This window comes from Streptomyces sp. SID13031 (assembly GCF_010548305.1).
In the GTDB taxonomy this organism is placed as follows: Bacteria; Actinomycetota; Actinomycetes; order Propionibacteriales; family Kribbellaceae; genus Kribbella.
The window spans coordinates 56,404-250,213 of record NZ_JAAGLV010000013.1 but is presented as its reverse complement, the minus strand read 5'-3'; the positions used below and the strand labels follow the sequence as shown (position 1 = coordinate 250,213).

Annotated in this window: 198 protein-coding genes, 1 tRNA gene and 2 pseudogenes (1 of these 201 cut by a window edge); 104 read left to right on the top strand and 97 right to left on the bottom strand. The window is 67.4% G+C overall.

Going from position 1 to position 193,810, the window contains the following annotated elements; genetic code table 11:
• Positions 1 to 189: 189 nt before the first annotated feature.
• A complete protein-coding gene (locus G3I17_RS25990) occupies positions 190 to 1,035 on the bottom strand; it encodes an SGNH/GDSL hydrolase family protein (protein ID WP_203590739.1) in 846 nt (281 codons plus the stop codon).
• A gap of 108 nt (positions 1,036 to 1,143) precedes the next feature.
• On the opposite strand from G3I17_RS25990, the gene G3I17_RS42230 reads away from it, so the two are divergent.
• Both G3I17_RS42230 and G3I17_RS25980 read left to right on the top strand, forming a co-directional pair.
• On the top strand, positions 1,144 to 2,343 hold the full coding sequence (locus tag G3I17_RS42230) for a helix-turn-helix domain-containing protein (RefSeq protein WP_164600203.1): 1,200 nt from the start codon (positions 1,144 to 1,146) through the stop codon (positions 2,341 to 2,343).
• Between the two features lie 93 nt (positions 2,344 to 2,436).
• Positions 2,437 to 3,786 (top strand): cytochrome P450, encoded by a 1,350-nt coding sequence (locus G3I17_RS25980; RefSeq protein ID WP_164600202.1) that lies wholly within the window; start codon positions 2,437 to 2,439, stop codon positions 3,784 to 3,786.
• 107 nt (positions 3,787 to 3,893) lie between these two features.
• On the opposite strand, the gene G3I17_RS25975 is transcribed toward G3I17_RS25980, so the two are convergent.
• The gene (locus G3I17_RS25975) at positions 3,894 to 4,397 is read right to left on the bottom strand and encodes a DUF5709 domain-containing protein (RefSeq protein ID WP_164600201.1); all 504 of its coding nucleotides are present in this window, start codon (positions 4,395 to 4,397) and stop codon (positions 3,894 to 3,896) included.
• A gap of 84 nt (positions 4,398 to 4,481) precedes the next feature.
• On the opposite strand from G3I17_RS25975, the gene G3I17_RS25970 reads away from it, so the two are divergent.
• Positions 4,482 to 5,636, top strand: coding sequence for an FUSC family protein (locus G3I17_RS25970; protein WP_164600200.1), 1,155 nt, complete (start codon positions 4,482 to 4,484; stop codon positions 5,634 to 5,636).
• A gap of 95 nt (positions 5,637 to 5,731) precedes the next feature.
• Entirely contained in the window at positions 5,732 to 5,872 is a 141-nt protein-coding gene (locus G3I17_RS25965; RefSeq protein ID WP_164600199.1) for a hypothetical protein, read from the top strand.
• Between the two features lie 255 nt (positions 5,873 to 6,127).
• Here the strand turns inward: G3I17_RS25965 and G3I17_RS25960 are convergent, their stop codons facing one another.
• Positions 6,128 to 6,574 carry an OsmC family protein gene (locus tag G3I17_RS25960; protein ID WP_164600198.1) on the bottom strand — a complete coding sequence of 149 codons (447 nt, stop codon included), beginning with the start codon at positions 6,572 to 6,574 and terminating at the stop codon, positions 6,128 to 6,130.
• A gap of 4 nt (positions 6,575 to 6,578) precedes the next feature.
• Positions 6,579 to 7,757 (bottom strand): phosphatidylinositol-specific phospholipase C1-like protein, encoded by a 1,179-nt coding sequence (locus G3I17_RS25955; RefSeq protein WP_164600197.1) that lies wholly within the window; start codon positions 7,755 to 7,757, stop codon positions 6,579 to 6,581.
• Between the two features lie 157 nt (positions 7,758 to 7,914).
• Between G3I17_RS25955 and G3I17_RS25950 the strand changes: the two genes are divergently transcribed.
• Entirely contained in the window at positions 7,915 to 8,601 is a 687-nt protein-coding gene (locus G3I17_RS25950) for a TetR/AcrR family transcriptional regulator (protein WP_164600196.1), read from the top strand.
• Between the two features lie 56 nt (positions 8,602 to 8,657).
• On the opposite strand, the gene G3I17_RS25945 is transcribed toward G3I17_RS25950, so the two are convergent.
• Both G3I17_RS25945 and G3I17_RS25940 read right to left on the bottom strand, forming a co-directional pair.
• A complete protein-coding gene (locus tag G3I17_RS25945; RefSeq protein WP_203590738.1) occupies positions 8,658 to 9,050 on the bottom strand; it encodes a DUF3592 domain-containing protein in 393 nt (130 codons plus the stop codon).
• Positions 9,051 to 9,181: 131 nt separating this feature from the next.
• The gene (locus G3I17_RS25940) at positions 9,182 to 11,095 is read right to left on the bottom strand and encodes a DUF5107 domain-containing protein (protein WP_164600195.1); all 1,914 of its coding nucleotides are present in this window, start codon (positions 11,093 to 11,095) and stop codon (positions 9,182 to 9,184) included.
• Between the two features lie 91 nt (positions 11,096 to 11,186).
• Between G3I17_RS25940 and G3I17_RS25935 the strand changes: the two genes are divergently transcribed.
• The gene (locus G3I17_RS25935; RefSeq protein ID WP_164600194.1) at positions 11,187 to 12,842 is read left to right on the top strand and encodes an FAD-binding dehydrogenase; all 1,656 of its coding nucleotides are present in this window, start codon (positions 11,187 to 11,189) and stop codon (positions 12,840 to 12,842) included.
• Between the two features lie 66 nt (positions 12,843 to 12,908).
• Here the strand turns inward: G3I17_RS25935 and G3I17_RS25930 are convergent, their stop codons facing one another.
• Positions 12,909 to 13,823, bottom strand: coding sequence for an RIO1 family regulatory kinase/ATPase (locus G3I17_RS25930; RefSeq protein ID WP_164600193.1), 915 nt, complete (start codon positions 13,821 to 13,823; stop codon positions 12,909 to 12,911).
• Positions 13,824 to 14,036: 213 nt separating this feature from the next.
• A complete protein-coding gene (locus tag G3I17_RS25925; RefSeq protein ID WP_203590737.1) occupies positions 14,037 to 14,777 on the bottom strand; it encodes an NIPSNAP family protein in 741 nt (246 codons plus the stop codon).
• A gap of 76 nt (positions 14,778 to 14,853) precedes the next feature.
• On the opposite strand from G3I17_RS25925, the gene G3I17_RS25920 reads away from it, so the two are divergent.
• Complete coding sequence (locus G3I17_RS25920; RefSeq protein WP_203590736.1) at positions 14,854 to 15,342, top strand: DUF892 family protein; 489 nt, start codon at positions 14,854 to 14,856, stop codon at positions 15,340 to 15,342.
• A 133-nt stretch (positions 15,343 to 15,475) separates the two neighbouring features.
• Here the strand turns inward: G3I17_RS25920 and G3I17_RS40030 are convergent, their stop codons facing one another.
• A complete protein-coding gene (locus G3I17_RS40030; protein ID WP_203590735.1) occupies positions 15,476 to 15,619 on the bottom strand; it encodes a GPGG-motif small membrane protein in 144 nt (47 codons plus the stop codon).
• A gap of 258 nt (positions 15,620 to 15,877) precedes the next feature.
• Here G3I17_RS40030 and G3I17_RS25915 point away from each other — a divergent pair, with 258 nt between their 5' ends.
• A complete protein-coding gene (locus G3I17_RS25915; protein WP_164600191.1) occupies positions 15,878 to 16,672 on the top strand; it encodes a sigma-70 family RNA polymerase sigma factor in 795 nt (264 codons plus the stop codon).
• Positions 16,673 to 16,755: 83 nt separating this feature from the next.
• Here G3I17_RS25915 and G3I17_RS25910 read toward each other — a convergent pair whose 3' ends face one another.
• On the bottom strand, positions 16,756 to 18,861 hold the full coding sequence (locus G3I17_RS25910) for an alpha/beta hydrolase-fold protein (RefSeq protein ID WP_164600190.1): 2,106 nt from the start codon (positions 18,859 to 18,861) through the stop codon (positions 16,756 to 16,758).
• Between the two features lie 94 nt (positions 18,862 to 18,955).
• Between G3I17_RS25910 and G3I17_RS25905 the strand changes: the two genes are divergently transcribed.
• Positions 18,956 to 19,840: a hypothetical protein gene (locus G3I17_RS25905; protein WP_164600189.1), complete on the top strand. Its 885-nt coding sequence runs from the start codon at positions 18,956 to 18,958 to the stop codon at positions 19,838 to 19,840.
• A gap of 76 nt (positions 19,841 to 19,916) precedes the next feature.
• Positions 19,917 to 20,801: a Ku protein gene (locus G3I17_RS25900; RefSeq protein ID WP_164600188.1), complete on the top strand. Its 885-nt coding sequence runs from the start codon at positions 19,917 to 19,919 to the stop codon at positions 20,799 to 20,801.
• A 16-nt stretch (positions 20,802 to 20,817) separates the two neighbouring features.
• Here the strand turns inward: G3I17_RS25900 and G3I17_RS25895 are convergent, their stop codons facing one another.
• Positions 20,818 to 21,693 (bottom strand): LysR family transcriptional regulator, encoded by an 876-nt coding sequence (locus G3I17_RS25895; protein WP_164600187.1) that lies wholly within the window; start codon positions 21,691 to 21,693, stop codon positions 20,818 to 20,820.
• A 73-nt stretch (positions 21,694 to 21,766) separates the two neighbouring features.
• On the opposite strand from G3I17_RS25895, the gene G3I17_RS25890 reads away from it, so the two are divergent.
• A complete protein-coding gene (locus G3I17_RS25890) occupies positions 21,767 to 22,426 on the top strand; it encodes a type 1 glutamine amidotransferase domain-containing protein (RefSeq protein WP_203590734.1) in 660 nt (219 codons plus the stop codon).
• A 141-nt stretch (positions 22,427 to 22,567) separates the two neighbouring features.
• Here the strand turns inward: G3I17_RS25890 and G3I17_RS25885 are convergent, their stop codons facing one another.
• Entirely contained in the window at positions 22,568 to 23,257 is a 690-nt protein-coding gene (locus tag G3I17_RS25885; protein WP_164600186.1) for a hypothetical protein, read from the bottom strand.
• A gap of 196 nt (positions 23,258 to 23,453) precedes the next feature.
• Between G3I17_RS25885 and G3I17_RS25880 the strand changes: the two genes are divergently transcribed.
• Complete coding sequence (locus G3I17_RS25880) at positions 23,454 to 25,562, top strand: thiamine pyrophosphate-dependent enzyme (protein WP_164600185.1); 2,109 nt, start codon at positions 23,454 to 23,456, stop codon at positions 25,560 to 25,562.
• 112 nt (positions 25,563 to 25,674) lie between these two features.
• Here G3I17_RS25880 and G3I17_RS25875 read toward each other — a convergent pair whose 3' ends face one another.
• Entirely contained in the window at positions 25,675 to 26,163 is a 489-nt protein-coding gene (locus G3I17_RS25875; protein WP_164600184.1) for a DUF1992 domain-containing protein, read from the bottom strand.
• Between the two features lie 74 nt (positions 26,164 to 26,237).
• Complete coding sequence (locus G3I17_RS25870) at positions 26,238 to 26,816, bottom strand: hypothetical protein (protein WP_164600183.1); 579 nt, start codon at positions 26,814 to 26,816, stop codon at positions 26,238 to 26,240.
• 295 nt (positions 26,817 to 27,111) lie between these two features.
• On the opposite strand from G3I17_RS25870, the gene G3I17_RS25865 reads away from it, so the two are divergent.
• Both G3I17_RS25865 and G3I17_RS25860 read left to right on the top strand, forming a co-directional pair.
• On the top strand, positions 27,112 to 28,656 hold the full coding sequence (locus G3I17_RS25865) for an aldehyde dehydrogenase family protein (RefSeq protein WP_343238414.1): 1,545 nt from the start codon (positions 27,112 to 27,114) through the stop codon (positions 28,654 to 28,656).
• A gap of 2 nt (positions 28,657 to 28,658) precedes the next feature.
• Complete coding sequence (locus tag G3I17_RS25860) at positions 28,659 to 29,807, top strand: FAD-binding oxidoreductase (protein WP_164600219.1); 1,149 nt, start codon at positions 28,659 to 28,661, stop codon at positions 29,805 to 29,807.
• 86 nt (positions 29,808 to 29,893) lie between these two features.
• On the opposite strand, the gene G3I17_RS25855 is transcribed toward G3I17_RS25860, so the two are convergent.
• From G3I17_RS25855 to G3I17_RS25840, 4 genes are all read right to left on the bottom strand, one after another.
• On the bottom strand, positions 29,894 to 30,532 hold the full coding sequence (locus G3I17_RS25855) for a hypothetical protein (protein ID WP_164600182.1): 639 nt from the start codon (positions 30,530 to 30,532) through the stop codon (positions 29,894 to 29,896).
• A gap of 148 nt (positions 30,533 to 30,680) precedes the next feature.
• Complete coding sequence (locus G3I17_RS25850) at positions 30,681 to 31,307, bottom strand: FMN-binding negative transcriptional regulator (RefSeq protein WP_164600181.1); 627 nt, start codon at positions 31,305 to 31,307, stop codon at positions 30,681 to 30,683.
• Positions 31,308 to 32,384, bottom strand: coding sequence for a hypothetical protein (locus G3I17_RS25845; RefSeq protein ID WP_164600180.1), 1,077 nt, complete (start codon positions 32,382 to 32,384; stop codon positions 31,308 to 31,310).
• A gap of 4 nt (positions 32,385 to 32,388) precedes the next feature.
• Positions 32,389 to 33,399 (bottom strand): LacI family DNA-binding transcriptional regulator, encoded by a 1,011-nt coding sequence (locus G3I17_RS25840; RefSeq protein ID WP_164600179.1) that lies wholly within the window; start codon positions 33,397 to 33,399, stop codon positions 32,389 to 32,391.
• 175 nt (positions 33,400 to 33,574) lie between these two features.
• Here G3I17_RS25840 and G3I17_RS25835 point away from each other — a divergent pair, with 175 nt between their 5' ends.
• The 6 genes from G3I17_RS25835 to G3I17_RS25810 are packed head-to-tail and all read left to right on the top strand — an operon-like array spanning position 33,575 to position 39,622.
• Positions 33,575 to 34,453, top strand: coding sequence for a 5-dehydro-4-deoxyglucarate dehydratase (locus tag G3I17_RS25835; protein WP_164600178.1), 879 nt, complete (start codon positions 33,575 to 33,577; stop codon positions 34,451 to 34,453).
• Positions 34,450 to 35,715: a glucarate dehydratase family protein gene (locus G3I17_RS25830; RefSeq protein ID WP_164600177.1), complete on the top strand. Its 1,266-nt coding sequence runs from the start codon at positions 34,450 to 34,452 to the stop codon at positions 35,713 to 35,715. Before G3I17_RS25835 ends, G3I17_RS25830 begins: the two co-directional genes overlap by 4 nt.
• An 8-nt stretch (positions 35,716 to 35,723) precedes the next feature.
• Complete coding sequence (locus G3I17_RS25825) at positions 35,724 to 36,860, top strand: hypothetical protein (RefSeq protein WP_203590733.1); 1,137 nt, start codon at positions 35,724 to 35,726, stop codon at positions 36,858 to 36,860.
• Positions 36,860 to 37,849, top strand: coding sequence for a hydroxyacid dehydrogenase (locus G3I17_RS25820; protein ID WP_164600176.1), 990 nt, complete (start codon positions 36,860 to 36,862; stop codon positions 37,847 to 37,849). Before G3I17_RS25825 ends, G3I17_RS25820 begins: the two co-directional genes overlap by 1 nt.
• Positions 37,846 to 38,808, top strand: coding sequence for a D-2-hydroxyacid dehydrogenase (locus G3I17_RS25815; protein ID WP_164600175.1), 963 nt, complete (start codon positions 37,846 to 37,848; stop codon positions 38,806 to 38,808). The genes G3I17_RS25820 and G3I17_RS25815 overlap by 4 nt, the downstream gene beginning before the upstream one ends.
• Positions 38,809 to 38,854: 46 nt before the next feature.
• Entirely contained in the window at positions 38,855 to 39,622 is a 768-nt protein-coding gene (locus tag G3I17_RS25810; protein WP_164600174.1) for a polysaccharide lyase family 7 protein, read from the top strand.
• Between the two features lie 81 nt (positions 39,623 to 39,703).
• On the opposite strand, the gene G3I17_RS41735 is transcribed toward G3I17_RS25810, so the two are convergent.
• The 3 genes from G3I17_RS41735 to G3I17_RS25800 are packed head-to-tail and all read right to left on the bottom strand — an operon-like array spanning position 39,704 to position 42,150.
• Positions 39,704 to 40,432: an aromatic amino acid lyase gene (locus G3I17_RS41735; protein ID WP_343238413.1), complete on the bottom strand. Its 729-nt coding sequence runs from the start codon at positions 40,430 to 40,432 to the stop codon at positions 39,704 to 39,706.
• On the bottom strand, positions 40,416 to 41,135 hold the full coding sequence (locus G3I17_RS41730) for an aromatic amino acid lyase (RefSeq protein ID WP_203590731.1): 720 nt from the start codon (positions 41,133 to 41,135) through the stop codon (positions 40,416 to 40,418). The genes G3I17_RS41735 and G3I17_RS41730 overlap by 17 nt, the downstream gene beginning before the upstream one ends.
• Before the next feature lies 1 nt (position 41,136).
• Entirely contained in the window at positions 41,137 to 42,150 is a 1,014-nt protein-coding gene (locus G3I17_RS25800; RefSeq protein ID WP_164600173.1) for an ornithine cyclodeaminase family protein, read from the bottom strand.
• Positions 42,151 to 42,268: 118 nt separating this feature from the next.
• Between G3I17_RS25800 and G3I17_RS25795 the strand changes: the two genes are divergently transcribed.
• From G3I17_RS25795 to G3I17_RS25785, 3 genes are all read left to right on the top strand, one after another.
• Positions 42,269 to 42,895: a TetR/AcrR family transcriptional regulator gene (locus tag G3I17_RS25795; RefSeq protein WP_164600172.1), complete on the top strand. Its 627-nt coding sequence runs from the start codon at positions 42,269 to 42,271 to the stop codon at positions 42,893 to 42,895.
• Positions 42,892 to 43,599, top strand: coding sequence for a hypothetical protein (locus G3I17_RS25790; RefSeq protein WP_164600171.1), 708 nt, complete (start codon positions 42,892 to 42,894; stop codon positions 43,597 to 43,599). Before G3I17_RS25795 ends, G3I17_RS25790 begins: the two co-directional genes overlap by 4 nt.
• A 139-nt stretch (positions 43,600 to 43,738) precedes the next feature.
• The gene (locus tag G3I17_RS25785; protein WP_164600170.1) at positions 43,739 to 44,125 is read left to right on the top strand and encodes a pilus assembly protein CpaE; all 387 of its coding nucleotides are present in this window, start codon (positions 43,739 to 43,741) and stop codon (positions 44,123 to 44,125) included.
• A 231-nt stretch (positions 44,126 to 44,356) separates the two neighbouring features.
• On the opposite strand, the gene G3I17_RS25780 is transcribed toward G3I17_RS25785, so the two are convergent.
• A complete protein-coding gene (locus G3I17_RS25780) occupies positions 44,357 to 44,737 on the bottom strand; it encodes a hypothetical protein (RefSeq protein WP_164600169.1) in 381 nt (126 codons plus the stop codon).
• A gap of 27 nt (positions 44,738 to 44,764) precedes the next feature.
• Entirely contained in the window at positions 44,765 to 45,472 is a 708-nt protein-coding gene (locus G3I17_RS25775; RefSeq protein ID WP_164600168.1) for a M15 family metallopeptidase, read from the bottom strand.
• A 179-nt stretch (positions 45,473 to 45,651) separates the two neighbouring features.
• On the opposite strand from G3I17_RS25775, the gene G3I17_RS25770 reads away from it, so the two are divergent.
• Both G3I17_RS25770 and G3I17_RS25765 read left to right on the top strand, forming a co-directional pair.
• On the top strand, positions 45,652 to 46,989 hold the full coding sequence (locus tag G3I17_RS25770) for a histidine kinase (protein ID WP_164600167.1): 1,338 nt from the start codon (positions 45,652 to 45,654) through the stop codon (positions 46,987 to 46,989).
• Positions 46,968 to 47,723, top strand: coding sequence for a response regulator transcription factor (locus G3I17_RS25765; RefSeq protein ID WP_164600166.1), 756 nt, complete (start codon positions 46,968 to 46,970; stop codon positions 47,721 to 47,723). Before G3I17_RS25770 ends, G3I17_RS25765 begins: the two co-directional genes overlap by 22 nt.
• Before the next feature lie 250 nt (positions 47,724 to 47,973).
• Here the strand turns inward: G3I17_RS25765 and G3I17_RS25760 are convergent, their stop codons facing one another.
• A complete protein-coding gene (locus tag G3I17_RS25760) occupies positions 47,974 to 48,315 on the bottom strand; it encodes an MmcQ/YjbR family DNA-binding protein (protein WP_164600165.1) in 342 nt (113 codons plus the stop codon).
• Between the two features lie 148 nt (positions 48,316 to 48,463).
• Here G3I17_RS25760 and G3I17_RS25755 point away from each other — a divergent pair, with 148 nt between their 5' ends.
• The 3 genes from G3I17_RS25755 to G3I17_RS25745 all read left to right on the top strand — a co-directional run bounded on the left by G3I17_RS25755 (position 48,464) and on the right by G3I17_RS25745 (position 50,778).
• Positions 48,464 to 48,991 carry a hypothetical protein gene (locus G3I17_RS25755; protein ID WP_164600164.1) on the top strand — a complete coding sequence of 176 codons (528 nt, stop codon included), beginning with the start codon at positions 48,464 to 48,466 and terminating at the stop codon, positions 48,989 to 48,991.
• Positions 48,992 to 49,023: 32 nt separating this feature from the next.
• Positions 49,024 to 49,632 (top strand): hypothetical protein, encoded by a 609-nt coding sequence (locus G3I17_RS25750; RefSeq protein WP_164600163.1) that lies wholly within the window; start codon positions 49,024 to 49,026, stop codon positions 49,630 to 49,632.
• A gap of 108 nt (positions 49,633 to 49,740) precedes the next feature.
• Complete coding sequence (locus G3I17_RS25745) at positions 49,741 to 50,778, top strand: alpha/beta hydrolase-fold protein (RefSeq protein WP_164600162.1); 1,038 nt, start codon at positions 49,741 to 49,743, stop codon at positions 50,776 to 50,778.
• A 7-nt stretch (positions 50,779 to 50,785) separates the two neighbouring features.
• Here the strand turns inward: G3I17_RS25745 and G3I17_RS25740 are convergent, their stop codons facing one another.
• Complete coding sequence (locus G3I17_RS25740) at positions 50,786 to 53,608, bottom strand: BTAD domain-containing putative transcriptional regulator (protein ID WP_164600161.1); 2,823 nt, start codon at positions 53,606 to 53,608, stop codon at positions 50,786 to 50,788.
• Between the two features lie 85 nt (positions 53,609 to 53,693).
• Between G3I17_RS25740 and G3I17_RS25735 the strand changes: the two genes are divergently transcribed.
• The 7 genes from G3I17_RS25735 (at position 53,694) to G3I17_RS25705 (ending at position 60,932) form a co-directional block, all read left to right on the top strand.
• Positions 53,694 to 54,791: an alpha-lytic protease prodomain-containing protein gene (locus G3I17_RS25735; protein ID WP_164600160.1), complete on the top strand. Its 1,098-nt coding sequence runs from the start codon at positions 53,694 to 53,696 to the stop codon at positions 54,789 to 54,791.
• Between the two features lie 33 nt (positions 54,792 to 54,824).
• Positions 54,825 to 55,304, top strand: a complete 480-nt coding sequence (locus tag G3I17_RS25730; RefSeq protein ID WP_164600159.1) for a hypothetical protein — start codon at positions 54,825 to 54,827, stop codon at positions 55,302 to 55,304.
• 90 nt (positions 55,305 to 55,394) lie between these two features.
• Positions 55,395 to 55,814 (top strand): peptidase inhibitor family I36 protein, encoded by a 420-nt coding sequence (locus tag G3I17_RS25725; protein ID WP_164600158.1) that lies wholly within the window; start codon positions 55,395 to 55,397, stop codon positions 55,812 to 55,814.
• A gap of 105 nt (positions 55,815 to 55,919) precedes the next feature.
• On the top strand, positions 55,920 to 57,047 hold the full coding sequence (locus G3I17_RS25720; protein ID WP_164600157.1) for an MFS transporter: 1,128 nt from the start codon (positions 55,920 to 55,922) through the stop codon (positions 57,045 to 57,047).
• A gap of 47 nt (positions 57,048 to 57,094) precedes the next feature.
• Positions 57,095 to 57,841 carry an alpha/beta hydrolase-fold protein gene (locus tag G3I17_RS25715; protein WP_164600156.1) on the top strand — a complete coding sequence of 249 codons (747 nt, stop codon included), beginning with the start codon at positions 57,095 to 57,097 and terminating at the stop codon, positions 57,839 to 57,841.
• 13 nt (positions 57,842 to 57,854) lie between these two features.
• On the top strand, positions 57,855 to 59,090 hold the full coding sequence (locus tag G3I17_RS25710; RefSeq protein ID WP_164600155.1) for a hypothetical protein: 1,236 nt from the start codon (positions 57,855 to 57,857) through the stop codon (positions 59,088 to 59,090).
• Between the two features lie 114 nt (positions 59,091 to 59,204).
• Positions 59,205 to 60,932, top strand: coding sequence for a transglycosylase domain-containing protein (locus G3I17_RS25705; RefSeq protein ID WP_164600154.1), 1,728 nt, complete (start codon positions 59,205 to 59,207; stop codon positions 60,930 to 60,932).
• On the opposite strand, the gene G3I17_RS25700 is transcribed toward G3I17_RS25705, so the two are convergent.
• From G3I17_RS25700 to G3I17_RS25690, 3 genes are read right to left on the bottom strand one after another with little or no spacing between them, the layout of a single operon-like run.
• Positions 60,898 to 61,230: a hypothetical protein gene (locus tag G3I17_RS25700; protein ID WP_164600153.1), complete on the bottom strand. Its 333-nt coding sequence runs from the start codon at positions 61,228 to 61,230 to the stop codon at positions 60,898 to 60,900. The two genes, G3I17_RS25705 and G3I17_RS25700, sit on opposite strands and share 35 nt — an antisense overlap.
• Positions 61,227 to 62,309, bottom strand: coding sequence for a serine hydrolase domain-containing protein (locus G3I17_RS25695; protein ID WP_164600152.1), 1,083 nt, complete (start codon positions 62,307 to 62,309; stop codon positions 61,227 to 61,229). Before G3I17_RS25695 ends, G3I17_RS25700 begins: the two co-directional genes overlap by 4 nt.
• Positions 62,310 to 62,312: 3 nt before the next feature.
• Positions 62,313 to 62,720 carry an ArsR family transcriptional regulator gene (locus G3I17_RS25690; RefSeq protein ID WP_343238412.1) on the bottom strand — a complete coding sequence of 136 codons (408 nt, stop codon included), beginning with the start codon at positions 62,718 to 62,720 and terminating at the stop codon, positions 62,313 to 62,315.
• A 60-nt stretch (positions 62,721 to 62,780) separates the two neighbouring features.
• On the opposite strand from G3I17_RS25690, the gene G3I17_RS25685 reads away from it, so the two are divergent.
• On the top strand, positions 62,781 to 63,650 hold the full coding sequence (locus G3I17_RS25685) for an amidohydrolase family protein (protein WP_164600151.1): 870 nt from the start codon (positions 62,781 to 62,783) through the stop codon (positions 63,648 to 63,650).
• On the opposite strand, the gene G3I17_RS25680 is transcribed toward G3I17_RS25685, so the two are convergent.
• Positions 63,636 to 64,424 carry an epoxide hydrolase N-terminal domain-containing protein gene (locus G3I17_RS25680; RefSeq protein WP_164600150.1) on the bottom strand — a complete coding sequence of 263 codons (789 nt, stop codon included), beginning with the start codon at positions 64,422 to 64,424 and terminating at the stop codon, positions 63,636 to 63,638. The two genes, G3I17_RS25685 and G3I17_RS25680, sit on opposite strands and share 15 nt — an antisense overlap.
• 194 nt (positions 64,425 to 64,618) lie before the next feature.
• On the opposite strand from G3I17_RS25680, the gene G3I17_RS25675 reads away from it, so the two are divergent.
• Complete coding sequence (locus G3I17_RS25675; protein ID WP_164600149.1) at positions 64,619 to 66,442, top strand: sugar-binding domain-containing protein; 1,824 nt, start codon at positions 64,619 to 64,621, stop codon at positions 66,440 to 66,442.
• Positions 66,443 to 66,446: 4 nt separating this feature from the next.
• Here the strand turns inward: G3I17_RS25675 and pqqB are convergent, their stop codons facing one another.
• The 6 genes from pqqB to G3I17_RS25645 all read right to left on the bottom strand — a co-directional run bounded on the left by pqqB (position 66,447) and on the right by G3I17_RS25645 (position 70,869).
• Entirely contained in the window at positions 66,447 to 67,316 is an 870-nt protein-coding gene (gene pqqB, locus G3I17_RS25670; RefSeq protein WP_164600148.1) for a pyrroloquinoline quinone biosynthesis protein PqqB, read from the bottom strand.
• Positions 67,313 to 68,377 carry a pyrroloquinoline quinone biosynthesis protein PqqE gene (gene pqqE, locus G3I17_RS25665; RefSeq protein WP_164600147.1) on the bottom strand — a complete coding sequence of 355 codons (1,065 nt, stop codon included), beginning with the start codon at positions 68,375 to 68,377 and terminating at the stop codon, positions 67,313 to 67,315. The genes pqqB and pqqE overlap by 4 nt, the downstream gene beginning before the upstream one ends.
• A complete protein-coding gene (gene pqqD, locus G3I17_RS25660; protein ID WP_343238416.1) occupies positions 68,374 to 68,625 on the bottom strand; it encodes a pyrroloquinoline quinone biosynthesis peptide chaperone PqqD in 252 nt (83 codons plus the stop codon). The genes pqqE and pqqD overlap by 4 nt, the downstream gene beginning before the upstream one ends.
• 26 nt (positions 68,626 to 68,651) lie before the next feature.
• On the bottom strand, positions 68,652 to 69,368 hold the full coding sequence (gene pqqC, locus G3I17_RS25655; RefSeq protein WP_164600145.1) for a pyrroloquinoline-quinone synthase PqqC: 717 nt from the start codon (positions 69,366 to 69,368) through the stop codon (positions 68,652 to 68,654).
• 126 nt (positions 69,369 to 69,494) lie between these two features.
• Entirely contained in the window at positions 69,495 to 69,593 is a 99-nt protein-coding gene (gene pqqA, locus G3I17_RS25650; RefSeq protein WP_020387832.1) for a pyrroloquinoline quinone precursor peptide PqqA, read from the bottom strand.
• A gap of 157 nt (positions 69,594 to 69,750) precedes the next feature.
• Positions 69,751 to 70,869 (bottom strand): putative sulfate exporter family transporter, encoded by a 1,119-nt coding sequence (locus G3I17_RS25645; protein ID WP_164600144.1) that lies wholly within the window; start codon positions 70,867 to 70,869, stop codon positions 69,751 to 69,753.
• A gap of 91 nt (positions 70,870 to 70,960) precedes the next feature.
• On the opposite strand from G3I17_RS25645, the gene G3I17_RS25640 reads away from it, so the two are divergent.
• Positions 70,961 to 71,737: a GntR family transcriptional regulator gene (locus G3I17_RS25640; RefSeq protein ID WP_164600143.1), complete on the top strand. Its 777-nt coding sequence runs from the start codon at positions 70,961 to 70,963 to the stop codon at positions 71,735 to 71,737.
• A gap of 64 nt (positions 71,738 to 71,801) precedes the next feature.
• Positions 71,802 to 72,668 carry an oxidoreductase gene (locus G3I17_RS25635; protein ID WP_164600142.1) on the top strand — a complete coding sequence of 289 codons (867 nt, stop codon included), beginning with the start codon at positions 71,802 to 71,804 and terminating at the stop codon, positions 72,666 to 72,668.
• A 24-nt stretch (positions 72,669 to 72,692) separates the two neighbouring features.
• Here the strand turns inward: G3I17_RS25635 and G3I17_RS25630 are convergent, their stop codons facing one another.
• Positions 72,693 to 73,088, bottom strand: coding sequence for a RidA family protein (locus tag G3I17_RS25630; protein ID WP_239062887.1), 396 nt, complete (start codon positions 73,086 to 73,088; stop codon positions 72,693 to 72,695).
• An 85-nt stretch (positions 73,089 to 73,173) separates the two neighbouring features.
• On the opposite strand from G3I17_RS25630, the gene G3I17_RS25625 reads away from it, so the two are divergent.
• The 3 genes from G3I17_RS25625 to G3I17_RS25615 all read left to right on the top strand — a co-directional run bounded on the left by G3I17_RS25625 (position 73,174) and on the right by G3I17_RS25615 (position 75,051).
• A complete protein-coding gene (locus G3I17_RS25625) occupies positions 73,174 to 73,971 on the top strand; it encodes an arylamine N-acetyltransferase (RefSeq protein ID WP_239062886.1) in 798 nt (265 codons plus the stop codon).
• A 64-nt stretch (positions 73,972 to 74,035) separates the two neighbouring features.
• A complete protein-coding gene (locus G3I17_RS25620) occupies positions 74,036 to 74,743 on the top strand; it encodes a helix-turn-helix domain-containing protein (RefSeq protein WP_343238411.1) in 708 nt (235 codons plus the stop codon).
• Positions 74,744 to 74,805: 62 nt separating this feature from the next.
• Complete coding sequence (locus tag G3I17_RS25615) at positions 74,806 to 75,051, top strand: hypothetical protein (RefSeq protein ID WP_164600139.1); 246 nt, start codon at positions 74,806 to 74,808, stop codon at positions 75,049 to 75,051.
• Between the two features lie 366 nt (positions 75,052 to 75,417).
• Here the strand turns inward: G3I17_RS25615 and G3I17_RS25610 are convergent, their stop codons facing one another.
• The 3 genes from G3I17_RS25610 to G3I17_RS25600 are packed head-to-tail and all read right to left on the bottom strand — an operon-like array spanning position 75,418 to position 77,059.
• Positions 75,418 to 76,080, bottom strand: a complete 663-nt coding sequence (locus tag G3I17_RS25610) for a zf-HC2 domain-containing protein (RefSeq protein WP_164600138.1) — start codon at positions 76,078 to 76,080, stop codon at positions 75,418 to 75,420.
• Positions 76,077 to 76,586: a sigma-70 family RNA polymerase sigma factor gene (locus G3I17_RS25605; RefSeq protein ID WP_164600137.1), complete on the bottom strand. Its 510-nt coding sequence runs from the start codon at positions 76,584 to 76,586 to the stop codon at positions 76,077 to 76,079. The genes G3I17_RS25610 and G3I17_RS25605 overlap by 4 nt, the downstream gene beginning before the upstream one ends.
• Before the next feature lie 50 nt (positions 76,587 to 76,636).
• Positions 76,637 to 77,059: a DoxX family protein gene (locus G3I17_RS25600; RefSeq protein ID WP_164600136.1), complete on the bottom strand. Its 423-nt coding sequence runs from the start codon at positions 77,057 to 77,059 to the stop codon at positions 76,637 to 76,639.
• A 214-nt stretch (positions 77,060 to 77,273) separates the two neighbouring features.
• Between G3I17_RS25600 and G3I17_RS25595 the strand changes: the two genes are divergently transcribed.
• Positions 77,274 to 77,349 (top strand) — tRNA-Lys (locus G3I17_RS25595).
• 253 nt (positions 77,350 to 77,602) lie between these two features.
• Here G3I17_RS25595 and G3I17_RS25590 read toward each other — a convergent pair.
• The 5 genes from G3I17_RS25590 to G3I17_RS25570 form a co-directional block, all read right to left on the bottom strand.
• Positions 77,603 to 78,217 carry an AAA family ATPase gene (locus G3I17_RS25590; RefSeq protein WP_164600135.1) on the bottom strand — a complete coding sequence of 205 codons (615 nt, stop codon included), beginning with the start codon at positions 78,215 to 78,217 and terminating at the stop codon, positions 77,603 to 77,605.
• Positions 78,211 to 78,783 carry a 3'-5' exonuclease gene (locus G3I17_RS25585; RefSeq protein ID WP_343238410.1) on the bottom strand — a complete coding sequence of 191 codons (573 nt, stop codon included), beginning with the start codon at positions 78,781 to 78,783 and terminating at the stop codon, positions 78,211 to 78,213. The genes G3I17_RS25590 and G3I17_RS25585 overlap by 7 nt, the downstream gene beginning before the upstream one ends.
• Before the next feature lie 26 nt (positions 78,784 to 78,809).
• Positions 78,810 to 79,991 carry a radical SAM protein gene (locus G3I17_RS25580; RefSeq protein ID WP_164600133.1) on the bottom strand — a complete coding sequence of 394 codons (1,182 nt, stop codon included), beginning with the start codon at positions 79,989 to 79,991 and terminating at the stop codon, positions 78,810 to 78,812.
• Positions 79,992 to 80,052: 61 nt separating this feature from the next.
• Positions 80,053 to 80,562, bottom strand: a complete 510-nt coding sequence (locus G3I17_RS25575; RefSeq protein WP_203590729.1) for a nucleoside-diphosphate kinase — start codon at positions 80,560 to 80,562, stop codon at positions 80,053 to 80,055.
• Between the two features lie 324 nt (positions 80,563 to 80,886).
• Positions 80,887 to 81,210, bottom strand: a complete 324-nt coding sequence (locus G3I17_RS25570) for a hypothetical protein (RefSeq protein WP_203590728.1) — start codon at positions 81,208 to 81,210, stop codon at positions 80,887 to 80,889.
• Positions 81,211 to 81,588: 378 nt separating this feature from the next.
• Here G3I17_RS25570 and G3I17_RS25565 point away from each other — a divergent pair, with 378 nt between their 5' ends.
• The 7 genes from G3I17_RS25565 (at position 81,589) to G3I17_RS25535 (ending at position 86,588) form a co-directional block, all read left to right on the top strand.
• The gene (locus tag G3I17_RS25565; RefSeq protein WP_164600130.1) at positions 81,589 to 82,359 is read left to right on the top strand and encodes a GntR family transcriptional regulator; all 771 of its coding nucleotides are present in this window, start codon (positions 81,589 to 81,591) and stop codon (positions 82,357 to 82,359) included.
• Positions 82,356 to 83,015, top strand: a complete 660-nt coding sequence (locus G3I17_RS25560; protein WP_164600129.1) for a YdcF family protein — start codon at positions 82,356 to 82,358, stop codon at positions 83,013 to 83,015. Before G3I17_RS25565 ends, G3I17_RS25560 begins: the two co-directional genes overlap by 4 nt.
• 51 nt (positions 83,016 to 83,066) lie before the next feature.
• Positions 83,067 to 83,636: a UTRA domain-containing protein gene (locus G3I17_RS25555; RefSeq protein ID WP_164600128.1), complete on the top strand. Its 570-nt coding sequence runs from the start codon at positions 83,067 to 83,069 to the stop codon at positions 83,634 to 83,636.
• The gene (locus tag G3I17_RS25550; protein ID WP_164600127.1) at positions 83,633 to 84,223 is read left to right on the top strand and encodes a GNAT family N-acetyltransferase; all 591 of its coding nucleotides are present in this window, start codon (positions 83,633 to 83,635) and stop codon (positions 84,221 to 84,223) included. Before G3I17_RS25555 ends, G3I17_RS25550 begins: the two co-directional genes overlap by 4 nt.
• A gap of 13 nt (positions 84,224 to 84,236) precedes the next feature.
• Entirely contained in the window at positions 84,237 to 84,923 is a 687-nt protein-coding gene (locus G3I17_RS25545) for a hypothetical protein (RefSeq protein WP_164600126.1), read from the top strand.
• 361 nt (positions 84,924 to 85,284) lie between these two features.
• Complete coding sequence (locus G3I17_RS25540; protein WP_164600125.1) at positions 85,285 to 85,914, top strand: hypothetical protein; 630 nt, start codon at positions 85,285 to 85,287, stop codon at positions 85,912 to 85,914.
• 131 nt (positions 85,915 to 86,045) lie between these two features.
• Positions 86,046 to 86,588: a hypothetical protein gene (locus tag G3I17_RS25535; protein ID WP_164600124.1), complete on the top strand. Its 543-nt coding sequence runs from the start codon at positions 86,046 to 86,048 to the stop codon at positions 86,586 to 86,588.
• A 296-nt stretch (positions 86,589 to 86,884) separates the two neighbouring features.
• On the opposite strand, the gene G3I17_RS25530 is transcribed toward G3I17_RS25535, so the two are convergent.
• On the bottom strand, positions 86,885 to 87,766 hold the full coding sequence (locus G3I17_RS25530; RefSeq protein WP_164600123.1) for a hypothetical protein: 882 nt from the start codon (positions 87,764 to 87,766) through the stop codon (positions 86,885 to 86,887).
• Between the two features lie 893 nt (positions 87,767 to 88,659).
• On the opposite strand from G3I17_RS25530, the pseudogene G3I17_RS40010 reads away from it, so the two are divergent.
• Together G3I17_RS40010 and G3I17_RS25520 are read left to right on the top strand one after the other, a co-directional pair.
• Positions 88,660 to 88,940, top strand: a pseudogene (locus G3I17_RS40010) (heavy metal translocating P-type ATPase); the annotation flags it as partial.
• Positions 88,941 to 88,953: 13 nt separating this feature from the next.
• A complete protein-coding gene (locus G3I17_RS25520; RefSeq protein ID WP_164600122.1) occupies positions 88,954 to 89,211 on the top strand; it encodes a hypothetical protein in 258 nt (85 codons plus the stop codon).
• 17 nt (positions 89,212 to 89,228) lie between these two features.
• Here the strand turns inward: G3I17_RS25520 and G3I17_RS25515 are convergent, their stop codons facing one another.
• Positions 89,229 to 89,687 (bottom strand): hypothetical protein, encoded by a 459-nt coding sequence (locus tag G3I17_RS25515; RefSeq protein WP_164600121.1) that lies wholly within the window; start codon positions 89,685 to 89,687, stop codon positions 89,229 to 89,231.
• 247 nt (positions 89,688 to 89,934) lie between these two features.
• Between G3I17_RS25515 and G3I17_RS25510 the strand changes: the two genes are divergently transcribed.
• The 4 genes from G3I17_RS25510 to G3I17_RS25495 all read left to right on the top strand — a co-directional run bounded on the left by G3I17_RS25510 (position 89,935) and on the right by G3I17_RS25495 (position 93,553).
• The gene (locus G3I17_RS25510) at positions 89,935 to 90,714 is read left to right on the top strand and encodes a hypothetical protein (RefSeq protein ID WP_164600120.1); all 780 of its coding nucleotides are present in this window, start codon (positions 89,935 to 89,937) and stop codon (positions 90,712 to 90,714) included.
• 207 nt (positions 90,715 to 90,921) lie between these two features.
• On the top strand, positions 90,922 to 91,743 hold the full coding sequence (locus G3I17_RS25505) for a MarR family transcriptional regulator (RefSeq protein ID WP_164600119.1): 822 nt from the start codon (positions 90,922 to 90,924) through the stop codon (positions 91,741 to 91,743).
• 156 nt (positions 91,744 to 91,899) lie between these two features.
• On the top strand, positions 91,900 to 92,214 hold the full coding sequence (locus G3I17_RS40005) for a hypothetical protein (RefSeq protein ID WP_203590726.1): 315 nt from the start codon (positions 91,900 to 91,902) through the stop codon (positions 92,212 to 92,214).
• A 376-nt stretch (positions 92,215 to 92,590) separates the two neighbouring features.
• Complete coding sequence (locus G3I17_RS25495; RefSeq protein ID WP_203590725.1) at positions 92,591 to 93,553, top strand: phosphotransferase; 963 nt, start codon at positions 92,591 to 92,593, stop codon at positions 93,551 to 93,553.
• Between the two features lie 100 nt (positions 93,554 to 93,653).
• On the opposite strand, the pseudogene G3I17_RS41045 reads toward G3I17_RS25495, so the two are convergent.
• A pseudogene (locus G3I17_RS41045) lies at positions 93,654 to 93,764 on the bottom strand (heat-shock protein HtpX); the annotation flags it as partial.
• Between the two features lie 88 nt (positions 93,765 to 93,852).
• On the opposite strand from G3I17_RS41045, the gene G3I17_RS25480 reads away from it, so the two are divergent.
• Positions 93,853 to 94,776 (top strand): aminoglycoside phosphotransferase family protein, encoded by a 924-nt coding sequence (locus G3I17_RS25480; protein WP_164600116.1) that lies wholly within the window; start codon positions 93,853 to 93,855, stop codon positions 94,774 to 94,776.
• A 299-nt stretch (positions 94,777 to 95,075) separates the two neighbouring features.
• Here G3I17_RS25480 and G3I17_RS25475 read toward each other — a convergent pair whose 3' ends face one another.
• A complete protein-coding gene (locus G3I17_RS25475; protein ID WP_164600115.1) occupies positions 95,076 to 95,732 on the bottom strand; it encodes a hypothetical protein in 657 nt (218 codons plus the stop codon).
• Positions 95,733 to 95,883: 151 nt separating this feature from the next.
• On the opposite strand from G3I17_RS25475, the gene G3I17_RS42225 reads away from it, so the two are divergent.
• A complete protein-coding gene (locus tag G3I17_RS42225) occupies positions 95,884 to 96,255 on the top strand; it encodes a response regulator transcription factor (protein WP_343238409.1) in 372 nt (123 codons plus the stop codon).
• Positions 96,256 to 96,300: 45 nt separating this feature from the next.
• On the opposite strand, the gene G3I17_RS25465 is transcribed toward G3I17_RS42225, so the two are convergent.
• Positions 96,301 to 97,218 carry a ScbA/BarX family gamma-butyrolactone biosynthesis protein gene (locus G3I17_RS25465; protein WP_164600114.1) on the bottom strand — a complete coding sequence of 306 codons (918 nt, stop codon included), beginning with the start codon at positions 97,216 to 97,218 and terminating at the stop codon, positions 96,301 to 96,303.
• 130 nt (positions 97,219 to 97,348) lie between these two features.
• Between G3I17_RS25465 and G3I17_RS25460 the strand changes: the two genes are divergently transcribed.
• The 3 genes from G3I17_RS25460 to G3I17_RS25450 all read left to right on the top strand — a co-directional run bounded on the left by G3I17_RS25460 (position 97,349) and on the right by G3I17_RS25450 (position 99,577).
• Entirely contained in the window at positions 97,349 to 97,957 is a 609-nt protein-coding gene (locus G3I17_RS25460; protein WP_164600113.1) for a ScbR family autoregulator-binding transcription factor, read from the top strand.
• A 49-nt stretch (positions 97,958 to 98,006) separates the two neighbouring features.
• A complete protein-coding gene (locus G3I17_RS25455) occupies positions 98,007 to 98,771 on the top strand; it encodes a glucose 1-dehydrogenase (protein WP_164600112.1) in 765 nt (254 codons plus the stop codon).
• A gap of 131 nt (positions 98,772 to 98,902) precedes the next feature.
• Positions 98,903 to 99,577 (top strand): response regulator transcription factor, encoded by a 675-nt coding sequence (locus G3I17_RS25450; protein ID WP_164600111.1) that lies wholly within the window; start codon positions 98,903 to 98,905, stop codon positions 99,575 to 99,577.
• 97 nt (positions 99,578 to 99,674) lie between these two features.
• Here the strand turns inward: G3I17_RS25450 and G3I17_RS25445 are convergent, their stop codons facing one another.
• Positions 99,675 to 100,835, bottom strand: a complete 1,161-nt coding sequence (locus G3I17_RS25445) for an MFS transporter (RefSeq protein ID WP_343238408.1) — start codon at positions 100,833 to 100,835, stop codon at positions 99,675 to 99,677.
• A gap of 113 nt (positions 100,836 to 100,948) precedes the next feature.
• Between G3I17_RS25445 and G3I17_RS25440 the strand changes: the two genes are divergently transcribed.
• Complete coding sequence (locus G3I17_RS25440; RefSeq protein WP_164600109.1) at positions 100,949 to 101,431, top strand: MerR family transcriptional regulator; 483 nt, start codon at positions 100,949 to 100,951, stop codon at positions 101,429 to 101,431.
• Here G3I17_RS25440 and G3I17_RS25435 read toward each other — a convergent pair.
• From G3I17_RS25435 to G3I17_RS25390, 10 genes are read right to left on the bottom strand one after another with little or no spacing between them, the layout of a single operon-like run.
• The gene (locus G3I17_RS25435) at positions 101,365 to 102,300 is read right to left on the bottom strand and encodes a fumarylacetoacetate (FAA) hydrolase (RefSeq protein WP_164600108.1); all 936 of its coding nucleotides are present in this window, start codon (positions 102,298 to 102,300) and stop codon (positions 101,365 to 101,367) included. The two genes, G3I17_RS25440 and G3I17_RS25435, sit on opposite strands and share 67 nt — an antisense overlap.
• Positions 102,278 to 103,606 carry a pyridoxal phosphate-dependent aminotransferase gene (locus G3I17_RS25430; protein ID WP_203590723.1) on the bottom strand — a complete coding sequence of 443 codons (1,329 nt, stop codon included), beginning with the start codon at positions 103,604 to 103,606 and terminating at the stop codon, positions 102,278 to 102,280. The genes G3I17_RS25435 and G3I17_RS25430 overlap by 23 nt, the downstream gene beginning before the upstream one ends.
• A complete protein-coding gene (locus G3I17_RS25425; RefSeq protein ID WP_164600107.1) occupies positions 103,603 to 105,219 on the bottom strand; it encodes an AMP-binding protein in 1,617 nt (538 codons plus the stop codon). The genes G3I17_RS25430 and G3I17_RS25425 overlap by 4 nt, the downstream gene beginning before the upstream one ends.
• A complete protein-coding gene (locus G3I17_RS25420) occupies positions 105,216 to 106,349 on the bottom strand; it encodes a Glu/Leu/Phe/Val dehydrogenase (RefSeq protein WP_164600106.1) in 1,134 nt (377 codons plus the stop codon). Before G3I17_RS25420 ends, G3I17_RS25425 begins: the two co-directional genes overlap by 4 nt.
• Positions 106,350 to 106,386: 37 nt before the next feature.
• Positions 106,387 to 106,956, bottom strand: coding sequence for a gamma-glutamyl-gamma-aminobutyrate hydrolase family protein (locus G3I17_RS25415; protein WP_203590722.1), 570 nt, complete (start codon positions 106,954 to 106,956; stop codon positions 106,387 to 106,389).
• The gene (locus G3I17_RS25410) at positions 106,953 to 107,753 is read right to left on the bottom strand and encodes an acetylglutamate kinase (protein WP_164600104.1); all 801 of its coding nucleotides are present in this window, start codon (positions 107,751 to 107,753) and stop codon (positions 106,953 to 106,955) included. Before G3I17_RS25410 ends, G3I17_RS25415 begins: the two co-directional genes overlap by 4 nt.
• Positions 107,750 to 108,805 carry an N-acetyl-gamma-glutamyl-phosphate reductase gene (gene argC / locus G3I17_RS25405; protein ID WP_164600103.1) on the bottom strand — a complete coding sequence of 352 codons (1,056 nt, stop codon included), beginning with the start codon at positions 108,803 to 108,805 and terminating at the stop codon, positions 107,750 to 107,752. The genes G3I17_RS25410 and argC overlap by 4 nt, the downstream gene beginning before the upstream one ends.
• Positions 108,802 to 109,653 carry a RimK family alpha-L-glutamate ligase gene (locus G3I17_RS25400; RefSeq protein ID WP_164600102.1) on the bottom strand — a complete coding sequence of 284 codons (852 nt, stop codon included), beginning with the start codon at positions 109,651 to 109,653 and terminating at the stop codon, positions 108,802 to 108,804. The genes argC and G3I17_RS25400 overlap by 4 nt, the downstream gene beginning before the upstream one ends.
• Before the next feature lies 1 nt (position 109,654).
• Positions 109,655 to 109,840, bottom strand: a complete 186-nt coding sequence (locus tag G3I17_RS25395; protein ID WP_164600101.1) for a lysine biosynthesis protein LysW — start codon at positions 109,838 to 109,840, stop codon at positions 109,655 to 109,657.
• 48 nt (positions 109,841 to 109,888) lie between these two features.
• A complete protein-coding gene (locus G3I17_RS25390; protein WP_164600100.1) occupies positions 109,889 to 111,043 on the bottom strand; it encodes a LeuA family protein in 1,155 nt (384 codons plus the stop codon).
• Positions 111,044 to 111,284: 241 nt separating this feature from the next.
• On the opposite strand from G3I17_RS25390, the gene G3I17_RS25385 reads away from it, so the two are divergent.
• Both G3I17_RS25385 and G3I17_RS25380 read left to right on the top strand, forming a co-directional pair.
• Positions 111,285 to 112,415: an acyl-CoA dehydrogenase family protein gene (locus tag G3I17_RS25385; protein ID WP_164600099.1), complete on the top strand. Its 1,131-nt coding sequence runs from the start codon at positions 111,285 to 111,287 to the stop codon at positions 112,413 to 112,415.
• Between the two features lie 20 nt (positions 112,416 to 112,435).
• Positions 112,436 to 113,581, top strand: a complete 1,146-nt coding sequence (locus G3I17_RS25380; protein WP_164600098.1) for an acyl-CoA dehydrogenase family protein — start codon at positions 112,436 to 112,438, stop codon at positions 113,579 to 113,581.
• Positions 113,582 to 113,773: 192 nt separating this feature from the next.
• On the opposite strand, the gene G3I17_RS25375 is transcribed toward G3I17_RS25380, so the two are convergent.
• Both G3I17_RS25375 and G3I17_RS25370 read right to left on the bottom strand, forming a co-directional pair.
• On the bottom strand, positions 113,774 to 114,937 hold the full coding sequence (locus G3I17_RS25375; RefSeq protein ID WP_164600097.1) for a hypothetical protein: 1,164 nt from the start codon (positions 114,935 to 114,937) through the stop codon (positions 113,774 to 113,776).
• Positions 114,938 to 115,119: 182 nt separating this feature from the next.
• A complete protein-coding gene (locus tag G3I17_RS25370; protein WP_343238407.1) occupies positions 115,120 to 115,707 on the bottom strand; it encodes a TetR/AcrR family transcriptional regulator in 588 nt (195 codons plus the stop codon).
• Between the two features lie 62 nt (positions 115,708 to 115,769).
• Here G3I17_RS25370 and G3I17_RS25365 point away from each other — a divergent pair, with 62 nt between their 5' ends.
• Both G3I17_RS25365 and G3I17_RS25360 read left to right on the top strand, forming a co-directional pair.
• Positions 115,770 to 116,762 carry a saccharopine dehydrogenase gene (locus G3I17_RS25365; RefSeq protein WP_164600096.1) on the top strand — a complete coding sequence of 331 codons (993 nt, stop codon included), beginning with the start codon at positions 115,770 to 115,772 and terminating at the stop codon, positions 116,760 to 116,762.
• Complete coding sequence (locus G3I17_RS25360; RefSeq protein WP_164600095.1) at positions 116,762 to 117,748, top strand: cation diffusion facilitator family transporter; 987 nt, start codon at positions 116,762 to 116,764, stop codon at positions 117,746 to 117,748. Before G3I17_RS25365 ends, G3I17_RS25360 begins: the two co-directional genes overlap by 1 nt.
• A 6-nt stretch (positions 117,749 to 117,754) precedes the next feature.
• On the opposite strand, the gene G3I17_RS25355 is transcribed toward G3I17_RS25360, so the two are convergent.
• Positions 117,755 to 118,666, bottom strand: coding sequence for a LysR family transcriptional regulator (locus tag G3I17_RS25355; protein ID WP_164600094.1), 912 nt, complete (start codon positions 118,664 to 118,666; stop codon positions 117,755 to 117,757).
• A 129-nt stretch (positions 118,667 to 118,795) separates the two neighbouring features.
• On the opposite strand from G3I17_RS25355, the gene G3I17_RS25350 reads away from it, so the two are divergent.
• From G3I17_RS25350 to G3I17_RS25320, 7 genes are all read left to right on the top strand, one after another.
• A complete protein-coding gene (locus G3I17_RS25350; protein ID WP_164600093.1) occupies positions 118,796 to 119,503 on the top strand; it encodes an SDR family oxidoreductase in 708 nt (235 codons plus the stop codon).
• 68 nt (positions 119,504 to 119,571) lie between these two features.
• Positions 119,572 to 119,931 carry a hypothetical protein gene (locus G3I17_RS25345; protein WP_164600092.1) on the top strand — a complete coding sequence of 120 codons (360 nt, stop codon included), beginning with the start codon at positions 119,572 to 119,574 and terminating at the stop codon, positions 119,929 to 119,931.
• A gap of 75 nt (positions 119,932 to 120,006) precedes the next feature.
• Positions 120,007 to 120,387 carry a nuclear transport factor 2 family protein gene (locus tag G3I17_RS25340; RefSeq protein ID WP_164600091.1) on the top strand — a complete coding sequence of 127 codons (381 nt, stop codon included), beginning with the start codon at positions 120,007 to 120,009 and terminating at the stop codon, positions 120,385 to 120,387.
• Between the two features lie 146 nt (positions 120,388 to 120,533).
• A complete protein-coding gene (locus tag G3I17_RS25335) occupies positions 120,534 to 121,127 on the top strand; it encodes an ABATE domain-containing protein (RefSeq protein WP_164600090.1) in 594 nt (197 codons plus the stop codon).
• Positions 121,124 to 121,945, top strand: coding sequence for a pyridoxamine 5'-phosphate oxidase family protein (locus tag G3I17_RS25330; protein ID WP_164600089.1), 822 nt, complete (start codon positions 121,124 to 121,126; stop codon positions 121,943 to 121,945). Before G3I17_RS25335 ends, G3I17_RS25330 begins: the two co-directional genes overlap by 4 nt.
• Positions 121,946 to 121,947: 2 nt before the next feature.
• Positions 121,948 to 123,690: an MOSC and FAD-binding oxidoreductase domain-containing protein gene (locus tag G3I17_RS25325; RefSeq protein ID WP_164600088.1), complete on the top strand. Its 1,743-nt coding sequence runs from the start codon at positions 121,948 to 121,950 to the stop codon at positions 123,688 to 123,690.
• A 69-nt stretch (positions 123,691 to 123,759) separates the two neighbouring features.
• On the top strand, positions 123,760 to 124,266 hold the full coding sequence (locus G3I17_RS25320; RefSeq protein ID WP_203590721.1) for a tetratricopeptide repeat protein: 507 nt from the start codon (positions 123,760 to 123,762) through the stop codon (positions 124,264 to 124,266).
• A 96-nt stretch (positions 124,267 to 124,362) separates the two neighbouring features.
• Here G3I17_RS25320 and G3I17_RS25315 read toward each other — a convergent pair whose 3' ends face one another.
• The 5 genes from G3I17_RS25315 to G3I17_RS25295 form a co-directional block, all read right to left on the bottom strand.
• Positions 124,363 to 124,563 (bottom strand): hypothetical protein, encoded by a 201-nt coding sequence (locus tag G3I17_RS25315; protein ID WP_164600087.1) that lies wholly within the window; start codon positions 124,561 to 124,563, stop codon positions 124,363 to 124,365.
• Positions 124,557 to 125,012, bottom strand: a complete 456-nt coding sequence (locus tag G3I17_RS25310; protein WP_164600086.1) for a rhodanese-like domain-containing protein — start codon at positions 125,010 to 125,012, stop codon at positions 124,557 to 124,559. Before G3I17_RS25310 ends, G3I17_RS25315 begins: the two co-directional genes overlap by 7 nt.
• A 110-nt stretch (positions 125,013 to 125,122) precedes the next feature.
• Complete coding sequence (locus G3I17_RS25305) at positions 125,123 to 125,440, bottom strand: hypothetical protein (RefSeq protein WP_164600085.1); 318 nt, start codon at positions 125,438 to 125,440, stop codon at positions 125,123 to 125,125.
• Between the two features lie 41 nt (positions 125,441 to 125,481).
• Positions 125,482 to 127,440, bottom strand: a complete 1,959-nt coding sequence (nhaA, locus tag G3I17_RS25300; RefSeq protein WP_164600084.1) for a Na+/H+ antiporter NhaA — start codon at positions 127,438 to 127,440, stop codon at positions 125,482 to 125,484.
• Positions 127,433 to 128,077: a TetR/AcrR family transcriptional regulator gene (locus tag G3I17_RS25295; RefSeq protein WP_164600083.1), complete on the bottom strand. Its 645-nt coding sequence runs from the start codon at positions 128,075 to 128,077 to the stop codon at positions 127,433 to 127,435. The genes nhaA and G3I17_RS25295 overlap by 8 nt, the downstream gene beginning before the upstream one ends.
• A 64-nt stretch (positions 128,078 to 128,141) precedes the next feature.
• On the opposite strand from G3I17_RS25295, the gene G3I17_RS25290 reads away from it, so the two are divergent.
• The 3 genes from G3I17_RS25290 to G3I17_RS25280 all read left to right on the top strand — a co-directional run bounded on the left by G3I17_RS25290 (position 128,142) and on the right by G3I17_RS25280 (position 130,542).
• A complete protein-coding gene (locus G3I17_RS25290; protein ID WP_164600082.1) occupies positions 128,142 to 128,462 on the top strand; it encodes a hypothetical protein in 321 nt (106 codons plus the stop codon).
• 194 nt (positions 128,463 to 128,656) lie between these two features.
• Positions 128,657 to 129,361 (top strand): GAF and ANTAR domain-containing protein, encoded by a 705-nt coding sequence (locus tag G3I17_RS25285; protein ID WP_164600081.1) that lies wholly within the window; start codon positions 128,657 to 128,659, stop codon positions 129,359 to 129,361.
• Positions 129,362 to 129,393: 32 nt separating this feature from the next.
• Positions 129,394 to 130,542 carry an ROK family transcriptional regulator gene (locus tag G3I17_RS25280; RefSeq protein WP_164600080.1) on the top strand — a complete coding sequence of 383 codons (1,149 nt, stop codon included), beginning with the start codon at positions 129,394 to 129,396 and terminating at the stop codon, positions 130,540 to 130,542.
• 68 nt (positions 130,543 to 130,610) lie between these two features.
• Here the strand turns inward: G3I17_RS25280 and G3I17_RS25275 are convergent, their stop codons facing one another.
• Positions 130,611 to 131,084, bottom strand: coding sequence for a carboxymuconolactone decarboxylase family protein (locus tag G3I17_RS25275; RefSeq protein ID WP_164600079.1), 474 nt, complete (start codon positions 131,082 to 131,084; stop codon positions 130,611 to 130,613).
• A 367-nt stretch (positions 131,085 to 131,451) separates the two neighbouring features.
• Here G3I17_RS25275 and alr point away from each other — a divergent pair, with 367 nt between their 5' ends.
• From alr to G3I17_RS25235, 8 genes are all read left to right on the top strand, one after another.
• Positions 131,452 to 132,579 carry an alanine racemase gene (gene alr, locus G3I17_RS25270; protein ID WP_164600078.1) on the top strand — a complete coding sequence of 376 codons (1,128 nt, stop codon included), beginning with the start codon at positions 131,452 to 131,454 and terminating at the stop codon, positions 132,577 to 132,579.
• A complete protein-coding gene (locus G3I17_RS25265; RefSeq protein WP_203590720.1) occupies positions 132,576 to 133,544 on the top strand; it encodes a D-alanine--D-alanine ligase family protein in 969 nt (322 codons plus the stop codon). The genes alr and G3I17_RS25265 overlap by 4 nt, the downstream gene beginning before the upstream one ends.
• The gene (locus G3I17_RS25260; RefSeq protein WP_164600077.1) at positions 133,544 to 134,191 is read left to right on the top strand and encodes a M15 family metallopeptidase; all 648 of its coding nucleotides are present in this window, start codon (positions 133,544 to 133,546) and stop codon (positions 134,189 to 134,191) included. Before G3I17_RS25265 ends, G3I17_RS25260 begins: the two co-directional genes overlap by 1 nt.
• A gap of 70 nt (positions 134,192 to 134,261) precedes the next feature.
• Positions 134,262 to 134,756 (top strand): NAD(P)H-dependent oxidoreductase subunit E, encoded by a 495-nt coding sequence (locus G3I17_RS25255; RefSeq protein WP_239062885.1) that lies wholly within the window; start codon positions 134,262 to 134,264, stop codon positions 134,754 to 134,756.
• On the top strand, positions 134,753 to 136,270 hold the full coding sequence (locus tag G3I17_RS25250) for a formate dehydrogenase beta subunit (protein ID WP_164600076.1): 1,518 nt from the start codon (positions 134,753 to 134,755) through the stop codon (positions 136,268 to 136,270). The genes G3I17_RS25255 and G3I17_RS25250 overlap by 4 nt, the downstream gene beginning before the upstream one ends.
• Entirely contained in the window at positions 136,267 to 139,080 is a 2,814-nt protein-coding gene (fdhF, locus tag G3I17_RS25245; protein ID WP_164600075.1) for a formate dehydrogenase subunit alpha, read from the top strand. The genes G3I17_RS25250 and fdhF overlap by 4 nt, the downstream gene beginning before the upstream one ends.
• Positions 139,077 to 139,304, top strand: coding sequence for a formate dehydrogenase subunit delta (locus tag G3I17_RS25240; protein WP_164600074.1), 228 nt, complete (start codon positions 139,077 to 139,079; stop codon positions 139,302 to 139,304). The genes fdhF and G3I17_RS25240 overlap by 4 nt, the downstream gene beginning before the upstream one ends.
• Complete coding sequence (locus tag G3I17_RS25235) at positions 139,301 to 140,596, top strand: molybdopterin molybdotransferase MoeA (RefSeq protein ID WP_343238405.1); 1,296 nt, start codon at positions 139,301 to 139,303, stop codon at positions 140,594 to 140,596. Before G3I17_RS25240 ends, G3I17_RS25235 begins: the two co-directional genes overlap by 4 nt.
• A gap of 42 nt (positions 140,597 to 140,638) precedes the next feature.
• Here the strand turns inward: G3I17_RS25235 and G3I17_RS25230 are convergent, their stop codons facing one another.
• On the bottom strand, positions 140,639 to 141,223 hold the full coding sequence (locus G3I17_RS25230; RefSeq protein WP_164600073.1) for an RDD family protein: 585 nt from the start codon (positions 141,221 to 141,223) through the stop codon (positions 140,639 to 140,641).
• A gap of 144 nt (positions 141,224 to 141,367) precedes the next feature.
• Here G3I17_RS25230 and G3I17_RS25225 point away from each other — a divergent pair, with 144 nt between their 5' ends.
• Entirely contained in the window at positions 141,368 to 144,652 is a 3,285-nt protein-coding gene (locus tag G3I17_RS25225) for a BTAD domain-containing putative transcriptional regulator (RefSeq protein ID WP_164600072.1), read from the top strand.
• Here G3I17_RS25225 and G3I17_RS25220 read toward each other — a convergent pair.
• The 7 genes from G3I17_RS25220 to G3I17_RS25190 all read right to left on the bottom strand — a co-directional run bounded on the left by G3I17_RS25220 (position 144,649) and on the right by G3I17_RS25190 (position 149,942).
• Entirely contained in the window at positions 144,649 to 145,266 is a 618-nt protein-coding gene (locus G3I17_RS25220) for a hypothetical protein (RefSeq protein ID WP_164600071.1), read from the bottom strand. The two genes, G3I17_RS25225 and G3I17_RS25220, sit on opposite strands and share 4 nt — an antisense overlap.
• Positions 145,267 to 145,320: 54 nt before the next feature.
• Positions 145,321 to 146,613: a hypothetical protein gene (locus G3I17_RS25215; protein WP_164600070.1), complete on the bottom strand. Its 1,293-nt coding sequence runs from the start codon at positions 146,611 to 146,613 to the stop codon at positions 145,321 to 145,323.
• A 103-nt stretch (positions 146,614 to 146,716) separates the two neighbouring features.
• Positions 146,717 to 147,151: a MerR family transcriptional regulator gene (locus tag G3I17_RS25210; RefSeq protein WP_164600069.1), complete on the bottom strand. Its 435-nt coding sequence runs from the start codon at positions 147,149 to 147,151 to the stop codon at positions 146,717 to 146,719.
• Positions 147,152 to 147,184: 33 nt separating this feature from the next.
• On the bottom strand, positions 147,185 to 148,231 hold the full coding sequence (locus tag G3I17_RS25205) for an aminotransferase class V-fold PLP-dependent enzyme (protein ID WP_164600068.1): 1,047 nt from the start codon (positions 148,229 to 148,231) through the stop codon (positions 147,185 to 147,187).
• 99 nt (positions 148,232 to 148,330) lie between these two features.
• Positions 148,331 to 148,885 (bottom strand): hypothetical protein, encoded by a 555-nt coding sequence (locus G3I17_RS25200; protein ID WP_164600067.1) that lies wholly within the window; start codon positions 148,883 to 148,885, stop codon positions 148,331 to 148,333.
• An 11-nt stretch (positions 148,886 to 148,896) separates the two neighbouring features.
• A complete protein-coding gene (locus G3I17_RS25195) occupies positions 148,897 to 149,337 on the bottom strand; it encodes a Rieske (2Fe-2S) protein (protein ID WP_164600066.1) in 441 nt (146 codons plus the stop codon).
• Between the two features lie 20 nt (positions 149,338 to 149,357).
• Positions 149,358 to 149,942 carry a DUF6529 family protein gene (locus G3I17_RS25190; protein ID WP_164600065.1) on the bottom strand — a complete coding sequence of 195 codons (585 nt, stop codon included), beginning with the start codon at positions 149,940 to 149,942 and terminating at the stop codon, positions 149,358 to 149,360.
• Positions 149,943 to 150,065: 123 nt separating this feature from the next.
• Here G3I17_RS25190 and G3I17_RS25185 point away from each other — a divergent pair, with 123 nt between their 5' ends.
• The 3 genes from G3I17_RS25185 to G3I17_RS25175 all read left to right on the top strand — a co-directional run bounded on the left by G3I17_RS25185 (position 150,066) and on the right by G3I17_RS25175 (position 153,682).
• Positions 150,066 to 151,532, top strand: coding sequence for an NAD(P)/FAD-dependent oxidoreductase (locus G3I17_RS25185; RefSeq protein WP_164600064.1), 1,467 nt, complete (start codon positions 150,066 to 150,068; stop codon positions 151,530 to 151,532).
• A gap of 27 nt (positions 151,533 to 151,559) precedes the next feature.
• Positions 151,560 to 152,567 (top strand): hypothetical protein, encoded by a 1,008-nt coding sequence (locus G3I17_RS25180; RefSeq protein WP_164600063.1) that lies wholly within the window; start codon positions 151,560 to 151,562, stop codon positions 152,565 to 152,567.
• A 65-nt stretch (positions 152,568 to 152,632) separates the two neighbouring features.
• Positions 152,633 to 153,682: an aldo/keto reductase gene (locus tag G3I17_RS25175; protein ID WP_164600062.1), complete on the top strand. Its 1,050-nt coding sequence runs from the start codon at positions 152,633 to 152,635 to the stop codon at positions 153,680 to 153,682.
• A 180-nt stretch (positions 153,683 to 153,862) separates the two neighbouring features.
• Here G3I17_RS25175 and G3I17_RS25170 read toward each other — a convergent pair whose 3' ends face one another.
• Positions 153,863 to 154,957, bottom strand: a complete 1,095-nt coding sequence (locus G3I17_RS25170) for a peptidoglycan-binding protein (RefSeq protein ID WP_239062884.1) — start codon at positions 154,955 to 154,957, stop codon at positions 153,863 to 153,865.
• Positions 154,958 to 155,163: 206 nt separating this feature from the next.
• Between G3I17_RS25170 and G3I17_RS25165 the strand changes: the two genes are divergently transcribed.
• Positions 155,164 to 155,781 (top strand): TMEM175 family protein, encoded by a 618-nt coding sequence (locus tag G3I17_RS25165; protein WP_164600060.1) that lies wholly within the window; start codon positions 155,164 to 155,166, stop codon positions 155,779 to 155,781.
• 229 nt (positions 155,782 to 156,010) lie between these two features.
• Here the strand turns inward: G3I17_RS25165 and G3I17_RS25160 are convergent, their stop codons facing one another.
• On the bottom strand, positions 156,011 to 156,730 hold the full coding sequence (locus tag G3I17_RS25160) for a siderophore-interacting protein (RefSeq protein WP_164600059.1): 720 nt from the start codon (positions 156,728 to 156,730) through the stop codon (positions 156,011 to 156,013).
• Positions 156,731 to 156,829: 99 nt separating this feature from the next.
• On the opposite strand from G3I17_RS25160, the gene G3I17_RS25155 reads away from it, so the two are divergent.
• Entirely contained in the window at positions 156,830 to 159,436 is a 2,607-nt protein-coding gene (locus G3I17_RS25155; RefSeq protein ID WP_164600058.1) for a GNAT family N-acetyltransferase, read from the top strand.
• A 681-nt stretch (positions 159,437 to 160,117) separates the two neighbouring features.
• Here the strand turns inward: G3I17_RS25155 and G3I17_RS25150 are convergent.
• The 5 genes from G3I17_RS25150 to G3I17_RS25130 all read right to left on the bottom strand — a co-directional run bounded on the left by G3I17_RS25150 (position 160,118) and on the right by G3I17_RS25130 (position 167,682).
• Positions 160,118 to 160,297 (bottom strand): hypothetical protein, encoded by a 180-nt coding sequence (locus tag G3I17_RS25150; RefSeq protein WP_164600057.1) that lies wholly within the window; start codon positions 160,295 to 160,297, stop codon positions 160,118 to 160,120.
• A 196-nt stretch (positions 160,298 to 160,493) separates the two neighbouring features.
• Positions 160,494 to 162,221, bottom strand: a complete 1,728-nt coding sequence (gene treZ / locus G3I17_RS25145; protein ID WP_164600056.1) for a malto-oligosyltrehalose trehalohydrolase — start codon at positions 162,219 to 162,221, stop codon at positions 160,494 to 160,496.
• 3 nt (positions 162,222 to 162,224) lie between these two features.
• Positions 162,225 to 164,630, bottom strand: coding sequence for a malto-oligosyltrehalose synthase (gene treY, locus G3I17_RS25140; RefSeq protein WP_164600055.1), 2,406 nt, complete (start codon positions 164,628 to 164,630; stop codon positions 162,225 to 162,227).
• A complete protein-coding gene (gene glgX / locus G3I17_RS25135) occupies positions 164,627 to 166,744 on the bottom strand; it encodes a glycogen debranching protein GlgX (protein ID WP_164600054.1) in 2,118 nt (705 codons plus the stop codon). The genes treY and glgX overlap by 4 nt, the downstream gene beginning before the upstream one ends.
• Before the next feature lie 251 nt (positions 166,745 to 166,995).
• Positions 166,996 to 167,682, bottom strand: a complete 687-nt coding sequence (locus G3I17_RS25130) for a TetR/AcrR family transcriptional regulator (protein ID WP_164600053.1) — start codon at positions 167,680 to 167,682, stop codon at positions 166,996 to 166,998.
• Between the two features lie 89 nt (positions 167,683 to 167,771).
• On the opposite strand from G3I17_RS25130, the gene G3I17_RS25125 reads away from it, so the two are divergent.
• The 9 genes from G3I17_RS25125 to G3I17_RS25085 all read left to right on the top strand — a co-directional run bounded on the left by G3I17_RS25125 (position 167,772) and on the right by G3I17_RS25085 (position 178,848).
• Positions 167,772 to 168,482 (top strand): DUF4386 domain-containing protein, encoded by a 711-nt coding sequence (locus G3I17_RS25125; protein ID WP_164600052.1) that lies wholly within the window; start codon positions 167,772 to 167,774, stop codon positions 168,480 to 168,482.
• A gap of 10 nt (positions 168,483 to 168,492) precedes the next feature.
• The gene (locus G3I17_RS25120; RefSeq protein WP_164600051.1) at positions 168,493 to 169,293 is read left to right on the top strand and encodes a serine protease; all 801 of its coding nucleotides are present in this window, start codon (positions 168,493 to 168,495) and stop codon (positions 169,291 to 169,293) included.
• A 163-nt stretch (positions 169,294 to 169,456) separates the two neighbouring features.
• On the top strand, positions 169,457 to 171,037 hold the full coding sequence (locus G3I17_RS25115; protein WP_164600050.1) for an FAD-dependent oxidoreductase: 1,581 nt from the start codon (positions 169,457 to 169,459) through the stop codon (positions 171,035 to 171,037).
• Positions 171,034 to 171,687, top strand: coding sequence for a Rid family hydrolase (locus G3I17_RS25110; RefSeq protein ID WP_164600049.1), 654 nt, complete (start codon positions 171,034 to 171,036; stop codon positions 171,685 to 171,687). Before G3I17_RS25115 ends, G3I17_RS25110 begins: the two co-directional genes overlap by 4 nt.
• Positions 171,688 to 171,983: 296 nt before the next feature.
• Positions 171,984 to 172,634, top strand: a complete 651-nt coding sequence (locus tag G3I17_RS25105) for a MerR family transcriptional regulator (protein WP_164600048.1) — start codon at positions 171,984 to 171,986, stop codon at positions 172,632 to 172,634.
• On the top strand, positions 172,631 to 175,021 hold the full coding sequence (locus G3I17_RS25100; protein ID WP_164600047.1) for a VIT domain-containing protein: 2,391 nt from the start codon (positions 172,631 to 172,633) through the stop codon (positions 175,019 to 175,021). Before G3I17_RS25105 ends, G3I17_RS25100 begins: the two co-directional genes overlap by 4 nt.
• 106 nt (positions 175,022 to 175,127) lie before the next feature.
• Positions 175,128 to 176,585, top strand: a complete 1,458-nt coding sequence (locus G3I17_RS25095) for an amino acid permease (RefSeq protein WP_164600046.1) — start codon at positions 175,128 to 175,130, stop codon at positions 176,583 to 176,585.
• Positions 176,582 to 177,484 (top strand): universal stress protein, encoded by a 903-nt coding sequence (locus G3I17_RS42220; RefSeq protein WP_164600045.1) that lies wholly within the window; start codon positions 176,582 to 176,584, stop codon positions 177,482 to 177,484. Before G3I17_RS25095 ends, G3I17_RS42220 begins: the two co-directional genes overlap by 4 nt.
• 161 nt (positions 177,485 to 177,645) lie before the next feature.
• The gene (locus G3I17_RS25085) at positions 177,646 to 178,848 is read left to right on the top strand and encodes a transposase (protein WP_164600044.1); all 1,203 of its coding nucleotides are present in this window, start codon (positions 177,646 to 177,648) and stop codon (positions 178,846 to 178,848) included.
• Between the two features lies 1 nt (position 178,849).
• Here G3I17_RS25085 and G3I17_RS25080 read toward each other — a convergent pair whose 3' ends face one another.
• The 7 genes from G3I17_RS25080 to G3I17_RS25050 all read right to left on the bottom strand — a co-directional run bounded on the left by G3I17_RS25080 (position 178,850) and on the right by G3I17_RS25050 (position 184,350).
• Entirely contained in the window at positions 178,850 to 179,650 is an 801-nt protein-coding gene (locus tag G3I17_RS25080; protein WP_164600043.1) for a maleate cis-trans isomerase, read from the bottom strand.
• A gap of 11 nt (positions 179,651 to 179,661) precedes the next feature.
• Positions 179,662 to 180,336, bottom strand: a complete 675-nt coding sequence (locus G3I17_RS25075; RefSeq protein WP_164600042.1) for a transglutaminase-like domain-containing protein — start codon at positions 180,334 to 180,336, stop codon at positions 179,662 to 179,664.
• Between the two features lie 10 nt (positions 180,337 to 180,346).
• Positions 180,347 to 181,465 (bottom strand): acyl-CoA dehydrogenase family protein, encoded by a 1,119-nt coding sequence (locus G3I17_RS25070; RefSeq protein WP_164600041.1) that lies wholly within the window; start codon positions 181,463 to 181,465, stop codon positions 180,347 to 180,349.
• Between the two features lie 91 nt (positions 181,466 to 181,556).
• The gene (locus tag G3I17_RS25065; RefSeq protein ID WP_164600040.1) at positions 181,557 to 181,931 is read right to left on the bottom strand and encodes an ectoine synthase; all 375 of its coding nucleotides are present in this window, start codon (positions 181,929 to 181,931) and stop codon (positions 181,557 to 181,559) included.
• Between the two features lie 34 nt (positions 181,932 to 181,965).
• Positions 181,966 to 182,232, bottom strand: coding sequence for an acyl carrier protein (locus G3I17_RS25060; RefSeq protein WP_164600039.1), 267 nt, complete (start codon positions 182,230 to 182,232; stop codon positions 181,966 to 181,968).
• Complete coding sequence (locus tag G3I17_RS25055; RefSeq protein WP_164600038.1) at positions 182,229 to 183,698, bottom strand: AMP-binding protein; 1,470 nt, start codon at positions 183,696 to 183,698, stop codon at positions 182,229 to 182,231. The genes G3I17_RS25060 and G3I17_RS25055 overlap by 4 nt, the downstream gene beginning before the upstream one ends.
• A 202-nt stretch (positions 183,699 to 183,900) precedes the next feature.
• Positions 183,901 to 184,350 carry a MarR family transcriptional regulator gene (locus G3I17_RS25050; protein WP_164600037.1) on the bottom strand — a complete coding sequence of 150 codons (450 nt, stop codon included), beginning with the start codon at positions 184,348 to 184,350 and terminating at the stop codon, positions 183,901 to 183,903.
• Positions 184,351 to 184,487: 137 nt separating this feature from the next.
• On the opposite strand from G3I17_RS25050, the gene G3I17_RS25045 reads away from it, so the two are divergent.
• From G3I17_RS25045 to G3I17_RS25030, 4 genes are read left to right on the top strand one after another with little or no spacing between them, the layout of a single operon-like run.
• On the top strand, positions 184,488 to 184,808 hold the full coding sequence (locus G3I17_RS25045) for a multidrug efflux SMR transporter (protein WP_164600036.1): 321 nt from the start codon (positions 184,488 to 184,490) through the stop codon (positions 184,806 to 184,808).
• Between the two features lie 45 nt (positions 184,809 to 184,853).
• Positions 184,854 to 185,309 (top strand): SMR family transporter, encoded by a 456-nt coding sequence (locus tag G3I17_RS25040; protein WP_203590717.1) that lies wholly within the window; start codon positions 184,854 to 184,856, stop codon positions 185,307 to 185,309.
• Positions 185,299 to 185,784, top strand: coding sequence for a nucleoside deaminase (locus G3I17_RS25035; RefSeq protein ID WP_164600035.1), 486 nt, complete (start codon positions 185,299 to 185,301; stop codon positions 185,782 to 185,784). The genes G3I17_RS25040 and G3I17_RS25035 overlap by 11 nt, the downstream gene beginning before the upstream one ends.
• On the top strand, positions 185,781 to 186,425 hold the full coding sequence (locus G3I17_RS25030) for a DsbA family oxidoreductase (RefSeq protein ID WP_164600034.1): 645 nt from the start codon (positions 185,781 to 185,783) through the stop codon (positions 186,423 to 186,425). Before G3I17_RS25035 ends, G3I17_RS25030 begins: the two co-directional genes overlap by 4 nt.
• Positions 186,426 to 186,485: 60 nt before the next feature.
• On the opposite strand, the gene aceB is transcribed toward G3I17_RS25030, so the two are convergent.
• From aceB to G3I17_RS25015, 3 genes are read right to left on the bottom strand one after another with little or no spacing between them, the layout of a single operon-like run.
• Complete coding sequence (gene aceB, locus G3I17_RS25025; RefSeq protein WP_203590716.1) at positions 186,486 to 188,111, bottom strand: malate synthase A; 1,626 nt, start codon at positions 188,109 to 188,111, stop codon at positions 186,486 to 186,488.
• Positions 188,065 to 188,931, bottom strand: a complete 867-nt coding sequence (locus tag G3I17_RS25020; protein ID WP_164600032.1) for an LLM class F420-dependent oxidoreductase — start codon at positions 188,929 to 188,931, stop codon at positions 188,065 to 188,067. Before G3I17_RS25020 ends, aceB begins: the two co-directional genes overlap by 47 nt.
• Positions 188,928 to 189,491: a TetR/AcrR family transcriptional regulator gene (locus tag G3I17_RS25015; RefSeq protein ID WP_164600031.1), complete on the bottom strand. Its 564-nt coding sequence runs from the start codon at positions 189,489 to 189,491 to the stop codon at positions 188,928 to 188,930. The genes G3I17_RS25020 and G3I17_RS25015 overlap by 4 nt, the downstream gene beginning before the upstream one ends.
• A gap of 125 nt (positions 189,492 to 189,616) precedes the next feature.
• On the opposite strand from G3I17_RS25015, the gene G3I17_RS25010 reads away from it, so the two are divergent.
• The gene (locus G3I17_RS25010; protein ID WP_164600030.1) at positions 189,617 to 190,666 is read left to right on the top strand and encodes a glycosyltransferase; all 1,050 of its coding nucleotides are present in this window, start codon (positions 189,617 to 189,619) and stop codon (positions 190,664 to 190,666) included.
• Between the two features lie 1,176 nt (positions 190,667 to 191,842).
• On the opposite strand, the gene G3I17_RS25000 is transcribed toward G3I17_RS25010, so the two are convergent.
• The 3 genes from G3I17_RS25000 to G3I17_RS24990 all read right to left on the bottom strand — a co-directional run.
• On the bottom strand, positions 191,843 to 192,412 hold the full coding sequence (locus tag G3I17_RS25000; RefSeq protein WP_164600029.1) for a TIGR03086 family metal-binding protein: 570 nt from the start codon (positions 192,410 to 192,412) through the stop codon (positions 191,843 to 191,845).
• A gap of 290 nt (positions 192,413 to 192,702) precedes the next feature.
• On the bottom strand, positions 192,703 to 193,548 hold the full coding sequence (locus G3I17_RS24995) for a formyltransferase family protein (protein WP_164600028.1): 846 nt from the start codon (positions 193,546 to 193,548) through the stop codon (positions 192,703 to 192,705).
• 21 nt (positions 193,549 to 193,569) lie between these two features.
• On the bottom strand, positions 193,570 to 193,810 hold the final stretch of the coding sequence (locus tag G3I17_RS24990; RefSeq protein ID WP_164600027.1) for a VWA domain-containing protein. It continues 914 nt past the right edge of the window; the window shows 241 of its 1,155 coding nt (coding positions 915-1,155); its start codon lies off the right edge, out of view; it ends in the stop codon at positions 193,570 to 193,572.

Genomic DNA, 193,810 nt, shown 5'->3' with positions numbered 1-193,810 from the left:
CAGCGGAGCCTCTTCTGGTAGCTGGTTGTCTCGCGAGGACAAACCTGTCTACCTAAGGAGCTCCGCTGCTCCACGTTCAACACGCCCTTGACACCACACCAACTCCCCTAACTAACCGGCCTTGGGGTCAACCCCTCAAACGCCTACTCCGGCAGGCCGATCGCCGTGAAGACACCGGCCGGCGTTTCATCAGCCCACCGCCTGGTTCGCGACGAGTTGGCCGAAGGCTGCCATGCCGGCCGCGCTCGGATGGAGCGGTGCTGCGATCGAGCTCGGGATCAGGCCCTCGAGCCACCGCTTGCTGACCGGTGCGCAAGCGTCGTGGCCGATACTCGGTGTCCGCAGGTCGACGTACTGCGCGCCGTGCGCCGCCGCTTGTTCGGCCAGCATTGTGTTGAGCCGGTCCACCGTCGCCTGGAGATAGTCGGCGTCCACCGACCAGACCGGGACCAGCGGATAGCAACCACCAGGACGGATGTAGGTGCCATAGCCGGTGACGAGCACCTTCGCGTGGGGCGCGAGCTCACGGATCCTCTCCAGGGCGGCACCGACAGCGGGACCGGTGGCCGTGATCTTCGCAGCGAGTTGATCCTTACCGCCCTTGGTGAAGCGCGCCTTGCACGAAGTACCGACCGGAGGCGGGAGCAGGTTGATGCAGCTCAGCGCCGCCGTGACCAGCCCGGTGTCGTTCCCGCCGATGGCGACCGTCACCAAGTCGGTCGTCGATTTCAAGGCGGAGAACTGCGGCGGTATGAACCCGAACTGCTTGCCCGTGAAGTCGGGAACCACCGCCCCGGAGCAGGTGACGTCCTTCAGTTGCGCCCCCAGCAGGTCGGCCGCGACGTGCGGGTAGTTGATGCTCGACCGCAGGCAAGCAAGGTCGATCTGCCACGGAATCAGCGGCCCGGCGGCCGACGAGTCGCCGATCGCGACGTACTCCAGGGGTTCCGCTGCCTGGGCGGCAGCGGTCGGGACCAGCAGCGCGGTCACCAGTGAAACCGCGCCGGCCCAGCCCAGCGAGCGTCTTCCGAACATCCTCACCCTCCGCATTCTTTTGATCACCCGATACTTGATGAGTAATGTTCGGCCACAAAGTATGACCAGGTCGCTGGGGCAGACCCCAGACTTCAGGGGGCATCGGTTGTGACGGCTCACAAGCTGATGGTCGGCGGCATACCGGCCCACGAGGTTCTGACGGCGAGTCTCGGCGTGCTGGTCGACGCCGTTCTGGACCAGTTGGTCATCGAGATCCCGCTCTACGCCCAGCTCCCGCGCGAGGAGTTGCAAGGCGACATCCGCCGCGTGATCGACCGCAGCCTGCGAGCCTTCATCGAGACTTTCCGCACCGGTCGCCCACCGACCGGCGACGCGCTCGAGCCACTCCGCGAGTCGGCCACCCGCCGCGCCGAGGAGGGCGTCCCGCTCGAAGCACTGCTGGCGGCGTACCACCTGGGCGGCCGGATCTGCGCCGACCACGTCGCCGCCGGCTTCCGCCCGGAGGAGCTCGCAGACGCACTCACGCTCAACCGGCTGATCCTCGATTTCCTGCAGACCGTCACCGCCGCGGTGTCGGCCAGCTACTTCGAAGAGCGCCAGACCATCGCCGGCGAAGACCAGGCGACTCGCCAGTCCCTCCTGACAGCTCTCCTGGACGGCGGCCCCGCCACCGAGGTAGCCCGTCGCTCCGGCCTGCGCCTCCCCAGCCGGTACGTCGTACTCGGGCTGGCTTTCGGTGCGCACGCGGACGAACAGCAACCCGGCGTGGACGCCAAAATAGTTGCCCGCCGCAAGCTCCGCCGGATCCGCGTCGAGCTGGATCGAACGCCTGCCGGCCCGGCGATGTCGAGCCTGTCGACGGACGACGGTATCGCTCTACTCCCCGAATCCGTCATTCACCTTGATGAGTTGAGGAATCGGATCAGCAAGGCAGCCGGCGTCGAGGTGATCTTCACCGTGGCGACAGCGGCTCCGGAGGAGGTACCAGCCGCCGTCACCCTGGTGCGCGAGCTACTCGAGGTGGTGCGGATCTATCGCCTGCCGGCCGGGGTGCACCGGCTGGACGACCTGGTGCTCGAGTACCAGCTGACCCGGCCGAGTCCGGCCCGTGACCAGCTCGCTCGACTGGTGGAGCCATTGGTCGCCCGGCCGGACCTCCTCCAGACTCTGCGCTGCTACCTCAGCCACGGTCGCAACCGCCGCCAGACAGCAACCGAGCTGCATGTGCACGCCAACACCGTCGACTACCGGCTTCGCCAGGTCGATAAGCTCACCGGCCTCGATCCGGCACAGGCAGAACAACTACCCCGCCTGGTAGCCGCCCTGGCGGCACACGACGCCTCCTAGTCGTTGCCCACCGGGTGCTTGACCCGGCGCGGCCATGCGGCGTTCACCGGACGGAAGTAGCGTGAAAGGGCCGATAGCTTCCAGGAGGTGGCAATGACCCCGCCGACACCCTTGCTCGGGGCGCGAACGCTTGATCGGGAGACGGCGCGGGCGCTGCCGCCCGGCTCGCGGCTGCCTACTTTCGTGCAGACGGTGTTGTTCGCCAGGCATCGCAAAACGTTCTTCCCGCGGCTGCGGGCGCAGTACGGGGATGTGTTCACGATTCGCCTGGTGCCGTCAAGCCGGGTGGTCGTGGTGGTCAGCCGGCCGGAGCACATCCGTGAGGTGTTCAGTACGCCGCCGTCGATCGCGCACGCCGGCGAGGGGAACACGGCGCTCGAACCGATCATGGGCTCGCACTCGTTGCTGCTGGTCGACGATGACGACCACGTCCGGATGCGGCGCCAGCTGATGCCCGCCTTCAACGGGCACGCGCTGCGGGGGTACTCGGAGATGATCGCCCAGCTGGCCCGCGACGAGGTCGAGGCCTGGCCGGTCGGCGAACCCTTCCGGCTGCACGACCGGATGCGCGACCTCACCCTCGAGGTGATCCTGCAGGTGGTGTTCGGGGTGACGGACTCGGACCGGCTGGAGCGGCTGCGCCCGCTGGTCGAGAAGGTGGTCTCGGTCGGGCCGGTCATCATGCTCGGCGCGTTCTACCCCACCCTGCTGAGGTTCCCGCCGTGGCGAACGTTCCTGCGCGCCCAGCAGCAGGTCGACGAGATCCTGTACGACGAGATCGCCCGCCGCCGGGTCGACCCAACGGTTGCCGAGCGCAACGATGTGCTGTCGAAACTGCTTGCCGCGGGCACCTGGTCGGACGTCGAGCTGCGGGACCAGCTGGTCACGCTGCTGCTGGCCGGCCACGAGACGACGGCGACCTCACTCGCCTGGGCGTTCCACGAGCTCGCCCGGATGCCCGAGCAGCTGCAGGCTGGTCAGCAGGCAGCAGACGAAGGTGACGACGCCTACCTGGAAGCCATGGGCAAGGAATCCCTGCGCCTGCACCCCGTCGTCTACCAGGTCGGCCGCCGACTCACCGAAGCGACCGAGATCGCCGGCTACCGCCTCCCCCGCGGTACTACCGTGATGCCCGCCATCGGCCTGGTCCAAGGCGACGAACAGCATTTCCCCGACGTCCACACCTTCCGCCCGGAGCGCTTCCTCGGCGACAACCCACCGGCCCCCGGCACCTGGATCCCCTTCGGCGGCGGCACCCGCCGCTGCATCGGCGCCGGCTTCTCCCTCCTGGAATCCACCGAAATCCTCCGCGCAGCCCTCACCCGGTACGACGTACGAGCTGTCGCCCCAGCACCAGAAAAAGCAAAACCCCGAAACGTGACCCTGGTGCCCTCAGAGGGCTGCACCATCATCGCCACCCCCCGCCCCAATTTCGGCGGTTAACCGCCGGGGTGGTGGGTTGTCACCCCTGATTCCGGGGTGACCCGGACAACCCACAAATTGGACGGTTAACCGCCGAAATGCGGCCGGACGCGGTTGCCGGGGTGGGGTCAGTCTTCGAGGTCGCCTATGTCGCCGAGGTCTACGTCGCGGACGTCGGTGAGGTCGGTTTCGTCTTCGTCGTCGAGTTCGAAGGGCTCGTCGTCGTTGACCACGTGGACGGCTGCTTCCTCGGCGCTGGCAGCGGCGCCGTCGAAGCCAACGTCCTCGGCGACCAGGTCCTTCTCCTCGTCGGAGTGGGCGCCCTCGTCCGGTGCGACCAGCCGGCCGGAGCGGACCTGGCCGACCTCTGGGCCGCCGACGTTCTCGGCTTCCTCGGCGTACGGGTCGGGCTCGGGCTCCTCCTGCGCGATCCGCTGGTCCAGCGTCTCGCCCTCCAGCGCCTCCTCGGCGGTGGTACCGAAGCCTTCGCCCGCGGACCACTTCTCGGGCGGTGAGTAGCCCTCGTCCAGCAGATCGTCCACGCCGCGGTCGTCCAGCGTGTCCGACGCCTGCAGCTGGTCCTCGTCGTCGACGCTGTAGCTGCCGTAGTCCTCACGGTTGTTGTCGGTCATGCCACCACCCTCGCTGTCCAGGCCACCTGAATCAAGGCGGCGCCCCTGCGCTGGTACCAGCCATTGATCCCCGATGATGGGGTGATGGATCCGGTCCGGCTGACCCTGGAGCAGTTGCGCGAGCTGCGTGACGACATCGCTCCGCGCGCTGCCCGGCGTTCCAAAGCCTCCCTCAACCGTCGGCTCGAGCGCTGGCGCGACCGCGCGTTCTTCATCGCCCAGTGTGCCCTCGCCGCCGCCATCGCCTGGGCCATCGCCCGGTACGCCCTGGGCCACAAGCAGCCGTTCTTCGCGCCGGTCGCCGCGATGGTCTGTCTCGGTTTCAGCTTCGGTCAGCGCCTGCGCCGGGTCGCCGAGGTGATGGTCGGCGTGGCCGTCGGGGTCGGCGTCGGCGACCTGTTCGTCCGGGTCTTCGGCACCGGCGCGCTTCAGCTCGTCTTCGTCATCGCGCTCGCGATGAGCATCGCGGTCCTGCTCGGCGCCGGCACTCTGATGACCACCCAGGCCGGCGTCCAGGCCGCGATCGTGACCACTTTGCTGCCCACCGACGGCGCCGCCTTCAACCGCTGGCTCGACGCGGCGCTCGGTGGCGTGGTCGCGCTGGCCGCGGCGACCATCGCCCCCGCGACCGCGATTCGTCGCCCTCGGCAACAAGCCACCGCCGTACTCAACGAGCTGTCCGGCATCCTGATCGAGGCCGCCGATGGTCTCCGCCTGAACGACCACGCCGCCGTCACGGACGCACTCCGCCGGGCCCGCGACAGCGAGGGCCTGCTCGACAACCTCCGAAGCGCTGCCGCCGAGGGCGTCGCAGTGGTCCGCCTCTCCCCCTTTCGCCGCCGCCACCGCGGCCGGGTCCAGGAGATCGCCGATCTGGTCGAGCCGCTCGACCGCGCTATCCGCAACATCCGGGTCCTGGTACGCCGGGTCGCCGTCTCCGTCTGGCGCGACGAGCGGATGCCCGACGAGTACCCGATGCTCCTCGACCGCCTCGCGGACGGCACCCGGCTGATCGCGGAGTCCCTCTTCGAGCCCGCCGCCGACGTCGCCGCCCACCGCGTCCTGGGCGAGCTTGGCCGCCGCACCGCGGTACTACCCACACCCCCCGGCCTGTCGGCCGTCGTAGTACTCGGCCAGATGCGCTCGACCATCGTCGACCTACTCGAACTGACCGGTACGACCTACGACGAGGCCCGCGAACTGGTCCCGCTCCGCCCTGATGGGCTGGACGAGACGTAGCCGGTCTCCGGGCGATCGCGCCGTGTGTCACCGATCACACCGAGAAAGTTTCGCAAATCCTCGTCATACCTGCCGGTTCCGTGCGTCTCACAGGCATGACGATCCACCGACTGATGACAGTCATCGCCACCGAGCAGGTTCACCTGCGCCGCGATGACCGCAGCGACAAGACGGCCCCCGCGGCCGCCTCAGTGGTCTCCCCAATCGACCGGAGCGACGCCGCCGCCGAGCAGTAAGGCGCGAACCGGACGGACGGACAGGCGGCGCAACCCGAACGGTCTTCCCCACCGAGGTAGACCGCACGGAAGTCGCATGACGCACGAGGCGCCCCTATGCGAGCGCGTCGCCTGCCCGTCGCCGGTGCTCCGCCACAGCGGAGCACCCGAAGAACCACCCGCTGGCTGTCCTGACGCCGATTGCGCGAGGCTCAGGCCGGCCCGGGTGGTTCTTTATTTCTCCAGAACTGTTTCTCCAGAACTACTTCTCGACGACTACTGCTCGACGACTACTTCGGTGGTCACCGAGTTGGCGATGAAGCACTCCTGGTGCGACAGGTGGTGCAGCCGCTCCAGCGCCGCCTCGTCCGGCGTCTCACCCGCGAAGGTGATCACCGGGTGCAGCGTCACCTTGGTGACCGCCACCCGGCCGGCCTCGTTCTTGGCCATCACGCCGACCGCGTGATCGACGTACGAGTCGACCACCAGCCGCTTCTTCGCCGCGATCGCGAGGAAGGTGAGCATGTGGCACGACGACAGCGAGGCCACGAACGCCTCCTCCGGATCGACCGTCCCGGAGTCCGTACCCAGGTACGCCGGATTGGCGGACCCAGGCACGGTCACTCCACCGTCGAAGCGCCACTCGTGGTCGCGGCTGTAGCTCTGGTAGGTGAATTCGTACTCACCGCGACTCCAGCTGACCTCGACCACGTGCTCCGACATGGACTCACCTTTCTTCTGAAACCGCTCCCCGGCACTTCTTCGGTGCCGTCACCGGGTTGCATCGTACGGCGGCGTGCTCCGGCAGTTGGGCGACGAAGTCACTGTCGTAGCGGGCAGCCATCCCGGCGACCGGGAAGTCTGTCGTCACGTACTGCGCGCCGCTGGCGAGCGCGATGCCGAGCCGGGTGTAGTCCTGGTTCCGGATCGTCGACATCGGCTCGTCCGACCGGCTCCGGACCAGGTAGCCCTTCTTGACCAGCCGCTGGATCTCGGCCTGGCCAGCGCCCCGCGGGTCATTCGCCTCGGTGATCGCGGCGTCCGGCTCACCCTCGGGCCCGCGGGTGAAGACGGCACGGCCCTCCAGGTTCGGCTTGTCCGTCCGGTACAGGTCGCGGATCGCGCCCGGGCCGCCGTTGTCGAAGTAGAACATCACCTTGCCGCGGGCATCCCGCAGTGTCGGCCATCCCTTGGTCAGTACCGACTGCTCCAGCGTCAGGCCCGGCTTGCGGACGTCGTCCGGCGTGATCAGGTCGTCCGCGCTGAAGACCGAGCGGATCTCGGTGTCGACGCTGTTCAGGTTGGTCAGGTCCCACGGCGGCGCCACAACGCCGCCGGCGGCGACCACCTGCGGGTCGGACTGCTTCAGCTCGAGGTTGATCGAGATCGGCGCCGTGTCCGGGTGCTCGTCGGTCCACGCCTTGACCTGCTGCAGGCACAGTACGAAGGTCCGGCAGTTGGTGTTGTAGTCGAAGTCCGGGACGTGCATGACCTTGATGCCGGGCTGTGCGAGCGCCGGGTCGGTGAGGGGGCCCTGACCGGTTAGCTTGCGGAGCAGCGGGTAGGTGTAGAGACCGCCGGCCGGGTCCGGGAACAGGTCGAACTCCAGCGTCCGGATGTTCTGGTCCTCGAGCTGCTGCGGGACCGAGGCGTGCGAGTAGAAGAGGTCGACCACGCCCGGGTTCAGCTGCTGCTGGACCTTCTGCTCGGCCGCGTTCAGCTCCCGGTGGTACGAGTTGTGCGAACCGATCTGCTGGACCTGGTTCATCCGGATTCCGGAGGTGTTCGTCCGGTTGCTGCTCTTCGCCTCGGCGCTCTGCCCGGGCAGTGCCGCGCTCCCGGCCAGGCCACCCCCGGCGACGGCCAGGGACGCGAGTCCCGCAATCAGTTTCCTGCTGACCTGCATGTTGATTCTCCCTCGGTGGAACCGGACGGACGGATCACTAGCGTGATTGTCATCTAGACCGGTGTCATCTGGCTGACCGCAAGCTGACAGCAAACCGTGTAGTGCTGAAGCGGTGCTGTTGGCAACGTTGTCGCCGGGTAGAGGCACAATGAACAGCATGGTGACCACATCCGCCGGCGAGCAGCCGGGCGCGGACGCCGGTACGGCGTATCCGCTGCGCCGGACGCCGACCCAGGACCGGGCCAACCGCCAGGTCGAGCGCATCCTCGACGCGGCCTGCGCGGAGGTGGTCGAGCGCGGGTACGACGCCGCCTCGACCAGCAGCATCGCCCGGCGGGCCGAGATCGCGGTCGGCAGCGTCTACCGGTACTTCCCGGACAAGCGCACGCTGATCCAGGCGATCGAGCGGCGCAACCAGCATCGCTACACCGAGGCGGTCCGCGAGCGGCTGGCCGTGGTGGCGGACTGGCGGGAGGCCGTCGATGTCACTCTCGATACCTTCCGCGAGATGCACTCCACCGATCCGGGCTTCCGCGCGGTGGTGCTGAGCGGTCTGGGCGATCCCGACCTGGAGACGACCCCGGGCGAGTTCGACGACCAGCACGCGGGTGAGTTCGCCGAGCTGCTGACGCTGCGGTTCGGGGCGAAGGACAGCCACGAGTTCCGGATGTCGGTCACGCTGACGATCGCGATGGGCGAGGCCCTGGCCCACCTGGCGGAGCGGGTGCCGGCCGAGGACGCGGAGTACGTACTGAGTCAGGGCCGCCCGGCCCTGCACCGGCTGCTCGAGCCGCACCTGCCGACCGAGCCGGGGCAGCAGCTGCCCGAGGGCCTGCTGCCCTGAAAATCAAAAGGTCCCCCGCCATATGGCGAGGGGACACCGGCAAAAGAAGGACTGAACTACCCCTGCGGCACAGGTGAGCGTGGGCCGATCTGCGGCCAGTGGCTCACCTTGCCCGCGATCCGGGCCCGGCGGGGCGCCCGGATGTCGTAGCTGACGATCACCCGGTCGTTCTTGGCGTAGCTGCTCGCCGCGGTCAGCGGGATCATCCGCTGGACCTCGAACGGGCCTTCGCCGTGTCGTGTGTAGTACTCGACAGTGATCTCCAGGCACTCCGCGGTCGCGCCGCTCTCCAGCTGACCGCGGACCGGGCCGCGCACCTTCGTCACCCGTCCGGCTGTCTTCTCGATTCCGTCGCTGCGGCGCCGGACGCCCGCAACGATGTCTGCCACGATGCATGCCGTGACCAGCAGCACCAGGCTTAAACCACCGAATACAACGATAGTCAACATGGCACTCACCCCCGACGCGTCGCCCGCAGCGGCGCGGTCGTCGTTTGTCGAAACTGCCTGCGCGGGCCTTCCCGCACATCGGTGGGACGGCGGCTGGGGCCATCCGGTTCCCACGTACTGACAATTGTGTTTCAGCTGTCGCCGAACATCCCGAACTGATGCCGCGACGGCACCGGCCGGTCCGTACCGAGCGCACGCTGAGCCCGCTGCCAGTACTCGGCCAGCGGGTTCTCCCCTTCGCGGACGAGGGCGTACTCGTGATCTCCGTCCAGCAGTTCCTGCGCGGCAGCCGCGTCGCCGGTCTCCAGCAGGTACCGGATCCTGGCGAGCACGACCCGCGGATCGCCCTCGACCTCGGTCGCGATCCGGCTGAGGATCTGGCCGGCCCGGCCGCTGTCGCCGTTCTCGAGACAAAGGTGGATCGCCTCCACCAGCAACGGCACCAGCGTGCTCGGGCTGTGTCGCGCAGCCTGCTCCGCGCGCTCCGGGCTGTTCGTCGCGACGGCGAGGTTGCGCTGTGCCCATGGGTTCTTCGCCCGCGCCCAGGAGTGCGCCCACGCGGCGTGCGCGCCTTCCTCATCGCCGGTGGACCAGCGGGCCACGCCGCGGTGGTACCAGACCAGCCAGTTGTCGTCCTCGACCGCGTCGAGCAGGTCCTTCCAGGCGACCAAGGTCCCGTCGGGCGCATCCTGGGGCGTGACCTCGGGCATCCGCCCGCCGAGCACCGGCAGCCAGGCGCGTTCGCGGTCCGTCATCGTCTCCTCGTCGAACGGCGTACCGGCAGAGACCTTCCAGCCTGTACGCCGCAGCTCGAGCGCTCCCCATCCCGAGCCGGTGCCGAGCTGCTCGGCCGGCTCGGCGTCGATGACGGTCAGCCACTCCTCTTCGCGCGCAGCCAGCGAGCGCAGTACAGGCTCCAGTACTGCGCTTGTCGCCGCGCGGGCCGCCTTCCAGTCCTCCGCGTGCGCCTTCGCCGGATCCACCGAGACCCGCCCGTACGCTTCCAGCCAGTGCCAATTAGTTGCTGCAGGCAACTTGAGATGCTCCATCTGGGTCCGCGCCAGCCCGGCCTGGATCTCTGCGTACCCATGACCCTCCATCCCCGGCGCGAGCCACTCCTGCCACCGCCGGCCACCGGTCGATTCACCCCAGACGAAGAGCTTCCGCCCCCGCAGCCGATCCGTCGACGCCTGGGCCAACCCGTTGCCCTCAGCATCAACTGACGCGATCCACGGTTGCTCCTCCGGCGCCAACTCGAAGAAGAAGTCGACGGCCCGCTGGTGCCGCATCGGGTACGTCAGATCGATCCCGTCGTACTCCGGTACGCCGACCAGGTCGAGCCGATTGCCGTACCCGAACCGCCAGGCGTGGTCGGCCGGCACGAGTACCCGCGTCCCCGGCGACTGCTCGACCGCGATGTTCGACCACCAGTACACCGGAACCGTCTCGCTCGACGGGTTCTGGATCCGCACCCCGACGTACAGCTGCTCGGAGTCCTCGGGCAGCCAGAAGTCCAGCTGGATGATCAGGTTGCGAGTGCGCTCCAACTCCCACAGCCGCAGTATCGGCGTACCGTCCGGGCCGTCGACGCGAGCCGCGTGCATCGGCGAGCAGGTACCGGTCCAGTGGCCCGTACTGCCGAGATTCCACTCGACGCCACCGGCGAACCAAGCGTTGCGCAGGGCCAGGTTAGCGGGCTGGAGGACCGGGTTGCGGTAGAGCAACTCCTCGCCGCTCTCCTTATGCACGAGCGAGTAGAGGCGCCCGCCGAGGCTCGGGAGGATGGTGGCCCGCAGGTGGTCGTTCTCGAGTACCAGCGACGGCAGCGCGCGCTCGACCAGCTTGCGGTCGTACCCGTCCTGATCGAGCGCGGGCAGTGTGGTCAACAGGCCGCCGTACGCGATGTTCTCGCGCAGCTCGGGCGGCAGCTCGGCCAGGTTCTCGACCTGGTGGACCTCCCGCGCGGGGTGCAGCGGCGGCAGTGGGTTCTCCTCGCCTAGCGCGGCGGCGGGCAGTACCAAATCTTGCGCGAAAAGGGTCGTCACCTGCCTTATTCTCGCAACTTTGCGCACTCAGGTCCATGGTTACTCGGGAGTCCGCTATACATGGACGACCGACGCGAGGGGATGGGCACCGATGGATGCAGATGTGATCGTGGTGGGAGCCGGGTTGGCCGGCCTGGCCGCCACCGCCGAGCTGGCCGATGCGGGCAAGAAGGTGTTGCTGCTCGACCAGGAACCGGAGGCCTCCCTGGGCGGGCAGGCGTTCTGGTCGTTCGGCGGGCTGATGTTCGTGAACTCCCCCGAGCAACGCCGGATGGGCATCAAGGACTCCCACGATCTCGCACTGCAGGACTGGCTCGGCTCGGCCGGTTTCGATCGGCTGGACGACGAGGACAAGTGGGCCCGGCAGTGGGCCGAGGCATACGTCGACTTCGCGGCGGGCGAGAAGCGGCCGTGGCTGCACGCGCAGGGCGTCCGCTTCTTCCCGGTGGTCGGCTGGGCCGAGCGCGGCGGGTACAACGCCGACGGCCACGGCAACTCGGTACCGCGCTTCCACATCACCTGGGGCACCGGGCCTGGCCTGGTCGCCCCGTTCGAGCGTCGCGTCCGCGAGGCCGTCGCCAAGGGGCTGGTCGAGTTCCGGTTCCGCCACCGCGTCGACGAGCTGACCGTGACCGGCGGGGTCGTCGACGGCGTTTCCGGCAAGGTACTTGAGCCGAGCACCGTCGTACGGGGTGCCCCGAGTTCGCGGGTCGAGGTGGAGGATTTCGCCCTGACCGCGCAGGCCGTGATCGTCACCTCCGGCGGGATCGGCGGCAACCACGACCTGGTCCGCGAGTCCTGGCCCGAGCGGATGGGCAAGCCACCGAAGGAGATGATCACCGGTGTGCCCGCCCACGTGGACGGCCGGATGCTTGCGATCACCGAGGCAGCCGGTGGGCGGTATGTGAACCGCGACCGGATGTGGCACTACACCGAAGGCATCCGCAACTGGGACCCGATCTGGCCCTCGCACGGGATCCGGATCCTGCCCGGCCCGTCGTCGCTGTGGTTCGACGCCACCGGCAAGCGGCTGCCGGTGCCGCTGTTCCCCGGCTTCGACACCCTGGGCACGCTCGAGCACATCATGAAGACCGGCTACGACTACAGCTGGTTCGTGCTCACCCAGAAGATCATCGAGAAGGAGTTCGCGCTGTCCGGGCAGGAGCAGAACCCTGACCTGACCGGCAAGGACATCAAGGGCGTGCTCGGCCGGGCCCGCGGTGGCGCGACCGCCCCGGTGCAGGCGTTCATGGACAAGGGCGCCGACTTCGTCGTCCGCAACAACCTGTCCGACCTGGTCCGCGGCATGAACGAGGTGGCCGGCTCCGACCTGATCGAGTACGCCGAACTGGAGCGCCAGATCCTCGCCCGGGACCGGGAGATGGACAACACCTTCACCAAGGACCTGCAGGTGACCGCGCTGCGCGGTGCCCGGAACTACCGCGGCGACAAGCTGATCCGGGTGGCGCCGCCGCACAAGATCCTCGACCCCAAGGCGGGTCCGCTGATCGCCGTGAAGCTCAACATCCTGACCCGCAAGTCACTAGGCGGCCTGCAGACCGACCTCGACAGCCGGGTACTGCGCGCTGACGGCACCCCGCTCCCCGGCGTCTACGCGGCCGGCGAGGTGGCCGGCTTCGGCGGCGGCGGCATCCACGGCTACCGCTCACTCGAAGGCACCTTCGTCGGCGGCTGCCTCTTCACCGGCCGAACCGCAGGCCGAGCCGCCGCCAAAGCGATCGGCTAAACCCACCTTGTGCACCGGCTGAGCGTCCTACTCGCGAGTAGATGCCTGGCCGGTGCACAAAGTGGGTCAGAACACCATGGTGAGGAGGTCGGCGAAGAGCTCGTGCTCGTCGGCCTCCAGGCCGCGGTTGGTGAACCAGGCGCACATGTTGTGGCAGTCGCGCATCAGGAAGTCCATCCCCTTCGGGTTGCCCACGATGTCGACCACCTGGGGGAGATCGATCATCACGATCCGGTCCCCTTGGGCCAGCACGTTGTACGGCGACAGGTCGCCATGCGCCAGGCCGGCCCTGGCCAGCTCGCGCATACCGTCGCGGAGCTGCTCGTAGTACGAGTTGAGCAGTTCTCCCTTGGGGCGGACCTGTGCCAGCCGTGGGGCAGCGCCGCCGTCACCGTCGTCGATGAACTCCATCAGCAGCTCGGTGCCGTCGACCTGGACCGGGTACGGAACGGGAACCCCGGCCTTCCAGAGCCGGCAGAGTGCATCCCACTCCGCATAGGCCCATTGCCCGGCCGCGACGCTCCTGCCGTGCGTGGACTTCTTCGCCATGGCACGGCTGTCGCGGCTGTTGCGAATACGCCGGCCTTCGACGTACGAGGTACTGCGGTGGAACGAGCGGTGCTCCTCGGAGCGGTACCGCTTGGCGGCCAGCAGCGACCGCTTCGATGGGTTGTCGCCGATCTGCGCCACTGCTCGCTCGAGCAGGAAGACATCGGCTTCTTTACCGGTTTTGAGGATGCCGAGCTCGGTATCGATCGCGGCCTGTTCCGTCACTACCCAAGAGGGCCGTGGCTCCGGGCCGCGAGAACCGCGCTCGACATCCAGCCAGGTGGACCAGCGTTGGTCGGCCGCCAGTTCCTCTTCCACTTCGCTGAAGCGGAAGACGAAGGCGTCGGCAACGTCCGGTTCGTCGCGTTCGTCGCGTTCGTTGGTGAGATCAGGGAAGAAGGGTGGCTCGGTACGAAAGACGTCGGAAGACATCGGATGTGCTCCTGGAGAAAGAAGTGAGGCTGACGCGGGCATGCCGCAGCGCAGTGATGGCCATTCGTCAACCCTCCTTAGTCCAGGCAGCATTCGTAGCTGCACAGTTCTGGATCAGAATGCAGCCCACCCAGCCAAGCCGCAACTGATTTATCAGCGATCGGTGAGCACCGCCCCGCGAGTGGTCTAGGCAGACCCCTGTCCAGCGGTGATCTAGCGGAACTGCGAGCGCGCCGTCGGCCGCAGCCGCAGCTGCTGCGGTGCTGCGACCGAACGGCAGATGATCTCGGGCAGGACCTTCTGCTGCCAGGTCGCGGACGCGTCCAGCTGGCGGCGGTGTTCGGCGTACGCCGCATCGCTCGGGAAGACCGCGAACCAGGCGAGCACGATCTCGTCCCGCAACGGCAACGGCGGAAAGTTGTTCTCGGCAACAAGCGTCTCGAAGCTCGCCACCACCCCGGTGCCCGTCCCGGCCAGTACCGGCTCGATTTGATCGGCGAAGAACTCCCCGAAACCGTCGCCCGCCGATCCCCGGTGATACACGGCGCCGGCCACCACCGACGACGGAATCCCAGTACTGCCGATCGGCGGCCGGCCCGCGTCTCGTACCGGATATCCGGTACGAAGCGCGATCGGTTTCAGCAGCAGCGCGTTGTCCGAGTCCTTCATCGTCACGTTGGCCTCGGCACCACGCGCCTTCCAGACCGGTCCGTAGTAGAACCCGTTCAGCGCCGCCTCCCGGGCCGGCAGATCCCGGAATCCCCGCAGCCAGACGAACCGATCCGGATCATCGAGATCGCGGAACTGGCCCACGATATGCATCCCGTGCTCTTCCTGCCCCTCGATGAACGCCTCGTCGAAGACGTCGACCAGCGCATCCCGCTGCCGTGGAAACACCGTGTACTGCCGCAGATCCACCACGGCACAACACTCGCCCTGCTTCTCAGCTGTCACGGTGCCCAGTCAACCGTCAAACCCTGACAACCGCTGACAGTGTTCTCCAGGTGTCGAAGGTGGGTACTAGGTCGTGATGATCGACGAAGCACTCCTCGCCACTTATCTGCAGGACCACTACGCGGGGTCCGCTGCCGGCATCGAGTTGTTCAAACGAGCCGCCGACCAGCAGAGCGACCCGGTCGTCCGTACTGCGCTGGCCAAGATGGTGCAGGAAGTGGAGGAGGAGCGAACCGCACTGGAGCGCTACCTCGCCGCCGTCGGCGCCAAGCCGGATCAGCTGAAGAACGCCGGCGCCTGGATGGCCGAGAAACTCACCCGCCTGAAGCCCAACGGCGAACTCTTCCGCCGCTCCCCGCTGAGCGACGTGGTAGAGCTCGAAACCCTCCGCATCGCCGTCGAAGGCAAAGCAGCCGGCCTCCGTACCCTTCGCGCCCTGGCCGACGACGAACCCCGCTTCGACGCCGCCGAACTCGACAGCCTGCTGCTCCAGGTAGCCCAGCAGATCGCCGACCTGGAAGCCCTCCGGATAGCCACCACCCAACGAGTCTTCCGCCACCCCTAGACAGCGGCGAGCCCACCACTGGTGGGCATGAACACCAAGCGGTGACCTTGAACAAGATATTTCTTGTTCAAGGTCACCGCTGCCTGGGCGAGCCCGCCACTGGTGGGCTCGCCACCATTTCAGGTGGCTGGTGTTACGTGAAGATGCTCACGCCGCCAGGGCCGACCAGCAGGCCGACGACGATGAGTGCGGCGCCCATCAGGAGCTGGCCGCGGACAAGTGAGACGATCCCGGAAATGACGAGGATCGCCGCGATGATCCAGAGAATCAGGAGCATGGTCGTTCCTTTCTCTACGAGCCGGCGCCGATCAAGGCTCCGGCGGCTGATACCCCGTGCGACAACGCGCCGGTGACCTCTCCCGGCGTTTTCTTGCTGCACTTCAGGTGCCCGCCGCCGATCACCCCAAACGGGCGAGCTTCAAACAGCTGTAACACGGGAGGACTTGCGTGTACCGGATGTCCCTGGTCTGGTGGAAGAGAAGTGGTTCAGCAATGACGCCACCTCCCGCAGGACGACACGACGAGGTTTCTCACCGTGACCATCGCACCTGTCCGTAGTACCGAAGCCCCACAGTTGATCGCGGACTCCACCCACGACCTGCTCGTCCAGGCGGACGGCCTCGCCGATCCGCGGCGGCAGGAGTTGCTCGACGAGGTGGTCATCCTGAACGCGCCGGTCGCGCGCTCGATCGCCTCCCGCTACCGTCGCAAGGGCGTCGACGCCGACGATCTCGAGCAGGTCGCCTACCTCGGCCTGGTCAAAGCCGCCAACGGCTATCGCCCCGACGCGTCGACGGCCTTTCTCTCGTACGCCGTACCGACGATCCGCGGTGAGCTGAAACGCTATTTCCGCGACTGCGCGTGGACCGTCCGGCCGCCGCGCCGGGTGCAGGAGATGCAGGGCTCGATCGCGGCCGCCGAGCCCGAGCTGACCCAGCAACTCGGCCATCTCCCCAGCGATCAGGAGACCGCCGAGGCATTGGGCACCGACGCCGGCGAGGTCGCCGAAGCGGCATCGGTCCGTGGCTGCTTCAACGCCCTCTCGCTCGACGCCCCCGCCGCCGCCGACAACGGCGCCCGCCTCGTGGACACGGTCGCGGATGCCGAAGAGGGCTACGAACTGGTCGAGAACGTCCATACCCTGGCACCGGCCGTCTCAGACCTCGACGATCGCGACCGCCAGATCCTCGAGCTGCGCTTCTGCGGCGGCCTCACCCAGGAGGAGATCGGCAACGAACTCGGCGTCAGCCAGATGCAGGTCTCCCGCCTCCTCCGCGGCATCCTCGACCGCCTCCGCAAAGACCTCACTGTCCCGAACGACAGGACATAGTGCCCGAAGCAGCATCTTTTCCGGCAGCGCCAAGCGGGCGGCCGGGCGCCCCAGGGGACTATGTCCTGTCGTTCGGGACAAGCTCACCCATCGAAGTTGATCCGGAACACATCACCGTTGCCGATCGCCTCGTGATCGGCAGTGTTGCCAGCGGTGAGGCCTGAGACGTAGGCCCTACCGTCGCGCGCCGCAACAAACAGGTTGGCTTCGGCGAACGCATCCGCGCCGTCATCCTCCGTCGTGCCGAACTGCCGCACCGACCCACGCGTCTGATCAGCCTTGTACCGCAGCAGAACCGCGTCGAACTTCCCCACCGCGGTCCGCAACGGCCCATCCGTGAAGCCCGCAACGACAAAGCCGGTCTCGTCGCGCGCAATAGCCGCGCCCTTGTCGTTCCCCGGCGTACCGACCTGGTCCTTCCACACCACCGCACCGCTCGCATCAACGCGAGCAACGATCAGATCCTTGTCACCAACGAGTTCACCTGCGAAGTCACCCGCGGTATAGCCGGTGAGAAGCACTCCATCAGCGCCATCACCCGTCATCGCCCAGAACTCATCCGCCTGCTCGGTCCCGAACTGCTTGACCCACGCCCGGTTCCCCTCACGATCGAAGCGCGCGACAAACCCGTCGATATCGCCGACCTGATCCCCCAGCGCACCAGCGGTCATCCCCGCGAGATAGACCCCATCCCCGCTCACCGCCAGCGCCATCCCCTTCTCCTCGCCGGCGCTGCCGAACTGCCGCACCCAGACCTGCTTGCCCTCCTGATCCAGTTTGGCGACGAACACGTCCTTGTCCCCTGCGTTCGCTCCACCCAGCTCACCCTTCGTGTACCCACCCAGATAGATCGAGCCGTCGGCATCACTCGCCACCGCATACCCCCGATCGGCAGCCGTGGTGCCCAGCTTCGTGAACCACCGCTGATTCCCCTGTACGTCGTACTGCGCCACAAAGGCATCGTCCGACCCACTACCCGTCGTATAGCCGACGACGGTCGGCCGCCCCTGCGCATCCAGCACCACCCCATACGCGCGCTCGGTCCCCGCCGTACCGAACTCCCGCGTCCACAACCGCCCGCCATCAGGCCCGTACTTCGTCAACGCGACGTCCTTGCCGCCGGCGTACGGCTGCCCCTCGATCGCACCCTCGGCGGCGATCGCCACATAGCTGTTGCCCGCCTCATCGACGGCGACCCCGCCCGCGCGATCCTCCCCCGGCGTACCGGACAGCTCCGCCTGCATCGGCGTAGCGGGTGGCTTGCCGATGAACTGGAAGATGTACTTCGCGCCTTCGGCGAACGTCGGCCCCCACACGTCCCAGTCGTGCCCGCCGTCCACCACCCGGAACTCACTCGTCAGCCCCGGCACCCGCCCCGCCTGGTTGAAGACGACATGCGCCTCGAAGTCGAGATCGTGCTGAAAGTCCTTGGGTTTCGGGTTCTTGTACTCGTCGTCGCCCACGGCAATGAACAGCTGTGACGGCAATCCCTTGGCCGCAAAGGATTTGAACGCCGCCGGATAGTTCAGCTTCCGGTAGACCGCCTCGCTGAAGGCATCCTTACCCTTGCCATAGGCACCGAACTCCCGGGCGCTCGAATCCTTCGGCGGCTGCGGCGAGTAGACCGCCGGGCTGAGCACCACCGCCGCACCGAAGAGCTCCGGATAGACCATCGAGTACCGCAACGCGCCCGACCCGCCCATCGAGTACCCGGCGATCGCCCGGCCGGTCCGATCGGCGATCGTCCGGTACGCCGAATCCACGTGCGGCACCAGGTCGCGGATCAACGCCGTCTCGACGGGCCGCCCGGGATCCTTGCCCTTGTAGAGCGAGTCGACGTAGTAGCTCGCCCGGCTGCTCCACGGCGCGTCGGGCATGACCGCGATCGTCGGCGGGATCTCACCGGCGGCGATCATCGCGTCGAGCCGCCCCTTCACCTGGGTCCAGGCGGCCATCGAGTCGCCGCGACCGTGCAGCAGGTAGAGCACGGGGTAGCGCGCGGCCGATCCGGCGTACCCGGCGGGCAGGTACACGTTGTAGGCAAGGTCTTCACCGAGCGTGCTCGACCGGAAGCTCGCGGCCGTGATCGTGCCTGGTTCGGCGGCTTTCGGTGACGCCGCGGGGCCGGCGGACGGCAGCAGGAAGTTGACCAGGAGGGCGGCCGCGAGGGCCGGGACAGTCACGCGCATGATTGCTTTGTAATCGCTTACGTAAACGATTACAAGAGGTCGGAACGAGGCGGCTGACCTGATCGCGGCCGAGTGTTCCGGTAGCGTCGGGTGGGTGGACTTCGATGAAGCGGCCGACGCGCTCTACGCAGCGCCGTCGGCCGACTTCATTTCCCGGCGCAACGAGCTGGCCAAGGAGCTGAAGGCGAGCGGTGACCAGCTCGGGTCGACCCGGCTGAAAGCCCTGCGGAAGCCGACCGTCGCCGCCTGGCTGGCGAACCTCGTCGCGCGGGAGCTGCCGGACGATATCGATGACCTGCTGGCGTTGGGTGACGAGTTCCGGCAGGCGACCGCGGATCTCGACGGCGAGAAGCTTCGCGGGCTGACGCCGAGGCGGCACAAGCTGCTCGACCAGCTCTCCAAGTCCGCGGCCGGTCTCGCCGAGCGCGAGGGGCAGAAGGTCAGCGCGGATGTCGGGCAGAAACTCCGCGAGACGCTCGATGCGGCCCTGGTCGACCCGGCCGCCGGTGATGCGGTCCGTGAGGCCCGGCTCAGCAGTGCGCTGCGGCACGTCGGCTTCGGGGTCGTCGACGAGAGCGGCGAGCCGTCCAACGTCACACCACTGACCGACGAGCGCCGCCAACGCGCTCAAGACCGCCGCCGTGCCAAGAGCGCAGCCGTAGTGCCGGAAGCTGAAGAAGACGCCGAATCGGCTGCCGCCAAGGCGAAGCGCGAGAAGGCCGAGCGGGAGCAGGAAGAGCGCGAGGCCGCGGAGAAGACGGCCGCCAAGAAGGAACTCGACGACGCGGTCGCGGCGGCAGAGGCAGCCGAAGAGACAGTCGCCGGCCTCGACACACAACTGTCCGACGCCCGCGACGCACTCGCCGAAGCCCAGGAGACGGTGCATCGGATCGGCGAGGAGCTCGACGTTGCCCGCAAGAACGCTCGTACGGCGCAGAAGGACAGCCGCGAGGCGCGGAAACGGTACAACCGGCTCTGATCGGGGTACCGGGCTCCGGACGGCTCCGTAGAGAGACGGCTCCGTAGAGAGACGGCTCCGTAGAAAGGAAGTGGCGATGGCGCGCGCGATCTGGACTGGGTTCATCAGTTTCGGGCTGGTCTCGGTGCCGGTCGGGCTGCACTCCGCGACCGAGGAGCACGAGCTCGACTTCCACCAGTTCCAGCGTGGTACGTCGGACCGGATCCGGTACAAGCGGGTGAACGAGCGCACCGGCCGCGAGGTCGACTACGCCAAGATCGTGAAGGGCCACGACGTCGGCGGCGGCGAGTACGTGATCGTCGAGCAGGAGGAACTCGCCGACATCGCGCCGGGCCGGTCGCGCTCACTGGAGATCACCCGGTTCGTCGACCTCGACGAGATCGATCCGATCCACTTCCAGAAGAGCTACTACCTGGCCCCGTCGGATACCGGCAGCGCTTCGTCGTACGGGCTGCTGCGGGACGCGCTGGCGAAGACCAACCGGGCCGGCATCGCGTCGTTCGTGATGCGCAGCAAGGAGTACCTCGCCGCGATCCGCGCCGACGGCAAGGTCATCGTCTTGGAGACGATGTTCTTCGCCGACGAGATCCGCGATCCCGCCAAGGAACTCGGCGACCTGCCGGCCAAGTCCTCCGGCGGCAAGAACCTGTCGATGGCCATGGACCTGGTCGAGGCGATGAGCGACACCTGGCGCCCGGGCGACTACAAGGACAGCTACACCGAACGCGTGAAGAAACTGGTCGCCGACAAACGCAAGGGCAAGGAACTCGTCTTCAACGAGGAGGAGCCCGAGGCGACCACCACCACGGACCTCGTCTCCGCCCTGCGGGCCAGCGTCGAAGCGGCCCGCACCCGCCGCGAGTCAGCCAAGAAGACCACTGCGAAAAAGGCTCCCGCGAAGAAGGCCTCTGCGAGGAAGAAGACTCCGGCTAAGAAGAGCGCCAAGAAGAAGACCGCCTGATCTTCTCAAGTCCGGTCTAGCGGAGCGTGTCGAGAAGGGCTGTTCGTAGGAGGCTGGCTGGGCTTCGGGGGCCGGCGTCTGAGCGGATGGCCAGGTAGCCGGTGTTCAGGGGTGGGAGTTCTGGCTCAGCCAGTGAGCGGAGTCGCCCGGCTTGGAGGTCGGCCTCGCACAGGTACAAGGGCAACACGCTTGCTCCTGCGCCGGCGACGACAGCGCTCAGGACTCCACGTAGGTCCGGTACTACGAGTGCGACGCTTCTCGTCAGCCGTACGCCGAAGACGCTTCGCCAATAGCGCCGGAGGATCGGGGCTTCCTCCGCGTACGCGACCAGGGGTATGTGTCGCAGCTGCTCTGGCCCGCTCACCGGCGTACCGGAGTACCAGCGGGGTGAAGCGACCAGCGCGAAGGTCTCGTCGTAGAGCGGTGTCACGCGTATGCCGGGGCGGCGCGGGCGTACTGAGCTGATCACCACGTCGAGTGAGCGTGCCGTCAGACCGTCGAGCAGTTCGTCCGGCAAGCCGAAGCGGGTGCGTAGCTGGAGTCCATTGGCCAGGCGACCGGCGAGCGCGGGCAACACCTGATGACTGATGAAGTCGGCCGGGCCGCCGAGATGGACCGTCGCGGCGACCGGCTCGTCCAGTTCGTCGACCACCAAGCCTTGGAGCGTGTCGATCGGCTCCGCGATCCGGCGAGCCAGCTCATCACCGGCCGCAGTCGCCTGTACGCCCCGCGCCCGCCGCTCGAACAGCGGCCGCCCGACCGCGACCTCCAGCGCCTTGAGATGCGCCGTCACGGTCGGCTGCGACAACCCCAACTGCTCCGCGCCGCCCGTGATCGACCCTGCCCGGTGGATCGCGAGAAAGCTCCGCAGCAGGTCCAGAGAGATGCTCACATCAGAAATCCTATGCCTCGCCCGCCGAGTGCCTATTGGTCTCCAATAGGTCGACCTGGTCATGATGGTGCACATGACACGCGTACTGATTGCCCTCACCAGCCACTCCCAGCTCGGCGACACCGGCCGGAGTACTGGCTTCTATGCCGGCGAGGCCGCCGAGCCGTGGAGCGTCTTCACCACCGCCGGGTACCAGGTCGAGGTCGTCTCGGTCGCCGGTGGCAAGCCGCCGGTCGACGGCGTCGACGACTCCGACTCCGCCCAGCAGCAGTTCTTCGCCGAGGCCGACCTCGAGCACACCCGGACCGCCGCCGAACTGAACGCCGCCGACTACGACGCGATCTTCTACGCGGGCGGCCACGGCGCGATGTGGGACTTCCCCGGCGACAAGGCGCTCGCCTCGCTCGCGGCCGGGATCTACGAGAACGGCGGCGTGGTCGCGGCGGTCTGCCACGGCCCGGCCGGGCTGGTCGAGCTCCGCCTCTCCGACGGCAGCTACCTGGTCGACGGCAAGAACGTCGCCGGCTTCACCAACGCCGAGGAGCAGGCGGTCGGCCTCACCGACGTCGTCCCGTTCCTGCTGGCCGACGAACTGACGGCCCGCGGCGCGATCCACCACCCGGCCGCAGACTTCACCGACCAGGTCATCACCGACGGCCGCCTCGTCACCGGCCAGAACCCGGCATCAGCCCGCAGCACCGCCATCGCCGTGACGGCTGTCCTCACCCCCTAACCGCCGGCCTCCTCCCGCGTCGTCTCAGGGGTTAACCCCGCCCGCGGCGGGTTGCCCCCTCAGAATCCGGCGGGGCAACCCGCCGCGGGCGGGGTTGACCCCTCAGACGGCGGGCACTACGGGTCGCGGCCAGGACGAGCGCTAGTCGCCGGGGCTCGGAAGTAGGTAGGCGCCGGGGTCCGCGGGGGCGCCGGCGTCGAGCCAGCGGTGGAAGCCGTCGGGGTTGCGCCGTTCGAACTCGTCCAGGCAGATCCGGCGGACCTCGGCGACGGCCTGCCGATCCCGCGGCCCGGCACCCTGCGCCAGCGTCGTGGTCGTCTCGCCCCACACCCCGCAGAGCTCCTCGATGGACAGCGGGCACCGGAGCGAGGCGATCAGCAACTCGTCGTCGACCTGCTCCTCGTGGGTCAACGCGATCAGTCCCCCGTACTCCGGTACGCGGCGCCGGCGCCACCACCTGTTCTGCTCGCGCCGCGGCCTCCGCTCGTGGCGGGTATCCGGCAGGGCCAGGTCGACCAGGACGAAAACGACCGCCGCGACGAACGCGACCAGCACCCCGATCGCGCCCCAACTGAGCAGCCGGATCAGCCCCGGGACGGCCAGCACCCCGCCCGCGGCAGCGGCCGCGACGAGCGTCGGCGACCCGTACGGGGCCGGGTCGGCGAGGTGCTTGATCACCGCGCTGAGCGGCCAGACCAGCACGAAAACGACGGCGAGCAGGATCGAGGCGGCCAGCGGGCCGAGCATGATGAGGCCGGCCAGCAGCCCGGCCGTAGCGATCCCGACGCCGGCGGCCACCGCCGTACGCCGAAGCCAAAGCGGAACGCGCATCCTCACCTACCCCAGGAAAAACAACCTGTTCTCTCAACGATTTGCCGGGCAGATCGGTTCCGGTCCAGCGTGAAAGCAGTCATCAAAAAGGCCCCCGGGAGTCGTCGAACGCGCCCGACCCGTGGGCGAGGCTGTGGTTCCGGGGTTCTTCGCGGATCATGGTGCGAGTGAGGATCTTCGAGGCGGGAGCCGACCAGTGACCGCTGTGGACGAGCTGTTCCCCGACCGCGTGCGGGCGCTCAAACCGGTCCCCTGCGAGCACCCCGCGGACATACTGCTCAGCCTGTACGACGCGCAGCTCGGCAGCCGTCACGCCGATCTCGCCGCCAGGTGGCTCCAGTCGCAAGGGCAGGGCTACTACACGATCGGCTCCGCCGGCCACGAGGGCAACGCCGCCGTCGCCGCGGCCCTGGAGCCCACCGACCCCGCGCTGCTGCACTACCGTTCAGGCGCCTTCTACCTGGCCCGCGCGGCGCAGTACCGGGACAAGGACGGCCTCCGGGACATCCTGCTCGGGGTCGCGGCGGCGACCACCGAACCGATCTCGGGCGGCCGGCACAAGGTGTTCGGCCGGCACGACCTGGCGATCATCCCGCAGACCTCGACGATCGCCTCGCACCTGCCCCGCGCGATGGGCGTTGCCTTCTCGATCGCCCGCGCGGCCAAACTGGGCGTGCCGTCGCCGTGGCCGGCCGACGCCATCGTGGTGACCAGCTTCGGCGACGCCTCGGCGAACCACTCGACCGCCACCGGCGCGATCAACGCGGCGCTGCACGCGTCGTACCAGGGCATCCCGATGCCGTTGCTGCTGGTCTGCGAGGACAACGGGATCGGCATCAGCGTGCGCACCCCGGACGGCTGGATCAAGCAGGCCTACGGGCAACGCCACGGTCTGCGGTACTTCGATGCCGACGGCACCGATCTCGCTGCGACGCTGACGATGGCGAAGGAGGCCGCGACCTTCGTCCGGCGGAACCGGCGACCCGCGTTCCTGCGGCTGCGAACGGTCCGGCTGATGGGCCACGCCGGGTCGGACGTCGAAGCGGCGTACCGGAGCCCTGCCGAACTCATCGCCGACGAGGAACTCGATCCACTGCTCGGTACTGCGCGCTTGCTGCTGGGAGCCGGCTATGACGCCGACGACGTGATCGAGCTCTACGAGAACAAGCGCTCCGAGGTGCTCGGGATCGCGCGCGAGGTGGCCGGCCTGCCGCAGCTCGATTCGGCCGCCGCGGTGGTCGCACCGCTGGCCTTCCCCGATGACGCGATCGTCGCGGACTCACTGCCCGACCTGGACCGTCGCACGACCGAGCCGCTCACACTCAGCCAGTCGATCAACCGGGCGCTGGGCGATGTGCTCGCGTCGTACCCGGAATCCCTTGCTTTCGGGGAGGACATCGGGCGCAAGGGCGGGGTCTACGGGGTGACGCGCGGGCTGCAGAAGTCGTTCGGGGCGGCGCGGGTGTTCGACACCTTGCTCGATGAGCAGTCGATTCTCGGGCTCGCGCTGGGCGCGGGGGTGTCGGGGTTGTTGCCGTTGCCGGAGATCCAGTATCTCGCCTATCTGCACAATGCGGAGGATCAGCTGCGGGGCGAGGCGGCGTCGCTGAAGTTCTTCTCGCAGGGGCAGTACCGGAACCCGATGGTGCTGCGGATCGCGGGCTACGGGTATCAGAAGGGGTTCGGCGGGCACTTTCACAACGACGACGCGATCGGTGTACTGCGGGACATCCCCGGGCTGGTGATCGCGTCGCCGTCGCGGCCTGACGATGCGGCGGCGATGCTGCACACCTGCGCCGCGGCAGCTCGCGCGGAGGGAACGGTGTCGGTGTTCCTGGAGCCGATCGCGTTGTACCACCGGCGCGATCTGCACGCGGACGGCGACGACCAGTGGCTGGCGCCGTACCCGACTGAGCATGTGCCGATCGGACGCGGCCGCACGTATGGCGACGGCCGCGACCTGACCATCGTCACCTTCGGCAACGGGCTCCCGATGAGCCTCCGAGTCGCCGCCCGCCTGCCCGGCGTCCGCGTCCTGGACCTCCGCTGGCTGGCGCCGCTGCCACTGGAAGATCTGTTGCGCGAGGCAACAACCACCGGCCGCGTCCTGGTCGTCGACGAAACCCGCCGCACCGGCGGCGTCTCCGAAGGCGTCCTGTCCGCCCTCATCGACGCCGGCTACACCGGTGCCCTGGCCCGAGTAACCAGCGAAGACTCCTTCGTCCCGCTAGGCAACGCGGCCCGCCAAGTCCTCCTCAGCGAAGAAACTGTGGAAGCTGCGGTCCGCAAACTCCTCCAGAGCTGATGCTGCCGTCCCGACCGACAGGACATACTCCGATTCGCACCGGGAGTTCACGCTTGAGTGGGCGCCCGGCAGACCGAAAACAGCACTATGTCCTGTCGGTCGGGACGGGCAGTCAGCTGAAGAGGCGTTGCCAGAAGCTGCGTTTGGGTGCTGGAGACGGTTCGGTGGCGCGAGCGCGGGCCCGGGCGGCTTGGCGGGCCTCGTGGCCTTCCTGCCACTGGGCGAACATCTCTTCCTCGTCGACCGGGCCGACCGGTACGACGACGCCGGTCGCGTCGCGGATCTGGAGGAGGATCCGGCGGTTGAGGTCCTGGAGGTAGTCGCGGACCTCGGTCTCGGTACGTAGTACCGACAGCTTTTCCTGCAGCGCCTGCTTCTCCTTGCGGAGCTGGACCGACGGCGGCAGCAGCGCGTCGGTCTCGATCTTCTCCCGGCGGATGAAGTCCTTCACCCACCAGTCCGGATCGTGCGGGTCCGCCAGCTTCGGCAGCGGCTTGCCCTGGCCGGCGAGATCGTCGAACTCACCCCGCGCCTGGGCCTGCTTGATCTGCGCCTCGACCCAGTCCTGGGTCTTCATCCCGGGCGGCTTGCGCTCCGTCATGTACGCCTCCAGCCAACTCCGACTCAGTTGCTGTACGCCGCCCACTTTACCGGCTTGTGATTGCATTCACAAGATCAGTCGCGGGTACCCGGCCGATCCGGCCAGAGCTCCGGCATCGGGATCGGGACGCTCCACATCCGGGTCCCCGGCTCGACCAGCCCGTGCCGCGTCGCGATGACCCGCATCACCCGCAGCGGTCCGGCGATGAACCCGATCCCGAGCGGGATCTCGAGCACCAGCGCGCTGACCAGCGCCTGGATCAGGTCCGCCCCGGGCTGACTCGTCATCACGTCGAACCACGCGTCGCAGATCAGCAGCACGCCGGACGCGAACGCCGTCGGGAAGACCAGTTGCCGGCGCCGCCAGCCGGCGATCGCGGTCACCGTCAGCATCGTGATCAGCAGGATGTCGAACCCGACCCAGGTCGCGACCCAGTTCCGCGCGACGTAATGCCCCGGCAGCGTGATGGCCAGGTAGACGGTCCACGGGATCAGCGTCACGACACAGACCACCAGCACCGCAAGCCGCCACTTGCGAACCCGCTCGATCGTCTCCCGGCTCGGCACCAGCCCCCGCGCCCCCACCAGCCGCCGAACCAGCTCCCGCCGCTCCCCCAGCGACATACCGGCAATCTCCTCATCACTCAAACTCACCCCAGCACTCTCACACGCCACCCACCAAATTCCCCCCAGGACTCCCCGCTCACCCTTACCCCTAACCGACTCATCATCGGTCCCTTGTGTCCCTCCTTCGCGCAATGCTCCGCTGAACGCAAATGGTGGAGGGACACAAGGGACCGATGATGAGTCGGCTGGAGGTAAGGGTGAGGGGGCAGGTGGCGGTGCCTGGTGGCGACGGGTTGGGTGGGGCGCGCGGGGTGGGGTTGGCAAGGGGGGTGGGGGCGGGTGAGGGTGGGGGCACCGAAGCGCTGAGTGAGAGGACCCACCTGTGTCGTCTGTCATCTTGTCCGTGGTCAATGGGGAGCGGGTTCAGGACCCGGTACGGACCGCGCCGTCCACCAATCCGGCGGATACCGCCGACGTGGTCGGCACCATCGGCGTCGCCGGGCCAGACGTGTTCGTGCGGGCCGCCCAGGCAGCGAAGGACGCTCAGCCGGGCTGGGCCGCGTTACCCGCTCCGCAGCGCGGTCAGGTGATCGCCAACGTCGGCCGGCTGATGACCGCGAACAAGGAGCGGCTGGCCGCGCTGGTTACCCGCGAGATCGGCAAACCGCTGGCGGAGGCGCTCGGCGAGGTCCAGGAGATCATCGACACCTGCGACTTCTTCATCGGCGAGGGTCGCCGGCTCTACGGCCAGACCGTACCGTCGGAGATGCCCGACAAGCAGCTGTTCACCTTCCGTCGCCCGGTCGGCGCGGTCGCGGTCATCTCGGCCGGCAACTTCCCCGTCGCGGTGCCGTCCTGGTACATCGTCCCCGCGCTGCTCTGCGGCAACACGGTGGTCTGGAAGCCGGCGGAGTACTCCGCCGTCGTCTCCGAGGCGTTCTACGAGATCTTCGCCCATTCCGGCGTACCGGCGGGCGGTTTCAACCTCGTGTACGCCGATGGCCCCGACACCTTCGCCGGATTGGAGCAGTCGTTGCAGGCCGGGCTGATCGACAAGGTCGGCTTCACCGGATCGAGCGAGGTCGGTACCCGCATCGGCGAGCTGTGCGGCCGCCACCTGCAGACCCCATGCCTCGAGCTCGGCGGCAAGAACCCGATGGTGATCACCGAGGACGCGAACCTCGAACTGGCCGTCGAAGGCGCCCTCTTCTCCGGCTTCGGCACTGCGGGACAGCGGTGCACCTCGCTGGGAACGGTGATCGTGCACGAGTCGGTGCACGACGAGTTCGTCAGCCGGTTCAGTGCGGCCGTTCGCGAGGCGGCGATGGGCGACCCGACCCAGGACGTGCTGTTCGGTCCCTTGCTGGACGAGAAGTTCGCGGCCGGTTTCGAGAAGACGCTCGGCTGGATCAGCGCGCACCACGCCGTCATCGGTTCGACCGGCCGGGTCGGCGCGGACAACCCGCGCGAGGGTTTCGTCGGGGATCCCGCCAAGGGCCTGTTCTTCCACCCGGTCATCGTCGACCAGGTCCGGCCGGACGACGAGCTGTTCCTGAACGAGACGTTCGGCCCGATCGTCGGCATCACGACGTACCGAACCCTTGATGAAGCGATTGCCCTGGGCAACAAGTCGGGGTACGGGCTGTCCAGCTCGATCTACACGACCGACCCGAACAAGGCGTTCCGGTTCGCGCAGGGGATCTCGGCGGGCATGGTCAGCGTGAACAACTCGACCTCCGGCGCCGAGGCGCACCTGCCGTTCGGCGGTAACGGCAAGTCGGGCAACGGGTCGCGGCAGAGCGGTATCTGGGTGCTCGACCAGTTCACCCGCTGGCAGTCGCTCAACTGGGACTACTCGGGCAAGCTGCAGAAGGCGCAGATGGATACCGTCACCGTCGAGGCGGACTACGACTTCTTGCTGCCGTGACGCTGCTTCCTGACAGCGCCGCGGTGGTGATCGTCGGCGGCGGGGTGATGGGCACGAGTATCGCCTTCCACCTCGCCGAGGCCGGCGTCACGGACGTCCTGCTGCTGGAGCGGAACGAGCTCGGCTCGGGCTCGACCTCGAAGGCGGCCGGTGGGGTCCGGGCGAACTTCTCCGACGAGCTGAACATCGCGCTCGGCGCGCGCAGCCTGGAGGCGTTCGCCCGGTTCGGCGAGCGCCCCGGGCAGGAGATCGACCTGCATCGCGTCGGCTACCTGTTCCTGCTGTCGTCGAACGAGCAGGTCGAGCTGTTCGAGGAGAGCACCCGGTTGCAGAACGCGGCCGGCCAGCCGACCCGGATGCTCGACGTCGCCGAGGCCGTCCGGCTGGCGCCGATCCTGTCGCCCGACGGCCTGGTCGCCGCCTGCTTCTCCCCGAACGACGGGCACTGTACGCCGGAGTCCGTCGTACTCGGGTATGCCACGGCTGCCCGCAAGCTGGGCGCAACGGTGGTCACCGGCTGCGAGGTGACCGGAATCGATGCTGTCGGCAACGAGATCCGCAGCGTCCGGACGAATCGTGGCACGGTCGCCACCTCAACGGTGATCTGCGCGGCCGGTGCATGGTCGGAGCCGCTCGCCGCCATGGTCGGCGTCGACCTGCCGGTGACGCCGCTCCGCCGCCAGATCGTCGTGACAGAAGCGATTCCCGGCCTGCCTCGCGACCTGCCGATGACGATCGACTTCAGCAGCACCTTCTACTTCCACGGCGAGGGCCCTGGCCTCCTGGTCGGCATGTCCGACCCGGAGGAGGAGCCCGGCTTCGACCTGAGTCGCTCAGATGCCTGGCTCCCTCGCCTGACCGCAGCCATGGAACAACGAGCGCCATCTCTCCTGGACGTCGGCTTGGCCAGCGGCTGGGCCGGCCTCTACGAGAACACCCCCGACCACAACGCCCTGATCGGCGAAGCCGCCGAGCTCAGCCGCTTCCTCTACGCCACCGGCTTCTCCGGCCACGGCTTCCTCCAGGGCCCGGCCATCGGCGAGATCATCCGGGATCTCTACCTGGACAGAGAGCCCTTCGTCGACATCTCTCCCCTGCACGCCACCCGCTTCCAGACCTCAGGCCCGCGCGCCGAGCAGAACATCGTCTGACCCCGTCAGAGCCGCTCGCCGACCCGATAGCCGAGGAGGACGAGCCAGTCGTCGACCACGGTGGTGTCGACGAGGTCCAGACGGGGTCAGGGGCCGTCGGAGTCGGGCCAGTTCTCCGGGTCGCACCAGGCCGGATCGTAGCCCTGGGCGGCGCAGTACTGCTCGATCATCTCTTCGCGCGTCGGCGGCCGGCTCGGGGTCGGGCGAGGGGTCGGCTTCGCCGTCGGTTTGGTGGTCGTCGGCTTGGTCGGCGTCGGATCGCGATCTTCGCGCTTCTTCGTCGTCTTCGTCTTGGTCGGCGTCGGGGTCGACGGCGGCCGGGTCGTCTTCACGACCGGCGGCGGCGCGGACCCTTCGGCCGTGGTGGTCGTCTTCGGCGGGGTCGTCGGCTTCACCGGCGCCGACGGCGACGGAGTGCTGTCATCGACGACCGGCACCGCCTGCGAGTCCGCCGGGCCGCCGTCGAACAGGCCGATCGCGGACAAGGCCCAGAAGTTCACCGCCAGGAAGAGCATCAAACCGCCGGCCCCCAGAGCCACCACCCGCCGCGAGGGACCGCCGTACAGCCCGACAGGACCGCGCACGGCGTTGCCCTTGCCGTCGATCCAGAACTTCCAGTCGTCGGGCGCGGCCGGCCACGCAGGGTCGGGGCGCCACGTCTTCGGCGGCGTCCAGCTGCGGCGGGGCGGCGTAGGCCAGCTCGGCGGTACTACGAACCGCTTCACGAATCCTCCACGTCGCCGACGAAAACCCGACCCAGGCTAATGGATCGCTATCTACTCCCGACAGCCCGGTGCGCGATCCGGGCCGACCCGTACGTTTCCCCAACGACACAAACCGTTGAAAAGCTACTAACGACTCGGCGTGTCGCCTTCACTTATTGGGTTTGGCCGCCCTGACCGCCTCTGCCGAGGCGAGCTCGCCCCGCGCCTCGAGCGACTCGGCCACGCCGTCGATGTCGGCGCCGGAACGGTTCTGGCTGAGCTTCGCCTTCGCCTCGATCCGGCTGATCACCAGCTCGACGCCGACGATCGCCCGCAACTGCCCGCTGACAAACGCCTCAGGCGCATCATCCACCGACCACTGCTCGGCGAACCCAGCCTCATGTTTGACGGTCAACTGCCGTACGAGCCCGTCCAGCCAGGCCGGATCGTCATGAATCACCAGCTCGCCATAGACGTGGGCTATCACGTAGTTCCAGGTCGGTACGACCCGCCCGTGCTCCCGCTTCGTCGCATACGCCGACGGCGAGATGTAGGCGTCCGGCCCGGTGATGATCGCCAGCGCCTCGCCAAGGACCGGCGTCTTCCACTGCGGATTGTTCCGCGCGAGATGCCCGAGCAGAACGCCGTTCTCACCGACCGAAGGGTCATAGATGAACGGCAGCAACGTCGCCAGCAGCCCAGCCGCAGTACTGGTGATCAGGTCACCGGCGCCATGCCCGGCCAGCAGGTCCCGTACTACGGACTCATCCGCCGCAAAGTGTTTGGGAACGTACATCTACTTGGCAATCAGCTTGCTGGCCTGGTCGAGCATGTCCGTCGCGAACCGCTCGCTGAACCCCGCCGCGAACCCGGTCAACCCGAAGACAGCCACCGAAGCCGGCGAACCGACCGTGGACCCGCCCGCCAGAATCCCCGTCAGCAAGGTGAAGTAGGCCAGACAGCCGAAGATCGCGCCGACCCCCGGCCGGAAGGCGCCGAGCATCGTGCGCTGCCAGCGCGACGCGCTGTGGTCGATCACGAGCGATCCCTTGGACATCCGCTGGATCACGCTGATCGTCGCCCCGAGCGCCGACATCGCGATCGCCGCGACCAGCGCGCCCGGCACCAGCGAACTGCGCCACCAGGCTTCCGCCGCCACGCCGAACAGGATCACCAGCACGAACGTCGGCACGATCCCACCGAGTACGCCCTGGAAGTACTCGAGTCGTGCCTGCCGTTGCAGCAGCACCTCGACCCGCGCCTTCACCACGGCGACCTCGTTCTTCGCCGCCTCGATCGCCGCCTCGATCTGCTCGGGAGTACCACCACCGGCGACCAGGTCGGCCGCGACCATCACCCGGGTCAGCCCGGAGTACGCGTGATCGGTCGCCTCTTCGAGCTGCTGCACAACCCCCTTGCCCTGCAGGCCGTAGAGCGCTTCCTTCGCGACCACCTTGCAGGAGATCTCGGCGTCGACGAGCTCCGGCGGCGGCGAGTTGAGGATCGAGTAGACCGCGCGATCCTTGGCCAGCAGGCAACCGCCGACCACCTCGCTGCAGTAGTACTCCTTCTCGATCCCGCCGTGCGCCTCGCTGAACTTCTGCGACAGCGCAGGGATCAACCAGTTCCCCGCGTCACAGGCAAGCTGGTCGGTCGACGCCGCGAGCTGATGCGCCTGGACGAGATGCCGGAACGTGGCCGGCCCGTTGGTGGCCGCCTGATAGAGGTCGGGGTAGCGCGCGGCCGAGTCCTCGCCCGCCTCACGCCAGGGCACAGCCTCCAGCGGCGGTACGACCTCGGGCGCAGCCTCGGCCATCGGCGGCGGTACGGGGTCCGGCAGCGGCTCGGTGGGCAGGTCCGGCAGCGAGTTCATGCGCCTACCGTACGGCGGGTGGCCCGCTCGTGTCGCGGACCTGCAAAGTCATCGCCAGGTAGAGCGGCTCAGCATCGTATTCATTGACCAGCAACCGCTCGAGGATCTCCCCTGCCCGCCGGCCGAGCTCGTCACGTGGTACCGACACTGTGGTCAGATTCGAGTGCGCGACCCGATCGAGCGAGATGTCGTCGAACCCGATCACCGACAACTGCTCCGGTACGCCGACGCCCAGCTCGCGCAGCCGCGACAACGCCCCGAGCGCGACGAGGTCGTTGTAGGTCAGCACGGCCGTCACCGACGACTCCAGCGCCGCCGCAACCGCGTCGTACCCAGCCTGGCTGGTCGCTCCGCACTCGATCACCGTCACCTCGAGCCCGAACGCGCGTGCGGCCTCGAAGGCGCGGATGCGTTCACCGTTCGCCCAGGAGGCCGACGGGCCGCTCAGGTACGCCGCGCGCCGGTGCCCAAGCTGCGCGAGATGCCCGCAGACCTGGGTCATCCCGCCCACGAAGTCGACCGAGATCGACGGCGCCGTCAGGCCTGGCACGACCCGGTTGAACAGCACCATCGGATGCTTGCGCTCGACCAACTCGACCAGCTCCGCGCGCGGCATCCGGGGCGAGCAGAGCAGGACGCCGTCGCAGCAGCGCATCAGATCCTCGACCAGCTCGTACTCGAGCGCGGGATCCTCGTCGGACTCCATCACCATCATCCGGCGGCCGTGGGCGCGCGCGACGGCCGAGACCGCCTTGAGCACCTCGGGGAAGTACGGGTTCGCGAGGTCCGGCACGAGGACGCCGATGGTGCCCCACTCGCCGCGCGCGAGTCCCTGGGCGGCGGCGTTCGGGCGGTAGCCGAGCTCCCGGACGGCGTCGTGCACCCGCTCGACGAGCTGCGGATCGACCTTGGCGGTGCCGTTCAGGACCCTCGAGACGGTCGCGGCCGACACCTTGGCCGCCGTACTGACGTCACTGATCGTGATCCGCGGGGACCGGCCCGGGCGGTTCTGCACGCACTCCTCCGCAACTTTGAAGCCTCCCTCATCTTCAAGGAAGCGCTTGCACAGCGTCGCGTAGTACGCAGCCTTCTGCAAGAAGATCTTCTGAAACCGCTTTCAAGCGAGCTCTTGCACCCCGGCCGAAGCCGGACTAACGTCCGTTGGCAAACGCTTACCGAGAGGCTTTCCCATGCAGCTCGACCGACTCTCGTCGTTCCCCGTCACCGCCTTCGACGCCGACGGAGCGCTCGCGCTCGGCGCCTACCGCGAACACCTGCGGCACCAGATCGACGCGCGTCCGGCGGCGATCTTCGCGGCCTGTGGCACCGGTGAGTTCTTCTCCCTCACCCTCGACGAGTACGCCGCCGCGATCCGCGCCGCAGTGCAGGAGGCGGCCGGCGCGCTGCCCGTCTTCGCCGGCACCGGCTACGGCACTGCGATCGCCAGGCAGTACGCCGCCGCCGCGCGCGAGGCGGGCGCCGACGGCCTGCTCGTGTTGCCGCCGTACCTGGTCAAGCCGTCGCAGCAGGGATTGCTCGACCACTTCCGCGGCCTCGCGGCGACGGCCGGGCTGCCGCTGATCGCCTACCAGCGCGACAACGCGATCTTCACCGCGGACAGCGCCGCCGAACTGGCCCGGATCCCCGGCGTGATCGGCTTCAAGGACGGTCTCGGTGACCTCGATCTGCTGCAGCGGATCATGGCAGTCGCGCCGAACCTCACCTACTTCAACGGGCTGCCGACGGCCGAAGTGACCGCGCGCTCGTACGCGGCGATCGGAGTACGGGCCTACTCGTCGGCCGTGCACTGCTTCGCGCCCGAGATCGCGCACGCGTACGAGGCCGGGCTCGACGAGTTGCTTCCCGCCTTTTATCTCCCCTTGGTCAAACTGCGGGACAAAGGCGCCGGGTACGCCGTGTCGCTGGTCAAGGCAGCCGTCCGGAGGCACTGGACCGACGTCGGCTCCGTCCGCTCGCCGCTCACCGATCCGCTGCCGGAGCATCTTGACGAGTTGGATCAACTCTTGGAACAAGGCCTGAACCTCGTCCGGAAGAAGGCCGCCGCGTGAAGATCACCGAGGTCGTCATCACCCCGATCGCGATGAAAGATCCGCCGCTGCGCAACATCCAGGGCGTCCATCAGCCATACGCGCTGCGCTCGATCCTGCAGGTCCAGACCGACGAGGGCCTGACCGGACTCGGCGAGACGTACGGCGACCTGGCGGTGCTGACCGCGCTGCGTCAGGTGGCGCCTCGGCTGGTAGGGCTCGACCCCCTGGACCTCAACGGGCTCGAGCGGATCATCGGCGAGACGCTCGGGTCCGCGGCCGGTCTCGCCACGCATGGGCTGGTCGGCGAGGCGAGCGACGAGAAGACGCTCGCGACGGTGTTGTCGGCCTTCGAGATCGCTTGCTGGGATCTTCAGGGCAAGGCGCTCGGCCGGCCCCTCGTCGAACTGCTCGGCGGCAAGGTCCGGGACTCCGTTCCGTACAGCGGCTATCTGTTCTTCAAACCCGCCGCCCACACACCGCTGCCGGACTACGGGCAGGACAGCTGGGGCGAAGCGATGGATGCCGAGGGCATCGTTGCGCAGGCTCAACGGATGGTCGGCGAGAACGGCTTCAAGTCGCTGAAGCTCAAGGGCGGTGTGCTGCCTGCTCTCGCTGAAGCCGACGTGATCCTCGCGCTGCGCGACGCGTTCCCGGACCATCCGCTGCGGCTCGATCCCAACGCCGGCTGGACTGTCGAGACCAGTATCGCCGTCGGCAAGAAGCTCGACGGCGTCCTGGAGTATCTGGAGGACCCGACGGCGACGATCGACGGGATGGCCGCGGTGGCGCGTGCGGTGTCGATGCCGTTGGCCACCAACATGTGCGTGACAGCGTTCAGCCATCTGCCGCCGGCGATCCGCGCTGAGGCCGTCCAGGTGATCCTGTCCGACCATCACTTCTGGGGTGGCCTGCGGAAGTCGCGCGAGCTGGCCTCGATCTGCCGGACCTTCGGGATCGGCCTGTCGATGCACTCGAACTCACACCTCGGTATCAGCCTGGCCGCGATGACCCACCTGGCCGGCGCGACGCCGGAGCTGACCTACGACTGCGACACGCATTACCCCTACCTGGTCGAAGACGTCGTTCAGCCAGGCGTACTGAGCTTCGTCGACGGCGCAGTGAAGGTGCCGACCGGGCCGGGGCTGGGCGTCGAGCTGGATCTGGACTCGCTGGCCCGGCTCGCCGAGCAGTACGAGAAGTGCGGTTTCGACACTCGCGACGACATCACGCCGATGCGGGCCGTCCAGCCGGACTGGGATCCGGCCATCCCGCGATGGTGAGGCCCGCGATGGTGAGACACGGCGCCTTCGCCTACACCTGGGACCTGGTCGGCGACCCGTCGGCGGCCGCGCGCTTCGCCGACCTCGGCATCGACACCGTGACGCTGCAGGCGGCCTACCACTCCGTGCGCGCGACCACGGCCTGGCATCCGGCGCATCGCGTGGTGCACGCCGACCATGCAGCCGCGTACTTCAGGATCAGGCCGGAGCGCTGGCGTGGCCTGCGCCCGCTGGCCCCCACCTGGGCAGTCGACGATGAAGACCGCTTCGGTACTGCGACCGCGGCTCTCTCCGCCGCCGGGTTGCGGGCCGAGGCATGGGTGGTGCTCACCCACTCGTCGGTGCTCGGCCGCTCCGCACCGGAGTACGCGGTGATCAATGCTTATGGCGAAGCCTTGAACTATGCCTTGTGCCCGGCGCAGCCTGCGGTCCACGATTACGCGTTGACGATCGTGCAGGAGATCTGCGAGCAGTACGACGTACCGGCGCTGATGCTGGAGGCTTGTGGGTGGCTCGGGTTCGAGCATGCGTGTCAGCACGAGAAGACCTCGGGCGCGGACCTCTCCGCCTGCGCCCGGGATCTCCTCTCCATCTGCCTCTGTCCCGCCTGCGCTGCCCGGCTCTCGCTGGACGTCCCTCAGCTCGCCGCCGACATCAAGCTGGTCGTCGATCGCGAACTCCAGGAGGGGATCGGCGCGGGGTCGAACCTGGCCGACGCACTCGGCGCCGAGCGGGCCGGCGCGATCTACCGGCATCGGCGCGAGGTGATCACCGGGCTCGTCCGCGAGGCCGGGGCGCTGGCCGGCGATCGCGAGCTGTTGCTGATGGCAACCGATGATCCGCAGGTGACCGGGCCGGACGTGGGTGTCGGGCTCAGTGGATTCACCCCCGAGCCCGCCGCATTCGTGCTGAAGTGCTGGGACGATGAGGAGGCGGCGATCGCCCGAATGAAGGCCGCAGCCGCGCGTACCGGCGTACCGCTGGTTGCCAATGTCAACGCTCTCGGGGAGCGGCCTTCGGAGCTGCCCGCTCTGGCCGCGCGGCTCGTTTCGGCGGGGGCGTCGGAGCTCCGGTACTACCATGCCGGACTGGCGTCGCCCGCACGCCAGGCGGCCATCCGCGCCGCAGTCCAGGAGGTGACCTGATGCTCAACGGCCTCTACGTGATGGACCTCGCGCGCTTCCCCACCGTGTACGGCGAGCAGGAGCGCGCAGCTCTCGAGAAGCATCTGCGGATCGCCGCACCGCCCCTCACTCCAGCTGAGCTCACCCCGGAGTTGTTGGCCGAGGTCGACGTACTCGTCACCGCCTGGGGTGGACCACAACTCACCTCCGCACTGCTGGCCTCTGCTCCTCAGCTCGCCCTGGTCTTGTACGGCGCCGGCTCCGTACGGTCGATCGTGACACCGGAGTCGTGGGCGCGCGGAGTGCGGGTGACGACGGCCAACTCGGTGATCGCCGGGTCTGTTGCCGAGTTCACCCTCGCCCAGGTGCTGTATGCGCTGAAGCACGGCTGGCGTTACGTACTCGGCGCGCGAGGCCGCGGGGAATCGCTGCCCCGGGCAACTGATGAGCCCGGCGCTGCCGGTTCTGTGGTCGGCCTGATGTCTCTCGGCGCCACGGGGCAGGCGACCGCGCGGTTGCTCGCGCGACACGAGCTCGTCCTCCAGGCCTACGACCCGTACGTCGATCCCGCTGTTGCCTCGGCCTTGGGGGTGCGGCTGGTTTCGCTGGAGGAGTTGTTCGCCACCTCCGACGTCGTCTCGTTGCATGCTCCCGTGCTGGACGCGACGCGCAAGGTGGTCAGCACGAAGTTGCTGTCGTCGATGAAGTACGACGCCACATTGATCAACACCGCACGAGGAGCACTGATCGATGAGGCTGCCTTGATCGCTGTGCTGCAGGAGCGTACGGATCTCTTCGCAGTACTGGATGTGACCGATCCGGAGCCGCCGCTGCCTGGGTCGCCGCTGTTCTCGGCGGCGAACATCGTCGTGACGCCGCATCTGGCCGGCACGCTCAACACCGAGCGGCGTCGTCAGGGGCAGTCGATGGCTGCGGAGTTGGCCCGCTATGTCGCCGGTGAGCCGCTGCAGCACGAGGTCTTCGAGTCGGGGCAGGCGAAGTCGGCATGAGCCTCACCATGGTCATGGTCCCGCCGCAGCGCGACAGTACCGCGGCCTGGGCGGAGCGGTTGATGGCTTCGGTCCCGGGGCTGACGGTACTGCGACCTGCTGCGGAAGACGCGATCGAAGCGCTGCGGACGGCCGATGCAGCCTACGGCGTACTGCCTCGTGAATTGCTGGCGTCAACTACCCGGTTGAGGTGGTTGCAGGCGCAGCAGGCTGGACCGCCGCCCGGATTCTACTATCCCGAGCTGGTCGCGCATCCCGTGATAGTGACCAATATGCGTGACACCTATACCGATCACGTGGCGACGCACACGATGGCGCTGGTGTTGGCATTGTGCCGTGGGTTGCCGCGGTATGTGCGTGACCAGCAGGCAGCGACCTGGAACCCGGACTGGGATCCGGAGGCGATCGTCTCCTTGTCGGAGGCAACAGCTCTGGTCGTGGGAGTCGGTGCTCTGGGCACCGAGATCGGCCGGTTGCTGCACGCGTTCGGAGTTGTTGTCACGGGCATCGATGTCCGCCCTGGAGATCGGCCGGGGTTTGCCGAGGTACTTCCGGTCGAGGCGTTGGACGAGCAACTGCCGGCCGCCGACCTGGTGATCCTGACCGTTCCGCACACGCCGGACACCGAGGGGATGATCGACGCGCGGCGACTCAAGTTGCTCAAGGCGTCGGCGTTCTTCGTCAACGTCGGGCGTGGGCCGACCGTCCAGCTGGATGCGCTCGACGCGGCGCTCGCGGCCGGGCAGTTGCGTGGTGCGGCGCTCGATGTGTTCGAGACCGAGCCGTTGCCCGCCGACCACCCGTTGTGGCGGCGTCCCGAAGTACTGATCACTCCGCACGTCGCAGGAGTCGGGCCACACGAAGCGGAGCGGCGATTCGCCGTCCTGCTGGAGAACGCCCGGCGTTTTGTTGCCGGTGACACCTTGATCAACGTCGTCGACAAATCCCAGTGGTTCTGAGAGGAACACCAGATAGCTCTTTTCCCGCCCCCGAAGGAGTTAGACCATGCGTGCTGTCCGCCCCATTGCTCTGTTGTCCGCAGTCGTCGCGACTGCGGCCGTGCTCACCGCCGGCGCCGCGTCCGCAGTACCGGCTGCTTGTACTTATCCCGCCGAGGTACTGGACCTGACCCGGTGGAAGGCTCAGATGCCGATCGACGACCCCGCCCAGTCCGGCACCCAGATTCTGCAGGTCCTCCGGCCGCGACTGAACACCTACGTACTGTCGCCGTGGTTCAAGCCGACCTCGTCGTGTGACGGGGTGCAGTTCCGCAACGCGGTGAACGGGGTGAAGACGCCGAACACCACCTACGCGCGCTCCGAGCTGCGCGAGATGCAGACCAACGGCACCACCGAGGCCAAGTGGTCCTCGAACTCCGGCACCCACACGATGGTGATCGAGCAGGCGATCAACCACCTGCCGAACACCAAGCCGCAGGTGATCGCCGGGCAGATCCACGACGGCAACGACCGCTCAACCTTCCGGCTGGACGGCAAGGCGCTCTACATCACCCGCGACAACGACACGCACTTCAAGCTGGTGAACAGCAACTACGTGCTCGGCACCAGGTTCCAGGCCAAGTTCGTGGTCAGCAACGGCTCGATCAAGGCCTACTACAACGGCGCCCTGCAGACGACGATCCCGGTCAGCTTCACCACCGGCTACTTCAAGGCCGGCGTCTACACCCAAGCCAACTGCGACAACTCCTCCCCCTGCGACACCACCAACTACGGCCAGAACACCATCTACAGCCTCTCCGTCAGCCACTCCTGACAGCCGCTTACGTCCGAAGAACTGGAGTACACGTACCTCCGGTTCTTCGGACGTAAGGGTTTGCCTCCGACCGGCGGGTAGTCAGACCATGTGCTCGAGCAGGTGGCCCAGGTCCACCCCGAACGGACGATCCGCGACGATCGCCGGTACTACGTCCGCCACCGACCCGAAGAAGGCGGAAAGCCCTTCTGGTACAGGGCGTTTCGACAACGCGAACGCCTGGTGGACCACGAGCAGCTCACACGCCGCCACCTCACGCGTCAGCCGAACCGCCTCGACCAGTACGCCGACCGCTTCCCAACTGAAGCTCTGCACATCTTCTTGCCCGTTGGAAGTCTCCATCGCACCGATTGCCGACGGCAACGCCAATCGCCGGAGGTAGTGGCTAGTGGCAACGGCTCTCTTGTGCACGGTCACCAACCCGGCTTGCGGTCCCGGCTCAGCCGCCAACTGCGCAGGCAACCCGGTGACGGCGGGATCGAGCAACCGATGGATCCGCGCGGTCGACACCTCCGCCGCATGGGCCAACGCGGCCACAAGCTGATCGCAATGCGCAGCCAGATCGATGCCGTGAAAACCCGCGGTACCAGCGAACTCACCCTCAAGAAAGGCGGGAGAGTCCATCACTCCATTCAACGCACGCTGAACAGCCTCATCCAACCGAGCCACCGACCGCCGGACATGCGAGACCACCTGCCCAACCACCCGAAACGAAACAGGCGCCTGCAACGAGCGCGGCTCTGATTCCGGCCCAGCCAGCCGAAGAATCCTCTCCAACTCCTCCGTCAGCAACTCATCCCCCCCTTCCACACAAGGGGTTGTACGGATCCCGCCTAGCCCCCACCACCGCAATCGCCCCCGCCGCAATCAAACCCAAGTTGTCAGCCAACCGCCGCACAACCTCAACCTGAAGCCAGGCACGCCCTGCCGCCCCAGGGATCCCCGCCAACAACGAGATCCCTTCCTTAGGTCCGAGTTCAAAAGCAGGCAACACCCCATCAGCCGCGAACACCGCGGGCGCGGAGGTGGAGGCGGGTGGGACCAGGTAGGAGCCGATGCCTATGAGTGGGCCGAAAGCGTGGGCTAGGGGGATTATCTCGCCGGCTGAGCCGGCGCCGCGTGTGGGGATTGCGGGGGTCAGGCCGCTGTTGAGTAGGGCGACCAATTGCAGGCACAGCTCGGGGGAGACGGCTGCGTCGCCGGAGAGGAAGGTTTTCAGGCGGGCTACTAGTACAGCTCGGGCTTCTAGTGCTGGTAGCCACGGTTCGCCGCCTGCTGCGCGGGCCAGCAACAAGTTGTGTTGGTGGATGCGTTGTTCGGGCTCGGTCAGGCGGACATTGCTCATGGCGCCCATGCCGGTGTTCACGCCGTAGACGGGATCGCCGGTGGTCAGGGCTGATAGGACTGCTTGCCGGGTGGTGTTTAGGCGGTCCAGTAGCTCGCGAGAGAGTTCGAGCGGCTCGGGGTCGGTCAGTTGCCTGGGGCCCAGGTCGGTGGCGTCGTTGATGAGCATGTCAGTGGAACCTGAGCATCGTGCCGACGTCGGCCGTCTCGGCTCGGCGGAGGATCAGGTGGGCGATGGCTACGTCCAGCAGGGACAGGCCTCGGTGCCAGAAGAGGTTGCGTTCGGTGGCGGATTCGCGACCGGGTTTCTGGCCGGCGACGATCTGGCCCAGTTCGGCGTACAGGGTTTCCGGTGAGAGGCGTCCGGTATCGACGTGGCGGCGCAGCGAGCCGAAGCGGCCGGATTGGGCCTCACGCCAGTCGTCCACAACGACCTTGTCCATCACGTCGAGCAGATCGAGCTCGACCGCACTGACCGTGCCGTACGGGACGACGAAGGCACCGGGTCGTACCGCGGCCGTGCGCAACAACGGCTCCGGCTCCGTCAACCGCGTCGCCTCGACGATCACGTCGGCGCCGTCGAACGCCTCCTCCGCGGTCGCGAAGACCCGCACCGGCGTGGACAGCTCGGCCGACAACTCCGCCGCGAACTTCTCCCGCGACTCCGGCCGCCTCGACGTCACCCGGATCTCGTCCAGGTCGAAGAGGTCGTCGAGCATGGTGATGTTCCACCACGCCGTACCGCGGGCGCCGGCGTGCGCGAGCACCTTGCTGTCCGGCCGGGCCAGGTACCGCGCGCCGACCGTCGTCATCGCGCCGGTCCGGGCCGCGGTGATCATCGTCGCGTCGAGCACCGCCAGCGGTACGCCGGTCGTCGGGTCGAACAGCGTCGCCATCGCCAGCTCGCTCGGCAGCCCGACCTGGTAGTTCGGGACGAAGTCGCCGACCACCTTCACCCCGCTGATCCCGTGCTCGCCGAGCCGGTTGAGGTGCCCGCGCAGGATGTTGAAGTGCCCGACCCCGCCGTTGTCCGGGATCAGGTGCACTCGCGGTTCGAAGCTCGTCTCCCCCTCGCCGTGATCCCGCACGGCCGCCTCGACGGCGTCGACGATCTCGAGCCGGGTCAGCCCGAGCGAGTCGATCTCGGGACCGGACAGGAAGCGGAGCCAGATGCCATCAGCCATGCCAAGCATCGTGCCAGCCACCCCTGACCCGGCCCCGGAACGACCGAAGAACGGTCAGTGTGCGCCGTAATCCCGTCGAAAACAGGCCGCCAGACCAAAGCCGTGCTAAATTCAGGCCGTGCGGTCTAAAAATGGTGCGGGCGGTCGAGTGTCGTTCATCCAGGCGGCGCGACGGCAGCAGATCATCGCGGCCGCGATCGCGACCGTCACCACGGTCGGCTACGGCCAGGCCTCGCTGGCCCGGATCGCGGACCACGCCGAGATCAGCAAGAGCGTCATCTCGTACCACTTCGCGAACAAGGACGACCTGCTCGAACAGGTCGTCGCCCAGGTCAACGACGACTGGGCGGCGTTCATGCGCCCGTTCCTGGACGCCGAGCAGACCGCCACCGGCCGGCTCGCGGCGTACATCCGATCCCGGCTCGCCTATATGCGCGACAACCATGACCGGCTGGTCGCGGTCGCCGAAATCATCGTCAACCACCGCGGCCCCGACGGTACGCCGGTCTTCGCCGAGCGCGACGCGGCCCCGGTCGCCGAGCTGGTCACGATCCTGCGCGACGGCCGGGCCGGTGGCGAGTTCCGCGATTTCGACCCGGTCGTGCTCGCGATGACGATCACCCAGGGCATCGACGGCGCCCTGACCTATTGGTCGGAGCACCCGGGCGCCGACCTGACGGCGTACGGAGAAGAACTGGTCACCCTGTTCGGGCTGGCCACCGAGAGCAGAGGAGGCAGGAGATGAGCACCAGTTCCTCCACCACGACGGTGATCGGCCACTCGACCGTGGACAAGCTGGTCCTGTACGGCGGGCTGCCGCTGCTCGGGCTGGTGCTCGGATTCTTCCTGCCCCGGATCGCCGACTGGGCGGTCGAGCAACCGTGGGTGCCACTGCAGGGGCCGCTCAAGATCCTCGCCGGGTGGGATGGCTGGTGGGTGGCCGCGATCTGCATCGCGCTCGGCGTCATCGGTGGCGTGCTGCTCGCGGCGATGGCGCTGGAAGACACGCTCAAGACGACGGTCGGCAACACCGAGGTCGAGTTCCTGAAGAACCAGCGGACTACCCGGGTCGCGCGGAACAAGGTCGCGATCGCCTTCCTGGACGGCAAGGAGATCGTGCTGCAGGACAACCGGTCGGCCGAGCTCGCCCGGGAGAAGCACGACGAACTGGGCGGCAGCGCGGCCAAGAAGATCCCGGCCGCCTTCCGCACCCACGGCTACCCGTGGTCGGATGCCGGCGACCCGCACGAGCACGAGTTCCGCCGCTGGGTCGAGGACGATCCGGAGCTGTCCCCTGCTGCGAACGCAGTACTGAAGGCCCGCTCGAAGGCGTTCGACCAGGGCGACAAGGGCAAGGCCGATCTGCGCGAGCTCCGGCTGGAGCTCGGCAAACTCGGCCACGTCGTCCGCGACCGGGACAAGAAGCAGTACTGGCGGTCGGTCAGCTGAACAGTGCGGCCGTCTGTTGGTCCTAGGCAGTCGCGAGCGGGTGCTCGGTGCGGCGAGGTGCCGAGTGCCACGCAGCAGACAGGGGTCAGCAGACGCTCTCTTAGGTTGACCGTTTGTCGTTCGGGGGGACGATGGAAGGGTGATCACGGTTGAGCAGGCGCGGCGGTTGCGGAAGGCCGGGGCGATGTGGGTGCCCGCGGCCGGTGACCGGTTCTTCGTACCGGACCGGGAGATGGACGACGACGTGTTCGTCGTCAGCGACATGACCGTCGAGGTGCACGACTACCCCGGCGGCAAGGTGATCGGCTTCAACGGGACGACCGAGTGGGCCCTCGACAGCATCGAGCAGCGCGAAGTGATCTGGTTGCCGCGCGAGGAGCAGCTGCGCAAGCTGCTCGGCCCCCACTTCCAGCGCCTCGAAGCGGTCCCCGGCGGCTACGCCGTCGTCCTCACCGACGGCCGCTACCCCTCCGACGACGCCGAACAGGCCTACGCCGAAGCCCTCCTGGCCCTCCTCAACGGCTGAACCCCAGGAACACCCGCTCGCTTCGCTCGGGGGTGGAGAGAGCAAAGCGGGGCCGCCACGACGGTTCGCTCGGGGTGGAGGGGAGTAGGGCGAGGGGTTGTGCCGTAACGGTTCGCGGCCGGCCAGGTGTGGGCGGGGCCCCTCAGCAGCGCCCGTACCTGGCCGGCCGTGGCCGGTGGCACAACCCCCTCCTTTCAGTGATTTCGTTGCGGATTACCTGGGAGAAAAGTCTTAGCGGGCCAACGCCGCCCGTAGCTCGGTGGCGCGGTGCGCGACCCGGTCACGCGACGCGATGCTGAAGCCCTGCGCCTGCAGCTCGAGGATCGCGCTCGCCTGCAGCTGGCTGACGCCGAGCAACTGGCGGATCCGGAACACGGCGGTCAGCCGGTCGGAGGCTCCCTCGATCGTCCGCACCACCTCGGTCCGCCGCTCGAACGCGGTCAGCACACCCTCGTAGATCTCCAGCTGGGTGTGCGCCGACCGGTCCGGCTCGACCTGCGTGGCCTGCTCGACCTGCGCGGCACCCCGCACCACCTGGCGCCACAGCGCCGGTACGGTGTGGCGGCCGCGGGTGGCTCGACGGGTGATCGGCTGGGCATATGTCATCGTCATCAGTTGCGCTCCTGATTCGGTGGTTGGTCAGCCGCGCTCGGCGACCGCGTTGGTTTCGATCGGGGGGCACTTCGTGCCCGGTGCGGTGAGCGCCTCGAAGTGCCAGGGCTCGTTGTCGTAGCGGCGGCAGATCCCGTACTTCCAGCCGTTCTTGCCCAGCCAGGCCATCGCCGCCTGGGGTGCGATGTCGACGGCCTTGCCCTGTACGTGCATCGACTTCTCCGGCGGCAGCACCCAGCGCGTCGCCTCCTCGTAGGAGCCGTACTTCTGGATGGCTTCCTTCAGCAGCCGCGCCTGCTTGGCCTTGCTGCGGCGGCCGGAGTTGATCCGGATCGGGACGCCGGCCGCCTTCGCGGCGGCCATCGCCTTCTTCAGCCGGCTCCGCAGCTTCGGGGACAGCGCCTCGATGCTCTCCTCCGAGTACTGCGTCTTCTCGTCTGCGCGAGTGGACTTGGTGGCCTTGGGCGACGGCGTCTTCTTGGGCTTGGCAGGCGTGGTCGGCGTCTTCGACGGTGCTGCGGTCTTCTTGACCGGGATCCTCTGCTGAACCGGCGGCGGCGACCCGTTGGGGCCGCCCGCGACCACCGGCTGCTTGTCGGCGGCCGAGTCGGGCGAGAACAGGTCGATCACCTGCGCATGCCAGATCACCAGTGAGGCGACCACGACCACGCCTGTCACGGACAGCAACCGGGCACGCACCGAGAACGGGCGACGCGGCGGCAGGTCGTTGGTCATGGGGTACAGCCTCTCGGTTCGGCGGGGTTCGCCACATCGGTCCCAGGGACCGTCTCTGGCAGCCGGAAGTCGGACCTGGGTATGGGGTCCGACGCCGGGTCTCATCCAAAAGTTGGAGAAACCGCCCCTTCGGGCGCAGGAGCCGCAGATTGTCATACGCGACTACGCTCTGCAAGGTGATGGGTTACTGGCGTCGGCTGTCGGCGTGGCAGCAGGATGTCCTGCTTGCCACGCTCATCGGCGTCGTCTGGTTCAGCGGGCTCGCGGTCATCAACGACAGCTGGCTGCGGCCGAAGAATCCGAGCGTCTCGGTGGTCACCGGGGTGTTCCTGGTGCTGACCGTCGCGCTGGTCCGGCAGATCCCGTGGGTGACGCTGGTCTTCGTCGGGGTCTTCTATCCGTTGGTCTACGCGTCAGCCGAGACTGGGCTGGCCGAGCAACTGGGGCTCGACATCCTGCGCGCCCCCGCGATCAGCGACGCGGCCCTGCAGTCCGAGCTGCATCTGGTACCTCTGCTGGTGGTCGGCTATCTCGCGGCAGCGAGCGGAGTACGCCGGCTCACCACTCTGTTCTTCACCATGGGCAGCCTGGCGGCGCTGATGATCGGCCTGCCGGCTGTGGTCGCGATCGTGCTCAGCAACAGCCCGCGCGAAGTCTTCTACGGCGATCGGTACCAGAACCTGCCCCGCAGCATCTCCAGCCTCTACAGCTATATCGACGTCTCCCTGTTCGTCTTCGCCGAAGCCCTGATCTGCGGCATGGTTCTGCTCGGCGCCAACGCGCTGCGCCGGCGGAAGAGCCTGCTCGTCATGGAGCAACGCAACAACGCCCTGGTCCGGCTCCGGACGATCGAGGCCGAGCGCGCGGCGGCGGCCGAGCGGACCAGGATCGCCCGCGATCTCCACGACGTCGTCTCGCACCACATGAGCGCGGTGGTGATCCGGGCCCAGGCGGCCGACCGGGTCGCCGATCAGAAGCCCGAGGCACTCCGCGAAGCGGTGCGCTGGATCGCTGCGAGCGGCCGCGAGGCGCTCACCGCGATGCGCGAGACAGTGCGAGTACTGAACAACGCCTCACCGGGTGCGGGTGCCGAGATGGCTCCGGTCCCAGGTCTGAGCGACGTCGCGCGGATGGGCGAGCGGCTCAAGGCGGTCGGGATCGACGTGACCATGCAGCTCCCGACCCGCAATCGGCAGATGACGTCGGCCACGGACCTGACCGCGGTACGGATCATTCAAGAAGCACTGACGAACGTGATGGTGCACGCGAAGGCCACTGCCGCGCATGTGAGCTGGCAGAGTGGACCGCAGGGCGAGCTGCTCACCATCGACGACAACGGCAGCGGCGGGCCACCGCCGGTGAACGCGCTGGAGACCGCCCGGCGGCAGGAGAGCGGCCGGGGCAACGGACTGATCGGAATGCGCGAACGCGCACACGCGAGCGGCGGCACACTGACCGTCGCCGCCGGACCACTGGGTGGATGGAGAGTGCAGGCATGGTTGCCGCCGCAGAGGTGACGGAGAAGATCAAGATCCTGGTGGTCGACGACCAGGGCGTGATCCGGATGGGGCTGTCGATGATCCTCGACCACGAGCCCGACCTGACCACGGTGGCGCAGGCCGGCGACGGCGAGGAGGCGCTGCGGATGATCGCGCAGTACGACCCGGACGTCGTGCTGATGGACATCCGGATGCCGGTGATGGACGGCCTGGAGGCGACCGAGCGGATCACCAAGGCCGCCAAGGAGTCCGGCCGTGATCGGCCCGCCGTCCTGGTGCTGACCACCTTCGACGACGAGGCCTACGTCCTGAGCGCAGTACGGGCGGGCGCCTCGGGCTTCCTGCTCAAGGACACCGATCCGGATCTGCTCGTGTCGGCCGTGCGGGCGGTGCACCGGGGCGACTCGCTGGTCGACCCGGCCTCGACGCGCGTCCTGCTCGAGCGTTGCGTGGAGCTGGAGCGGCAGGTCGGCAACAACCCGGCCGACTCGGCGCCGGCGGCCGCGGGACGCTGGAGCGGACTCCTGTCCCAGCTGAGCGAGCGCGAGCGCGAGATCCTGGTCTGGATGGCGCGCGGCCTGTCCAACCGCGACCTGGCCGCGAAGCTCTTCGTCAGCGAGACGACGGTGAAGACCCACGTCAGCAGCGTGCTGTCCAAGCTCGGGCTGTCCAGCCGCGTCCAGGCGGTCGTCGTCGCCTACGAAGCAGGCGTCGTCCGCCCGGGCGAGGCAGAGGTGCGCTGGGACGGTTAGGTCAGCGCATACCAGCAGCCCGCGACGGCGGCGATGATCAGCACGATGGTCAATAACTGTGTACGAAGCGACGCCTGGCGGCGGCGCGGCAAGAAGTCCCCGGTCATACCCTCAAGCCTGCCTCGCGAAACGCTGCCACCCATCCTCCCCAGGAACGGTTCCGGCGTGACGCAAGTCGCCCCCTGGTAGGCCCAAGATCATCCCCAGGGATGACAACCAGCCCACTTGATTGCCCTCGGCCCCTGTCGCGTCACTCCCCGAAGTACTCGGCCGCCACTTTCTTGGGCACGCACATCCGCCAGGCCTCCAGGACGAGCTCGCGCAGCTCGGTCTCGTCGAGGACCGCCAGGTTGACCTCGATCCACTTGTACCGCTCGTCGGCCTTGCTGGGCGGGAGGAACTTCTCCGGGTACGCCGCGATCGCCGCCTCGCGTTCCTCCTTCGGGAACCCGATCCCCATCGTCTTCTCGTCCCGCGACATGGCGATGTAGACGATCCGCCCGACCCGGAACTTGATCCGGTCCCGCACTATGACCTCATAACTTCGCGGCAACCCCTCGGTCGCCGCCCGGATGTCCTCAAGGTCGACCATGGCCCTTTTCGCCTCCGGTTTGCGCAAACCCCGCCTGATGTCACAGCCGTGTCGCGACGACTTTACAGCCGCACGTCGACAAAGGCTGTCAGCGTTCTCGGCATTGCCCGGTGAGAGCGCTCCAGTTAACGTCCGGCAAATGAGGCAAATGACAGCGAGGAAAAGAATTTCCATCGCCGGGATCGGCGTTCTGGCATTATCCGCCGCATTTCCAGTAATTTCGCCGGCGCAGGCCGCACCGCCACCCGCTCAGCATTGCGTGGGCAACTCCGGCGGACTCACCCAATGCTTCGGCACGCTGGCCGAGGCGCTCGACTCGGCCCGCAGCCAGGTCGCCGCGAAGAACGCCCGCCCGGCGGCGGCGAAGAGCGCGCAGCTGGCTCAGGGCGAGGTCATCCAGGGCACGTTCTTCGAGAACCGGGACTACGGCGGAGCGTCGTACACGGTGGTCGGCGCGGGGTTGTGCGACGGCTCCGACGGCGTCATCAATTACCAATTCAATTTCCCGCCGGAATGGGTCAACAAGATCAGCTCGGTGCAGCCGTGGGCGAACTGCAAGATCTGGCTTTATCCGCAGGCCGATCTCAACGGTGACCGGGACGGGCCGTTCAAGGCGAACACCGGCTGGATCGGCACGATGCTCGACGACCGGACCGCCTCGGTCGGCTTCAGCTGATCTCGACGTACTCGACAGTGAGGAAAACAGCCATGCCGAAACGCTTTGCCACCATCGCCACCGCCGCGCTGCTCTGCGCCGCGACCACGCTGACCGCGGTACCCGCTTTCGCCGCGGACGGTCCGACCGGTCGCGAGCTGCTGGAGAAGTGCGACAACGGCACCGACACCTGCACCTTCCATCCGTACGGACCGCCGGAGACGTTCCGCGGCGACGTGCACCAGGTCGGCGACACTGTATTCAACTGCACCGCCGACCTGCAGCGCTCGACCGTGAAGTGGTCCGAGACGACCGGTGAGTCGAACAGCTTCGGCGTCTCGGTCTCGACGGAGGCCGGCTTCGGCGAGGTCTTCAAGGTGTCGATCGAGACTTCGTACCAGCACACCTGGGAGACCTCCAGCACGGTCGGCCAGGACGACAGCGTCGACGTCCAGCCCGGCGAGAAGGGCTGGATCGAGCGGGCCACCGAGATGAGCCGGGTGAAGGGCCAGTACGAGATGCACTTCCCGGACAGGTACTACGACCACTACATCTGGTACCAGGACTTCGAGGCCGTCGGCCCGGTCAAGGACGCGCAGGGCCTGATCACCAAGAAGACCGCGGCGATGACCGCCGACGAGAAGGCCCAGCACTGCGGGTGACCACTAGTACTACCGACTGTGCGAGTGCCGCCGGGACGCAGGCCCCCGGCGGCACTCGCACGGCCCCACCAGCACACTTCGTCGTAGACCTTTCTGTACCGTGGTCGGATGCCCGAAGCAATGGTTAGCGCGGTTGAAGGCGCTGAGGTGGTGTTCCGCCTCGGCGATCCCGAGCATGCGTTGACCGGCGTCCGGCTGTGGGAGGAGCTCGGGCTCGCGGCGGAGCAACTGGAGTTCAAGCCGGTCGGATACGGCTGGGAGCTGCGGCTGCCACGCCCCTCGGTGCACCGGATGGAGTACCTGTTCGACGTCGCCGGCAGCGGGATGCGCACGGACCCGACGAACCCGCGCGTCGTCGGCGGCGCGTTCGGCGAGCACTCCTGGCTGCCGCTGCCCGGGTACGTCGAGCCCCACTGGATCACGATCGAGCCGATCGCGTCGAGCCTGACCCCGCTGCCCGTCGACCCGACGCCGGTCGGCCCGATCGACGTCCAGATGTGGGCGCCGGACGGGATCGCTCCCGGTTTCGAGCTGCCGTTGCTGCTGGCCCATGACGGGCCGGAGTTCGCGATGTACGCCGGCCTCACGCACTACGTCGGCGCGATGGTGGCCGATGGCACGCTGCCGCCGTTGCGTCTCGCGCTCATCCGGCCGGGTTCACGCAACCTCTGGTACGCCGCCAACCCGCAGTACGCGGAGGCCCTCACGCAATACGTGCTGCCGGCGGTCACTTCGGCGTACCGGAGCAAGAAGCCGGTGTTGATGGGGGCGAGCCTCGGTGCGCTAGCGGCCCTGTACGCCGAGTGGAACCACCCGGGCACCTTCGCCGGGCTGTTCCTGCAGTCGGGGTCGTTCTTCACGCTCGACACGGACCCCCAGGAGTCCAAGTTCCAGTACTACGCCGAGGTCACCGGTTTCGTGAACTCGGTGCTCGAGGCTACCTTCACCCCGAGCACCCCGGCCGTCGCGATGACCGCCGGGACGCCGGAGGAGAACGTGCACAACAACCGGGTGATGGCCGCCCACCTGTCCAAACTCGGCGTCCGGATCGCCTTCGACGAGACCCCTGACATGCACAACTTCACTGCCTGGCGCGATGTCTTCGACCCCGGTCTAACCGACCTGCTGAACCGCGTTTGGGACTAGTGCGTGCTTAAACACTCGCTGGATTCGGTGCGACATCTGTTGTGGTCGCGGGCGTGAGCCTGGCCTCGACACCGGCCACGGTGGGATGGCGGAGCTCAGCAAGGATGTCCCGAGCGTGCTGCCAACTGCGGCGGGCGAGGCCCGGGTCGCCGGCGGCGTGCTGGGTGTCGCCGAGATGGACCAGCGTGTCCGCTTCATGGTAGCGATCGGCCACCTGCCGGTACAGCTCGAGCGCGTCCTGGAAGTAGGTTATCGCTTCACCGTAGCGGCGCAGATGATGGTGGGCGTAGCCGAGGCTGTGCCAGACGTTGGCCCGCCCGCGGCGATCCCTCGTCTTCTCATGCAGGTCAAGTGCTTGCCGGCAGCAACTGATCGCCTGTAAGTGGTTGCCTTGCAGGGCGTGGTACCAGCCGATGTTGTTGAGAGCGCGGGCCTGGCCGGCCAGGTCGCCGAGCGCGCCGAAGAGGACGAGCGCTTCGTGATCCTGGCGACTGGCATCGGCACCTCGGCCATCCTTCTCGAGCACAGCTGCCAGGTTGACGTGCGTGCGGGCCTGCCCCGCGCGGTCGCCGATGTCGCGGTACAGCACCAGGGCCAACTGGAGCTGAGCGTAGGCCTCGTCGTGCCTTCCCAGGCAGCTGTACGCCCGGCCTAGCCCGCGGTGCGCGTGCGCCTGGCCCGCTGGGTCGCCCAGCCGCCGCGCCGCGGCCAGGGCGACCCGGAATACGTCCTCCTGATCGTGCCACTGCCCCTGCCGGTCGAGGAACTCCATCATCGCCCTGGCCAACTGCCAGGCATAGGCGTCGAGGCCCGCGCCGGCCGCCTGCCGGATCGCGGCGAGCAGGACGGAATGGTTGGCGGTGAACCAGGCAGTGGCTTGCCGGTCGTCGGGGATCGGCTCGAGGGCCGTCCCTGAGGTCGCCGGCGCGAGCGGGATCGGCTCGTGGTGCGGGCTCAGCAGGTGGTGCGCGCCGACCGAGGTGTGCAGGTAATGGTCGAGCGCCCTGTGCGTGGCGACACGCCGCACAGCGGGCGAGTCGTGGATGTGCGCCAGTTCGGCGGCGTAGGTCCGCAGGAGGTCATGCAGCGTGTACCTGCCGTTGGTGTGCTCGACGACCAGGTGCGCCCGTGCCAGGGTGGTCAGCCACGCTTGCACCTGGGGCGCCGGGGCGCCGGCCAGACTCGCCGCAGCCGGCGTCGCCAGGTGGGGGCCGGGGTGCAGACCGAGGAGCCGGAACAGCCGGGCCTCCGAGGCTCCGAGCGCGTGGTAGGACCACGAGAACACTGCTCGTATGTCGGTGACAGTATCGCCACCGTCAAACGGGTCCAGGCTTCCGGCGGCGCGGAGCTCACGCGCTAGGGCGGCGAGCGGTTGCCCACCGTTGGTCGCGGCCCGCGCGGCCACGATGGCCAGCGCGAGAGGTAATTGCGCACTCAGCGCGATGATCTCGTCGGCCGCGACCGGTTCGCCCGCGATCCGGTCGGCGCCGATGCGGTTGGCCAGCAGTTCGAGCGCCTCATCCCGGGAAAGCAGGCCGACGTCGAGCGGGAGTGCGCCCTCCAAGGCGATCATGCTGGTCAACTGGCTTCTGCTGGTGACGAGGACCAGACAGCCGGGCGCGCCGGGCAGCAGCGGCCGGACCTGCTCCGCGTCGCGTGCGTTGTCCAGCAAGACCAGCACCCGCCGCCCGGCCAGCAGGCTGCGGTACAGGCCGATCTGCGCATCGGTTGTCGCAGGCATCCGGGCCGCCGGGACGTCCAACGCCTCCAGGAGCCCCCGCACCGCCGTATCGGCGCCCACAGGCGGGAGCTTCGGGTCGAAGCCGCGCAGGTTCACGTACAGCTGTCCGTCCGGAAACTGGTCGGCCACCCGGTGCGCCCAGTGCACGGCGAGGGCTGTCTTGCCCGCCCCGGCGGTGCCGGTGATGACGCAGGTTTGCGCGGCCGTGGCGGTGGACCGCGCGGCCAGTTGGGAGTCGAGCTCTCGCAGCTGCGCGGCGCGGCCGACAAAACCGCCGAGATCGGGCGGGAGCTGGACCGGCTTTGTGGTCCGCGGCGCTACCGGACCGCGATACGCACCCGACTCGACGGTGTCCGCGATGATGTCAGCGTGGACCGCCCGCAGTTGCGGTCCGGGTTCCAGCCCGAGCTCAGCGACCAGCACCTGTCGGGCCCGCTGGTACGTCTGAAGCGCCTCGGCCCGGCGACCGCACCGATACTGCGCGATCATCAATTGGGCGCGGAGCCGTTCCCGCAGGGGGTGCTCGTCGACCAAGCGGTACAGCGCGGCGACCAGGGTCGCGTGACGGCCCGCCTCGAGCTCCGCATCGATCCGGTCCGACTCGGCCGCGAACCGCAGCTCCTCCAAGCCGCCGCACAGCCGGTCCCGTACAGCGCCGGTCGCCGCGTCGGCCAGCGGCGGCCCCCGCCACAGTTCCAGCGCTGCGGCCAGGCGCGCTGATCGCCCGTCCGGATCCTCGATCGCGTGCGACTCGTCGACCAGCAGCCGGAAGCGGTGCACGTCGACCGATTCCGGTCGGACCTGCAGCAGATACCCGCCGCCGCGGGCCAGCAGCGGTACCGGTTCGGAGGCATCCGCAGCCGAGGCCAGCGCCATCCGGACGCGGGATATCAAGGTCGGCAACGCCGACCGGGTCGCCGACGGGGGCGGGCGCTCCCAGAGCATGTCGACGAGGCGCTCACTGGTGACCACCCGCCCGGGCTCCAACAGTAGAACGGCCAGGGCGAGACGTTCCTGGCGGCGCCGCAGCCGGACTGTCTCGCCGGACGCCGAGAAGATTTCGACCGGACCGAGCAGCCGGAACTCCACTCCCGACATGTTAGCGGCGTCTGTAAAGGCGTAGCGGTCTGCGGATGGCAAACAAATGGCAAACTCGGTAGCTGAACCTGGGGTCATGCGACTCAAGAACCCGAGGCTCCCCGTGCAGAGGCGCGCAGCCGTACTCGCCTTCACCCTCGTCGCCGGCGCCGTGCTCGCCACGGCCGGCGGGCAAGCACAGCCCGCCACCGGTAGCCCGGCCAGCAAGGATGTTGCCATTGCCGCCGGGCTCAGCGGCCCGGATGCAACTGCGCTGGCCGGCCGCCTCGGCCGGTCCCGCACCGGCGGGGTCTACCTGGACCCGACGAGTGGGCGGATGGTGGTCACCGTTACCGATGCGGAGGCGGCCAAGGTCGTGACGGACGCCGGCGCTGCGGCCAAGCTGGTCACTTACAGCACCACGCAGCTCGACGCGATCGCCGGCGGGCTCGACGACGTCACCCCGATCCCGAACACCGCCTATGGGGTGGACGTGGTGAACAACGAAGTGCTGGTCCAGGTCGGCGGCACCGTCGGAGAAGCCGAGCTGGCGAACCTGCGGGCCGTCACCGAACCTCACGGCCGCGCTGCCCGGGTCGAACGGGTCGGCGGCACGATGGAGCTCGGCATGTCCGGTGGCGAGACCATCCGGTCGCGGACCGGTCGGCGCTGCACGGCCGGCTTCAACGTGCGGTCCAAGACCAACCCGAACAGCCTCTTCCTCGTCACCGCGGGGCACTGCACCCAGGGCACCGGCGACTGGCTCGACCACGGCAGCACCTACTTCGGTTACAAGGTCGGAGCCCGCTACCCCACCTACGACTACGGCCTCATCCGGCACTACAGCGCCAGCGTCCCCAAGCCGGGCAACGTCTGGGTGCCCGGCGGCCTTCAGGACATCACGCACTCACGTGACTCGCACGCCCAGGAGCGGGTGTGCGTCAACGGCAGCACCAGCGGCTACACCTGCGGCCCCGTACAGGTCAAGCACTGGACTGTCGTCTACAGCAACGGCGACAAAGTCAAGGATCTGGACTTCGTCAGCGTCTGCCGCGACCACGGCGACAGCGGCGGGCCCATGTTCCACGGCAACGCCGCGCTGGGCCTGATGTCCGGTTTCAACACCTCCAATTGCCAGGCCTACTACCAGCCGATCAACCCGGCGCTGGCCTGGTACGGCGTCGAGGTCTACTAACCGATGCACCAACGAAAGAATCGGAGTACACGTATGCGAAGAATCCTGGCAACGATTGTCGCGGCGGTCGTCTGCGCCACGACCCTCGTGATGAACACCGCCCCGGCCAACGCGGTCAACGTGCGGTATCGGGCGGCGAAGTCCTGCGAGACCGGCGGAAAAACCTTCTCCGCCGACATCCACACGTACGGAAAGCCGACCTCGGCCAACCCCGGCGTCTACACCGAGGTCCAGCTTTGGGGCTACAAGATGGAATCGGGCGCGAGCCTCAAGCGCGTCGAGGCCTGGTACGTGGTTTGGCGTGATGGGAGCTGGCACGTGACCACAGGGATCGGGTACGACGTTCCCGGCACCGCGAATGGCAAGTGGCACAACGGCGACATCAACGGCAAGTTCATGATCGGCTATTTGACCCCCACCAACCCGACTGCGGTCATGGTCCGCGCCTATACCGGCCCCACCAGCTTCTGCAACGTGTTCCTGCGGCCGTACGACCTCTACTGGGTCGGCTGACCGGATCGGCCCCGCGGCGCGGTGGAACGTGCCCATTGTGCAATGGGCACGTTCCATCCGTTGCCTGACGACCTCAGCAGGAGTGAACAAATGCGCAAAGCCATTTCAGCGATAGTAGTTTCAGTTGCGACCACAGCCGGTTTCACGATCACTGCCGTACCGGCCGCTGCTACCGCCAACAGTCAGTGCCCTGATGGCAAGGTCTGCCTGTATGACGGCTTGAGTTGGAATTCCGGCCTCGCCGGGAATCTGGATCTCTGGTCGGATATCACGGCGAGCCAGGCAGACCTGAGGAAGTACTACTGGCATAACGCGAGCGGCGCCATCACGGACCATTCGGTACAGGATGACATCACGTCGCTCAAGAATCGGACTGATTGCTGGATTTATCTCTTCAACGACATTGATTTCGGTGAGCTTCTCGCTTCCGTCGGGCCTGGCGTGTACCTGGGAAATTTGGGGACCCACGGAATGAATAACAACATCACTTCGATCATGTTTGTCTGCTGACTGAAGCCTGTTCGTCTCGCGCGGTCGTGGTGCGGGGTCGGGTGGCCGGAGGGAGTTTCACCCTCCGGCCAACCGACCCTGGCGCCTGGGCCTAGGGTAAAGCGGATGCTGAAGACACTCGCTGGGTTCGGTGCGTTCGGGCTGTTCTGGGGTGCGTGGGGGGCCGTTCTGCCTGCGGTGAAGGCCGAGACTGGCGTCAGCGACGCTCAGCTCGGTGGCGCCCTGTTGATGGTCGGGCTCGGCGCGCTCTTCTCCATGCGCTTCACCGGCTACTTGATCGACCGGTACGGCGGTGTGGTGCTGCCCGTCGCCGTCCTGCTGTTCGCCGCCTGTGGGGTACTGCCCGCACTGGCCGGCTCAGCCGTCGCACTGGGCGGGGCGCTCTTCCTGCTGGGCGCTACCTCAGGCGCGACCGACGTAGCCATCAACGCGACCGGCTCCACCGCCGAGGCGGACACTGGCAAGCCACTGATGAACCTGGCCCACGGACTGTTCTCCATCGCAGTAGTCATAGCCAGCCTCGGTACTGCGGGCCTCCGCGCCGCCGGGGCCGGCGCCTTGCCGGTGCTCGGCGGTGTGTTCGTCCTGGTCGCTCTCGTGGTCGTACTGGTGCTGCTGCCCGGCTCAACGAAGATCAAGCCGGTGGTCACCAAGAAGGCACCACGCAAGCTGGAGCCCGCACTCCTGGTGTTCGGCGGCCTCTGCGCCCTCGCCTTCGTCGTCGAGAACGCCTGGCAGAGCTGGAGCGCCGTCCACCTCGACACCACGCTCGGTGCTGCTCCGGCACTCGCCTCCAGCGCACCAGCCGTCTTCGCAGCAGCCGCAGCCACCGGCCGTCTTACCGGCAACGCCCTACTGCGCCGACTCAAGCCAGCTCAACTCCTAGTAGCCGGCGGCATCATCGCTGCTCTGGGTAGCGCACTAGCGGCCGCAGCAGGCAACCCCTGGCTGGCACTGGTCGGCATAGCGATCGCCGGCCTCGGTACGTCGGTCTGCGCGCCGACCATCATCGGTATGGCCGGTGCGTGGGCGGGTCCCGAGCGGCGAGCCAGCGCGATCTCCACTGTCACCACGATCGCCTACCTGGGCTTCCTCCTCGGCCCAGCCGCCGTCGGTGCCGCGTCCAGCGCGTGGTCGTTGCCCACGGCATTGGGTGGCGTCGCAGTACTGGCTGTAGTCGTCGCCGTGCTCGGTCCGGTGGCAGGACGCGCTGCGACCACGCAAACGAGGTAAAGACATGGCATGGTGGCGACTCAGGACACAGGATGGGGTGAGGCTGCATGGAGAAGGAGCAGGTCGAGCTGGAGGCTCCGGGGCTGGACCGGCCCGGCACAGTGATCCGCTACGGGCACTACGGCCGCCCGGTGCTGGTGTTCCCGAGTGAGCAGGGCAGAGCCTGGGACTACGAGAGCAACGGGATGGTCGGGGCCGTCGCCGACCTGATCGAGGCCGGGCGGGTCAAGCTGTACTGCGTCGACTCCTACGACCACGTGAGCTGGTCCGACCGCAGCATCCCGCTGGAGGAACGCGCGCGACGCCACGGGCTCTACGAGTCGTGGATCCTCGACCAGGTCGTACCAGCGATCGGCAGTGACACCCCTGGTGCCGCCGACATCATCACGACCGGCTGCAGCCTTGGCGCCTTCCATGCGCTCAACTTCGCGGTCAAGCGCGCCGACCTGTTCCCGGTCGCCATCTGCCAGTCCGGCAACTACGACGCGGCCAGCTGGCACGCCTGGGGCGAGCGCGGCGACGCGATGTACTTCAACAACCCGGTCGACTACCTGCCCAACCTCGAGGGCGACCACCTGGAGTGGCTGCGCCAGCGGCTCTTCCTGGTGCTCACTGTCGGTCAGGGCGACTGGGAGACAAACCCCACCGGTTCCCTGCCCTCGGCGCGAGCCACCGCCGCCTTACTGGCTGCCAAAGGCATCCCGCACGAGCTGGATCTCTGGGGTCACGACGTAGCCCACGACTGGCCTTGGTGGCGCAAGCAGCTCGCCCACCATCTGCCCCGATTCGTCTAAGGAGCCTGGGATTATGCCTGACCGCTCTCAGCATTTGATCGGGTTGTTGCTAGGCGCCGAGGAGGACTGGCCGCAGGCGTTCGAGGCACTGTTGCGGCGGGTCGGGCCGGTCACCATCGGCGGCCAGACGCACGAGTTCGGCACCGAGCGGCTGAGCATCGAGCCGTTCGACCTGAACGATCCGGTCCGGGTCGAGCTGGTGATCGACCGGCTCGCCTACTGGTACTACCACCCGCGCGAGTGGCTGAAGAAGGCCGCGCTGATGAACGGCACCTACCTGCTCAACTCGCCGTTCACCTTCCAGGCGATGGAGAAGCACAGCGCGTACTGCGCGATGCTGCGCCTCGGCCTGAAGATCCCCCGGACCGTGCTGGTGCCGTTCAAGAACCCGGTCGACAACGTGCGCTGGGCCTACACCTCGGAGAAGTACAACAAGCCGTTCGACCTGGACGCGATCGCCGACGACCTCGGCTACCCGATGTACATGAAGCCGTTCGACGGCGGCGGCTGGCGCGGCGTCTCGCGGATCAACAACCGGGCTGACCTGCACACCGCCTACGACGAGTCCGGCGAGATGCTGATGCACCTGCAGGCGACGGTCGAGTACGAGAAGTTCGCCCGGGCGCTGTCGATCGGCGCCGAGACGATGGTGATGGACTTCCGCCCCGACGAGCCGATGCACAACCGGTACGCCGTCTCGCACGGCTTCCTCGGCTCGTCGGCCGGGCACCAGACGGTCGCGATCAGCCGGATCGTGAACGCCTTCTTCGGCTGGGAGTTCAACTCCTGCGAGATGCTCGTGGCCGGCGACTCGGTGCACCCGATCGACTATGCGAACGCCTGCCCCGACGTCGCGATCACCTCGCTGCACTACTACTTCCCGTGGGCGATCAGCGCGCTGGTGAAGTGGTCGGTGTACTCGCTGGCGACCGGCCGCAAGACCAAGGTCGACCTGCACACCGAGCAGTACTTCGCGATCGCGGACGACGAGTCGCTCGACTACGACGCCAAGCTCGAGGGGTACCTCGCGCTGGCCGACGAGTACTTCGAGACGAAGAAGTACCACGAGTGGTGCGCGGAGAACCTGCCGAACTTCGACGAGCAGCTGGTCGACTGGGTGCGCAGCGAGGACTTCGACCGGATCCTGCGCGAGACGGTCGCGGCGACCTACCCGGCCCACGAACAGGAGGAGTTCCTCGCCCACTTCCGCGGCCTGACCGGCCTGTGGGTGGCCGACCAGGCGAAATAGGCCGAAAGGACGACACCCTCGTCCTTCGGGACGAGATCGGCCGGCGAACAGACACGGCCACAGGGAGCACGGCGTCATTCCGGGTAGAGAGATTCCGCCCCCGGGAGGTTCGACGTGCGCCGTGTGGTGTTCCGGTTGTTCGGCTGGGCCCTGGCCCTGTTCTTCGTGCTGGTCATCACGGTTGTGGCCGCGTTCTTCATCGGCTACCAGCGGACCGACATCCCGCAGGTGAACGAGGAGTTCCGGGCGAACACGACGATCGTCACCTACGCCGACGGCACGACCCAGCTCGGCTCGTTCTACGAGCAGAACCGCAAGTCGGTGCCGCTGAGCGAGATACCGAAGCTGGTCCAGGACGCGGTGATCGCCGCCGAGGACCGCAGTTTCTGGACCAACCCCGGCATCTCCCTGCCCGGGATGGCGCGAGCCGCCCTGGCGATTGCCCGCGGCAAGCAGTTGCAGGGCGGCTCGACGATCACCCAGCAGTACGTGAAAATCATGTACCTGACCCAGGAACGCACGATGTCGCGCAAGCTCGACGAGCTGTTCATCGCCACCAAGGTGAGCCGCACGCAGGACAAGAAAACGATCCTGGAGAACTACCTGAACACCATCTACTTCGGCGAGGGCGCCTACGGTATCCGGGCCGCCGGCCAGGTGTACTTCGGCGTCGACCATCCGAAGGACCTGACCGCACCGCAGGCGGCGTACCTGGCGACCGTGCTCAACAACCCGACCTGGTTCGACTCCGACAACCCGGCCGCCGCCGGCCGCACGCTGGCCCGGTTGCGCTACGTGCTGCACGGCATGGCGGAGATGGGGACGATCAGAGCCGGCGAGGAAGCGAAGTACCGGAAGTCCCTTCCAGCATTGACGAAACGTCCCAAAGGCAACCGGTACTCCGGTCCGACTGGGTACCTGCTCGATCTCGCGCGCCGCGAACTGGCGCAGTACGGGTTCGAAGGGGATCGACTCAGCGGGGGTGGATTGCGGGTGATTACCACCTTCGACCGCACCCTTCAGCAGCACGCGGTCGCGGCCGTCGCGGCGGGGACTCCCCCCGGCGTCCCTGAGCCGCAGATCGCGCTGGCATCGGTGCGGCCGGGCACGGGCGAGGTGGTCGCGCTGGTCGGCGGTCGCGACTTCCTGAAGAACCAGCAGAACTGGGCCACCACCAAGGCACCGCCGTCCACGCTGCTCCGGCCTTTCGCGCTGGCCGGTGGATCCACGGGCAAGGACCTCGACCGCCAGTACTTCGATCTGGTCGACGCCCGCCGAGGCGAGCTCATCTCGACGGCGGCGGAATCGGCCGGGATCCCACGCATTCCCAAGGCCGATCGGGCAGCACCCGGGCTCGGGCCGGATCCGCTGGCCTCACCGCTCGACCTAGCCGTTGCCTATGGCACCTTTGCCGCCGACGGCCGGCGAGCGCGGCCACACGTGATCAAGGAGGTCAGGGACTCGCACGGCAAGGTGCTCTGGTCCGCCGGCAAGCAGCCGGACCTGCGTCCCGTGCAAGCACTGAGGCCGGAGGCAGCGCGTGATATCGACGCCGTTCTGCTCGGCGGCAAGGGTGCGAGCGCGACCGGATTGAGCATCGAGAAGCGTCGGTTCAACAAGAAGTGTGGTTGCAAGAAATACAAGGGCGCCCAGGACACGGTGGCCAGTTGGTGGATCGGTTACACACCCGAGCTGTCGACCGCAGTCCTCTACCGAGCAGGCAAGTTGGGTGAGTCAGACCTCGGCAAGACCTTCACCAGCGACGGCTGGCCGATCGCCACCTGGTCGGCGTACGCGCAACAGCCGGTCAAACTAGCAGCGCGAGAAGTGCCGCAGCGATGACGAGCTGGATGCCCGCTGAGGTCGCGCGGCGCTTCGGCCGCTCGGACCTCAGCCAGGTGAGCTGCGGCCAGGCCCAGCCGGAGTACGCGGTGGCGGCGGCCATCAGGGCGAGGGCGATCAGCCAGAGCCAGGGTGGCAGGGATTGCCAGTCGGTGATCGTCCGGGCGAGGAGCAGGAAGATGATGCCGGCCGCGAGCACGACCAGCAGGTCGAGGCGGTCGCGGAGCTTCCGGGCATGGATCTGCCAGAGCGCGATCAGCGGGTAGCCGATCGCGAGGGCGAAAGCGAGGTATTTCATCGTTGCTCCGCCAGGAGCTCGGTGGCGAAGTCGTCGACGCTGATGGCCACGTCGGACAGGACGACCACCGCCCGCTTCTTCTCCAGGTCCAGGCCGACGAAGGAGCGATAACCGCCGGTACCACCGTCATGCCAGACCATCTTGCGGTCGGTGCCGGTCAGTGAGCTGGTGAGCCAGAACATGCCGATCTGATCGCCTTCTTCGCTGTCACCGCTCTCGAAGGCTCTCCGAGGCGCGAGCGCTTCGACACCGTTGCCCCGCAGCAACGACTGCACGAGCAGCGAGAGGTCGCCTGCGCTGGAGACGATCCCACCGGCCGGAGCGTAGCCATCCTGGATCCACGGGTCCTCCTTGCGGCCGCCTGAGCTGTAGCCGTCCGGAGCCGCTTCCTTGGCGGTGGCGGGCACGCTGGTCTCCTGCAGGTCGAGTGGCTGGAGGATCCGTTCCCGGAGCAGATCTGGGTAGCTCTTGCCGGCTTTGCGTGCGAGGGCCTGGCCGAGCAGGGCAGCGCCGACATTCGAGTACGCCGGTTTGCCGCGGCCGCCCGCGTCGGCTTTCGCCTGGCCGATCAGCTCATCGACGGTGTACGGGTAGGGGTTGCTCCCGTCGAGATTGACCAGGAGTCCGCGCGCGACGTCCAGGGGCTTCGTCGAGGTTCTCGGGAGGCCGGAGTAGTGGGTCGCGAGATCTTCCAGGGTCGCGGTGGCGACCTCGGCGTCGCCCAGCGGAAGGAGGGTCCCGACCTGATCGTCGAGTTTCACCTCACCGCGGCGTACCGAGTCGGCGAGCAGCAGGCCGGTGAAGCCCTTGCTGACCGAACCGATCTCGAAAGGGCTGTGCTCGTTGGCACCCCGGCCGGCGAACGTCAGCGAGTTGTCGCCGATGACAACTACCTCGAGGCGGTGCCCGGGGCTGTTGTAGTGCTGGTCGATGTAGGCCTGGAGCTTGGCGTCACCCGTCTGGGCTGCCACCAGCTCGAGCGACCGCGGCCTGAGCAGCCAGCCTCCGGCCACGACGGCGAGTGCGACCAGTACAGCGATCCCCGCACTTAATGACCCCGCTCTAAATGAAACTTTCACGGCTTACCTCTGCAGGGCTTCCAGGATTGCCAGAAGGGCGACCACTCGGGGTGGTGGGACGGCGAAGGTACCGCGACTCGGACTGTGGAGCCACCCCTCAGCCGTCAGTTGCCGTAGGTGGTGATAGATCTGCCCGCTCGTCCCCAGCCCGTCGACCTCGCTCAACGCGCTGACGGTGGCCCGCCCCCGGACGATCTCCTGCAACAACGTCAGCCGCACCGGATTCCCCAATGCGGCCAGTACTCCGGCCAGCGAGGCCCAGCCGTCCCGCTCTGCCAGTTGCGGCCCGGCGCGCTCCGCCTCGGCCAGTACGGCCTCGGTGCCCTCCGGGCCTGTGGACAACGCGGCGGATTCGAGCGCGGCGATGCGCCTCTCCAGCTCTGCGAGCCGGTTATCCACAGCCTTCTCCACATTGTGGATAGTACGTAGTTACGTAGCTATTGCAAGTACCGCCAGACGTAGGGTGGCGAGGTGCGTGATGACGAGGTGCCTGGGTGGTGGCAGCGGCTCGGGCTCGACGGGCTGGTGGACGTGCATGTGCACTTCCTGCCGGATCGCGTGATGGATGCCGTCTGGGGCTACTTCGACCAGGCGGAGAAGCACTACGGCACGCCCTGGCCGGTCACCTACCGGACCTCGGTGGCCGAGCGGCTGAAGACGCTGCAAGACCTCGGCGTACGCCGGTTCCCCGCGCTGGTCTACCCGCACAAGCCCGACATGGCCGCGTCGCTCAACGCCTGGGCGAGGGAGTTCGCGGCGAGTACGCCCGGCTGCGTCTCGAGCGGCACGTTCTATCCCGAGCCCGGCGCGGCGCAGTACGTGAAGGAAGCTCTGGAGCTCGGTACCCGGATCTTCAAGGTGCACGTACAGGTCGGCGACTACGACCCGCGTGACGACGAGCTGGACGCGGCCTGGGGCCAGTTGGCCGAGGCCGGCGTACCAGTTGTCGTGCACTGCGGCTCAGGACCGATCCCCGGCCGCCACACCGGCCCGGGCCCGATGGGCGACGTGCTCCGCAAGCACCCGCGCCTCACCGCCGTCATCGCCCACCTGGGCATGCCGGAGTACGCCGAGCACCTACAGCTGGCCGAGACGTACCCCAACGTCCATCTCGACACCACCATGGCCTGCACCCCGTTCACCGAGGCCCTCGCGCCGTTCCCGCGAGACCTGCTCCCCCGGTACGCCGCCCTGCAGGACCGCGTCGTCCTGGGCTCAGACTTCCCCAACATCCCGTACCAGTACGCGGTGCAGCTGGAAGCGTTGGAGCGCCTGGACCTAGGCGACGCCTGGCTGAGAGCCGTCTGCTGGGAGAACGGCACCCGCCTACTCGGTCGGTAGCTGGGCCGCGAACCAGGCCAGTGTCAGGCTGGTGAGGATGTCGTCCTGGTCGACCAGGAGGTCGACCAACTGGGCGTTCCAGGCGAGTAGGGCGGCGCTCAGGATCAGGGACGAGATCTGCTGGCGCTGGTTGAAGGCGGTGATGTTCTCGTTGAACCAGCGGACCTCGGCGAGCTCCACCGCGTCCAGCCCCCGCAGCTTCGCCTGGGTCTCGGTGACCTCGGTGTACGCCGGTGTCGCGGCCAGGCCGTTGCGGTCGTCTCCCACCCGGTAGTCGTGGTACCCGAGCCGGCACATCAGCTCGTCCCACCCGGCGGCCGTCCGCTGACTCGGTGAGGCTTCGTCGAGCGAGCCCACCAGGGCAGTCCAGGCGATCGACGGGATGACCAGGTGATGGCCGCCCTGCGCCTCGTACGGGATCGCCGTGTCGAGCACGTCCATCACGCCACTCGGCCAGGCGTGCGTCAGCAGGACCGGCTGGGCGTTCGGGCAGGCCGCGCGCAGGTGCAGGAAGTGCACGAACTGCCCGGCGATCTCGGTCGTGAAGTGGTCGTAGGTGTTGAGCCTGCTCTCATGAGCGCGCCAGTCGTAGCCGTTGACCCAGTAGTCGAGCAGGTCGTCGGCATAGGCAGCGGGCACGATCCGGTCGAGTCCGGCCGCGATGTAGTCGCCGCTGGCCCGGAAGCCCCGCAACCGCTGGTACAGGGATTCGAGATCGGCCTGCGGCACCCGCAGCCGTAGCCGCCGAATCTCCGCGGTGCGCTCAGTGGTCACCCATCAACCTCGTCATCTCCCCAGCTAGGCCTCATCTCCGATCAGCATGATGCTTGCGGCATCCAATTAGTTCGGCTCGATCCGACATTTGCACGTTCCTGCAACTGTTGGTGACCCCGGCCGATCCATTGCCGACGCTCATTCCAACGTTGTACTGTCGTTGCGACCGCCCCTCCAGCTTCCGGGAGCCCTCGATGCCCACCCCTCAGCAGCACCCAGAGCAGCCCCGCCCCGAGCACCCCCGGCCGCAGTTCACCCGCCCGGACTGGCTCAACCTCAACGGCGAGTGGCAGTTCGAGATCGACCGGTCCGACTCGGGCCTGGAGCGTGGCGTCCGCGACCGTGAACTGCTGCAGCGGATCACCGTGCCGTTCGCGCCGGAGTCCGAGCTGTCCGGGATCGAGAACGTCGACTTCCTCGAGGCGGTCTGGTACCGGACGACCGTGACGATCCCGGCCGGCTGGGCCGGCAACGACGCCGTCCTGCACTTCCAGGCCGTCGACCACGACGCCACCGTCTGGGTGAACGGCGTCGAGGTGGTCCGGCACCGCGGCGGCTTCACCCCGTTCAGCGCCCCACTCGCCGGCGTCGCCGCGCCGGGCGACGAGGCCACGATCGTGGTCCGCGCGCGCGACACCCGGTACGGCGTACAGGCGCGTGGCAAGCAGTCCCAGCCGTACTTCAACGCCGATTGCCACTACACCCGGACCACCGGGATCTGGCAGACCGTGTGGCTGGAGGCGGTCCCGTCGGTGCACCTGAACCGGCCGCGGATCACTCCCGACGTTGCCGGCTCCTGCTTCCACGTGTCCGTGCCTCTCTCGGCCAACAAGCCGGGCTGGAAGGTTCGCGCCGTCCTGTCCGACGATGCCGGCGAGGTCGTCGCCGCCGAGGTCCGGGCGGATCTCGATCTGGCTCCGCGGCTCGTCCTCGCACTACCGGCTGATCGCGTGCGCCTCTGGGACACCGTCGATCCCCACCTGTACGGCGTCCGGCTGGAGCTGATCGATGCCGACGGCAACATCGTCGACGCGGCCGACAGCTACGCCGGACTTCGATCCGTGTCGATCAACGGCCAGGCGGTGCTGATCAACGGCAAGCACGTGTTCCAGCGACTCGTGCTCGACCAGGGCTACTGGCCCGAGAGCCTGATGACGGCGCCGTCCGAAGCCGCACTGGTGGCCGACATCGAGCTGGGCCTGGCCGCCGGATTCAACGGCGCGCGGCTGCACCAGAAGGTGTTCGAGGAGCGCTTCCTCTACCACGCGGACCGCCTGGGCTACCTGGTTTGGGGCGAGTTCGGCGACTGGGGTGCAGGTGTCGCCGGTACCGGGGACGACAACCAGCAGCCGACCGCATCGTTCGTGACGCAGTGGCTGGAGGCCGTCGAGCGCGACTACAACCACCCTTCGATCGTCGGCTGGTGCCCGCTGAACGAGACGCACCAGCTGCTGCACGACCGCATCACCCAGCTCGACGACGTGACCCGGGCGATGTTCCTGGCCACCAAGGCGGCTGACGCGACCCGGCCGGTCCTCGATTCCTCGGGCTACTCCCACCGCGTGCCGGAGACGGACATCTGGGACTCGCACAACTACGAGCAGGACCCGATCGAGTTCGGGAAGCAGATGGCCGGCCTCGCCGACGGTTCGCCGTACGGGAACAAGGGCGGGCCGGACGAGCGCCCGATCTCGCAGGACTACAACGGGCAGCCGTACTTCTGCAGCGAGTTCGGCGGGATCTGGTGGAACCCCGAGGCCGCCCAGGCCTCCGGCAACGACAACACCCAGTCGTGGGGCTACGGCCAGCGGGTGAAGGACGAGGCGGACTTCTACGACCGCTTCGCCGGCCTGGTCGACGTGCTGCTCGACAACCCGTTGATGTTCGGCTACTGCTACACGCAGCTGACCGACGTCTTCCAGGAAGAGAACGGCATCTACCGCTTCGACCGCAGCACCAAACTCGACGTCCCCCGGATCAAGGACCTCCAGACCCGCGCCGCGGCGTACGAGAAGTAGGTCTTCACAGCACCAGAACGGTGCCGTCGGGTGGGATCTTCACGCCTGCCGCCCGGATTCCGGCGTACTGCGAAGTCGCCGGGTCCAGGGCGGGGTTGGTGTTGTTGAGGTGCGTGTAGGCCCAGGCCGTGCCCGGTTGCGCGGCGCTGAGCTTGCGGATGCGCTCCAGGCTGGCCTCGATCGGCAGGTGTCCCATCACGGTCTGCGCCTTGGCGGTGGAATCGGCCTTGTCCGCCATCTCACCACCGTCATGGAAAGTGCCGTCCAGTACTACGTACGCCGCGCCGTCCACGAACTCGTCGAACCCATCCGGCCAGGTCGCCAGGCAGGGCGCGTAGACGAGCACGCCACCAGTGGCCGGATCCTCGAAGCGATAGGCGACCACCCACGGATCGCCGGTCGTGCTGGTCACGTACTTCGGCTGCTTGTTGCTAACAGCAAGCACTTTGACGCGGAGGCCGGCCAGGTACTGATCCGACCCGACCGTTGACCAGGTCCAGGCGCCGTACTTGCTCAACGTCGACCGGACATCCTTCAACGCCTGAAGGACAGCAGGCGGCGCGAACACCTCGAGGCCGACGCCCTCGCGCAGCATCATCAACCCCAGCGTGTGATCCAGCTCGGCATCGGTCAGGAAGACTCCCTTGATCGGCGTTTCGCGCGGGCCCGGCCCAGCCCGAAGCTCTTTGGTGGCGAGGATCTGCGCGCGGATGTCGGGCGACGCGTTCACGAGGTACCAGCCGTTGCCGTCAGCACTGATCGCGAGCCCGTCCTGAGTGCGCGGGACGAGCCCCGGGTCGGAGCAGGTCGGGCAGGCGCAGTTCCATTGCGGGAAGCCACCACCGGCGGCGGTCCCGAGCAGGATCGCCCTCATCCGCGCATCTCGAACTCGGCCTGTTTGACCGGCGTCCGCAGGATCAGGTCGACCAGCTCGCGATCGGGCGACTTCTTGCAGACCGGATCGGTCGCGGCGCCGTCGCCGGTCAGCAGGAATGCTTGACACCGGCAACCACCGTGATCGAGCCCGCGCCGGTCACAGCTCCGGCAGGTGTCGCTCATCCAGTCCTCGCCGCGATAGGCGTTGAACGACTCCGAGCCGTACCAGATCTCGTGCAGCGACTTGGTGGTCGCGTTGTCGAGCTTCAGCGTCTCGATCGCACTGGCCGCCGGGCACGGGAGCACCGTCCCATCAGGCGCGATGGTCAACTGCCGGGCACCCCAGCCGTACATGCACGGCTTCGGATACTCCTCGTAGTAGTCGGCGACGACGTAGATGACTTGCATCCGCCCTTTCAGCCGATCAATGGCAGCCCGTACCACCGGAGCCGCGGTTTCGAGTTGATCCTTGGTCGGCATCAACTGGTCGCGGTTGCGCAGCGCCCAGCCGTAGTACTGGGTGTTGGCCAGCTCCAGCCGGTCGGCGCCCATCTGCTCGGCGAGGGCGATGATGCCTTCGAGCTGGTCGTGGTTGGCGCGGTGCAGGACGACGTTGACGCTGAGCGGGAGGCCGGTGCGCTTGATCAGCTCGGCGGCGACGAGCTTGTGGTGATGAGCGCGGGTGCCGGCGATCTTGTTGGCGCGCTCGGCGTCGGCCGCCTGGACCGAGAGCTGGATGTGCGACAACCCCTTGTCCACGAGCGTGGTGAGCCTGGCTTCCGTGAGGCCGAGGCCACTGGTGACGAGGTTGACGTAGGCGCCGAGGCCGGCGGTGTGCTCGATCAGCTCTGGGAGATCCGGGCGGCCGAGCGGTTCGCCGCCGGAGAAGTGCACCTGGAGGACGCCGAGCTCGCGTGCCTGGCTGAGAATCTCCTTCCACTGCCCGGTGTTCAGCTCCTGATCACGTTGCAGGAGTTCGAGCGGGTTGGAGCAGTACGGGCAGTGCAGCGGACAGCGATGGGTCAGCTCCGCCGTCAGCCCGAGAGGCGCCTCCGTCATGACCACTCCACCACCTGTCGATCGGCGAGCCGGGTGAGGATGTCGACGACCTGTTGCGCCTGGACGCCGTCGTACTGGTTGCTCAGGGCAAGAGTGATCTGCTCGACGTCAGACTCGCCGTCGCACAGCTGGAGGATGGCGGTCGCCGTCGGATTGGGAACGAGGACGCCTTCGGGGTACAGGAGGACCTGGATGTCCCTGGTGTGGTCGTAGGTCAATCGCACGCCACGTTTGAGGCGCGGCTTCACTGCTTGGGGATTCACTGCTTGGGGATTCACTGCTTGGCCGCCGCTCGCTCGATGCCGTCGAGGATGGACCAGAGCACGTCGCACTTGAAGGACAGCGCAGCGATCGCGGCGTCCTGCTGTTCGCGGGTGACGCAGTACTCGACGACCAGGTCGAGGGTCGCCTGCCCTTCACCCGAGACCGCGTCGATCCGGTTGGTGAAGTAGGCCAGGTCTTCGGCGCGAATCCACTCGTATGCAGTGAGCATGTCCACGACGCGCTGCTTCATCAGGTGCCCGGAGAACATCTCGGTCAGGCCGGAGGCGACGGCCTCGACCCACGGCTTGGTGCGCGCGAAGCTGACATAGGCGTCGACGGCGAACCGTACGCCAGGCGCTAGGTGGCGCTCGTCGAGGACTTCCTCGCGGGTCAGCCCGACCGCCTCGCACAGGCGCAGCCAGCGCTCGAGTCCACCATCCTTGCCGTCCGCACCGGGCTTGCCGGGCTTGCCGGGCTTGCCGTCGTGGTAGATGATGCGGTCGAGCCACTGGCGGCGGACGTGCGGCAGCGGGCAGTTGCTGATGATCGCCGCGTCCTTCTGCGGGATCATGCTCTGGTAGTACCAGCGGTTGGCCGCCCACAGGCGCAACTCCCGCTCGTCCAGGTCGCCGGCGTGCAGGCGCCGGTGGAACGGGTGCGTTCCCCAGTACCGGTACGACAGCCCGCGTAACGCGGCGGTGAATTCCTCGGCATTCAACGTGGACACGCAGCCTCCGCCTCACAATGGAACGCCACAAATGGAACTGGGCATGGAGAAATGCCTTGTGGCGGAACTGTTCAGGGGAAAACGAGAAAACAGGGGCCTGCTGGGCAGGCCCCTGTCACCGGTATCTCAGTCGACCCGGGCCGCGTAGGAAGTGACCTCGGTCGGGGTCTCGAACTCGAGGAAATCAGGGGCGATCCAGGCTTCGCGCTGGGTAGTTTCCACCATGGGGTGCTCCTTGCGATCATGACGGGGGGCGCCGTCTTCGCTGACCCGGCCCGGCAGGGCCGGGAATCTGCAAGATAAGACTTACAAAGGGACTTTTACTAGCCCTGTCCCGCCCCTTGGAATGCGCATACCGCACGAATTCCAGATTGTAAACCGGTCAGAGCGTGCCGGTGAGCAGCTGCAGACCGAGGCTGCTGAGTGCTACCGACATCCACAACAAGGCACCGAGTGCGAGCGGCCGCCAGCCGGCCTTGCGGAGTTCGCTCGGCCGCATCGACAGGCCGATGGCCACCAGGGCCGAGGTGATCAGGAAGGTGCCCACCAGTGACAGCGTGTCCTGCCACGCGTTCGGTACAAGTCCGGCACTTCGCAACCCCGCAGCCGCGACGAATCCGATCAGGAACAACGGAACCATCCGCCGCCACGGCAAGCCGGGGGCGTGCCCGATCGCGGAGGCAGCCTCCCCGCTTGCTGCGCCGACGCGGTTCGCCGTGGCCAGGCGATTGGCAGTGCGCGCCTCGCGGCGGGACTTGAGGATCACCAGGCCGATGACGATCGGGATGAGCATCAGGGAGCGGGTGAGCTTGACCACCAGGGCTTGGTCGCCGGCTTCTTGGCTGTAGGTGTAGCCCGCGGCAACTACCGATGAGGTGTCGTTGATCGCAGTACCGGCCCAGAGACCGAAGGCTTGGGCGTCGAGGCCGAGCAGGTGGCCGAGCGGCGGGAACGCGAGCACCGCGACCACGTTGAAGGTGAAGATCGTGGCCAGCGCGTATGCCACCGACGAGCGCTTCGCCCCGATCGCGGCGGTGGCAGCGGCGATCGCCGACGCCCCGCAGATCGCAGTACCGACTCCGATCAGCGTCTGGGTGTCGCCGCGCACTCCGAGCAGCCGCCCGAACAGCCAGGCGCCGCCGAGCGCGACCGTCAGCGTCCCCAGCATCACGGGCAGCGAGTCGCTACCAACCCGGACCACCTGCTGAAGGGACAGCCCGGTGCCCAGTACGACGATCGACAGCTGCAGCAATGTCTTGGAGGCGAACTCATACCCCGGGCGCGACCAGGAGCCGCGCAGCGTGGGCACGAGCACCCCGGCCAGGACGCCGAGCACGATCCCGAAGACGGGCCCGCCGATCACCGGCACCAACCGCCCGAGCGGCACCGCGGCCGCCGCCAGCGTGAGCACCACCAACAAGCCGGGGACACGCTCGATGAAGTGGGGCTTGGACGCGGGTTCGGTCTCGACAACAGCCGGTGACCTAACCTCAACGTGCACCACGAGCGGTCCTCCTGACGGAAATGTGCGTACATTTAAGTTAGGAGATGACCGGACATTTGGCAAGCCGGGATCGACCAGAGAGGTCCGGATGAGCGACCGCAAGCTGGATCGCAGCGGCAAACAGCCGCTGTGGAAGCAGCTGCAGCACGAGCTGGTACGCCGCCTCCGGGCCGGCGAGTTCGACGACCTGTTCCCTGGCGAGCTGGTGCTGGTGGAGGAGTACCAGGTGAGCCGGCATACCGTCCGCCAGGCGCTCGGCAAGCTCCGGGCCGACGGGCTGATCGTCGCCGAGCGTGGGCGCCAGCCACGAGTCGCCAGCTCGCCGGAGATCCGGCAGCCGATGGGTGCGCTCTACAGTCTCTTCTCCTCGGTGGAGGCGTCGGGTCTGCCGCAGCACAGCGTCGTACGGGCCCTGGACATCCGCGCTGACGGGGTGATCGCCACCAGGCTGGATCTGGAGTCGTCGATCCCACTGCTGTACCTGGAGCGAGTCCGGTTCGCAGGGGACGAGCCGCTGGCGCTGGACCGCGTCTGGCTGCCCGCATCTCTGGCTGGAGGACTCCTGGACGCCGACTTCAGCCACACGAGCCTCTACAACGAGCTGGCCGAGCGCACTGGGCTCCGGCTCGACCACGGCCGCGAGGACATTCGTGCGGTCAACCCGACGCCGGCAGAGCGAGCACTGTTGCACTGCCCGGCCGACGCGGCCGCTTTCTCGATCAACCGGCTGGGGCACGCCCAGGGCCGCAAACTCGAGTGGCGGCACACCGTAGTACGGGGTGATCGGTTTGCCCTGGCTGCGGAGTTCTCTGCGCATGACGGCTATCGGTTGGCGCCGTTGACTGCCGGTGCTGCGCTTTCCTAGCCCTACTGGTCCCAGGACAGCGGGGGCATCCCGTCAGGTCTGCTCGGCGGGCGATAGTCGACTTATGACTACTGATCTTCCCGGGGGCGCCCTCACGCTTGCAGACGATCTCACCATCAGCCGGATGGGCTACGGCGCGATGCAGCTCGCCGGGCCCGGCGTCTTCGGTCCGCCGAAGGACCACGACGAGGCGATCGCCGTACTGCGCACCGTGGTCGAGCTGGGCATCACGCACATCGACACCAGCGACTTCTACGGCCCGACGGTTACCAACGAGCTCATCAAGGAGGCCCTGCATCCGTACGCACCGCATCTGCACCTCGTGACCAAGGTCGGCGCGCGGCGCGCTGCCGACGCGAGCTGGATCCACTCGCTCGAGCCCGACGACCTGAAGGCGCAGGTCCGGGAGAATCTCGAACACCTCGGGCTCGACTCCCTGGACGTCGTCAACCTCCGGGCACCGGGGAACGACAAAGTCACCGAAGGCTCGCTGGCCAAGGAGTTCACCGCGCTGGCCGAGCTGCAGCAGGAGGGGCTGATCAAGCACCTGGGCCTCAGCAGCGTCTCGGACACCCAGCTCACCGAGGCGCAGGCGATCGCCCCGGTCGTCACCGTCCAGAACCTCTACAACCTGGCGCAGCGTGCCGATGACGCACTCGTCGACCGGTGCGCGGACGAGGGCATCGCCTACGCGTCGTACTTCCCGCTCGGCGGCTTCAGCCCGCTGCAGTCGGAGACGCTGACCAAGGTCGCCGCCCGCCTCGGCGCGACCGCCCAGCAGGTCGCACTGGCGTGGCTGCTGCAGCGGTCGGCCACCTTGGTCCTCATCCCCGGTACTTCGTCCGTCGCCCACCTACGCGAGAACTTCGCGGCCGCGTCGCTGGTACTGCCCGAGGACGCCGTTGCCGAGCTGGACACGATCGGCAAGTAGTCCCCATTCCGCCTTTCCGCGGATTCAGTCGGGGACGACCGCGTAGGCCTCGATCTCGATCAGGGCGTCGGGGCGGAACAGCGCGACGACCTGCACCGCAGTACTGGCGGGCGGGTTCGTCGTGTCGATGTGGGCGTCTCGCGCGCTGCGGATGGCGGGCAGGAAGGCGATATCGGTGACATAGAAGTTGAGCTTCACGACGTCGGCGAAGGTCGCCCCGGCCGCGGTCAGGCAGCGTTCGAGGTTGGCGAACACCTGCCGCGCCTGGGCACCGGCGTCGCCCTCGCCGACGAGGTTGCCCTCGGCGTCGAGCGCGACCTGCCCGGCGATCGCGACCCAGCGACCAGGGCCGGTCACGACATGGCTGTACCCGTTGCCCGGGGCGACACCTTCGGGGTTCAGGTGGGTGAGCTGACTCAAGACATCTCCTCCAAGATCTAGACCCCCATCCTCACCCGGCAGCCGACTTGACCTCAACCTCACTCGAACTGGTCTCATGGAGACCATGACCTGGCAGACCGAATCCCTCGACCTCGACGCCTACCTGCTACGGATCGGCCATCCGCGCCCCGAAGCCTCCGTCGAGGCCCTGTACAGCCTGCACGCGGCGCATGTCCGGACGATCCCGTTCGAGAACGTGGATGTCGTCCTCGGCACCCATCCGGGGATCGAGTTCGATGCGATCCAGTCGAAGCTCGTCGGCCGGCAGCGCGGTGGCTACTGCTATGAGCACGCATTGCTCTTCGCCGCCGTCCTGGAGGCGCTCGGCTTCGAGGTCGAGCGCCGGGTCGCGCGAGTCCAGCCGCACCGGCCGGGGCCGCGGACGCACATGTTGCTCCTGGTCCGCATCGACGGGCAGGACTTCCTCGCGGACGTCGGCTTCGGCGCCGGCATGCTGCACCCGATGCCGTTGAAGGACGGCGCCGTCGTCGACCAGGCCGGCTGGGACCACAAGCTCACCGCCGCGGGCGAGTTGTGGACGCTGTCGAAGCAGACCCCGGACGGCTGGGTCCCGATGCATGCCTCCGACAACGAACCGCAACTGCTGATCGACTACAAGGTCTACCACCAGTACATCTCCACCAGTCCCGACTCGCCCTTCAGCACCAAGCTCGTCGTGATGCGCCTCGACGAAGGCATCAGCCGCCGGCTCGTCGGCGACCAGCTCACGATCGAGTACGCCGACGGCCGGACGACGCAGCGCACGGTCGCTCCCGACGAGATCAACGCCGTCCTGAAGGATCTCGACGTCGTCCTCAACGCCGAGGAAGTGGACCGGCTACGGCTCGTTCTCGGAAGTTGAGGTTCGACGCTAGGAGCCGGTCGGTTCGGTGGGTGCCGAACTGTCGGCGAGGCAGGATGGAGGGGTGAACACGTCGACGGAGGGCCAGGAACTCGCCACCTGGGCGAAGATGCTCGCCGACTCCACCAGGGCAACGGTCTGCCTCGCGCTGCTCGACGAACGCGCCTGGACCGCGACCGAGCTCGCCAAGCTGGCGGGGGTTTCGCGGCCGACCATCAGCGAACACCTCAACCTGCTGGTCGACGGCGGGCTGCTCAGCGAAGTACGGCAAGGACGGCACCGGTACGTGAAACTCGCCGGGCCCGAGACGGCCGAGCTGCTGGAAGGCCTTGCGGCGTTGGCTCCTCGGCGTGCGACGAAGGCAACGAGTTTGGCCGGGGCATCGAGAAGGGACGCGTTCGCCCGTGCTCGCACGTGTTACGACCACTTCGCCGGGCGGCTCGGCGTCGCGCTGGCGGATGCGATGACGGAACGCGGCTTGCTCGACTGGTCGGAAGGGGTCGCGCTCACCGGCGACGGGGTCCGTTGGCTCGACGAGCTCGGCATCGTCGTCGAGCCGCGGCGCGGGCGACCCGTAGTACGGGCCTGTCTTGATGTGACTGAGCGGCGACCGCATCTTGCCGGCGCCGCGGGGGCCGCTATGTGCGCACATTCGTTGCTACAGGGGTGGGTAACACGCATCCCCGGCGGCCGAGCACTGCGGGTGACCGGGTCGGTGGAGACTTTGGGCCTGTCTGTTGGCGTTGTGCGAGAACTGGTGGCCAGATCGTGAGACGTGTGACAGGGAACACGCTCCGATGGGCAATTGTCGGTGAAACCGCCTAGCCTTCGGCCATGACTGAGTTCGAGCCCGACACCGAGCTGGTGTCCCGTCTCTCGTTGCCCAGCCACGTGATCGTCCAGGTGGACGGCCAGTGGCGGCGCGGCTGGCTGATCGGCCGCGAGCACGAGGACACGGGATGGATCGGCGTGGTGCAGTACGAGGGCGACGACGGTATCGAGCAAACGGATCGCCTGCCGGCGGACCGGATCGCGCTACCGGAGTCGGACCGACCGACTGAGCGAGCGTCTGCGCAGTAACGCAGTGCACTGAGGTTTAGAGGAGGAGCAGGACGTACGAAGGCCCCCGGGAGCATCCGGGGGCTTTCGTGTGTAACGACGTCGGGGCGCCTCGAGCGACTGACGAGAACCCCGCCCCAGGCCTTCGGGCGGTTAACCTGGGGCAGGATTCTCAGTGGCGTTACACAGTGTGTATCGCTTGTCACCCTCATAGCGTTACAGGTTTCCTGCAAGAATCTGCCGACAGCCGATCGGCAGCCCCGGCGCACGCCTCTGAACGCCGGGGCCTGGAATGACCAATCTCTCGAGCAACCAGTCGCTCCTCGCTCTCAAGTGCCCTTTCGCACGGTGGCCAATCAGTCACAGCGGGGCTGACGGCAACCAGTTTCAGAAGTTCACCGCGAGCAGTACCCGGCCGGACTCGGCGCCGCGGATATCGAGCCCCTTGATCTGGTCGCGATGCAGCTTGGTCGTGGTGGCCGGCTTCACCGTCGTACCGGGTGCGGCCGTCCAGGTCGCGAGCAGCGTCGCCTTGCCGGCGTCGTCGGTGACATAGAGTTCGTAGCCGCGCGCCCGCTCACTCGGCGTCGCCAGCTCGTCGTACCGGCAGCTGATCTCGATCGTCGTCCCCCACGGCTCGTCCACCAGCCGAGCGTCGGCGGTCAGCTTGCTCACCACGGTCTGAGCGAGCACCACGGTGTCACCCGTGGGCTCGTTGCGGGTGAGCGTCCCTTGGATGACTATTCCGGCAACGGCCGCGGTGGCGGCGGTGGCCGCCACCACCGCCGCCAGCCGGTACCGCTTGCGCCGCCGGTCGCGTTGCACACTGCGCACCAGGCCCGGCAACAGGTTCGGCGGTGGAGCGGTGAGCGTCGCCAGCGTCCGGTCGTCCGGCAGTACTGCCAGAGTCCCGGGCACGCCGGCCAGCGACGCCACCTCCGCCGAACACTCCGGGCAGGTGTGCAGGTGCTCCTCGTAGGCCCGTCGATCCTTCGCCGACAAGGCCCCGAGCAGATACGCCGCGTCCCACTCCCGGTACGGGTCACTCATTCCTTCGTCACCCCCCTCTCCTGCAGCGCGAGCTTCAGGGCCCGCAGCCCATAGTGCAATCGCGACTTCACTGTGCCGGCCGGGATGTCGAGCTCCTTGGCGATGTCGGTGACCGTGCGCCGGCCGTAGTACGCGCGCACGATCACCTGCCGATGGTCGTCCGACAACTGCGCCAGCGAGTCGGACACCAGCCACGCGTCGAGTACTGCATTCGCGTGGTCGGCGCTCGGTCTCTCCGGTAAGTCGTCACTGGCTACCTCCCGGGTGACCCGGGCGCTGCGCCGGTCGTCGATGACGAGATTGCGCGCCACCGTGAACAGCCAGGCCCGGGCCCCCGCCTCGTCCTCGGTCAGGATCTGCGGGCGCCGCCACGCCCGCAGCAGGGTCTCCTGAACGACGTCCTCGGCGAACCGGTCGTCCCCGGTCAGCCGGACGACGAACCGCCACAACGAGGGCGCGTGCACGTCGTGCAGCTCCCGCAGCAGCGCCGCGCGGTCGTCGGCCATCGGCGCTCCTGTCCAGTCGTCGAGGTGGTCATCCTCCGGCTCCGCCGGGGTCACTCAGTCGCAGCTGCCAACTGCCGCGCCTCCTGCTGCTTGAACACCGGCAGCTTCTCCAACGCCCAGGCGCCAGAACCCAGGAACGCGATCAGCAGGAACGCGAACGAGAACAACGCCGCCTTCTCCCCACCGTTCTGCACCGGCAACAGGGCGCCGGACTGATGCACGGTGAAGTAGGCATAGGCCATAGAACCAGAGCACAGCAAAGCGGCGTACCGGGTCCCCAGCCCCACCATCACGAACGCCCCACCCACCGCCTGAATCGCCGAGGCCCACCAACCCGGCCAGACGAAGGCCTCCACCTGCTTGGTCCCCAGCACCCCGAAGATCGCCGCGGCCCCATGCGTAGCGAACAAGAACCCCACAACAATCCGAAAAACGGCCATTACCTGATCCTGCCAGCGCTCCAGCACACTCATCACTTGCTCCTCACGGTGAACGGACGGGTCCACGCATCCCCCACCGCTGGTCAGGCACTGGGGGATGCCCTCACCCCCCAGAACGACCCACACCCCCATCCGGTTCAACGCACCGCAACCTTTCCACTACCCTCCGAAACCACTGGACACGCTGGTCTACCCCAACCCATTGGCGATCCACCCCTCCCACCTGACAGACTGTCCCCCGCACCCAGGGCCTCTAGCTCAATTGGCAGAGCAGCGGACTTTTAATCCGCGGGTTGTCGGTTCGAGTCCGACGGGGCCCACCAGTACTACGCCCACGCACACTCCTCCGTCGCGTGCTCCCGCCCACCCCTCCCCCGGCACTCCTCCGTCGCGCCTCGCGGTCAGGCGCGGCTTGCCTCCTACCGGACATCTGGATGAGTCCCCGGCGATGAGTCAACCCGCGGCTCACGATGATGCAGCATCGGCTGACACCGGCAGGACCGAGCCGGTTCGGGTCGGCATCTGGCACCAGGCCGGAGCCGCTCCAATGCTCCGGAGACAAAGTGGGCTCCAGCACTAAGAGTGAACAGTCGGAATCGGCGCCAATGCCCAAGACTTGTCGATCGCGCCAAGGGCCGCCTGGATTGCTGCTTCCCGGCTTGCCGGGTCGTTGTGGACCAGGTGGTGTTCATGGTTGCCTGCACGCAGGCGTTGATGTAGGTGGCTGTCGACCAGCCTTCGATAGGCAGGGTCGTAGTCGTGGCGTGCAATCACAGGCGCGCTCGGATCGAGGACGGTCGCGAACAACACCACGTACGCGGGCATTTGCATGGCTACAAGCTGTTCGAGATGACCCAGGGTCTGCGGATCGATCTGCTCGTTACGATGCTCGACCGCAGCGGTGTAATAGGCGAGCGCGTCAATGCATGCCCGGTCGGCTAGAACGATGTCCGCGTTGGTTGCGCCGGCTAGCTCGTCGGCAACTCCCGCTGCGATGATCCACTCAGTCGATAGAGCTGTATGGCGGTGCATCTTTGGCAGGCCCGCTGCCGCCGCGCGTTTGCCGAGTCCGTGGGTTCGGGCAACGGTCAGGCCGATGGCGCGTAGCTCCATCTCGATGCGGCGCATGAGGACCGTCTTGCCTGTCGAGTGAGTGCCAGCGATACCGATGCGGATAGGGGCGGTCACCATAACGTTGCCTCTTCTTCAGGTGCTGGATATCCGGGCATACCAGGCGGGACGGCAGTTGCCACGAGGGCATCCCAGGTGTCGTATTCGGCAGCCAGGGACACCAGTAGGCAGGCAGTGGCGTATGCGTCGAAGGTCGCCCGGTGTCGCTGACCAGGCGCGTTGCGCACATCGATCTTTGCGTGGGCAATTAGGGCATCGAGGCTGTAGGAGCCAAGACCTTTCCAAGTTGCCCGCGCAAGGCGAAGGGTGTCCAGGACACCATCCGGCTTCCAGTCTGGGAGGTGTCTGCGGAGTACGCCGTAGTCGACATGAGCATTGTGGGCACAGATCCAGGCCTGGCCGAGTAGACCTTCTACCTGTGGTGCGACGTCGTCCCACGGAGGTTCATCGGTAAGGACGGTGTTGGTGAGCCCGTGGATGCGCGCAGCAAATCCTGTAACCGGTACTGGTGGCCGGATCAGCCAGGCGCCGGCTCCACTGGTGTTGGGTTTTCCCTGCGTGATGGGCAGAGCCGCAACTTCGACAAGGTCTGGAGGATTGGCTCCGTTGCCCTCGACGTCGATCACCAGCAACCGAGGCCAGGTGCTCGTGTTCACTGTTCCCCGTTCTGTGCGCGCCAGCCGATCTCAGCGCGGCCGTGACGCCGGTGGTGATGGGGCTTGGCCAGGTCGTGGACTTGGTAGCCGTGGGTGTGTTGAAGCCAGTACCGCGGCGGCTCGTTCAGCCCTTCGACGATAACTGCGCGGTCAGTGATGACCGGGTCGCTGGTCGCGCCGAGCAAACGAGCCTGGCTGGTCACCGTATCCAGGTCTGGCGCCTTCCATGCCTTCGCGCAGACGGCGAGTTGCGACACCGGGCAGATGTCGCAGAGTTCACGGATGCCGTAGTGCCCGTTATAGTCGGCCTCGCCGTGGGCGTACGCGACGGCGCAGCTTGTCTTCCGGAATAGCGCTCCAAAGGGTGCACCGGTGTCGGCCGGCCGGTGGAATCGTTCGAGGATGCGCCGCTCGGATTGCTCGGGCATGATCTTGCGGCGTGCGGTCTCGTCATAAGGCACCGGTATGCCATGGCTGCGGTAATACGCGCTGATCTCGTCGCGGAAGAACAAGCCAGTGAAGACCGTGGCGTGAGCGTGCTCGGCCAGCTCCAACGCTCGATCGATATCGCTGTCGGTGTCGTTCAGGCCCGGAACGATCGGTCGCCAGTACAAGACCGTGCGATACCTGTCCGCGTTGTCGTGGAGGGTTCGGAGGCTCTGGGCTGCGATGCGGGAGTCGACCGGCTCAATCCGCGGATCGGTGATGCCAGAGTGTGTCACCAGCACGGTGAGTTTGATGTTGGTGAAGCTGTTGAGGACCGCGCAGTCATCCTCGTCGACCCTCCATCGAGTGATGACGAGGACGTGGTTCTTGAGGCCTTGATCGTCAAGCAGTCGAAGCACGTTGAAGGTGTGCTGCTTCACCACCGGAAGCATCGGATCGGTTGCCCGATTGAAGATCTGAAGCGGGGTGATGTGTGGCTGAAAGTAGGAGTGTGTCGTCAGCAGCTCGACAGCAGCTTCGTCGGTCATCAGAGCACGAGGAGTCTTGAGCTCGAAGTTGTCGAACAGATGCCTCACGCAGTAGCCGCAGTCCAGTGGGCAACCGATGACGTGATTTAGCGAGAGTCCCGACTTGCGGTACTCGATTGTGTCGGCCAACTCCTTCTTGAGACCGCCAATCTGCTCGGGTGTGAGCAGCGGCAGCGCGCGGCGGCGGACGGTGGGTGTCACCATGGTGAACCTCCGAGGCTATGGGATTGGGCTAGCGAGGCAGTTAGGTGCAGGTGATTCGTCATCAAGCGCTGCCGACCTCGGTGGGAGCTATCAGGTTCCAGCGATTTGCCCCGTACCAGATGCCGAAGTCCCGGCAACTGGCAACCGAGTCGTCCGAGGAATGGATCAGGTTGTCGACCAGCCGGCCCTGCGCGCTGGCCAGTTCAAGCGAGTCGACGCCGTAGTCCGCGCGCAGTGTGCCGGGCGTGGCTTTACTGGGGTCGAAATGTCCAAGCAGGGAACGGACCACAGTCGGCGTATCCGCGCCCTCGGAGCCATGGGCGAGCGCAACGGTGACCTGTTGCCCGACATAGCTGTCGCGTAGGCAGGACACGACCTCTCGATCGGTGAACCAGTCCGCGTTCACCAGGAGATCCCAGTAGTGAACGAAGATCTGCCAATCAGCCACTGTCACGTTCATCTGGCCAACCACCGAAACGTCCCTGCCTACTCGCTCCAGGATCACATCGACGAGGCCACGCTGAACGCAATCCGGCTTCAGAAGAATGACGCTCCACCGGCTCCAGTCCACGCCACCCAGTACATACTCACCATCAGCAGGTGGCGTCCTCATCGCGCCAATGCCAACTCAAAGGCAGCAAAGACATCAGACGTCAACATATGCAGTCTCCTTTCGCTGCTCCCCCGAAGTTCAACCAAGGGTCGGATTGGAACGGCTGGCGCAGAGCGGCCTCGCCGCCACGCCGCGCCAGCCGGACTTTGGGATCCCCGTCTGAGCAGTCAGGGGATACAGGGTCGGGAACTCAGACAGGGATGTAGGCGACGGAACGGATGAGCGTGCAGCGATCGCACTGCACCGAGAGGCCGAGGACGACGCCCCACCGATTCCGCCAGATCATGGATTCAGACTCGCGATGACGCCACGAGCGCCGGTCGCCCGCTCGAAGGTGTCCTTGACGTCGTGGGTCACGGCCAGAGCGGCAAAATGCAGGCGACCGGGAATGACGACAGTGGTCACCTCGTACCGATTGACTGCCTCGATCAATGCTCCGAAGGCGGCTGGCGACGTCTCCGTTACCTCGACATAGATCGTGCCCATCGCAAAGCCTTCCAGCTTGGCGAACTCCTCCAACTGGGCCCTGACGTCGGCGAGCTCCCCGTCGGTCATGAGCAGGTGCTTCAGGACGTACCCGAGCAACAGCGGTCGGGTGTAGTCCACGTCACTCAAAGCTCCTCGTCCTGGCACCACCGCAATCGCTGGCTGGTTGGTGACCCGGAGGCTCGGGTAGCGCCGCGCCATCCCAACTGAATACTCGACTGCTTCGGCGGGGCCCAGGCACCTCTCGACCACGATGCTGGCTCCGAACCACACCAGCACCCGGCAATTCGACGATCGCTCTGGAACTTGGTGAGTCAGCATCAAAGGTCTCCTGGTTTTGACGGATCGCACCATGGGCGACCACTCCAACACCCTGCATTAGAGGTGGTTCTATTAAGTCGGCTCGTCGCCTAGGTGTCAATAGAGCCGCCTCTATTGATCTCAGATGGGCAGATCCGACAGTCAGGGCTACCGTTATGCGGACATGCGAGGAGGACGATGATCGGCGGCTACAGAGCGCTCGCGGCGACGTTGCGCGAGGCAATCATGCGAGGCGACTACGCCCCTGACTCGACGTTGCCGAAGCAGGAAGAGTTGGCCGAGCTGCACGGGGTCAACGTGAAGACGGTTCGCAATGCGATCGCACTGCTCGCTGCTGAGGGACTGGTAACCCCGATACGGCGCCGCGGAACAGTAGTCCGCGAACGACCACCCATGAGACGGCTGGGCGCGGAGCGGTACGCGAAGAGCAAGTGGAAGTTCGGCAATGTCGTGGCCTTCATCGCTGACCGCGAGGCCTCTGGGCAGCCGTGGAAACCGACCGACCAAACACAGACGATCGCATCCGTGGAGGCCGATGCCGATATCGCCGAAGCGTTCGGGATCGAGATTGGCGCCCAGGTTTATGAGCGAGCCCGGATTGTCAGGGACTCCACCGGGAAGCCGACTCACACGCTGACCAGCTACTACCTGCCCGACGATGTCGAAGGCACTCCGTTGATCGATCCGACGCCTGGGCCGGCGGGCCGCGGCGGCGGTTTTGCAGTGTTGACGATGCAGGGACTCGAGCCCGACACGATGACCGAGACATTCCACTCGCGGATGCCGACGCCGGACGAGATCGAGCTACTGGAGCTGCCCGCTGGAGAGCCGGTGATGATCCTGCATCGGACGACTATGGCCCGAACTGGTCGTGTCGTGGAGTTCGCCAGAGGAACGCACGCAGCCAGTCGATTCTCCTGGACCTACACGTTCCGGATCCCCGAATGACCGCTGAAGGCATCCCCGAAGAGCACTTCGCCGCTGCAAAGACGCTCTGGGACTACCACGACATGCACCACGAGCTGCGCGAAACCGACGTCGGCATAGGACTCGGCAGCCACGATCTCGGCGTTGCCACCTATGCTGCCGAGCTGTACCACCGACGACTGTTCCCGCGGATCCTCTTCACCGGCGCCAACGCACCGACCACCATCGAACGGTTCCCATACGGCGAAGCAATCCACTACACCGAACACGCCATCGAACTCGGGGTACCGGAGGAAGACATCATCGTCGAGCCCATGGCGACCAACACCGGCGAGAACATTACGCTGGCGCGTGCTGCATTGGCTAAGCGTCAGTTGCTACCAGCGACGGTCACACTCATCTCGCGGCCCTACCAACAACGCCGCGCCTACGCCACCTGCCGGAAGCTCTGGCCCGACGTGGACCCGATCTGCGCCTCGCTGCCCATGCCCCTCGACGAGTACGTCGCCTCGATCGGTGACGTGAACCGTGTCCTCAACATGCTTGTCGGCGACACTCAGCGCATCGACGTCTTCGCAGCCAGAGGTTTCGCCATCCCACAGCCAATACCGGCCGAAGTCCACGCGGCATACCAGCACCTCGTCGACGCCGGCTACACCCAGCGCCTGATTGCCTAACCAGCAACAGATCAGAACCAACCCGGCCGGTCCCATGTGCTCCTGAACCAAGTGATCGCCCAACCAAATCTGGACGCTCCACAACTGCGGCTGGCAGGAGTGGAGGCGGCGAAGTGGACCGGCCGCCAGGTCCTAGTCAACGTGAGCGAGCTGCCCGCGCCACCTCAGGTCGCGGAGTTCCTCGAACTAGAAGGACCCGGCACACCGGCCGTGAGACGCCGGCGCCTACGGCTAGTCAGCCGCCCCGAGGAAGGCATTCCCGAACGAGTCGCGATGATCGCGGACACATGGACACCGCCCGACATCGCCTACAAACTCATCGACGGCAGAGCGCCCCTGATGAGCCCCGAAGACACCACGCTGCCCGGCGGCATCTACCACGCGCTCGGCTTCCGCCAGGTCCGGTTCATCGACAACATCGAAGTCCGGATGCCAACCGCCGAGGAGGCGGAACTGATGTCCCTGTCACCGGGCACAGCAGTAGGCCAGCACGCCCGAATCGGAATCGATGGGACCGGCCGCCGCGTCCTCATCCACGTCTCGGCCGGCGACCGCCAGGTCATCACCTACGACCTACCCGTCCCAGAACGGCACCTCCCGACCAACGGAGAACCCAAGTGACCACCTACCACGTCCGCGCGGCCGGCGAGGAAGACGTCGAAGCTGTTCTAGCGCTTCGACGCCATGCCGAAGAGTGGCTCAAGGCAGCAGGCATCGAGCAGTGGACCAAGAGTGCCTACGGCGCCCGAGTCATCGAAGGATGGATCGGCGCCGGCAGCACCTTCGTCGTCTCAACAGACGACGGCGAGATCATCGGCAGCCTGTCCCTCGACAAAGGTGACCCAGACTTCTGGACCCCCGAGGAACTGAAGGTCCCCGCCCTCTACCTCTACAAATTCATCATCCGCTCAGACCACCGCGGCTCCGGCCTGGGCGATGTCCTCTTGGACTGGTCCGGCTACCGCACCGAACTAGTCGGCGACCTCTGGCTACGCCTCGACTGCTGGCGCGACAACGCCGGCCTACACAAGTACTACCTAGACCGCGGCTTCCAGCACCTCACCACCCGAACCCACCCTGTACGCATGTCCGGCGCGCTGTTCGAGCGTCCCGCCGAACTCCGCCTAGCCACCCAAGCTACTACTGCAAACCTCATCGACCACACCCTTAGCGGTGAGACATTTCCTCCGCTCGGCGTTGCGCGATAACACGGCGGAAAAGATGAGTAATGAGAGCTATCCGGAACGGATCGTACGATCAACCCCCGTCGCGATTGCAGCCGCCGTCGTCGACATTGCCGCCTTCTTCTCGTTGGTGCTGTCCAGTTCGATCAGAAGTTGGGTCAAGACACATCCGCTCCATGTCGCTATAACTGGCCTTCTGATCATCTTGACGCTGGTTTTCCTGACGAACCGACTGGCGCAGTCTCGCGCAACACTGCGGGCGGAGTCGCTCGCGAAGGCCCACGAGATTTCTGACCTCAAGACTCGCCTTCATCCAACACCGCGAGATAAGGAAAAGTTCGAGCGCCTCTTAGGGGAGTTCCCAATGAACACGGGCACAATCCCCTTCCTCGAAACCTTTCCCGGAAAACAATGGCAGAACGAGTACATGCTTCCAATCTTCGGTTTTTTGCAGGCATGGCGCTACGAGGAGTTCGACGACGCCGTGACCCAGAAGGCATTCAGCGCCTTCCGCGAGAAAGTACAGAAACTATCTAGCTGGTTCGCCTCCGAAGGCTTTCCGCATTCGACGCAAACAGGAATCAGCGAACTTCCAGCACCGCACGAATTCGAGGGAGGATATGACGAATTCTTTGAGGTCCGTGAGAAAGGGGAGAGATTGGCTCAAACCGTAGTCGAAGGAAGACTTGAGATAGAGCGAATCGGACGCCAACGCGGCCTGTAGCCGGACTAGGAAGCAAGAGCCGGCAACAAGTCCTGCCGCTTCTAGACCGATACCGGCGACTATCGGAATGCGGTAGTCCCAGGTGCGCTGTCCCACCAAGTTGCCGAGTCACTATCGAAAGTCACCACAGGATGCGAACGATATGACAACCGAGAAGTCAATCAAGTCACCGAAAAGAAGCGCGCCCAAGAATGCCAGGACGCGGTATCCGAGAAACCTGCGACGCACCCAAAGAATTCAGAGCAGCACACCACCAGTCTCTCCAGGGGGCATACATTTCGGGCCCACAGAGCCTTGGAGTCACCTAGGCCTGATCGTGACGGCGGCAACTGGTCTAATCATCATATTTCGCCTGTTGAATATGTCTGAAGGCAACGCTGCGACCGCCATGGCGATTGCCAGAGATACCGGCACCACCGGAATCCTCATAGGCTCATTTCTTGTATTCCTACCAATCGCAATAGCCTCGACTTCGACCGCATATGTGGCGAGGCACGCCTATCGAATCATCCTAGCGAAACGGCTACCGACCTACTGGGAGATCTTCACAACAGTCATAACCCTGATGGGCATGTCAATCCTGATTCCAGTTCGACACTGGCTCTTCTTGCCAATAGGTCTTTTCATGGCTATTTCGTTCGGCGCAACAGATCGCTCTGAACCGGGTAGGCAGGTAGCGCGAAGCCCAACGGCAGTCATTCTTTCACTACTGGTCTTTCCGTTCGCGGCGACACTCGTAACATCTAGCACAGCATGGCTTCCCACTGAGGTGATCGACACGAGCGATCCAGGCAATCAGAAGGTAATCGGCTACGTCATCAAAAATGACAGCAATACACTTAGCATACTGAGAAGATCCCCCCGCAATGTGCTATACCTCACGCCGAACAGCATAAAGAAGCGAGAAATTTGCGGACGGCAGAACTGGCGTGATGAATCTCTAGTCAACCTCGCCAAGCGGGGGAGAGGCACATACCCCGATTGCCCATGACGAGCTGCAGGCATCCCAGTCATGCACGAGTTGGTCTCCCTGACCCGCAGGACTGAATATAGGCGGAGGCATCTGCGCTCCATGCGGTGTCGCTGTCTGAATAGACCAGAGTGCAGCGATACCGTCTCGCTATGACTCTCATGAGCTTGATCTCAATTTGCTGGGGACGGTCGGCCGACTGGGGATCGGTAGCAGAGTGGGTTGGTGGCATCGGGACGGCCGGCGCACTAATTCTCGGTCTCCTGATCCTGCGTCGCGACCACACGAATTCCGAGCGCGTGCAAATCGATCAGGTTGGATGGTGGCGGGGAAAGCATGATGGAAACAAGGGCTGGATCCTAGCCAACAAAAGCACACTCCCAATACATATTCTGATCGAATGGGAAAAAGATTGGGATCTCTACTACAGCAATTCGGAATCTACAATGCAAACACTGCTTCCAACTGGTCTCGTAGTCGGCCCCGGAGACACCGCAACTTTCCGTACTTTGACCTCCACCAAGGACGCGCAGGTGGGGGTGGCGGCGAAGCCCATCAGGAGGATGACAGTGACGGACAACGCGGGACGCCACTGGCATCACCAGGCCAACTCGGGCTGGAAATCCACAAAGAAGAAGCCGTCGCCTGCTGTTGATGCAGAACCCAGTGACCAAACCTCTCTGCGTCAAAGATGATCAGTCCTCTGACACGTGAAGGAAATTCACTGCCCAGGGCTCGTAGATGAGCGCCTTCGTGCCGGCACCGTCCAGGCAGCCGACCTGAAGGATCTCCAGCTTGACCGGGCTCACCTTGTTCCCGAGGACAGTCCGCTCTCGATGAGTGAGGCCCGTAATCGGTCTGGCCAATTCTCCATCTGCTCCAGTCCAACCTCCCTACTCGGGGTTGGAACAGTTGGAGATCGGCGGACAGCGCCGAGAGTGCGGTCATGCTCGGAGCGGGGCCACTCGCATACAGCAGTCGAACCATGCGTCTACTTCTTTTCGCTAGCAGCCTCGGGTGCCGAGCGATGATCTTCTCTGGTTGGCTGGTGCCGGTCGACGATTGCCTCAACTAGCGTCGCAGTTGCGCGGGCGCGGATCTCCGGATCGGCAATTGACTCCAGTATGCGCTCTGCAGCGAGGTACCTTGAGAACTCAAGCGGTTGGGCGAAGTACTCCCGAAGTTGCGCAGTTGCTGCCTCTTGAGTGCGCATGAACGTTCGTCCCAAATATCCCGCAAGCCCTCCACCGGCCAAGCCTAGCGCGCCTGCGATACCGGCGGCAGTTGGCGATTTGGCTAGTATCGACAACACGGCGCAGAGGGTCAGAAGGGCGAGCCCAAGCCACGCGGCGCGTTGCCCATAGGAGAAACTACGCTCGGATTGAGTAGTCGCAATTCGATGGTAATAGTCAAGTCTGCGCTGAGTTACTTGCCATAGGCTGGCAAAATCCGTCGATCCATCATCGGCGTCAGACACTTCAGCAAGTTTTGCCTCGGCCTGCGCGAGCCTAATCTGATCGATCCCCAACATGAATCGGTCTGCCGCAGACCTGAAATGTGGGCGGCGATTAAAATAGGCAAAGTAGACTACCGCTACGCCACCCAAAGCCATGCCACTAAAAAGTCCCGAGATCCGCCAGGAAATGATCGGCATTTCCGAAGAGCCCGGAAGAGACGGGGGGAAATAGAATCCGAGAAGTCCTCCAAGTACCAGTGCAACGGCAGCGAAGCGCGAAACGTTCCGCTTCCAGTCGCGACGCTCCTGTGAGTCGAACCAGTTGGTGCGAATTTGCGCTTGTTCAATTCTTTCGTACATATCCTTGGCTGACTCCGGCCGGGGATTTTCTACTGAAGAATCGCCAAGTTCTGGCACGGCTGCACCCTGCCGCCTCTCATCGTTTCTGCGGCGATTCCCGAAAAGACTCATCACGCAACCCCCAGACAGGTCGAGAAGCACAGATAGGACCTAAACTCAGCATCAACCCAACTATCTACATTGCTCGTGTGCTCCCCCAAATCTTCACTGTGCTTCTAGGCCCATATCGGAATCCAGACTGTAAGAGTTGCAGCAGTCGAGCTCCGCGTCGACATCGGGCGCGCCGTCGCCTACTTCGATGGCCTCACGACATCGGAGCTCCTCACCCGCTGTCGACGGTGTGGAGCTGGAGGAACCCGCGGAACCCATGGTTTACCCCATAGTTTTGGATGGGAAGTGATGGGATCTGTCGGGGGTGGACTGCAAGCCTGATCGGGCATACGTGCAGGTCAGGAGGGGTGTCGGGAAGCAACGGGCATGATCGCGTCGATTCCGGGGCGAATCCGCGGGTTGTCCGTTCGAGTCCGACGGGGCCCACAAAAGCCCAGGTCAGCAGGCTGACCTGGGGTCTGTAGCTTCCGGATGGCACGCTTTACGGCATGCTTTTGGATCTCTAGCCGTCGCTGAAGGCCGCTTCGAGCGCTGACGGCAGCGCCGGGGTTCTTCGCCTTCCGGCCCATGTAGACGTCCTGGGTCATCGACGGGCGGGCGTGCCCGAGCTGGTCGGCGATTTGCCGTGCACTCTGTCCGGCGTCGTCAAGCATGGTTGCCGTGGTCTTGCGGAAGACGCGCGAGGTTAGCCATGAGAACGCGTCCGCTTCCCCGCCGTCGGCAGCCTCGTCCACAAGGCGCAGGAGCTCGGTACGGGCCCTGGCTCTGGTGGTCAGTTGACTGCACTAACTACCCGACCGAGTTGGTGTGGTGGGCAGGCCTTCGTGATGATCTGCGGCGCCGGATCCGACCTGACCCTGCAGACCGCCGACGCGGTCGTCGTCCGCGACGACCTGACCACCATCCGGCCGTGATCGCGCTGTCGCGGCGAACTCGCCGGGTCGTGACCGCGAATCTGATAATCGCGGCCACTTTCATCACCGTCCTGGTGATCTGGGACCTCGTCGGCCAGCTGCCCCTGCCGCTCGGCGTCGCCGGCCACGAAGCCTCTACCGTCATCGTCGGCCTCAACGAGCTCCGGCTGCTCCGCAACACCGCCTGGAACCGCGCCGCCAGGTAGACGGGCAACGCCAATGACGTCCCCGCCGGCGGCCGGGCGCCGGTTCAGCGGCGACATCCAGCTGGCCGGGCACGGTCTGCGCCTGAGCGAATGGACCGACGACGACCTGTCGGCGATCGTCGACCTGTTCGACGAGCCGCAACTCGACCGCTGGACCCCGCTACGCCGCCCGTTCAACCCTCCAGGCCGCCCGGGCCTACCTCGACGCAGCGGTCAGGACAAGAAGGGCAGGCCGCAAGCCTTCCCGGCGTTCCACCGCCGGGGCGTGTAAACGGCTTGTCAGATGATTCAGACGTACGGGTTGTCTCGACTAACACTGGTCTTGCACCGCAGGGTGGCCGATGTGTTGTAGACGCACACCGCCAGGGCTGCTCTCGCCACGACAAATCCAGACGTGAGGGTGACGTTCCCAAAGTTGGTGCCGTCGGGGCCGCAGCCGTTGTTGTCCCTTTTCGCGGGGCCGACATACCAGAGGCGTCCGTTGGTGTCCAACACCGTCATTTGCGCAAACACCGGACGGTTGTCACCGGGACAGATGTCGCGCACCTTGAGGCTGCGGTAGACGACGGTCGTCCGGTTGACGAAGTCGAGATTCGCACTGGCGAGCCCACCACTGCCAGAGGAGGGGCTCGGGTAGTACACGCGAGCGGAGACCGGTCCGTCGGCTGCCTGCGCAGGACTTGCGACCAACAATCCACTCAACACCGCTGCGACCCCTACCACTGCCCTCAGAACGCTTGCCTTCATCGATCCTCCAAGGAGATGTCCCCCGAGCCGGCTTGTGTCCGCCCGCTGAATACGTCCCAGACGGTAGGCGTTGTCGCTGACGTGTCTCTGCCCGTACCCCACCCGTACCGCGCGCGGGGCCTTGCCTTGTATGCCATGCGGGGACCAGTTCGGCCTCCCAGCTGCATTTTGGGTGGTGTGGCTGAACTTCGGGGACCGTTCGGGCATCTAAGGAACGAGTCCAATCCTGGGAGGAATCTTGAAGTGCGTGCGCCTGTCTGCCTTGCTGGCCAGTGTTGTCGGTCTGCTTGCTGCGTTGCTCTTAACCAGTCCGGCCGCCGCGGCCGCGACCTCGTTTCATGCGTGGATCACCTGCGATCCGGTGACCAACAAGATCGCCACCGGGGTCACCGGTCAGTATGGGGTGGCGGCCAATACCGCTGTGAAGGTGGAGTTCAAGGTCGAGTCGGGGTACTACGCGACGGCGACTACGTCGGCCAAGATTCCGGCGACGGGCAGCACCACCACGGTGGCTGGCAAGTCGACCGCTAGCAGTGATCTGACGGTCAAGGGGTACACCCGTGACTTCCCGATCAGCGGCTACATCTTCTACACCGAGAAGGTCACCGCCACGGTGAAGAACACCGCCGGCGGCATCCTGACCAGCCGGACCGCCACCTGCGACTACGACCGTCACACCACCGTCACCCTGACCTGCGACCATGACACGCAGACCATCACTGCCCGGGTCGATGGCGTTCAGTTCAACGAGCCCCAGCCGATGGGCCTGGGGATCAAGTGGGAACGCAGCACCACCTCACAGAACTCGGCCACTGACCCCGCCTTCACCATGCAACGCTTTACCTGGGCAACGCATACCGTTTCCCCCGTCAACGGCACCATCACCGACGTCGGCTTTTCGAGCCCGGCCACCGATCGGTACTACCAGTCGCAGACGGTCTGGGCAACAGTCAGCTCGCCGTACACCGGCCGAACCCTCGGCAGCGGCACTGCCACCTGCGTCTACTCCGACCACCGCAACGACTGACCCTCCCAGCCAGGCCGGTACTACGAACCGGCCTGGCTGTCAGGCGCCTTCAACGTGCGGTGACCACCCCAGCTGTGGGGGGAGAGCAGGCCCCTTCTCCGTCGAGGAGTGAGAAACTTCCGGGCGCGTTGTCGAGAGGCGCCCGGCTGGTTCGTAGGCATAGTGAGAGATCGGTGACGGGCCGGTTCGACCACTAGGAGAACCTCGATGGAAAGCATGGCGCGGCGACTCAAGGAGCTGTTCGTACCGATCCATGAAGTCGCCTACATGGCCGACGAGGCGATGGAGGAGCTGCAGGCGCTCGGATACGAGGGCTACTGGCCGGGGTACTTCGCCGCGCGGTCGGCGCCACTCGGACGTGTGCCGGCCGAGGTCGTGGATGCGCTGTTCTACAACTTCGCCCCGGGCGAGGTCGCCGCGTGCATCCCGAGCGTCTGGGACATCGCCACGCCGGAGGCCGCCCTCGCCGCCCAGCAGCGCGGGTGCGTCGCGTCGCTCCGCCGGATCCTTGGCGACCTGGCCGACAGCCCGGCGATCGCGCGGGCCGCCGAACTCGCCACGAGGGCCGCGTTCAACGCACCGATGGAGGGCAGGCTCCTGTACGCCGGACTCCGCTCGCTCCCAGTACCCGAAGAACCCCTGGCTCGCCTCTGGCACGCAGCCACCCTGCTCCGCGAACACCGTGGTGATGGCCACCTGACCGCGCTGGTCGCCGCTGGCATCGACGGGCAGGAGGCGCACGTGCTGCAAGCGCTCTACTGGGACATGAAGCCGCGAGCATTCGGCCGGCTCGACCCGCTCGCCGACGACCAGCTGGACGCGGTCGTCGACGGTCTCCGGCTCCGCGGCCTGGTCGATGCCGCCGACGGGTTCACGCCGGCCGGCCGGAAGCTCAGGACCGAGATCGAGGAGCTCACCGACGCATTGGCCGCCCCGGCGTACACATGCCTCGAGCCGCACGAGATCGACGAACTCACCACCGTCCTCGGCCCGATCGCCGCGAAGCTCAAAGCCGCCAGTCCCTTCTAGAGCGACGCCGACGGGCGGCCCTGACCGGCTGGCCCCGGGCGACGGGCACGTACGTAAGGTCCGGGCCGACCCACGCCATCAACGGTCAAACCCACCTAAAACAAGGCACCGGAAGACACACCGGAACCCCATGAAACATCAGGGCTAGGAAAGCCCATGGTTTTGGACGGGAAGCGATGGGAGTTGTTGGGGGCGGACCAGTACCGGCGTACTACGCCCACGCGACTCCTCCGTCGCCGCTCCCGCCCACCCTGGTCCGCCGCTCCTAACGCGCCTCGCGGCCGCTTGCGGGTCGCCGCCCATCAGCACTTCGTCGAACGCCGCCGAGCCACCCGCCCGGGCGGTGAGCTGCGGACCGCGACCGGTGAGGAGTGGGCCGAGTTCGAGAACCGCTTCCTGCTCCGCAAGATCGCCCTTGGCGATTGCCACCGCCCCTACGGCGCAGCATGTGTCCACGAACACGCCTGCTGAAGGGCCGGTTCCTGCGCGTCGATCCCGCTCAGTTGCCGCGCATTGAGGAGATGACGGCCAACGCGACTGAGCGGCTAGCGGAGGTCAAGGGTCGGGGCTGGCTTGGCGAGGTTGCGGTGTTGGAGGACTCGCTTGAGCAGCTGCGCCAGCGCCAGGCTGAAGCCGGGCGGCAGTTGAAGGCGGCAACGGCGCCGTTGCCGGCCTTGGATGGTTGGCTCAGTCGACGGGTAGCCAATTTCGGTGGGCATACGATGAAGAGGATCGCCGTACCAGTTCTTGGAGCCGACGCCGATGCGTTCGATCGCGTCGCAGGCAGTCGATTGGAGACGACAGTTGCACGGACTCCTGCGAGAAGCGTGGCTGTCGGTGGTACGGCGTGGATGACGCAACAGCCGTCGCCGCTGTCCTCGTCCCGACGCAGCTCAAGCGATTCAGGGAGGTCTGCGAGGTGGATGGGCCGATCGAGCCGCGGTTCGACGGAGCCACGAAGCATGTGCTCCTCGCCGAGGATCGCGCCTTTTTGTTCCCTCGTAACCACACGATCGTCGGGCAGCTCGAGCGCGAATGCGACGTCTACGCAACTGTCGACCACCCGCTCGTCTCGAAGCTGCTCGGACGCTGGGACGAGCCGGCGATCTCGCCGTACCCGTTCTTTGCCGTGACTCGGCTCCGGGGCTCCGTGCCCGGCGACATGTCGCCGGAACACCTGCGATTGCTGGCGGGACAGCTCGGCGCGGCGCTTGCGGCGTGCCATGACATCGGTCTCGAGCGGGTCCCGCGGCCCCTGTGGGCCAACGCCTGGTCGGAACCGCCGTTGACGCCACCGACGGCGACCGAGTGCTACTCGCCTCTCCGCGAACTGGGCGGTCCCGAGCAACTCGGCAAGTCGGTCGCACCGTTCATTGGTCCGGCGGCGCGAACGACGTTGCTCGAAGCCCTCGAAGCTGTCGACGCGATGGACCCGGTCCTTGCCCACGGCGACCTCTACGAGAGCCACCTGCTGCTCGACGAATCCGGGACATTGACCGGGATTCTCGACTGGGGGTTCGGAGGTGTGCTGTCTCCTCTTATCGACTTCACGTGCAGCCAGTGGGACAGCGCAAGTTGGGCCGCCGAAGGCTCTTACGGTGATCTCCGGCGGCACCTCTGGACGGCGTACGCCGAACATCGTTCGGTGCCGCTGCCGAGTTGGGAGCAGGTCCACATGGCGCTGACCACGTTCGACATCGTTGTGCTGGCACCCGAGACGGAGACCCACTACTACTGGCAGAAAAGCGCCGAGTGGCAAGCCGCTCGACGGGCAGCGGCGGGCCACAGCTTGCAGGCGCAGCTCACGTAGGCGGGCGAACTCCAGTCCGATTGGCCCGATCAGATCAGGCGCCAGCCTGCCCATCTGGCCAGATGTTTGCCCTAGGCAAGCGTCTGGCGTCACTCGGGAAGTCAGCCATCGCTTCCACGACGGCGGGGTTGAGCTGGTTGGCCGGTTGCGATCCGGCGGACCGCACGATCACGCGGCCGGCGGCATGGTGATCGAGCAGCCCGGCGGCCATCTGGGAGCGGCCCGCGTTGTGGACGCAGACGACGAGAACCTCGGCAAATCCGGTGCACCGATGAACTCCGAGTCCTAGAGTGCGTGGGGTGAATCTGTCCCATCTCGGTGCGCCGATCGGGCCGATGATCCGCGTCTACGGCGGGTTCGCCAACCGGATTTACCGGCTCGACACCGACCAGGGGTCGTTCGCGGTGAAGGAGTTGAACCTCGTCGACCGCGGCTGGACCTACCGCGTCGAGGAGGTGTTCAGGTTTGAGCGAGCGGCCTTCGCTGCCGGCGTCCCGATGCCTGAGCCGATCTCGGCCAGCCATCACACGCTCGTCCACCGGTGGGTGGAGGGGGAGAAGGTGCCCGAAGCACCGGTGTCGGCGGCGTACGCGTTCGAGATCGGTGAGATTCTCGCGCGCATCCACGCGATGGACGTCGAGTGGACCGACATGTCGATCGAGGACCCGACGTCACGGGACTGGCCCGAGCTCGCCGAGCGGGCGGCGGCGACCGGACAGCCGTGGGCCGACGAACTCGCCTCCCACGTCGAGACGCTGCTCGCGATTGCCCACTTCGTCGACACCTGCGAACGGCCAGGCCCCGTTGTGCTGACCCACAAGGACATCCAACCGTGGAACCTGCTCGCTCGAGACGGTCGGCCGGTAGTGCTCGACTGGGAGCTCTCGGGGATGCTCGACCTGACCGGTGAGCTCGGCTCGACCGCGCTGAGCCTCGCGAAGGGACCTGGCTTCGACAACATCGAGCCGACCATTTTCCGCTCGGTCCTCGACGGCTACGTCGCCGGGGGCGGAGCACTGCCGCCGTCAGGTCCAAGCTGGTTCGTGTTCATGATCGGTGGCTGGCTGGGGCATACGAGGTGGAACATCCTGCGTTGCCTGGCCGGTGTCGAGGCGAGCACAGGCCCTGACCTCGCGCTGTCGCACGAGTCCGTGCGCAACGGCCTGCGCGGCCTACCCGACATGTTCGGCCGACTCCCAGAGCTCGAGACACTGCTCGCGTGACAGCGACCCGCTTCTGTGCTGGGTGCGCGACGTAGGGCGCGCTTCCGATCCCGCTCAGGGTGGCAGTCGAAGACCTTGCGCCGAGACGCGGGCCGCTGAGAGGTGGATCGGCCGCGAGTGCCCGAACTGCCCGGGCTACATCGAGGGCGTGGTGGCGACGCTGGCCTGGACCTGGCGCCGGTCGGGTGTGCCGCCGATCGAGGTCGATCCGGTTTGCAGTTGGTCGTGCCAATGGAAAGCGGCGCCCGGAACCTTCCGGGACGCCCCTTCCCTGTAGCTCAAAGTGCGGAGCTATGGACTCAGCTGTAGTCCTTTTCGGTCATGCTGTGGTTCTGGACGTACTTGGTGCCGTTCACCCAGTACTCCATAGTGAGCTGCGTCGTGAGTTCGACCCACTGAACCTCGGCAGAATCGTCGGAGGTTCCAGTGACGGTGATCCCGCTCGTACGAGCGATGATCTGGCTAGCGCTGGTGCTGCAGGTCGCGGTCTTCGCGACGGTCACGGTCAAGGTGTCGTAGGTGGCGGAGTAGGAAGCGCTCACCGACGGGTCGCCCTTCGAAACCGAGCCACTGATAGTCCACGACTCAGAGGACTTGACCCCGGTGATGTTCGCCTTGATGGTCTGCCGCACGCAGAACTTGGTGTAAGTCCCGTTCTTCATGATCTGGCTCTCGAACGGGTAAGAGTCACTCGGGTACCCGATCAGAGCTCTACGGTTGTCGTCGTCACCGATGAAGTCGTCCTGGGTGCAGAAGCGAACCCTTCCCGAGTGATAGAGCCACGCGTTGTGGGATCCGGCACCCTGCCAAGGTTCGTCTTTCTCCAAGTAGCCATCGGATCCCTTGTACCAGTCATCCCCACAGCCATCCGCCGCATAGGCGGCTTCCATCGGAACCACAATCATCGACGCCATCACCGCGGCAACGATCGCGAGTCGCTTGATGCTTCTAAACATCGAGGCCCCTCCCCATAGAAGACAAAGAATCACAGAAGTGTGGCACAACCGAGGCCACTCAATACTCACTCGTGTGGGGTGACTGTGCCATGCCGCCCGGCCTAGAACGACTCAGGCGACGGCTCGGCCTGACCTGATGGGACGGTTGTCCGTGGGAGGACGTCACGCCGCGCGGTTCGGGTACCTGCTCAAAGACCGGGTCGTCGACGTCGAGACGCTGATGAGGGCACTGCGCACGATCTCGGCCGGCGGTACGGCCCTGGACCCCGAGATCGTGCGGCACCTGATGCGTGCGGATTCGGCCAGTGATCCCCTTGCAGCGTTGACGGAACGGGAGCGCGACGTACTCGCCCTGATGGCCGAGGGCCGCTCCAACTCAGCGATCGCGGACCGGCTGACGGTCAGCCTCAAGACGGTCGAAAGCCACATCGCGAACATCTTCAGCAAACTCGGCCTGTACGGAGCCCAAGACGACCACCGCCGCGTCCTCGCCGTACTCGCCGCCCTCCAGGGATCGCCCTGAGGGAGGCATACGTCGAGGCTGGAGACAGCCGGGTTGGCCCCTGGGCTAGCAGGGGCAGGGTGCTGTTGTTACGGAGGCTTTCAGGACGGGCTTGTCTTGTTGGGTGGCAGTTATCTGTACGGAGGTGCGGCCCTGTTGGTCTGTGGGGCCCGGGTCTGCGGTGATGAAGCAGGGGTGGTCGAGTTCGACGTAGCGGAAGAACTGGGCGTCGAAGCTGGTTGTCGTGACCCGACTGGGTTGGGATGCTTGTACTGCTTGGGCGGCTGCTTCGAGGAGGACCATGCCTGGTACGTGGTCATGTGGATGGTCGAAGAGCACGCTGTGGCTGGTGTCCACTCGCAACTGCCAGTGCAACGGGCGGGCGGTGGGTGAGAGCACCACGTTGCGGGGATCCTGTCGTCCTACCAGTGTCGGCGGCACCGGGGACGTGAGTGGAATCGCGCGGCTGAAGGACTCCTTGGCGGAGGCATAGGGGCCGCGGAGCCGGTCGTAGATCAAGGGTGGATGGGCGCTGTAATGCACTTCGGCGCCGCCGACGAGCTGACCGGAGATCCGTGCGGCGATGCGTGAGACCAGGTACGCCGATCCCATCCGGCGGCGGGTGACGGTCGAGTGAGTCACCAGCACGGTGACCTCCTTGCCGCCATCGTGAATGCCCAAGGCAGCCGGATTGATCCAGGACCGGATCCGTTCCCAGCCCAGGCGGTACCCCAGTGGGATGTCGTGGACCCGGTAGCTGAGCAGGGCGAGTGCTTGGCGCACGCTCTCCGTGAAGAGCAGGGGCGTGTAGCGGTCGCCCTCGCAGTAGAAGGTGTGGCTCTGCGGCCAGTGCACGGTGACTTGCTGGCGGCGGTCGGGAAGCTCACCCCAGTCGACGACCAGGGCTTCGTCCGACCGGTCCTTGCGGACCAGGGTCTGGAGATCGGTGGCGGCGGATGGGACGGCGGTGGTGCTCGAGGTCATGACAATTCCCCCCTGTGGGACGACAGGTCAGGGGTTGCGGGGCATGGATCGCCCCACCCCCCGCGTATAACATAAAGAAATTTCTTCTTTTCGTGAAGCGGTTTCCAGGTATGGACCAGGGGGATGTGGCATGGCTGGACGAGTCGTGAAGCAGGCGCGGGCCGAGCGGACCCGTGCGGCGGTGTTGCTAGGGGCCGCTGAGGTGTTCGCCGAGCACGGGTTCTCCGGTGCGAGCGTCATGAAGATCGCTGATCGCGCGGGAGTGACGCTGGGCGGGGTCTACTTCCACTTCCGCTCGAAGGAGGAACTGGCGCGGGCGATCGTCACTGGGCAGCCTGACTTCGTTGTACCGCCGGATTCTTCGAAAGGTCTGCAACGTGCCATCGACGTGACCCGGACCTGGGCTCGGCAGTTGGTGGAGAGTCCGATGCTCAGGGCGGGGGCCCGGCTGGTGTGGGAACAGGACCGCTTCATGGAGGCCGGGGAGAACTCTCACCAGCAATGGACCGGTTTGGTGATCGCCGACTTGCAGGCCGCGCAGGACGCCGGCGAACTGGCACCGGGCGTCGACATCAAGGCGATGGCCCGCCTGGTGGTCAACGCCTGTACCGGCGCCCAGATGCATTCCTACGTCGAGACAGGTCACTTGGACCTTCCCGAGCGGGTCGAGGAGATCTGGCGCTGTCTCCTCCCGGCGCTCGGAGCCTCCGGCGAGATCGAGATGCGAGACGGCCGCTAGCGCGACGGCTTGCTGCAGCAGAATTCTCAGAACCTAAGGGGGGATTGCCATGGACGGAAATCAGCTCGGGGGCAAGACGATCATGATCACCGGTGCCTCCAGTGGCATCGGCGCCGCGGCTGCCCGGTGTTTCGCGGCGGACGGCGCGGCCGTCGTACTGATGGCTCGCCGCAAGGAAAAGCTCGAAGAGATCGCCGCGGAGATTCGGGCCGCCGGCGGCCGGGCCGAACTCGCCCCGGGCGATGTCACGGACCCGGAGGCAGTCGAACGCGCCGTCGCAACCGCTGTCAGTGCCTTCGGCCGGCTGGACGGCGCCTTCAACAACGCAGGCTGGGGATCGATCGGGCCGCTCCTGCACGAGACCGACGACGCGGTGTACGAGCAAATCATGGACGTCAACGTGCGCGGTGTCTGGAACTGTCTCAAGTACCAGTTGCCGGTGATGATGGCTCAGGGCTCAGGGTCGGTGGTCAACACCTCCAGCACTGCCGGGGCGTTCGCGACCGGCGCTCTTGCTCCCTATGTTGCCGCCAAGCACGCTGTGCTCGGCCTCACCCGGGCCGCCGCCGCCGAGTACGGGAGCCACGGCATCCGGATCAACGCCCTGATGGTCGGTTCCACCCGGACCGAGTTGATGGAGGCGGCCATCCGCGCGGTGCCTCAACTGGAGCAGGCAGCGAGTGCCCGTGCGATCCAGCCCCGGCTGGCCGAGCCGATCGAGGTGGCGCGGGCCGCGGCCTGGCTGCTGAGTGACCAGGCGTCGTTCATCACCGGCGGAGCCGTCCCGGTGGACGGCGGGGCCAGCGCGATCTGAGCTGATCCGGCTCCCTCGAACCCACCAGGTGAGAACCCGTTGACCATAACAAAAAGATCACTATCATTTTAATGTCCTGGGGGGACGCTGAGTGATGTGTCGTTTACCGGCGGACATAGTGAGGGGTAGTCATGACACAGGGAGTAGTGCGCGTCCTGGTCGTCGAAGGTGGCTCAGTCGAAGCCGAATCAAGGAGACGGGAACTGCGACGGCAGGGGTACGCCGTGAGCAGCGTCGACACTGGAGCCAAGGCGTTGCAGGCACACGGGAGATCGGATTTCGTTCTGCTGGACCTCGATCTGCCGGACATCGATGGGCTGGAGGTCTGCCGGTCGATCCGGGCGGCCGGCGGCAAGCCGATCATCTCGGTCTCCTCGGGTGATACCGAGACAGACCGGATTCTCGCCCTCAACGCCGGAGCGGACGACTGCCTGGACCCGCGCTGCGGGCCGCGGGAGATGCTGGCCCGGATCGAGGCGGTACTGCGTCGTTCGCTGCCGTGCCGCCAGCCCGATCGCGTCATCAGCCTGGGCACCTTGCGTGTTGACATGCAGACCCACGAGGCCCGGGTGCGGGGTGAGCCGGTGAAGCTGACCGGCAAGGAGTTCGAGCTGCTGCACAAGCTGGCCTCCCATCCGGACGAGGCGCTGTCCCGCAAGCAACTGATGGCCAGTGTCTGGGAGACGAGCTGGGCCGATTCCAGCCGCACGATCGACACCCATGTGCGGAGTCTGCGAGCCAAGCTCGGGGCCAGCTCCTGGATCATCACGGTGCGCGGGGTCGGCTATCGCATCGGTCGTGGCTGAGCAAGGGTGTTCGTCCGGCTGGACGGACACGGTCCTGCTGCGCTGGGAATCCCAGCGCGCCCCAGCAGGGCCGCGTCTGTCCATGCCTGCGGAAAGCTCAGTGCACGTTCGGGCGTCGGGCCGGGAAGCCATGGCGCCGTGCGACGACGACCACCAGCAGCACCGGCACCATCAGGACCAGGACGGCCCAGGGGAACGACTTCGGTCCCACCCCTGCCAGCAGGATGCCACCGACAGCGCCACCACCGGCCATGAAGGAGTTCCAGGTGGTCACCAGCAGGGCCTGCCCGCTGTTACCGCCGGCGTCCGTGACGGCGGTCTGCAGCAAGGTGGTCACGCCACCCCAGCCCAGTCCCCACAGCACGATCGCCGCGTACACCACCAGGTCGCTGCTCGCGAGCAGCCCGAGGCTCACCGCGGCGATGACGACCAAGCCCGCGGAGCCGATGGTGAGCTGCCGCAGTTTGCGGTCGACCATCGCGCCGGTGATCACGATGCTCACGACGGACGCGATACCGAAGGTCAGCAGGACGGTGTCGCGCTGACCACCCATGCCGTACTCGTCGAGGAACGTCGAGATGTAGGTGTAGAGGACATTGTGGGCCAGCACCCAGGCCGCGACGGTGAACAGCACCGCGACGACGCCGGGAAGCTTCAGCGCCTTCAGGATCGGTTCGCGCTGGCCGAGCTTCTGGCCTGCCGCGGCCGGGACCGAGACGCCGATCCAGACCAGCAGCAGCACGCAGAGCGCGGCCACCAGCCCGAAGGTGAGGCGCCAACCGAACAGGTTGCCGAGGAAGGTGCCCACCGGGATACCCAACGCCAAGGCCAGCGGGACACCGGCCATCGTGATGGAGATCGCTCGCCCCTGGAGGTGCGGCGGCGCCAGCCGGAGCGCGTAGCCGACCAGTTCGGCCCAGACGGCGGCGGCCGCGATACCGGCCAGCAGCCGGAACGTCATGGTCAGGGCGTAGCTCGAGGAGATCGCGGTGACGACGTTGGCGACGCCGATGACCGAGACGGCGAGCAGCAGCAGGTGCTTGCGTCCCCACGCCGCGGTCGCCACCATCAACGGGATCGCCGAGAGGCCGGTCGCGATAGCATAAATGGTCAGCATCTGACCCGCCGCCGACTCACTGACGGACAGGTCGCGCGCCATCTCCGGCAGTACGCCGGCCGGCAGCGCCTCGGTGAGGATGCCGATGAAGGCCGCTGTGCTCAGGGCGAGAAGGGGGGACCAGGGCAGTTTGTTCCCCACCCCCGCAGGCGGTGTGTGGTTCGAAGTCTCAGTCTGGGAAGTCGCCATGGTTTTATACTCAAACCTTTTCATTGATGTGAAGGTCAAGGGTCTTCTGAAGTGAGGTGCATCACATGCGGATCGGGTCTTTGGCGGAGCGCACCGGAACGTCCCGGCGGTTGCTGCGGTACTACGAGGAGCAGGGCCTGATCGGCTCCACCCGCTCCGCCAACGGGTACCGGGACTATGCCGAGTCCTGTGTGGACAAGGTGATCCAGATCCGGGGGCTGCTCGACGCGGGGCTGCCGACCCGGGTGATCAGGGAGGTCCTGCCGTGCATGGACACCCCCCGGGCCATCCGCATCTCAGCGGCCACCACCGACACCATCGCGCTACTCGAAGGCGAGCGGGACCGGATGACCCAGCGCATCGGCTGCCTCGAACGCAACCGTGATGCCATCTCCACCTATCTCGAAGCGCTCCGGCTCGAAGCGGACCGGCTCGAAGCGGCCAGTTTCGAAGCGGCCAGTTTCGAAGCGGTCTGTGCGGCTCAGGAAACCGGCGAGCTCCAGTTGGTGAAGCCTGCCGAGGCCGTCGTGTCCGCCAAGGGCGCATAGCGGACCTGGTTCGACAGGACCACGCCGTGGCTGGCCAGGTCGAAGATGATCTGGTCGCCGTCGGCGATGCTGAAGCCCGCGTGATAGCTGGCCTTGTCCGAGCCCAGCAGCAGGTAGTTCACCAGCCCTGGCCGACGGAGTCCGGGATAGGAGAACAGGTAGTCCACCATGTCCGGCACGCGCTGGAAGATCGCGTCCGCACCGCAGGTGAAGTCGCCCTTCCAAGCCGGGGCGCCGTCGCGTTCGATGATGATCTGCCCGGTGACCGACTGCGGCGGTTCGCCGAGGAAGAGCCACGGCGTCATCGAGGTGTCGCACAGCTTGGCGTACGGCGTCCATCCCCATGGGTTCTGCAGATGCAGCCCGATGTCGTTGAGGTCGTTGGCGAAGGTGTACCCCGCGTAGTGCGGAGTGCCGTCCTTGTCGTTGACGAAGACCAGACCGACCTCGGGCTCCTCCAGCAGCGCCACCGCCGAGGCCGGCACCGTCAGCGGAAGGCCGTTGGTCTCCAGCCACGATCCGGTGCCCTTGATCAGCCAGTTCGGTGCCTTGAACTTCTCGTCCGGGGCCGGCGGGTTGGGGAACTTGGAGCGGTGGGTTCCCATGAACCCGGTGATCAGTGAGTTGCCGGCGGCCCCCGGCAACAGCGGTGGCAGGTAGTGGACCCCGGGGTCATCGCCGGAGACGGTGACGGTGGCGGTGCCGGACGTCACCGACTCCAGCAGCGCCTCCGTACCGCCGCCCGCCAGGACAGCCTTCCGCAGTTGGTTCTCGGACACCGGGTACAGCGTGACCGGTTCACCGGGCACAGGCAGCCCGACTCCCGCGTAGCGCTGTCCCTGGTACTCACATTCGAAAAGGATGGACATGCAGCGACTCTCCTCGAGCTCGTTGGGCGGATGCGAAAGGTGCGGTCAGATCGGTGAGGACCTCCGTGATGCGGTCGACGGAGGCTTTGATCCAGGGCAGCGCGACCGGGTCCGGCGAGGCCAGCGCGGCTGAACGCTCGGCGTCGGATTCGCCGTACAGCCGGCTGGTCGCGGCCCGGATCCGGAGCGATCGGCTGGGTTCGCCGAAGGCGGTTCCCGGCAACAGCGCAACGCCGTACCGCGTACTGAGCAAAGCGGCGAGATCGTCTCCGCCGTTGACATCGTGGAAGCGGGACAGGCCTTCCCGGAGTGGCTCGAAGTCCGGGTAGAGGTAACAGGTAGCCCGGATCGGGGCCAGCTCAGCACCGACCGCGGTGAACGCTTCGGCCACTCTCCGGGCCACACGTTCGTGCAGCCGGCAGGAGGCGGCCACGCGCTCGACCACCTCCGGCGGCTCCGTCAACGCGTAGGCGGCCGCAGCCTGTACCGGAGCCGCCGTGCTCGACCAGATCTGGCTGGCGATGCTCACCAGCCGCTCGCGCACTGTGCTGCCCAGAGACCCGGTCGGCAGCCGAGCCACGCCCAGCCGCCAACCACCCACTGCCAGGTTCTTCGTGAGCCCCGTGGTCACCACAGTGCGTTCGGGTGCGAACATCGCCGGGGACACCGCCCGGTCGCCGGGGGCGAACACCAGGTCGCAGTAGATCTCGTCGGAGATCACCACCAGATCCAGTTCCCTGGCTACGAGGGCCAGTTCGCGGATGGTCTCCGGCTCGGCGATCGTCCCCGTCGGGTTGTCCGGCAGGGTCACGACTACAGAGCGGGGGTCGCGCCCACTCGCCCGGGCGGCGAGAACCTGCGCGCGGAGTTCGGTCGGATCCGGTACGCCGCCCTCGCCGGGGCGGGTGCGCACCGGGATGGCCTGGAAGCCTGCCAGCCGAGCGTGCGCGACATAGCTCACCCAGCTTGGTACCGGCACGACCACATCTCCTCCCACTGCCAGCAGCAGTGCGAACAGCAGTGGCTTGCTGCCCGGCCCGCAGACCACGTCCGCCGGATCGGTAGCCAGACCTCGCCGGCCCCAGTACCCGGCCGCCGCCTCCCGTACTTCCGCCGAACCGGTCACCGGTCCGTACGCGTTACGACCCGCCGCCCGGGCCAGCTGTTCCGCCAGCTCCGGCAGTACCGGAAGGCCGATCTCACCGGTCGCCAGGAACAGCACGCGTTCACCGGCCAGCCGACGGCGTTCGAACTCCTCGTCAGCCGCCAGGGTCGCCGACATGGTCACCGGCACGGGTGCGGTCATGACGTCCCCGCGTACAGTCTCCGGAGCTCGACCTTCCGGACCTTGCCGGTCAGCGTCTTGGGCAGGACATCCACGACCTCCAGCCGTTCCGGGTAGAACTGTGGGTCCTGTCCCGCTCCCCGCAGGTGGGCCTGAATCTCTTCCAGGGTTGGCCGTGCGCCGCCGCGTACCACGGCGACAGCGAGGATCGGATCGTCCACCTGTCCGGTCAGACCGACCAGCGCCGCCTCGGTCACCTTCGGGTGCTGGGAGATGACCGCCTCGAGCTCTGCGATCGGTACGACGACGCCGTCGCGGATGATCGTGTCCTTGGCCCGCCCGAGGATCCGGATGCCGCCGCGCCCGTCCTCGCGAGCCACGTCGCCGGTGTCGAACCAGCCGTCCTGCGTCAGCTCCGCGTCGAACACGTCCTGCTGCTTGTAGTAGCCCAGCGCCTGGGAGGCACCGCGCGCTCGCAGCCGGCCGACCGGTGCTCGCTTCGAGGGGTCGTGGCACAGGTCGACGCGGATCTCCATCGCGTCGATCGGCCGGCCGTGGCTGTGCGCCGCCCAGTCCTGGTCGTAGTCCAGCCGGCTGATCGTGATCGGCCCGAACTCCGACATACCCCACACCGAGTACGTGCGGGAGCCGAAGGTGGCCCGCATCTCGTCCACCAGCCCTTGGAGGACCGGGGCCGCGCCGGTGACCGTGTGCTGCAGACTCGAGACATCGTGCGGATCCGCCTGCTGTGCCCGCGCCACCCCGGTGAGGGTGGGCGGGGGTCCGTACAGAAGCGTGGCGCGGTAACGCTCCACCAGGTCCAGCAGGCCCGCGCGGTCCGGGCCGTCCTGGAAGGCAACCGTTCCACCCAGCATCACCGAGGCGAGCACACCCTGGCCGAATCCCGAGTAGTGCACCAGCGGCGTGGTGACCGCGGCCACGAGGTCGTCGCGGAGCATGAAAGCGTCCACATAGCCGCGAACACCGGAGTGAACCGTGTTCAGGCTGTGCACAACTCCCTTGGAGAAACCGGTCGTACCGGAGGTGAACAGCACGACGAAGGGCTCGTCCGGCTGCAGCTGAAGTCCCTCCAGGTCAGGCTCCCAGTGCGACCGGACGAAGTGCTCGTGGAAGTCGATGGAGCCCGCCGGGGCGGGACTGCCGACCACCACCAGATGTTCCAACGGCAGCTCGTCCTGCATCGCACGGACGGACTCGGCCAGTGGGTGACCGTCGAACTCGGGGACCGTCACCAGCACCTTGGCCCCGGTCAGCTCGAGGCGGTGGCGCAACTCCTCCCCCTGGCACTCCGGGGCGATCGGGCAGATCACCGCACCAACCGCCATGCAGGCGAACATCAGCGGCACGATCTCCCACCGATTGGGCAGCTGGACGGCGACCAGGGCACCGCGCTGTACGCCGAGCTCCAGCAGTCCACCGGCGAACCGGTCGGTCAGCCTGGCGAGTTCCGCGTAGTCCAGGGTGTCGGTGTGGGCATCGTCGAGCCGGCGGCCGGCGATCGCCAGCTTGCGGGGCCGTTCCCGAGCCTGCTTGCGCAGATCGTCGAGAAAGGTCTCGTCCCGCCACCAACCGCGACGCCGGTACTCCGCGCCGCGGTCGGCCGGGCTGGTCATTGAGGACGCCCCTGCCGACGCTCCTGGCGACGGGTCGCGAGCAACTCGGGCAGCGGATCACCCGCACCTGCCGCGGCGATCTCCAGCAGAGCGCGGGTGTTGAGCTGGACCCGGTTGCCGACCCAGTCGAAGACCCAGGCCTTGCGCGCCTCGGCCGGCAGGTCGAAGGGAACGACCCGGGTGACCGCCAGGGCCGCCGAAGCCGCACCACCGATGTTGGCGATCACCCCCGGCACCAGGACGGTACCTGCCGCCCGCGCCTTCTCCTGGGCTTCGGAGGTCGAGGCGATGTTGGCGCCCTCGACCACCAGCTCCGCCCGCAGCCGGTGCACGTTCTCCGCGTTGAGCGCGTTCTTCTGTGCCGCCAGGATCAGCAGGTCCGCATCCACGTCCAGCCAGGCATCCGGGCGGCTCGACACCGTGACGCCGGCCGGCAACTTGGACCGGTCGATGCGGCCGAACTCGTCAGTGATGGCGACCAGGTCGTCCACCGGCAGCCGGTTCGCGCTGATCGTGCCGTCGATGTCGGCGACACCGACGACCACGTGCCCGCGCTCCTCGAGGAACCGCGCGACCGCACGGCCCACCGCACCGAAACCCTGGACGACGATCCGCGCCGCCTCCGCGCGTCCACTCGCCTCCAGCGCGGTGACTGCTGCCACCCCGACGCCGTGTCCGGTGCAGTCGATCAGCGGTTCGTAGTACGTGCGCCAGTCGATCGGCATGTCCGGAGCGCCGAGCCGGAACCTCGGGTCGTACCCGGCCTCGTCGAAGAAGATCGCCCGGTCGGCCGGGGTCACGCCCATGTCGATGCCCAGGTGGATGCCGCCGTGCAGCAGCGGCTTGACCGTCCGGCCGAAGGTCCGGAAGGTCGTCTCGCGATCGGTGCCATCGGCAACAATGCCGGCCTTCGCGCCGCCGATCGGCAGGCCCGCCAGGGTGAACTTCTGGGTCATGTCGCGGGCCAGCCCCGCGACCTCGGCCTCGGTGACCCCCGGCGTCATCCGGGTGCCGCCCATCCCCAGGCCGTCGTAGAGGGAATCGACGACCACCCAGCCCTTGATAGCGCCACCACTTCCGTTCAGGTGGACGGTGAAGGCAGGGTCGGTCGGGTAGTCGAGATCAGTCATGGCCAAGTCCTTCGAAGTCGAGGGAAATCGGGTGCTGTCACTGGTAGAGCTGGGCGAAGCCACGCAGGATCTCCCGTCCGTCGTCGCGGAACTCCAGGTGTGCCTGGGACCCGAAGATCCGGCCGTCGTCGGAGCGGAGGAACTCCACCGGCGCGTGCTCGGAGCGGCCGATCGACCGGAACCCCGCCGGCGCCTGCTGGAGGTAGAGGGTGTGCCGGTGGAACACCGTCACGGTCGGCTTCACGAAGGTGAAGATCGGCTCGTCCTTGTCGACCTCCGCCTCGTGGCCGCCGACCCGCTGCGGTCCCTCGGCCAGTTCGCCGCCCTGCGAGACCGCGATGATCTGCATCCCGCCGCAGATCCCGAACACCGGGACGTCAGCGGTCATCACCAGCTCGACCAGCGGTTTGTAGTACTCCGTGTCGTAGGCCCGGACCTTGGTCCCGCTCAGCACGATCGCCTGGTAGCGGCCGTCCAGCTTCGCCGGTACCTCGGTACTGCTGACCACGTCGGTCGCCGAGCCCAGATCCTCGAACCGGCCCCGGAGTTGTTTCAGTGAGAGTGTGCGGTTGTTGACGACTAGCACGCGGGATTGCGCCACGGTCATGCTCCTTGGCCTCGGGTGATGACGGTGCCGGTCCGGCCGGAAAGGAGCTCGGAGACAGGGGCACTGCCGATGACGACCTCTTGTACTCCCTGCTCCAGCGCCTCGCCGGCGGCGCGCAGTTTCTTGCGCATCCCGCCGGTGGCGCCCTTGTCGCGGAAGGCCGCGGCACCCTCGGCGTCGATCCGGTCGACCGGTTCGCCATCGATCAGCAGATGCGCGACATCGGTGACCAGGACCAGATTCGTGGCTCCGGTGGCACCGGCGATGGCTGCGGCGGCGCGGTCGGCGTCGGTGTTGACCTCTTGGCCGGCCTCGTTCCTTGCCAGCGGAGTCACCAGGTGGACGTGGCCCGGCCGGAGGTTCTTCAGCTCCGACGGTTCCACCTTGGTGATCGGCCCGACAAGGTTCTCCAGCTCCACCAGCTGCTTGCCCTGCCACCACCAGCGCTCGCCTGGTCCGGCATGCACCAGACCATCACTGCCCAGCAGTCGCTCGACGGTGATACCGCGGTACTCCAGCCGGGCGATCACGTCATCGGCCATCACCGTGCTGACGGTCTTGATGTCGTCGATCACTTCACGGGTGGTCCACCGGCTCTGGTTGCCGTATCGGTCCCGCAGGATCGCGGAGGGATCCCGGTACCGCCCACTGAACTCCTTGAGCGGCTTGGACCAACCGTGCACCAGCACCAGCGGATGGTCCGCCCCATGTTCGGCCAGATCGTCCCACCAGGTTCCGGCCAGATCCTCCAGGCAGCTGCCACCCAGCTTGACCACGGTCGGTACTGCGCCGCTCATGCCGGCATCACCGGCTGCATCGTCAGACCCGTTTCCTCGGGCAGCGAGAACCTCAGGTTCGCGGCCTGGACGGCTTGCCCCGCGGCGCCCTTGACCAGGTTGTCCAGGGCGGCGAGGGCGACGATTCGGCTGTTCTCCTCGTCGTACAGAACTGTCACGTCGCAGTAGTTGGAGCCCAGTACGGCCTGCGGATCCGGGACCGGGATCAAGGTCTCGTCGTGCCGGCGGACCCGGACGAAGGGCTTGCCCTTGTAGAAGCGGGTGTAGGCCCGGTGCAGGTCGCGCTGGTTCACCTGCTCGTCGGTGAACACATAGCTGCTGGTCATCAGTCCGCGGACATGCGAGACGCCGTACGCCGACATCGACAAGGAGCCGATTTTTCCGGGCTTGCTGCGGTCGAAGAAGTCCCGGACCTCGCCGGCGTGACGATGCCCGGTCGGCGAGTACGGGGCGATCGCTCCGTTGCGGAGCGGATGCAGATCCGTGGTGCGCAGCGACAGGCCGCCGCCGCTGGAGCCGCTCTTGCCGTCGACCACCACGGTCTTCAGATCCAGCCCCAGCCCGATCGTCAGCGGTGCCAGCGCCAGCGTCATCGACGTGGCGTAGCAGCCCGGCAGCGAGATCAGCGCGGCTCCCGGCAACTGGTCGGCGACCAGCTCCGGTACGCCGTACACGAACCGGTCGGCCAGCTCGGTGTGCCGGTTGACCTTCGGGTACCAGCGCGCGTGCAGTTCCGGCGTACGGATCCGGAATGCGCCGCTGAGGTCGATCACGGCCGGAACCTTGTCGGCCAGCAGCTCGGCCAGCTTCGCCGAGACCGGCGCGGGGGTGGCGAGGAACAGGACGTCGACCTGATCGGCGACCTCCTCGGTCACCGGTTGCACCGTCACCCCCAGGTCGAGCCGCAGCCCTGGGTGGAGCTCGGCCGGGCGTCGCCCGATGTTCGAGGAGCCTCCCAGGAAGGTGAGTTCCAGGTCGGGGTGCTGGACGATCAGCCTGATCAGGTCGCCGCCGGCCAGCCCGGAGGCGCCGACCACTCCGGCCCGGATCACGAGAGCACCTCCTGAAGGTAGCTGCCGACCGCCGCGGCGACGTTCACGCCGGTGGCCTGGGCCACGGACCGGAAACCGGGAGCGTGGTTGACCTCGTTGACGACGAATCCCTCGGGGGTGTGGAACAGGTCGATGCCGTAGATCCCGGGACCGAGCACGTCCAGCACACCGTCGACGATCTTCGCCACCTCGGGGTCGTCCGCCGCGGCGCGGCTGGTGTTGCCCAGCGCCGCGTTGTTGCGCCAGTCGTCACCGCCGCTGGTGAACTCGGCAGCACCCACCAGTACGTCGCCGACCACCAGGCAGCGCGTCGAGGCCCCGCCGGCCAGGAAGGGTTCCACCAGACACGCCTGCTCGAACGCGTGCCCGAGATCCTCGACGTAGTCGTACAGGGAGTTCGCGGCGTCGGCCTCCCGGATCAGCGCGACCCGCTTGCCCATACCGCCGTACACCGGCTTCAGCACCACCGGCGGCGCGAAGTCCTTGAGTGCCTTGCCGAAGTCGGCGCGCGACAGCACCAGCCGGAAGTCCGGAACCGGTACGCCGGCGGCCCGCAGCGCGGTCCGGAGTACTGCCTTGTTCTCGCACAGGTTGATCGCCCGGGCCGTGTTGATCACCCGGCTGCCCGACTCCTCGGCGAGGGTGGCGATCAGGCCGCCGCGGGTGTAGCTGCGACTTCGCAGCAGGACTGCGTCGTATCCGGTCAGCGCGGTGACGTCCGGCTGGCCCAGGCACAACGATTCGTCGTTGATCCATTCGATGGCCAGGCCCAGGCCGGGCGCGGCTTCGATCAGCTGCCGCTCCTCCCAGGCGATCCGGTCCGCGACGATCGCGATGGACTTGGTCATCTCACTGACCCCAGTCGCGCAACTGCACCTCGACCATCGACAGCCGCAGCTGACCGGCGTCAACGGCCTCGACGCGCAGCGTCAGCATGCACTCGGGGCAGGACAGCGTCTCGCCCTGGACCAGCGGTGGCACGGTCAGGTCGGTCTCACATTCGGGGCAAATGCCGGAAAGAGTGGCGGTGGACATCAGATTGCTCCAGCGGGAAGAAGGGATGAGGGGTCGAACAGGTGAAATTCAGCGGGACTGGAAATCAACAGCGGCTTTTCGAATTCCGTCGCGGTCGAGCAACGGCCGCCCGTTTTCTTCTTGGTGCGCGATCAGCCAGGAGGTGAAAGAATCCACGTCCACGGTGATGCCGGATTCCAGCAGCGCCCATTTGACCAGGGCCGGGGTGAGCCGCGTGCGCACCAGGAGTTCGCGGGTGTTGCCGACGAGTTCGGCCGGCAGCGTTTCGTACGCCTCGGGGTTGGTCAGCTGGCCGGGCAGCTCGTAGGCGAAGGCATGTGGTGACGTCGGCCCCGACTGGAACGCCGTCCCCAGACCGGCGCCCTGCAGCGCCACCCGGGACAGCTCGGTCAGGTGGCTCAGGTCGAAGCGAGTATCGCCGTGGACTACCCGCAGGGCCATCAGCAACTCGGCCAGCGGCGCGTTACCGCCTCGTTCGCCGATGCCGCCCACCGTCGCCGAGATCCACTGGGCGCCGGCCCGGACGGCGGCGAGTGAGTTGGCCACCGCCATCCCCAGCATGTTGTGAGAGTGGATCTCGATCTCGGAGCCGTCGATCGCGGTCAGGTCGCCGATCACCGACTCCATCTGCCACGGCGACAGGTAGGCGACGGTCTCCGCCACCCGGAACCGGTCGGCGCCGGCCGCGAATCCCGAAGCCACATAGGGAACCAGTCGTTCCCTCGGAGTACGGGCCCCGTCTTCGCCGCTGAACGTGACGTGGAAGCCGCGCTCCTTGGCCTGGGTGATCGCGGACCGGGCCAGTACCTCGAGGAACCGGGGGCTGGACGACCCGAGCTTGAGCTGGGCGTGCTCCTCGGAGGTGGGGATCGAGTACATGATGTGCCGTACGCCGAGCCGCTCCGCCTCATCCAATGCGGTAGCGACCTGCTGGCGGTCCCGGACCACCACGAGCGTCATACTGCGCTCCGGGCCGATCGCCTCATGGGTGGCCAGGATCAGGTCCGCGTCCTTGCTGTTCGGGCCTGAGACCATCCCGACCTCGACCAGCTCGATCCCGGTCTTCACCAGCAGTTCTGCGATCGTTGCCGCATCCTCTGGACCGAACTCGACGCCGGCCATGTGGGCGGAGTCCCGCAAAGTAGCGTCGGACAATCGGGGGGCGGGGCCCTGACTCCCGTCGGTGTTCGCTGCGCTTTCCATTGTGCTTGTGCTCCCTCTGTTATGGGCGGTCATTGGGTGCCGAGACCAACCTTGAGGCGGCCACCCGCAGGGCAGCAAGCTGTTCTCTGTGAAGAATCGTGAAGCCTTGTGGACGCTCGCCAAGGTGGGTAGCGAATTTTGGGGCGGGCGGCGGCCTTGTGTGATTTCGCCGAATCCCTGCGATTTCGGGGCTACCGTTCTTGAATTCGTCTTCGGCCGATGCACAACGAAGGGAAGGGAAATGATGGTGTTTCCGAAATCCCCGGGTGATGGCACTGACGGGGTCTCCTCATTGCCAGAGCGGGTCCGTTATCTCGCCAGTCACCTCGCTCGTCCCACCGCCCCGGAACGTGATCGTCACCGGCACTGGGACGAAGGCCTCTTCAAGGCTTTGTCCGCCGCCTTCAGTACAGAGTTGACCGGCGGCCAGACCGCCGCCTTCCTCACCGCGCTGGGCGAGGGCTCCCAAGATCCAGGTCTCGCCCTGGCCTTCACTACTCACGCCGTCCTGACCGCTGTGCCGCTGCGCGCCTTCGGGACCAGCGCGCAGCAGGAGCGCTACCTGCCCCGGATCGCCGCGGGTGAGTGGCTCGGCGCGCTGTCCCTGCGGCAGACCCAAGGTGCCGCCTTCGCCTCCACCGTCGCGGTCAAACCTGCCCTGGGCGCCGAGAGCGGCTGGGTACTGTCCGGCGATCTCGAACAGGTCGTCCTCGGCACGCAGGCGCACCACTATCTCGTCATCGCCGAGCACAGCGACGGATCGCGTACTGCGTTCCTGCTCGACCGCGACACCCCTGGTCTGCGGATCGAGGAGTCCGATCCCGCGGCGATGCGCAGTTGCCCTTGGGGCCGGCTCTTCCTCGATGAGTGCCGGGTGCCTTCGGACGCAGTACTGGGTACTGTCGGTGCGGCCGTCGCCGAGACCGAGCCTTTCCTCGCCACCCTCGACTGGGTCTTCACCAGCGCTTCCTGGCTCGGCATCATGCAAGCGCTGATCAACGAATCGCTGGCTGCCGTCCACGCCCGCAACCTCTTCGGCGCTCCGCTGGTGCACTCGCAGTCCGTCCGGTTCCTGCTGGCCGACCTCGCCATCCAGAACGAACTCGCAGCTGGTCTTCTCAACCGTGCTGCCGCCCAGTTCGACGGCGATGCATCTCCGTCTCATCAGGAGGCTGCCACCGCCAGGCTGTTCACCGCCGCCGCTGTTCGCACAGTCGCCGAGGGAGCTGCCCAGCTGGCCGGCCCGGCCGCATCGACAGCGGATGGGCTCGTCGAGCGTGCGCACCGCGACGCTCTCTTCTTCGCCTCGACCGGTGGTGGTGCAGAAGTACTGCGCCCGGTGATCGCGGCTTCCCTGCTCGGACTCGGCTGACCGTGAGGACTATCACCGATATGTACTTCGACGTGGACACCTTCGCCGCTATCGCCGCTCGTGCCGCTCAGACCGACGCCACCAGCTCCATCCCTGCCGAGAGCTGGCAGGATCTGGTCGACACCGGCTACCTGGGCCTGTTCCATCCCGAACACCTCGGCGGTAGCGGTGCCGATGCCGCCACTCAAGTCCGGGCCATGGAGGCGCTCGGCCGCGCCTGCTCCGGGACCTACTGGGCTGCCACCGTCTCCTCCCTGCTGTGCGGCAATCTCCTTGCCACGTACGGAAACGAACGGCATCACGAGCTGATCCGGTCGCTGGCCACTGGAGAGCGGCTTGCGGCCTTTGCCATCGTCGAGACCGCGGCCGGCAGCGATGCCGGTACCTATAAAACCCTGGTACGGCGTACCGACAGTGGCTACAGCATCAGCGGCGAGAAGTCCCGGATCACCAATGCCCCTCGCGCCGACCTCGCAGTCACGTTGGCCCGCCGGGACAAGCCTGCCGGCGACGACGGCCCGGACTGGTGCCTGGCCTTCGTCGATCTCGACCAGCCAGGCGTACGCCGCTACGACATCCCCCACATGGGCCTGCGCGGCATGCCTTGGGGTGGCATCGTCTACACCGACGCCCACGTCGACGAGGCGAACGTCATTCCCGTCCCCTTCACCGAACTGGCTGAAGGAATGACCTGGGGCTGGCTGCTGGTCTCCGTCGCGGCCGTGGCCACGGCCGAATCCGCTCTTGCCGCCTCAGTGCGGTACGCCCGGCAGCGGGTCTCCTTCGGCCGGCCTCTTGCTCATATGGAAGGTATTCAGGCGCAGCTCGCCGACTCCCGCACCCAGATCGACGCGGCCCGACTGCTCGCTCAAAGCTGCGCCGCCGAACGAGTCTCCGGCAATTCCGCCCGGCAGCTGATCGGAATGCTCAAGATCTATGCCACCGAGATGGCGGTCGAGGTCACCCAGCGCGCCGTCCAGATCCACGGCGCCGCGGGCGTCACCGAGGGCCATGAGGTGGAGCGCTACTACCGCGACGCCCAGATGAACGTAGTCGGCGCCTTCGCAACCAATCGCCTCCGCGAACAGATCGCCGAGGGCCTCGGCCTCGGCCCCGCCGTCTACCGCCCCTTCGACTGGCTGACCCCCACCGGCCTCGCCGGCTGAAACCCCACAACTCCTCTACGCTCTGAAACGCAGCAGCGGGGCAACAGCGCGCCGACCTGGGGTTCTCTCGGGTCGGCCTACGGCGTACAGGTAGCCGGCCTTGGTGTCCTTGTCGATGCCGAGGAGGACTACGCCGGTCTTGCCGCATCCGGCGGCTTGGAGGGACCTTGCTGTCAGGGCCACGAACCCTGCCTATCCGTCGGTCGCTGCGAGCAACTCTTCCAGGGAGGCGCGCGTCATGGGGTGGGTGAGGAGGTCGAGGGTTCCTCGTTCGGTGACGTCGGCCTGGTCTTCATCACTTGGGTTGATGGCTTCGCAGATCATGTTGTACGTCCAGTTGAGCCAACCACCGGCGGCGACTGCGAAGGAGGAGAGGGTGAGTTTCGGCCAGTGACCGGCGGCCTCCAAGTAGCCCTGCCGGAAGGCCGCGACGGCTTTGGGGTTGAGGGTTGGGCGGAGGGTCCATTGGCCTAGGGCGGCGCCGATTTCCAGGGCGGGGGTCATCGAGCCGGCGAAATCCCACTCGGTGATCAGGAGTTCGTCGTGGTGGCCGATGCGGACGTGTTCGGGGATGAGGTTGCTGTTGCAGAGGATGAAGTCGGCGGGGTCGGCGTCGAGCTCGATTCGGCTCAGATCGGCCAGCGCCGGCAGGGATTGAGCCAGTTGGCCGGCCCAGGGCTTCTGGGCGGCTCGCGCGCGATCGAGAAGTGCTGACCAGTCGGCGCTGGACTTGCGCGTGGTCAGGTACCAGCTCATCGGTGACTCGCTCGGGATGGCGAGGGAGTGCAAGGTCCCGTACGTCGTACCGACCTGTCGCGCCACCCCCAACGGGGTTGGGAGGACCGGGACGGGGCCGACCTCGATCCACTCGTGGACACGCCAGTTCTGTCCTTGGACGGCCTCGATCAATCGGCCACGGAGGCTGCGGACCGGGGTCGGGGCAACGATGCCCTTGGCAACGGCCGCGTTTCGGAGGCGGGCGCCGAGCTCGGCTTGCTCGTCGGTGATCCAGTCGTAGACAGTGACAGCCAGCCAGCGGCCGCGGTCGGTGATGATCGACCAGCAGCGGCCCATCGGCGTGAACGAGACAGGTGAGGCCGCTCCAACGACAACCCCGAGACCGAAGGCAGAAGCCAGCGCCTCGGTGAGCCCAGCAGGAGCGACCGGTACTGCGGCCGCCCGGCGCTCGACCTCGGATTTCAGCTCGGCCCAATCACGCATCCCGTACTCCGCCGCGAGGGCCCGCTGGGCATCGGCCAGGGATGCCGGTGGGCCGGATTCGCGGAGTGCGGCCAGGAGGTCTTTGGCCTCTTTGCGCAGGAAGCCAAGGCTCGGCTTGTCAGGCAGGAATCTCACAGCGTGTCCTCTCGCGCCCGGACTCGCACAGGCCACAAGGAGCACGATGCCCTAGCCAGTGAGTGGAGAAACGGGGTGGCTTCCAGCCTTCCGGCGAGTCTCGGCGCAGCCCCGACCACGCTGCCCACGACGCTATCCGACCACCGCCGACCCGGTCAACGGATACACAGAGGGCGGTCTGCCTACGGGGTGAGGCCGCCGGCGATCAGCTGGGTCAGGGTGGTGGTCACTTCGGGGGCGGTGGCTCGGTTGTGGGTCAGTTCTGCGGCTAGGGCTTCGGCGGCGCCCAAGAGGGCGGTGCAGCGGAGGTGGAGCGCTTCGGGCTGCAGCGCGGAGTACGGGGTGAGAGCCGTTGCCATCGTTGTGGTGTAGGCAGTCAAGAGCGCGTGCTGGGTCGGCTCCAGGTCCGGGTTGCCTTTGAGGGCTGCCGAAAGAGTGGCGAATTCGGGGATGTCGAGGGCGCACGCGAAGTACGAGGCGCTGATCAAGCCCGCGATCGCGTCGACCGTCCCGGGGGAGTCCCGGACCGCGTCCTCGAGGGCGAGGCGATGGCGCTCGTCGAGGTCGCGATAGAGGGCGAGCAGGAGGCCGGCGCGGGTGCCGAAGTGGTCGTAGACGATCGGCCTGCTGACACCGGCGGCCTCCGCGAGAGTGACCAGGGTCAGGCCGTCGGCGCCGCGCGTGCGCACGATGCCCAGGGCCTCGTCGAGCAACTGCTCTCGCCTGGCCGGTTTCGACAAACGCGTGGTTGTCGGCCTCTCTTGCGTCACACCCTCAGCTTAGGCTACAAAGTGTAGGTTACAAAATGTAGCTACGCGAAGGAGAGCTTTAGATGAAACCCGTACTTATCCTCGGCGGCTCAGGTCAGGCAGGAGCCGGAACGGCCACTCTGCTGCGGCAATGGCACCCAGACCTGCCCCTCACGATCGCCGCCCGCGATCTCTCCAAAGCGCAGCGGGTGGCCGACGAACTCGGCACCGCGACCGCCGTCACCATCGACCTGCACAGCAGCGATCTCGGTCTCCCCGCCGGCCAGAACTACTCGGCGGTGGTCGCCCTGCTGCGGGACGATCGATTCAACGGCTTACGGTACGCCCAGGACCACGGGTTGCCGTACTACAGCATCTCCAGCGGCCCGATGGAGATCGCGCCGGAGGTCGTTGCCGTCGCCAACCGTCCGAGCGCATCGCCGGTCGTGCTCGCCAGCCACTTCTTCGCCGGGACCGTCGCCCTCGCGGCACTGCACGCGACAAAGGAGTTCGGCCGCGTTGACAGCATCCACATCGGCGCGATCCAGGACGAGCAGGACATCGGCGGCCCCGCAGCGCTGGCGGATCTGGCGCGCTGGGCGACAGCCAGTTCGGCAGGATTGGTACGCCGCGATGGCGTGTTCACCTGGTTGACCGGCGACACCCCGGCGGAGATCGGGCGCATCGACGGCAGCACCATCTCCGGCCAGACCATCTCCGGCCTCGACATCCCGAGCCTCGCCTTCGCGACGGGCGCAGCCAACGTCCGGGTCGACTTTGCCGTTGGCAACGACAGCGACCAGCCTCTCACCGAGGTCCGCATCGACCTGGAAGGAACCGATCCAGCCGGTACGCCGCTCCGCGCCACCCACTCCCTGATCCATCAAAAGGGGCAGCAGCCGTTGACCGCACTCGGCATCGCGCTCAGCGTCGAACGCCTGCTAACCCTCCGCGGCGACCCGGTCCCGCCAGGCATCCATACCCCCGAGTCCCTGATCGACCCGGTCTACGCCACCGAGCGACTCCGGGAGGTTGGTGCCGACTTCGTCGAGCTGGAGTGTGCTACGACTGCCTGATGGCGGATGGCGAAGTGCGGCGGGACCTGCTCCACGAGGTGCCCGGGGCGGGGGCCTCGGGCGGCGGCGAGAGCCTGACGACGGTACTGGTTGCCTTCGCGGCCAATGTGCTGATCGCCATTGCCAAGTCGGTGGCCGCGTTGGCGACCGGGTCGGCGTCGATTCTGGCTGAGGCGGCGCACTCGTGGGCCGATGCCGGCAACGAGATCTTCCTGTTGATCGCCAACCGGCGAGCGCACAAACCAGCCGATGAGTTGCATCCGCTGGGGCACGGGCGAGAGGCCTATGTCTGGTCGCTCTTCGCCGCGCTGGGGTTGTTCGTGGCCGGCGCAGCGGTGTCGATCACGCACGGGGTCCAGGAGCTGATCACGCCGGAGCCCGCAAGCCACTTCGTCATCGGGTACGCCGTACTGGCGATCTCCTTCGTTCTCGAGGGGATCTCCTTGGCGCAGTCGGCGCGGCAGGCGAAGGCCGAGGCCGCGACCCTCGATCGCGATCTCATCGAGCACGTCCTCGCGACCTCCGACCCGACCCTCAGGGCGGTGTTCGTGGAGGACGCCGCCGCGCTGGGCGGGTTGCTGATCGCGGCGGCCGCGCTGGGCGCACATCAGTTGACCGGTTCGTCGATCCCCGATGCCATCGGCTCGATCCTCGTCGGTCTGCTGCTCGCCTGGGTCGCGCTCCTGCTGATCAACCGCAACCGCAGATTCCTGGTCGGCCAGGAGGCCGATCCGAGGGTCCGCAAGGCCGCCCTGCAAGCTCTCCTGGACGCGCCGGAAGTTGCCCGGGTCACCTATCTGCGACTTGAGATCGTCGGCCCGCGGATGATCTCGGTGATCGGCGACGTCGACCTCACCGGCGACGACACCGAGTCCCACGTCGCCGTCCGCCTCCGCGCCCTGGAGGCCAAGCTCAGCGCCTCCCCCGCGGTAGCGGGCGCAGTACTGAGCCTCTCCGCCCCCGACGAGCCGACGTTGAGTGTCTGAACAGATCTACCTGTAGGGGTCCTCGACCGGGAGCCAGCAGGCGGAGAGGTCGGCGCAGAGCGGTGGGACGCCGTCGGTCAGGGCGTGGATGCTGGATTGGACCGCCGTCCGCGGATCGGCTTGGCGGGAGATGAGCGACCAGGTCCAGTACGGCGCTGGGTCGGTCACCGGGCGCTCGATCAGGTCTGGCGGGGTCGGCGTCGTGGTGCGTTTCGGGTTGTTGAGCACGGGACGGCGTAAGCGTCGTACGTGCTCGTGGAAGGCCGGGCCGGTCATTCCGCCGTCGTCGACGTACTCCAGCCGCGCGCCGGTCGCCTTGGCGAGCTCCTCCGCGTAGTCGTTCCACGACGACCAGGTCGCGATGTCGGAGTCCACCAAGATGATGACGTCCTTGGCGAGGACCGGCGAATCGTCGTGGCCGGGCGATACGGCGTACAGGCGGTCGGCGCCGATGAACCTTGCCTCCAGCTTGAGCTCGGTCAGCGCGGAGGTTTTGATCCAGGCGATCGCGAGGTCGACGCTGCCGTCGGCCACTCGGGCGGCCTGGGTGTGCGACGGCAGCACCCAGGCGTCAATGCGGAGCTGCGCGATACCGGAGACGCGGGTGATCAGGTCTGGTGGGTGCCAGCTGACGTAGCCGAGGCGGACCGGTTCGGCCTTCGAGAGACCGGCTGCCGAGCGGCGGAGCTCGTCGGCCTGGTTCAGCAGGTCGCGAGCCGGGGCCAGCAGCGCCTCGCCGGAGGTGGTCAGCGTGACCGATCGGCGGTCGCGGTCGAAGAGGCGGAGGCCGAGGTCGCGTTCCAGCGCTTTGATCTGCTGGGACAGCGACGGGCCGGCGATGTGCAGGGTGGCGGCAGCGCGGCCGAAGTTGAGCTCCTCGGCCACCGCGACGAAGTACCGCAGCTGTCGCAGTTCCATCTGTCGATGGTAGGCGCAGCCTCCCAGCAGGGAGACAACAAGTCGTGGATCCGCCCTCCGCGCCGAGCCACTATCGAGTCACGGAGAACGATCGCTCTCCCGAACTGACACAGAGAGAAGAGCAGCACTGTGAGTACTCAGAAGGTCGCAGTCATCACCGGCGCATCGCAGGGCTTCGGCGCGGGTCTGGTGACCGCCTACCGCAAGCTCGGGTACGCCGTCGTCGCCAACTCGCGCTCGATCAAGCCCTCCGACGACCCGCTGGTACTGACCGTGGCCGGCGACGTCGCCACCCCGGGCGTCGGGAACCGGATCATCGAGCAGGGTCTGGACGCGTTCGGCCGGATCGACACGCTCGCCAACAACGCCGGCGTCTTCATCGCCAAGCCGTTCACCGACTACACCGACGAGGAGTTCGACCTCGTCACCGGCGTGAACCTGCGCGGCTTCTTCGAGATCACCCGGCGCGCGGTCGAGGCGATGCTCGCCACCGGCGGCGGTCACATCGTCAACGTGTCGACCGCGCTGGTCGACCACGCCAACTCCAACGTGCCGTCGGCACTCGCCTCGCTGACCAAGGGCGGCCTGAACGCGGTCACCAGGTCGCTGGCGATCGAGTACGCCGCCCGCGGTATCCGCGTCAACACGGTGTCCCCCGGCATCATGCGGACGCCGATGCACCCGGAGGAGAGCCACGAGGCCCTCGCCGGCCTGCACCCGGTCGGCCGAATGGGCGAGATCTCCGACGTCGTCGGAGCCATCACCTACCTCGAAGAGGCGCCCTTCGTCACCGGCGAGATCCTGCACGTCGACGGCGGCCAAAGCGCCGGCCACTAGTCGCTCCCCGGGCGGGCGGCTCCCCGCCGCCCGCTTCCGAGCCAGGTTCAACTCAAGGAGCTCCAAGCATGAACACCACCACTACCCTCCGCACAGTCCTCGACCAGTGGAAGGCCGGCGTCGACGCGCACGAACCAGAGGCCGTCGCCAAGGTCTTCACCGACGACGCGATCTTCCAGGGCCTGCACCCCTACAGCATCGGCCCGGCCGGCGTAGCGGAGTACTACGCTTCGCAACCGCTCGGCATGAAGGTCGACTACGACATCCTGGAGACCAGGCAGCTCAGCGACGACCTGGCCCTCGGCTACCTCAAGGCCGCCTTCTCCTTCGTCGACCGCCCCACCCTCGAACTCTTCCTCGGCATCATTGCCCGCGGCAACGGCAACGACGCACGCATCGCGCACTACCAGGTATCGAAACTGCCCTGACCGGGGCATCGAGGAAGTGCCTTACCTACAAGTGGGTACTTCCCACTGGCGACGCCAGTCGCTAGCGTCACGCACATGGCCGATCTCGAACGTAACAAGCAGATTGTCGTCGACTACTACCAAACCGCGTTCGGCGGCGAGCCAGAGAAGGCCGTCGAACAGTACGTCGGAGATCGCTACACGCAACACAACCCGATGGCCGCCAACGGGACCGAAGCCTTCATCGGCTTCGTGCACTGGCTCCGTGGCGAGAACCCGGAACTCCAACTGGAGATCAAGCGCGTCCTCGCCGACGGAGACCTCGTCGCCACGCACTCCCACCTGACTCTCAAGCCCGGCGAACCGGGTCAGGCCCTCGCCGACTTCTTCCGGGTCGAAGACGGCAAGGTCGTCGAGCACTGGGACGTCATCCAGGAGATCCCGGCGACCTCCGCCAACGCCAACACGATGTTCTAGACCTTCACGGCCCGCCCAGAAGACATGGGCCTGCTCCTCTTCCGCTCCTGGCTAATGCCTCAGTGAAGCTAAAACCATTACGTCAAGCTACGTCAGGCCAACCAAAAGGGTTGATCTGGGACGTAACTAATGCGTAAGGTGATGGTGTGAGCATTGGCCCGAGTGTTGAGGACCTGTTGGTGGCGGGGTTCGCGATGGGTGGTGAGCGGCTGGTGGCGCTCGACCTTGTCGACACCCAGCTGCTGGCCGCCACGCCCCCGGTGGATCTGATCGAGACGCCGGAGCAGCTGGCGCAGTGGTGGTCGCTCCAGGAGGTGCGACTGCCGGCCGGGCCGGTCCCGGATTGCGCGGCGGTCCGCCGGTTGCGGGCTGCCGTTCGCGACGTCCTCGACTCGCACCTGGCCGGAGAGCTGCCGTCGGCGACCTCCGTGGACGACATCAACGCGGCCGCGGCCGGGGCGCCACAGAGCCTGCGAATGGTTGCGCACGGCAACGGTCTGCAGGCGGCGACCCGCTGGCATCCGGAGTACGGCGGGAACGCGGCGCTCGCGTCGATGGCCCGCGAGACGATCGAGCTGATGACCGACGCCGAACGGCTGGCGACGCTCAGGCGCTGCGCGAACCCGAACTGCTCGATGCTCTTCCTCGCAGAGCACAGGCGGCGGCAGTGGTGCATCGGCAGCAGGTGCGGCAACCGCGCTCGCGTCGCCCGCCACTACGAGAAGACGAGGCAGTCATGAGCGGTTTTCACGAGGGCGAACTGGCGGTCCAGAAGAAGGCCGGCGTGGCGCATGACGCGACCCGGCTGGAGGGGATGCTGCGGCCGGCTTCGCTCGAGGGTGGCGCGAAGAAGTTCCTGGCGCAGCGCGATTTCGTGGCGATCACGGCCCGCGACGGCGGTGGCCGGTTGTGGACGACGGCGATGTCCGGGGTGCCGGGCTTCCTCGATTCCAGCGGCAGCACGTTGACGATCCGTACTGCGCCTGGCGCGGGCGATCCGTTGCATGAGGTTCCCGCCTGGCAGCCGGTCGGAGTACTGGTCATCGACCTGGCGTTGCGGCGGCGGGTCAGGATCAATGGGGAGCTGGTTCGAAGTACCGATGGGGAGTTGGAGATCGCGGCGGAGCAGGCCTATGGCAACTGTCCGCAGTACATCCATCCACACGAGGTCACCCAGCCGGCGTCGTCCCTGCCGATCGTGACCGACGGGACACTCGGCGTCGAGCAGAAGGCGTTGATCGAGGCCGCCGACACCTTCTTCCTCGGGACTGCGCACCCGACGCGTGGCGCCGACACGTCACACAAGGGCGGCGAGCCCGGCTTCGTGCGGGTCGACGGCGACGAGATCTGGTGGCCTGACTTCCCGGGAAACAACATGTTCAACAGCCTCGGCAACATCTCGGTCGACCCGACGGCCTCATTACTGTTTCTCGACTTCACCACCGGTACCGCGCTGCACTTGTCCGGTACGGCGACAATCGATTGGAACGCTGGAGGCGAGACGGGGCGAGCGGTGCGCTTCCGGCCGACCCGCACAGTACTGAACAGCTGGAGCTGACGATGGCGACGCTGCGCTCTCTCAACGTCGGCCTGCCGAAGGACGTGTCCTGGCACGACCGGACGGTCTACACGGGCGTGTTCAAGGCACCCGTCGACGGGCCGCGAATGGTTCGGCGGCTGAACGTCGACGGTGACGGTCAGGGCGATCTCGGCGGGCACGGTGGCGAGCAGCGCGCGGTGCTCGTCTACCAGCTCGACTCGTACGCCCACTGGCGCCGGCATTTCGGGCGGGACGATCTGACCTACGGGATGTTCGGCGAGAACTTCACCGTCGACGGGTTACCGGATGACGAGGTCTGTATCGGCGATCGGTACCGGATCGGCGAGGCGGAGTTCGAGGTCACCCAGCCGCGGGTGACCTGCTATCGCGTCGGCCTGCGGATGGGCGAACCGGAGCTGCCGTCGCTGCTCGTGGCGCACCATCGGCCGGGGTTCTACCTCCGCGTGATCAAGGAGGGACGCGTCGAGGCGGGCGACGAGATCGTCCGGACGCGGATCGGGCCGGAGGCGCTCAGCGTGGCCGACATCGATGCGCTGCTGTATCTCCCGGACCGCGATCGGTCGAAGCTCCGGCGGTCACTCGACATCCCCGCACTCAGCCCGGGCTGGCAGCAATCCTTCCGCGAACTGGTCGATCAGTACTCCGCTGCGCCTGCGGCTGGATTGGCACCTGCGCCGACGCTTGCACCGACCGCCGCCTGGCCGGGTTTTCGGCCGTTGAAGGTGACCGCGGTGGTGCCTGAGAGCAGCACGATCCTGTCGGTCTGCCTCCAACCGGAGGACGGTCCGGGTGAGCTGCCGGCCGCACAGCCCGGCCAGTATCTGACGCTTCGGATCGCGGCCGGCTTGTCCCCCGACGGCCCGCCCGCTGTCCGGAGCTACTCATTGTCGTCGGCGCCTGGCGCAGCGGAGTACAGGATCAGCGTGAAGCGCGATGGCCTGGTCAGCAGCTACATCCACGACCACGTCGCGGCCGGGATGACGATCGAGGCCGCCGCACCCCGAGGCGACTTCGTCCTGACCGACGATGCCAGCCCAGTCGTCCTGGTCTCAGCCGGCGTCGGCGTCACCCCGGTACTCGCGATGCTTCACGCACTAACTACAGAACAGACCTCCGGTATGTACAGTCGGCCGCGGCCTGTGTGGTGGATTCACGTTGCGCGCGATGAGGCGCAGCAGGCCTTCGCCGGCGAGGCGAGTGAGCTGCTGGCGGCTCTTCCTCTGGCGCATCAGCGGGTGTTCTACACGGCGACTGGCAAGCGCCCGACTGCCGCGGAGTTCGCCGAGCTCGGGTTGCCCGCCGACGCGTCGGCGTACATCTGCGGGCCGGCCGGGTTCATGGACGAAGTACAGGAAACTCTTGCTGGGTTGGGGATTGCGCGGGAACGGATCCACACCGAGCTGTTCGGCGCACTGGCGGCGATCACGCCCGGCATCACCGACCACCGTGCAGTACCGCCGCATCCGCCGGAGGGTGAGCCGGGGAGCGGGCCGCTGATCACCTTCGCCCGGAGCGGCCTGTCCGTGCCGTGGTCGGACCAGCAGGCATCGCTGCTCGACCTGGCCGACGCTTGCGACGTACCGACGCGTTGGTCGTGCCGGACGGGCGTCTGCCACACCTGCGTCACGCCACTGATCTCCGGCGAGGTGACTTACCAGCCGGAGCCGCTGGAGCCACCTGCGGCCGGCCAGATCCTGCCCTGCTGCGCGCGCCCGGACGGCGAGGTCGTCCTCGACCTCTGAGCCACCTTCCGCCCGCCAAGTCGGAGCGGCCCCGGCGGCCCCGGGATCCGGACGCGGCATGATGGAACGGTGAGCGAAGACCTGACGCCGGAACTGGCCGCGACCATCGAAGAAGCATTCGCCCGGCGGGACCGGGACAACATGCAACCGACGATCGACTTCTTCGAGGACCTGCTGACCAAGCACCCGGGCAACCCGTACGTGCTCTACGAGGTCGGCGGCTCCTACGACACGGCCGGCCAGGAGGAGAAAGCACTCCCGTACTACGAACAGGCGCTGCCCGGGCTGAGCGGCGACATCGAACGCCGCTGCCTGCTGCAGTACGGGAGCACCCTGCGCAACCTGGATCGCTTCGACGAGTCGCTCGAGGTCTTCAAGGCGGCCACCAAGGAGTTCCCGGAATCAGACTCCTTACGGGTCTTCAAGGCCCTCACCCACCACGCCGCCGGCCACCCGGACAAAGCCCTCGCCACCCTCTTGCTGGTGATAGCCGACCGCGTGGACACCCCCGAACTCAAACGCTACGAAGCCGCCATCCGAGGCAACGCCGACTACCTGGCCAACCTCCACCCCTGATGCCGCCCCTCCCCACGCCCTCCTCCGTCGGCGCTCCAACCCCGGCAGGCCACTAGCCAGCTAAGTGGAAACTTCTCGTCTCCAGGTGCAAGTTAGTTACCACCCAACGACGCTCGTCCGGCCTAGCAGGCCGTCAGGCGTTCTCGGGGATTGGGGCGTGGACGGGGTGGGTGCCTGGTCGTTCGCGGCTTGGTGGGTGCGGGCGATTCCCCAGCCGACCAGGGCCGCGGCCAGGAGCGTGCGGGTGAGGCCGTCGATGGTGACCGACTCGCGGAACTGGCGTGGGCTGATCAGCAAGCGCAGGCGATCCCGGTGGGCGCAGTCAGCGGGTCGGACGATTGGCGGGTGATGCCGGCCGCGGTCTCCACCGGCAGACCTTCGCGAGTCCAGTACTCCATCCCGCCGATCATCTCCTTCACCGGATAGCCCAGCTTGGCGAACTCCAGCGCCGCCTTCGTACCGCCATTGCAGGCCGGCCCCCAGCAATACGTGACCACCGGAGTCCCAGCCGGTACTACGGACGCAGCCCGCGCTGCGACCTCCCCCGTCGGCAAGTGAATCGCCCCGGGCACGTGCCCCTGATCCCAGCTCGCCTGACTCCGGCTGTCCACCAACACCCAGCCGCCAACGCCGGCGCCGATATCCGCCGCGACATCCGACGGGTCGGTCTCGAATCGGAGCTTCCCGGCAAAGTGAGCGACCGCCTCATCCTGCACAGCGGGCGGAGTCTGCAGCACCGTCGACATCTTCGGATCTCCTTCGGTCGGATTTCTGCGGAGATCCCAGCTTCCCGAAGGCCCGACCTTCACGACAGTGGCAGCAATGACCTAGTAGGACTAATTACTGCCACCGCACTTCAAGAGCCGAGCGAACGCCAGAGGAGCGCCGCCGCGTAGGTGCGATACGGAGCCCACGGCGCGCCGAGTTGTTCGACCTCCTTGATGGTCGGTAGTTGCGGCAGCGACCACGCGGCCGCCACGGCCCGACGGATGCCGCCGTCGCCTGCGGGGAGGATGTCGGCGCGGTGCAACTGGGCGACGAGGAACATCTGGGCCGACCACAGGCCGATCCCCCGGACCGCGGTCAGCGCGGTGATCGCTTCGGCATCGGTGAGGCCGGCTGGCCTCCATGCGTTCGTCCGACCAGCCGAACGGATCGACCTCGCCATACTCATCGAGCAGCCCCGCCAGCACCGGCTCGCGCCGCGCCAGCTCCTCATGGGCTGTGACTACGGCCGTCAGACGGTTCGCCCGAGGTCGATCGTGCTCGCCGGCGTCGGACCAGCGGGGGGAGGTCGGTGTCCCTGATCTTGGCGCGGATGCGCGCTGTCTTGATTGCTGTGGTGAGGGTGGCGACGTCGTAGGCGCCGTAGTGGCGTTGGCCGTTGACGAAGAAGGTCGGGGTGCCGGAGACGCCGCTGAGGTCGGCGGATTCGACGTCCTGGGCGATTCGGGCGGCCGCGTTGTGCCGTTTGACCTCATCGTGGATCCGGTCGTCGTCCAGTCCGAGCTGCTCGGCATAGGACATCAGGTCGGCCGGCTTCAGGTTCTCCTGGTTCGTGAGCAGCAGGTCGTGCATCTCCCAGAACGCACCTTGCGCAGACGCAGCCTCCGCGACCTCGGCCGCGATCTGGGCTCGGGGATGCACATCCGTCAACGGCAGGTGCCGCCACACGTACCGAAGGTCGTCGTCCTTCAGCAGATCCCGGACGACGGGCTCCGCCAGGCCGCAGTAGGGGCATTCGAAGTCGCCGTACTCGACCAAGGTCACCGAAGCCGTCTCCGGTCCGCGGATGTGGTCTCGCTCGGGGTCGACCGGCTCCATCAGGTCGACCAGCTCGTCCACATCACCGAGCAACGCGACCGCCTTGCGCGCCGGCGACAACAAGTGCGCGGCCTGGAAGACCAGCCACGTCACGGCCGACGCGACGAGCACGGCGGACAGCAGTCCGAGCTTCGCCTCCGCCAGCGCCGGCCCCTCGAACGCCAATGTTGCTATCAGCAACGAAACCGTGAAGCCCATGCCGGCGATCGTGCCGCTGCCCGCGACCGCGGCCCAGCCGACCTGGGGCCGTAACCGGCCGCCGGTGAAGCGGGTCAGCGCCCAGGACGCCGCCATCACCGCGACCGGCTTGCCGATCACGTAGCCGAACAGGATGCCAAGCGTGATCGGCGATCGGTACGCCTGCGCCAGGAAACCACCATCGATCGTGACGCCCGCGTTGGCCAGGCCGAAGATCGGCACGATCAGGTAGCTCGTCCACGGGTGGTAGAAGTGCTGGAGTCGCGCGTTCGGCGAGAGTGTCGAGGTCAGCCCCAGGGTGGCACTCCGGGCCAGCTCCGGCGTCGGCTGCTCGCGGAACAACCGGAACAGGCCGGTCGCCTGCTCGAGGTCGTCGCGCCCCGGCGAGTACGCCGATGCGGTCAACCCGATCGCCAACCCCGCGACCACCGGGTCGACACCGCTGGTCAGCAAGGCGGCCCAGGTGATCACGCCCAGCGCGACGTACACCCCGACCTGCCGGACGTGGAACAGACTCGCCACCAGCAGCACGCCGAAGGCAACGATCGCGATCGTCAACGGCATCAGGGAGATGTTCTCGCTGTAGACGATCGCGATCACCAGCAACGCGATCAGATCGTCGACGACGAACACGGTCAGCAGGAACACCCGGACGCGATCCGGCACTCCGCGCCCGACCAGCGCCAGCAGGCCGAGTGCGAGCGCGGTGTCGGTCGACATCGCGACGCCCCACCCATGTGCACCCTCGCCACCGTGGTTGAACGCCAGGTAGATCAGCACCGGCGCAGCCATTCCGGCCACCCCCGCGACCACCGGCAGCACGAACCTGCTCCGGTCGCGCAGATCACCCAGGTCGAACTCGCGCCGCGCCTCCAACCCGACCACCAGGAAGAACAACGTCATCAGCCCGCTGTTCACCCACTCCTGCAACGTCATCTGGAGCTCGCGCCCACCGAGCGCGAGCGAGAAGTCGGTGTGCCAGAAGTCGGAGTAGGACCCCGGCGCGAGGTTCGCCCAGGCCAGCGCGAGCAGGATCGCCGCCGCAAGCACACCCGAGCTCCCGGACTCGGTCCGCAGGAAGTCCCGGATCGGCGCCGCGAACTCCTTGGTCCAGTTCGTCCGCCCGCTCAGCAGTCCCGAGAAGTCAGCCATCTCGTCCTCCCCGCCCGACAGCCGCCGGGTCGGTCGCGAACGACTCGACGTAGGTCAGCATGGAATCGAGTGCCGCCACCAGCGGAGCGACCTCCCGTTTGGTCTGCGTGAGCAGTGTCCCGCCTTGTAGTGCGGCGAGCAGGGCCATCGCCAGCTTCTCCGGATCCGCAGCGGATCGCAGGTCGCCGCGGTCGTACATCGCCTGCAGGCCCTCGCGCAGCAGTTGCTCCCATTGCTCGAAGCCGAGCGCCAGCCGAGCGCGGGCGAGCAGATCGGTCTCGACCACCTCACCCGCCAGCGAGCCGAGCCGGCAGCCGCCCTCGCAGTGATTGTCGAGCTGGTGCTGCACGTGGACCGCCGCCCAGGCCCGCAGCGCCGCAAAGCTGTCCAACGCACCGACGGGGCTGCGCTGGAGCTCCATCACGACCTTGGCCTGATGGTCGACCACGTCGGCGACCAGGCTGCGTTTGTCCTGGAAGTAGTGCGTCATCTGCGACCCGCTGACCCCCGCCGCCGCGCGGACGTCCTCGATGCTCGTGCCCGCGACGCCGTGCTCGTAGATCAGGTCGGCGGCCGCGGAGACGATGCGCTCCTTGGTCGCGCGGCCTTTCCTCGTCAGCCTCGCAGCACCGGTCATGCGGCCACCCTACTCACAAATCTGGGATGTGCAACCCAGAACCGAAAGGTCTACTGTCATTGACATGACTGCTGGCAGCTATGTCGCCCGGATCATCGACGTCCCCGACCACGGCATCCGGCTCGAGCCCGCCGACGACTCCGAGCGCCCGGCGGAGCCGACCCAGACGAACCTGCTCGCGATGTCCATCGCGCTCGCGCTCGGCGCCGCGGGGTACCGCCACCACCCGGAGCCGCGCGACCCCGACCTGCAGACCCTCGACACCCTGCTGGCCGGCAAATCCGTGATGCCGTGGGTCAGCGACACCTCCGCCGGCGACAACACCTACCTCGTCTGCACCCCGAGCTCCACCGGCCTGCCGCACTGCGAGGTCGAGCACCGCTGAACCGCCGCATCGGGCCCAGCTGGAACCGCCGCGTCGAGGATGGCTGATACTGCCCGGTAGAGCACCGCCGGAACCCTGTCCGAGGAATCCGGGGATCCGGCTACCACTTCCCGCGGGCGAGGCTGCATGATGTGCGCTGAGGAACACTCCAGCCACGGGGTGCCCCCTGACGTTTACTCATGTCTGGAGCCCGGATGGCTGACTTCGAGGTTGCCGCGCCGACGTCCGCGGACGCCTTTGCGCGACTCGCCATCGAGTTGCACGATGCCCCCGGCGTCGAGGAGACGATCGACGCGGTCGTCCAGTTCGCCCTACAGGCTCTGAACTGCACCTATGCGGGCGTGACCCTCGCGACGCGCGGCGCACAGCCGGAGGTTGCCGCGGTCACCGATCCGATCGTGGCCGATGTGTACGGCCCGCAGATCGCCGCCGACAACGGACCGTTGATCGCCGCCCTGCGGGATGGCAACACGATCCTGATCCGCGACACCACCCAGGACCAGCGCTGGCCGGAGTGGGCCACCAAAGTGGCAGGGCTCGGCATCCGCAGCGTGCTGGACGTCCCCCTGACCACCGGTGACGCCGGCCGCGCCACTGTCGGCGTACTGGGCCTGTACTCCGCAGAGCCGGACGCCTTCGGCGAGGACGACGACGCAATCGCGCACATCCTCGCCCGCCACGCCTCCGTAGCAGTCGCCTCAGCACGACACGAAGAGACCATGGCGCAGGCCGTCGACGCCCGAAAGCTCGTCGGCCAGGCGATGGGCATCCTGATGGAGCGCTTCGACGTCGACGACGACCGGGCCTTCGCCATCCTGAAGCGCTACTCCCAAGACACCAACACCAAACTCCGCGACGTCGCCCAACAGCTGATCGACACCCGCAAACTCCCGCACTGACGAATCGCCCCGCGACGGTAAGGTCTTGTGGGGTGGGAGGCGTTGGAGCGGGTGGCTGGCGGCCGCTGAGCGGGCCGTCGCATCGGCTTGCGCTGGAGATCCTCCTGGACGGGCCACTGTCGCGGGCCGAGCTGGCTCTACGGGTAGAGCTGTCGGCGGGGAGTCTGACCCGGTTGACCAAGCCGATGCTCGAGTCAGGGCTGCTGGTCGAAGTACCGGGTGGGCCGACTGATCCCCGGGTCGGGCGGCCGTCGCAGCCGTTGGACATCGTGCCCACCTCGCATCACTTCGTCGGGGTGAAGCTGACCAGCGACGCCGCCTTGGGCGTGCTGACCACGCTCAGGGCCGAGGTGATCGCGACCGAGGAGCGCCCGCTCCCCGATCACCCCCCCGAGGCGGTCGCCGACGTAGTGGTCGAGCTCGCACGCTCACTCGCCCACGGCCTACCGGGGATCAGCGGGATCGGGGTCAGCCTCGGCGGCCACATCAACGGCTCGGGCGACGTACTCCGCGGCGACTTCCTGGACTGGGAGGACGTGCGGTTCCGGCAGCTCATCGCCGAGCGCACCGGCGCCCAGGTGGTGGTCGCGAACGACGTCACCGCCGTGACCGAGGCGATCCACTGGTTCGGCGCCGGTCGCGGGATCAGCCGGTTCTGCCTGGTCACCATCGGCGCGGGCATCGGCTACGGCCTCGTCGTGCACGACAAGCTGGTCGACACCACCGAGGCCGGACTAGGTCTGATCGGCCACTTCCAGCTCGACCCGGACGGCCCGCTCTGTGAGCGCGGTCATCACGGCTGCGCAGCCTCGATGCTCACCACCGACGCGATCACCCGCCAGATCAGCGCGGCACTCGGCCGACCGGTCGAGTACGACGAATGTCTGGACCTGGCCAAGAACGGGGACCCGGAGGCACGCCGCGTGGTCGGCGCCGCGGGGCACGCCCTGGGCCGCCTGATCGCGGCGGCGAGCAACTTCACCATGCCCGAGGCGGTGATGCTCGGCGGCGAGGGCGTCCAGCTGGCCACGGTGGCACAGGACGAGCTACAAGCCGGTCTGCGGGCCGATCGGCATCCGGCCGCGGTCCCGCCCCCGCTCATCCTGCAAGACCCGTCATTCACCCAGTGGGCCCGCGGCGCCGCCGTGATCGCCATCCAGACCTTCGTCCTCGGTCGCTGAAAGTCACCGGCCAACACCCTGAGCGCAGGTAGCCGCCACCAGACTGCTGATGGCGGCTACCCCTTCGTTCAGCCGAACTGACCGGCCACGTAATCACCAGCCGGCTGCTGGATGATGACATTCATCCGGTTGAAGGTGTTGATCAGGGCGATCTGGGCCACCAGAGCGAGGAGCTGCTCCTCGTCGTAGTGCTTCGCCGCGTTCGCCCAGACCTCGTCGCTCACGCCGCCCGCGGCATCCGCGATCCGGGTGCCCTCCTCGGCCAGCTCGAGCGCGGCCCGCTCGGCCTCGGTGAAGCAGGTCGCCTCCCGCCAGGCGGCGACCAGGTTGAGCCGCTGCTGCGACTCACCGGCGGCGATCGCGTCCTTGATGTGCATGTCAGTACAGAAGCCGCACCCGTTGATCTGGCTGCAGCGCAGATTCACCAGTTCCAGGGTCGTGTACGGCAGCGACGTCCCCGCGACAACGCGGGCGGCGGAGACGAGGTGCTTCGTGAGCTTGTCGGCGATCGGGTTGCCGAAGACGTTCAAACGGGCATCCATGGCTGGACTCCTCTGTCGTTTTTTGTGCCTACGCAGTTACGACACGCGAGCCCGGCGATCTGTGACTTCACCCGGCGTGACCTACGTCTCGCCGGGGCGGAAGGGGGTGAATTCGGCCGTTTGGCCGACATCCACAAGCTGAGACAATTTGGTGGACAGCGGTAGTACGGCTTGTACTGATCAGCGAGTCCTGCACCGGATGTGAACCAGAAGGGTCCCCACGGCGTCGGATAAGAGTAGGTAAAACTCTGACCGAAAGGACGAGCCGGCTGATGGTGATGTCGTACCACGGTCGTAGACTCGCGACGCTGAACATCCACCCCAGAACCGATGCGACGGCTCGTTGCCGGAAACAACAATGACGGATATGAACCTGGTCCAGAGTCCGGCTCGTCCCTGCGTGGGACTGGCCGAGACGGTCATCGACCTGTCGGTCGTCAGGGACAACGTAAAGACGCTGAGCAAGCGGATCCGGCCGGGCACCGAGATCATGGCGATCGTCAAGGCCGACGGCTTCAACCACGGCGCGGCCCAGATCGCCACGGCCGCGATCGAGGCGGGCGCGACCTGGCTCGGCGTCGCCCGTGCCGAGGAGGCGCTGCAGCTGCGCGCCGCCGGGCTGACCGAGCCGATCATGATCTGGCTGTACGACGCCTCCGAGCTGCTGCTGCTCAAGGACATCGATGTGAGCGTGTCCACGGTCGCCGAGCTCCAGCAGATCGCCTCGGCCCCGAATGTGCACAACGTGCACCTCAAGCTGGACACCGGCATGCACCGCGGCGGCAGCGCGCCCGACCAGTGGATCGAGCTGACCCGGACCGCGGCCCACTACGAGGCGCTCGGCACGCTCAGGATCCGCGGTATCTGGTCCCACCTGTCCCACGGTGACGAGCCGGACGCGTCGCACAGCACCAGGCAGCTCCAGCTCCTGCGCACCGGCGTCGCCCTGGCCCGCCGCGCCGGTCTCACCCCCGACTTCGTGCACCTGGCGAACTCCTCCGGCGCGCTCACCCTGGACGCGCCGGACTGCAACATGGTCCGGATCGGCGCCGGCCTGTTCGGTATCGACGAGGTCGACGCCGGCCTGCGGCAGCCGATGCAGTTCGTCACCAAGGTCGTCCAGGTCCGCCGGATCCGCGCCGGCGAGGGCGTCTCGTACGGCCATGACTTCATCGCCGAGCGTGACACCACGGTCGCGCTGATCCCGATCGGGTACGCCGACGGCGTGCCGCGGATCGCCGGCGCCCAGGCGAGCGTGCTCGTCCGGGGCGTCCGGCTGCCCGTGGTCGGCCGGATCACGATGGACCAGTTCGTCGTCGACGCGGGCGACCTGCCGATCGAGGTAGGTACGCCGGTGATCGTCTTCGGCAACGGTGACGCCGGTGAGCCGACGGCCGCCGACTGGGCCGACTGGGCCGGAACCATTCCCCATGAAATCTACTGCGGGCTCGGCACACGGGTCCCGCGTCGTTACGTCGAAGGGACCCAGCGGTGAAGGTCGTCGTGATCAGTGGCGGTGCCAGCCCGGAGCACGAGGTGTCACTCGCCAGCGGGCGAGGCATCCTCGAGGCCGCGGAGCAGGCGGGACACGAAGTCGTCTCGCTGGAGCTGGACGCCGAGGGCCACTGGAAGGACGGCAACACCGCAGCGATCACGGCGCTGCTGGACACCGATGTAGTGATCCCCGCCCTCCACGGCGAGGGCGGGGAGGACGGCGTCATCCAGGGCTTCCTGGACCAGCTGCACGTCCGGTACGTCGGCAGCGGGGTGGCCGCGAGCGCGGTCGGCCTCGACAAGCACCTGACCAAGGCCGTACTGCGTGACCAGGGCATCCCGGTGACGCCGGGCATCACCGTGCGCGGCGCGGATCTCCACGACGCCGAGGCAGTCGTCCAGCGACTCAAGGCGGCAGGCCTGCAGTTCCCCGTCTTCGTGAAGCCGGGCAGCGGCGGCTCGAGCTTCGGGGTCACCCGGGCCACCGACCTGCAGACTCTGACGGCCGCGCTGGCCACGGCGGCCGAGCTGGACCCGCACGTCCTGGTCGAGCAGGAGATCCAGGGTCGCGAGATCGACCTGTCGGTGATGGAGTTCCCCGACGGCCGGATCGAGGTTGCGCCGGCGCTGGAGATCCACGCCGATCCGGACCAGCCCTTTTTCAACGCGGCCGCCAAGTACAACAGCGGCGCCACCAAGTTCGTCGTACCGGCTCCGCTGGACCCCGAGCTGGCCGAGCGGCTCAAGCAGACGTCGCTGGAGGTGTTCGACGCACTCGGCTGCCAGGGACTGGCCCGGGTCGACTTCTTCGTCCCGGCCGACGGCAAGCCGCTGGTCAACGAGATCAACACCTTCCCCGGTTTCACCGCGATGTCGCAGTTCCCGCGGATGTGGGCGGCGGCCGGCCTGTCCTACTCCCAGGTGATCGACAATCTGGTCGTCACAGCCGCGGCGAAGAAGGTCTGATGACCGTCCTGCTGAGCGACGAGCGGATCACCCGGATCCCCGCGATCGACAGCGGCGAACCGCTCGTCGACCTCTTCACCCGCGGGATCTCCACCGTGGGCCGCCAGTTCGTCCGGGAGAGCCTGGCCGACCGGCTCGCGGTCGCCGACACCTTCCTGCCGACCGGCATTCGCCTGCACGTGGTCGAGGGGCTGCGCGCGATCGAGAGCCAGCAGGAGATCTACGACGGCTACAAGGCCGAGCTGTTCACGCTCAACCCGGGCATCTCCGACGAAGAGGCCCACGTGCTGGCCAGCCGGTTCGTCTCACCGGTCGAGGTCGCCCCGCACGTGGCCGGCGCGGCGGTCGACCTGACCCTGATCGGCGAGCACGGCCCGTTCGACCTCGGTACGCCGATCGACGCGACCCCCGAGCAGAGCAACGGCGCCTGCTTCTTCGCAGCCACCAACATCAGCCGCGAGGCGCGCACCAACCGCGAACTGCTCGCCGATGTGCTCAGCTCCGCCGGTCTGGTGAACTACCCGACCGAGTGGTGGCACTGGTCCTTCGGCGACCGCTACTGGGCCTTCGTGGAGGAGCGGGAGCACGCGATCTACGGTCCGGCGAAGTATGACGAATCGACGGCGCTGGTAGTCAGCGAGAGTTGATAGTTCCTGCCTATCGCGTCATAGGCAGGTTTGCTTTGACCCGGAGGTAACCGCCCGGGACAGTCGTTGCATGACGACCGAAGTCATGCCCCCCGCCCCCGTCCCGGTTCCCGGGCGTGCCGACCGCGTGCGCGAGATCGCCGCCGAACTGCGCGGTCTGCGCGGCGCTCTGATCCCGATCCTGCATGCGGTGCAGGAAGACCTCGGGTACGTCGACCAGACCGACCTCCCCGTGATCGCCGACGTGCTGAACCTGTCGGTCGCCGAGGTCCATGGCGTCGTCACCTTCTACCGCGACTTCCGGCGCGAACCGGCGGGCCGGACGACGGTACGGATCTGCCAGGCCGAGGCGTGTCGCTCGGTCGGCGCGGAGGAGCTCGCCGCGCAGGCGAAACGGCGTACCGGGGTCGGTTTCGGGGAGACCACGTACGACGGGAAGCTGACCGTCGACGAGGTGTTCTGCCTCGGCAACTGTGCTCTCGGGCCGGCCGTCCAGGTGGGCGACAAGCTGCACGGCCGGGTCACGCCGGCCCGCCTCGATGCGCTCCTCGGGGAGGCACGATGAGAGTCTTCGTACCCCGCGATGCAGCCGCCCGATCCGTTGGAGCGGACGAGGTTGCCGAGCGGATCGCCGCGGCGGCGACAGCGAGCGGTCTCGAGATCGAGATCGTCCGCAACGGCTCCCGCGGCATGCTCTGGCTGGAGCCTCTGGTCGAGGTCGAGACGGCGCAGGGACGCGTCGGCTACGGGCCGGTTGCTCCGGAAGACGTCGACGGGCTCGTCGCGGGCGGCCTGTTCGAGGGTGTCGGCGCCAAACTCGGGCTGGTCGAGGAACTCCCCTGGATGAAGCGCCAGCAGCGACTGACCTTCGCGCGGGTCGGCGTGATCGATCCGCGCTCGGGCGACGACCACGCGGAAAACCAAGGAAACAAGGGGCTTCGAGCCGCGCTCGCGCTGTCACCGGCCGACGTGGTCGAGGAGGTCATCGCGAGTGGTCTGCGGGGCCGTGGCGGCGCCGGCTTCCCGACCGGGATCAAATGGCGCACGGTGCTCGGCGCGGAATCCGACCTCAAGTTCGTCTGCTGCAACGCCGACGAGGGCGACTCGGGCACCTTCGCCGACCGGATGCTGATCGAGGGCGACCCGTTCACGCTGATCGAGGGTATGACGATCGCCGCGTACGCCGTCGGCGCCACCGAGGGTTACGTGTACCTGCGCTCGGAGTACCCGGACGCCGTCGAGGCGCTGAACGCCGCGATCCGGACCGCCCGCGACCGCGGCTGGCTCGGCCAGAACCTCCTCGGCTCAGGCTTGAACTTCGACTTACATGTAAGGGTTGGTGCAGGCGCTTATATTTGCGGTGAAGAAACCTCGATGCTGGAAAGCCTCGAAGGCAAGCGCGGGATGGTCCGGGCGAAACCCCCGATCCCTGCCCTGGAAGGGCTCTTCGGCCGACCGACGGTCGTCAACAATGTGTTGTCACTGGCAACGATCCCGACCATCCTGGCGAACGGCGCGGCCACCTACGCCGGCTTCGGGATGGGCCGGTCGCTCGGCACGAACGTCTTCCAGCTCGGCGGCAACATCGCCCGCGGCGGCATCGTCGAGACCGCCTTCGGCATCACCCTCGGCGAGCTCGTGGACGACCTCGGCGGTGGTACGGCGTCCGGCCGGCCGACCAGAGCCGTCCAGGTGGGTGGGCCACTGGGGGCCTACCTGCCGGTCGAGCAGTTCGGCCTGCCGATGGACTACGAGGCGTTCGCGGCGGCCGGGGCGATGGTCGGGCACGGCGGCATCGTGGTGTTCGACGAGACCGTCGACATGGCCGCGATGGCCCGGTTCGCCTTCGAGTTCTGCGCGGAGGAGTCCTGCGGCAAGTGCACGCCGTGCCGGGTCGGCGCGGTCCGCGGGGTCGAGACGATCGACCGGATCCGCCGCGGCGAGGACCGCAAGCAGAACCTCGTCCTGCTCGACGACCTGTGCGACCTGATGACCGACGGCTCGCTCTGCGCGATGGGCGGGCTCACCCCGCTCCCCGTCCGCAGCGCCGTCCGCCACTTCGGAGAGGACTTCTCATGACCCTGCTCAAGGAACCAGACTTCGGTACACCGGCGCGCGACGGCGAGGCGACCGTCGAGCTGACCATCGACGGGGTGAGCGTCGCCGTTCCACCCGGTACTTCGGTGATGCGGGCCGCCAAACAGGCCGGGCTCGACATCCCCAAGCTCTGCGCCACCGACAGCCTGGAAGCGTTCGGCTCCTGCCGGCTCTGCATCGTCGAGATCGACGGCGCCCGCGGAACTCCAGCCTCCTGTACTACGCCCGTCGCCCCCGGCATGGTCGTCCGTACCCAGAACGAGAAGCTGGGCAAGCTGCGCCGGGGCGTGATGGAGCTCTACGTCTCCGATCACCCGCTCGACTGCCTGACCTGCTCGGCCAATGGCGACTGCGAGTTGCAGGACATGGCCGGGGTCACCGGGCTCCGCGAAGTACGGTACGGCTCTGGTGTGGACGCCGGCGCGAACCACCTGGACGCGCCGACCGACAGCTCCAACCCGTACTTCGACTTCGACGCCTCCAAGTGCATCGCGTGCTCGCGCTGCGTCCGCGCGTGCGACGAGGTGCAGGGCACGCTGGCGCTCACGATCGAAGGGCGTGGCTTCGACTCCAAGGTCGCCGCCGGCGCTGGCGTCTCCTTCATGGAGTCGGACTGCGTCTCGTGTGGCGCGTGCGTTCAGGCGTGCCCAACGGCAACCCTGCAAGAGAAAACCGTCATCGAGCTCGGCATGCCGACCCGCTCCGTCATCACCACCTGCGCGTACTGCGGCGTCGGGTGCTCCTTCAAGGCCGAGCTGCGCGGTGACGAGCTGGTCCGGATGGTGCCTTACAAGGACGGCGGCGCGAACGAGGGCCACTCGTGCGTGAAGGGCCGGTTCGCCTTCGGGTACGCCAGCCACCCGGACCGCGTGACGGAGCCGATGGTCCGCGACGCGATCACGGATCCGTGGCGAAAGGTCTCCTGGGAAGAGGCGATCGGCTTCACGGCTCGCCGGTTGCGCGAGATCCAGGCGACCCACGGGCAAGGCTCGATCGGCGCGATCACCTCGTCGCGGACGACCAACGAAGAGGTGTACGTGGTCCAGAAGATGGTCCGGGCCGTCTTCGGCAACAACAACGTCGACACCTGCGCGCGGGTCTGTCACTCGCCCACGGGGTACGGCCTGAAGCAGACCTTCGGCGAGTCGGCCGGCACCCAGGACTTCAAGTCGGTCGAGAAGTCCGACGTGATCCTGCTGATCGGCGCCAACCCGACCGACGGGCACCCGGTGTTCGCGTCCCGGATGAAGAAGCGGCTGCGGCAGGGCGCCCGGCTGATCGTCGTCGACCCGCGCCGGATCGACCTGGTCCGGTCGCCGCACATCGAGGCGGCCCACCACCTGCAGCTCGCACCGGGGACGAACGTCGCGGTGGTGAACGCCCTCGCGCACGTCATCGTCACCGAAGGCCTGGTGGATCGGGACTTCGTCACCGAGCGGTGTGAGGACTTCGGCCAGTGGGAATCGTTCATCGCGCAGCCCGAGCACAGCCCGGAGGCGATCTCCGAGGTGACCGGGATCCCGGCCGAGGAGTTGCGGGCCGCCGCCCGCCTCTTCGCCACGGGAGGCAACGGCGCGATCTACTACGGGCTGGGCGTCACCGAGCACAGCCAGGGTTCGACCACCGTGATGGCGATGGCGAACCTCGCGATGGCGACCGGCAACATCGGCCGCCGTGGCGTCGGGGTGAACCCGTTGCGTGGACAGAACAACGTGCAGGGTGCTTGTGACATGGGCTCCTTCCCGCATGAGCTGCCGGGGTACCGGCATGTATCGGATGACGGCGCTCGCGACGTCTACCAGCAGCTCTGGGGTACGCCGCTGCTGAACGAGCCGGGGCTGCGGATTCCCAACATGTTCGACGCCGCGATCGACGGGTCCTTCCGGGCACTGTTCGTGCAGGGTGAGGACATCGCGCAGTCGGACCCGAACACCGCGCACGTGTTCGCGGCGCTCGGCGCGCTCGACCTGCTCGTCGTCCAGGACCTGTTCGAGAACGAGACGGCGAAGTGGGCGCACGTGCTGCTGCCGGGAACGTCGTTCCTGGAAAAGAACGGCACCTTCACCAACGCGGAGCGGCGGATCAACCGGGTCCGGCCGGTGATGGCGCCGCAGACGGGGAAGCAGGAATGGCAGATCATCTGCGAGATCGCGCAGGCGATGGGCTACCCGATGCACTACGACTCGGCCAGCCAGATCATGGACGAGATCGCACTCACCACCCCGACGTTCATGGGGGTCTCGTTCAAGAAGCTCGACGAGGTCGGCTCGGTCCAGTGGCCGTGCAACCTGGAGCACCCGAACGGGACGCCGATCATGCACGAGGAGGAGTTCACCCGTGGCAAGGGACGGTTCATGGAGACCGTCTACGTGCCGACGTCGGAGCGGTCGACGCGGAAGTACCCGTTGATCCTGACGACCGGGCGGATCCTTTCGCAGTACAACGTCGGGGCACAGACTCGGCGTACCGCGAATGTGGCCTGGCATCCCGAGGACATCCTCGAACTGCATCCGCACGACGCGGAGGTGCGCGGGATCGTGGACGGCTCGATGGTCGCGCTGTCCAGCCGGGTCGGGCGGACCAAACTGAAGGCGAAGCTGTCGGACCGGATGCCGATCGGCGTCTGCTACACCACGTTCCATCACCCGGTGACGGGGGCGAACGTGATCACCACCGACAACTCGGACTGGGCGACCAACTGCCCGGAGTACAAGGTCACCGCCGTGCAGGTGGATCTGCTCGTCGAGCCGGTCGCCACGACCGCCGTACGAGAGGCGGTGCCGGTCCGATGAGTGTGCCGACGATTCCGCCGTCGGTGCGGTTGGCGAACGAGATCGCCCGGCAGTTCGAGCACAAGCCGCCCGCTGATGCGGCCACGGCCATCGCGAATCACATCAAGGTGGTCTGGGATCCGCGGATGAAGCGGGCCCTGGTCGACTATGTTGATGCGGGCGCCGACGACCTCGCTCCGGTGGCTATCCTGGCCGCCGATCAAGTCCGAGCGACCTTGCAGTGACCCAGGTCGAAGACGAGATCGCGCACGTCAGAGATGTGCTGGCGCTGGGTGACAGTGAGGTGGCGCAAGTCGACGACGAGACGGTGCGGGCTGCGAGGCGGCATGCTGCGGCTGCGTTGCCCTGGGACGTTGCCCGGGAGTTGGCGCACGCGGCAGCCACACCGCTGCCACCGCGCCGACTCCCACTGGCCGATGCCGTCGGCTGCGTCCTCGCCACCCCACTCGTCTCCCCGGTCGCCGTGCCCCCAGTGGACCGCGCGGCAATGGACGGGTACGCCGTACGCGGGCCCGGCCCGTGGCGGGTCGTAGGAGCCGTCCGCGCCGGCTCTCCCCTCGCCGCCCCTCTCCAAGACGCCCAGGCCTACACAATCGTCACCGGTGCAGCCGTCCCGCCTGGTACTACCGCAGTACTCCCCGACGAGCAGGCAACTCGTCTAGCTGACGAGGTCGCCGGCCCCGCCGAGCCCGGCCGCCACATCCGCCGAGCAGGCGAGGAATGCACGGCCGGCGAACTGCTGCTCCCTGCGGGAACGGTAGTAGAACCACAGGTGCTGGGCCTGGCCGCCACTCTCGGCCTGGACCGCCTCTCCGTCATCCCCAAACCACGGGTAGTCGCGCTGATCACCGGCGACGAACTGGTCCACCAAGGCGCCTCCGCCCCCGGCCGAATCCGCGACGCCATCGGCCCGATGTTGCCGACCTTGATCGCGAGGTCCGGAGCGGTACCCACAGCTGTAGTGCACGTGCCGGACTCCAGGGAAGCATTGGTGGCCGCCCTGGCCAGCGCTGAAGCCGAAGTGATTCTGGTGTCCGGTTCATCGGCCTCCGGACCTGCTGATCACCTTCGCGGTGCTCTAGCCGCACTTGGTGCTGAGTTGATTGTGGATGGCGTCGCCTGTCGTCCGGGGCATCCTCAGGCGTTGGCTCGCTTCCCGGAGGGGCGGCTGGTTGTCGGGTTGCCGGGGAATCCGTTGGCTGCGTTGACGGCGTTTCTCACCTTGGGGGTTGCCGCCATCAGGCGGTTGCGGGGCGAGGAGCTGGATCGGCTCGCGGTGGCGCCGGTGCCTGGTGGGCTGGCGTGTCATCCGCGCAGTACCCAGCTGGTACCGGTGCGGGTGACCCCGCAGGGCGCAGTACCGGTTGGTCATGGCGGGTCGGCAATGTTGCGGGGTGCTGCGGCGGCGGATGCGTTCGCGGTGATCGAGCCCGGCCCGGCGGAAGCGATCGCGGCCAGGATGTTGCCACTCGATCCGGGGCTGCGGCCATGGGGCAGGCCCGGCCTGTTGCCTTAGGCGACTTTTTGGGCTCGCGGCTCCCGGGGAGCCCGGTCGGGATCACCACGAAGGGCCGATTACGCTGCCGGCGGCTGCTTCCGCTGCCCAGAGCCTGCGGGTGGCGTCGACGTCCAGACTGCCCCTCAGGGGCGACCCGGGCGGTGACCCTCCACCTCCGGCGAATGAACTCGCCAGCACGGCGACGATCAGGAGCGGCAGCAGCAGGGTCCGAACAAGCATCGCCCACGGCGCCCAGAAGCCCAGCCGGCCACCGTCCTTCAGCCGGACGAGCTGCGTACCGGTCAGCACGGCTCCCAGGGCCCGGCCGTTGCCGTAGAACAACCCGTACACCAGGGGAACCCCGAACACCAGCCCGGTAGAGGCCAGCAACCACATCCCGTTGCCGAAGTCCACCTGGCGGTCCACCAGTGCCAGGGCAACTATCCCTGTCCCCACACCGAACAAGACCACCACGAAGTCCACCATCCAGGCCAGGGCCAGCGCCCACCCGCCTGCGCCCACAAACCGGCGACCGTCCCCGAGCGGAGCGACTCGCTTGGCAACCTCCGTCCCTAGGACGCTCACCGGATCCACATATCTAGCCGCACCGCCCACCGGCGCGGCAGACGCAATGGATTTACGCATACGGAGAGGTCCTCCAGGGAAGGCGAGTACTCGAGATGGTGGACTCTACAAACCGCCGACGTCGCGACGCTGCCCGTACTCCGCCCGTACTGCCCGGGGCCCTGGTAGCGGGCCGCGGCCCTCGGAGCACGTAGGGTTATCGCCGTGCCCGGACGGCCGCAGGAGGACGCGCCCGGCACCGGGCATGCCCAGAGTCTCGCCTTCGGTGAGTTGCTGCGGAAGCTTCGCCTGGACGCCGGAGTGACCCAACAGGAGCTCGCAGACCGGGCCGGTCTCAGCGCCGGAGCGATCCGGGACCTGGAACAGGGCAGGACCAGAAGCCCGAAGCGGGACTCGATCGAGGCCATCGCCGCCGCGCTGAAGCTGAGTGGTCAGGATGCAGGGAAGCTCCACACCGCAGCAAAGGCGCACCGATCCGCCACCGCTGCGATCCCTGCCGGGCCCTCTGCCGCAGCCGGAGCCCTGCGGATCGGTGTCCTCGGCCCGATCGAGGTCTGGCACGGCGACGTCCCGGTGCCCATCAACTCCGGTCCACAACGCACCTTGCTGGCCCGGCTCGCCCTCGGCGCCGGTACGCCGGTCAGTCAGGACGAACTCATCGATCTCCTCTGGCCGCGCGCCGTACCCGGAAACGCGAACAATCTGCTGCACACCCGTGTCGCCAGGCTGCGACGGCTGGTGGAGCCCGGCGAGCCGGCCAACCAGGTGGTCGTCGGCGGCCCCACCGGGTACAGGCTCGCAGTGAGCGCCGGCAACCTCGACCTGCTGAGGTTCCGCGATCTCACGACTCAGGCGGCGAGCGACGAACCGGAGGCGGCGTTGGCCAAGCTCTCCGACGCCGTCGCGCTGTGGCGCGGCGACACCGATGTGGAGTCGGTGGCCGCCAGCCCGCTCTCTATCGCGATCTCCACCGAGTATGCCGCCGCCGTCCGGACCTTCGCGAAGTTGGCGCGTGATCTCGGCAAGCCGGAACTGGCACTGAAACCACTGCGAGACCTGACCACCCGGCACGAACTGGACGAGCCACTGCACCTCGAGCTGATCCAGACCTTGGCGGCGGCGGACCGGCAGGCCGAGGCCCTCGCGGCGTACGACCGGATCCGGTCCGCGCTCGCCGGCCAGCTCGGCATCGACCCAGGCGGGCGGATCCGCGCGGTTCACCTTGAGGTGCTGCGCCGGCAGAGCGGGGCTCCAGCGCAACCAGCGGAGCGAGTGGTCATCCAGCAAGCTCCGTCCGCACCGCCGGACTTCGTCGGACGCGCGGACGAGCTGGCGCTGATCTGTACGACCCTCGGCCGGCCTGGCGCGCTTTCTTCCCGAATCGTCTTGATCAACGGCATCGCGGGGGTCGGTAAGACCGCCTTGGCCCTGACCGCCGCGCACCGCCTCCGCGCCGAGTATCCGGACGGGCAGCTCTACGCCGACCTGCGCGGCAGCGACGCGACCACACCGGCACCGATCCAGGTGCTCAGCCGCTTTCTCCACGCGCTCGGGGTGCCTGGCCGGCGGATCGGCACTGACGAGACCGAAGCAGCCGCACTGCTCCGCAGCGAGCTCGCCGAGCGCCGCATGCTGGTACTGCTCGACAACGCGCAGGACGCGGCTCAGGTACGACCGCTACTGCCGGGCGCCGGGCGCAGCGACGTGATCGTGACCAGCCGACGGCGACTGCCGGACCTCGCCACCGCCGGCGTCGTGAACCTCGAGCCGCTCACCCGCGACGACGCTGTTCTGCTGATCACCTCCACTGCGAGAACGCATCGGCTCGAAGCCGACCCCGAAGGCGTGATCGCGCTCGCGGAAGCGTGCGCCCGGCTCCCGCTCGCGCTTCGCATCGCCAGCGCGCGGCTCGCCACCCGGCCGCAGTGGACGGTCGCGGACCTGGCCCGCCGTCTGGACGACGGCAACCGGCGACTCACCGAGCTCAGCCTTGGCGAGTCCAGCGTGCTCAACAGCTTCCAGCTCAGCTACGCCGACCTCAGCTCCGATGCCCAGCGCGCCTTCCGGCTGTGCAGCCTGCACCCTGGCGACGACTTCAGTGCCGACAGCACCGGGATTCTGCTCGGGATGTCGACGGCCGCGGCCGATCGAGTCCTGGAAGACCTCCTCGAGGCGAACATGCTCCTGCAGCACACGAAGAACCGCTACCGGTTCCACGATCTGCTCGGCCTCTACTCCCGTCGGCTTGTCGCCGAAGACACCGAAGGAGAAGCCGCACGGACCCGGCTGTATTCCTGGTACGCCGAAGCGGCGACGGCCGCGATGAACTGGGCCTATCCGCAACTCCTGCGGCTCAGCGCGCACCCCGAACCGGCCAGTTTCTTCAGCACGGAAGGCGCCGCGCTCGACTGGCTCGACGACGAGCTCCCCGCCTTGCTGGCGGTGGTGAAGGATACGGCGCAGTCCGGCGACCGGTCACTGTCGTGGCGGATCATCGACCAGGTCCGGGGGTACTTCGTGATTCGCCGGGATGCCCACGGTTGGCTACCGGCGGCACAGGCCGGGCTGACTGCCGCCACCGCGGCCGGGAACGACATCGCGCGGATCGCGATGCTGATCAACCGCGGCCAGGCGTTTGGGGCGGTTGGCCTGGACGAGGACGCACTCTCAGACGGTCTCGCCGGCCATGCCCTCGCGGTGGCCGTCGGCTGGACCACAGCCGCCGCCTATCTGGCCCACGAGGTCGGGTGGCTCCAGATGGAGCGGGGCAAGCTCGTCGACGCCGACCCGTGGATGCGCCGCGCCCTGGACCTGACCGAGGATGAGCAGCACGGCCACGTTCGTGCCGTCGCGCTCAACGGTCTCGGGATGACGCGTCTGTACCAAGGCGAGCTTCAGGAGGCAGCCGACCTGTTCGGTTCCGCGCTGCGGATCAACGAGAGCGGCTGGGAGGCATCGATGCTCGCCGTCCGCGGCAACCTGGCGAGCGCCTTGCGACAGCTGGGTCAGGCCGACCAGGCGGCCGACCTGCTCAGCGACGTACTGGCCGCCTACCGGCGTCGATCGCATTTCCGCGGAGAGGTGTCCACGCTGGACGAACTCGCCCGGCTGAACAGCCAGCGCGGTGATGGATCGGCCGCGCTGCGAGCGGCACTGCGGGCACACCATCTCGCGATCGTGGTCCGCGACAGAAAGGCCATGGCACAAACTGCCGCGACAGTGGCACAGGCCCACCTCACGCTCGGCGACGCCCCTGCCGCGATCGAGTGGATCGAAGACTGCCTCACGATCGCGCGCGGCGCCTATCCGTACATCGAGGCAGAGGCACTGCTCGCCTTGGCCACCGCGCGACGCAGCACCGGCGACGCGATGGCGGCGACCGACGCCGCCCAGCAGGCTGCGTCGATCGCCGGATCCTGCGGATTCCGCCTGCTCGAAGTACAGGCCACGACCGCCCTACTCTGCAAGGGAGCCCGAGCCACCGGTTAGACCACGCCCTGCTGCCGCTCGATCCGGGTGTGCGCCCGTGGGGCACCCTGACTCTTGCGGCGACGGGTCAGGGCAAGCGTCACGACCGAGACGTCGATGGTCAGGACGCCGAGGGAGAACGCGATACTGCCGAGGCGATGGTCGTCGAGGCCGAGGAGTGCGGTGGTACCGGCAAGGATGGAGAGCGCGTATGCCTTCACCGGCTCGGTCCCCGGTCGGCGGTAGGTCTTCAGGAGCGTCGGCATTGCAGCAGCCACGTCGGCCAGAACGGCGAAGAGCAGCGCCCACTGCGGTGAAGTCGTCACCTGCCACAGCACCAGCCCGATCGCCGCACAGCCCGCGCAGACCAGGTCGAAAGCAGTCAGCCGGGCCGAGAAAGCGTTGCGGGCCAAGGCGATCCCGAGAATCAGGATTGGCCCGAGCGCGTACGACATCGTGAACCAGGCGGCCGCTCCCCGGCCGTCAAGGTGCTGAGCGATCCCGCCGATCAACGGCGTCGACGCCCAGCAGCACCAAGTGACGAGGTTCGGCCGCGCCGTCCGCCGGTACACCGCGACGGCGTACGCGAGGATGCCCAGCAGTCGCAACGTAACGGCCAGCGTCAGGAGCACCATGCAGACCGGTACGTCGAAGCCGGGCCGAGCGGTTCGAACTCGTCCGCGCGACGCCTACGCCGAGCGGCGGAACTGACGGGCGACCCGCCAGAGCATCTTCGGTGCGAGCAGTGACTCCGGGCCTGCCAGCAGGTTCGCCACTCGGAGGAACTGCAGGCCGAGGACCGGATCCGCCGCCGCGGCGCGGTGCAGGTGGCCGATGTAGGCGTTGAGGATCCTCTGCAGAGGCGTCCGCGGTCCCTCCACCTCGGGAAAGCGGAGATCAGCGCTCGTGGACAGCTCCCAGGCCGGTCCGAGGAGCTTGCCGGCCCCGCGGAAGTACCGGTTGGTCAGGCCGTCCGTACCGTTCTCCAGGCACTTGCCCAACCACTGCGCGGTCAGCGCCGCCACGGTCATGCCCTGCCCGTAGGCGGGATTGAAGCAGCACAGCGAGTCGCCGGTCGCGATGAAGCCTTCGGGCAGCCGGTCGCACTTCTCGTACCGGCGGCGGACGCTCGGGCCGATCCGGAACAGCACCGGGTCGGTCAGCGGTTCGGCCTTCCGGACCAGCCGGTGCAACTCGGGCCCGTCGAGCCTCGCCGCATAGTCCTCGAACGCGCCCGGCTCGGCGGGTGGCGGATCGTCCGTGAAGCCGACGAGGGTGACCAGCCAGCGGTTGTCCTCGTTGGCGGCCGCTCCGCAACCGACCGGGTTGGCCGGGTAGTGCCCACTGATGATGCCAGTGAAGTCCTGCGCCTCGGGATCACGCCGGTACTGCCTTGTGCTGTAGACGATGCCGGCCTTCACGGCGTCCTCAGGAGCGGCGGCGTAGCCGAGATCCGCCAGCCACGCGGGTCCACGATTGCTTCTGCCGGTGGCATCGACGACCACGTCGGCCGCATACTCACCGTCCTCGGTCCGTACTCCGGTCAGCCGGTGACCGTCCGTTGTCAGGCCGGTGACGGCGACTCCGTCCAGCACCTTGATCGTGGGCACCGCGGTCACCAACTCACGGAGTACAGACTCGATCAGCGGGCGGCTCGCATTCAGCCCGCCCAGCGGCGACGGCGCCCGGCGCATCAAGCGGCCGTCGTTGTACCAGAGCACGTCGTTGAGGAGGTCACCGCTGACCGCGCCGCGGGCGATCAGCTCGGCGCGGTAGCCGGGCACCAGCTCGTCGAACACCTGCAGGCCGCGCGCGAGGAAGCCATGGGCATGCCTGCTCTGCGGCGTTCCTTTGCGGTGCGCGGCCGGATCGGACAGCTCGTCCCGATCGATGACGAGCACCTCGCTGTACCACCTGCTCAGCACCCGTGCTGCGAGTAATCCGGCGATGCTTCCCCCGATGACAACGGCCCGATTCTCCATTGCTCCAGGGTTTCCCCGCGGACCGCGCCGACGCCCGCGCTATCGGGCACTCCCTGGGCCCTCATTCGCGGGCCCAGAGTCGGGCCCAGAGTCGGGCCCAGAGTCAGACCGCCTGGTCTTGGTCCTGCGCCGCGGAGGAGGGTGCGACCCACAAGGTGTCAGCGGTGCCGCGGTCTAGGTGGTCGGTGTAGATGTCGACCTTGTAGGTGATCACCCGCAGGCACTCGGTGAGCTCCTCGATCTGGGCGGCCACGGCCTCCTGATGGCTCTTGAGCAGAGCGAGCCGGTCCGCTTCGTTGCCGGCGCCCTGCCGGACCAGATCCGTGTACCGCCGGATGGTGTCCAGCGGCATACCCGACGAGCGGAACTTGATGCACATGTCCAGCCAGTCGACGTCGTCCTCGCTGTAGACCCGGCGCCCGTTGCCCTCCCGGCGGACCGGGTCGGCGAGGATGCCCTCCCGCTCGTAGAAGCGCAGCGCGTGCACGCTCAGCCCCGTGCGCTCGGAGACCTGCCCGATGCTCATTCCGTCAGCCATGCCGCTCACCTTAGCCCGCACCTAGAGTCAGCTCTAGGAAATTTTCAGTCCTTCCAGAGCTTCGAGCGCCAGCTGGACGTCGGCCCGGGTCGAGTAGATGTGGAACGAGGCGCGCAGATTGCCACCCCGGACCGCGGCCCGTACTCCGGCCGCCGCGAACGCCTCCTCGGCGCCTGGCATCGCCGCACTGACGATCGCCGAGTCGCCGGGTGGCAGGCCGATCCCGGCGCGGAACTCGTTCGCGAGCGCGAGGTTGTGCTCGTGGATGGTCCCGACGCCGAGCTGCTCGATCAACTCGAGCGCCGGTGCCGCGCCCACGAAGCTGAACCAGGCCGGCGACTGGTCGAATCGGCGGGCATCCGTGGCCAGCTCCATCTGCGGTCCGTAGTACGACGAGCTGGCCGTCTGACCGGCGTACCAGCCCGCGTGCAGCGGGCGGCAGCGCTCCTGCAGGCGGGGTGAGAGGTACCCGAGGGTCGCGCCGCGCGGCGACATCAACCACTTGTACGTATGCGCGATCAGCGCGTCGACGCCGGTCACGTCGAGCGGCAGCCAGCCTGCCGCCTGGCTCGCATCGATCACCAGCAAGGCGTCGATTTCCTTGCACGCGGCAACTACCTTGCCGAGGTCCAGTACCATCCCGGTGGCGGACTGGACCGCGCTGACTGCGACGAGGTCGATGCCCGGCCGGATCGCGTCGAGAAGCTTGTCGGTACTCGCGGCGACCACCTCGATGCCGCGGTCGGCGTGCACCATCCACGGGTAGACGTTCGAGGTGAACTCGATGTCGTCGACGAGCACCCGCGACCCGTCCGGCAACGCGGCCGCGATCGGGGAGACCGCCGCCGACACCGTGCTGCCGACGAACACGTCCGCGACGTCAGCGCCGACCAGCCTGGCGAACGACGCCCGCGAGCGCGTGGTCGACTCGTCCCACGGCTCCCAGCTGGTCGCACCGACCTGCCAGTCGCGCAGAACCGCCTGCAGCGCCTCCCAAGCGGGCCGCGGCGGCAGCCCGTACGAAGCAGTGTTGAGCCAGCCCGGCTGGGGATCCCACAAGTTCGAGCTGTCGACCGTCATCCAGGCACTCCCCTGCTTGCGAATTGGTGGGACAGGTAATTCGACCACGAAGGAAGCCCTGACCGCCGGGACTGCGTTGTTCATCACGGCGTATGCGGTTCAGCGGTTCAGTCGGGTGCCCGCCGGGCTGAGGACGTGCCAGGTGCCCTTCAGTCCTTCGCCCAGGACGTCGCCGGGCTTCTTGTCCTTGGCGAAGCGGTAGAGGGGCCAGCCGCCGAGGGTTGCCTGGATGTCCTTGTCGGGGCGGACCAAGGTGCCGACCTTGGCCTGGCTCACGCCTGCTCCGGCGACTATGCCCGCCTTCTTGACGTAGACGGGTTTCCAGGCGGCAAGGCAGGCCTTGCTCACACAGACCGACTTCGACGGGTTCTTGCTGTCCAGCACGGACAGATAGAGCGTGAAGCCCTCTGCGTCGACGGCGACCAGGCCGAGTTTCGTAGTACCGGCCTTGATCACTACTGGTTCTTCTACCGGCACTGCCGGTTTGACGGCCTTTGAAGGTGGCGGCGCACTGGGCGCCGAGGTAGCAGGTGGTGGTGGTTGGGCGACGACTGGTGGAGCGGTGGTGGCGACATTGCCTACTGCGGGACTGAGTGCTGCCACCGCGACGGTCGCGCCGATCACCCACAGCATGGTCGGCAGGCTCTTCAACATCAGTTGCTCCCCTACGCCTGGAAGATCGCGCCGTCGCGCTGCTTGACGGCGACCGCCGGCAGCGGAGCCTTCGCCGGTCCGGCAACCCGTTCGCCGGTAGTGGCGTCGAACTTGCTGCCATGGCACGCGCAGTTGATCGTGCCATCGCCGACCTCGGTCACCACGCAGCCCTGGTGGGTGCAGATCGCAGAGAACGCGCAGATCTTGCCACTCGCGTCCTTGGTGAGTACGAGGCTCTGCTCCTTGAGGATCACCCCGCCCCCGGCCGGGATGTCAGCCACCTTGGCCAGCGCGGCCGGCCCGGGCTCGGCAGCAGTCGTCCCCTGTGAGACTGGCGCCTTGCTGGTGGGCTGGGAAGCAGTGGTCGGTGGTGCCTGCTGGACGATGCATCCAGTCAGTACTGCGGTAGTCGCCGCGCCTCCGGCGAGCAGGACCGCTCTGCGTTCGATCATCTTCTTGTCTCCTGTTCGCATCAACGGAGTGGGACGCCGGATTGGGCGAAGTACCAGACGGCGGCCGTGGCCCAGGCACCGATCAGCAGGGCGAACAGCAGCCCGCCGGAGATCGGTAGTGCCCAGCTCGGCATCTTGTTCGCCCGCAGTGCGAGCATCTTGGTCGTGAAGGCTCCGTAGAAGGCGCAGCCGAACAGCGAGTGCAACGCCGTCCTGGTGTCGAAGGTGCTGAAGCCGAGACTCCACAGGCAGTGGTACGCGACCGGCAGTGTCGCAACGAACGCCACCGCTCCACTCCACCGATGCAGCTGCGACAGCACGGCCGGCGCCTTGCGCTTCACCGGCAGACGCCCGTACATCCACAGCGCTGACACCACTTGGAAGATCACCAGTACTACGGCCGCTGTCGCCAGCCAGGCCTTCATCGGCGTGAGATTCGTGAATCCCACGATCAACGCCAGCGGGCGGCCGGTCGGCGTGTGGGCCTTCCCGTAGAACCCCAGCGCCACCGCCACCAGCGCTCCGGCGACGGCGAATCCCAGCAACAGAAGGACTCCCCGCCCTGCCGACTGTTTACCCGGCGGTGCAACCACGTCCGTACTCATGTCCCCTCCAGCGGCTCGTATGAGGGCTATACGTCCCAGCCGCCCGACCGGTTCAACGGAACCGGAATCAGCCTCTCGGCGTACTGGCCGGCATCAAGCCGTCAAGACGAAAGGCCGCCGGAGATGTCTGCTATCGATCGCCGGAGTTTTCTGCTCACCGCGGGTGCCGCCGCCGTCACTGCCACCGGAGTGCTCCCGGCTACCGCCGCCGGCTCAAGCGGTTCGGCGCCACGCCAACGCGTGGTCGTGCTCGGCGCCGGGCTCGCCGGGCTGAGTTCGGCGTACAACCTGATGAAGGCCGGGTACGACGTCACCGTGCTCGAGGGCCAGGACCGTCCGGGTGGGCGGGTGCTGACGGTCCGCGAACCGTTCCGCAAGGGCGGGCACGCGGAGATGGGCGCGACCCGGATCTTCGAGACGCACGAGTACACCCAGCGGTACGTACGGCATTTCGGGCTCGAACTGCGCCCGTACGACGAGGGCCAGCGTGCGTTCTTCCTGGAGGGCAAGCGATTCCTCGCTCCGACGGGCGGCAAGCCGTGGCCGGTCGCGGGGATGACGCCGGCCGAGCGGGCCGACCCGTTCGCGTTCTTCCCGCAGTACGTCGAGTCCGGGTTCGAGAAGCTCGGTGATGTCCATGCGGCGAACTGGCCGGGCGGGTTCCCGGCGACCGCCGAGCTCGACGGGCTGACCTTCGCCGGGTACATGCGCCGGCAGGGGGCTTCGCAGGCTTGGGTCGATTGGTTCCTCGCGCAGAACGGCAATCTCGCCAGGATCAACGCGCTGGCCGCCTTCGCCGAGGAATTGGTTGCTTCAGGCAACACAGTGACGAGTATCGAGGGCGGTAACGACAAGTTGCCGAAGGCCTTCGCGAAGGCGCTCGGTGGGCGGATCAAGTACCGCAGCAAGGTGGTCCGGATCGCGACGAAGCAGCACGGCGTACGGATCAACTACGTCGACCAGTGGGGTCTGCATGAGCTGGATGCTGATCGGGTCGTCTGTGCGTTGCCGATTCCGCCGTTGCGGAAGGTTGTTCTGCAGGCGGGGTTCTCAGCTCCGAAGATGGAGCTGATCAAGCGGCTGAAGTACCTTCCGGCAGCGCGCATCTACTTCCAGACGAAGTCGCGGTTCTGGACCAAGGACCCGCTCGGTCCGCTCGGCGGGCTCAACCTGGTCGCGACGGACACGCCTGTCGGCCGGATCTGGAACACCAGCTCGCAACAGGATGATCCGGCGCTCGGCATGATCCACAGCTACCTGCTCGACACCGACGCGACCGACTTCGCTGCCCGCGGTCCGTTCCGGCGGACCGAGGAGAAGCGGCGGCAGTTCGCGCAGTTGCTGCCCGGCTTCAAGGGGCAGGAGGTCGCCGTCGCCAGCAAGATCTGGCAGGACGACCCGTGGGTCGGCGGCGTGACGGCGCACGTCCAGCCGGGCGACCTGCAGTGGAGTTTCCCGGCGATGCGCCGGGCCGAGGGACGGATCCACTTCGCCGGCGAGCACACGTCGCTGTGGATCGCCTGGATGAACGGCGCACTGGAGTCGGCCGACCGGGTGGTCGGCGAGATCCTGCACGCCGACCAGCACTGATCCATTCCAACTCATCGAAGGGGAGACATGACAACGGACCATTCGAGGCGGCGAGCGCTCGGGCTGCTGGGCGCCGCAGGGCTGGGCGGAGTGGGCGCCCTCCAGAATCTGCCTGGCGCGGCATCGACGGCAGCGGCCACGACCACCACCAGCTGGGACATCACCGCCAACGGCTGGCTGTCGCAGCTGACCGTGGACCGGCGGCTCAACAACGGGAACCCGGCGTCGGTCGGCGGCGGTTACGCGGCGACCTTCATCGACAAATCGTCCGGTGTGCATCAGCCGGTGATCGCTTTCCGGGCCGGCGACGGCAAGCTCAGCTTCCTTCGCTTGTACGACGCGGCCAACGCCTCGTTCCAGCTCTACAAGACCGAGTCGTTCAGCGGCGGGCTGCCGCGCGGGAGCTTCTACCAGTACGCCGGCGCCGGCAACAACTTCACCAAGACCGGGCCGTTCTCCTGGTCGGCGACCTCGTCGTTCGGGTCACTCGACTCGCTCGGTCTCGCGTCCGGCGCTGTCGGGCAGGAGGAGTTCTGGCAGCTGTTCTACGACGGCGGCTGGATCGTGCCGACGATGAACGACGTCCGCCAGGTGACCAACTTCGACCTGCAGTGGTTCTGGTCGTCGTACGAGCCGTTGACGTCCTCGGCTTTCGGGCTGACCAAGGGCAGCCTGGCGGTGATGGGCAGCCGGATCGTCAGTGCGGGGGTCAGGGCGGAGTTCCAGCAGAAGCCGTTCACCTGGATCCGGCCGCTCGGCGCGGACTTCGCCAAGGTCGAGGTGGTCCGCGGGATCGAGCGCCTGAACCGGCTCACCAGCGTCGAGTTCGGGCACCATTTTCCGATCGGCGAGGTGACCTGGCGCTCGGGCATCTCGCGGGTGCGCAACCTGAGCACCGACACCAACGAACTGCTCCGCTACGTCACCTCCGCCACGCTCGCTCGCAACCCGGGTGCGGACCGCTTCGAGGTCTGGCCCGATCCGAACCCCGAGTTCCTCGAGAAGTGGGACGACTCCGTCACCGGCGGCTGGTGAGGCTTGACCTAGACAGCGCTCTAGCTCCTAGGTTCTGCGCTAGACCAGAGACCTAGGAGCTAGACATGCGCTACCGCACTCTCGGCGGGACCGGTATCGAGGTGAGCGTGCACTGCCTCGGCACGATGATGTTCGGATTCGTCGGCAACCCCGACCACGCCGACTGCGCCCGGATCCTGCACCACGCCCTCGACCAGGGCATCAACTTCGTCGACACCGCCGACATGTACTCCACCGGGGAGTCCGAGGAGATCGTCGGCAAGGCGCTCAAGAGCCGCCGCGAGGACGTCGTACTGGCGACCAAGGTGCACTTCGCGCTGGGCGAGGGGCGCAACCGCAGCGGCAACTCCCGGCGCTGGATCACCCGCGCGGTCGAGGACAGCCTGCGACGGCTCGACACCGAGTGGATCGATCTCTACCAGGTGCACCGGCCGGACCCGACCACGGATATCGAGGAGACGCTGTCCGTACTGACCGACCTGGTCAGCCAGGGCAAGATCCGCGCCTTCGGCTGCTCGACCTTCCCGGCCGAGGAGATCGTGGAGGCGTACCACGTCGCCGAGCGGCGCGGGTACGGGAAGTTCCGTACCGAGCAACCGCCGTACTCACTGCTTGCCCGGGGCATCGAGCGCTCGCTGCTGCCGACGACTCAGCGGCTGGGGATGGGGGTGCTGACCTGGAGCCCGCTCGCGTCGGGCTTCCTGTCCGGCAAGGTCCGGCGCGACCAGCCGGTCGACCTGAGCGCCGGCCGGGCCGCCCTGACGCCGTTCCGCTTCGACCCCTCGATCCCTTCCAACGCGGCGAAGTTCGACGCACTGGAAGGGTTGATCGAGGTTGCCGAGAGCATCGGTTGCACGCTGCCCGAGCTCGCGCTCGCCTTCGTCGTCTCGCACCCGGCCGTCACCTCGGTGATCAGCGGCCCGCGCACGGTGGAACAGCTCGAAGGCCTGCTGAAGGGCGCCACCGTCATTCTCGACGACGAGACCCTCGACCGGATCGACGCGATCGTCCCACCCGGCACAGACCTCTACCAGGCCGACGGCGCCTGGCAACCCACCTCCCTCACCACCCCCACCCTCCGCCGCCGCCCCCACCCCAACCGCTCCGCCGCCTAGCCGCGCGTCCGCCCCCTTACCCACCCGCACGCCCGCACGCCCGCACGCCCGCACGCCCGCAGGCCCGCTCGCCGTTTGAGGGGTTAACCCCCGAATCGGTGGGTTGCCCGCCGAGAATCCGACTAGGCAACCCACCGTCTCGGGGGTTAACCCCCGAGACGTCTAAGGGGTCGGAGGAGGCTAGCGGCCGGATTGGAGGGCTGTCCAGGTGGCGGGGCCTACTACGCCGTCGACGGCTAGTTGTCTGGTGCGTTGGTAGTCGCGGGCGGCGGTGTCGGTGACCGGGCCGAACTGGCCGTCGATGCCGACGGTCCGGCCTAGGGCAGCGGTCAATGACCGCTGCAGCCGGCCTACCGCAGTACCGGTTGATCCGCTGCGGAGAGTCGGTTTGTCGCCGGCGGCAAGCAATGCGGTCCAGGTACCGGCTCCGACGACTCCGTCCGATGGCAGGCCGACTCGGGTCTGGAATGCCTTCACTGCATCGGTTGTGGCGGTGTCGAAGGTGCCGCTCGGCTCACTCGTTCCACCCAGCAGACACTGCGCCGCCTTGACCGCCGCGCCCGTCGAACCCTCCTGCACCGTCGGGTAGCTGGTGAAGTCGAGGTTGGTGGCGCCACACGTCTGCGTTCCGTTGACGAACGAGCTCGCCGCCGCCTGCCCCTTGCTCAGCGCATCGGTCTGGTTCTCGATCGGCACCGACTTCACACCCGGGAAGAGGATGTACGTGACGACCGCGCCCGACACGCCTCCGCTCGACGGGTTCGGGTTGATGCCCAGCTGCTGCGCGAGCTTGTACGAGCCCTCACCGATGATCCCGGTCGGACCGCTGTCGCCGACCACGGCGTACGCGACCTTGTCCTGGTACACGACCGCGGCGATCGTGGCGCCGGCGATGCCCGCGGTCTGGTAGTTCCAGATCGAGCTCGACAACGGGACGACGATGAACGGCAGTCCGGCCGAGTTCAGCGGTCTGCCGTCGGACTGGGTCCACGAGGTGGCCGGCTGGAAGGACGGATCGGTGTTCTCGTTGCACTGCGTGGTCCGCTGACCGTCGCAGTCGACGTCGAAATCGGCCGTCCAGTGCACGGCTCCCCCGGTCTTGCAGACCGCGACGGTCCTCGATCCGCCGGAGTCGTGGGCGTACTTGCCGTTCGACAGCTGGGTCTCGCACCCGGCCGTCTTGTCCTTCAGCTGCTGGGCCGTCGGCCCGGCCAGCTCGGCGGCCTGCGCGGGACCGGTGACCCCGGCCAGGAGCAACGTTGTGGCGAACAACAAGCAGTAGAGAATGCGGTTCCGTTTTGTGCGTGAGCGGGGCGGCTGCTGCATCGGATCCTCCAGATCTGAAGCCCGAAGACGAAACTTTCTGGCCCAGACAGTACAGACGACCGTTAGATTTTGACAGCCCTTGCCGGGTTTGCCGAACCGTTCAGCCGGCGGCGAACGCAGCTCCGCGCCGGCCGGCCGGCTGGAAGACTCGTCGCGTGACAGCACAGCCGGACCTCGCGGAGACCTCGCGGATCGAGGCCTTCAGCGACGGCATCTTCGCCATCGCCATCACCCTGCTCGTCCTCGAGCTGCACATCCCCGACCTCGAGCCGGGCGAACGGCTCTGGCCCGCGCTGCTCGACGAGTGGCCGCAGTTCGGCGCCTACCTGACCAGCTTCGCGATCCTCGGCATCATGTGGGTCAACCACCACTCGATGTTCCGGCAGATCCAGCGGGCCGACCGCGGGCTGATGTTCCTCAACCTCGGCCTGCTGCTCTGGGCCGCACTGCTGCCCTTCCCGACGAACCTGTTCGCCGAGTTCCTGCGGGAGGAGGGCAGCAACGCGCACGTGGCCGCGGCGGTCTACAGCACGAACCTGACCCTCGCCGCAGTGTTCTTCAGCGCCATCTGGTGGCACGCCCTGCGCAAACACCTCGTCGACCACGAGCTGACCCCGGCCGAACAGCGCACGTCCGTACTCCGGTACTCCGTCGGCACGCTCCTGTATGCGGCGGCGATCGGGCTGTCGTTCCTCTCGGCGCCACTGACGCTGCTCGTGCTGTTCCTACTCGCGGTGTACTACGGCTTCGAGCAACTGCGCACCCGCAGCTGACCCGATCTCCGGGCGTCAGTCACGGGGACGTTTGCGCTGGAACGAGGTGATGGTGACGCCAGGGGCGATCTCCAGCTCGGCGTCGGCCAGATAGCCACGCGGCTTCCACCGCATAGGCCAGGCGCTGCACGACCAGCAGCCGCTCAGCGATCGCCACGTCGGTCACGTCGAGGGCACGAATCATCCCGCCAAGCTATCGGCCCGCCCCCGGCACCGCTCACCATTTACCTCAGGCTGCGCGCCAGTAGCCCAGCGCCTTCACCCGGTTCTTCGGGACGGACAGCTCCTTCAGCAGGTACGACGTCAGCGTGCGGGTCGTCTTCGTGTCGCAGGCGACCCACACGAAGGTGCTCGCCGGGTCGCCGATCAGCGACGGCAGACTCGCCTTCACCTCGGCCACCAACTGGTCGCCCTTGCGAGGTACCGTGCGGAGCTCGTGGTGCGCGGGGTCGCGCCGCAGCGGCAGCTCGGCATCGGAGTCGTGCGTCGTCTCGAAGAAGATCGTCGCCGGCAGCTTCGGCGCCACCCCGAGCAGCGAGTTGATGGCCGGCAGCGAGGCCGGGTCGCCGATCACGAACATCCGTGGCGGCAGCGGGTCCGGTACGACGAAATCCGTGCCCTGTACCGTCGCGTCGATCGTGTCGCCGGCCTGCGCGGTACGCGCCCAGTCGCTCGCACACCCGGCATGCAGCGCGAACTCCATACTGAAAGTGCCCGCCTCGACGTCCGGATCGACCAGCGTGTAGGCCCGCTGATGCGGCTTGCCCGCATTGTCGAACCACAGCCGCACCCACATCGTCGGATGCACGCCGACCGCCTGCAGCAGGCCGCCATCGGTGAAATGCACCCGGTGGTAGCGGTCCGTGACCTGTTCCGCACCCGTCACGGTGAACTTGAAGTCCTTGCCCTTGAAGAGCTTGAGGACGACACCCTCCCAGCCATGCCCCACAGCGCTTGCCCCTTCCGACCGGCGAGAATGGGCAGTTGCAGCCCAACAACCTGACTTGTAAGTTAGCGCAGCCTAACCTAACTAAAGCGAGGATGACGAGTGGACGCCAAGGTCGACCGGGACACCTGGGGTGTGCCGCACTTGAGAGCCGGCGACCCGCTCGCACTCGCCTATCTCCAAGGCCAGAACGCGGCGACCGACCGCGCCTGGCAGCTCGAGCTGGAACACAGCCGCTCGCTCGGCACCAGCGCCGCCTTCCTCGGACCAGAGGCGCTCAGCTGGGACGTCTTCGCCCGCCAGGCGCGCCTCGACGACACCGCCCAACACTGCTGGGAGAACCTCGACGATTCCACTCGCGAGTGGATCGAGGCCTACGTCGCCGGCGTCAATCACAGCCTCCCCGGCGCTGCCCTACGCGCTCCCGAGTTCACCCAGACCGGCCTCACCCCGCAGGAGTGGCAGCCCTGGGCGCCACTCAGCATCTGGATCGCGATCCACATCCTGTTCGCCGGCTTCCCCACCAAGCTCTGGCGCGAGCACGTCGCCCGCCATCTCGGCGACGCACGGCTCGACCTCTTCAACTCCGAAGGCCCCAGTACTGCGGGCAGCAACGGCTGGCTGATCCCGGGGAACCGGACGGCGACCGGCACGCCGATCATCGCGGGCGACCCCCATCGCTACATCGAGAGCCCCGGCGTCTACCAGCAGATCCACCTCTCCTGCCCGGAGTACGACGTCATCGGCCTCGCGGTCCCCGGCATCCCCGGCCTCGCCCATTTCGGGCACACCGGCCACGTCGCCTGGGCGATCACCAACGCAATGGCCGACTACCAGGACCTCTACGCCGAGCAACTCCGTCGCACCGGCACCGGAGTGGAAGCCCTCGGCCCCGACGGCTGGCAACCGGCGACCCGCCACACCGAGCTGATCGAGGTCGCCGGCTCGACCCCGGTCGAGATCGAGGTGATCGAGACCGATCGCGGCCCGATCATCATCGGCGGCCTCGACGAGACCCAGTCGATCAGCCTGCGCTACCCACCACGCGTCACCCACCGAATCGGCTTCGACACCCTCCCGAAGTTGCTCGAAGCAACCACGGTCGAGGACATCGACAAGGCCGTCGACAAGTGGGTGGAGCCAGTCAACGTCGTGATGGCCGGCGACACCGCAGGCGGCCTGCTGCACCGGACCGCGGGTCTCGTCCCGACGCGCCATGAAGACAACCGCCTGCGCGTAGTACCGGCGTGGGAAGCGGCACACGAATGGCAGGGCTGGCACGACTCGATGCCCAGGGCGACGGTCGAGGACGTGGCAGTGATGGCCAACAGCCGCGAGGTCGCCGAGCCACTCGGCGTTGACTTCGCGAGCCCCCATCGCTACGACAGGATCAAGCAGCTGCTGACCGAACGCGACGACTGGACCGCCGCCGAAATGCCGTTGATCCACAAGGACACCCACCTCGGCTCCGCCGGTTCGCTGCTGGACCTCCTCGTCGACTTGAAGGATTTGTCGCCCGAGGCAACCACTCTGCGCGAACAACTCCTCAGCTGGGATCGGCGAATGGACGCCACCAGCACCACCGCGTCCAGCTACGCCGCCCTCCGCAAGTCGCTGGTACGCCGCTTGGCCGAGCACCCGACCCTCGCCGTACTCGATCAGGGCGTCGACGTCCCCGACCTGTTCGTCCCGTATCTCGACACCCTCGCGCACACGTACTTCGCGCTGGAGAATCTGATCGCCACCGACCTGCTCCCCGACGTCAACGTCAGCTGGCTGGCCCAGGAAGCCCTGGAAGAAGTTGCCCACCGCAAGCCCCGCGGCCCTTGGGGCGACACGCATCAACTCACCCCGCTGCACGCCCTCCGAGGGCCGATCTTCGCTCCGGGCGACGAGCACTACGAGCTAGCCCTCTCCGGCGACCACCACTGCGTCATGTCCACCTCAGCCGTCCCCGGCCTGACCGACACCTGCGTCCGTGCCTCCGCCGCCCGCTACGCCTGGGATGTTGCCGACCGCAACAACAGCGCGTGGATCGTCCCCCTAGGCACCTCCGGCGTCCTCGGCGATCCCCACCACCACGACCAACTCCCCCTCTGGCTCCGCGGCGAATTAGCCCCGGTCAACGGCGACCTGACCCCCGAGGACCGTTCCTTCGAACAGCACCTGGAGAACTTCGGCCTGGTCCGGATCGAGCCGCTGCTGCCCGAGCGCGACCTCGACCTCATCCACGCCTGGGTCACCGCCGACCGCGCGACCTTCTGGGGCATGGCCGACCAGGCTCGCGAGGAAATCCTTGCCACGTACAAGTTCCTCGACTCCGTCCCCACCCACCACGCCTACCTGATCCGCCTGGACGACGAGCCGGTCGCGCTCCTCCACACCTACGACCCCCAGGCCGACCCAGCCGGAACGGCGTACCAGATCGAGCCCGGCGACCTCGGCGTCCACTTCCTCATCGCCCCCGGCGACCGCCGCCAGAACTTCACCGGCAACCTGCTCAATGCCCTAGGCAACTTCCTCCTCCACCACCAGGGCCACCCCCGCGTGATCGCCGACCCCGACGCGACCAACGCCAAGGCCATCGACCGCCTCACCCGCGCCGGCTTCACCCTCGGCCCGGAAGTCACCTTCACCCAGCACAACGGCATCCCCAAGACAGCCCGACTCGCATTCCTCACCCGCCAGACCTTCACCCAGCAGGCGTAGGCCGTCACGCCCGGTACGTCGCCAGGACCACCTCCAGTCGATCTCGCCGGAAGCGGCCGGGCTGGTCCGTGCGGACCTGGCGTCCCTCGGCACTCGTGAGGCGATCTGGTCGGCCAGGGCGAGCCATTGACCGGCGTCGATCAGCTCCGAAGGAGCGAATCACCGTCGGGGAGCATCCGGTCGAAGACCACGCAGTCGTAGGAATTTACCCACAATGCTTCGCCTGCCATCGCTATCTCACCAACACTATCGACCGCGAGGCGGCCGACCGTAGACCTGCGGATACCGCGATCCGCAGGTCTTCGTCGTCCTCTACCACCAGTACGCGCACCCTGGTCCCTCTGTGTCATCGAAATGTCGTCGTCGACATGGATCGTATGTGTCATGAACGGTCACTCAGTGCATACGCCGACCCGGACCGCTCTTCTCCGCGCCCTGACAGATGAGGAGCCACTCCGCGAACACGCCTGGACCAAACGTAGCCGGGTCGGCAGATGCGGCGGAGATCTCATCGAGGGAGCGGTCGAGGATGGCGCCCCACGTTTCCAGTGCCGAAGGCATGGCGCAGGTCAGCCCGGCTCACCCCGAAGGCCGGCCGAGAGCGCCGACGAAGGAGGTGCGTGGGAAACAGGCTGCACCGGTCGAGGCGGAAACCCGGCGACCGGTGCTGCTACCCGCTCGTCAAGCGCGGATTTTGTCGTCCTTGTGGTCGCGGACGGCTCGGCGCTCGGATGGGGGATGGTCGACGGTGCGTGGGGCTGGGCAGACTGGGCCGTGGGCGATGGGGCCGCCGCCTAGTCTCCTGCTCTTCCACTGCTTCTCGTCGTAGTCGTAGTAGGTGTCAGTTCCTCCGACAGTCATAGGTGTCCTCCCGGTCGTTCCCCCCGGTCACGGCTCCTGCTGGCTATTCCTACAGTCCGTCACCAGGGGGCCTGAATACAAGCGATTCTTGAACTACCCACGACATACGGACAAATTCCCGGGTTTGTCCAGACTTTTCAACGAGCAAAGGCGTTACGGGGACATTTCGTAAGCACTTTCTTCACGGAAAAATCTTTCAGTTCGCGAAGATGGCGACGCCGTGGCCCCCGATTCGAACACCTTCGGTGAGCAACTCGGCTGCCCCGAACGACATCACCTGGTAGGTCGGTACTTCGGCCAGCGGCACCACCACCTCGGCATCGGACAGGTTGACCACCACCCGCAAGGTGCCTCGGCGGATGACCAGCCAGGAGTCGTCGGACCAGACCTCCACCGACGTAAGCCGATCGTCGCGCAGATCCTCGTTCCGCGCCCGCAGCGCCAGCAGATCCCGGTACCACCGCAGCAGCTCGCGATGCGGCGACTCGTCGACCTCGGTCCAGTCGAGCACCGAACTCCGCCACGTCGCCGGGTCCTGCGGATCGGGGATCTCCTCCGCATCCCACCCGAACGCCGCGAACTCCTGCCGCCGGCCGGCCCGAACCGCCTCGGCCAGCGCCGGCTCGGTGTGGTCGGTGAAGAACCGCCACGGCGTCGACGCGCCCCACTCCTCGCCCATGAAGAGCATCGGCGTGTACGGCGAGGTGATCACCAGGGCCGCCCCGATCGCGAGCTGCCCCGGCGTCAGCGCCGGCCGGTCGCCGAGCGCGCGGTTGCCGATCTGGTCGTGGTTCGACGTGTAGGCGAGGAACTCCCACCCGCTGTGCCGCTCCCGATCCACCGGCCGTCCCCAGTCCTGCCCACGGAAGCTCGAGTACGACCCGTCGTGCAGGAAAACCTGGGTCAGCGTCTTGGCGAAAACCCCCGGCTCGGCGAAGTCCGAGTAGTACCCGGCCCGCTCCCCGGTCAGCAACGTGTGCAGCGCGTGGTGGAAGTCGTCACTCCACTGCGCCGTCATCCCCAGCCCGCCCTCACCCACCGGCTCGACCATCCGCGGGTCGTTCAAATCGGACTCGGCCACCAACCCCAACGGCCGCCCGACCGATGCAGACAACGCAGCCGTCTCCACCGAAAGCTGGGCGAGCAAATGCTGCGGGCTGCCATCGACGAGCGCGTGGACCGCGTCCAGCCGCAGCGCATCGAGATGGAAATCCCGGAACCACCGCAACGCATTGTCGCAAATCCACCGCCGCACCTCATCGCTGCCGGCGTCATCCAGATTCACCGCCGGACCCCACGGTGTCGTGTGCTTCGAGGTGAAGTACGGCCCGAAAGAACCCAGGTAATTCCCGCTCGGCCCGAGGTGGTTGTAGACGACGTCCAGACAGACGGCCAGCCCCACCGCATGACACCGATCCACAAACCGCTGCAGCTCCAACGGCCCGCCATACGGCTCATGCACTGCGTACAGATCAACCCCGTCGTATCCCCACCCATGCCGGCCAGGAAAAGCCGCCACCGGCATCAGCGAGATGACCTCAACCCCCAACGCCACAAGGTAATCCAGGTGCCCAGCAGCCGCCTCCAGCGTCCCCTCGGCCGTGAACGTCCCCAGGTGAAGCTCATAGAAGACAGCACCCCGTACGTCACGCCCAGCCCACCCTGCATCGGTCCACTCGAACCGGGAAGTGTCGAAGACCCGGCTGAACCCATGCACCCCGTCAGGCTGCCAAGGACTCCGCGGATCCGGCATCGGCTCGCTGCCGTCGACAGAGAACGCATAGGAAGTACCGTGCCCCGCTGACGCAACCGACAGCTCCCACCACCCACCAGAGCCCTGCCGCATCTCCAACGACGAAGACGGCTCCGAGAGCACCAGCGAGACGGCAGAAGCAGCAGGAGCCCAGACAGTGAAGGCGTGCACCGATCAGCTCCTAGCGAGTAGTGCCACCGGTAGTTCTTCCAGCAGCTCGTGAATGAGAGTCGCTCCACTACCCACAGCGCGCCCAGTCAACACGTCCTGCCAGTTCCCCTCAGGCAGTACGACGGTGCTGTCGCCCCAGCCGCCCAGCCTGTGCAGAGCGACCGGCAGCCGAGTAGCGACCGTCACCACCGACTCACCCCGGCAGAAGGCGACCGCATGCCCACTAGAGGTCGGCAGCGGCTTGTAGCTGCCGGCGAATGCCCCAGGGTCCTGCCGCCGCAGCCGCAGCGCCTTGGACGTCACCAGCAGCTTCTCCTCGGCCAACCCGTGCGGCCGAGCACCAGCGTCCAGCCTGGCCAGCCCAGAGATCCGCTGCGAGTAGTCCACCGGCCGGCGGTTGTCCGGGTCGACCAGCGACAGATCGACCAGCTCAGTGCCCTGGTAGACGTCAGGGACCCCAGGCATGGTCAGCTGCACGAGCTTCTGCCCCAGCGTCGCCGCCCGGATGTACTCCCGCTGCCCATCAGCGAAGTCACCCACGGCCGCCAGGACAGCCTCGTCCCCGAGCACTCCGCTGATGAACGCCTCGACGATCCCCTCGTACTCCGAGTCCGACGACGTCCAACTCGTACGCCGCTTGGCCTCCCGAACCGCCTTCAGAACATAGGCCTGCAACCGGTCTGCAGCGATCGGCCCATCGGACCAGGTCCCGAAGAGTGTCTGCCAGACCAAGTACTCCGTACTCCCGTCCAGCTCCGAATCGCGATGAGCCTCAGCCAGCGACCGCCAGGACCGAACCGCCGAGGTCCACGAAGCAGGCTGCTCCGACAACACCCCCAACCGCGCCCGGACATCCTCCGACCGCTTGGTGTCATGCGTCGACAGCGTCGTCATCGTCCGCGGCCAGCGATCGTTCAGCCGGGCCGCGAATGCGTGGAACTCCTCCGGCGAAACCCCGAAATGCGACGGATCCCCACCGACCTCGTTCAGCGACGTGAGCCGGAACCACCGGTAGAACGCGGTGTCCTCGATCCCCTTCGCCATCACCGGCCCACACGTCTGCTGGAACCGCACGATGAGCTCGTACCGCGCGTGCTCGTCGATGCGGCTCGCAGTACCGGCCTCGCGCCCCAGCAGCAGGTCACGCACGAGCTCCAGCGTCTCCTGGTGGTCCTCGTCCAGGTTGCGGCGAGCGCGCTCGGTCGCATGCTCCAGCACTCGCACCGACGTCGGATCAGGCTGCTCACCCGGTACTACGTACGCGCGGTACCGGTCGAAGTTCACCAGTAGCTCGACAACCACCTCGTGGAAGGCGCGGCGGGTGTGGTCGCGCAGACGCACGTCGTCCTGGCAGATGCGCGCCAGCAGCTCCACGAGCCGGTGCACCTCGGCGTACTGGCCGTGCTTCACCACCTCGCGCTTGGCCTGCTCCACTACTGGAGCGAAGTCGGCCGGCTCGCCAGTGAGCTCCGAGTGGAAGGCAGACAGCGGTGCTGCTCCGGCAGGGTCGACGAAGAGCCCACCGACGCGCAGGAGTGCGTCGTACCCAGTAGTGCCCGCGCAGGGCCAGTCCCCCGGCAGCTCCTCATCGCCTTCGAGGATCTTCTCGACCACTACCCACGCACCGCCCGTGCGCTCGGCCAGGCGGCGCAGGTAGCCGCGGGGGTCGGCCAGGCCGTCCGGGTGGTCGATACGGAAGCCGTTGAGCTTCCCCTCGTGCAGTAAGGAGAACAGCAGCTTGTGCGTCGCCTCGAAGACCTCCTGGTTCTCCACGCGCACAGCAGCCAGGGTGTCGACGTCGAAGAAGCGCCGGTAGTTCAGCTCCTCGTCCGCCACCTTCCAATGCGCCAGGCGGTACCACTGCTCGGTCACCAGCTCGGCGATCGGCAGGTTCTCCGTCCCAGGGCGCAGCGGGTACTCGTGGTCGTAGTACCGGAGCACGTCCCCGTCGACCGACAGCTCCCCATCGGCGAGCACCTTGCCGATCCGGTGGCCGAGCACTGCCATCAGGAGCGGCTGGTTGCCCGATCCCCAGTCGACGTCGAACCACTCGGCATACGGCGAGCCGGGTCCATCGCGTAGTACCGACCACAGCGCAGCGTTGAGCCGAGCCGGTGTCGGCACGGCCACATGGTTCGGTACTACGTCCGCGATCGCCCCCATGCGGTGGTCGGCCAGGGACGTGGCGAGCCGGTCGAAGGCAGGTCGTCCACCGGCCGGCTCCGACAACCGGCTGTGGTCCACGACGTCGTACCCGTGCGTGGAGCCGGGCGCCGCCTGCAGGATCGGGGACAGGTAGAGGTGCGAGATCCCGAGGCTGTGCAGATAAGAGACGACCTCTGCGGCCGCGTCGAAGCCGAAGTTCGCATGGATCTGCACGCGGTACGTAGCCTGCGGGATCGCTGTCACTGCGCTGCCTGTCGCGGCCTGGTCAGAACGAGCATGCCGTGGTCCTCGATCCGCACGGTGCTCCCGGCCGCGTGGTCTTCCTCGTTCACCCGCCCGGTCGGCCTGATGGTGTCGACGACCACCGACCACGCGTCGCCGTACTCCTTGGTCGGCAGCAGGAAGTCCTGTGCCTCGTAGTTGCTGTTCAGCAGGATCAGGAACGAGTCGTCCACCACGGGTTCGCCCCGGGGATCCGGCTCGGAGATGGCGTCGCCGTTCAGGAACACGGCCACCGCGCGAGCGTCGTCGCGGCTCCAGTCGCCGTCCTGCATCTCCTTGCCGTTGGGGGTGAACCAGACCAGGTCACCCAGCCCGTCGACCCCTTGGTCGCCGTGGAAGAACCGGCGGCGGCGCAACACCGGATGCTCGTTGCGCAGGCGGACCAGGTCACCGGTGAACTCCAGCAGGTCCTGCTGCTCCTCGTCGAGGTTCCAGTTCACCCAGGCTAGCTCGTTGTCCTGGCAGTACACGTTGTTGTTGCCCGACTGGGTCCGGCCCTGCTCGTCGCCGTGCGCGAGCATCGGGACGCCTTGCGAGATCAGCAGCGTGGCCAGGAAGTTGCGCTGCTGCTTGGCCCGCAGCTTCCGGACCGCCGCGTCCTCGGTCTCGCCCTCGGTACCGCAGTTCCACGAGCGATTGTGGCTCTCGCCGTCCTTGCCGCCCTCGCCGTTGGCGTCGTTGTGCTTGTCGTTGTAGGAGACCAGGTCACGCAGGGTGAAGCCGTCGTGCGCGGTGATGAAGTTGATGCTCGCCAGCGGGCGGCGGCTGTCGTCGCGGTACAGGTCGGACGAACCGGTCAGCCGCGACCCGAACTCGGCCAGCGTGTACTTCTCCCCGCGCCAGAAGTCCCGGACCGTGTCCCGGTACTTACCGTTCCACTCGGTCCACAGCGGCGGGAAGTTGCCGACCTGGTAACCGCCGTCGCCGACATCCCACGGCTCCGCAATCAGCTTCACCTGGCTGACCACCGGGTCCTGCTGGACCAGGTCGAAGAAGGCCGACAGCCGGTCCACTTCGTGGAACTGACGGGCCAGCGTCGACGCGAGGTCGAACCGGAAGCCGTCCACGTGCATCTCGGTGACCCAGTAGCGCAGCGAGTCCATGATCAGCTGCAGCACGTGCGGGTGCCGCATCAGCAGGCTGTTCCCGGTCCCGGTTGTGTCGTAGTAGTGCGACTTGTCGGAGTCCACCAACCGGTAGTACGCCGCGTTGTCGATGCCCTTGAAGGACAGCGTCGGGCCCATCTCATTGCCCTCGGCAGTGTGGTTGTAGACGACGTCGAGGATCACCTCGATATCGGCCTCGTGCAGCGCCTGCACCATCGTCTTGAACTCGGTCACCTGCTGGCCGCGGCCGCCCAGCGACGAGTAGGCGTTGTGCGGGGCGAAGAAACCGATCGTGTTGTAGCCCCAGTAGTTGGACAGGTTCCGCTCCTGCAGGTGCCCGTCCTGGGCGAACTGGTGCACCGGCATCAGCTCGATCGCGGTCACCCCGAGCTCCTTGAGGTGCTCGATGATCGCCGGGTGCCCGATCCCGGCGTAGGTGCCGCGGATCTCCTCCGGCAGGCCCGGGTGGGTCTTGGTCAGGCCCTTGACGTGCGCCTCGTAGATGACCGTCTCGTGGTACGCGTGCCCCGGCGGCCGGTCGTTACCCCAGTCGAAGAACGGGTTGGTGACCACCGACAGCATGGTGTGCTCGCGGTTGTCCATCGTGTTCAGCTCGTCGGGCTTGGCGAACCGGTAGCTGAACAGCGACTCGTCGGCGTCCACCTGCCCGTCGATGGCCTTCGCGTACGGGTCCAGCAGCAGCTTGGACGGGTTGCATCGGTGCCCCTTCGCGGGCTCGTACGGCCCGTGGACGCGGTACCCGTACCGCTGACCGGGCTGAACGGCCGGCAGGTAGGCGTGCCAGACGAACCCGTCCACCTCGGTCAGCTGGATCAGCTGCTCCGACCCGTCGTCACCGATCAGTGCCAGGTCAACTTGCTGAGCAACCTCCGAGAACAGCGCGAAGTTCGTTCCGGAACCGTCGTACGTGGCTCCGAGGGGATAAGGACGACCAGGCCATTTCTGCACCCGATGACAGTAGCCACCCCGACCCCCACACGCAGAACGAAGGGGTGAAACTCGGCGCAAGAATTCATTTCGGCCGGCTCCCCAAGCCATCGATCACCCGAGCGCCGGGCTGATTCACCCTCGGGAGAGAGCCGTTCGCGAGCGGAAGAAAGGCGACCCCGGCGCTGGTTTCCTCAACGCCGGGGCCTGGAAGTTGCGGGACCTCGAGTTCCGGCAACCTCTTGCCCGACCTGTGCCCTTACACCGCAGACCTATGCATCGATCGAGCCGCCGATGCCGTCCAGAATCCGGTGCAGACCCCATCGGTACTGGTCGGTCGAGATGTAGGTCGCCATCGTCGGCGCGGCCGCGGCCGAGCGCGGGAAGACGTCGGCCGGGATCTGGTCGAAGACGCTGCGGCGGCCGGCGATCCGGTCGGTCTCGCTCGGGAGCGGACCGGGCTCGGACTCGTCGGCGACCTCGAGCGCGATCGAGCCGAGGACGTAGACGATCAGCAGGTACGTCGATCGCGCGGCCGCCACCGGATCGATACCGGCCTGGACCAGCAACTCCTGCAACTGTTCGCCGAGCGCGGTCGCCCGCGGACCATCCATCGGGCCGCTCATCAGCAGGGCGGCCGCGCCGGGGTGCGCGACCATCCGCTCGCGCAGGTCGATCGCCAGCCCTTCGATCCGCTCCCGCCACGGCCTGCCACTGTCGGCGAAGACGCCACTGTCGGACTCACCGAGCAGCCGCTCGACCAGCGCCCGGATCACCGCCGCCTTGTCCGGGAAGTAGGTGTAGACCGCGTTCGGCGCGACGCCGACCTTCGCGGCGATCCCCCTGATCGAGGCCGCCGCCGGACCGCCCTCGTCGAGCAGCGCCAGCGCCGCGTCGAGGAGCTCGTCCTCCGTCAGCGCCCGTCGCGGCCCGGGCCGCCCCCGTCCTGCCGGTGCCATCCAGCCTCCCTCTTGACGTATCTCTGGACAGCGTACATCATTTGTACACCGTACAGACTCTGTACGTCGTACAATTTCTAGGAGGCATCATGATCCGCCGTGTCACCGGTTCGCTTCTCGTCCTCGCCGCGATCGCCTTCGGGGTGGCCGCGAGCGTTCTCTCGTCGACCTTCGACTGGCCCGACATCCTGCGGGAGCCGGCCGGCGTCGTCCTGCCCGCCTTCACCGCGGGCGGCACGAGCCTGATCTGGACCTGGTTCGCGGTCGCCTGGACCTACGCCCTGCTCGCGATCCCGATCCTGCTGCTCCCACAAGCGCTCAACCGCCGCCACGATCCGGTACTACGCACCGCGACCTGGCTCGGCGCCGCATCGGTGCTCCTGTCGCTGATCGGCTTCCTGCGCTGGGTTTTCGTCGTGCCACCGCTCGCCCGCGCCTATGCCGAGGGCGACGAGACGACGCGCGCCGCAGTACAGGCTGCCTGGACTGCGCAGCATCAGTTCGGTGGGGCCCTGCTCGGCGAGCACCTCGGTCAGTTGCTGGCGATCGCTTGGAGCGTGGGGGTTTGCGTCACCCTGCTGCGGGAGCACCGCTGGATCGCCGGCTCCGGGTTCGTGGCGAGTGCGCTCTACCTGACCAACCAGAGCGACGTCCTGGCGACCGCGATCCCCGGCTTCCCGGTCTGGGAGCTCGGCGGGCTGATCGGCAGTACGGCGTGGGGCCTGTGGACGATCGCGTTGGGCGTGTCGGTCATCCGACGTACCGATGACTTACCGCGTTTGAGTGCACACGTGCAGTAGGTTCGCGGGCATGTTGAAGCGCGCCGTTGCCATTGCCGGAGTCCTGCTGCTCGCCACCGCCGGCGCCGCGACCGCCTCGATGACCGCCTCACCGGATGGCCAGGACCCCAAGCTGATCGTCGGCGGCACGCTCGCCAGTACTACGGAAGCGCCGTGGGCGATCGCGCTGACGAACACCGAGTCCGCGGAGGCCACCGGCCGGTGGTGTGGAGCCACCCTGGTCAAGGCGGACAAGATCATCACCGCCGCGCACTGCATGATCAAGCCCGCCTCGACCTACACCGCGATCCAGGGCCGGCCGGACCTGAGCGACACCAGCGTCGGCCGCACCTCGAAGATCAAGTCGATCTGGATCCAACCCGGCTACAACAGGACCGACAACCGCTACGACTTCGCCGTACTGACGCTCAGCCGGCCGATCACCGGCGTACCGGTCCTGCCGCTGGAGACGAACCCGAAGGCCGACCGCAAGGGCGTCGTACCAACCGTCTACGGCTGGGGTGAAACGCAGGACACCGGTCCCGCCGACACCCTGGAGAAGCTCGCCGTACCGGACCTCGGCGATGCGACCTGCCTGGCCAACCAGGACTACACCGCCAACGGCTATGCCGCCGCCACGAACATCTGCGCCGGCTACGTCGAGGGTGGCCGCGACGCTTGCCAGGGCGACTCAGGCGGCCCACTGGTCCTCAACGGCCGGCTGCTGGGCACCGTCTCGTGGGGCAAAGGCTGCGCCGAACGCGGCTACCCGGGCGTCTACGCCCAGATCGCCTCCGCGGCGAAGGTCCTGCAGGCGCAACTCGCCGGCTGACCCCGGCTCATAGTGAGCCCGGCATGCGACAGGTTCGTTAACACGTAACATTGCTGACCGGATCAGCGCGAAGAACTCACAGCGCCGATACGACGCGGAAATACTTTGTCCTTACCTTTCTAGGCAGCTACCACCCCCACCCGCCTAGTGAGGAGTTGGCAAAATGCCCCAGACCCGACGGCAGTTCCTGCAACAGGTCGGTATCACCGGCGGTGCCGGTGTCTTGTACTCGACGATGGGCGCGCTCGGCCTGACCACCGCCGCGCAGACCCCGGCCTTCGCGGCGCCGACGCGCAACGACCTGAACGGACGCGGCAAGAAGCACATCGTCATCCTCGGCGCCGGGATCGCCGGACTGACCTCGGCCTACGAGCTCGGCAAGGCCGGCTACAAGGTGACGTTGCTGGAGGCTCGGCAGCGGCCGGGCGGGCGGAACTGGACCGTCCGCGGCGGCACCGAGGAGAAGGATCTGCACGGCAACACCCAGCGGGCCAGGTTCTCCAAGGGGCAGTACATGAACGCCGGTCCCGGCCGGATCCCGCAGCATCACGTGACGCTCGACTACTGCCGCGAGCTCGGCGTCGCGATCGAGCCGTTCGTGAACCAGAACGCCGATGCCTATCTCTACCGTGAGGGGACCACAGCCCTTTCGAACAAGGCGGTTCGCCACCGTACGGCGAAGGCCGACGTCTACGGTTACGTCTCCGAATTGCTGGCCAAGGCCACCGACCAGGGTGCCCTCGACAGTCTCCTCTCGCCGGTCGACAAGGAGGCGCTGATCGGCTTCCTCGGCAGTTTTGGTGCCATTGGCAACAAAGCGGCAGGGTTCGCCTACACCGGCACCGACGGACGGCGCGGGTACGAGGTCGAGCCGGGTGCGGGGCTCGAAGGCGGCAAGACCGCTTCGCCGTACGGGCTGAGCGACGTCTTCGCCAGTGGCGTCGGCAACTACTTCTCGTTCGAGTTCGGCTGGGACCAGGCGATGATGATGTTCCAGCCGGTCGGCGGGATGGACCGGATCCCGTACGCCTTCGAGCAGGCGATCGGGCGGGAGAAGTTCATCTACGGCGCGAAGGTGCTCGGGTTGCGCAACACCTCGTCGGGCGTCTCGGTGATCTACACCAACGGCTCGCGGGCCAGGGAAATCAAGGCCGACTATGCGATCTGCGCGCTGCCGCCGCACATCGCCGCGACGGTACCGTCGAACCTGCCGGCCGACATCATCGGTGCGCTGCAGTACGCGAAACCGACCAACGCGGGCAAGATCGGGATCGAGTACGGCCGGCGCTGGTGGGAGCTCGACCACCGGATCTACGGCGGCATCACGAACAGCAACCTCGACCTGGTCAACATGTGGTACCCGTCGACCGGTTTCCACGGCGAGCGCGGGACGATGATCGGCTACTACAACACGGGCGCCAACGCGACGGCGTACGGCGCGCTCAGCCCGGCGGCGCGGTTCGAGCGAGCCGTTGCCCAAGGCATCAAGATCCACGGCGACGGCTACGGCAAGGACGTGAAGGCCGCGTTCTCGGTGGACTGGGCCGGGACGGAGTACTCCCGGGGCTCCTGGGTGGGCTGGCCGTCGCAGACCGACGGCATCTACGCGAAACTCCTCGAACCGACCGGCAACATCTACTTCGCCGGTGACCACCTCAGCCACACCATCGCCTGGCAGCACGGCGCGATGGTCTCCGCCCGGGCGACCGTGACCGCCCTGCACAGCAAGGTGATGAGCCGATGAAACGACGTCTTCTGGCCGGGGTTGCGGTTGTCGCAATCTCCTTCACTGCCGGTACTGCGACCGCTGTCGGCTGGTGGGACCGTCCCAAGCCACCTCGGCCCGGCACGGTCGTACCGGCTCTCCCTGCTGGGCAGGCGAATCCGTTGATCGCCACCGGGGTCGGGATCGGCGCCGACACGCCCATCTACAAGACGAGCGGGCTTGGGCCGACGGCTCTCAACCCGAGCGCTCCGGCCGGGAGCGAGGCGTCATACATCGACACTGTCGTCTTCCCTGACGGCGCTTTGCCGGCCGGCGTCACGATCACTGAAGCTCAGGGGATCAACGCTTTGCGGCGGATCGGGGAGAACCTCAAGGCGGCCGGGCTCTCGTACTCCGACGTCTACACGATGCGCGTCTTCCTGCAGAACCCGGCGGGCGCCCCAGCCGCCGACTTCGCCGGCTGGAACCGCGCCTACCGCCAGTACTTCGCCAACACCGATCTCACCACCGGAAAGTACGTGCCGGTGCCGCTGGGCACAGCCGCACCCGCCAAGCCGTTCGTCGTCAACAAGTCGCGTCCATCCAGGTTCGCACTCGAGATCGAGAACCTCCCGGTCGCCGGCTGGCTGGTCGAGCTAGAGGTAGACGCCGCCTACCCAAAGCGCTAACCCCCACCCCACCGCACTTCTACCCCACCACCCCATCCCCCACCGCACTTCTACCCCGCCGCTCGATCCCCCACCCCGCTGTCCCCCATCCACCCCACCGCGCCTCCACCCACCACTCCTCGCCCTCCCCCCTGCCCACCTCTCAGGGGTTAACCCCTCAGACGGTGGGTTGCCCCGTCGGATTCTCGGGAGGCAACCCGCCGTCTCGGGGGTTAACCCCTGAGACGGTGGGGCGGGGGAGGCGGGTTCGGGTGGGTGACGTTGACACTGTTATATGACAGTGTCATGATCTGGGGATGGAACTGTGGACGCTTGGTGAGTTGGCGGAACGGGTGGAGGCGGCGCTGGCCGACTACCCGGGCCAGGTCAATGGCCGGGTGCGCGCCGTTCCGGACCAGCGGGCCATCCGCTGGTACACGACTACCGGCCTGATCGACCGGCCGGCTGAGATGCGCGGCCGTACTGCGCTGTACGGCCGCCGCCATCTGCTGCAACTGGTCGCCATCAAGCGGCGCCAGGCGCAGGGACACACGCTCGCCCAGATCCAGTCCGAGCTGGCCGGCGCCACCAACGAGTCCCTGCAACCCATCGCCGCCCTGCCGACCGATCTGCTCGCCAGCTCGCCCGAGCGAGCCGCGACTCGCCCCAGCGACCCGCCTGTTGTTCGGCCCGGCGACCCAGCCGAGCCTGCCGCCGCTCACCTTCGCGACCTTCCCGTACCGACCCGGGCCCGCTTCTGGGCCGACCGGCTCCCCGCACCTCACCCCGCAACGACCGCCACAGTCGTAGGCGCAGTTCGGGTGGCTGACGGGGTGACGGTGGTGCTTGATCAGGCGGCTGAGGTCGTGCCGGATCTGGAGCGACTGGCTGCTGCCGCCGCTCCGCTGCTCGCGGAGCTTGCTCGACAGGGGCTGGTTCACCAACCATCGTCAGGAGACGAGACATGACCGTTCTGCCCACCCTCGGACCCGACGAAGTACTGGCAGCCCCCGACGCAGGTCTCGGCACGTTGAGCACCGAGCGCGGAAACCTCCCGCTGGAGCGCATCGACGCGCACGCCACCATCACCGGCCTGGTCGCGCGCACGGTGCTCACCCAGGACTTCCACAACCCGCACAACGTCCCGCTCGAAGCGACGTACATCTTCCCGCTGCCCGCCCGCGCCGCGGTGACCGGCTTGAAGATGACAGCCGACGGCCGGACCGTCGAGGCAGAGCTCAAGGAACGAGCAGAAGCACGAGCGACGTACGACGAAGCGCTGGCGGCCGGTCAACGCGCCTCCATTGCCGAGGAGGAGCGCCCCGACGTCTTCACCCTGCGCGTCGGCAACATCGTCCCCGGCGAGCGAGTGTCCGTGCAGCTCACCCTGGTCGGCCCCCTCCCGTACGAGGACGGCGAAGCGACGTACCGGCTGCCCTTGGTGGTTGCCCCGCGCTACATCCCTGGCGCACCGCTGCCCGGATCCAGCGTCGGCGACGGCGTTGTGCCCGACACGGACGCAGTACCGGACGCCTCCCGCATCACCCCGCCGATCCTGCTCCCCGGCTTCCCGAACCCGGTCCGGCTGAGCATCCGCGCCGACGTGGACGCAGCCGGCCTCCCGCTGCACGGCATCCGCTCCAGCCTGCACGCGATCGGCACCGAGCAAGGCGACCGCCTGACCACCGTCGCGATCACCCCGGGCGAACGCGTCGACCGCGACTTCATCCTCAGGCTGGCGTACGGCGAGGCCGAAGCGACCACCACCGCCTTCACCGTCGAGCCTGGCGAGGACGGTGAAGGAACGTTCGAGCTGACCGTCCTGCCGCCGGTCGAGTCCGTCGTGGCGCGGCCGCGAGATGTCGTCCTGGTGCTGGACCGCTCAGGCAGCATGGACGGCTGGAAGATGGTCGCGGCCCGCCGCGCGGCCGCCCGGATCGTCGACACCCTCACCGCCAAGGACCGCTTCGCCGTACTGAGCTTCGACACTGTCGTCGAGCGGCCGGCCGGACTCCCCGAAGGCAAACTTGCCGAAGGCACCGACCGCCATCGCTTCCGCGCCGTCGAGCACCTCGCCGGACTCACCGCCCGCGGCGGCACCGAGATGCTCACTCCACTCCGCGAAGCGGCCAACCTGCTCAACAACACTGATGGCGAGCGCGATCGCGTCCTGGTCCTGGTGACCGATGGACAGATCGGCGACGAGGACCGGATCCTGTCCGAGCTGGCCGGATCGCTGGCCGGCGTACGGATTCACACCGTCGGCATCGATCGCGCGGTCAACGCAGGCTTCCTCGGCCGGCTGGCCGGCCTGGGCGGCGGCCGTTGCGAGCTCGTCGAAAGCGAAGACCGCCTCGACGAAGCACTCGACCGCATCCACCTCCGCATCGGTACGCCGTTGCTCACCGGCGTCACGCTGTCGGCCGACGGCCTGACCTTGCTCGACGACACCATCAGCCCGGCCCGGACTCCCAACGCGTTCGCCGGTGTCCCGCTGGTACTCCGCGGCCGCTACCGCGTTACGGCACCCGCACAGGACAGCGCTGTCGCCCACCTGAACGGCACTACGGCCGCGGGCGAGAAATGGCAGGTCACAGTGCCGGCAGTCCAAACGCAAGGCGCAGCAGCCCCGGTCTGGGCCCGCGCCCACCTTCGCGATCTCGAGGACCGCTACACCATCACCCACGGCGACCACGAGGCTCTGGAGCAGCAGATCGTCGCAGTCTCGCTGAGGCACCACGTCCTCTGCCGCTTCACCGCCCTCGTCGCCGTCGACTCCCGAGTCGTCGCAGAAGGCGGCCCCAAGCACCAGGTCACCCAGCCCGTCGAACTCCCCTCCGGCTGGGTCATGCCGGCCGCCCCGACCGGCTTCGCCGCGGCCGCTTTCGCTCCGATGGCCATCAACGCCAGCGGGTCAGCCCCCGGAGGCGCGGCTGGCCCGGCCCTAGGCCGGGCCTTCGGCGACGGCCCAGGGCTCTTCTCTCGCAGCGTGAAACGCGCTGCACAGCCTCCTTCCTTCGTCGAGGAGCAGGCAGCGCACGGCGACCCACTCACGGAAGCCCGCGCCCAGGCAGCCGCCGAAGCAACCCTCCTCCGCCAAGCCGGTACGCCGACCAGCGCGCAACGGCGGCTCATCCTGTCCGACCTGGCCAGCCGCCTCGACGCCCTGGTCCAGCAGCTCGGTTCGGAGGCCGACCCACTCCGCAAGCTCGTCACCGCGCTGACAGCCGTCGAGAGCACACCCCTCGAAGACATCGATGCCCTATGGCAGCAGGCATTGCGCGTCCTGGACGAGTTCGCCGGCTCACCCACCCCCGCCAGGGCGCCCCGACGGGATTTCTGGAAACGCTCCTGAGACAGCCGAAGACTCGTTCCAGCCCGTGGTGGCTGGAACGAGTTAGGCCTGTACTTGCCGGTCCCGCGCTGTCACGCTGGCCCGACCGATCCGGTCGGAGGCCACCATGAGCAGAGCCACTCGTCCGCCGTCACCGTCGCACCCGCTGTTGCGCAAGAAGAACATCGACGACATGCTCGCCGCCAGCCGCGGTGAACACGGCTCGGAGCATCTCGAGCGATCGATGACCACGTTCCAGCTGATGATGTTCGGCGTCGGCGCCACCATCGGTACCGGGATCTTCTTCGTCCTCGCGGTGACGGTGCCCAAGGCCGGCCCGGCCGTCATGGTCACCTTCCTGCTCGTCGGCATCATCGCGGCGCTGACCGCGCTCTGCTACGCGGAGGTCGCCTCGACCATCCCGGTCTCGGGTTCCGCCTACTCGTACTCGTTCGCCTCGCTCGGCGAGCTTCCCGCCTACATCGTCGGCTGGTGCCTGATCCTCGAGTACGGCGTGGCCGGAGCCGCCACGTCGGTCGGCTGGGCCGAGTACTTCAACGCGTTGCTCGACGACGTCTTCGGCTTCCGGATCCCCGAGTCGCTGAGCTCGGGACTGCTTGCCGAAGGCCCCGGCATCATCAACCTGCCCGCCGTCGTCCTGGTCGGCATGTGCTGCCTCTTGCTGCTCCGCGGCGCGAAGGAGTCGGCCAGGGCGAACGCCATCATGGTGGTCATCAAGCTGTGCGTGCTGGCGCTGTTCGTCGTACTGGCGCTGACCGGCTTCAAGGCCGGCAACCTGGAGCCGTTCGCTCCCGAGGGCATCAGCGGCATCTCCGCCGCCATCCCGGCGATCTTCTTCACCTTCCTCGGGATCGACGCCGTCTCCACGGCCGGCGAGGAGGTCAAGGACCCGGGCCGGACCATCCCGCGGGCGGTCTTCGGCGCCGTCGCGATCGTGACGGTCTTCTACCTGTTCGTCGCCTTCGCCGCCGTCGGCGCCCAGGAGACCTCGAAGTTCGAGGGCCAGGACGCCGGCCTCGAAGCCATCCTCGACGACGTCACCGGGATCTCGCTGCCCGGCATCATCATCGCCGCGGGCGCCGTCATCTCGATCTTCTCGGTCACCCTGATCACCGTCTACGGCCAGACCCGGATCCTGTTCGCGATGGGCCGCGACGGGATGCTGCCGCCGCTGTTCAAAGAGGTGAACAAGAACACCCTGTCGCCGAACAAGAACGTCCTCGTCACCAGCGCCTTCATCGCCGTGCTGGCGGCGGTGGTACCGATCGACAAGCTGTTCGACCTGGTCAGCATCGGCACGCTGGCCGCGTTCATGGTCGTCTCGGCGACGGTGATCATCCTGCGCCGGACCCGGCCCGATCTGGAGCGCGGCTTCCGGTTGCCGTTCGGCCCGGTGATCCCGATCCTGTCGATCATCTCCTGCGCGTACGCCGCGAGCACGATCGCCGCCGTCACCTGGATCTCGGTCGGGCTGTGGCTGGTACTGGCCCTGGCCGTCTACTTCCTCTACAGCCACAAGCATTCGATCCTGCACGACGCCGAGGTCGAGGAGGCTGAGCAGTGAAGGCCGTCGTCGCCTACCGCGGCGGTGACGACACCCCCGAAGCCCTCGAGCTCGGCGCGACCTTGCGCCGTACGACGGGCGCCGAGCTGGTCGTCGTCGCCGTGCTCCCGACCGTCTCCGAACCGGGCACGGAGCGGGTCGATCTCGAGTACCGCCAATGGCTCGACTCCGTCGCCGAGCAAGCGCACCGCGACGCGGTCGAAGCGTTGTCGCCGGGCGATCCCGAGGGGCTGGAGTTCCGGCGGATCGCCTCGACCTCCGTCGCCGACGGCCTGGTCCGGGTGGCCGAGGAGTCAGGTGTAGACCTGCTCGTACTGGGCTCCGCACGCGCCGCCACCCAAGGCTCCCTGCTCGTCGGCAGCGTCAGCTCGCGCCTGCTCCACTCGTCGCCGGTCCCGATCCTGCTCGCACCCCAGGGCTATGGCGGCGAACCCCTCGCGACCTTCGGCTCCTTGACCTGCGCCTACGCAGGTACCGACCGCTCCCGCGAAGCGCTCGCCGCAGCCTGCGCCCTGGTGAAGCGCTACGACGGCCATCTGCGGGTGGCCACCTTCGTCCCGCGCGCCAATACGATGTACCCACCCGAGGTCGGCCTGGACGCCGAGGACATGGTCGCCGCCCAATGGGCCGAGCAGGCGATCGAACTCCACGAGGACGCCCTGGAGTTCTGCAAATCCCGAGGCGTCACCGACGTGGAGACAGTCGTCGCCCGCGGCCGCGGCTGGGAGGGCGCTCTGACCGCCATCCCGTGGTCCCCCGACGACGTCCTGATCCTCGGATCCAGCCGCCTGGGCCAGCTGGCCCGGGTCTTCCTGGGCTCGACCGCGACCAAGATCCTCCGGCACACACCCGTACCGGCCCTGGTGGTCCCCTCGGGCACCTACACCTGGTCCGACTAGCAACATATTCAATTCAGGTCGAACAATGCAGCAAACGTTTGTCTGATTACCCAGATAGTAACTGCCCATTTACCCAAAGCGGTTAAAAAAATAGCAAACGTTCTTTATTCTCTGATGGTCTGCCGGTGACGGTGGATCTTCACGGGGAGGGGAACCCAACGATGACCGCACGCTCGGGGCCGCACGGATCGACATTCTTCAACCGATTCGCCGCCGATTTGTTCGGACAATTACCCAGGGCCGATCAGCGGCGGTGGGCCGAGGTCTATCTGCAAGGACTGCTCACCACGCCGGGCAAGAAGACGGTCCGGCGGATGGCAGCAGCGGTCACCGATTCCGCCACCGCCGCGCAGGCCCTGCACCAGTTCGTCAACGCCAGTCCCTGGGAATGGGAACCCATCCAGACGGAGCTCATCCGCTGGGTCGAGCAACAGACCCGGCCTCGGTCCTGGACCATCGCCCCCGCGGTCCTTCCCAAACGTGGCGGGCAGTCCTGTGGAGTGCACCGCCGCTTCATCCCGCAGGCCGGACGGACCGTCAACTGCCAGATCGGGATCGGGGCCTTCCTGTCGTCGGCCACCGGGGATCTGCCGGTGGCCTGGAACATGCTGCTGCCCGAGGAATGGTCAGATGCCGCGCGGCGCCGGCGTGCCCGCATTCCGGGCCCCGTGACGGCGGCGTCGCCGGCCGTAGGTGTGCTGGATCTGCTCAACAGCCTGGCCCTGCGCGGAGCCGCGGCGTCGATGCCGGACGTATCGATGCCTACAGTGTCGAGACCTGAAGGATCGATACCTGAAGGGTCGATGCCGGTGGTGGCCGACCTGGTCGGATACCTGGACACCCGCGCGCTGATTCACGGACTCGTCGAGCGGGGCTATGACTTCGTCATCGCCGTACCGGACAACCTGCTGCTCCAGCCCGGCAGTCATCTGGCGGCCCGGCAGTGTGCCGAAGGTGCTCCGGTGCGGGCCGCGCAGTTCATCGACGAACGCGCCGGCCACACCACCACGCACCCGACCGGGCTCGCCTATCTGCCCCGCGCCCAGACCAGGCCAGGTCTTCAGCGCACCTACCGGTTGTTCGACCGGCGCGAAGACAGCCGGGGCCGGCCCGGTGGCCTGTGGCTCACGAACATGACGAACCGGCCGTTCGGCGAACTCCTCGCACTGGTCGACGGGCCGGCCACGACGGCTGCCACCATCGGCCGGATGGAGCGAGACTTCGGCTTGCGAGACTTCGAGGGCCGCTCGTACCCGGGCTGGCACCACCACATGACGCTGACCTCCGCGGCCTACGCCTATCAGCAGGTGGCAACGCACCGGCTCCAGGAACCGGACCGGCCCGTCCACCGCCGGGCCGCCTGACTCAGTCCTTGGGAGTGGTAGCGAAAAGCTGGCCGTAGTCGGTGATGCCGGCAGCGACGTCGGCGGCATCGGCGAGGTGCAGGGCGTGCCACAGGACCACCTGGTTCGCGGTGACCACGTTGAAGCCCAGCTCTTCCTCGAGGGGCTTGATGGTCCCCACTGCACGAATGCCGTTGCCGGCCACCAGGACGGCGTCGGGCTGGTGAGCGGCGACCGTGTCGCGGATCCAAGCGGACAGGTTGCCGGGGTTGATCGCCTTCTGGTTCGACGGCAGGCCGCACGGCCCGTGATGGACGACGTCGAACCCGAACTCGCCGAAGTAGTCCGCGCCCTGACCCGAGAGGATGTCGTCGAACCACGGCGGGTTCACGATGGCGATCTTGTGGGCGCCCAGCGCGTGGAACGCCGCGCGAGCCGCCTTGGTCGTTCCCGTGATCGGCAGATCGCGGGTGACGGGGGCAAGTCGTTCGTAGAGCTCCGCCTCCCCCTTGGCCTTCAGCACATAACTGGAAGAAGTGAAGCCGAGGGCGAGTGCGTGCAGCGGGCTCGCGGCCAGCAGTTCCACGGCCTGGTCCAGGAACGGTGGCTGGACGAACGCCATCACCGGGTCGTGCGGGATCTTCTCGTCCATCTCGCCGCCGGCCCGCATGGCGGCGAAATGGACCCGCGATCCGTGAATGGACACCGACGCCGGCGCCATCGCCTGGAGTTCGGCCTCCGGGCCGACATCGGCATGCGGTACGACGACGCCGATCCGGGTGCCGGCATCCCAGCCGTCGGTGGGTGTGCTCGTGCTGGTCATGGAATTTCTCCCTACTTGGCGAGGGTGGATTCGCCGGCGAGGCTGCCGCCGCTGACGGTTCCCGAGCCGGAGTTGTCGAGGAACTTGGGGTGCTTGGCCCGCATGGTGGCGATGACGTACTCGTACGGGACGTCGTCGAAGGCACCGTGGTCGACGAGGAACTCCATCGATCCGCCGCCGTCATGCGGGTGGTAGAGGCTGTCGGCGGTGCCGTCGAACTCGAGGGCCTCCATGCCGTACAGCTTGCAGAGCATCTTGTTGAACACCGGAGTGGCCTTGACCCACTGACCGTCAAGGTAGACCTGGGTGAGGCCGTGGAAGAAGACGTCGCCGCCGATGTGCTCGATCAGCCGCGGCGAGGCAAGGTGGTTGCGCACATCGCCGTACACGAGGCGGGAGGGGATGCCGAGGGCACGGACCACCGCTGCGTACAGGGCGGACTTGTGCAGACAGAACCCGGACTTGGCCCGCACGGTGCTCGAGGCCTTCAGCCCGTCGGCGGACAGGTCCGCGCCGTAGACCTCGTAGAAGATGCCGTCGCGGACGGCGTAGTACAGCTCGATCGCGTTGGTCGTCCGGTCCGCCGAGCGGTCCTTGACGGCGTGGTCGATGAAAGCTTGGACTTCGTCGGTCTCGTAGTCGAGGAACTCGGTCGGGCGGGTCAACTCGTTCAGGTCAACAGACATGGAAAGCTCCTCAAAGGCCAATCAGAGTGGCGATGCGGTTGCGCTGGATCTCGGAGCTGCCGGAGTAGATCGTCCCGGCGATGGAGTTGCGCAGCTCGCGCTCCATACCGAACTCGGTGAGCACGCCACGGCCGCCATGGATCTGGACAGCGTCAAGGGCGGTCTGCACGTTGGCCTCGGAGACGATCGTCTTTGTGGCGGCGAGATCGAAGGCGGCATCCTGCCCGGCCTCGACCTTGGCGCCGGTGTCGGTCAGCCACTTACGGGCCGTCTCCACCCGCATCTTCATGTCGGCGATCTTGTGGGAGACGGCCTGGTACTTGCCGATCGGCTGCCCGAACTGCGTGCGGGACTTCGCGAACTCGACGGTCTCCTCCAGCCGGCGGGTCATCTCGCCGAGGGTGAGGGAGAAGCCGAACAGGACCTCGCGCTTCATCACGTAGTCCAGGACGAGGAACCCCGCTCCCTCCGCACCGATCCGGTTCGCGACGGGAATCCGCAACTCCTCGAAGGAGAGGGTGCCGATCGGGCTGGTGCGCAGCCCGAGCTTGTCCATGGTCGGCCCGACGGTCAGGCCAGGTGTGCCGGCCTCGACCAGCAGCGTGGTCAGGCCGAACGGGCCTGGCTTGCCGGTGCGTACGTACAGCAGGAACAGATCGGCGATGGGGGCGTTGGTGATGAACATTTTGTTGCCGTTGACAACGTAATGGTCACCGTCGCGCCGGGCGACGGTGGACACGTTCGTCGCGTCGGACCCGCCGGACTCCTCGGTGATCGCGTGCGCGGTGATCAGGTCACCGGCCATGATGCGGGGCAGGTACCGGTGCTTGAGCTCCGGTGCCGCGAACCGCTGCATCGGGATGCCGACGGACACGATCTGGGTGGACGTGGAGAAGGACAGGCCCGCGTCCCGCGATGTGTACCCGAGGCCTTCCAGGGCGCGCATGGTCTCGGTCAGGCTGCGGCCGCTGCCGCCGAAATCGGGATGGAAGGGTGCCTGCAGGATCCCGGACTCCTGGATGGCCTTCCACTTGTGGTGCGGGAAGGCACCGGCGGCGTCCGACTCCTGCAGGTCTGCGTTGAGCTGATCTGCCCACGGGGTGGCGAGGTGGAAAAGGTCGTCGTTCAAGAGATGTCCTCACTCGGCGGCGGGTGTGTTCGGGCGCTGGGGCACGGTGGGGCCGCGGGTGGCGGCCCCACCGTGCCGCATCAGGGCTGCATCAGTACTGGGAGAAGCCGTCCGCGGAGAGCGTGTGCTTCTCGTCGCCGTTGATCGGCGGGTTGAACACGGAGATCAGGTGCAGGTCCTCGTCCTCGGAGGCGACCAGATAATGCGGGTCGTGCTCGTTGAGCGCGTAGATGGTCCCCTCCACGATCTTGTGGCGGGTGCCGTCCTTCTCCACCACCTCGCCCGAGCCGCCCACGCAGTAGCAGGCCTCGAGGTGTTCGCGGTACTGCAGGGCGCTCGTGGTGCCGCGCCGGACGAGGGTGTCGCAGACGGCAAAGCCCATGCCGTCGGCCTGGGTCAGTACGCGGTAGCTGAGGCCGTTGCCCCACTCGACAGGGGCGAGGGTGTCGATGCTGCGCACGATCATTTCTTTCTTCTCCTTGTTGTTGGTAGGGAGTTGCTCAGGCCACGCCGGCCGTGGAATGGGTGGTGATCAGGTCGGCGATCGCGTCGAGGCTGCGGAAGTTGTCCGGGCCGAGTTCGATGTCGTCGAAGGAGACCGCGTAGGTCTCGGTGAGGTGCGAGATGAGCCGGATCAGCCCGAGGCTGTCGATCACGCCCGACTCGATCAGGCCGTAGTCACCGGTCAGGTCGGAGGTGTCCTCGCCGGCCAGAAACTGCGCCACGACATAGGCACGGATCTCGCTGGCGACGTCTGTGCTGTTCACGGGTGGATCTCCTTCAGGCGGTTGCTCTTGATCAGGTTTCGGTCGGGCTTGCCGGTGGAGGTACGGGGCAGCGGTTTGTCGGTGATCTGCACGGAGGTGGGAATGGCATGTCGCGGCAGGTGCTTGCCTGCATGCGTTCGCAGCCGCAGACCGGTCAGGGCGCTGCTGGGGCGCCGGCTGACGTGGGCGTGCAGCCGGACTCCGGCCTGTTCGTCGGGCAGCGAGACGACGACCGCCTCGACCACGTCCGGATGATCGGCGATCACCCGCTCCACTTCCTGCAGATTGGTGCGCACCCCCCGGACCTTCACCTGCCAGTCCGCGCGGCCCTGCAGGCTGTACAAGCCGGACTCGTCGCGGGTGACCAGGTCGCCGGTGCGGTAGAAGGTGCGGCCGTCGATGACCGTGAACGTCTCGGAGTTCCGCGCGGTGTCGAGATAGCCATCGGTCTGGAACGGGGTGGCCACCAGGAGCTCCCCGGTTCCGGCGGACTGCACGATCGCGCCGTCCGGGTCGCTGATGAGTGCGTCGGTGCCGACGATGGGCCGGCCGATCGGCATCCTGCCGGTCAGGGCGCCTGGGTCGACCTCGTGGATGAACGAGTCGTTGGTCTCCGTGCAGCCGAAAACGTTGTGGAACCGGGCCTGCGGGAACGCCGCACTCACCGGTGCCAGCAGCGAGTCCGGCACGCTGTCCCCGGTGAAGATCACCTGACGTACCCCAGGGAAGGCCGAGCCGGCTTCGACCAGCAGGCGGTACAGCATCGGCACCCCCTGGATGAAGGTGACGTCGTGCTTCGCGACCAGCGCCTGGACGTACGGTCCGTCCGTGGCCCGGCCCTGATCCACCAGGACGACCTGCGCCCCCAACCGCAGGAGGGACCAGATGTCGAGCAGCGCGAGGTCGAAGTTGAGGGGGGCATAGGAGAGCGCGACAGCATCGGAAGTGAGCGCGAACTCCTGCGTGGCCCAGGCGGCGAAGGCCTCGAAGCCGGCCACCGCGATGGGCACGATCTTCGGGGTGCCGGTGGAGCCGGAGGTGGTGAGGAGGAGGCACGAGCGCCCCGGATCCGCTGACGCGAATCCCGCTGCCTGCTGCTCGTCGGTGTGCACCGGGTCCGCCGTCAGGGCGTCGATCGCGGACACGGTGAGGACATGGGTGGCACGCGCTTGCTGCGACAGGCGTGCCAGCGCGGCCGCGCCCAGGTCGGGTGCGGGAGCCAGCGCGACGAGGCCCTCGTGGAACACGGCGAGGAGCAGAGCGATGGTCTCCGGTGTCTTGTGCGCGGGGACACAGACCGTGCTTCCGGCCGGAAGGCGCAACTCGATCAGGCTGTGACGAAAGGCCTGGGTGAGATCGCTGAGTTCGCCGTAGGTGACGGCGCGGTCGTTGAGGACCAGGGCGGTTTCTTGAGGTCGTAGGTGGCCGTGAACGGCGACGGCTTCGGCCAGGCAGGGCGATGGCACGGCGGAATTCCTCGCAGTAGTAGGGACGTTTCTGGACGCGAAGGTATCCCGCGAGGTACATGCATGGTCAAACATCTACTTGGCGAAGTAGCTGTGAGCAGGATCATGACGCTTGTCCGCGCAACAAAAAACCCCCGTGCGCCAGCGGCGCAGCGGGGGTTCTGAGGAGTGCTCGACGAGGGCCGGCGCGGGGCGCCGGGAGTCAGTCCTGGGGGGTGCGTAGCGCGTGGACCGTGGAGCCCAGCTCCGGGTCGGCAGCGAAGACGTTCAACGCGGACGAGAGGACCTCCGCATAGGTCGCGCGGGCCAGCTGATAGCGCTCACGACCCTTGTCCGTGATGACCGCGTAGACACCACGCTTGTCCGACGGGCACAGGTCCTTGTAGGCGAAACCGGCCGACTCCAACCGCCCTACCAGGCGGGTGATCGACGATTGCCCCAGGCCTACCTTGTCGGCCAGCTCCTGCATCCGCAGCTCACTGCTCTCGGAGTTGACGAGGTGCTCCAGGGAGCGGTACTCCGACAAGGCGATCCCGTGCTGGCCGTGCAGGGCCAGGGTCAGTTCGCGCTCCACGCGCGCGTGCAGCATCAGGACGCGGTCCCATGCGCTGCGGTCGGACGTGCGCTGGGGTGCTAGCGGCGAAGCTGTCATGACTGCGGCCTTCCTCGATTGATGCTTGATCAGAATACATGCTCATGCAACCGCCCGGGGTTCCCCTCGATCACATCCCTGACGTATGCTCAGTCGCGTTCCTTGCATGTACATGCATTCTTCGAAAGGACACCCTCATGCAGTGGCTCTACCTCGGCGTCGCCGTCGTCTTCGAGATCGTCGTCGCGATCGCGGCCGGCAAGGCCGAAGGCTTCACCAACCGCAAGTGGACGATCGTGACGCTGGTCAGCGGCGCCTTCGGCACCTACTTCCTCAGCCGCGCTCTGCTGACCTTCAACGTCGGCGTCGGCTACGCCCTGTGGACCTCGGTCTCCGGCATCGGCATCACGTTGCTCGGCGCCCTGCTGTTCGGCCAGCGCCTCAGCTGGCGTAAGGGGCTGGGCATCGCGGCGATCATCGCCGGGGTCGTCGGCCTCCAGCTCAGCGGCGCTGCCTAGAACCTGCCTGCCCCACGCCCGAACCTCTCGAAAGGAATCCCCCAGATGTCCTCGACCACCCCCTCCGCGGCCCGCTCCTGGCTCATGCTCCTGCTGGCCGGCGGTTTCGAAATCGGCTACGCGCTCTCGGTCGGCGGAAGCCACGGCTTCACCCGTTTGACCTGGTCGCTGGTCGCCGTTGTCTTCTTCCTGCTGACCCTGTGGGCGCTGAGCGCCGCACTGCGCACCATCGAGGTCAGCATCGGTTATGCGGTCTGGGCAGGAATCGGGGCGGCCGGAGCTGCGGCACTGGGCCCCGTCTTCTTCGACGAGCGCCTCACTCTCGTCCAGTCCCTGTGGCTCGTTCTCATCATCGCCGGCGTCATCTGGCTCAAGCTCGCCGACCGGCTGGACGCCAAGTCATCGGCCAAGTCACTTGCCGAGTCACCCGCCGAGTCCCCCGCCGAGGCAGCCGCAGAGCAGGCGCAGGAAGTCGAGGCTGAACTCCGTCATGCCAACTGACCTCCTCGACCAGCTGACTCCCCATCTGGAGGAAGCCGTCCGGATCAGCCGCAGTCACGTCGCCGAAGGCGGTATCCCCTTCTCCGGCATCGTCGTCCGCGACGGCCAGGTTCTGGGCACCGGTTTCAACCGGGTTCTCGAGGACGACGACCCCACCGCGCACGCCGAAGTCGTCGCGCTGCGCGCCGCAGCGAAGAAGGCCGGCCGGATCGGCGTCGCGGGAGCCACCCTGATCGCCTCCGGTGAGCCCTGCGCCCTGTGCTACATGGCCGCGCTCTACTTCAGCATCGAGCACATCGTGTACGCCGCCGACCGCACGACCGCCGGCGCCTACGGCTTCGACTACGGCAGGTCGTACTCCATCTTCGCCGACGACCCGACCACCTGGCCGATCAAGGTGACGCACGCCCCGATCGAGGGACACGAGGTGCCGTTCGAGGAGTTCAAGACCGGCCTGAGAGGCGGAAAGCGATGACAGAGCGGGTCAAGATCACGATCTTCTCCGACTATGTCTGCCCCTTCTGCATGCTCGCCGAAGGCCCGCTCGAGGAGGCGACGAAGGATCTGAAGGTCGACATCGAGTGGAAGCCGTTCGAGTTGCGGGCCCATCCCACTCCCACGCTGCGTCCCGAGGACGAGTACCTGCCCGCCATCTGGGCCCGGGCCGTCTACCCGCTGGCCCGCCGCGTCGGTGTGGACATCACCTTGCCGACCGTCTCCCCGCAGCCGTACACCCACCTCGCCTTCGAGGGCTACCAGTTCGCCGCCGAGCATGGCCTGGGCACCGAGTACACGCACCGCATGTTCCGCGCCTTCTTCCAGGAGGACCAGGACCTCGGACAGCCCGACGTCCTGCAGGCCCTGGCCGAGGAGATCGGCCTGGACGGCGCCGCCTTCCGCACGGCCCTGGACGACCGCACCTACCGTGACAAGCACCAGGACGCCCTCCGAGAGGCGCAGGCCCACCAGATTCAGACCGTCCCGACCATCCTGATCGGCGACACCCGCATCGAGGGCGTACCGAGCCCCGTCCAGCTACGCAAAGCAATCCTCGACACCCAAGCTCAGCAACTAGTCCCCTTCGGCGGCACCTGCGACGTGAACGGCGGCTGCTGACTAACGCTTACGTCCGAAGAAGCGGAGGGACGTCAACAACAGTTCTTCGGACGTAAGCGATCAAGCGAAGCGCTCGTACGCCGGGAGGGTCAGGAAGTCGATGTACTCGTCGGCGAGGGCCACCGCGAGGAAGGTCTCGCGGGCGGTCGCATAGGCGGCCGGGTCGCCGTCCAGCTTGGCGATCTCCTCGTCGGCCAGGGTGGTGACCAGGTCGGTGGTGATCGTCGCGCCGGTGTCGAGGACGACGCCGTTGTGGCGCCACTGCCAGATCTGGGAGCGGGAGATCTCGGCGGTGGCGGCGTCCTCCATCAGGTTGAAGATGCCGACGGCGCCGGTGCCTTCGAGCCAGGCGGCGAGGTACTGGACCGCGACGCTGATGTTGTTGCGCAGACCGGCCTCGGTCACCGCGCCCGGGGTGGAGGCGACGTCCAGGAGTTGCTCGGCCGTGACGTGCACGTCTGAGCGCAGTACGTCGAGCTGGTTGGAGCGGTCACCGAGGACCGAGCTGAAGACGGCCTTGCAGGTCTCGACCATGCCGGGGTGCGCGACCCAGGAACCGTCGAACCCGTCGCCGGCCTCGCGGGTCTTGTCCGCCTCGACCTTCGCGAACGCCTGCTCGTTGACCGCCGGGTCCTTGCTCGGGATGAAGGCCGCCATCCCGCCGATCGCGTGCGCCCCGCGCTGGTGGCACGTGCTGACGAGCAGCTCGGTGTAGGCGCGCATGAACGGCACCGTCATCGTCACCGAGTTCCGGTCGGGCAGCTGGAAGTCGGCGCCGCGGGTCCGGTACGTCTTGATCACGCTGAACATGAAGTCCCAGCGACCCGCGTTCAGCCCGGCCGAGTGCTCGCGCAGCTCGTAGAGGATCTCCTCCATCTCGAAGGCCGCGGGGTAAGTCTCGATCAGCACCGTCGCCCGGATCGTGCCGCGCGGCAGCCCGAGGAAGTCCTGCGCGAGTACGAACGCGTCGTTCCACAGTCGCGCCTCGAGGTGCGACTCCATCTTCGGCAGGTAGAAGTACGGTCCCTGGCCGCGATCGAGCTGCAGTTGTCCACAGGCCACCAGGTACAACGCGAAGTCGACCAAAGACCCCGACGTACGCTCACCGTCGACCAGCAGGTGCTTCTCCGGCAGATGCCAGCCGCGCGGCCGGACCACGATCGTGGCCAGCTCCTCGTCCGGCTTCAGCGCGTACGACTTGCTAGAGGAGCTGAAGTCGATCTTCCGGGTGACCGCGTCGAGCAGGTTGAGCTGCCCGCCGACGACGTTCTCCCAGGTCGGCGTGTTCGCGTCCTCCTGATCGGCCAGCCAGACCTTCGCACCGGAGTTGAGCGCGTTGATCGTCATCTTCCGGTCGGTCGGCCCGGTGATCTCCACCCGCCGGTCGACCAGTCCGGGCGCGGGATCAGCCACCCGCCACGAGGGGTCCTCACGGACGGCCTTCGTCTCCTCGAGGAACCCGAGCGAGCCACCGGCCGCGATCTCCGCCACCCGCACCCGCCGCCGCTCCAGCAACTCCAGCCGGCGCGGGTTCAGCTCCCGGTGCAGCAGCCCGATGAGCTCCAGAGCGCGTTCGCTCAGGATCTCGTCGGACCGCTCGTTCTTCGGTCCGGTGACCTCGACAGACACAAGTAGCTCCTTAGCTGTCCTGCAGCAGCGGCAGGACGTCACGCAGTACGACGGCATGGTCCTCGGGTTTGGCCAGACCCATGTTCATCGTATTCACGCACAGATGGGTGGCACCCAGCTCCCGCCAGCCTTCGATAAAGTCCGGCCACTCCTTCTCCGGTACTTTGCCCAGCGAGAGCCTCGCCTCGAACCCGATGTCGGCCGGGTCGCGACCGGCCTCCACGGCGGCCGCCTTGACCAGCTCGACCTGCCGACGAGCCTCGGCGTTCGGCCCGCTCTGCGGCATCCACCCGTCACCGATCCGCCCGGTACGGCGTAGTACGGCGTCCGCGCTGCCGCCGAACCAGATCGGGATGCTCCGGCCAGGCGGCAACGGGTTGAGCCCGGCCTCGACGACCTTGTGGAAGCGGCCCTCGGTCGAGAGGAACGGCTCGGCCCAGAACCGGCGCAGCAGCTCGACCTGCTCGGTCAAGCGCGCACCGAGCTCCGAGAAGGGCACCCCGAGCGCCTGGTACTCGACCTCGTTCCAGCCGATCCCCACGCCCAGCCGCAGCCGGCCGCCGCTCAGTACGTCGACCTCGGCCGCCTGCTTCGCGACCAGAGCCGTCTGGCGCTGCGGCAGGACGAGTACGCCGGTGACGAGCTCCAGCGTGGTGGTGATGGCGGCCATGTACCCGAAGAGCACGAAGACCTCGTGGAACAGCGACTTGTCCGTGTACCCCTTCCAGTCCGGCCGGTTGGACGGGCCGGCGCCGAGCACGTGGTCGTAGACGAGCGCGTGCGTATAGCCCGCCGCCTCGACGGTCTCGGTCCAATCCCGGACGACTCCTGGATCCGCGCTGATCTCGAGTTGCGGAAAGACGGCACCGATCCTCACGAAGCGACTCCCTTGAGCAAATCGACGAGGCCTTCGACGGCGAGCCCGAACGGTTCGTCCGAGCCGGCCGCGCGGGCCAGTACGTACCCACCCTGCAACACGGCCGCGATGGTGGCGGCGGTCCGGTCCGGATCGAGGCCGGCCGGGTACTCGCCAGATTCCTTGCCCTCAGCAATGATCTCGGCGAGCCGGGCGCGGATCCAGGTGAAGGTCTCGTCCACCGGCGCGCGCAGTACCGGGTCGGCCATCACGTCCGGGTCGGCGGTCAGCCGGCCCATCCGGCAGCCCTTGAGCACCTCGCGGTCGCGCTGCAGGTAGCTCGTGATCCGCTCGGTCGCCGAGCCACTGCCGGCGAACTGCTCCTCGGCGGCTGCTCGTAGCTCGGCGCCGGACCGCTCGATGGCTGCTCTGGCCAGCTCGGCCTTGCCGCTGAAGTGGTGGTACATGCTGCCCTGACCGGCCTCCGCGGCGAGCTGGATCGCCTTCGGGCTGGTGCCGACATAGCCCCGTTCCCAGAGCAATTCCTGCGTACTCCGGATCAACCGTTCCGCTGTCTCCACGTCGCCACTGTACCCACGCGTAGGTACAGGAATCCGGGCCGCGCTGTTACCAGCAGATTTCCACCGGTGCCCGACGCACGGGCGACCTCACACCGGATGGTGTTCAACAGATATTGTCGGCCTCCATGAGCACCAGGGTCGCGATCGCCGTCATCACCTTTCGGCGACCCGCGCTGCTGGAGGCCCTGCTCGACAGCCTGCTGGCCCAGGAACTTCCGGCCGAGGAGGACTTCGCCGTCCGGATCATCGTGGTCGACAACGACGACGAAGGCAGCGCGACCGAGGTGATCGAACGCGCCGCCAAGGAGTCCCGCTACCCGGTCGAGGCCGCGTCGGAACCGGAGCCCGGGATCCCCTTCGCCCGGGAGAAGTCGGTCCTGCTCGCCTGGGGCGACGACGCGCTGATCTTCGTGGACGACGACGAGGTGGCCCCGCCCGGCTGGCTGTGCACTTTGCTGCGCGCCTGGCGCTCGACCGGTGCAGACGTGGTCACCGGGCCGGTCCGCGGCATCCTGCCGCCCGGCGCCCCGGCCTGGAACCGGCACAGCGACGTGCACGACTCCACCGGCAGGCACCAGACCGGCGACCTCCGGAACAAGGCCTACACGAACAACACCCTGGTCGCGCAGCACGTCTACCACTCGGTGACGCCCAGCTTCCACCCTGCTTTCCGCTACACCGGCTCCAGCGACCTGCACTTCTTCCTGCGCGTGCACCGGGCCGGCTACCGGATTGTCTGGTGCGAGGAGGCCCAGATCCACGAGCACGTCCCGGCCTCCCGGACGACGCTGTCCTGGCTGGTCCGTCGCGCCTTCCGCTCCGGCAGCGGCGACACCATCAGCCGGCTGCTGATCCGGCCGGGCGTGCGCGGCTACGTCCTGGTACTGGCCTATTCTTTGGCCCGGATCGTGTCGGCGCTGGGCTTCGGCCTCGGTGGTCTGGTGCTTTTCCGGAAGTCCTACCTGCTGAAGGCTGTCCGCCGGTTCTTCTCGGGCATCGGCAGCCTCGCGGGGATAGTAGGGATCAACCATGACGAGTACCGGGAGCGGCACCATCCTGACGGTGACGACACTGTGCCAGGCGATCTGGAAGGTGGAGCGGGAGCTGGACCTGCTGACCTGGCAGATCGACGGCGTTCGGCCGTGGCCGATCATCCGGATGCGCATCTTCCATGAGCTGACCCGCCGCAGCGGCCTGCACGGCGACCCTCACCCGGTACGCCGTACTCGCGCCGGCCAGGCACGTCTTGTCGCCAGGCACGTGACCGGCACGGTCACCCGCAACCCGTTCCTGGCCCGCGGCTCGTTCGACTCCCTGGTGATCCCGCACCCGCGCAAACCCGGCGGCGTCGAGATCTACACCGACTCACTCCGTACTGCGCTCGGCAGCTCGGCCCTGGTACTCGACTCGGGTATCAACGGCACCCCACTGCCGGGCAGCGTCAACTTCGACTTCTTCACCTCGGCTTTCGGCACGGTCCGCAGCCGGCGCACGCACGCCCGTTGCACCGAGATCGCCGCGGCGCTGGAGGCCGAGACCGGCGTTCAGGTGCCGGTCGCCGCGCTGATCGCTCGCGAGGTGCCGAAGCACACCCGGCTCCGCGCGCTCTACCGGTCGCTGCTGAAACGCCGACGGATCAAGACCGTGTACGTCGTGGTCGCGTACTTCCACCAGCACATCGTCGGGGCCGCTCGCGATCTCGGCATCCGCGTCGTAGAGCTCCAGCACGGCGCCATCAGCCCGTACCACCTCGGCTACAGCTATCCCGGCCGGCCTGACGTCGCCGACCAGCCCGACGAGCTCTGGTGCTTCGGGTCGTACTGGACCGACGTCGCCGAGCTGCCCGCGGGGACGAAGGCTTCAGTGGTCGGCGCGTCCTTCGTCTCCCCGCTGTCGCCGGCTGAGCTGGCGGCCAAGGACCCGCGACTCGTCGTCTTCCTGTCCCAGGGCACGACCGGCCCGGCTCTCCTCGAGTACGCCGCCGCACTCGTGTCCGCCCGGCCGGACCTGGACGTGGCCTTCCACCTGCACCCGAGCGAGCGCAGTACGGACTATGCCCTCCCCCAGGGCGTCCGACTCTCTACTGGCAACACACTGGCCGTCCTGGCGGCAGCGACCTACCAGGTAGGCGTCTCCACGACCGCCCTCTTCGAAGGCATGCTGCTCGGCTGCCGGACGGCAGTCGCCAACCTGCCCGGCCACGAGTACCTGGCCCCCACAATCGCCCGAGGCGACTCCGCTCTCATCCCCACCCCGGCTGCCCTGGCCCCCGTGCTCGAAAGCCTGCCCAGAGCATCCGCCCCCACCACGTACTACGCCCCGCTCCAGTTGGCCCTTTAGCTGGTGCTGGGTCAGGGCTTGCGGCCGATGAAGCCGAGCAGCCTGTCCTGAAGCGGCGCATCCTCAGGTACTACGACTTCCGGACCGAAGACCTCGACCCCCGGGCCGAAGGCGTTCGGAGTCCGGTACATCGCGATCACGTCGGCGGGGATTGCCGAATTGCTCGCCCACATCCGCTCGACGTCGACCGGATCCATCGCCTCGTCCTGACCGGTGGCGCGGGCCAGATCCCACCCGTGCAGGACCAGATCGTCGCTCACGACCTGGTCGATCTGCCCCTCGACCGTCATCCACCCGGCCGGCGTATCGCACTCCTGGCCGGCCAGTTCCGGATCGTCCAGCACTGCTTCCACCGCGGCCCGGGCCGCCTGGAACGACTTCAGCGCATCCGCTTCCGCCGCCAGCGTCCGCCCGACCGGCATCAGCATGTAGCCGTTCATCGCGACGATGTGGTCGAGGACGTCCCGCGCCGACCACTTCTCGCACGGCGACTGGTTCCCCCACTGCTCCGGCCGCACCGCCGCGACCTTCAGCTCGAACGCCTCCGCCCGCCGCCGGTACCGCTCCGCGATCTCACCCATCACGTACCTCCCACCAGACCGGCCGGCAGCCGGTTCGTGGGACCGAGTATGCATCCGGCCCGGCGGCACTGCACCCCACGCGCAGAAGAAGAAGACTTCGGCAAACCTTTCGGGCGGTCGCTCCGTCTCACCACTGCAGGACCAGGGGTGGCCTGCTACTCACGAGAGGGTGGGACAGATGCACAAGACGACCAGGATCACCATGGTGGAGCACGCGGAAATCCTCGGGGGCCAGTCTCAGACTTGGGAGTGGTTCAGGCAGGCTGATTCCGGCTCGATCTCCGAAACCTTCATGCCCTGAAGAGCCGGACGATGCCGTCGCCGGACCGGACCGTCCAGCCATCTGTGTGGTACTTGACGATCTCGCCAGGCTGCGCCGACCCCTCACCCGCCGACACCAGCTCGACCCGGCTGATCGGCTGCTTGATGCCGGCCACGATCACCCTGGCCCTGGCCTCGAGCACGTTCAGAGCCGCCGACTTCCGGACCAGTACCGCGCCAGGGTCACTCAGCCGGAGCACCTCCTCCTCCGGCGTGAACATCGGCGCCTCCGAAGCCGCCGCCGGGTCCTGCGGCGCCCCCGGCTCACCCGCGAACGCCCGCGCAGCGCCTTCTTCGAGTACTTCGCGCAGCATCTCGCGCCAGGCCTGGAAGATCGCCGGCCCGCTGAGCTCCGCCGGTAGCGGCCGCTCGCGCTGGCTGAGGATCGCGCCGGTGTCGAACTCGGCCTCGGTCCGGTGCAGCGTCGCCCCGACTGTGCTCGCGCCTTCGTAGACCAGCCGGACCGGATTGGGCCCGCGCCCGGCCGGCAGCGCCGACGGATGCAGGTTCACCGCGCCGTACGTCGGGATCTTCAGGATCTCCGCCGGGATCAGCCGGGGGAACGCGGCCGAGATCACCAGATCCGGCTCCAGCGCCGCGATCGCCGCCGCGGCCACAGTCCGGAGCTTGCCGGTGACCAGCACATCCGCGGTCCTCGGCAACTCCAGCACGAACGGTTTCGCGGCCGCGTCGTACCGGTCGCTCGCACCGGCCGGCGGCGTCACCACCAGCACGATCTCATGGCCGTTCTGCTCGGCCCAGCCGGCGATATTGGCGTAGCCGGGCAAGAAGGCGTTCATCGTGACGATCCGCATGAAGCCCAGTCAACGCTATTACTAGTCCAGTACGTTCGCTGCCGCCCAGGCGGAGATGTCGTCGCGGCGGATCGCGGCCGCCATCAGGTCGGGGAACAGTTCCGGTGTGCAGGCGAAGGTGGGCACGCCGAGGTCGGCAAGGGCGGCGGCGTTCTCGGCGTCGTACGACGGGGTGCCCGAGTCGGACAGCGCGAGCAACGCGATGAGCTGGACGCCGGATTCGACCAGGTTGCGCGCCCGGCGCAGGAGTTCCTCGCGGATG

What these genes read in the sequence shown, in the direction of transcription:
- G3I17_RS25990 (WP_203590739.1), bottom strand. Translation starts at nt 1,035, where the DNA reads ATGTTCGGAAGACGCTCGCTGGGCTGGGCCGGCGCGGTTTCACTGGTG.
- G3I17_RS25980 (WP_164600202.1), top strand. Translation starts at nt 2,437, where the DNA reads ATGACCCCGCCGACACCCTTGCTCGGGGCGCGAACGCTTGATCGGGAG.
- G3I17_RS25975 (WP_164600201.1), bottom strand. Translation starts at nt 4,397, where the DNA reads ATGACCGACAACAACCGTGAGGACTACGGCAGCTACAGCGTCGACGAC.
- G3I17_RS25970 (WP_164600200.1), top strand. Translation starts at nt 4,482, where the DNA reads ATGGATCCGGTCCGGCTGACCCTGGAGCAGTTGCGCGAGCTGCGTGAC.
- G3I17_RS25965 (WP_164600199.1), top strand. Translation starts at nt 5,732, where the DNA reads ATGACGATCCACCGACTGATGACAGTCATCGCCACCGAGCAGGTTCAC.
- G3I17_RS25960 (WP_164600198.1), bottom strand. Translation starts at nt 6,574, where the DNA reads ATGTCGGAGCACGTGGTCGAGGTCAGCTGGAGTCGCGGTGAGTACGAA.
- G3I17_RS25955 (WP_164600197.1), bottom strand. Translation starts at nt 7,757, where the DNA reads ATGCAGGTCAGCAGGAAACTGATTGCGGGACTCGCGTCCCTGGCCGTC.
- G3I17_RS25950 (WP_164600196.1), top strand. Translation starts at nt 7,915, where the DNA reads ATGGTGACCACATCCGCCGGCGAGCAGCCGGGCGCGGACGCCGGTACG.
- G3I17_RS25945 (WP_203590738.1), bottom strand. Translation starts at nt 9,050, where the DNA reads ATGTTGACTATCGTTGTATTCGGTGGTTTAAGCCTGGTGCTGCTGGTC.
- G3I17_RS25935 (WP_164600194.1), top strand. Translation starts at nt 11,187, where the DNA reads ATGGATGCAGATGTGATCGTGGTGGGAGCCGGGTTGGCCGGCCTGGCC.
- G3I17_RS25930 (WP_164600193.1), bottom strand. Translation starts at nt 13,823, where the DNA reads ATGTCTTCCGACGTCTTTCGTACCGAGCCACCCTTCTTCCCTGATCTC.
- G3I17_RS25920 (WP_203590736.1), top strand. Translation starts at nt 14,854, where the DNA reads ATGATCGACGAAGCACTCCTCGCCACTTATCTGCAGGACCACTACGCG.
- G3I17_RS40030 (WP_203590735.1), bottom strand. Translation starts at nt 15,619, where the DNA reads ATGCTCCTGATTCTCTGGATCATCGCGGCGATCCTCGTCATTTCCGGG.
- G3I17_RS25910 (WP_164600190.1), bottom strand. Translation starts at nt 18,861, where the DNA reads ATGCGCGTGACTGTCCCGGCCCTCGCGGCCGCCCTCCTGGTCAACTTC.
- G3I17_RS25900 (WP_164600188.1), top strand. Translation starts at nt 19,917, where the DNA reads ATGGCGCGCGCGATCTGGACTGGGTTCATCAGTTTCGGGCTGGTCTCG.
- G3I17_RS25890 (WP_203590734.1), top strand. Translation starts at nt 21,767, where the DNA reads ATGACACGCGTACTGATTGCCCTCACCAGCCACTCCCAGCTCGGCGAC.
- G3I17_RS25885 (WP_164600186.1), bottom strand. Translation starts at nt 23,257, where the DNA reads ATGCGCGTTCCGCTTTGGCTTCGGCGTACGGCGGTGGCCGCCGGCGTC.
- G3I17_RS25875 (WP_164600184.1), bottom strand. Translation starts at nt 26,163, where the DNA reads ATGACGGAGCGCAAGCCGCCCGGGATGAAGACCCAGGACTGGGTCGAG.
- G3I17_RS25850 (WP_164600181.1), bottom strand. Translation starts at nt 31,307, where the DNA reads ATGTACGTTCCCAAACACTTTGCGGCGGATGAGTCCGTAGTACGGGAC.
- G3I17_RS25845 (WP_164600180.1), bottom strand. Translation starts at nt 32,384, where the DNA reads ATGAACTCGCTGCCGGACCTGCCCACCGAGCCGCTGCCGGACCCCGTA.
- G3I17_RS25835 (WP_164600178.1), top strand. Translation starts at nt 33,575, where the DNA reads ATGCAGCTCGACCGACTCTCGTCGTTCCCCGTCACCGCCTTCGACGCC.
- G3I17_RS25825 (WP_203590733.1), top strand. Translation starts at nt 35,724, where the DNA reads ATGGTGAGACACGGCGCCTTCGCCTACACCTGGGACCTGGTCGGCGAC.
- G3I17_RS25820 (WP_164600176.1), top strand. Translation starts at nt 36,860, where the DNA reads ATGCTCAACGGCCTCTACGTGATGGACCTCGCGCGCTTCCCCACCGTG.
- G3I17_RS25815 (WP_164600175.1), top strand. Translation starts at nt 37,846, where the DNA reads ATGAGCCTCACCATGGTCATGGTCCCGCCGCAGCGCGACAGTACCGCG.
- G3I17_RS25810 (WP_164600174.1), top strand. Translation starts at nt 38,855, where the DNA reads ATGCGTGCTGTCCGCCCCATTGCTCTGTTGTCCGCAGTCGTCGCGACT.
- G3I17_RS41730 (WP_203590731.1), bottom strand. Translation starts at nt 41,135, where the DNA reads ATGCTCATCAACGACGCCACCGACCTGGGCCCCAGGCAACTGACCGAC.
- G3I17_RS25800 (WP_164600173.1), bottom strand. Translation starts at nt 42,150, where the DNA reads ATGGCTGATGGCATCTGGCTCCGCTTCCTGTCCGGTCCCGAGATCGAC.
- G3I17_RS25790 (WP_164600171.1), top strand. Translation starts at nt 42,892, where the DNA reads ATGAGCACCAGTTCCTCCACCACGACGGTGATCGGCCACTCGACCGTG.
- G3I17_RS25780 (WP_164600169.1), bottom strand. Translation starts at nt 44,737, where the DNA reads ATGACGATGACATATGCCCAGCCGATCACCCGTCGAGCCACCCGCGGC.
- G3I17_RS25775 (WP_164600168.1), bottom strand. Translation starts at nt 45,472, where the DNA reads ATGACCAACGACCTGCCGCCGCGTCGCCCGTTCTCGGTGCGTGCCCGG.
- G3I17_RS25770 (WP_164600167.1), top strand. Translation starts at nt 45,652, where the DNA reads ATGGGTTACTGGCGTCGGCTGTCGGCGTGGCAGCAGGATGTCCTGCTT.
- G3I17_RS25765 (WP_164600166.1), top strand. Translation starts at nt 46,968, where the DNA reads ATGGTTGCCGCCGCAGAGGTGACGGAGAAGATCAAGATCCTGGTGGTC.
- G3I17_RS25760 (WP_164600165.1), bottom strand. Translation starts at nt 48,315, where the DNA reads ATGGTCGACCTTGAGGACATCCGGGCGGCGACCGAGGGGTTGCCGCGA.
- G3I17_RS25755 (WP_164600164.1), top strand. Translation starts at nt 48,464, where the DNA reads ATGACAGCGAGGAAAAGAATTTCCATCGCCGGGATCGGCGTTCTGGCA.
- G3I17_RS25750 (WP_164600163.1), top strand. Translation starts at nt 49,024, where the DNA reads ATGCCGAAACGCTTTGCCACCATCGCCACCGCCGCGCTGCTCTGCGCC.
- G3I17_RS25745 (WP_164600162.1), top strand. Translation starts at nt 49,741, where the DNA reads ATGCCCGAAGCAATGGTTAGCGCGGTTGAAGGCGCTGAGGTGGTGTTC.
- G3I17_RS25735 (WP_164600160.1), top strand. Translation starts at nt 53,694, where the DNA reads ATGCGACTCAAGAACCCGAGGCTCCCCGTGCAGAGGCGCGCAGCCGTA.
- G3I17_RS25730 (WP_164600159.1), top strand. Translation starts at nt 54,825, where the DNA reads ATGCGAAGAATCCTGGCAACGATTGTCGCGGCGGTCGTCTGCGCCACG.
- G3I17_RS25725 (WP_164600158.1), top strand. Translation starts at nt 55,395, where the DNA reads ATGCGCAAAGCCATTTCAGCGATAGTAGTTTCAGTTGCGACCACAGCC.
- G3I17_RS25720 (WP_164600157.1), top strand. Translation starts at nt 55,920, where the DNA reads ATGCTGAAGACACTCGCTGGGTTCGGTGCGTTCGGGCTGTTCTGGGGT.
- G3I17_RS25715 (WP_164600156.1), top strand. Translation starts at nt 57,095, where the DNA reads ATGGAGAAGGAGCAGGTCGAGCTGGAGGCTCCGGGGCTGGACCGGCCC.
- G3I17_RS25710 (WP_164600155.1), top strand. Translation starts at nt 57,855, where the DNA reads ATGCCTGACCGCTCTCAGCATTTGATCGGGTTGTTGCTAGGCGCCGAG.
- G3I17_RS25700 (WP_164600153.1), bottom strand. Translation starts at nt 61,230, where the DNA reads ATGAAATACCTCGCTTTCGCCCTCGCGATCGGCTACCCGCTGATCGCG.
- G3I17_RS25675 (WP_164600149.1), top strand. Translation starts at nt 64,619, where the DNA reads ATGCCCACCCCTCAGCAGCACCCAGAGCAGCCCCGCCCCGAGCACCCC.
- pqqB (WP_164600148.1), bottom strand. Translation starts at nt 67,316, where the DNA reads ATGAGGGCGATCCTGCTCGGGACCGCCGCCGGTGGTGGCTTCCCGCAA.
- pqqE (WP_164600147.1), bottom strand. Translation starts at nt 68,377, where the DNA reads ATGACGGAGGCGCCTCTCGGGCTGACGGCGGAGCTGACCCATCGCTGT.
- pqqA (WP_020387832.1), bottom strand. Translation starts at nt 69,593, where the DNA reads ATGGTGGAAACTACCCAGCGCGAAGCCTGGATCGCCCCTGATTTCCTC.
- G3I17_RS25640 (WP_164600143.1), top strand. Translation starts at nt 70,961, where the DNA reads ATGAGCGACCGCAAGCTGGATCGCAGCGGCAAACAGCCGCTGTGGAAG.
- G3I17_RS25635 (WP_164600142.1), top strand. Translation starts at nt 71,802, where the DNA reads ATGACTACTGATCTTCCCGGGGGCGCCCTCACGCTTGCAGACGATCTC.
- G3I17_RS25625 (WP_239062886.1), top strand. Translation starts at nt 73,174, where the DNA reads ATGACCTGGCAGACCGAATCCCTCGACCTCGACGCCTACCTGCTACGG.
- G3I17_RS25615 (WP_164600139.1), top strand. Translation starts at nt 74,806, where the DNA reads ATGACTGAGTTCGAGCCCGACACCGAGCTGGTGTCCCGTCTCTCGTTG.
- G3I17_RS25610 (WP_164600138.1), bottom strand. Translation starts at nt 76,080, where the DNA reads ATGAGTGACCCGTACCGGGAGTGGGACGCGGCGTATCTGCTCGGGGCC.
- G3I17_RS25605 (WP_164600137.1), bottom strand. Translation starts at nt 76,586, where the DNA reads ATGGCCGACGACCGCGCGGCGCTGCTGCGGGAGCTGCACGACGTGCAC.
- G3I17_RS25600 (WP_164600136.1), bottom strand. Translation starts at nt 77,059, where the DNA reads ATGAGTGTGCTGGAGCGCTGGCAGGATCAGGTAATGGCCGTTTTTCGG.
- G3I17_RS25590 (WP_164600135.1), bottom strand. Translation starts at nt 78,217, where the DNA reads ATGGTGACCGCCCCTATCCGCATCGGTATCGCTGGCACTCACTCGACA.
- G3I17_RS25580 (WP_164600133.1), bottom strand. Translation starts at nt 79,991, where the DNA reads ATGGTGACACCCACCGTCCGCCGCCGCGCGCTGCCGCTGCTCACACCC.
- G3I17_RS25565 (WP_164600130.1), top strand. Translation starts at nt 81,589, where the DNA reads ATGATCGGCGGCTACAGAGCGCTCGCGGCGACGTTGCGCGAGGCAATC.
- G3I17_RS25560 (WP_164600129.1), top strand. Translation starts at nt 82,356, where the DNA reads ATGACCGCTGAAGGCATCCCCGAAGAGCACTTCGCCGCTGCAAAGACG.
- G3I17_RS25545 (WP_164600126.1), top strand. Translation starts at nt 84,237, where the DNA reads ATGAGTAATGAGAGCTATCCGGAACGGATCGTACGATCAACCCCCGTC.
- G3I17_RS25540 (WP_164600125.1), top strand. Translation starts at nt 85,285, where the DNA reads ATGTCTGAAGGCAACGCTGCGACCGCCATGGCGATTGCCAGAGATACC.
- G3I17_RS25535 (WP_164600124.1), top strand. Translation starts at nt 86,046, where the DNA reads ATGACTCTCATGAGCTTGATCTCAATTTGCTGGGGACGGTCGGCCGAC.
- G3I17_RS25520 (WP_164600122.1), top strand. Translation starts at nt 88,954, where the DNA reads ATGACGTCCCCGCCGGCGGCCGGGCGCCGGTTCAGCGGCGACATCCAG.
- G3I17_RS25515 (WP_164600121.1), bottom strand. Translation starts at nt 89,687, where the DNA reads ATGAAGGCAAGCGTTCTGAGGGCAGTGGTAGGGGTCGCAGCGGTGTTG.
- G3I17_RS25505 (WP_164600119.1), top strand. Translation starts at nt 90,922, where the DNA reads ATGGAAAGCATGGCGCGGCGACTCAAGGAGCTGTTCGTACCGATCCAT.
- G3I17_RS40005 (WP_203590726.1), top strand. Translation starts at nt 91,900, where the DNA reads ATGGTTTTGGACGGGAAGCGATGGGAGTTGTTGGGGGCGGACCAGTAC.
- G3I17_RS25475 (WP_164600115.1), bottom strand. Translation starts at nt 95,732, where the DNA reads ATGTTTAGAAGCATCAAGCGACTCGCGATCGTTGCCGCGGTGATGGCG.
- G3I17_RS25465 (WP_164600114.1), bottom strand. Translation starts at nt 97,218, where the DNA reads ATGACCTCGAGCACCACCGCCGTCCCATCCGCCGCCACCGATCTCCAG.
- G3I17_RS25460 (WP_164600113.1), top strand. Translation starts at nt 97,349, where the DNA reads ATGGCTGGACGAGTCGTGAAGCAGGCGCGGGCCGAGCGGACCCGTGCG.
- G3I17_RS25455 (WP_164600112.1), top strand. Translation starts at nt 98,007, where the DNA reads ATGGACGGAAATCAGCTCGGGGGCAAGACGATCATGATCACCGGTGCC.
- G3I17_RS25450 (WP_164600111.1), top strand. Translation starts at nt 98,903, where the DNA reads ATGACACAGGGAGTAGTGCGCGTCCTGGTCGTCGAAGGTGGCTCAGTC.
- G3I17_RS25440 (WP_164600109.1), top strand. Translation starts at nt 100,949, where the DNA reads ATGCGGATCGGGTCTTTGGCGGAGCGCACCGGAACGTCCCGGCGGTTG.
- G3I17_RS25435 (WP_164600108.1), bottom strand. Translation starts at nt 102,300, where the DNA reads ATGTCCATCCTTTTCGAATGTGAGTACCAGGGACAGCGCTACGCGGGA.
- G3I17_RS25430 (WP_203590723.1), bottom strand. Translation starts at nt 103,606, where the DNA reads ATGACCGCACCCGTGCCGGTGACCATGTCGGCGACCCTGGCGGCTGAC.
- G3I17_RS25425 (WP_164600107.1), bottom strand. Translation starts at nt 105,219, where the DNA reads ATGACCAGCCCGGCCGACCGCGGCGCGGAGTACCGGCGTCGCGGTTGG.
- G3I17_RS25420 (WP_164600106.1), bottom strand. Translation starts at nt 106,349, where the DNA reads ATGACTGATCTCGACTACCCGACCGACCCTGCCTTCACCGTCCACCTG.
- G3I17_RS25415 (WP_203590722.1), bottom strand. Translation starts at nt 106,956, where the DNA reads ATGACCGTGGCGCAATCCCGCGTGCTAGTCGTCAACAACCGCACACTC.
- G3I17_RS25410 (WP_164600104.1), bottom strand. Translation starts at nt 107,753, where the DNA reads ATGAGCGGCGCAGTACCGACCGTGGTCAAGCTGGGTGGCAGCTGCCTG.
- G3I17_RS25400 (WP_164600102.1), bottom strand. Translation starts at nt 109,653, where the DNA reads ATGACCAAGTCCATCGCGATCGTCGCGGACCGGATCGCCTGGGAGGAG.
- G3I17_RS25395 (WP_164600101.1), bottom strand. Translation starts at nt 109,840, where the DNA reads ATGTCCACCGCCACTCTTTCCGGCATTTGCCCCGAATGTGAGACCGAC.
- G3I17_RS25390 (WP_164600100.1), bottom strand. Translation starts at nt 111,043, where the DNA reads ATGGAAAGCGCAGCGAACACCGACGGGAGTCAGGGCCCCGCCCCCCGA.
- G3I17_RS25385 (WP_164600099.1), top strand. Translation starts at nt 111,285, where the DNA reads ATGATGGTGTTTCCGAAATCCCCGGGTGATGGCACTGACGGGGTCTCC.
- G3I17_RS25380 (WP_164600098.1), top strand. Translation starts at nt 112,436, where the DNA reads ATGTACTTCGACGTGGACACCTTCGCCGCTATCGCCGCTCGTGCCGCT.
- G3I17_RS25365 (WP_164600096.1), top strand. Translation starts at nt 115,770, where the DNA reads ATGAAACCCGTACTTATCCTCGGCGGCTCAGGTCAGGCAGGAGCCGGA.
- G3I17_RS25360 (WP_164600095.1), top strand. Translation starts at nt 116,762, where the DNA reads ATGGCGGATGGCGAAGTGCGGCGGGACCTGCTCCACGAGGTGCCCGGG.
- G3I17_RS25355 (WP_164600094.1), bottom strand. Translation starts at nt 118,666, where the DNA reads ATGGAACTGCGACAGCTGCGGTACTTCGTCGCGGTGGCCGAGGAGCTC.
- G3I17_RS25345 (WP_164600092.1), top strand. Translation starts at nt 119,572, where the DNA reads ATGAACACCACCACTACCCTCCGCACAGTCCTCGACCAGTGGAAGGCC.
- G3I17_RS25340 (WP_164600091.1), top strand. Translation starts at nt 120,007, where the DNA reads ATGGCCGATCTCGAACGTAACAAGCAGATTGTCGTCGACTACTACCAA.
- G3I17_RS25330 (WP_164600089.1), top strand. Translation starts at nt 121,124, where the DNA reads ATGAGCGGTTTTCACGAGGGCGAACTGGCGGTCCAGAAGAAGGCCGGC.
- G3I17_RS25325 (WP_164600088.1), top strand. Translation starts at nt 121,948, where the DNA reads ATGGCGACGCTGCGCTCTCTCAACGTCGGCCTGCCGAAGGACGTGTCC.
- G3I17_RS25310 (WP_164600086.1), bottom strand. Translation starts at nt 125,012, where the DNA reads ATGTCGACGGTGCTGCAGACTCCGCCCGCTGTGCAGGATGAGGCGGTC.
- G3I17_RS25305 (WP_164600085.1), bottom strand. Translation starts at nt 125,440, where the DNA reads ATGAGTATGGCGAGGTCGATCCGTTCGGCTGGTCGGACGAACGCATGG.
- nhaA (WP_164600084.1), bottom strand. Translation starts at nt 127,440, where the DNA reads ATGGCTGACTTCTCGGGACTGCTGAGCGGGCGGACGAACTGGACCAAG.
- G3I17_RS25295 (WP_164600083.1), bottom strand. Translation starts at nt 128,077, where the DNA reads ATGACCGGTGCTGCGAGGCTGACGAGGAAAGGCCGCGCGACCAAGGAG.
- G3I17_RS25290 (WP_164600082.1), top strand. Translation starts at nt 128,142, where the DNA reads ATGACTGCTGGCAGCTATGTCGCCCGGATCATCGACGTCCCCGACCAC.
- G3I17_RS25285 (WP_164600081.1), top strand. Translation starts at nt 128,657, where the DNA reads ATGGCTGACTTCGAGGTTGCCGCGCCGACGTCCGCGGACGCCTTTGCG.
- G3I17_RS25275 (WP_164600079.1), bottom strand. Translation starts at nt 131,084, where the DNA reads ATGGATGCCCGTTTGAACGTCTTCGGCAACCCGATCGCCGACAAGCTC.
- alr (WP_164600078.1), top strand. Translation starts at nt 131,452, where the DNA reads ATGAACCTGGTCCAGAGTCCGGCTCGTCCCTGCGTGGGACTGGCCGAG.
- G3I17_RS25260 (WP_164600077.1), top strand. Translation starts at nt 133,544, where the DNA reads ATGACCGTCCTGCTGAGCGACGAGCGGATCACCCGGATCCCCGCGATC.
- G3I17_RS25255 (WP_239062885.1), top strand. Translation starts at nt 134,262, where the DNA reads ATGACGACCGAAGTCATGCCCCCCGCCCCCGTCCCGGTTCCCGGGCGT.
- G3I17_RS25250 (WP_164600076.1), top strand. Translation starts at nt 134,753, where the DNA reads ATGAGAGTCTTCGTACCCCGCGATGCAGCCGCCCGATCCGTTGGAGCG.
- fdhF (WP_164600075.1), top strand. Translation starts at nt 136,267, where the DNA reads ATGACCCTGCTCAAGGAACCAGACTTCGGTACACCGGCGCGCGACGGC.
- G3I17_RS25240 (WP_164600074.1), top strand. Translation starts at nt 139,077, where the DNA reads ATGAGTGTGCCGACGATTCCGCCGTCGGTGCGGTTGGCGAACGAGATC.
- G3I17_RS25230 (WP_164600073.1), bottom strand. Translation starts at nt 141,223, where the DNA reads ATGCGTAAATCCATTGCGTCTGCCGCGCCGGTGGGCGGTGCGGCTAGA.
- G3I17_RS25220 (WP_164600071.1), bottom strand. Translation starts at nt 145,266, where the DNA reads ATGGTGCTCCTGACGCTGGCCGTTACGTTGCGACTGCTGGGCATCCTC.
- G3I17_RS25215 (WP_164600070.1), bottom strand. Translation starts at nt 146,613, where the DNA reads ATGGAGAATCGGGCCGTTGTCATCGGGGGAAGCATCGCCGGATTACTC.
- G3I17_RS25210 (WP_164600069.1), bottom strand. Translation starts at nt 147,151, where the DNA reads ATGGCTGACGGAATGAGCATCGGGCAGGTCTCCGAGCGCACGGGGCTG.
- G3I17_RS25205 (WP_164600068.1), bottom strand. Translation starts at nt 148,231, where the DNA reads ATGACGGTCGACAGCTCGAACTTGTGGGATCCCCAGCCGGGCTGGCTC.
- G3I17_RS25200 (WP_164600067.1), bottom strand. Translation starts at nt 148,885, where the DNA reads ATGTTGAAGAGCCTGCCGACCATGCTGTGGGTGATCGGCGCGACCGTC.
- G3I17_RS25195 (WP_164600066.1), bottom strand. Translation starts at nt 149,337, where the DNA reads ATGATCGAACGCAGAGCGGTCCTGCTCGCCGGAGGCGCGGCGACTACC.
- G3I17_RS25190 (WP_164600065.1), bottom strand. Translation starts at nt 149,942, where the DNA reads ATGAGTACGGACGTGGTTGCACCGCCGGGTAAACAGTCGGCAGGGCGG.
- G3I17_RS25185 (WP_164600064.1), top strand. Translation starts at nt 150,066, where the DNA reads ATGTCTGCTATCGATCGCCGGAGTTTTCTGCTCACCGCGGGTGCCGCC.
- G3I17_RS25180 (WP_164600063.1), top strand. Translation starts at nt 151,560, where the DNA reads ATGACAACGGACCATTCGAGGCGGCGAGCGCTCGGGCTGCTGGGCGCC.
- G3I17_RS25175 (WP_164600062.1), top strand. Translation starts at nt 152,633, where the DNA reads ATGCGCTACCGCACTCTCGGCGGGACCGGTATCGAGGTGAGCGTGCAC.
- G3I17_RS25150 (WP_164600057.1), bottom strand. Translation starts at nt 160,297, where the DNA reads ATGACTGTCGGAGGAACTGACACCTACTACGACTACGACGAGAAGCAG.
- G3I17_RS25130 (WP_164600053.1), bottom strand. Translation starts at nt 167,682, where the DNA reads ATGGCACCGGCAGGACGGGGGCGGCCCGGGCCGCGACGGGCGCTGACG.
- G3I17_RS25125 (WP_164600052.1), top strand. Translation starts at nt 167,772, where the DNA reads ATGATCCGCCGTGTCACCGGTTCGCTTCTCGTCCTCGCCGCGATCGCC.
- G3I17_RS25120 (WP_164600051.1), top strand. Translation starts at nt 168,493, where the DNA reads ATGTTGAAGCGCGCCGTTGCCATTGCCGGAGTCCTGCTGCTCGCCACC.
- G3I17_RS25115 (WP_164600050.1), top strand. Translation starts at nt 169,457, where the DNA reads ATGCCCCAGACCCGACGGCAGTTCCTGCAACAGGTCGGTATCACCGGC.
- G3I17_RS25110 (WP_164600049.1), top strand. Translation starts at nt 171,034, where the DNA reads ATGAAACGACGTCTTCTGGCCGGGGTTGCGGTTGTCGCAATCTCCTTC.
- G3I17_RS25105 (WP_164600048.1), top strand. Translation starts at nt 171,984, where the DNA reads ATGGAACTGTGGACGCTTGGTGAGTTGGCGGAACGGGTGGAGGCGGCG.
- G3I17_RS25100 (WP_164600047.1), top strand. Translation starts at nt 172,631, where the DNA reads ATGACCGTTCTGCCCACCCTCGGACCCGACGAAGTACTGGCAGCCCCC.
- G3I17_RS25095 (WP_164600046.1), top strand. Translation starts at nt 175,128, where the DNA reads ATGAGCAGAGCCACTCGTCCGCCGTCACCGTCGCACCCGCTGTTGCGC.
- G3I17_RS25085 (WP_164600044.1), top strand. Translation starts at nt 177,646, where the DNA reads ATGACCGCACGCTCGGGGCCGCACGGATCGACATTCTTCAACCGATTC.
- G3I17_RS25080 (WP_164600043.1), bottom strand. Translation starts at nt 179,650, where the DNA reads ATGACCAGCACGAGCACACCCACCGACGGCTGGGATGCCGGCACCCGG.
- G3I17_RS25075 (WP_164600042.1), bottom strand. Translation starts at nt 180,336, where the DNA reads ATGTCTGTTGACCTGAACGAGTTGACCCGCCCGACCGAGTTCCTCGAC.
- G3I17_RS25065 (WP_164600040.1), bottom strand. Translation starts at nt 181,931, where the DNA reads ATGATCGTGCGCAGCATCGACACCCTCGCCCCTGTCGAGTGGGGCAAC.
- G3I17_RS25050 (WP_164600037.1), bottom strand. Translation starts at nt 184,350, where the DNA reads ATGACAGCTTCGCCGCTAGCACCCCAGCGCACGTCCGACCGCAGCGCA.
- G3I17_RS25045 (WP_164600036.1), top strand. Translation starts at nt 184,488, where the DNA reads ATGCAGTGGCTCTACCTCGGCGTCGCCGTCGTCTTCGAGATCGTCGTC.
- G3I17_RS25040 (WP_203590717.1), top strand. Translation starts at nt 184,854, where the DNA reads ATGTCCTCGACCACCCCCTCCGCGGCCCGCTCCTGGCTCATGCTCCTG.
- G3I17_RS25035 (WP_164600035.1), top strand. Translation starts at nt 185,299, where the DNA reads ATGCCAACTGACCTCCTCGACCAGCTGACTCCCCATCTGGAGGAAGCC.
- G3I17_RS25030 (WP_164600034.1), top strand. Translation starts at nt 185,781, where the DNA reads ATGACAGAGCGGGTCAAGATCACGATCTTCTCCGACTATGTCTGCCCC.
- aceB (WP_203590716.1), bottom strand. Translation starts at nt 188,111, where the DNA reads ATGCCGTCGTACTGCGTGACGTCCTGCCGCTGCTGCAGGACAGCTAAG.
- G3I17_RS25010 (WP_164600030.1), top strand. Translation starts at nt 189,617, where the DNA reads ATGAGCACCAGGGTCGCGATCGCCGTCATCACCTTTCGGCGACCCGCG.
- G3I17_RS25000 (WP_164600029.1), bottom strand. Translation starts at nt 192,412, where the DNA reads ATGGGTGAGATCGCGGAGCGGTACCGGCGGCGGGCGGAGGCGTTCGAG.
- G3I17_RS24995 (WP_164600028.1), bottom strand. Translation starts at nt 193,548, where the DNA reads ATGCGGATCGTCACGATGAACGCCTTCTTGCCCGGCTACGCCAATATC.